This is a genomic window from Companilactobacillus sp. HBUAS56275 (genome assembly GCF_036913655.1).
GTDB classification, from domain to species: domain Bacteria; phylum Bacillota; class Bacilli; order Lactobacillales; family Lactobacillaceae; genus Companilactobacillus; species Companilactobacillus pullicola.
Map to the genome: position 1 here is coordinate 346,029 of NZ_JAYKKK010000001.1, position 230,686 is coordinate 576,714.

At 35.3% G+C, this 230,686-nt stretch carries 213 protein-coding genes, 1 tRNA gene, 1 pseudogene and 1 riboswitch (2 of these 216 only partly in view); of the genes and pseudogenes, 56 read left to right on the forward strand and 159 right to left on the reverse strand.

Annotated features, from left to right (window positions below; genetic code table 11):
- The 9 genes from U8526_RS01565 to dnaG all read right to left on the reverse strand — a co-directional run.
- Positions 1–923, reverse strand: partial view of a C39 family peptidase gene (locus tag U8526_RS01565; RefSeq protein WP_334340211.1) — the 5' portion only. Its footprint begins 322 nt before the window's first position; 923 of the gene's 1,245 nt are visible here — the first part of the coding sequence; it begins with the start codon at positions 921–923; its stop codon lies off the left edge, out of view.
- Positions 924–1,333: 410 nt separating this feature from the next.
- The gene (rsgA, locus tag U8526_RS01570; protein WP_334340212.1) at positions 1,334–2,401 is read right to left on the reverse strand and encodes a ribosome small subunit-dependent GTPase A; all 1,068 of its coding nucleotides are present in this window, start codon (positions 2,399–2,401) and stop codon (positions 1,334–1,336) included.
- Positions 2,402–2,769: 368 nt separating this feature from the next.
- The gene (pepT, locus tag U8526_RS01575) at positions 2,770–4,017 is read right to left on the reverse strand and encodes a peptidase T (protein WP_334340213.1); all 1,248 of its coding nucleotides are present in this window, start codon (positions 4,015–4,017) and stop codon (positions 2,770–2,772) included.
- Positions 4,018–4,030: 13 nt separating this feature from the next.
- A complete protein-coding gene (locus U8526_RS01580) occupies positions 4,031–4,828 on the reverse strand; it encodes a Nif3-like dinuclear metal center hexameric protein (protein WP_334340214.1) in 798 nt (265 codons plus the stop codon).
- Positions 4,828–5,517: a tRNA (adenine(22)-N(1))-methyltransferase gene (locus tag U8526_RS01585; protein ID WP_334340215.1), complete on the reverse strand. Its 690-nt coding sequence runs from the start codon at positions 5,515–5,517 to the stop codon at positions 4,828–4,830. The genes U8526_RS01580 and U8526_RS01585 overlap by 1 nt, the downstream gene beginning before the upstream one ends.
- An 8-nt stretch (positions 5,518–5,525) precedes the next feature.
- The gene (locus tag U8526_RS01590; protein WP_334340216.1) at positions 5,526–6,722 is read right to left on the reverse strand and encodes a cyclopropane-fatty-acyl-phospholipid synthase family protein; all 1,197 of its coding nucleotides are present in this window, start codon (positions 6,720–6,722) and stop codon (positions 5,526–5,528) included.
- Between the two features lie 288 nt (positions 6,723–7,010).
- On the reverse strand, positions 7,011–11,417 hold the full coding sequence (locus U8526_RS01595) for a lectin-like domain-containing protein (RefSeq protein ID WP_334340217.1): 4,407 nt from the start codon (positions 11,415–11,417) through the stop codon (positions 7,011–7,013).
- A 223-nt stretch (positions 11,418–11,640) separates the two neighbouring features.
- Positions 11,641–12,756, reverse strand: coding sequence for an RNA polymerase sigma factor RpoD (rpoD, locus tag U8526_RS01600; RefSeq protein WP_334340218.1), 1,116 nt, complete (start codon positions 12,754–12,756; stop codon positions 11,641–11,643).
- Between the two features lie 22 nt (positions 12,757–12,778).
- Positions 12,779–14,599 carry a DNA primase gene (dnaG, locus tag U8526_RS01605; protein ID WP_334340219.1) on the reverse strand — a complete coding sequence of 607 codons (1,821 nt, stop codon included), beginning with the start codon at positions 14,597–14,599 and terminating at the stop codon, positions 12,779–12,781.
- Positions 14,600–14,863: 264 nt separating this feature from the next.
- On the opposite strand from dnaG, the gene U8526_RS01610 reads away from it, so the two are divergent.
- Positions 14,864–15,802 carry an SHOCT domain-containing protein gene (locus tag U8526_RS01610; protein ID WP_334340220.1) on the forward strand — a complete coding sequence of 313 codons (939 nt, stop codon included), beginning with the start codon at positions 14,864–14,866 and terminating at the stop codon, positions 15,800–15,802.
- A gap of 53 nt (positions 15,803–15,855) precedes the next feature.
- Here the strand turns inward: U8526_RS01610 and U8526_RS01615 are convergent, their stop codons facing one another.
- Positions 15,856–16,674 (reverse strand): tyrosine-protein phosphatase, encoded by an 819-nt coding sequence (locus U8526_RS01615; RefSeq protein WP_334340221.1) that lies wholly within the window; start codon positions 16,672–16,674, stop codon positions 15,856–15,858.
- Positions 16,675–16,677: 3 nt separating this feature from the next.
- Positions 16,678–17,952, reverse strand: a complete 1,275-nt coding sequence (locus U8526_RS01620; protein WP_334340222.1) for a PTS sugar transporter subunit IIC — start codon at positions 17,950–17,952, stop codon at positions 16,678–16,680.
- A 245-nt stretch (positions 17,953–18,197) separates the two neighbouring features.
- Between U8526_RS01620 and U8526_RS01625 the strand changes: the two genes are divergently transcribed.
- Positions 18,198–18,989: a MurR/RpiR family transcriptional regulator gene (locus U8526_RS01625; RefSeq protein ID WP_334340223.1), complete on the forward strand. Its 792-nt coding sequence runs from the start codon at positions 18,198–18,200 to the stop codon at positions 18,987–18,989.
- A gap of 43 nt (positions 18,990–19,032) precedes the next feature.
- On the opposite strand, the gene glyS is transcribed toward U8526_RS01625, so the two are convergent.
- From glyS to rpsU, 8 genes are all read right to left on the reverse strand, one after another.
- Positions 19,033–21,093, reverse strand: coding sequence for a glycine--tRNA ligase subunit beta (gene glyS, locus U8526_RS01630; RefSeq protein WP_334340224.1), 2,061 nt, complete (start codon positions 21,091–21,093; stop codon positions 19,033–19,035).
- Positions 21,086–21,994 (reverse strand): glycine--tRNA ligase subunit alpha, encoded by a 909-nt coding sequence (gene glyQ, locus U8526_RS01635; protein WP_334340225.1) that lies wholly within the window; start codon positions 21,992–21,994, stop codon positions 21,086–21,088. The genes glyS and glyQ overlap by 8 nt, the downstream gene beginning before the upstream one ends.
- A gap of 228 nt (positions 21,995–22,222) precedes the next feature.
- On the reverse strand, positions 22,223–22,981 hold the full coding sequence (gene recO / locus U8526_RS01640; RefSeq protein ID WP_334340226.1) for a DNA repair protein RecO: 759 nt from the start codon (positions 22,979–22,981) through the stop codon (positions 22,223–22,225).
- Positions 22,981–23,895: a GTPase Era gene (gene era / locus U8526_RS01645; RefSeq protein WP_334340227.1), complete on the reverse strand. Its 915-nt coding sequence runs from the start codon at positions 23,893–23,895 to the stop codon at positions 22,981–22,983. The genes recO and era overlap by 1 nt, the downstream gene beginning before the upstream one ends.
- Position 23,896: 1 nt before the next feature.
- The gene (locus U8526_RS01650; protein ID WP_334340228.1) at positions 23,897–24,298 is read right to left on the reverse strand and encodes a cytidine deaminase; all 402 of its coding nucleotides are present in this window, start codon (positions 24,296–24,298) and stop codon (positions 23,897–23,899) included.
- A gap of 394 nt (positions 24,299–24,692) precedes the next feature.
- Positions 24,693–25,163, reverse strand: coding sequence for an rRNA maturation RNase YbeY (gene ybeY / locus U8526_RS01655; protein ID WP_334340229.1), 471 nt, complete (start codon positions 25,161–25,163; stop codon positions 24,693–24,695).
- Positions 25,164–25,178: 15 nt separating this feature from the next.
- Positions 25,179–26,156: a PhoH family protein gene (locus tag U8526_RS01660; RefSeq protein ID WP_334340230.1), complete on the reverse strand. Its 978-nt coding sequence runs from the start codon at positions 26,154–26,156 to the stop codon at positions 25,179–25,181.
- A 105-nt stretch (positions 26,157–26,261) separates the two neighbouring features.
- Positions 26,262–26,444: a 30S ribosomal protein S21 gene (gene rpsU, locus U8526_RS01665; protein ID WP_010019742.1), complete on the reverse strand. Its 183-nt coding sequence runs from the start codon at positions 26,442–26,444 to the stop codon at positions 26,262–26,264.
- 122 nt (positions 26,445–26,566) lie between these two features.
- On the opposite strand from rpsU, the gene U8526_RS01670 reads away from it, so the two are divergent.
- Positions 26,567–27,388: a pyruvate, water dikinase regulatory protein gene (locus U8526_RS01670; protein WP_334340231.1), complete on the forward strand. Its 822-nt coding sequence runs from the start codon at positions 26,567–26,569 to the stop codon at positions 27,386–27,388.
- 19 nt (positions 27,389–27,407) lie between these two features.
- Here U8526_RS01670 and U8526_RS01675 read toward each other — a convergent pair whose 3' ends face one another.
- The 6 genes from U8526_RS01675 to hisS form a co-directional block, all read right to left on the reverse strand.
- The gene (locus U8526_RS01675; RefSeq protein ID WP_334340232.1) at positions 27,408–28,307 is read right to left on the reverse strand and encodes a deoxyribonuclease IV; all 900 of its coding nucleotides are present in this window, start codon (positions 28,305–28,307) and stop codon (positions 27,408–27,410) included.
- Positions 28,308–28,396: 89 nt separating this feature from the next.
- Positions 28,397–29,275, reverse strand: a complete 879-nt coding sequence (locus U8526_RS01680) for a YitT family protein (RefSeq protein WP_334340233.1) — start codon at positions 29,273–29,275, stop codon at positions 28,397–28,399.
- A gap of 66 nt (positions 29,276–29,341) precedes the next feature.
- Positions 29,342–29,860 carry a peptide-methionine (S)-S-oxide reductase MsrA gene (msrA, locus tag U8526_RS01685; protein WP_334340234.1) on the reverse strand — a complete coding sequence of 173 codons (519 nt, stop codon included), beginning with the start codon at positions 29,858–29,860 and terminating at the stop codon, positions 29,342–29,344.
- The gene (gene msrB / locus U8526_RS01690) at positions 29,860–30,300 is read right to left on the reverse strand and encodes a peptide-methionine (R)-S-oxide reductase MsrB (RefSeq protein WP_334340235.1); all 441 of its coding nucleotides are present in this window, start codon (positions 30,298–30,300) and stop codon (positions 29,860–29,862) included. Before msrB ends, msrA begins: the two co-directional genes overlap by 1 nt.
- A 492-nt stretch (positions 30,301–30,792) precedes the next feature.
- Positions 30,793–32,562, reverse strand: coding sequence for an aspartate--tRNA ligase (aspS, locus tag U8526_RS01695; protein WP_334340236.1), 1,770 nt, complete (start codon positions 32,560–32,562; stop codon positions 30,793–30,795).
- Positions 32,563–32,564: 2 nt separating this feature from the next.
- Positions 32,565–33,836, reverse strand: a complete 1,272-nt coding sequence (gene hisS, locus U8526_RS01700; RefSeq protein WP_334340237.1) for a histidine--tRNA ligase — start codon at positions 33,834–33,836, stop codon at positions 32,565–32,567.
- A gap of 373 nt (positions 33,837–34,209) precedes the next feature.
- On the opposite strand from hisS, the gene U8526_RS01705 reads away from it, so the two are divergent.
- The 3 genes from U8526_RS01705 (at position 34,210) to U8526_RS01715 (ending at position 36,475) form a co-directional block, all read left to right on the forward strand.
- Complete coding sequence (locus U8526_RS01705; RefSeq protein ID WP_334340238.1) at positions 34,210–35,502, forward strand: N-acetylmuramoyl-L-alanine amidase; 1,293 nt, start codon at positions 34,210–34,212, stop codon at positions 35,500–35,502.
- Positions 35,503–35,589: 87 nt separating this feature from the next.
- Entirely contained in the window at positions 35,590–36,108 is a 519-nt protein-coding gene (locus U8526_RS01710; protein ID WP_334340239.1) for a histidine phosphatase family protein, read from the forward strand.
- Positions 36,109–36,172: 64 nt separating this feature from the next.
- On the forward strand, positions 36,173–36,475 hold the full coding sequence (locus U8526_RS01715) for a hypothetical protein (protein ID WP_334340240.1): 303 nt from the start codon (positions 36,173–36,175) through the stop codon (positions 36,473–36,475).
- Between the two features lie 128 nt (positions 36,476–36,603).
- Here the strand turns inward: U8526_RS01715 and U8526_RS01720 are convergent, their stop codons facing one another.
- From U8526_RS01720 to U8526_RS01765, 10 genes are all read right to left on the reverse strand, one after another.
- Positions 36,604–36,993 carry a hypothetical protein gene (locus U8526_RS01720; RefSeq protein WP_334340241.1) on the reverse strand — a complete coding sequence of 130 codons (390 nt, stop codon included), beginning with the start codon at positions 36,991–36,993 and terminating at the stop codon, positions 36,604–36,606.
- A 46-nt stretch (positions 36,994–37,039) separates the two neighbouring features.
- On the reverse strand, positions 37,040–37,903 hold the full coding sequence (locus U8526_RS01725; RefSeq protein ID WP_334340242.1) for a GNAT family N-acetyltransferase: 864 nt from the start codon (positions 37,901–37,903) through the stop codon (positions 37,040–37,042).
- A 57-nt stretch (positions 37,904–37,960) separates the two neighbouring features.
- Complete coding sequence (locus U8526_RS01730; protein ID WP_334340243.1) at positions 37,961–38,584, reverse strand: HAD-IA family hydrolase; 624 nt, start codon at positions 38,582–38,584, stop codon at positions 37,961–37,963.
- Positions 38,585–38,586: 2 nt separating this feature from the next.
- A complete protein-coding gene (dtd, locus tag U8526_RS01735; protein ID WP_334340244.1) occupies positions 38,587–39,024 on the reverse strand; it encodes a D-aminoacyl-tRNA deacylase in 438 nt (145 codons plus the stop codon).
- Positions 39,025–41,256: a RelA/SpoT family protein gene (locus U8526_RS01740; protein ID WP_334340245.1), complete on the reverse strand. Its 2,232-nt coding sequence runs from the start codon at positions 41,254–41,256 to the stop codon at positions 39,025–39,027. It lies immediately after the preceding gene.
- 186 nt (positions 41,257–41,442) lie between these two features.
- A complete protein-coding gene (locus U8526_RS01745; protein WP_334340246.1) occupies positions 41,443–41,787 on the reverse strand; it encodes a hypothetical protein in 345 nt (114 codons plus the stop codon).
- An 11-nt stretch (positions 41,788–41,798) separates the two neighbouring features.
- A complete protein-coding gene (locus U8526_RS01750; protein ID WP_334340247.1) occupies positions 41,799–42,548 on the reverse strand; it encodes an RsmE family RNA methyltransferase in 750 nt (249 codons plus the stop codon).
- Complete coding sequence (gene prmA / locus U8526_RS01755) at positions 42,529–43,446, reverse strand: 50S ribosomal protein L11 methyltransferase (protein ID WP_334340248.1); 918 nt, start codon at positions 43,444–43,446, stop codon at positions 42,529–42,531. Before prmA ends, U8526_RS01750 begins: the two co-directional genes overlap by 20 nt.
- 63 nt (positions 43,447–43,509) lie before the next feature.
- Complete coding sequence (locus tag U8526_RS01760) at positions 43,510–43,911, reverse strand: hypothetical protein (RefSeq protein ID WP_334340249.1); 402 nt, start codon at positions 43,909–43,911, stop codon at positions 43,510–43,512.
- A gap of 785 nt (positions 43,912–44,696) precedes the next feature.
- Positions 44,697–44,867, reverse strand: a complete 171-nt coding sequence (locus U8526_RS01765; RefSeq protein WP_334340250.1) for a hypothetical protein — start codon at positions 44,865–44,867, stop codon at positions 44,697–44,699.
- Positions 44,868–45,022: 155 nt separating this feature from the next.
- Here U8526_RS01765 and U8526_RS01770 point away from each other — a divergent pair, with 155 nt between their 5' ends.
- Entirely contained in the window at positions 45,023–45,529 is a 507-nt protein-coding gene (locus U8526_RS01770) for an aminoacyl-tRNA deacylase (protein ID WP_334340251.1), read from the forward strand.
- Between the two features lie 49 nt (positions 45,530–45,578).
- Here the strand turns inward: U8526_RS01770 and U8526_RS01775 are convergent, their stop codons facing one another.
- Complete coding sequence (locus U8526_RS01775) at positions 45,579–45,710, reverse strand: hypothetical protein (RefSeq protein ID WP_334340252.1); 132 nt, start codon at positions 45,708–45,710, stop codon at positions 45,579–45,581.
- 161 nt (positions 45,711–45,871) lie between these two features.
- On the opposite strand from U8526_RS01775, the gene U8526_RS01780 reads away from it, so the two are divergent.
- The gene (locus U8526_RS01780) at positions 45,872–46,051 is read left to right on the forward strand and encodes a hypothetical protein (protein WP_334340253.1); all 180 of its coding nucleotides are present in this window, start codon (positions 45,872–45,874) and stop codon (positions 46,049–46,051) included.
- A gap of 204 nt (positions 46,052–46,255) precedes the next feature.
- Here the strand turns inward: U8526_RS01780 and U8526_RS01785 are convergent, their stop codons facing one another.
- The gene (locus U8526_RS01785; RefSeq protein ID WP_334340254.1) at positions 46,256–46,429 is read right to left on the reverse strand and encodes a hypothetical protein; all 174 of its coding nucleotides are present in this window, start codon (positions 46,427–46,429) and stop codon (positions 46,256–46,258) included.
- Positions 46,430–46,528: 99 nt separating this feature from the next.
- On the opposite strand from U8526_RS01785, the gene U8526_RS01790 reads away from it, so the two are divergent.
- The gene (locus U8526_RS01790) at positions 46,529–47,752 is read left to right on the forward strand and encodes a M20/M25/M40 family metallo-hydrolase (protein ID WP_334340255.1); all 1,224 of its coding nucleotides are present in this window, start codon (positions 46,529–46,531) and stop codon (positions 47,750–47,752) included.
- A gap of 379 nt (positions 47,753–48,131) precedes the next feature.
- Here U8526_RS01790 and U8526_RS01795 read toward each other — a convergent pair whose 3' ends face one another.
- Entirely contained in the window at positions 48,132–48,539 is a 408-nt protein-coding gene (locus tag U8526_RS01795; RefSeq protein WP_334340256.1) for a MerR family transcriptional regulator, read from the reverse strand.
- A gap of 88 nt (positions 48,540–48,627) precedes the next feature.
- On the opposite strand from U8526_RS01795, the gene U8526_RS01800 reads away from it, so the two are divergent.
- On the forward strand, positions 48,628–48,948 hold the full coding sequence (locus U8526_RS01800; RefSeq protein ID WP_334340257.1) for a DUF4260 family protein: 321 nt from the start codon (positions 48,628–48,630) through the stop codon (positions 48,946–48,948).
- A 604-nt stretch (positions 48,949–49,552) separates the two neighbouring features.
- Here the strand turns inward: U8526_RS01800 and U8526_RS01805 are convergent.
- Entirely contained in the window at positions 49,553–51,277 is a 1,725-nt protein-coding gene (locus tag U8526_RS01805) for an MFS transporter (RefSeq protein WP_334340258.1), read from the reverse strand.
- Positions 51,278–51,427: 150 nt separating this feature from the next.
- On the opposite strand from U8526_RS01805, the gene U8526_RS01810 reads away from it, so the two are divergent.
- Positions 51,428–51,988 carry a TetR/AcrR family transcriptional regulator gene (locus U8526_RS01810; protein WP_334340259.1) on the forward strand — a complete coding sequence of 187 codons (561 nt, stop codon included), beginning with the start codon at positions 51,428–51,430 and terminating at the stop codon, positions 51,986–51,988.
- A gap of 138 nt (positions 51,989–52,126) precedes the next feature.
- Here the strand turns inward: U8526_RS01810 and U8526_RS01815 are convergent, their stop codons facing one another.
- Positions 52,127–52,651 (reverse strand): MarR family winged helix-turn-helix transcriptional regulator, encoded by a 525-nt coding sequence (locus tag U8526_RS01815; RefSeq protein WP_334340260.1) that lies wholly within the window; start codon positions 52,649–52,651, stop codon positions 52,127–52,129.
- 149 nt (positions 52,652–52,800) lie between these two features.
- Between U8526_RS01815 and U8526_RS01820 the strand changes: the two genes are divergently transcribed.
- Positions 52,801–53,736 (forward strand): ATP-binding cassette domain-containing protein, encoded by a 936-nt coding sequence (locus U8526_RS01820; protein WP_334340261.1) that lies wholly within the window; start codon positions 52,801–52,803, stop codon positions 53,734–53,736.
- An 18-nt stretch (positions 53,737–53,754) separates the two neighbouring features.
- Positions 53,755–54,531 carry an ABC transporter permease gene (locus tag U8526_RS01825; protein ID WP_334340262.1) on the forward strand — a complete coding sequence of 259 codons (777 nt, stop codon included), beginning with the start codon at positions 53,755–53,757 and terminating at the stop codon, positions 54,529–54,531.
- Between the two features lie 84 nt (positions 54,532–54,615).
- On the opposite strand, the gene U8526_RS01830 is transcribed toward U8526_RS01825, so the two are convergent.
- The 6 genes from U8526_RS01830 to U8526_RS01855 all read right to left on the reverse strand — a co-directional run bounded on the left by U8526_RS01830 (position 54,616) and on the right by U8526_RS01855 (position 59,125).
- Positions 54,616–55,443: an aldo/keto reductase gene (locus U8526_RS01830; protein ID WP_334340263.1), complete on the reverse strand. Its 828-nt coding sequence runs from the start codon at positions 55,441–55,443 to the stop codon at positions 54,616–54,618.
- A 7-nt stretch (positions 55,444–55,450) separates the two neighbouring features.
- Complete coding sequence (locus U8526_RS01835) at positions 55,451–55,969, reverse strand: flavodoxin family protein (protein ID WP_334340264.1); 519 nt, start codon at positions 55,967–55,969, stop codon at positions 55,451–55,453.
- 10 nt (positions 55,970–55,979) lie between these two features.
- Entirely contained in the window at positions 55,980–56,519 is a 540-nt protein-coding gene (locus U8526_RS01840; protein ID WP_334340265.1) for a flavodoxin family protein, read from the reverse strand.
- 10 nt (positions 56,520–56,529) lie between these two features.
- Complete coding sequence (locus U8526_RS01845) at positions 56,530–57,171, reverse strand: SDR family NAD(P)-dependent oxidoreductase (protein ID WP_334340266.1); 642 nt, start codon at positions 57,169–57,171, stop codon at positions 56,530–56,532.
- A 142-nt stretch (positions 57,172–57,313) separates the two neighbouring features.
- Positions 57,314–58,132 carry an aldo/keto reductase gene (locus tag U8526_RS01850; protein WP_334340267.1) on the reverse strand — a complete coding sequence of 273 codons (819 nt, stop codon included), beginning with the start codon at positions 58,130–58,132 and terminating at the stop codon, positions 57,314–57,316.
- Between the two features lie 87 nt (positions 58,133–58,219).
- Positions 58,220–59,125, reverse strand: a complete 906-nt coding sequence (locus U8526_RS01855) for a LysR family transcriptional regulator (protein ID WP_334340268.1) — start codon at positions 59,123–59,125, stop codon at positions 58,220–58,222.
- Positions 59,126–59,236: 111 nt separating this feature from the next.
- Between U8526_RS01855 and U8526_RS01860 the strand changes: the two genes are divergently transcribed.
- Both U8526_RS01860 and U8526_RS01865 read left to right on the forward strand, forming a co-directional pair.
- Complete coding sequence (locus tag U8526_RS01860) at positions 59,237–59,890, forward strand: nitroreductase (protein WP_334340269.1); 654 nt, start codon at positions 59,237–59,239, stop codon at positions 59,888–59,890.
- A 150-nt stretch (positions 59,891–60,040) separates the two neighbouring features.
- The gene (locus U8526_RS01865; RefSeq protein WP_334340270.1) at positions 60,041–60,970 is read left to right on the forward strand and encodes a DMT family transporter; all 930 of its coding nucleotides are present in this window, start codon (positions 60,041–60,043) and stop codon (positions 60,968–60,970) included.
- A gap of 52 nt (positions 60,971–61,022) precedes the next feature.
- Here U8526_RS01865 and U8526_RS01870 read toward each other — a convergent pair whose 3' ends face one another.
- A complete protein-coding gene (locus U8526_RS01870) occupies positions 61,023–63,221 on the reverse strand; it encodes a Tex family protein (protein WP_334340271.1) in 2,199 nt (732 codons plus the stop codon).
- A 164-nt stretch (positions 63,222–63,385) separates the two neighbouring features.
- On the opposite strand from U8526_RS01870, the gene U8526_RS01875 reads away from it, so the two are divergent.
- The gene (locus U8526_RS01875; RefSeq protein WP_334340272.1) at positions 63,386–63,919 is read left to right on the forward strand and encodes a GNAT family N-acetyltransferase; all 534 of its coding nucleotides are present in this window, start codon (positions 63,386–63,388) and stop codon (positions 63,917–63,919) included.
- Between the two features lie 60 nt (positions 63,920–63,979).
- Here U8526_RS01875 and U8526_RS01880 read toward each other — a convergent pair whose 3' ends face one another.
- Both U8526_RS01880 and U8526_RS01885 read right to left on the reverse strand, forming a co-directional pair.
- Positions 63,980–64,645: an NAD(P)H-binding protein gene (locus U8526_RS01880; protein WP_334340273.1), complete on the reverse strand. Its 666-nt coding sequence runs from the start codon at positions 64,643–64,645 to the stop codon at positions 63,980–63,982.
- A 108-nt stretch (positions 64,646–64,753) separates the two neighbouring features.
- Positions 64,754–65,320 carry a helix-turn-helix domain-containing protein gene (locus U8526_RS01885; RefSeq protein ID WP_334340274.1) on the reverse strand — a complete coding sequence of 189 codons (567 nt, stop codon included), beginning with the start codon at positions 65,318–65,320 and terminating at the stop codon, positions 64,754–64,756.
- A gap of 114 nt (positions 65,321–65,434) precedes the next feature.
- Here U8526_RS01885 and U8526_RS01890 point away from each other — a divergent pair, with 114 nt between their 5' ends.
- Complete coding sequence (locus U8526_RS01890; RefSeq protein WP_334340275.1) at positions 65,435–66,658, forward strand: MFS transporter; 1,224 nt, start codon at positions 65,435–65,437, stop codon at positions 66,656–66,658.
- Between the two features lie 29 nt (positions 66,659–66,687).
- On the opposite strand, the gene U8526_RS01895 is transcribed toward U8526_RS01890, so the two are convergent.
- The gene (locus U8526_RS01895) at positions 66,688–67,071 is read right to left on the reverse strand and encodes a VOC family protein (protein WP_334340276.1); all 384 of its coding nucleotides are present in this window, start codon (positions 67,069–67,071) and stop codon (positions 66,688–66,690) included.
- A gap of 114 nt (positions 67,072–67,185) precedes the next feature.
- Between U8526_RS01895 and U8526_RS01900 the strand changes: the two genes are divergently transcribed.
- Positions 67,186–68,181, forward strand: a complete 996-nt coding sequence (locus U8526_RS01900) for an ROK family protein (RefSeq protein WP_334340277.1) — start codon at positions 67,186–67,188, stop codon at positions 68,179–68,181.
- Here the strand turns inward: U8526_RS01900 and U8526_RS01905 are convergent.
- From U8526_RS01905 to U8526_RS01920, 4 genes are all read right to left on the reverse strand, one after another.
- Positions 68,168–68,485 (reverse strand): hypothetical protein, encoded by a 318-nt coding sequence (locus tag U8526_RS01905; protein ID WP_334340278.1) that lies wholly within the window; start codon positions 68,483–68,485, stop codon positions 68,168–68,170. The genes U8526_RS01900 and U8526_RS01905 overlap by 14 nt on opposite strands.
- 104 nt (positions 68,486–68,589) lie before the next feature.
- Positions 68,590–70,791 (reverse strand): alpha-galactosidase, encoded by a 2,202-nt coding sequence (locus tag U8526_RS01910; protein WP_334340279.1) that lies wholly within the window; start codon positions 70,789–70,791, stop codon positions 68,590–68,592.
- 4 nt (positions 70,792–70,795) lie between these two features.
- Positions 70,796–72,319, reverse strand: a complete 1,524-nt coding sequence (locus tag U8526_RS01915) for a glycoside hydrolase family 32 protein (RefSeq protein ID WP_334340280.1) — start codon at positions 72,317–72,319, stop codon at positions 70,796–70,798.
- 18 nt (positions 72,320–72,337) lie between these two features.
- Positions 72,338–73,846 (reverse strand): PTS transporter subunit EIIC, encoded by a 1,509-nt coding sequence (locus tag U8526_RS01920; RefSeq protein ID WP_334340281.1) that lies wholly within the window; start codon positions 73,844–73,846, stop codon positions 72,338–72,340.
- A gap of 130 nt (positions 73,847–73,976) precedes the next feature.
- Here U8526_RS01920 and U8526_RS01925 point away from each other — a divergent pair, with 130 nt between their 5' ends.
- Both U8526_RS01925 and U8526_RS01930 read left to right on the forward strand, forming a co-directional pair.
- Positions 73,977–74,798, forward strand: coding sequence for an AraC family transcriptional regulator (locus tag U8526_RS01925; RefSeq protein WP_334340282.1), 822 nt, complete (start codon positions 73,977–73,979; stop codon positions 74,796–74,798).
- A gap of 108 nt (positions 74,799–74,906) precedes the next feature.
- Positions 74,907–76,076: a CAP domain-containing protein gene (locus tag U8526_RS01930; RefSeq protein ID WP_334340283.1), complete on the forward strand. Its 1,170-nt coding sequence runs from the start codon at positions 74,907–74,909 to the stop codon at positions 76,074–76,076.
- 73 nt (positions 76,077–76,149) lie between these two features.
- Here the strand turns inward: U8526_RS01930 and U8526_RS01935 are convergent, their stop codons facing one another.
- From U8526_RS01935 to U8526_RS01950, 4 genes are all read right to left on the reverse strand, one after another.
- Positions 76,150–76,980, reverse strand: a complete 831-nt coding sequence (locus tag U8526_RS01935; protein ID WP_334340284.1) for a metallophosphoesterase family protein — start codon at positions 76,978–76,980, stop codon at positions 76,150–76,152.
- A 212-nt stretch (positions 76,981–77,192) separates the two neighbouring features.
- The gene (locus U8526_RS01940; protein ID WP_334340285.1) at positions 77,193–77,708 is read right to left on the reverse strand and encodes a hypothetical protein; all 516 of its coding nucleotides are present in this window, start codon (positions 77,706–77,708) and stop codon (positions 77,193–77,195) included.
- A gap of 76 nt (positions 77,709–77,784) precedes the next feature.
- Entirely contained in the window at positions 77,785–78,426 is a 642-nt protein-coding gene (locus U8526_RS01945) for an NAD(P)H-binding protein (RefSeq protein ID WP_334340286.1), read from the reverse strand.
- Between the two features lie 105 nt (positions 78,427–78,531).
- Positions 78,532–79,407 (reverse strand): LysR family transcriptional regulator, encoded by an 876-nt coding sequence (locus U8526_RS01950; protein WP_334340287.1) that lies wholly within the window; start codon positions 79,405–79,407, stop codon positions 78,532–78,534.
- Between the two features lie 136 nt (positions 79,408–79,543).
- Here U8526_RS01950 and U8526_RS01955 point away from each other — a divergent pair, with 136 nt between their 5' ends.
- Positions 79,544–79,927 carry a DUF2255 family protein gene (locus U8526_RS01955; protein WP_334340288.1) on the forward strand — a complete coding sequence of 128 codons (384 nt, stop codon included), beginning with the start codon at positions 79,544–79,546 and terminating at the stop codon, positions 79,925–79,927.
- A gap of 36 nt (positions 79,928–79,963) precedes the next feature.
- On the opposite strand, the gene U8526_RS01960 is transcribed toward U8526_RS01955, so the two are convergent.
- Entirely contained in the window at positions 79,964–80,812 is an 849-nt protein-coding gene (locus U8526_RS01960; RefSeq protein ID WP_334340289.1) for an NAD(P)H-binding protein, read from the reverse strand.
- Between the two features lie 131 nt (positions 80,813–80,943).
- Here U8526_RS01960 and U8526_RS01965 point away from each other — a divergent pair, with 131 nt between their 5' ends.
- Together U8526_RS01965 and U8526_RS01970 are read left to right on the forward strand one after the other, a co-directional pair.
- On the forward strand, positions 80,944–81,111 hold the full coding sequence (locus U8526_RS01965) for a hypothetical protein (protein ID WP_334340290.1): 168 nt from the start codon (positions 80,944–80,946) through the stop codon (positions 81,109–81,111).
- 84 nt (positions 81,112–81,195) lie between these two features.
- Positions 81,196–81,525, forward strand: coding sequence for a TetR-like C-terminal domain-containing protein (locus tag U8526_RS01970; protein WP_334340291.1), 330 nt, complete (start codon positions 81,196–81,198; stop codon positions 81,523–81,525).
- Between the two features lie 18 nt (positions 81,526–81,543).
- Here the strand turns inward: U8526_RS01970 and U8526_RS01975 are convergent, their stop codons facing one another.
- Both U8526_RS01975 and U8526_RS01980 read right to left on the reverse strand, forming a co-directional pair.
- Positions 81,544–82,539 carry a DUF6933 domain-containing protein gene (locus tag U8526_RS01975; protein ID WP_334340292.1) on the reverse strand — a complete coding sequence of 332 codons (996 nt, stop codon included), beginning with the start codon at positions 82,537–82,539 and terminating at the stop codon, positions 81,544–81,546.
- A gap of 51 nt (positions 82,540–82,590) precedes the next feature.
- Positions 82,591–82,953 (reverse strand): helix-turn-helix domain-containing protein, encoded by a 363-nt coding sequence (locus tag U8526_RS01980; protein ID WP_334340293.1) that lies wholly within the window; start codon positions 82,951–82,953, stop codon positions 82,591–82,593.
- 322 nt (positions 82,954–83,275) lie between these two features.
- Between U8526_RS01980 and U8526_RS01985 the strand changes: the two genes are divergently transcribed.
- The 3 genes from U8526_RS01985 (at position 83,276) to U8526_RS01995 (ending at position 87,034) form a co-directional block, all read left to right on the forward strand.
- Complete coding sequence (locus tag U8526_RS01985) at positions 83,276–84,412, forward strand: hypothetical protein (RefSeq protein ID WP_334340294.1); 1,137 nt, start codon at positions 83,276–83,278, stop codon at positions 84,410–84,412.
- A 380-nt stretch (positions 84,413–84,792) separates the two neighbouring features.
- A complete protein-coding gene (locus U8526_RS01990; RefSeq protein ID WP_334340295.1) occupies positions 84,793–86,088 on the forward strand; it encodes an SLAP domain-containing protein in 1,296 nt (431 codons plus the stop codon).
- 166 nt (positions 86,089–86,254) lie between these two features.
- On the forward strand, positions 86,255–87,034 hold the full coding sequence (locus U8526_RS01995) for a Cof-type HAD-IIB family hydrolase (RefSeq protein WP_334340296.1): 780 nt from the start codon (positions 86,255–86,257) through the stop codon (positions 87,032–87,034).
- On the opposite strand, the gene U8526_RS02000 is transcribed toward U8526_RS01995, so the two are convergent.
- The 20 genes and pseudogenes from U8526_RS02000 to U8526_RS02090 form a co-directional block, all read right to left on the reverse strand.
- The gene (locus U8526_RS02000) at positions 87,031–87,402 is read right to left on the reverse strand and encodes a hypothetical protein (RefSeq protein ID WP_334340297.1); all 372 of its coding nucleotides are present in this window, start codon (positions 87,400–87,402) and stop codon (positions 87,031–87,033) included. The two genes, U8526_RS01995 and U8526_RS02000, sit on opposite strands and share 4 nt — an antisense overlap.
- 69 nt (positions 87,403–87,471) lie before the next feature.
- Positions 87,472–87,615 (reverse strand): annotated as a pseudogene (locus U8526_RS12990) (helix-turn-helix transcriptional regulator); the annotation flags it as partial.
- Between the two features lie 152 nt (positions 87,616–87,767).
- Positions 87,768–88,589, reverse strand: coding sequence for a Cof-type HAD-IIB family hydrolase (locus U8526_RS02005; protein WP_334340298.1), 822 nt, complete (start codon positions 88,587–88,589; stop codon positions 87,768–87,770).
- 95 nt (positions 88,590–88,684) lie between these two features.
- On the reverse strand, positions 88,685–90,613 hold the full coding sequence (locus U8526_RS02010; RefSeq protein WP_334340299.1) for a M13 family metallopeptidase: 1,929 nt from the start codon (positions 90,611–90,613) through the stop codon (positions 88,685–88,687).
- A gap of 500 nt (positions 90,614–91,113) precedes the next feature.
- On the reverse strand, positions 91,114–92,286 hold the full coding sequence (locus U8526_RS02015; RefSeq protein ID WP_334340300.1) for a glycosyl hydrolase family 8: 1,173 nt from the start codon (positions 92,284–92,286) through the stop codon (positions 91,114–91,116).
- Positions 92,287–92,301: 15 nt separating this feature from the next.
- Positions 92,302–93,600 (reverse strand): glycosyltransferase family 2 protein, encoded by a 1,299-nt coding sequence (locus U8526_RS02020; protein WP_334340301.1) that lies wholly within the window; start codon positions 93,598–93,600, stop codon positions 92,302–92,304.
- 157 nt (positions 93,601–93,757) lie between these two features.
- Positions 93,758–94,624: a diguanylate cyclase domain-containing protein gene (locus tag U8526_RS02025; protein WP_334340302.1), complete on the reverse strand. Its 867-nt coding sequence runs from the start codon at positions 94,622–94,624 to the stop codon at positions 93,758–93,760.
- 407 nt (positions 94,625–95,031) lie between these two features.
- Positions 95,032–95,766, reverse strand: a complete 735-nt coding sequence (locus U8526_RS02030; RefSeq protein ID WP_334340303.1) for a hypothetical protein — start codon at positions 95,764–95,766, stop codon at positions 95,032–95,034.
- Between the two features lie 89 nt (positions 95,767–95,855).
- Complete coding sequence (locus tag U8526_RS02035) at positions 95,856–96,677, reverse strand: Cof-type HAD-IIB family hydrolase (RefSeq protein ID WP_334340304.1); 822 nt, start codon at positions 96,675–96,677, stop codon at positions 95,856–95,858.
- A gap of 111 nt (positions 96,678–96,788) precedes the next feature.
- A complete protein-coding gene (locus U8526_RS02040; RefSeq protein WP_334340305.1) occupies positions 96,789–97,598 on the reverse strand; it encodes an aldo/keto reductase in 810 nt (269 codons plus the stop codon).
- Between the two features lie 87 nt (positions 97,599–97,685).
- Entirely contained in the window at positions 97,686–98,327 is a 642-nt protein-coding gene (locus tag U8526_RS02045; protein ID WP_334340306.1) for a DUF2812 domain-containing protein, read from the reverse strand.
- 12 nt (positions 98,328–98,339) lie between these two features.
- Positions 98,340–98,648 (reverse strand): PadR family transcriptional regulator, encoded by a 309-nt coding sequence (locus U8526_RS02050; protein WP_334340307.1) that lies wholly within the window; start codon positions 98,646–98,648, stop codon positions 98,340–98,342.
- A gap of 84 nt (positions 98,649–98,732) precedes the next feature.
- A complete protein-coding gene (locus tag U8526_RS02055) occupies positions 98,733–99,221 on the reverse strand; it encodes an adenylate kinase (RefSeq protein ID WP_334340308.1) in 489 nt (162 codons plus the stop codon).
- Positions 99,222–99,233: 12 nt separating this feature from the next.
- Positions 99,234–100,811 (reverse strand): ABC transporter permease, encoded by a 1,578-nt coding sequence (locus U8526_RS02060; protein ID WP_334340309.1) that lies wholly within the window; start codon positions 100,809–100,811, stop codon positions 99,234–99,236.
- Positions 100,804–101,568 (reverse strand): ABC transporter ATP-binding protein, encoded by a 765-nt coding sequence (locus tag U8526_RS02065; protein ID WP_334340310.1) that lies wholly within the window; start codon positions 101,566–101,568, stop codon positions 100,804–100,806. The genes U8526_RS02060 and U8526_RS02065 overlap by 8 nt, the downstream gene beginning before the upstream one ends.
- A gap of 247 nt (positions 101,569–101,815) precedes the next feature.
- Positions 101,816–102,553: a LytR/AlgR family response regulator transcription factor gene (locus tag U8526_RS02070; RefSeq protein ID WP_334340311.1), complete on the reverse strand. Its 738-nt coding sequence runs from the start codon at positions 102,551–102,553 to the stop codon at positions 101,816–101,818.
- A gap of 5 nt (positions 102,554–102,558) precedes the next feature.
- A complete protein-coding gene (locus tag U8526_RS02075) occupies positions 102,559–103,833 on the reverse strand; it encodes a sensor histidine kinase (RefSeq protein ID WP_334340312.1) in 1,275 nt (424 codons plus the stop codon).
- Between the two features lie 61 nt (positions 103,834–103,894).
- Complete coding sequence (locus U8526_RS02080) at positions 103,895–104,338, reverse strand: hypothetical protein (protein ID WP_334340313.1); 444 nt, start codon at positions 104,336–104,338, stop codon at positions 103,895–103,897.
- Positions 104,339–104,676: 338 nt separating this feature from the next.
- A complete protein-coding gene (locus U8526_RS02085; RefSeq protein WP_334340314.1) occupies positions 104,677–105,222 on the reverse strand; it encodes a hypothetical protein in 546 nt (181 codons plus the stop codon).
- A gap of 36 nt (positions 105,223–105,258) precedes the next feature.
- Positions 105,259–105,675, reverse strand: a complete 417-nt coding sequence (locus tag U8526_RS02090) for a cytidine deaminase family protein (protein WP_334340315.1) — start codon at positions 105,673–105,675, stop codon at positions 105,259–105,261.
- A gap of 163 nt (positions 105,676–105,838) precedes the next feature.
- Between U8526_RS02090 and U8526_RS02095 the strand changes: the two genes are divergently transcribed.
- Positions 105,839–106,744 (forward strand): ATP-binding cassette domain-containing protein, encoded by a 906-nt coding sequence (locus U8526_RS02095; protein WP_334340316.1) that lies wholly within the window; start codon positions 105,839–105,841, stop codon positions 106,742–106,744.
- A complete protein-coding gene (locus tag U8526_RS02100) occupies positions 106,741–107,493 on the forward strand; it encodes an ABC transporter permease (RefSeq protein WP_334340317.1) in 753 nt (250 codons plus the stop codon). The genes U8526_RS02095 and U8526_RS02100 overlap by 4 nt, the downstream gene beginning before the upstream one ends.
- A gap of 53 nt (positions 107,494–107,546) precedes the next feature.
- On the opposite strand, the gene asnB is transcribed toward U8526_RS02100, so the two are convergent.
- The 4 genes from asnB to U8526_RS02120 all read right to left on the reverse strand — a co-directional run bounded on the left by asnB (position 107,547) and on the right by U8526_RS02120 (position 111,836).
- Positions 107,547–109,445 (reverse strand): asparagine synthase (glutamine-hydrolyzing), encoded by a 1,899-nt coding sequence (asnB, locus tag U8526_RS02105; protein WP_334340318.1) that lies wholly within the window; start codon positions 109,443–109,445, stop codon positions 107,547–107,549.
- Between the two features lie 365 nt (positions 109,446–109,810).
- Positions 109,811–110,158 carry a hypothetical protein gene (locus U8526_RS02110; protein WP_334340319.1) on the reverse strand — a complete coding sequence of 116 codons (348 nt, stop codon included), beginning with the start codon at positions 110,156–110,158 and terminating at the stop codon, positions 109,811–109,813.
- 6 nt (positions 110,159–110,164) lie between these two features.
- A complete protein-coding gene (locus tag U8526_RS02115; RefSeq protein ID WP_334340320.1) occupies positions 110,165–110,932 on the reverse strand; it encodes an ABC transporter permease in 768 nt (255 codons plus the stop codon).
- Positions 110,925–111,836 (reverse strand): ABC transporter ATP-binding protein, encoded by a 912-nt coding sequence (locus tag U8526_RS02120; protein WP_334340321.1) that lies wholly within the window; start codon positions 111,834–111,836, stop codon positions 110,925–110,927. The genes U8526_RS02115 and U8526_RS02120 overlap by 8 nt, the downstream gene beginning before the upstream one ends.
- A 142-nt stretch (positions 111,837–111,978) precedes the next feature.
- Here U8526_RS02120 and U8526_RS02125 point away from each other — a divergent pair, with 142 nt between their 5' ends.
- Positions 111,979–112,650, forward strand: coding sequence for a response regulator transcription factor (locus U8526_RS02125; RefSeq protein ID WP_334340322.1), 672 nt, complete (start codon positions 111,979–111,981; stop codon positions 112,648–112,650).
- A 12-nt stretch (positions 112,651–112,662) separates the two neighbouring features.
- Entirely contained in the window at positions 112,663–113,565 is a 903-nt protein-coding gene (locus U8526_RS02130; protein ID WP_334340323.1) for a sensor histidine kinase, read from the forward strand.
- Positions 113,566–113,585: 20 nt separating this feature from the next.
- Here the strand turns inward: U8526_RS02130 and U8526_RS02135 are convergent, their stop codons facing one another.
- The 6 genes from U8526_RS02135 to U8526_RS02160 form a co-directional block, all read right to left on the reverse strand.
- Positions 113,586–114,281: a dihydrofolate reductase family protein gene (locus tag U8526_RS02135; RefSeq protein WP_334340324.1), complete on the reverse strand. Its 696-nt coding sequence runs from the start codon at positions 114,279–114,281 to the stop codon at positions 113,586–113,588.
- A 13-nt stretch (positions 114,282–114,294) separates the two neighbouring features.
- Entirely contained in the window at positions 114,295–114,933 is a 639-nt protein-coding gene (locus U8526_RS02140) for an SDR family oxidoreductase (RefSeq protein WP_334340325.1), read from the reverse strand.
- A 151-nt stretch (positions 114,934–115,084) separates the two neighbouring features.
- Positions 115,085–115,390 carry a DUF2628 domain-containing protein gene (locus tag U8526_RS02145; protein ID WP_334340326.1) on the reverse strand — a complete coding sequence of 102 codons (306 nt, stop codon included), beginning with the start codon at positions 115,388–115,390 and terminating at the stop codon, positions 115,085–115,087.
- 18 nt (positions 115,391–115,408) lie between these two features.
- Positions 115,409–116,374, reverse strand: coding sequence for a 2-hydroxyacid dehydrogenase family protein (locus tag U8526_RS02150; RefSeq protein WP_334340327.1), 966 nt, complete (start codon positions 116,372–116,374; stop codon positions 115,409–115,411).
- Between the two features lie 84 nt (positions 116,375–116,458).
- A complete protein-coding gene (locus U8526_RS02155) occupies positions 116,459–117,346 on the reverse strand; it encodes an alpha/beta hydrolase (RefSeq protein ID WP_334340328.1) in 888 nt (295 codons plus the stop codon).
- 85 nt (positions 117,347–117,431) lie between these two features.
- Complete coding sequence (locus U8526_RS02160) at positions 117,432–117,941, reverse strand: VanZ family protein (RefSeq protein WP_334340329.1); 510 nt, start codon at positions 117,939–117,941, stop codon at positions 117,432–117,434.
- A gap of 176 nt (positions 117,942–118,117) precedes the next feature.
- On the opposite strand from U8526_RS02160, the gene U8526_RS02165 reads away from it, so the two are divergent.
- The gene (locus U8526_RS02165; RefSeq protein ID WP_334340330.1) at positions 118,118–118,597 is read left to right on the forward strand and encodes a GNAT family N-acetyltransferase; all 480 of its coding nucleotides are present in this window, start codon (positions 118,118–118,120) and stop codon (positions 118,595–118,597) included.
- Between the two features lie 136 nt (positions 118,598–118,733).
- On the opposite strand, the gene U8526_RS02170 is transcribed toward U8526_RS02165, so the two are convergent.
- The 3 genes from U8526_RS02170 to U8526_RS02180 form a co-directional block, all read right to left on the reverse strand.
- Positions 118,734–120,356 carry an ABC-F family ATP-binding cassette domain-containing protein gene (locus tag U8526_RS02170; RefSeq protein ID WP_334340331.1) on the reverse strand — a complete coding sequence of 541 codons (1,623 nt, stop codon included), beginning with the start codon at positions 120,354–120,356 and terminating at the stop codon, positions 118,734–118,736.
- Positions 120,357–120,434: 78 nt separating this feature from the next.
- Positions 120,435–121,166: a sulfite exporter TauE/SafE family protein gene (locus tag U8526_RS02175; RefSeq protein ID WP_334340332.1), complete on the reverse strand. Its 732-nt coding sequence runs from the start codon at positions 121,164–121,166 to the stop codon at positions 120,435–120,437.
- A 46-nt stretch (positions 121,167–121,212) separates the two neighbouring features.
- Entirely contained in the window at positions 121,213–121,704 is a 492-nt protein-coding gene (locus U8526_RS02180) for a VanZ family protein (protein ID WP_334340333.1), read from the reverse strand.
- A 142-nt stretch (positions 121,705–121,846) separates the two neighbouring features.
- Here U8526_RS02180 and U8526_RS02185 point away from each other — a divergent pair, with 142 nt between their 5' ends.
- On the forward strand, positions 121,847–124,423 hold the full coding sequence (locus U8526_RS02185) for a hypothetical protein (RefSeq protein ID WP_334340334.1): 2,577 nt from the start codon (positions 121,847–121,849) through the stop codon (positions 124,421–124,423).
- Positions 124,424–124,461: 38 nt separating this feature from the next.
- Here U8526_RS02185 and U8526_RS02190 read toward each other — a convergent pair whose 3' ends face one another.
- The 4 genes from U8526_RS02190 to U8526_RS02205 form a co-directional block, all read right to left on the reverse strand.
- Positions 124,462–125,037 (reverse strand): hypothetical protein, encoded by a 576-nt coding sequence (locus U8526_RS02190; RefSeq protein WP_334340335.1) that lies wholly within the window; start codon positions 125,035–125,037, stop codon positions 124,462–124,464.
- 99 nt (positions 125,038–125,136) lie between these two features.
- Positions 125,137–126,006 carry an alpha/beta hydrolase gene (locus tag U8526_RS02195; protein ID WP_334340336.1) on the reverse strand — a complete coding sequence of 290 codons (870 nt, stop codon included), beginning with the start codon at positions 126,004–126,006 and terminating at the stop codon, positions 125,137–125,139.
- The gene (locus U8526_RS02200) at positions 125,996–127,237 is read right to left on the reverse strand and encodes a PTS transporter subunit EIIC (RefSeq protein WP_334340337.1); all 1,242 of its coding nucleotides are present in this window, start codon (positions 127,235–127,237) and stop codon (positions 125,996–125,998) included. Before U8526_RS02200 ends, U8526_RS02195 begins: the two co-directional genes overlap by 11 nt.
- A gap of 179 nt (positions 127,238–127,416) precedes the next feature.
- Entirely contained in the window at positions 127,417–127,695 is a 279-nt protein-coding gene (locus U8526_RS02205) for a hypothetical protein (protein ID WP_334340338.1), read from the reverse strand.
- A gap of 249 nt (positions 127,696–127,944) precedes the next feature.
- Between U8526_RS02205 and U8526_RS02210 the strand changes: the two genes are divergently transcribed.
- Positions 127,945–129,114: a multidrug effflux MFS transporter gene (locus U8526_RS02210; RefSeq protein WP_334340339.1), complete on the forward strand. Its 1,170-nt coding sequence runs from the start codon at positions 127,945–127,947 to the stop codon at positions 129,112–129,114.
- A gap of 122 nt (positions 129,115–129,236) precedes the next feature.
- On the opposite strand, the gene U8526_RS02215 is transcribed toward U8526_RS02210, so the two are convergent.
- The gene (locus U8526_RS02215) at positions 129,237–129,938 is read right to left on the reverse strand and encodes an EAL domain-containing protein (RefSeq protein WP_334340340.1); all 702 of its coding nucleotides are present in this window, start codon (positions 129,936–129,938) and stop codon (positions 129,237–129,239) included.
- Positions 129,939–130,089: 151 nt separating this feature from the next.
- Here U8526_RS02215 and U8526_RS02220 point away from each other — a divergent pair, with 151 nt between their 5' ends.
- Entirely contained in the window at positions 130,090–131,448 is a 1,359-nt protein-coding gene (locus U8526_RS02220) for an FAD-dependent oxidoreductase (RefSeq protein ID WP_334340342.1), read from the forward strand.
- 445 nt (positions 131,449–131,893) lie between these two features.
- Here U8526_RS02220 and U8526_RS02225 read toward each other — a convergent pair whose 3' ends face one another.
- Complete coding sequence (locus U8526_RS02225) at positions 131,894–132,181, reverse strand: bacteriocin immunity protein (RefSeq protein WP_334340343.1); 288 nt, start codon at positions 132,179–132,181, stop codon at positions 131,894–131,896.
- A gap of 283 nt (positions 132,182–132,464) precedes the next feature.
- Between U8526_RS02225 and U8526_RS02230 the strand changes: the two genes are divergently transcribed.
- From U8526_RS02230 to U8526_RS02250, 5 genes are all read left to right on the forward strand, one after another.
- On the forward strand, positions 132,465–132,881 hold the full coding sequence (locus tag U8526_RS02230) for a hypothetical protein (RefSeq protein WP_334340344.1): 417 nt from the start codon (positions 132,465–132,467) through the stop codon (positions 132,879–132,881).
- 154 nt (positions 132,882–133,035) lie between these two features.
- Positions 133,036–134,166 carry an MFS transporter gene (locus tag U8526_RS02235; RefSeq protein WP_334340345.1) on the forward strand — a complete coding sequence of 377 codons (1,131 nt, stop codon included), beginning with the start codon at positions 133,036–133,038 and terminating at the stop codon, positions 134,164–134,166.
- Between the two features lie 109 nt (positions 134,167–134,275).
- Positions 134,276–134,683, forward strand: coding sequence for an iron-sulfur cluster biosynthesis family protein (locus U8526_RS02240; RefSeq protein WP_334340346.1), 408 nt, complete (start codon positions 134,276–134,278; stop codon positions 134,681–134,683).
- A 155-nt stretch (positions 134,684–134,838) separates the two neighbouring features.
- Positions 134,839–135,246: an iron-sulfur cluster biosynthesis family protein gene (locus tag U8526_RS02245; RefSeq protein WP_334340347.1), complete on the forward strand. Its 408-nt coding sequence runs from the start codon at positions 134,839–134,841 to the stop codon at positions 135,244–135,246.
- A 79-nt stretch (positions 135,247–135,325) separates the two neighbouring features.
- A complete protein-coding gene (locus tag U8526_RS02250) occupies positions 135,326–136,000 on the forward strand; it encodes a YjjG family noncanonical pyrimidine nucleotidase (protein WP_334340348.1) in 675 nt (224 codons plus the stop codon).
- 159 nt (positions 136,001–136,159) lie between these two features.
- On the opposite strand, the gene U8526_RS02255 is transcribed toward U8526_RS02250, so the two are convergent.
- From U8526_RS02255 to U8526_RS02300, 10 genes are all read right to left on the reverse strand, one after another.
- Positions 136,160–138,856, reverse strand: a complete 2,697-nt coding sequence (locus U8526_RS02255; protein ID WP_334340349.1) for a cation-translocating P-type ATPase — start codon at positions 138,854–138,856, stop codon at positions 136,160–136,162.
- A gap of 247 nt (positions 138,857–139,103) precedes the next feature.
- Positions 139,104–140,354, reverse strand: coding sequence for a GH25 family lysozyme (locus tag U8526_RS02260; protein ID WP_334340350.1), 1,251 nt, complete (start codon positions 140,352–140,354; stop codon positions 139,104–139,106).
- Between the two features lie 567 nt (positions 140,355–140,921).
- Complete coding sequence (locus U8526_RS02265; protein WP_334340351.1) at positions 140,922–142,379, reverse strand: glycoside hydrolase family 1 protein; 1,458 nt, start codon at positions 142,377–142,379, stop codon at positions 140,922–140,924.
- Positions 142,380–142,382: 3 nt separating this feature from the next.
- Entirely contained in the window at positions 142,383–143,681 is a 1,299-nt protein-coding gene (locus U8526_RS02270) for a PTS sugar transporter subunit IIC (protein WP_334340352.1), read from the reverse strand.
- A 157-nt stretch (positions 143,682–143,838) separates the two neighbouring features.
- Positions 143,839–144,993, reverse strand: a complete 1,155-nt coding sequence (locus tag U8526_RS02275; protein WP_334340353.1) for an ROK family transcriptional regulator — start codon at positions 144,991–144,993, stop codon at positions 143,839–143,841.
- A 252-nt stretch (positions 144,994–145,245) separates the two neighbouring features.
- Positions 145,246–147,537 carry an alpha-xylosidase gene (gene yicI, locus U8526_RS02280; protein ID WP_334340354.1) on the reverse strand — a complete coding sequence of 764 codons (2,292 nt, stop codon included), beginning with the start codon at positions 147,535–147,537 and terminating at the stop codon, positions 145,246–145,248.
- A gap of 782 nt (positions 147,538–148,319) precedes the next feature.
- Positions 148,320–149,132 carry an HAD family hydrolase gene (locus U8526_RS02285; RefSeq protein ID WP_334340355.1) on the reverse strand — a complete coding sequence of 271 codons (813 nt, stop codon included), beginning with the start codon at positions 149,130–149,132 and terminating at the stop codon, positions 148,320–148,322.
- A gap of 81 nt (positions 149,133–149,213) precedes the next feature.
- Positions 149,214–149,819 carry a putative quinol monooxygenase gene (locus U8526_RS02290; RefSeq protein WP_334340356.1) on the reverse strand — a complete coding sequence of 202 codons (606 nt, stop codon included), beginning with the start codon at positions 149,817–149,819 and terminating at the stop codon, positions 149,214–149,216.
- Positions 149,820–149,833: 14 nt separating this feature from the next.
- The gene (locus tag U8526_RS02295; protein WP_334340357.1) at positions 149,834–150,418 is read right to left on the reverse strand and encodes a maltose acetyltransferase domain-containing protein; all 585 of its coding nucleotides are present in this window, start codon (positions 150,416–150,418) and stop codon (positions 149,834–149,836) included.
- A 1-nt stretch (position 150,419) separates the two neighbouring features.
- A complete protein-coding gene (locus tag U8526_RS02300; RefSeq protein ID WP_334340358.1) occupies positions 150,420–150,983 on the reverse strand; it encodes a DapH/DapD/GlmU-related protein in 564 nt (187 codons plus the stop codon).
- Between the two features lie 207 nt (positions 150,984–151,190).
- Here U8526_RS02300 and U8526_RS02305 point away from each other — a divergent pair, with 207 nt between their 5' ends.
- Complete coding sequence (locus tag U8526_RS02305) at positions 151,191–153,605, forward strand: hypothetical protein (RefSeq protein ID WP_334340359.1); 2,415 nt, start codon at positions 151,191–151,193, stop codon at positions 153,603–153,605.
- 163 nt (positions 153,606–153,768) lie between these two features.
- Here the strand turns inward: U8526_RS02305 and U8526_RS02310 are convergent, their stop codons facing one another.
- The 12 genes from U8526_RS02310 to U8526_RS02365 all read right to left on the reverse strand — a co-directional run bounded on the left by U8526_RS02310 (position 153,769) and on the right by U8526_RS02365 (position 170,273).
- Positions 153,769–154,956 carry a bifunctional folylpolyglutamate synthase/dihydrofolate synthase gene (locus U8526_RS02310; RefSeq protein WP_334340360.1) on the reverse strand — a complete coding sequence of 396 codons (1,188 nt, stop codon included), beginning with the start codon at positions 154,954–154,956 and terminating at the stop codon, positions 153,769–153,771.
- Positions 154,956–155,486 (reverse strand): folate family ECF transporter S component, encoded by a 531-nt coding sequence (locus U8526_RS02315; protein WP_334340361.1) that lies wholly within the window; start codon positions 155,484–155,486, stop codon positions 154,956–154,958. Before U8526_RS02315 ends, U8526_RS02310 begins: the two co-directional genes overlap by 1 nt.
- A gap of 36 nt (positions 155,487–155,522) precedes the next feature.
- Positions 155,523–155,617: riboswitch (THF riboswitch) on the reverse strand.
- Positions 155,618–155,974: 357 nt separating this feature from the next.
- Entirely contained in the window at positions 155,975–156,961 is a 987-nt protein-coding gene (locus U8526_RS02320) for an aldose epimerase family protein (RefSeq protein WP_334340362.1), read from the reverse strand.
- A 3-nt stretch (positions 156,962–156,964) separates the two neighbouring features.
- Positions 156,965–157,651: a beta-phosphoglucomutase gene (gene pgmB / locus U8526_RS02325; protein ID WP_334340363.1), complete on the reverse strand. Its 687-nt coding sequence runs from the start codon at positions 157,649–157,651 to the stop codon at positions 156,965–156,967.
- A 67-nt stretch (positions 157,652–157,718) separates the two neighbouring features.
- The gene (locus U8526_RS02330; RefSeq protein ID WP_334340364.1) at positions 157,719–159,962 is read right to left on the reverse strand and encodes a glycoside hydrolase family 65 protein; all 2,244 of its coding nucleotides are present in this window, start codon (positions 159,960–159,962) and stop codon (positions 157,719–157,721) included.
- A 29-nt stretch (positions 159,963–159,991) separates the two neighbouring features.
- Positions 159,992–161,095, reverse strand: coding sequence for an ABC transporter ATP-binding protein (locus U8526_RS02335; protein ID WP_334340365.1), 1,104 nt, complete (start codon positions 161,093–161,095; stop codon positions 159,992–159,994).
- Between the two features lie 350 nt (positions 161,096–161,445).
- On the reverse strand, positions 161,446–163,083 hold the full coding sequence (locus U8526_RS02340) for a glycoside hydrolase family 13 protein (RefSeq protein ID WP_334340366.1): 1,638 nt from the start codon (positions 163,081–163,083) through the stop codon (positions 161,446–161,448).
- A gap of 1 nt (position 163,084) precedes the next feature.
- On the reverse strand, positions 163,085–164,716 hold the full coding sequence (locus U8526_RS02345) for a glycoside hydrolase family 13 protein (RefSeq protein ID WP_334340367.1): 1,632 nt from the start codon (positions 164,714–164,716) through the stop codon (positions 163,085–163,087).
- A gap of 18 nt (positions 164,717–164,734) precedes the next feature.
- The gene (locus U8526_RS02350) at positions 164,735–166,495 is read right to left on the reverse strand and encodes a glycoside hydrolase family 13 protein (RefSeq protein WP_334340368.1); all 1,761 of its coding nucleotides are present in this window, start codon (positions 166,493–166,495) and stop codon (positions 164,735–164,737) included.
- 132 nt (positions 166,496–166,627) lie between these two features.
- The gene (locus U8526_RS02355) at positions 166,628–167,491 is read right to left on the reverse strand and encodes a sugar ABC transporter permease (protein ID WP_334340369.1); all 864 of its coding nucleotides are present in this window, start codon (positions 167,489–167,491) and stop codon (positions 166,628–166,630) included.
- A gap of 3 nt (positions 167,492–167,494) precedes the next feature.
- On the reverse strand, positions 167,495–168,844 hold the full coding sequence (locus tag U8526_RS02360) for a carbohydrate ABC transporter permease (RefSeq protein ID WP_334340370.1): 1,350 nt from the start codon (positions 168,842–168,844) through the stop codon (positions 167,495–167,497).
- Between the two features lie 172 nt (positions 168,845–169,016).
- Positions 169,017–170,273, reverse strand: a complete 1,257-nt coding sequence (locus U8526_RS02365) for an extracellular solute-binding protein (RefSeq protein ID WP_334340371.1) — start codon at positions 170,271–170,273, stop codon at positions 169,017–169,019.
- Between the two features lie 1,034 nt (positions 170,274–171,307).
- Between U8526_RS02365 and U8526_RS02370 the strand changes: the two genes are divergently transcribed.
- A complete protein-coding gene (locus tag U8526_RS02370) occupies positions 171,308–171,988 on the forward strand; it encodes a transposase (RefSeq protein ID WP_334340372.1) in 681 nt (226 codons plus the stop codon).
- Positions 171,985–172,878 (forward strand): IS3 family transposase, encoded by an 894-nt coding sequence (locus tag U8526_RS02375; RefSeq protein WP_334340373.1) that lies wholly within the window; start codon positions 171,985–171,987, stop codon positions 172,876–172,878. The genes U8526_RS02370 and U8526_RS02375 overlap by 4 nt, the downstream gene beginning before the upstream one ends.
- A gap of 122 nt (positions 172,879–173,000) precedes the next feature.
- Here U8526_RS02375 and U8526_RS02380 read toward each other — a convergent pair whose 3' ends face one another.
- From U8526_RS02380 to U8526_RS02390, 3 genes are all read right to left on the reverse strand, one after another.
- Entirely contained in the window at positions 173,001–174,293 is a 1,293-nt protein-coding gene (locus tag U8526_RS02380; protein ID WP_334340374.1) for an alpha-amylase family glycosyl hydrolase, read from the reverse strand.
- A gap of 14 nt (positions 174,294–174,307) precedes the next feature.
- Positions 174,308–175,966: a glycoside hydrolase family 13 protein gene (locus U8526_RS02385; protein WP_334340375.1), complete on the reverse strand. Its 1,659-nt coding sequence runs from the start codon at positions 175,964–175,966 to the stop codon at positions 174,308–174,310.
- Positions 175,967–176,060: 94 nt separating this feature from the next.
- The gene (locus U8526_RS02390) at positions 176,061–177,008 is read right to left on the reverse strand and encodes a LacI family DNA-binding transcriptional regulator (protein ID WP_334340376.1); all 948 of its coding nucleotides are present in this window, start codon (positions 177,006–177,008) and stop codon (positions 176,061–176,063) included.
- A 205-nt stretch (positions 177,009–177,213) separates the two neighbouring features.
- On the opposite strand from U8526_RS02390, the gene U8526_RS02395 reads away from it, so the two are divergent.
- From U8526_RS02395 to U8526_RS02405, 3 genes are all read left to right on the forward strand, one after another.
- Complete coding sequence (locus tag U8526_RS02395) at positions 177,214–178,503, forward strand: glycosyltransferase family 2 protein (protein WP_334340377.1); 1,290 nt, start codon at positions 177,214–177,216, stop codon at positions 178,501–178,503.
- A 487-nt stretch (positions 178,504–178,990) separates the two neighbouring features.
- Entirely contained in the window at positions 178,991–179,377 is a 387-nt protein-coding gene (locus U8526_RS02400; protein WP_334340378.1) for a hypothetical protein, read from the forward strand.
- Between the two features lie 133 nt (positions 179,378–179,510).
- Positions 179,511–179,885 carry a YxeA family protein gene (locus tag U8526_RS02405; RefSeq protein ID WP_334340379.1) on the forward strand — a complete coding sequence of 125 codons (375 nt, stop codon included), beginning with the start codon at positions 179,511–179,513 and terminating at the stop codon, positions 179,883–179,885.
- A 97-nt stretch (positions 179,886–179,982) separates the two neighbouring features.
- On the opposite strand, the gene U8526_RS02410 is transcribed toward U8526_RS02405, so the two are convergent.
- The 3 genes from U8526_RS02410 to U8526_RS02420 form a co-directional block, all read right to left on the reverse strand.
- Positions 179,983–181,983 (reverse strand): beta-galactosidase, encoded by a 2,001-nt coding sequence (locus U8526_RS02410; RefSeq protein ID WP_334340380.1) that lies wholly within the window; start codon positions 181,981–181,983, stop codon positions 179,983–179,985.
- On the reverse strand, positions 181,983–183,422 hold the full coding sequence (locus U8526_RS02415) for a glycoside hydrolase family 1 protein (protein ID WP_334340381.1): 1,440 nt from the start codon (positions 183,420–183,422) through the stop codon (positions 181,983–181,985). The genes U8526_RS02410 and U8526_RS02415 overlap by 1 nt, the downstream gene beginning before the upstream one ends.
- A 100-nt stretch (positions 183,423–183,522) precedes the next feature.
- Entirely contained in the window at positions 183,523–184,329 is an 807-nt protein-coding gene (locus U8526_RS02420; RefSeq protein ID WP_334340382.1) for an AraC family transcriptional regulator, read from the reverse strand.
- 110 nt (positions 184,330–184,439) lie between these two features.
- Between U8526_RS02420 and U8526_RS02425 the strand changes: the two genes are divergently transcribed.
- Positions 184,440–185,750 carry a PTS sugar transporter subunit IIC gene (locus U8526_RS02425; protein WP_334340383.1) on the forward strand — a complete coding sequence of 437 codons (1,311 nt, stop codon included), beginning with the start codon at positions 184,440–184,442 and terminating at the stop codon, positions 185,748–185,750.
- A gap of 47 nt (positions 185,751–185,797) precedes the next feature.
- Here the strand turns inward: U8526_RS02425 and U8526_RS02430 are convergent, their stop codons facing one another.
- The 7 genes from U8526_RS02430 to U8526_RS02460 all read right to left on the reverse strand — a co-directional run bounded on the left by U8526_RS02430 (position 185,798) and on the right by U8526_RS02460 (position 191,966).
- On the reverse strand, positions 185,798–186,583 hold the full coding sequence (locus U8526_RS02430) for an ABC transporter permease (protein ID WP_334340385.1): 786 nt from the start codon (positions 186,581–186,583) through the stop codon (positions 185,798–185,800).
- A gap of 1 nt (position 186,584) precedes the next feature.
- A complete protein-coding gene (locus U8526_RS02435) occupies positions 186,585–187,403 on the reverse strand; it encodes an ABC transporter permease (RefSeq protein WP_334340386.1) in 819 nt (272 codons plus the stop codon).
- Positions 187,396–188,403 (reverse strand): ABC transporter ATP-binding protein, encoded by a 1,008-nt coding sequence (locus tag U8526_RS02440; protein ID WP_334340387.1) that lies wholly within the window; start codon positions 188,401–188,403, stop codon positions 187,396–187,398. The genes U8526_RS02435 and U8526_RS02440 overlap by 8 nt, the downstream gene beginning before the upstream one ends.
- 138 nt (positions 188,404–188,541) lie before the next feature.
- Positions 188,542–189,039: an NUDIX domain-containing protein gene (locus U8526_RS02445; RefSeq protein ID WP_334340388.1), complete on the reverse strand. Its 498-nt coding sequence runs from the start codon at positions 189,037–189,039 to the stop codon at positions 188,542–188,544.
- Between the two features lie 107 nt (positions 189,040–189,146).
- On the reverse strand, positions 189,147–190,055 hold the full coding sequence (locus U8526_RS02450) for an alpha/beta hydrolase (RefSeq protein WP_334340389.1): 909 nt from the start codon (positions 190,053–190,055) through the stop codon (positions 189,147–189,149).
- A gap of 78 nt (positions 190,056–190,133) precedes the next feature.
- Complete coding sequence (pnuC, locus tag U8526_RS02455) at positions 190,134–190,877, reverse strand: nicotinamide riboside transporter PnuC (RefSeq protein ID WP_334340390.1); 744 nt, start codon at positions 190,875–190,877, stop codon at positions 190,134–190,136.
- Between the two features lie 525 nt (positions 190,878–191,402).
- Positions 191,403–191,966, reverse strand: coding sequence for a peroxiredoxin (locus U8526_RS02460; protein WP_334340391.1), 564 nt, complete (start codon positions 191,964–191,966; stop codon positions 191,403–191,405).
- A 127-nt stretch (positions 191,967–192,093) separates the two neighbouring features.
- On the opposite strand from U8526_RS02460, the gene U8526_RS02465 reads away from it, so the two are divergent.
- Together U8526_RS02465 and U8526_RS02470 are read left to right on the forward strand one after the other, a co-directional pair.
- Entirely contained in the window at positions 192,094–192,747 is a 654-nt protein-coding gene (locus tag U8526_RS02465) for an HD domain-containing protein (protein WP_334340392.1), read from the forward strand.
- A gap of 17 nt (positions 192,748–192,764) precedes the next feature.
- Positions 192,765–193,283 carry a phosphatidylglycerophosphatase A family protein gene (locus tag U8526_RS02470; RefSeq protein ID WP_334340393.1) on the forward strand — a complete coding sequence of 173 codons (519 nt, stop codon included), beginning with the start codon at positions 192,765–192,767 and terminating at the stop codon, positions 193,281–193,283.
- A 684-nt stretch (positions 193,284–193,967) separates the two neighbouring features.
- On the opposite strand, the gene U8526_RS02475 is transcribed toward U8526_RS02470, so the two are convergent.
- Positions 193,968–194,393, reverse strand: coding sequence for a universal stress protein (locus U8526_RS02475; RefSeq protein WP_334340394.1), 426 nt, complete (start codon positions 194,391–194,393; stop codon positions 193,968–193,970).
- Positions 194,394–194,536: 143 nt separating this feature from the next.
- Between U8526_RS02475 and U8526_RS02480 the strand changes: the two genes are divergently transcribed.
- A complete protein-coding gene (locus U8526_RS02480) occupies positions 194,537–194,827 on the forward strand; it encodes a hypothetical protein (RefSeq protein WP_334340395.1) in 291 nt (96 codons plus the stop codon).
- Positions 194,828–195,181: 354 nt separating this feature from the next.
- On the opposite strand, the gene U8526_RS02485 is transcribed toward U8526_RS02480, so the two are convergent.
- Entirely contained in the window at positions 195,182–196,777 is a 1,596-nt protein-coding gene (locus U8526_RS02485) for an ABC transporter ATP-binding protein (RefSeq protein ID WP_334340396.1), read from the reverse strand.
- A gap of 206 nt (positions 196,778–196,983) precedes the next feature.
- On the opposite strand from U8526_RS02485, the gene U8526_RS02490 reads away from it, so the two are divergent.
- Positions 196,984–197,502, forward strand: a complete 519-nt coding sequence (locus U8526_RS02490) for a hypothetical protein (RefSeq protein WP_334340397.1) — start codon at positions 196,984–196,986, stop codon at positions 197,500–197,502.
- On the opposite strand, the gene U8526_RS02495 is transcribed toward U8526_RS02490, so the two are convergent.
- A complete protein-coding gene (locus U8526_RS02495) occupies positions 197,499–198,281 on the reverse strand; it encodes a TraX family protein (RefSeq protein WP_334340398.1) in 783 nt (260 codons plus the stop codon). The two genes, U8526_RS02490 and U8526_RS02495, sit on opposite strands and share 4 nt — an antisense overlap.
- A gap of 126 nt (positions 198,282–198,407) precedes the next feature.
- Here U8526_RS02495 and U8526_RS02500 point away from each other — a divergent pair, with 126 nt between their 5' ends.
- Both U8526_RS02500 and U8526_RS02505 read left to right on the forward strand, forming a co-directional pair.
- Positions 198,408–199,178, forward strand: coding sequence for a potassium channel family protein (locus U8526_RS02500; RefSeq protein ID WP_334340399.1), 771 nt, complete (start codon positions 198,408–198,410; stop codon positions 199,176–199,178).
- A gap of 130 nt (positions 199,179–199,308) precedes the next feature.
- A complete protein-coding gene (locus tag U8526_RS02505; protein WP_334340400.1) occupies positions 199,309–199,830 on the forward strand; it encodes an Ltp family lipoprotein in 522 nt (173 codons plus the stop codon).
- Between the two features lie 142 nt (positions 199,831–199,972).
- Here the strand turns inward: U8526_RS02505 and U8526_RS02510 are convergent, their stop codons facing one another.
- From U8526_RS02510 to U8526_RS02540, 7 genes are all read right to left on the reverse strand, one after another.
- Positions 199,973–200,722 carry an SAM-dependent methyltransferase gene (locus U8526_RS02510; protein ID WP_334340401.1) on the reverse strand — a complete coding sequence of 250 codons (750 nt, stop codon included), beginning with the start codon at positions 200,720–200,722 and terminating at the stop codon, positions 199,973–199,975.
- Positions 200,723–200,748: 26 nt separating this feature from the next.
- Positions 200,749–202,266: a glycoside hydrolase family 1 protein gene (locus tag U8526_RS02515; protein WP_334340402.1), complete on the reverse strand. Its 1,518-nt coding sequence runs from the start codon at positions 202,264–202,266 to the stop codon at positions 200,749–200,751.
- Positions 202,267–202,282: 16 nt separating this feature from the next.
- Entirely contained in the window at positions 202,283–204,154 is a 1,872-nt protein-coding gene (locus U8526_RS02520) for a PTS beta-glucoside transporter subunit IIBCA (protein ID WP_334340403.1), read from the reverse strand.
- A 380-nt stretch (positions 204,155–204,534) separates the two neighbouring features.
- Positions 204,535–205,374: a glycerophosphodiester phosphodiesterase family protein gene (locus tag U8526_RS02525; RefSeq protein WP_334340405.1), complete on the reverse strand. Its 840-nt coding sequence runs from the start codon at positions 205,372–205,374 to the stop codon at positions 204,535–204,537.
- The gene (locus tag U8526_RS02530) at positions 205,364–207,100 is read right to left on the reverse strand and encodes an ABC transporter permease (protein ID WP_334340406.1); all 1,737 of its coding nucleotides are present in this window, start codon (positions 207,098–207,100) and stop codon (positions 205,364–205,366) included. The genes U8526_RS02525 and U8526_RS02530 overlap by 11 nt, the downstream gene beginning before the upstream one ends.
- Positions 207,093–208,115 carry an ABC transporter ATP-binding protein gene (locus tag U8526_RS02535; protein ID WP_334340407.1) on the reverse strand — a complete coding sequence of 341 codons (1,023 nt, stop codon included), beginning with the start codon at positions 208,113–208,115 and terminating at the stop codon, positions 207,093–207,095. Before U8526_RS02535 ends, U8526_RS02530 begins: the two co-directional genes overlap by 8 nt.
- An 11-nt stretch (positions 208,116–208,126) precedes the next feature.
- Positions 208,127–209,185 carry an extracellular solute-binding protein gene (locus U8526_RS02540; RefSeq protein ID WP_334340408.1) on the reverse strand — a complete coding sequence of 353 codons (1,059 nt, stop codon included), beginning with the start codon at positions 209,183–209,185 and terminating at the stop codon, positions 208,127–208,129.
- Positions 209,186–209,897: 712 nt separating this feature from the next.
- Here U8526_RS02540 and U8526_RS02545 point away from each other — a divergent pair.
- Both U8526_RS02545 and U8526_RS02550 read left to right on the forward strand, forming a co-directional pair.
- Positions 209,898–211,985: an extracellular solute-binding protein gene (locus tag U8526_RS02545; RefSeq protein ID WP_334340409.1), complete on the forward strand. Its 2,088-nt coding sequence runs from the start codon at positions 209,898–209,900 to the stop codon at positions 211,983–211,985.
- A 320-nt stretch (positions 211,986–212,305) separates the two neighbouring features.
- Positions 212,306–213,802: a hypothetical protein gene (locus tag U8526_RS02550; RefSeq protein WP_334340410.1), complete on the forward strand. Its 1,497-nt coding sequence runs from the start codon at positions 212,306–212,308 to the stop codon at positions 213,800–213,802.
- Between the two features lie 44 nt (positions 213,803–213,846).
- Here U8526_RS02550 and U8526_RS02555 read toward each other — a convergent pair whose 3' ends face one another.
- From U8526_RS02555 to U8526_RS02585, 7 genes are all read right to left on the reverse strand, one after another.
- Complete coding sequence (locus U8526_RS02555; protein WP_334340411.1) at positions 213,847–214,461, reverse strand: hypothetical protein; 615 nt, start codon at positions 214,459–214,461, stop codon at positions 213,847–213,849.
- A gap of 100 nt (positions 214,462–214,561) precedes the next feature.
- Positions 214,562–215,650 carry a DNA alkylation repair protein gene (locus tag U8526_RS02560; RefSeq protein WP_334340412.1) on the reverse strand — a complete coding sequence of 363 codons (1,089 nt, stop codon included), beginning with the start codon at positions 215,648–215,650 and terminating at the stop codon, positions 214,562–214,564.
- A 74-nt stretch (positions 215,651–215,724) separates the two neighbouring features.
- Entirely contained in the window at positions 215,725–216,597 is an 873-nt protein-coding gene (locus tag U8526_RS02565) for a helix-turn-helix transcriptional regulator (RefSeq protein WP_334340413.1), read from the reverse strand.
- Positions 216,598–216,680: 83 nt separating this feature from the next.
- Positions 216,681–216,769 (reverse strand) — tRNA-Ser (locus U8526_RS02570).
- Between the two features lie 27 nt (positions 216,770–216,796).
- Entirely contained in the window at positions 216,797–217,315 is a 519-nt protein-coding gene (locus U8526_RS02575; RefSeq protein ID WP_334340414.1) for an adenine phosphoribosyltransferase, read from the reverse strand.
- 21 nt (positions 217,316–217,336) lie between these two features.
- Positions 217,337–219,646 (reverse strand): single-stranded-DNA-specific exonuclease RecJ, encoded by a 2,310-nt coding sequence (gene recJ, locus U8526_RS02580; protein WP_334340415.1) that lies wholly within the window; start codon positions 219,644–219,646, stop codon positions 217,337–217,339.
- Between the two features lie 539 nt (positions 219,647–220,185).
- Positions 220,186–220,845, reverse strand: coding sequence for a class A sortase (locus tag U8526_RS02585; RefSeq protein WP_334340416.1), 660 nt, complete (start codon positions 220,843–220,845; stop codon positions 220,186–220,188).
- A gap of 173 nt (positions 220,846–221,018) precedes the next feature.
- Between U8526_RS02585 and galE the strand changes: the two genes are divergently transcribed.
- On the forward strand, positions 221,019–222,011 hold the full coding sequence (gene galE / locus U8526_RS02590; RefSeq protein ID WP_025085746.1) for a UDP-glucose 4-epimerase GalE: 993 nt from the start codon (positions 221,019–221,021) through the stop codon (positions 222,009–222,011).
- A gap of 52 nt (positions 222,012–222,063) precedes the next feature.
- On the opposite strand, the gene U8526_RS02595 is transcribed toward galE, so the two are convergent.
- The 6 genes from U8526_RS02595 to U8526_RS02620 form a co-directional block, all read right to left on the reverse strand.
- Positions 222,064–223,104 carry an alpha/beta hydrolase gene (locus tag U8526_RS02595; RefSeq protein WP_334340417.1) on the reverse strand — a complete coding sequence of 347 codons (1,041 nt, stop codon included), beginning with the start codon at positions 223,102–223,104 and terminating at the stop codon, positions 222,064–222,066.
- The gene (locus U8526_RS02600) at positions 223,088–224,281 is read right to left on the reverse strand and encodes an MFS transporter (protein WP_334340418.1); all 1,194 of its coding nucleotides are present in this window, start codon (positions 224,279–224,281) and stop codon (positions 223,088–223,090) included. Before U8526_RS02600 ends, U8526_RS02595 begins: the two co-directional genes overlap by 17 nt.
- A 91-nt stretch (positions 224,282–224,372) precedes the next feature.
- Positions 224,373–225,206, reverse strand: a complete 834-nt coding sequence (locus tag U8526_RS02605) for an AraC family transcriptional regulator (RefSeq protein WP_334340419.1) — start codon at positions 225,204–225,206, stop codon at positions 224,373–224,375.
- Positions 225,207–225,266: 60 nt separating this feature from the next.
- The gene (locus U8526_RS02610) at positions 225,267–226,571 is read right to left on the reverse strand and encodes a dihydrolipoyl dehydrogenase family protein (RefSeq protein WP_334340420.1); all 1,305 of its coding nucleotides are present in this window, start codon (positions 226,569–226,571) and stop codon (positions 225,267–225,269) included.
- Positions 226,572–226,635: 64 nt separating this feature from the next.
- Complete coding sequence (gene lepA / locus U8526_RS02615) at positions 226,636–228,483, reverse strand: translation elongation factor 4 (protein WP_334340421.1); 1,848 nt, start codon at positions 228,481–228,483, stop codon at positions 226,636–226,638.
- 85 nt (positions 228,484–228,568) lie between these two features.
- Positions 228,569–229,411 carry a helix-turn-helix domain-containing protein gene (locus tag U8526_RS02620; protein ID WP_334340422.1) on the reverse strand — a complete coding sequence of 281 codons (843 nt, stop codon included), beginning with the start codon at positions 229,409–229,411 and terminating at the stop codon, positions 228,569–228,571.
- 107 nt (positions 229,412–229,518) lie between these two features.
- Between U8526_RS02620 and gap the strand changes: the two genes are divergently transcribed.
- Positions 229,519–230,532: a type I glyceraldehyde-3-phosphate dehydrogenase gene (gap, locus tag U8526_RS02625; protein ID WP_334340423.1), complete on the forward strand. Its 1,014-nt coding sequence runs from the start codon at positions 229,519–229,521 to the stop codon at positions 230,530–230,532.
- A gap of 53 nt (positions 230,533–230,585) precedes the next feature.
- Here the strand turns inward: gap and dnaJ are convergent, their stop codons facing one another.
- Positions 230,586–230,686 carry the 3' end of a molecular chaperone DnaJ gene (gene dnaJ / locus U8526_RS02630; RefSeq protein ID WP_334340424.1) on the reverse strand. The gene runs 1,039 nt beyond the window's last position, so the window shows 101 of its 1,140 coding nt (coding positions 1,040–1,140); its start codon lies beyond the right edge, outside the window; it ends in the stop codon at positions 230,586–230,588.

Sequence of the window (230,686 nt, forward strand, 5' to 3'; positions counted from 1 at the left end):
CGAGGCATTTCTCTAGCCATTTGCATCTTATTAACTTTGGCCCCAGCGTATTGCAACATCATTGTTACAGCGGTAATCTCACAACCGTTTGGTAACTCTGGTCTTTGAGCAATCAAAGGCACTCCAGAGATCCATTTAGCATCTTGATATTGACCTTGACTGAGAACAACGTAATCTTGAGGTACCCAAGTATTACCGCCGACTTGATACCAATCTTTGCCACCAAAATGAGCACGACTGTTGACCTTCCAACTGCTACCAGTTGGTAAATTATTTCCTAAGTAAACGGCTTTATCACCGAAACCTTGGAAATCGTGAACACTGGCACCACTCTTATAAACAACAGTTACAGTTCCGTTATATGGTTGAGCATAATCTCGATAGGTTCCCATCGTTGAATCAACATATTCAGTTGTGGCAACTCGGTAATAAACTTTGTCTTTATAGGTACGACGATAATCAGCACGCCATGCAGTATTTGGTCCTAAATAACGATTTGTAATTGGCTTGTCGTTATTATCGTGAAGATTGGTAATACTGCCACCGATAGTAAACACACCATTGATTGCTTCATCATGATAAGTTGGTTGTGCTTCCTGAACGGCCTGTGTAGACTGATTAGTTTGTGCAGCAGACGATTGAGTATTATTCGGTGTCGCTGTGGAATCGTTGGCTTGTTCAGATGAATCGTTTTGATTAGTAGTTTCTTTTGAAGCCTCAGGAATAAAAACCCAATTTGAATTTTTATTATTGTCAGAAACGGTATCTGTTGTTTCTGTTTGAGTACTTGCTTGTGCTTGTGCTTGTGTCGTTACTGTTTGTTGTTGATTACTAGTGTCTTCATCAGCTTTGACGACTGTGGTTGACAAAAGGCAACTAGAAGCAAATAAAGTCGCATAAAGCAATTGTTTTTTTATCAACATATTCTCCCCTAAAAATAAGTTTTATAAATAAAGCATTAGCAATTTTCCTTTTTTCCCATTAAAACCCCCGACATAATATGACATGAATAATTCGATATTAATAAGAATGTCATTTTTTACATGTCCCTTCAAATACAAACGGCATGTAGAGTTGCTGTACTTTTTTGCTATTATATTTTTGAATTTTTTAATTGTATTTTTGCGTAAAAAATAGAGTTCTAATTAATTTGGACATGCTTTTTTTCACATATTTTTACCATTTTTGTTATATAAATTGACTATTGTTTAATTTTTTGGATGTTTTTTTTTTGTTTTATGTTTTCGTAAAACATATTATTTTACTACATTGTTATCGTTATTTTTGCAAAAAAATAGAACATCATTAATTTGATGTCCCATTTTTCGAAATTTTAACGTCGTTTGATTTGTTGCATGTGTTGACGCAATTTTTTCATGGCTTTTTTACCGCCAAACATTTGATTTATTTTTTCGTTTTCCAATTCACGCGAATTCATGCCGCTATACGACATTTCTCGTTGTAATTTTAAGTAGCTCTTCAATCGTTCCGCATCCAATTGACCATCGTTGACAGCTTGTTTTACAGCACATCCAGGTTCAGTTTGGTGTGTACAATCACGGAAACGACATTGTTTTGCTAATTCCGTTATATCTTCAAAAGTTTTAGAGAGATTACCGACGAATAATTGTAGTTCTCTCATACCTGGGGTATCAATTACAATTCCACCATTCGGTAATAATAACAGCTGACGTGATGTTGTGGTATGACGGCCCTTATCGTCACCTTCCCTAACTTGTTTGGTCTCCAATTCAGAATTTCCCGACAACCAATTGATCAAAGATGACTTACCAACACCAGATGAACCAACGAAAGCCACCGTTTTTTGCGGCTTTATATAGGTTAACAATTCTTCTAGTCCAGTCCTTGTTTCAACTGAACAGATGACTATATCTACACCCATACAAACATCTTCAAGTTCTTGTAATTTAGTAGCCAAATCATCACATAAATCCGACTTGGTTAATACTACAACTGGAATAGCCCCACTATCCCAAGCCATAGTCAGATAACGTTCCACTCTTCGTGGATTAAAGTTGGCATTCAACGACATACAAATAAAAATGGTATCGATATTACTAGCAATAATTTGACCATTACTATCATTTCCTGAAGCCTCACGCGTTAAAACACTTTTACGTGGAGTAACTTTTTGGATGATCCCGGTACTGTTAGCTTCTAAAGAGGTTAACACCCAATCTCCGACAGCCGGATAATCGATTGTATTATCGATTTGATGATGTAACTTACCAGAAATCTTAGCCTGTAAAAATCCTTGGTTGGTTACGATTTGATACAGATCTCGATGTTGACTAGTTACTCGAGCCCAACTTAATCCTTCCGTGTTTTCTGATGATTTGATTTCATTTGTAAAACCATATTTTTCTATATTATTATTCAATTTTATTCCCTTCACAAGTGACGGTACTCTAAAACTTGCGAAAAAAAGGGTGCAGTTTACCCACTGCACCACAAAAAGAGAAAAGGTATCTTTTGTCCATTCGCAAGGCATTAGGGTACACAAAATAAGATAGGTTCTAGACCTATTTTTTCTATGTTCTAATGAAAATCCTATTAAATGAACAGCATACGCGGTTCCTCCGTTATTATATTACCGCTAAGATAGCATTATTATTTTAATTCGTCAATCGATTTTAATACAAGGTTACATAACGAAACTACTATGAAGCTACTATATTTAAGCGGAATATTCTAAGTATACAAAAAAAGCTCTAGTCAAGGATTTCCCTCAACTAGAGCTAAATTGAATTATTTCTTATTTTCACTATTTATCTTAATAATTTCAAGAACTACATCAACGGCTTTTTCCATTGACTCTTCAGCCACATATTCAAAGCGTCCATGCATATTCTCGCCACCAGCAAACAAGTTAGGTGTTGGTAGACCCTTAAATGAAATAGTTGAACCGTCAGTCCCACCACGAACTGGTGCTTCATCAGGTTTAATACCAAGGTTTTCCATAGCCTTTTCAGCGACCTTAACGACATCCATATGATCCTTGATAACATCGATCATGTTGTAGTATTGGTCGGCCATGTCAATCTTCACAGTACCTTCACCATACTTATCGTTTAATTGTTTAACGATTTCAGTGACCTTATTCTTACGTGCTTCCAAACCATCACGTTCAAAATCACGAATGATATAAGACATATCAGTATGATCAACTGTTCCGTTTTCTTCTAGTAAGTGGAAGAAACCTTGACGTCCATCAGTTTGTTCTGGCACTTCGTCAGCGGGCAAAGCATCTTCAAATTCACGGGCAATAGTCAATGAGTTGATCATGATTCCCTTAGCTTCTGAAGGATGAACATCTTTACCTGTAATATGTACTTTCAATCCAGCAGCACTGAATGTTTCATATTCAAGTTGACCCACAGGTCCACCATCAACTGTATAAGCAAAATCAGCACCGAAGTCTGGCACATCAAAGTTCTTAGCACCGGTTCCGATTTCCTCATCAGGTCCCAAACCAATCTTGATCTTACCGTGTTTGATTTCTGGATGAGCAATTAAGTATTCCATTGTTGTAATGATTTCCGCAACACCAGACTTATCATCTGATCCTAGAAGCGTATCACCACTAGTAGTGATCAATGTTTGACCAGCGTATTTCGTCAATGAAGGGAATACTTTTGGATCTAGTGTGTATTCACCGGCATCATCAAGCTTAATAACACTCTTGCCATCATAGTTTTCAACGATTTTTGGTTTAATGTTTTCTGAATTAAAATCAGCAGTATCAACGTGAGAAATCAATCCCAAAACGGGGACCTCATAGTCAAGGTTAGATGGTAGTTCGGCGGTCAAATATGAATCAACCTCACGAATTTTAACATCTTTCAGACCAATTTCTTCTAATTCAGCGGCTAACTTCTTTAAAAAGACAGTTTGTCTTTCAGTTGAAGGAATTGTTGTCGAATTTTCATCTGAACGAGTATTTTGTTTAACGTATCCTAAGAAACGAGGAATTAATTTTTCATATTTTATTGCCATTACTACACTCTCCCTATAAGAAATTATATGGTTCTGTATCTACCTCTGATTGTACTATATCTAGGTCCCATTTATTAGATTTTTTCCAATCTTCTAACAAACTTGCCATTTCTTTTATAAAGATTGCTTCAATATGATGTCCGGGATCGATTACATTTAGACCATTTGCCATCATATCGTGCGCAGTATGATAATAAACATCCCCGGTAATAAAGGTGTCAGCGCCTGCTTTGAGGACTTCTGGATAAAACTTTCCCGCGTCACCACCAATTATGGCAACTTTTTTAACTTTTTGACCTAAATCAGATTTTACATAACGAAGATTAGGAACATGATAAGCATCACGAACTTTTTTAGCGAAATCAACTAGTTCCATGGGTTCTTTTAACTCGCCTATACGTCCCAGAGAATAGTCGTCATCCTCATTCAAATAACTAGCATTTTCTAGGCCTAACTCCTCCATTAACCAGTCATTCATTCCACCATGGGCTTTATCCAAGTTAGTATGAACTGCATGCACAGCAATATTGTGTGATAACAAATCGCGATACATTTGGTTTTGTGGTGATGTTAAATCTAAGTTACGTGCTGGATGAAACATGATTGGGTGATGAGCCAAAATGAAGTCAACATTCTTGTCGATAGCTTCTTTGACTACTTGTGGACGAACATCCAATGTCGTCATGAGACGATGAACAGTTTGTTTACGATTGCCGATTTGGAAACCTGTTGGGTCACCATCTTCTTTAATTGACAATGGAGCAAATTCTTCGATTCGATTAATAATATCTTGAACTTGAACTTCTACCATTATAATATCTCCTCAATATATTTAATATCTTGGTTCATTAAATCAATTTTTGTTTGGTCAATCTGTTTGGCGTGGGACATGTTCTCGACTGCTTTGTGGTAACTATTTAATTTATGTTGCCACTTGGCAATAAAGGTTGGCGTCTTCTTAGTCATTAATACGGGACCCATTAAATACTGGGCGTCTGTTAAAGGCTTTCCTTGTTCAACTTTGTTAGCTTTAATAATTTCATAAACGTGATGGTCTTCTTCAACGATATCTTCATCAACGATTTCAAAATTATTTTCAACTAACCAATGACGTACCAGCGGTTCACCAATGTTAGGTTGTAAAATCAACGTCTTAACATTAGACAATTGAGCTTCTGTGGCTCGTGTGAGAATATTTTGAATCAAAATACCACCCATACCAGCGATTACGACAGTATCAATCTGATCCTCTGGTTCAATGACGGCTAAGCCATCACCCAAACGAACATCGATCTGTTTGCTTAATCCAAATTTATTAACGTCTTCTTTGGAACGTGACATTGGACCTGGAGCAACTTCTCCAGCAATTGCAAATTGACAAATTTTTTCTTCAATTAGTTCTACTGGCAAATATGCATGATCTGATCCAATATCAGCTACTCTTGTATTTTTATCAACCATTTGATAAACGGCTTGTAATCTTTTTGAAAGTAAAGTCACTTTATCCTCTATTCCGCAGTCTTTTTATCTAAGTCTGTCATGTATTCACGTGTCATTGGCATTGCTGTACCACTAGGTCCATTAGTCAAAAGATATTGAATAACATCAATATTGCCACTTTCGAATGAGGCAGCACAGGCTTGTAGATACAAGTCCCACATACGTACAAATCTTTCACCGTACATTTCATCAACTTGATCTTTAACCTTGTTAAAGTTGTGATCCCAAATTTCTACGGTCTTTTGATAATGACGACGAAGTGGTTCTAGGTCATCAATTTGCAAACCGGCATCTAAAATGTGACCAACGTTTTCCTTAACATCAGGAATGTAACCACCTGGGAAGATGTACTTAACTAACCAAGCGTCGACACCAACACCATAATGTTGACCAGTAATACCATGGATCAGAGCATTACCATCTGGCTTCAAAACATTCTTAACAGTTTCAAAGTAACCAGGCAAGTTATCCTTACCAACGTGTTCGAACATACCAACAGAAACGACATGATCAAATTTTTCATTAACTTCACGATAGTCTTCAAGCATAACTTCCATTTGGTCACTCAAGTTTTCGTCTTGAATCTTTTGATTTACATAATTGTATTGCTCTTGACTTAATGTAACACCTTTGGCCTTCAAACCATACTCTTTAGCAGCTGTGAACATCATTGTTCCCCAACCACAACCGATATCAAGAATTGTCTCGCCAGGCTTTGTGTTCAACTTGTTTAAGATATGACGTACTTTGTTCATTTGAGCTTGTTCCAAAGTGTCTTCTGGTGTTCTGAAATAAGCACATGAATAAGTCATAGTCTTATCAAGCCACAACTTGTAAAAATCATTACCGATATCGTAATGCTCTTGAATTTCTTTTTTGTTACCTTCCTCTGAGTGATTAAACTTAGGAATGTATTTTTTCAATTTTAAACTGGACATAAAACTATCAGATTGAGTATAGGCAGAAGTAATCAACTTCTGGATTGAACCCTCAATTTCAATTTTTTTGTCCATATATGCTTCACCTAAAGTTAGGGTAGCATGTTTTACAACTTCAGAAATAGGAACTTTGTCATTAAACTTAATAGTTATATCAGACTTTCCTTCTGGTCCATAATTCTTTTCTTTCCCGTCCCAAAAAATAACCTTAATAGGAATAGTAAATGAACGTGAAAATATTTCGTCATAAATCTTTTTATCTAACATAACATCCTCCAAAAAAGTAGATATATTAATTGTAAATCAAATTTTGAAAAAATATAAACTAAAACTACTGATTTTCAGAAACATATTAATAAAAATGTCTCAAATATGGCGATTCTGCACTCATTCCAAGTTTTAAAAGATACTTGTTCCAGTTGAACTATACTATATTTCGATAAAAAAGTGTCCATATTGACCTATATTGGAATTTTTTTCCAATAACTGATCAATATGAACACTTATTATGATTTAATTTTGAACACTATTTTCTAAGATTAACTTTTAACACGCTTAAATATGTTTTTTTAAAATAGCTGGAACAAAGAATAATAGTGCAGCTCCCAAATACGATAACCATGAATTCTTCTTATTACCTGTTTGTGGAAGACTACCTGTTTCTTTCTTTACCACATCATTTAATAAATCAGCAGTATTATTTCCGCTATTCTCATTAGAATCTAGTGAAGCAACTGTATTTTCAGAGTCATTTGCTTCATTCGAATCGACATGATCCTCAGAATCGATTGACTCGTCTGGGTTAACTGATTCTTCTGGATTGCTTGGTTCTTCGGGTTTAACTGGCTCTTCTGGGTTGCTTGGTTCCTCTGGGTTAACTGGTTCTTCTGGATTACCCGGTTCTTCTGGGTTGCCTGGTTCTTCTGGATTACCCGGTTCTTCTGGGTTACCTGGTTCTTCTGGATTACCCGGTTCTTCTGGGTTGCCTGGTTCCTCTGGATTGCCTGGCTCTTCTGGGTTACCTGGTTCTTCCGGATTTCCTGGTTCCTCTGGGTTACCCGGTTCTTCTGGATTGCCTGGCTCTTCTTTATCCTTTGCATAATAAACCGTGTATTCATGATCATCATTGGTCTTTTCAGGGTCAGTGACCTTATCCTCAACACTGTCCAAATTATCAGGATCAACCTCATTCTTATCGACTAAAACAACATGATACCCGGTAACCTCTGGATTTGGTACTTCTGAAAATTGTGGTACACCACTATTAATCAAGGCTCTTGAAAGTTTTGATCCAACGTAATACCAACCATCAGTGTCAGTCACTGGTCCATCAGCATTATTATGGTAAAGTTGTGCGGATCTATCATTTGCACTTCCACTAACAAAGATAATTGATGGGGAGATATAATCTGCATGCAAAGTATCATTTGTTCCAATTTCTACATAATGAATTGTTTCTCTAACTGTATGTGCCCCATAACTGATTCCTGAAGGTGTTGGTACATAAACATAGATGATTGTTCCATTATCACCTATCTCATTTAGAGTTCCCTTACTTGGCAAACTAACTTCACGATTATTTTTTGCATAAATAGTTGCTGGCAAATTGAGCCCAGCTAAACTTATCTCAGGTTTAAAACCGTTTAAACCAATATAAGTATAATTTAGAATATTCTCTTTTGTAGATGAATATTCATTGCCTTGACTAGCTCCGTTAGGATAAGTCAAAGTAGTATCATCAACTATATCTTCACCTGTAAAGTAATCAATATGTCTTACTTTAACCATGGCATCGGTATCTTTTACATAATAAACTGTATAGTCTTGATCTTTGCCGCCAAATTCAGTCAATTTAGCTTCAACGTTTTCCAAACCAGCTTGATCTTGAACTTTATAAATTTTATAACCATCAATTTCAGGATTCTTGACTTCATTAAAGATACCGGTATTACTGATATTCCAATTTTTAGGATCTTTCAAACCACCGTTATTGCCATTGTGATAAAAAGTAACTGTTTTATCACCTTTAGTTGCTTGAACAAAAGTAATCTTATTTGCTACATGATCGGTAGCTACTGGTTCATTAGTATCATAGTCAACATAATGGATTGTTTCGTTAACAGTGCTTGTCTTGACACTATCCAAAGTTGGTAAATAAACATAAATAACAGTTCCATTGTCACCCTTAGTTAAGGTTCCTGCGGCAGGAATACTCATTTCCTCATTTTTTACATTGATAGGAAGTGTCATCGTCTGTCCATTTAAGTTCACAGTTACACTAGATCCATTCAATCCAATATATTTATAACCTGAAATATCCATTGAATTTGATGTGTAATTTTCACCTGAATGAGCGCCATTTGGATACGTTAAAGTATTATCTGGCACGATATCCTTGCCCGTAAAGTAATCAATATGTCTAACATTGACTAAAGCATCAACATCCCTTGCATAATAAACCGTATATTCCTGGTCAGCACCTTGATAATTTGTTGATTTCATTTCAACTTTGTTCAAATCAGGATTAGCATCATTTCTGACAACATGATAACCTGTAATTTCTGGATTCTTAACTTCCTTGAAATTAGCATTTTGATCGTCTGCATTATGCCAAGCATTAGGATCATCCATTGATAGGCCATCATTTTCATTATGATACATCACTACTGATTTACCATTTCGAGTTACTTGAACAAATAGAATTGGATCAGCCTGATAATCACTGGTTAATGGTAGATTTGTTCCTTCTTCTACATAATGAATTGTCTCATTAACAGGAGATTTGATAATTTGAAAATCTGTTGGAACATACACGTAGGTTACAGTCCCATTGTCGCCCTTTATTAAATCACCACTGGCAGGCAAACTAGACTCTGCGCCCTTAACATTAATAGGAATTTTAGTTCCCTTAATATCTATAGTTTGACCATTCAAAGCTACATATTTATATCCAGCAATCTTCATTGGATTAGTAGTATAAGTGCTGCCAACAATTGCTCCATTTGAATAAGTCAAAGTATTATCAGTTGCAATATCTTTTCCAGTGAAATAATCAATATGACGAACTTGAACTGAAGCATCGTTATCTTTTACATAATAAACCGTGATCTCTTTATCATTATCACCAAAGAAAGTTCCTTTAGACTCAACCGCTGTCAAATCATCCTGTGAAACACCATTTTCTTTAACACTTTGAATCTTATAACCATCAATTGCTGGATTTGCAACTTCCTCAAATGAACCGCTATTACTTACTTTCCAAGTAGTTTGATCTGTACTAGATCCATCCTTGTCATTATGATAGAGCGTGATTGTCTTACCTGCTTTAGTTCCTTTGACAAAGGTGATTTCTGGTGCTTTATAATCCGTAGCAATCGTTTCACCTGTATCTGCATCAACGTAATGGATTGTCTCATTTACATTACTCTGTTCAATAGCGTTAGCGATATCAATTTTATCGGGAATTGGCATATAAACATAAACAACCGTTCCATTATTTCCCTCTTGTTGCATCTCTCCTACGGCAGGAATACTGTTCTCAACAGCTTTGCCCGTTTCTTTATCAGTTACTTTAATAGGTAGAGAAACACTTTGTCCTTGAGCAGTTATTGTCGCTGTCGTTCCATTTAGTCCCAGATAATAATAACCAGGGATATCCTTAACAGCTGTTTGATAAGTTTCTCCAACAGAGGCTCCATTAGGATAGTTGACTGTATCTTCAACCAAATCTTTACCTGTAAAGTAATCTATATGTCTAACATTGACTGATGCAGCCTTAGTAAACTCTAGACTGTCCAATCTAAATTGATGCTTATTCTTATTGCCACCAGTTGATGAAGTAACACTCAGGGCTAATGAATCACCATAAGATGTAGGCACTGCGCTATTCCATACTAAAGTACCTTTACTATTATCAGCATAACTGATCTTTATTTCTCGATTGTCAGATGTATAAGCAATTGTAAAGTCATGGAATTTATTGTCCAAATCACTTGCACTCAAAGCCTTAACCGATTTAGCATCAGTTTCAGCCCACCATCTTTGAGCTGGCTTTTTATTTTTAGCGGTGATGTTTTGGTTAGACGTTGTCACGAAAGCACCAAATTGAGTCGAACTCGTCGGATCGGCAGCCCAACCAAAATCATTTGAATTATTGTAATCTATCTCTGCATTGTTTTGAGAACTATTAGGTGCTTGATAGTTATTATGATAAGTATCAAGTTTGAATCCAAGAGCATTTTGTAAACCGCCAATACCCATATTGCCACCGGCATTACCAAGATCACCAGTATTTCCGTTATGGAAAGCAAAGCCCATCCCATCGGCTCCACCTTTATTTTGCGTCTTATTTCCTAGATTGACTCCACCTTTGAGAGTAAAGTCTTGGCTCAAATCAATTTTTTCATTTAGTGTGAAATTACCAATTTTGTTATTTTGATCAGGTGTTAATGTGACAACTCCTGATTTTTGATCATAGGTAGCAGTCCCATTAGTTGTGAAATAATCATTGAAATTATCCTTATTTACATTTGTAACTTGATTGTTACCTTCAGCTTTAGTTACCGGTGTTGCTTGTGGTTTGGAAACTGAAGCATCTAATACATCGTTAACATGTTCCTGTACTGATGTATCAGCATTTTGTGTCGTAATATTTGTTGATGTAGCTTCTTTTAACTGCGTTTCCTCAGGTGTTTGGTTCGTTGCAGTTTTTGTATCAGAATTTAGTGCAGTTGTTGTAGGTTTATCTGAAATTACTGTAGATGTTGCTTTAGGAACAACGCTACTTGTAGTGCTATTTGTAGCACTATTTTGTAATTGAGAAACCTCTGTGGAATCACTATCAACGTCAGAAGCTTTAACGATCTGAGTATTAATAACTAACCCAGCCCCAACGGTTAAAGCTGCTACACAAGTTAACAGTGAATTCTTTAGTAGTCGGTCTCGTACATAGATTTTTTTCATAATTTCCCCCAATATTACTTCATCTAAAACCGACTTGAGTATAACAATGGTTAATAAATTTGTGAATGATATTTTGACAAATATTATTATTTAATTTTAATAAATTATTCATTTATATTTTTACTTTAATAACATCAAATTATTTAATAAATTAATGTCTTTTTTGGATTTTATAAAAAAACACTCAGTATCCTATATTAGGAATACTGAGTGTTTGCCTTTATTATTCAAGGAAATCTTTCAATTGTTTTGATCTAGAAGGATGACGTAATTTTCTCAAAGCCTTGGCTTCAATTTGACGAATTCTCTCACGAGTAACGCCAAATACTTTACCAACCTCTTCAAGAGTTCTTGTACGACCATCGTCTAAACCGAAACGTAGACGTAAAACATTTTCTTCACGATCTGTCAAAGTATCTAGAACATTTTCTAGTTGTTCCTTCAATAGTTCATATGAAGCATGATCTTCAGGACTTGTAGCGTCAGAATCTTCAATGAAATCACCTAAATGAGAGTCATCCTCTTCACCAATAGGTGTTTCCAAAGAAACTGGCTCTTGAGCAATCTTCAAAATATCACGGACCTTACCAGTAGGCATATCCATTTCGGCACCAATTTCTTCAGGAAGTGGTTCACGACCTAAGTCTTGAAGTAATTGACGTTGAATTCTGATCAACTTGTTAATAGTTTCGACCATATGAACTGGGATACGGATAGTTCTAGCTTGATCGGCAATAGCACGCGTAATAGCCTGTCTGATCCACCATGTTGCATAAGTTGAGAACTTGAATCCTAATCTGTAATCAAACTTCTCAACAGCTTTCATTAGACCCATGTTACCTTCTTGAATCAAATCCAAGAATTGCATTCCACGGCCAACATATCTCTTAGCAATGGAAACAACCAAACGAAGGTTAGCTTCAGCTAAAGCTTGTTTAGCTTCTTCGTCACCTTTTTCAATTCTCAAAGCAAGATCAACTTCTTGTTGAGCATTAAGCAAAGGAACACGGCCAATTTCCTTCAAGTACATACGTACAGGATCGTTAACCTTAATATCTGTTGGGGCAGTAGTATCTTGTTTCTTGCTCTTCTTTTCCTCGCTCTTTTCTTTAAGAAGTGCAAGCTTACTTGGATTACCCTTGTCATCAACAACACCAATACCAACATCTTCCAATTCACTGATGAAGTTATTTAGGGCTTCACCTTTCAAATTGTAAGGCTTGATAATTTTTTCTTGTAAGTCATCTTCAGTGATCTTACCAGTTTTCTTAAGATCCTTGATGAGCTTCTTTGTAGCAGTTTTTAATTCTTTTGATACTGTTGTTTTCTTTGTTGCCATATATTATATTCCTCCAGTATGCTTAATTACTAAGAATTCTTCTAACCTCAATCAATTGCTTGGCTAAATCTAATTGCAATTTATTGTCACCAACCATCGCCGCCTTTTTAAGTTGTTCATTGATATCTTTAATCTGATCTTCCAAACTAGAATTTTTGATATTGGCGATATAATCTTCAATCTCTTGATCATTATATTCTTCCGGCATATCCATCATTTCTAAATCGGCTAACAGATTCTTATCGTCATTATTCAAAACATTCATGAAATCAGAAATATTAATTTCTTCCTCCACATCATCTGAATCGACAAAAGACAATAAACTGTCAAAAATACGTTGATAACCTTGATGTACAAATTTAAAACCATCCCCTTTGAGGTTAATACGAACTTCAGGATAATTGATTGCCCAATATAATAAGTAACGTTCTGATTTCTCTAAACGATCATACTTGGGTTTAACACTTGAAGTTACCTTCTCTAAGGTTCTTTGTTGAACATCTTTATAATTGTTAGCAGGCTCTTTAATTGCTAATTGCCGACGCAAGGCATCTAATTCCTTATTGATTGCTTCTTTCGAAACACCCATTTCGTCAGCGACCCGACCAACATACATATCGACCTCAACTGGTGATTGCAACTTAACTATTTCATGCAAAGATTGGTTTAAAAACTCTAACTGATCATGTTCATTATTCAAGTTATAGTTACGTTTGAAGTAATTCAAAATAAACGAAATTGGCGTTTGCACACCATTATTAGTTAAACTTTGAAACTTCTCAGCACCCTCACTACGGATAAACTCATCAGGATCCTTCTTATCAGGAATACTGATCACACCGTACGTAAAACGATCATCATTTAATTGTGTCAAAGCACGGTAAGTTGCTTCAACACCTGGATCATCGCCATCGTAACAAACATTGATTTGATTAGTTAAACGACTCAAAGTATATAACTGATCATCTGTCAAACTAGTACCCATTGAAGCCACACCATTGGTAACACCAGCTTTATAGGCACTAATGACATCCATGAATCCTTCAAACAAGATCACATTACTTTTTTCACGTATCTCTTTTTTAGCATTATTTAAATTAAATAATGTTTTACCCTTATTAAAGATTGGTGTCTCTGGACTGTTTAAATACTTAGCTGTTGAAGCATTTTTATCTAAAATTCGACCAGAGAAAGCAATGATGTTTCCAGATTCATCTGTAATAGGAATCATTACCCGATCACGAAAACGATCAAATAACTGTCCCTCTTGATTCTCAGCAAAGAGTCCTGACTTTCTCAAAATATCTTCACTGACATCCCGTCCCTTAAAGAATTGCAATAAGAGATCGTTATTATTTGGGGCATAACCGATATTAAAGGTTTCAATCAAATCTTCACCTAAATCACGGTTATTCAAGTACTTTAAAGCCTGCGTACCATTTTCTGTTTTTAGCAAAATATGACTGTACAATTTAGCTGCATCAGCGTACATCTTCAACAAGACATGACTATCAGAGTTCTGATATGGTGTACTTGCTTGATATTGGTCAGGTACGGAAATGTTACCCATTTGGGCAACTTCTATTACGGCTTCCGGGAAAGTCTTGTTCTCAATTTCCATAATGAATTTAAAAACATTACCACCACGACCACAACTGAAACAGTGAAAAATTTGTTTGTCTTCTGCAACAGAAAATGAAGGAGTTCTTTCTTCATGAAACGGGCAAAGTCCAAACAAATTTTTACCAGATTTTTTCAACTGTACATACTTACTAATAACATCAACAATATTAGTCTTTGCAGTAACCTCATCGATGAATTCCTGAGGAATTCGTGTTGCCATAGCATACACCTCCTCACAGAATATTTATTAAGATAGGCACACAATCTAACACATCTATTTTAAGAAAACAAACATGTTGAACTGCTTACGAACGACCTGTAAATAAAAAAGTGCTCCCACAAAAAAGTGCAAACTGGGACCACTAGTCGCTTGTCAACTATTTATTATACACGGTTTAGTATAAATGTCACGCAATTAACCTATTTTAATATGAAACTTGTTATCATGATTAATAGATAGCTCAAACAAGGAGGATTCTTTACAATGTTAATCTATATTTCCTTAATCCTACTATTTCTAAGCATACTTTTAATCTACCTCGGATTACTAAAAAGCAGCGATAGCAAGAAATACAGTTTTATAGGTACTGGAAATTTTTTCTTTGCATTACTCATTTGGATCAATTACGTAAACATACGCTATAAAGGCAATGGCATTCCTTCTTCTATTAACTACTATTTCATCGCCGTAATGTTCATCTCTGTTTGTTTTCTGTCTGCCAGTTTACTTTATTGGGTAATACTTCCATTTTCCAAAGAGGATCTGAACAAGGCTCCATATAAAATAACTAGTTTATATACTACGGCTATTTCGGTAATCACCTTATGGTTGTTTAATTCCTGGGACGGCTTTTTTTCTTACTTTTTCCCTACCATTCCAATAGTTATTTTAATTGGATTTGCACTATATCGAATCAATAAAGCTTTTGATAAATATGAGCAATACCAAACCAATCTAGTATTAAATCAACTTTTACCTGATGAAACTGATCTAATCATCGAAATCAGATTAGGCCAACACTCAGCTTCTTTATTAGGTCAAGATGAAACACATTTTATTTCTCACCTATTTTACTTAAAAAATGGCACTATAGCTTTTCCAGAATCAAGCAATGATGCCAGATATTTACTAACAAAAGTGGATTTCACGCCTAAATACGAATCAGAGCAAAACGATTTAGTCGAAGTTTTCAGTACAGGTTGGTTAATGTTGCAAGACATTGCGACACATCAACAGATTAATATCAAATGTTACGGATTCAGCGATTACTTTGATAACCTCAGAGAACTAGTTTACTTACCGCAGAATCCTGAAGAAGATTTAACTATTGATGACCTACCTAAGCTGAAAGCCTTATTGGATGATGATGTTATTACTCAAGATGATTTTGATAAAAAGAAAAAGGAAATTTTAAAGTTATAAAAAATCATGCCTACAAGAGACATGATTTTTTAATTTTTATAGAACAGTTATATTTAATTTAGATAAATAGATCTAAGGAGATTGATTTTATCTTTATCAAATCCCAATTCATTTTCAATATACTGAATCGGTGAACCCGATATTTTTTTCATTTCAGTAATACCAGCCTCAATGACCTCTTTACGAGTTGACATAGCGTTGGACAAATATTTTAACACAACAGGATCTTCAGTATACTGCTTGTACTCATCCATTCTACGTCTATTTCGATCTGCATTGTACTTTGCTGTTAGCATATAGTCACTAACCACATCATCTTCAGAAACACCTAAGGCAAATAGAACTAAAGCTGATCCGTAGCCTGTCCTATCTTTTCCCCCACGACAATGCTGCAGAATGACGCTATCATTATCTTTTATATGTATTTCTAAAACTTGTCGATAGAGTTTCTGTGTTTCAGAATCCCTGACAAATCTAACCATGCTTTCTTTTAGCCCATCCCCTGTCAAATCTAATTTATTTTGCTTTTTCTGTTCAATCAATTTATCGATTTTTCTTTTATCTGATTTTAAATCTGCACTTGCTAAAGCCGCCGTTTCATCATCTGGAGAAAGATCATAATACTTTACTCCTTTAATTATTCTATCTGGTCGATTTTTTCTCTCATTAAAATTTCGAAAATCAATTACAGTAGTCAATCCAAGATTTTCAAACCACTTAATGTCAGAAGCAGTAAGTTTATATAAGTCGTCAGATCTAAAAAGACGATTTTTTTTAATATATTTTCCAGATTGTGTTCGGTATCCACCCAAATCTCTAGTATTGAACGTACCTTGCAATGATATAAAATGTGTATTATTTTGTTCAATCATGTCCTACTCCTTTTCAGCTTGGGCAGCTTCTTCTTCCAAGCTTTGTTTATCAAGAATTTTAATGAACGGATAATAAAGAGCCATTGCAATTAATAATTGTAAAACTTGTAATATAGCCGTACGCCAATCTCCAACAACTAGTCCAGATATTACTGGAATATTCCATGGAAAAGTAATTCCTGTCATACGTGGAATTAAGTTTAGTGATGTAGCGACATAAGCAAGACCTACTGATATTACTGGTGACAAAGTCATAGGAATAAACAAAATTGGATTAAGAACCATCGGAATACCAAATTTCATAGGTTCACTAATGCCAAAGAATGCTGGGACAATAGCAACTTTACCAACTGATTTCATATGATGGCTATGACACAAGAATAACAATAGAATTGCTAGCGCAAAATGACGAGGTCCTTTCATAACATCAATGAAAGTTTTAGTCAAAATATTAGGCAATGCCTGCCCTGCTGTATAGGCTGCCAAATTTTGCAATTCAAGTGGTTGATATAAAGTATAAATAATTGCTGAAGTAGCCATGCTTCCGTGAATACCAAAGAACCATAAGAATTCTGAGAAGAACAGAATGAATAATAAGGCCCAAATTGAACCACCTAGATGTTCCAACGGAGTTTGCACGATTGTATAAACCAAACTGTGAATGTCTCCAAAAGAAGTAGCACGAAGTATTCCATTAATAACAAGTACGATTCCTGCAATTATCCATGCCGGTACTAAAGCCGTAAATGAATTGGATACTGCAGGGGGAACACTATCTGGCATTTTAATTGTTATATGTTTTCTTTCCAATAAACAATAAAACCAAGTTACACTAAGTGAAACGATCATTGCAACGAACATACCTTTAGAACCTAAATATGAAAGATCTAAACCAACAATATCGTTTCCTTTAATTTTGAAATTATTAATTGGCGTCAATAAAAAGAAACTCATGACGGACAATAGAATTGAATTAATCTTAGAACCGTCCAATTTCTTTGAAAATTCATAGGCCAAAGAAACTAATACATATATTGATATGAGGTTCGTGGTCATTTGAACACCCATTGAAAAAATTGAACCTAATCCAATTTTATTAACATAATCTTGGTATCCGGGAAAACCCAGATTACCTAGGATTGCACAAACTGAACCCACCATCGTAACTGGTAAAAGTCTGATCATACCATTTGAAATGGCTGATAATAATTTGTTAGAAGCAAATTTACCCATAGAACTTTGTACTTTATTAGTAAAAGACTCCATTTTCTTGCCCATATATTATATCCTCCCTAAAAGACATAATGAATTATTTCTTGATTACAAATTCAGATTACCACTACTTAAAAGCGTTGTAATCGTTTACAATGGTTAGTGATGATTATTCCAGATATATGATAATTTTCCAATTTGGAAAATATTTTACATACTATTTTCTTTGTTAGATCAAGTGCTTTAATTTATATTCTTATATTTAGTTAAATACATTCCACATTGGAAATTAAGTAAGGAGGATATTATATATGGAAATAAATAGTTTTGATCAAAGAATAGTTAATTTAAATCACCCACTAACAGAAAATGAAAAGAACGTTATTGAATATATCCATCAACATCAATCCGAAATAAATAGCCTTACAATTTCGGAATTGGCACAAAAGATACACTATTCAAGTTCATTTATATCTAAACTTATTAAAAAAATTGGTTATACAAATTTTGCTGAACTTAGATATGAGCTGAAATCTAATATTGAAAAAGAAAACAGGTCCATTCAATACAAGGTTATAGATCAACAAAGAAATGATATTTCTAAAACAAATAGCATGTTAATGCAAACGAGTTTTGATTCCATTAATCATTTATTAAAAAATTCTACGGCTATTTACGTTTACGGAACAGGACATAGTCAGGCTAATTACATGCGTGAACTATCAAGGAATTTGATGCTACTTGTCAATGTCCCAGTCATATTTCTTTCAGGACGAAGTGAGTTCGAATCTGTGCAGCCTGTTATAAAATCTACTGATTGTATTTGGATAGCTTCTATAAGTGGCAAATCAAAAAATGTTATTGAAGGAGTCAAGATGTTATGTTTGAATCAAGTTCCCATTATAAGCATGACGCCTTTTTCTGATAACACACTGGCTTCTTTGGCAACATATAATTTGTTTTATTACTCTACGCCGATTCCAAATCCCATAAGAAACCGTGATGTAGTTTCCTACCTTTCTCTTGGCTATTGCATTGATTACGTAATAAGGGAATATATCGACTTTTTACAAAAAACAAAAATAAAGCCACAATGTTCTTAACGAACACCGTGGCTTTATTTAGTTATAAGTACGTATTAAACTTCTATTTTGTAACGATCTTAGAAAGATCACCAAGTTTAGCAATCAAATTATTAGCAATAACTAATTGTGTTAAACGGTTATTCTTAACCTTTTCATCCTTAGCCATGATCATATTCTCGTCGAAGTATGAATCAATTGTTGGACGTAGAGCTGCTAATTGTTTGAATAAGTCTTCAGCACTATCATCACTGACGTTAGCAACTTGTTCTTTCAACTTAGCTTCTGAAGGATTTTCGAATAATGAATCGTCTACTGTCAAATCATCTGAGTAACCGAATTTAGCTTTCTTAGATAAGTTAACGATTCTACCCAATGCTTCCATGACAACTTTAAAGTCATCATCAGAAATATGATTTTGTAGCACTTTAGCAACGTCGATCATGGCGATTGGATCAACGTTAGAACCACCAGCTACGGCATCAATGATATCAACTCGAATATTTTGTTGTTTCAATAATTGACGTACACGGTCAATCATGAAGTCATCGATATCTTTTTCATGTTTGCTTAGATCCAAGTTAGCAGGAACAGTCAAATTAGCTTTCAAATAATCTTGGAGATCATTCAAGTTCAATGACCATTGATATTGATCAAGAATTCTAACGATACCATAAGCTTGACGACGTAAGGCATATGGATCATTTGAACCACTTGGAATCAAGTCTACAGCATAGAAAGTAACTAGTGAATCTAACTTGTCAGCAATAGCTAAGGCTGCGCCAACTTTACTTGCTGGTAAAGCACCTTCGGCTGAAATTGGCATGTAGTGTTCACGAACGGCATGAGCAACAGCTTCTGTTTCGCCCATGATTTCGGCATACTTTTCACCCATAACACCTTGTAGTTCTGGGAATTCATCAACCATACTTGTTACTAGATCAAACTTGTAAATATCACTAGCACGGAGTAAATCTTTAGTTTCAGTTGCGTCTAGTTTGAATAATTTAGCCAAATGTTCAGCAATTTGGTGAACACGAGCCATTTTTTCGTACATTGTACCGATTTTAACATGGAAGTTAACTGACTTAAGTTTTTCAACGTAATCAGCAATCGTCTTCTTTTGATCTTCCTTGAAGAAGAAATCAGCATCTTCTAGACGAGCAACAAGAACTTTTTCATTACCACGAATAACATTTTCAATATGTTCAGTATTACCATTTCTAACACCGATAAAGTAAGGAGCTAACTTGCCATCTTGGTCACGAACGTAGAAATATCTTTGGTTATCCTTCATTGAAGTAATCAAAACTTCTTCTGGGATTTCCAAATATTTCTTATCAAATGAACCGTAGAATGTTGTTGGGAATTCAACTAGATTATTAACTTCCTCTAGTAAATCAGCGTCAACGTCAATATCCCAGTTATTGTCTTTAGCAATTTTATCGATTTGGTCGGAAATAATTTGTTTACGTTCTTTAGCATCGACAATGACAAATTGTGATCTCAATTTCTCAACATAATTCTTAGCGTCATCAATTTCAACGTCTTCACCTAAGAATCTGTGTCCACGAGTCATGCGACCAGAAGTGATATCAAGAATTTTAACTGGTACTTCTTCATTATCAAGTAATGAAACTAACCAGTGAATTGGACGAATATATTCGAAATCATATGAGCCCCAACGCATTCTTGTAGGGAATGTAATAGCTTTAATAACTTCGTCCATATGACTCAAAACATCTTCAACTTTTTGACCATCTTCGTGTTTTTGAATATAAGCATATTCAACACCCTTTAATTCTTCAAAGAAGATATCATCTGGTGTCATCCCTTGTCCACGGGCAAAGCCTTGAGCAGCCTTAGTCCAATTGCCGTCAGCATCTTGAGCAATTTTCTTAGAAGGACCCTTAGCCTTAACATCAATATCAGTTTGCTTTTCAGCGATACCTTTAACAAAAATTGTCAAACGTCTAGGAGTTGAAAATTTTTCGATTGAATCAAAAGAAATACGATTTTCTTTTAAGAATTTTTCAGTTCTTTGAGCAAATTGGTTCACACTCTTAGTTACAACATGAGCTGGCATTTCTTCCAAACCAATTTCCAATAAATAATTTTTAGTCATTTTCGTTCTCCTTTGCTTGACTGTTTGCTAGAAGTGGGAAGCCACGTTTCTTTCTTTCTTCAACGAAGGCTTTGGCAACTTTATGAGCCATTTTTCTAATACGTGATAAGAAGGAAGCACGTTCAGTAACAGATACAGCACCACGAGCATCCAATAAATTAAATGTATGTGAACATTTCAAAATGTAATCGTAAGCTGGGTGAACTAATCCTAAGTCCATCAAACGGTTAGCTTCCTTTTCGTAATCATCGAAGAACTTGAACAACATATCTTGATTGCTCTCTTCGAATGAATATTTAGAATGTTCGTATTCTGGTTCTTTAAAGATATCTCCATACAAGACACCGTCGCCCCACTCTAGGTCATAAACGGAGTTAACATCTTGAATGTATGATGCTAAACGTTCGACACCATAAGTGATTTCACTAGTTGTTGGGTGACATGGAAGTCCCCCGACTTGTTGGAAGTATGTAAATTGAGAAACTTCCATACCGTCAAGCCAAACTTCCCAACCAACACCGGCACAACCCATTGAAGGGTTCTCCCAGTTATCCTCAACGAAACGAATATCATGTTCTAGAGGTTCAATTCCTAAGGCACGGAGTGAATCCAAGTAATATTCTTGAATGTTTTCTGGAGCTGGTTTCATAACAACTTGGAATTGGTGATGTTGATACAAACGGTTAGGATTCTCGCCGTAACGACCATCAGCTGGACGTCTTGATGGTTCAACGTAGGCAGCATTCCATGGTTCTGGTCCAATTGCACGTAAGAATGTGTATGGACTCATTGTTCCGGCACCTTTTTCTGTATCATATGCTTGCATTAACATGCAGCCCTTACTACCCCAAAATTTTTGAAGAGTAAGAATCATATCTTGTATATTTAACTTCTTAACCATGTTTTCTCCCTTCAGGCAAAGCACAAAAAAATCCCTTGCAGTGTACACTTAGGCACTCTCTGCAAGGGACGATTATTCGCGGTTCCACCCTAATTCAGGACAAAGTCCTGCTCTTTTATATTCAAATGAAAATTTGTACGCCATAAATCTTTATCAGGGCTTCCACCATCCCCTGTCGCTGTTTTCACATTTACAAATATAACCATTTTCATAAAAAATGTCAATTGGCTAAAAGCGCCAACGTTTCATTTTATCGATGAAAGTCTTACTTTTTGGATAATAACCGACCGTTCCCAAATAGATAGCATCAATCGCATGTTGAATCAAATCTTTATTATTTTCTTTAATTTCGATTTTACCAACTTGATCTAGATTGATCTTACTAAATAGGCGTAAAAAATAAATTATCCGTTTTGGAATATGCAAACGATGAATATCATTGTCAAAATGTTTTGAACAAATCAATCCACCCAATAGAACGGAAAAATCGAAAACTCCTTCAGTTTCACCACCAACAACGCAGGCATCCATATTCGGCTTGACACCAAAAGCATCAAGCAACTTCATCTGCATGATGTTAACGATAATCTGCGCGTCATAACCATTGTCGATGTACAACAAAGCTTTAAACAATTCCCGATACCATCTATCTGGCACCGGATCGTCAATAAAGGCCTCGTGATACAAATCAAACAAAAAAGTGGCATAAGCATTTAACTCAATATCTTGAACAATTTCATCAAATTGCTTAATATTACTGGCTGAATTCAAATATGACAATCCATCGTCCTTAACCACTCCAGAGTATTCTCCATATGAAAAAGTGATCACTGAACCGGAAATTTTCGACTTTGAATTCTGTGTGCTACGAACTAAAAAGGTTCTAAAACCGTACTCTTTCGTCAGAATTGTTACCAAAGCATCTCGCTCTTTATAACGTTGACGTCTCACAACAATTCCAAAGAAATTAGTTGCTGTTTGATGCATTAATTATTCAAGTCCTTCAGTGAATAACCAGCACTTGCTAAAAAGGCTGGATCATCACGCCAATTTTTCTTAACACGTACCCAAAGTTTCAAGTTGACCTTTTCACCTAATAGATGCTCGATCTTAATACGTGAGCCAATACCAATATGTTTCAACATCGAACCACCACGTCCGATAACAATTGGTTTTTGACTGTCACGTTCAACATAGATATAAGCTTCAATTTGAAGTTTACCAGCTTCACTACGTTGATTCATCGACTCAACTACAACGGCGATTGAATGAGGAATTTCGTCACGTGTATCTTCCAAAATCTTTTCACGGATCAATTCACCGACAATAAAATACTCTGGGTGATCAGTAATTTGGTCATCAGCATAATATTGTGGTCCCACTGGTAAAGCTTTTGTCAAAGAATCAATTAAATCGTCGACATTATTACCGTTAGTCGCGGAAATTGGAATAATTTCGGCAAAATCCATTAAATCTTTGTACTCATCAATTTGTGGCATCATTTCATCAGGATTGATCAAATCGATCTTGTTTAGAATCAAGAATACTGGAGCTTTAACCTTCTTCAATTCTTCAATGATAAATTTATCTCCAGGGCCAGCTTTTTCTCCGGCTTCTGTCATGAAGAGAACCGCATCAACTTCTTTAAGTGCTGAAATAGCAGCTTTATCCATGTATTGATCCAAGTCATTGTGTGGCTTGTGAATACCAGGTGTATCCAAGAAGATAATTTGACGTTCATCGTCAGTATAAATTCCTTGAATCTTGTTACGTGTTGTTTGTGCTTTAGGTGATGTAATAGCAATCTGTTCTTTAATGATACGGTTCATAAATGTTGATTTACCAACATTTGGACGTCCGATAATTGCTACAAAACCTGATTTATAATTTTTATTATCCATATTAATTCATATCCTCATCACTGAATGCTAGTGGCAAAATTTGTTTAAATGTGTATTGCTCATAGTCATTTCGATTATTAGCTAAAAAGACGATAGCATCTGATCCCATAAACTCACTCATCACTTGACGACAAGCCCCACAAGGCTTTGACATCTCTTCGGTACCATTGGTGATCACGATTGCTTTAACCTGCTTAGCACCTTCAGAAACGGCCTTAAAAATTGCTGTTCGTTCAGCACAATTAGTCAAACCAAATGAAGCATTCTCAATGTTAACACCAGAATATATTTTTCCATTGTCACAAAGGATTGCTGCTCCCACTTGGTAATGAGAATAAGGGGCATATGCATTGTTCATAGCCTTATCGGCAATATCGAATAACTGTTGTTCATTAATTTCCACTAGTCCAGTCTCCTTTTTGTATTTCTACTATGTTTATAATACAAGAGATTGAGTCAACTAAAAAGTAAAAGCTCACTTATTTATCAAAACACTGTTAAATGTGCTTAAATTCCCGTCCTCCACAACAAGAAAATTTGGCTGGAACGCCATGGGCGGCCTGGAAGCTAATAAATTTGCACTTCGTGCAAATTCATGGATCTTCAAGTTCGGCCTTTACCTAAGCGATGAATCGCTAAGGTAAATCTCATGGCTGAGCCAATTTTCTTGTTGCTCCGGACTAAATTCGGCTTTTTTTATTAATCATTGTAAAATTCAAATATCAAACAAAAACAACTTCTATCTAAGAAATTCAGGTACAAATCTTGAATCTCCAATAGAAGTTGTTTTTTAATTATTATTTTTCTAAACCGTAAGCACTCAAAATCTTTTCTTGTAAACCAATCATGACTTCTTCGTCTTCTTTCTTGATATGGTCATAACCATTCAAGTGAAGAATTCCGTGCACGATTGTATAACCCAATTCACGATCAAATGAGTGTTCATAGTCTTTAGCATGTTCTGCTACGATTTCTGTACTGATGAACAAATCACCTAAATCAACTGGTAGATCTGGAATTTGATTCTCTAGATAGTCTAGTGAATCTTCACCATCATTAATGGCAAAACTAATAACATCGGTCGCACGATCAACATTACGATATTCTTTATTAATGTCATGAATACCATCTTTAGTTACAAAATGAATCGATAGTTGTGTATTTTCCTTTAATTCCAATTGATTAAAAGTAAACTGAACAATATCTTTCACCCAATTTTCTCTATTTTTGTCGATCAAATTATCATCATTAAAAATTTCTAAGTCCATAATAATTCCCCAATATTATTTTTCTTTTTTATCTGAATCCTCATAAGCGTCAATAATTTCAGCAACAACTGGATGTCTAACAACATCAGCTGATGTGAAGTCAACAAATTCAATATGTGGTAAATTCTTTAAAACTGATTGTGCTTGAATCAAACCACTGCGGGTATGACCAGGTAAATCAATTTGTGAGATATCACCATTAACAATCATCTTAGAATCAAAACCTAAACGTGTTAAGAACATCTTCATCTGTTCTCTTGTTGTATTTTGAGCTTCATCTAGGATAACAAAGGCTTCATCTAGAGTACGGCCTCTCATGTAAGCTAGAGGTGCTACCTCGATAACGCCTCTTTCAAGCAAACGGCTCGTATGGTCCGATCCTAGAATAGCGTACAAGGCGTCATAGATAGGTCTCATATACGGATCAACCTTTTCCTTTAAATCACCTGGAAGAAATCCTAAGCTCTCTCCGGCTTCGACAGCGGGTCTAGTAAGGATAATTCTTTGAACTTTTCCTTGTTTTAGAGCAGCCACTGCCATTACCACAGCTAAATATGTCTTACCAGTACCGGCTGGTCCGATTCCAAAAGTAATATCATTGTGATTAATTGCATTGACATATTGTCTTTGCCCAAAATTACGTACTCGAACGGGTTTACCACTAAAATCTTTGATCAACTCATCTTTATATAAGTCGCCAAAATAATCTAAAGTACCACGTTCATCCATTTTTAGACCACTCACAATGTCAGCTGATCCAAGACTGATACCACTATTGATTAATTCCATGAACTTGTTTAATAGATTTACAGCGTGTTTAACGTTATCTTCCGCACCTGTTATATCTAAACGGTCACCAAACGCATGAATTTCAACATTTAATCCCTCTTCGATTAAATGTAAATTACTGTCATTGACGCCAAAAAGATTAATTGCGTTTTGAGGATTCTTGATTTGAATGCTTTCTTTACTTTGTTCAACTTTTTCTGTCAATAAAAATGAACCTCCATCTTACTTTGAATGATATCACAAAGAGGAAATTTTTTGATAAAAAAAAGGTTAAAACAATTTAAATTGTTTTAACCTTAAAAGAAACTATTAACGACGTTTCTTGTTGCGCTTGCGAGCAGCCTCTGACTTTAACTTTCTCTTGACACTTGGCTTTTCGTAAAACTCACGTTTTCTATATTCTTGAAGTGTACCACTCTTTGAAACAGAACGTTTGAATCGACGAAGAGCATCATCAAGCGACTCGTTTTCACGAACGACGGTTTTTGCCATATGATAATCCCTCCTTCCGCATTCTAACGTAACTGTCTATTGCTCTTGCAGTTCATATGTTATTATAACAAAAAGAAGATAATGTTCAAATATTTTTTTAAATTTTTTTGGAGGAATTTATTATGAAAGAGAAATTAAACGTCTTCGTTCTATCTGATGGTGTCGGTGAAACTGCTCTGCGCGTTGCTAAAGCGGCGTTTGCACAGTTTCCTGATATGGACACAACATATACTAAATATCCGTTCGTAAAAAATAATCCGCAGCTAGAAAACATCCTAGAAATGGCAAAAAATGCCCAAGCGGTCATTTTACACACTATTGTCTCCACTGAAACTTGTAATGTTATTAACGAATTCTGTCAGACAAATCATCTAGTTTACTACGATATTTTAAATCCAATTATCGGTACTTTCTCTCAAATGGTTCACCAAAAGCCTTTACGTAAAAAAGGACTCTTACATGAGTTGGACCAAGATTACTTTGATATGATTTCTGCTATGGAATTCACAGTAACTAATGACGATGGTCAAAATCCTAAAGGTTTTCTAGAAGCTGATCTTGTTCTCTTGGGTATCTCCAGAACCTCTAAAACGCCTCTATCGCTCTATCTCGCCAATAAAAACATCAAGGTAGCTAATTTACCAATCGGTCCCTCATTAGCCATCCCTGACGAATTATGGGACGTTGATCCAAAGAAAATTGTCGGCTTGACTAACGATATGAACGTTTTACAAAAAATTCGTCGTCAAAGAATGATTGCGTACGGCTTAGATGCCAACACTACTTATTCTGGCGAAGAAGAAATTCAAAAAGAATTAGATTACTCAAACAAGATCTATGAAAAGTTAGGTTGTCCTGTTATCAATGTGGCCGAGCGCTCAATTGAAGAGACAGCAGCTATCATCATGGAACAATTAAATTTCAACGGATATAAGAAGAGCTAACTCAAATGAGTTAGCTTTTTTAATTGTTTCGAATTAACTTCTCTTTCATTTCAGGATCAAACTCACCCGCACGCAACATTTCAATCTCAGGTTTGAACGGTGCAATCCCCTTTTTGTCATTCTCATCTTTTTTAACGTAAGGTGTCTCCATGATCTTAGGAAAATTTTCCAACTGTGGATGATGAGCCACGTAATTTAAGGCATCAAAGCCAATTGTTCCAAAGCCAATATCTTCATGACGATCTTTATGTGAGCCTGGCTCATTTTTAGAATCGTTTAAATGGATCACTGATAATTTGTCTAAGCCGATAATGTGATCAAATTCATTCAAAACACCATCGAAATCATTTTTAACATCATATCCAGCATCACTCATATGACAAGTATCCATTGTCACTGACAGTTTTTCGTTATTAGCACAGTTATCAAATATTTCGGCCAATTGCTCAAAACTAGTTCCGACTTCTGTACCCTTACCAGCCATTGTTTCTAAGGCTATCGAAACTTTTTGATTAGGATCAATAGCTTCATTTAAGGCCTGACCAATTTGTTTAAGTGCTACTTCAGGGCCTTGTTTCAAATGAGCTCCTGGATGAAAGCTGAGTGCTTCAATTCCCAAAGCATCAGCACGCTTGATCTCATCGTGTACAAAGGAGATAGCAAATTTCAAATTTTCTGGTTTAACTGTATTGCCTAAATTAATGATATATGGAGCATGGCCAATAATATGGTCGATTCCATATAATTTTAATAGTCTCTGTCCTTCTGGAATATTCATTTCAGATACATCTTTACGACGTGTATTCTGTGGTGCACCTGTAAAAATCATCATTGCGTTGGCACCATAACTATGTGCTTCTTTGGCTGATCCCGCCAGCATTTTAGGAGCCTTCATAGCAACATGTGATCCAATTATCATGCAAATCCCTCCAATTCAACAAATCAATGAAATTATAGCATAGATTCATTGGGCACAAAAAAAGGCGAAACCAACTGGTTTCGTCTCTTTTAATAGATATGAGCCTGATAAAACCTACCCATGACCTTTACGGTATCCGTGACACTCACAAACGCGTGTGGATCTGAGTTAACCATCGCTGTCTCTAAGTCGTGTAGTTCAGCACGAGAAATAACTGTAAATAAAATAGTTTTTTCTTCATGCTTATAAGCACCCTCGGCGTCATGAACAATGGTAATACCACGTCTCATCTCATTTTGAATTTGTGTAATAACATTTTTAGGCTTCGAAGTGACAATCATAACTTGGAGCTTTTGATCCTTGTTATAAATCATATCGATGACTTGCCCATTAATAAAAATACTGACCGCACTGTACAAAGCGTGAACCCAGCCGAACAAGAAACCAGCACAGGCAACGATAAAGATATTAAACATAATATTAATCGTTCCCACACTCTTACCAGTTTTCTTACGTAGAATAATTCCTAAAATATCAATTCCACCGGTCGAAATACCATTTCTCAATGCCATCCCTGTACCAAATCCATTCGCCACAGCACCAAAGATTGCACATACTAACGGATCAGCAGTGATCTTAATTGGTGGTAACAAATGCATCATCGTACTGGCTAAAGCAACCGCAATCACTGTAAATACAGTAAACTTGTGATCAATTTTTCGCCAAGATAGCACAAACAGTGGTGCGTTCAACGCAAAATACATTACCGCTGTCGATAAATTAAATGGCAGCCATCGCTGTGAAATTGTTGATATCAATTGGGCAGCACCGGTTACACCAGAACCATAGATTCCACCCGGCGTCCAAAACATGTTAACCGCAATTGATACAGCAATTGAATATAAAAATGCTACTGAAACTTTGGATAAGTATTGATGTCTTTCGATCAACTTATCTAATTCACCCATACTAAAAGTTCTCCTAATTGTCTTAAGTTACCTAAACATATTAGCACAAATGATCAGACTTTTAGATTATTTACGATGTTTTTTAATAAATTCTGCTCGTCCGCCTCGTTCTTCCAATTCATATCTGAACGGATCCTTTTTATAGAAGTCTTGGTGGTAGTCTTCAGCATCATAAAAAGGTTCAACAGGAAGAATTTCAGTAACGATTGGTTCGTCAAATTCTCCAGATTTAGCTAAATCGTCTTTTGATTTTTCAGCGATTTCTTTTTGTTCTTCATTTGCGTAGTAAATTACTGGGCGGTAGTTATCGCCACGATCTTGGAATTGTCCTGTGGCATCGGTAGGATCGGCGACTTGCCAGTAAATTTCAACTAACTTTTTATAAGAAAAAATATCAGCATCATAAGTTATTTTAACGGCTTCGGTATGACCTGTGGTACCAGAACTTACTTGTTCATATGTAGGATTGGGAACATGTCCACCTGTATAACCTGAAACTACTGAAATAATTCCAGGCAATTTATCAAATGGACTAACCATACACCAGAAACAGCCACCGGCAAAAATTGCAGTTTCTTCTTTCATTATTCGGCATCTCCTTCTTCTACATACTTCTTGTAGTCTGAATATCCCTTTTCATCCATTTCTTCATAAGGAATAAACTTCAAAGATGCAGAATTAATGCAATATCTTAAACCGCCAGCTTCTTCAGGACCATCAGTGAATACGTGACCCAAATGAGCATCGGCACCTTTACTTCTAACTTCAGTTCTTTCCATACCGAATTGAGTATCGCGTTTCTCTTGCAACTTAGCGATTGGTTCGCTGAATGAAGGCCAGCCACAACCAGCGTCGAATTTCTTTGCTGATGAAAATAGTGGTTCACCGCTTGTAATGTCAACATAGATTCCCTTTTTGTAAAAGTCATCATACTTGCCACTAAAGGCGCGTTCCGTTGCTGCATGTTGTGTCACCTGATATTGTTCATCAGATAAACCTTTCAGATCTTTTTTATACTCTGCCATAAAAAAACACTCCTTCTCATTTATTACAGGTTATAGTATAAACATCAGAAAAATTAAATCTAGAAATATGCTCAAAAGCTAGTTCCCACAATAGGTTGACTTGCTAAATTGTACACAATTTAAATAATTTTCTAATATTGTTCTAAGTTTACAACAATAAACTATTATATTGCAATGGAATATGAAAATATAAATATATTTCGGAAAATTTGTTTTATTGAATAGTTTTGCAATTTATCCATGAAATTGGGAACTTTTTTAGGCAAAATAAATAACCGTAATAATGGACCATTTTTTCAGACCATTATCACGGTTATTTTTGATTAGTATTCTTTTTTGGAAGAACCATTGTTCTATGTTTGATAGTGGAAACGAGCTGCGCAGGGGCAACCTCCTGTGGTTTGCTACAGTACTGAAACTGCCCGCAAAATACGCGTGCAATTTCAGTACTTAGGCAAAATCCTCGGAGGCTGAGCGCCCCTGCTTCGCTCTCTAATCTTTTTTACTTACTTCAATACCTAAATCATCCAATTGTTGTTTTGCAACTTCAAGTGGAGCATGTGTCATTGGTTCTGTAGCATTTGAGTTCTTAGGGAAAGCAATAACATCTCTGATATTATCCTTACCTGAAAGAAGCATAGCAAATCTATCCAAACCAATAGCCAATCCACCATGTGGAGGACAACCATATTGTAAGGCATCTAGTAGGAAACCAAATTGTTCATAAGCTTTTTCTTTAGTGAAGTTCAATGCTTTAAGCATCTTCTCTTGAATCTTGTAATCGTGAATACGGATTGATCCACCACCAAGCTCGTAACCGTTTAGAACGATATCGTAACTTTGTGCGTATGCTTTATGAGGATCTTCGCCATCATTTAGATAGTGAACATCTTCTTCATTTGGCATTGTGAATGGATGGTGAGCGGCTGTCCAACGTTGGATTCCTTCATCATATTCAAACAATGGCCAGTTAACGACCCAGATAAAGGCAAATTCATTTGGATCATACAAGTGTTGTTCCTTAGCAATAGCTTTTCTCAAGTAACCTAAGGCGTCAGCAACGACTTTCTTCTTATCGGCAACAAATAGTACCAAATCATTATTTTCAAGGCCTAGACGGTCAACAAGAGCATCTTTATGATCCTTGATAAACTTAGATACGCCACCTGTCATATCGTCGTCATTGTACTTGAACCATGCAAGTCCTTTAGCACCGAAACGTTTGATATATTCTTGATAGCTTTCAATATTCTTACGTGAATACTTGTCAGCAGCATCTTTAACAACAATAGCCTTAACTTGACCACCATCATCAATAGTATTCTTGAAGACTTTGAATTCAGTATCTTTCAATACATCGTTCAAGTTTTGTAGTTCCATACCGAAACGAACATCTGGCTTATCTGAACCATAACGATCCATAGCGTCGTCCCAGTCGATTCTTGGGAATGGAGTCTTAACTTCAATACCTTTTTCATCCTTCATAACGCGAGCAATAAGTCCTTCAGTAACAGTTTGAATTTCCTTCTTGTTCATGAATGAAGTTTCAATATCAATTTGAGTAAATTCTGGTTGACGGTCACCACGAAGATCTTCATCACGGAAACAGTGAGCCAATTGGAAGTAACGGTCAAATCCACCGACCATCAATAATTGTTTGAATAATTGTGGTGATTGTGGAAGTGCAAAGAAACGTCCAGGATAAACACGTGAAGGAACAAGGTAGTCACGAGCACCTTCTGGTGTTGATGGTGTTAGGTTTGGTGTCTCAATGTCAATAAAACCATTGTCATATAAGTATTCATTAACTGAATGTTTGATTTGTGCACGAGTTCTGATAGCTTTTTGCATTTCAGGACGACGTAAATCAAGATAACGATACTTTAATTTTGTTTCTTCAGATGAATCGATACCATCTTTGATTTCAAATGGTGGTGTCAATGATTTGTTAAGAATCTCAACTTTTTCAACAACAACTTCGACTTTACCAGTTGTCATTTCATCATTTGTAGCACCTTCACCACGAAGTCTAACGGTACCAATAACGTTAATAACGTATTCTGATCTCAATGTTTCAGCTACATCAAGTACGTCCTGATGATCTGTGTTAAATACTAATTGAACGATTCCCTTATAATCTCTTAGGTCAACGAAAACCAATCCACCTAAATCACGACGGCGTTGAACCCAACCATCTAAAGAAACTTTTTGACCAACATACTTTTCAGTAACGTTGCCACAATAATCTGTTCTTTCTTCCATGTTTATCCCTCGATTTTTTTCAATTCTTCGGCTAAGTTTTCTAATGATACACTGACTTGTTCACCAGTTGCCATGTTTTTAACATTAGCAGTATCATTTTCTAACTCTGTATCACCAATAGTTACCGTGTATTTAGCATTCAAATTATTGGCTGTCTTGAATTGAGCTTTGATTTTTCTTTGTAGATAATCTTTATCTGCAACAAAACCTGCTCTACGCAAGTTGGAAAGAATCTTCACTGAAGCACGTTCAGCTTTATCCCCGATTGTTACTAAGTAAACATCCAAAGTGTTTTGACTTGGAATATCCTCATCCTTAAGCAACAACATTAAACGTTCCACACCAAGTCCAAATCCAATACCTGGTGTTTCTGGTCCACCTAATTCTTCAACCAAACCATTGTAACGGCCACCGGCCAAAACAGTGATTTCTTTGTTGTCGAATGCAGGATCAGTTACCATAAATTCAAAAATAGTATGGTTATAATAATCAAGTCCACGAACCATTGTTGGATCAATTTCGTAATTTATATCAAGATCATCTAACAATGATTGTAGATATTCAAAGCGTCTCTTAGAAGCGTCATTCAAATAATCTAAGATAGAGGGTGCATTTTCAACAATCTTCTTGTCTTCTGCATCTTTACTATCAAGGATACGTAAAGGATTCTTTTCCAAACGAACCTTTGAGTCGTCACTCAATTGATCTTTGAATGGTGTGAAGTAGTCGACCAAAGCTTTATGATAAGCTGCACGTGACTCTGGATCTCCTAATGAGTTCAAAGCCACCTTCAAATTCTTGATACCTAAACGGTTCAAGAACTCTAAACCTACAGAAATAATTTCAGCATCTAATTCAGGAGAATCTGAACCAAAAGCCTCAACTCCGATTTGATGGAATTGACGTTGACGACCAGATTGTGGACGTTCATATCTAAACATTGGACCCTTGTACCAAACTTTGTAAGGCTTGATATGTTCTGGTCCATATAGCTTGTTTTCAACATAAGCACGAACAACGCCAGCTGTTCCCTCAGGTCTTAGGGCAATGTGTCTGTCACCCTTATCTTTGAAATCATACATTTCCTTTGAAACGATATCAGATGTATCACCTGATGAACGTTCAAAAACTTCATATGATTCAAAGATTGGTGTTCTGATTTCAGAAAAACGGTACTTATTAAAAGTATCTTGAGCAATGGATTCTACATATTGCCATTTTTCTGATTCTCCAGGCAAAATGTCCATTGTCCCTTTTGGTTTTTGATAACGCATATAATCCTCCTTAATAAAAAAACACCCCTGTCCAATTCAGACAAGGGTGCTCTTTTGCACGGTACCACCTAGTATTTTTGCTGCAGTTAACGCCTGCCAAACGAATAAAACGTCACGCAATCAATTACTATCTGTTCTCAGCGGCCAGATTCTCTGTAAAGCAATTATCTGATTTCGAATATATTTATAAACTATCCGAAATAACCTTTAAAGTCAAGGCAGATTCGGAATTTATCCAGATTATGTGAAACTTTTTTCTCTAATCTACGAAGTTTTTCCAAAAAATTCACATTGTCACTTTTAAGTTAGCGCTTTTTTCAGTAATATATACGTATAGTAGTATCGGTGAATAGACCGCAAAGGACTCAGTTAAATGAAAAAAATAATTAAATTCTTCATTAAAAACCGGATTCTTGTTGCTATTTTGTTATTACTTGCCTTATCGAGTTGGTCAACGGTTGCTTTAGCTAGTGCCAACGCGGTCGTAGTTCAGTCGGACTCAGTCAATGTTCGTGTTGGACCTGGACTTGCCTATGCAAATATGGGTCAAGTTAAAAAAGGTGATAAACTAGCTATCCTAGCTGAAAAAAACAAATGGTATCAAGTAAGATTATCCGGAGATAAAATTGGTTGGATTGCCAGCTGGTTGATTGATAATACCGAAGTCAGTTCGGCCACTAACAAAGTGGGTATCGTCAAAGTACCGAATACAACTGTTTTCAAGAGTGCTGATGCTAGTAGTAATGTTTTAGGAACGATCGAACAATCCCAAAAAGTTACTATTATGTATCAAGAGCAAGACTGGACACAGATTTTGTACAACGGTACTGCTGGCTGGGTCAAATCAAACTTCATTCAAGGAACTCAGAAAACTTCTGGTTCATCTAATACTTCCGATGATGATATTAAGACAGTAACTGTCACACAACCAAATACTAAAGTTAGAATCGAACCTAACCAAAATGGACGTGTCGTTAAGTCTGTTAAAGTTGGCAAAAAATTTGATTACTTAAGTAAAGATGGTAAATGGTATAAGATACGTGATTCTGATGGTACCGTTGGTTATGTTGCTAGTTGGGTCGTTACTATCTCAGGGACTAAGAGTGCTGTTAAATCAGCCGCCACTAATATTTCTGAAGCCACGATCGTCTTAGATCCTGGTCACGGTGGCGATGACTCCGGTGCTGAATCTAAGAAGAGCACATTTGAAAAGAACTTTACTCTCAAATACGCTAAAGCTATCAAGCAACAGCTTGAAAAAACTGGTGCCCGTGTTGTCATGACTCGTTCTGGCGATAACAGTAAATCACTTGGCGAACGTGCTCGCCTTTCAAGTAAAATTCAGGCCGATGCCTTCATCAGTTTGCACTTTGATTCCAGTGCCCAAGCTAATTCTGGCTCCGGTGTCACAACCTATTACTACAATCGTAATAAGGATGGCAAATTAGCTGATGATATCAATAGTCAATTGAAGGGGCTATCCATTGGCAGTCGTGGTACTGCCCAAAAAGACTTATATGTCTTGCATTACAATAGTCAACCTTCGATCTTAATTGAATTAGGTTATATCAATTCATCCAGTGACTACAAGTACATCAATTCCGCTAAGTATCGTGAGGAAGTGGCTCAAGATGTCACAAATGGTTTAAAAGAATATTTCAAATAGGTTAAAAAAGAAAGCTCTTTCAATCTGATTAATGATTGAAGGAGTTTTTTTGGTATAGTAGAAGAAAACACTAAAGAAGATATCACAATGAAAATATATTTAATTCGTCATTCAGAACCTGACTTCTCCCAAGTAGACGCTGCTGGGTATACCGGACTAGCACGCGATCTTACTAGGTTGACACCAAAAGGCATTGAAATCGCTGACAAAACTGCCCAAAGTCCAATTTTTAATGAGGTTCAGATGCTTTTAGTCTCCCCTTACACGCGCACTATGCAGACTGCTCAAGAAATTCTAAAGTACCATCAAATTCCTACTCAAGTTGAACTATTACTTCATGAATGGCGTCCTGATAAATCAGGAAAAATGGATGTCACTGAAGAACAGTTGGCGTTAGCCTATAAAGACTACCTAAATGGTACTCATAAGTCAGATTTGGATTTTGAAACCCGTGAAGAAGTCATTGGACGTGTCAATTCCGTTTTCGACCGCTACAAAGACAAGTATTCTTGCATCGGTTGTGTTACTCATGGTGGCGTGATGACCCAATACACAGGTGACCGAATGACTCCTTTTTGCGGAATTTACGAGATTAATTATAAATAATTGATTTAATACAATTCTAATTTTGTTATAATACCTTTAATGAATTACTGAGGGGATCTTTTATATGCGTAATTTTAAAAATCTATTAACTAAAAAAAGTACAGCTGAATTATACGATCAAGATGGTAAATTGCCAAAATTATTTCGAACTTATAACAAACGTCAATATTTTGAATTGTTTATTGGCCTGGCCACATTAATGATTCGCGGCATCGGGGTCTTATTCTTAATTGCTTCACTTTTAGATCTGTATGTTTTTTCTTATGTATTAAATGTTCGCAATTTGGAAACTGGTAGAACTTTCTTGATGGATAAACCTGAATGGAAAAAATATCGTCAACAATATAAAAAATTATCTGAGGAATAAGGAAGCTGAATATAAAAGTCTATTTGATTCGTCATTCAGAAACAAACTTGACTTCCAATATGCCCTATTGTGGTATTTATCAATTAGATTACAAATAAAAGCCCGTAGATTAAACTCTACAGGCTTTTTTAATTGGCGTGAATGCAACTGCTCAAGACTAATCTAATTTCGTCGAGATCGTCTTTCTTTAATTGGTCAGCTTCTTTAATCTTTTTCATTAACTCTGACAATTGATTTCTTTCAGATTCATTGTCTAAATCTAATTCGTGGCCGTTTTGACGTAAGAAGAAATCCAAAGCCACTAAGGCTGTTTGCTGATTATACTTCTCAAAAATATCATCACAGATCATTGTACAAATCAAATGTGTTGCATAGAGTTCCAAATCGTTAAATTGATTCAAGAATTCAAGATTACTTTTTAATCTTTTTTCACTAAAAACGATCTCATCGCCAGATTCAATTTGTAAATGTAATGCCACAATTTGATCGTATGTTAGTTTTACTAATTCAGTATCCAAAGATATATCCTCATTATCTATATTTTTTATTAGAATAACACATTCTCTAAGCGTGCGATAGCAATGGAAACATCAGTTTTTCATCAGAAAACAAATTTTCACCTGCGCGATAAACAAATAAAGTCTCATCATTTTCCTTATGTACATGAAACTGCAGATCATTGATTACTGGTGTAAAGCCTAATTGAATGGTCATTTTTTTATCCACTAATTGATTCAAAATGGTCTGTAATGACTGTTGTGGTGAACCAAAGATATCCCAACAAGTGAAAGTTGTTCCATCATTTTCTGCTACCACCACAACTTGATTTTGTTCAGAATAATACAGATTATTCCTTAGAAATTCATCACAATAAAACATCAAGAGACCGTAATTATCTTCCATAGAAAACGCCGAATATGGATTCGAATGTTGATAAAAGTGTCGTAGCAATTCCTTGTCAGCTTCTTTTTTCATGTCTAAGCGGCGAAAATCCCCAGTAATTGGCCGAGCAATTATTTGTTGCTGATACTCTTTAGCCTCAACAAAGACAAATTTAGGATAAAAATTTAATACCGAATCATTAGCAAAAAGATAAATTGCATCAATTTTAGTTTGCCAATCACTCAATACAGTTTCCATTAGTTTCCTAGCTAATCCCTGATGATGGTATTTCTCATTAGTCATGACTGTTCCAATTTGAAGATAACGTCTTCTCTGCCCTCGCCAAGAAAAGTCCATCAAGTTTGCCGAAACATTTGCCACTACCTGATTATGATCAATTAAGCAGTAAGGAATATAGTTATCTGACCAATAACCCTTTTGATACCAATCTTGAAAGGATAAATCAAAAGTTGACTTGGCCAAATCAATAAAACTATTTCTTAATTGTAAATCATCCTTTACCTGCTTAACCAACTGATAGGTCATTTTAATCCTCCAAAATAAAAATCTCGACGAATTAAAAATCAGTCGAGATCTTATTAACTAAATAATTTTTTCAATTTCCAATAAATCACTAACTCGATATTCGTAATCAAAGTCAACTTCTTGATCATTCAGTAAAATTGTATGAGCACCAACACTCTTACCAAATTTAACATCAATTTCTCGATCGCCGACCACCCATAAATCATCTGTAGCTAGATCATATTTTTCTATTAAATACTTTAGCATTTCTGGATTGGGTTTACGTTTATAACCATTCTCAACACTAATGATTTCCTTGAAATAGTGTTCGATACCTAGTGACTTAGCCAAATCATAAATAGACTGATCACGATGTGTCACAACAAATTGCATGTACCGTTTTTTGTCGCAATATTCTAATACATTTTTGATGTGTGGAATCAAAGTAATTTTATCATGATATTCTTTTTCGTATCGATGATAAACATTATAGAACAAGTCCAGAGCTTGTTTTGGATCATCTTGATCCTTCAATAATTCAGCAGCAAACTTACGAACAGAAGTCTTTTTTGATTCTTTGAAAATAGTATCTTTTGATAAACTAATATCGAAATTTTCTCGTAGTGATCTCTGTGTAGCCGACACGATTCCTGGATAGCTATTAGCAATAGTGTCATCAAAATCCCAAACAATACTTTTCATTTTTATCGCTCCATTAAAATAGTTACTGGTCCATCATTTGTGAGTGATACTTGCATATCAGCTCCAAATTCACCAGTTTCAACTTTTAGATCATAATCCCTTAACACCTGATTAAATTGATCATATTTCTTGCTAGAAGTTTCAAAATTACCTGCTCCTGTAAAACTTGGTCGATTACCATGTTTGGTATCGGCATACAAAGTAAACTGTGAGATTGATAAAATTGAACCTTTAACATCTTTTATCGACAAATTCATTTTATCATCTGCGTCAGAAAAAATCCTCATATTGGCGATCTTGCGTGCCATATAATCAATTGTTTCATCGTTATCTTCATCCGCAAAAGCTACTAACAAACAAAATCCCTGATCAATTTGACCAAGGATTTTTTGATCTACAGTAACTTTAGCTTCAGAAACTCGTTGTATTACAACTTTCATCTAAGCTACCGTCCTCTTTATCTCATAAACATTTGGAATGTTCTTTAATTTAGAAATGATACTATCCAAGTGCTCTTTATTGTTAACTCCAATACTTACGTGAACAATCGCCATCTTCTCTTTATCTAGACGGCCAATAACATTATTCAATGTATTCGTATTTGAATTGATTACTTGCAAAACTTCATTGATCAAACCATTGCGGTTGAAAGCATAAATATCCAATTCTGCTGTATAACGTTTTTCTTTTGTGACATTATCCCAACTGACATCAATAAAACGACTCTTAGCTTCATCACTCTGAACATTTGGACAATCAGCTCGATGAATCGTCAATCCACGTCCCTTCGTAATGTAACCAACAATGTCATCCCCAGGGATTGGGCTACAGCACTTAGCCAAGCGGATCAAAAGATTATCGATTCCTTGAACCGAAATACTGTTATTAGCATTATTACGTTCTTTTTGAAGTTTAGGACTATCAGCTTGTGGCTGCTTAGGCTTGTCATCAGTTTCAGTGATAACCTGATCCTCAAGCTCCTTCTTCTCGGCTTTTAATTTATTCTCCGGATCTTCGCTCAATAACTTATGGACCACGTTAATTGGTGAAAGCTCACCATAACCGACGGCATTGAACAATTCATCGGGATCAGTATAGTTAAAAATCTTCATGGCAATTTCAAGATGTTTCTTATCTAGATATTTCTTGCTAGATAAGGAACGATTCTTGAGTTCTTCTTCAATCTGTTCGCGACCTAGGACAATATTTTCTTCACGATCTTTGGTTCTGAAATAACGTTTGATCTTATTTCTAGCACGAGATGTGAAAACAACATTAACCCAGTCACGACTTGGTGAAGAACTAGAATTAGTCAACATTTCAACTATGTCGCCATTCTTCAACTGATAATTCAAAGGCACCATTCTGCCATTGATCTTAGCACCAATTGAATGATTACCGACCTCAGTATGAACTTGATAGGCAAAATCCAAGGTAACCGCACCCTTTGGTAATTCAATAACTTCACCTTCCGGTGTGAACACATAGACGCGATCATTGAAAATTTCACCCTTAACTGACTTCATAAAATCAGAGGCATTATCAGAATTTTCCTGCAATTCGAGGATTTCACGAAAAACATCGATCTTTTGTTCGTCGTCATCCAGGTGAACTCCTTCAAAGTTACCTTCCTTATAAGCCCAGTGAGCAGCAACACCATATTCAGCTACTTGGTGCATTGAGAAAGTTCTGATCTGAACTTCCAGTGGTTGGCCACCGGGTCCAATAATAGTGGTATGCAATGATTGATAGCCGTTAGCCTTTGGTACGGCAATATAATCCTTGAAACGACCAGGAATTGGTTTCCACTTTGAGTGAATAGAACCTAAAACTGCATAACAATCCTTAACGGATTCAACGACAATTCTAATAGCCAACAAATCGTACAATTCAGAGAATTGCTTGTGTTTATCGCGCATCTTCTTATAAATAGAATAAATATGCTTGGGACGACCATAAATATCATATTTAATATGCAAAGCATCAACATTTTTCTTGATATAGTCGATAGCTTCCGCGATATAAGCCTCACGTTGATCACGTTTACTATTCATTAAATGAACAATTCGGTAATATTGTTGCGGATTGATGTAATGAAGTGAGAGATCCTCTAATTCCCATTTAATCTTACTGATACCTAAACGATCAGCTAATGGAGCATAAATTTCCAAAGTTTCATTAGCAATGCGTCTTTGTTTATCGGGACGCAAAGCTTTGAGAGTTCTCATATTGTGAAGTCGATCAGCCAATTTGACCATAATGACACGTAAATCTTTGGCCGTTGCCAACAACATTTTACGGTGATTCTCAGCTAAAAGTTCCTGATGTGAATGGTACTTGTATTTACTAATTTTTGTCACGCCATCAACGATGGTAGCTACTTGGTCACCAAATAATTCACGGACGTCTCCTAGAGTAATATTTGTGTCCTCGACGACATCATGCAAATATCCAGCAGCGACGGTGTAAGGGTCCATTTTTAAAGAAGCTAAAATTTGGGCGACTTGTGTTGGGTGAATAATATATGGCTCACCAGTGGCACGTTTTTGTTCCTTGTGAACGTAGGCCGCAAAATTATAAGCTTTGTTAACAAACTCAACGTGATCATCATTCATATAACCACGACAAATATCTAGAACCTCTTCTGGCGTATAATCCTTATTTTTTTTCATTAAGTTCACCCCGCTACAATTACAATAAAAAGCACTCGATGAGTGCTTTTTTAATTTAACTATTATTATGAGTATTTTATCGTTAGATTACAAATTGTTTTGTTAAAATATTCAAAATCACTATAACCACATTATATAACAATAGTCCACAATCATAAATCATATGACTGTGGACTATTGTTATTTCTATTCTTTTGGTTCATTTTCAAATAAATAATAAATCAGAATACTTAATACCAAATATATTCCAGCTAGGAAATAACCGTATCTTCCATACTTAACGAAAACACTGATAACAAATATTACCGGGAAGATGACTAGATTATAGAAAGATAAACCATACTTTCTTGAGAACCAACCAATAAATCCTGAGAATAAAATATTAATAATAAAGAATAGCCAAATAATGCGATCTGTTCTACCTAAATGAAACATCTTGAACAAAATTGGCATAATAAAAACTAAAACAATAGAGATTAAAGTGATATAAGTCGTCTTCGACTTTTCAACTGTTTTCCAAATATTTTTCACGTTGTATTTCCTCATTTTACTGTTAGTTCGTACTTATATGATAGCACTGATAAAAAGTACATGGGTGCTGTTTCCGCCCGCATAATTCTTGGTCCTAATCCTACTGATAAGAATCCTTGTTGATTCAAAAAGTCGACTTCATCAGGAGCAAATCCACCTTCAGGACCAAAAGTACACATAACTGACTTAGGTTCCTTTTGAAGTGTCTGAGCTAGGAGACTGATTTCGCCTTGTTTAGCTGACTCTTCATAAGCAATTAGATTAGTTTCTTCTCTTATATCAACCAATTTAGACAATTTGTCTAAGTATATTACTTCTGGAATAATTCTTCGCTTCGATTGTTGTGCTGCATTCTTGGCAATTTCTTGTAGACGAATCAGCTTCTTTTCAACAACATTATTCTTCCAATGCATAATTGAATATTTTGAATTAAAGAAAATAATCTTTTTGGCGCCTAATTCGGTTGCTTTTTGAGTGATCCATTCAACCTTATCTTTTTTGGACAATGAACAGGCAATCGTTACTCCAATTGGCAACTCAGTTGTAGAACGACTATCTTTTTCTACTGCGACTGTCAAATTAGAATTGTCATTATCAATAGCAGTAATGGTAGCTTTAAATAGACTCTCAGTACTATCTACTAGATAGATGACATCGCCAACCTTATGACGTAAAACTTTTACGATATGTTTATAACTTTCTAAATCATCAATAACAAATTTGTCTTGTTCAATTGTTTCTTTAACGAAGTATTGCTCCATCTTCTGCCTCGAATTCTTCTTTTCTTCTACAAATTAGAGTTGACCAGCCTTTAAGATGAAAGACTTCTAAAACGCTAAATCCACGTTCTTCCATCTTTTGTGTAATTAATGCTTCTTTCTCATTAATAATACCAGATAAGACTACAAAGCCGTTAGGATTTAAGTGTCCGTCAATTTGAGGAATGAACTGCAAAATAACGTCAGCTAACATATTAGCCACGATCACATCAACTTTCCCATTCACACCATCTAACAAGGAATTTTCAAAAACTTCAATATCCTCACAACCAGGATTCAATTGAATATTCTCTTTAGCAGCCTTAACCGCAACCGGATCGAGGTCAAAAGCTTGGATATCCTTAACTCCCAATTGTCGAGCTTGAATCGACAAAATACCTGAACCCGTTCCGACATCATAAAGTGACTTGGCATCGCCTAAAATCAACTCTAGAGCTTGCATACATGAATATGTAGTAGGATGAGTCCCAGTCCCAAAAGATTTTCCTGGGTCCATAACAATAGTATGTTCATCTGGATATTTAGGTTGGTAGTCCACCCAATTAGGTACAACCGTCAAATAACGACTGATCTTTACTGGATGGTAATACTTTTCCCATTCATTCTGCCAGCTACTATCGTCAAGTTCACTGACTGAAACTTCTACACCATTAATGTCAAAACCAAATTGCGTTAATTTGTTAATTTCTTGTTGTAGCTCACTAACAATTTTTTCATCGTAAGTATCTTCATCAAAATAAGAATTAATTTTAGTTTTCACATCTTTATTTTCATCGTCAACCATTTCTGTTCCATTTGCACCAACGCGCATGAAAATTTCAGAAATAATTTCAGGATCGAAATCATTTGGTATTGCAACTGTTACTTTTTTCCAAATCATAGTGTTCCTCCATTAATAATAAGATTACTAAAATTTGGACATAAAAAAAAGACGTTTAGCATCTTAATTTGCTAAAAGTCCAATTGCATTCATAAATTCTAATTCTTTTTGATGAATCTTCTGTTTAGATTTTTCCAATTTACTGTGATCAATGACATTATGATCTGTGTCTAAGCAACTAATAGCATCGATCACTTCCATCAAGTAATCATTAAGTTTATCAGTTAACTGACTATTTTCTAAGTGATATTTTTCGATATAGTCCTCACACAACTTAATAAAGCGATGCACGTTTGAAATGTAATTATCGGCTAAGCGAGAATAAGTTTCGTAACGCAAAGCTTCCCCTCTTTCAATTACTTTCATTGTCTTGAAATGTTCTGAAAAGACCTCTCGATATGTTAGAAAACGGTCTAACAAGACATTTGTTTCTAATAAACGATATTTATTATTGATTGCTCCCATGATTACACCTCATTTCGTTTTCATTATAATATCATATGTTATTAGTTATTAAAAGTATTAGTTTTAATTAATAACATAATTAATAAAAAATAATAATAACTATTTTGGGGATTATCATTGTGTGATTATACTTGGATTCCCGTCCTCCGCAACAAGAAAATTTGGCTGGAACGCCATGGGCCGACTGGAAGCTAATAAATTTGCACTCTGTGCAAATTCATGGATCTTCAAGCTCGGCCTTTACCTAAGCGATAAATCGCTAAGATAAATCTCATGGCTGAGCCAATTTTCTTGTTGCTCCGGACTAAAGAGTACTTCAACTGTTTGGTTAGATATAAAATATTTAATTCTGTGTCCCTTCTATTTTAAAAACCACTTTAACTTAAAGTAAAATTCATTATTGTTATTGTAAATTTTGAATACCAAACAAAAACAGCTTCTATTAGGAAATTCAAGCATATACATGTCTTGAATACTCAATAGAAGCTGTTATTTTTATTTAGAATTAAAATTTCTAAATACTACAATTTTACTCGAAAATATTAGAAACATAGAATTCAGTCGGTAGTAAAAAATCTGTGGGCCCTCAGTGGTGAAATTCTGGTTAGCTTGCGAAGCAAGGTTACCAGAAGACCGGACTTGGAGATCCATGATTTTTCGCGAAGTGAAAAATTATTAGCTTCAAGCCGTGTCCACCACGTTCCAGCGGCCCACAGATTTTTTACTACCGACGGCATACTTCAACCACATCAGTTAGTATTTACACCACTATAACTAATAGAAACCTATTTTTCAGATTGTTCTTTTCTATCAACAACCTTTTTACGTAATGATTCGTTGTTTTTAAATAATTTTTGAGCCTCAGATAATTTTTTAGGACTATTCTTAATTTCTTGTGAAATTTTACTAAAATCATTTTCGGCAGGATCTTCTTGATGTTTTTTAAAAAAACTCATAATAATCGCTCCTTATCCTGTTGCTTAATTATATAACAATAACTTTAAAATAAAAAAATATTTTCATGCCAACTATTCTTGATTACTTTCAAAAATTAATAGCTTTGTTATTATATACTAAGTAAGACTTAAGTTTTAGAGATTGGTGACGAAAAATGAGTAAAAAAAAGAAAATACAAAAAACATTAGTAGAAAAAATATTAGATAAACAAAAGGTTGAATATGAGCCAATGACTTTTGAAACTGAGACTGACGGTGATACACAAGAGTTAGTTACGGATAAGAGTTCGCGTGATGGCTACAAAATTTATAAAACGCTAGTTTTAACTGGTAATAAAACTGGCCCTATAGTTGGCATGTTGCCATTAGACAAACATTTAAGCTATAAGAAACTAGCAAAGATTTCTGGCAATAAAAAAGTTGGTATGGTCCCTCTAAAAGACTTGATTAAGACTAGTGGCTTTGAGCATGGTGCTAATAGTCCTGTCGGTATTCGTTCATTACATAACTACCCTATTTACTTCTCAAAAGAAGCTGATGAAGCCGAAAAGATCATTGTTTCTGCTGGAAAAGTTGGTCAATCAATACTAGTTGAACCACATGCTTTGGCTAACTCTGTTGATGCCAAGTTCGGTGATTTTGCAGTCGATAATCCTGAATAAACAAAAAAGCCGAGATGAATTTCATCTCGACTAGATAATTTACAAAATATTATGCAGCTTTTTGTTTCAAATTATTGATAGCTTTTTCAATGGTTGTACCGTTGCCAAAGCGATTACTATCTTTAATATCAACTGCTGTGAATAATTGATCGTTTAGATTTAAAAGAATTCTGTATTTCATAATTATTCACACCTCCTTTATGTTCCGTGTTTCTTATAGAGAGGGTAGCGACTGTGGTTCATATTACAGCCTATAGAAGATAAAGTCAACCAAAATGTGTCTTACTTGACTTTAATCTCATTATGAATAAGAATTAGCTTACAATAAAAAAGGAGAATTTGATGAATAATATTTGGAAGTATGTTTTAGGTTTCTTTATAGCCTTGCTACTATTCGCAGTTTTCATTCATGTAATTTTGCCATTGGTATTTATCTTAGCCATTATCGGTGGGATTTATTACCTATATAAGAAACATCAAAAAGGCAGATATACCCCTGAGGGACGTAAGAAAGTCAATTAGAGAGCGGAGCAGGCCTGGGAATTTCCGAGGATTTGCCTAAGACCTGGAATTATCCGCTGAACTTGCGGATGATTTCAGATCTGTAGCAAACCACAGGAAATTGGCCTGCGCAGCTCGTTTCCACTATAAAACATAGAACAATGGTTATAAAAAAAGCCAAAATCCCACTGCAGTAGCCGTAAAAAGCTATCACAGTGGGATTTTTTATTTCTGAACCTTATCGACATCAGATGTAGCCGCAATTAAAAGCAGTACTGCCCCCGCTACCGCCGCTGAGATCAAGTTGGAATTACTAAACCATTTAAAGATGAAGCCTAATAACGCTACAACTAATAGTAGAATACCTAACCAAAGGTCTAATTTCATTAATAATTTCATTTAATACATCCCTTTTATTATTATTTTCAAATAAAGAATACTAAAATAGAAAGTGAAACATTTATTAAGAACATTATACATTATCTTGGAGGATTAAAAATGGACAAAGCACAAAGACTCAGTGTTCTAGATGACTTAATTAAACTAGAGACGGTCAATGATCGTGAGGAAATCGTTGCTAACTATCTCAAGGACTTATTCGAAAAACATGGTATCAAAGTTGAATTGAATAAATACGCCGATAATCGTTACAACTTAATCGCCACAATCAAAAATAATGACGGCCCTATCCTCGGATTTACCGGTCACGAAGATGTTGTTGGAACCGTCGACGATAGTAAGTGGAACTATGGACCATTTAATCCTAAACATATTGATGGAAAAATCTTTGGTCGTGGTTCTTCTGATATGAAGAGTGGTCTTGCTGGACTAGCTATCGCCTTGATTGAATTAAACGATGATCCTAATTTTAACGGAAATATCAAATTCATTGCAACCGTTGGTGAAGAAATTGGTGAACTTGGTGCTACTAAACTTGCCGAAGAAGGCTACGCTAACAATTTAAAGGCTTTAGTTGTCGGTGAACCAAGTAACTCATCATCTCGCCTAGTTTTGGAACAATTAGTTGGTAGCGGTTTGATCGAAACTCACGGCGCCAAACCAGAAACTAGACTTGCTGCCTTTTGTGCTCACAAAGGATCAGTCACTTATAAAGTAATTTCACATGGTAAGGCTGCTCACAGTTCAATGCCTGAGGTCGGAATCAATGCAATTGATAATTTGATTACCTACTATAATAAGCAAGCTGAATACTTTAAAAATATTGTTTCTGTTGAAGATGATGTTTTAGGTACAACTAAGCCTTCAGTTACCGTTATGAATGCTGGTAAACAAGAAAATACTATTCCTGATTACGCCGAAATGACTGTTAAAATCAGAACAATCCCTGAATACAATAATGACAAGATCATTGCTGAATTGGAAGATATGATTGCCAAAATGAACGACGCTGACCCAAGAATGAATCTTGAATTCAAGTTAGCAAGCAGCAACTGGCCTGTTAAGACTGATATCGACTCTGACTTCATTAAATTAGTGCGTGATAGCTATAAAGATGTTCTCGGTGTCAACATTTTGACCGTAGGTGCACCTGGTGGTACTGATGCTTCTCAATTTGTCAAAGCAAACCCTGACCTCGACGTCGTTGTTGCCGGTCCCGGTAATGAGAGTGCCCATCAGATCAATGAATTCGTCTTTGAAGATGATTACTTGCAATACATTGAGATTTACAAGACACTTGCTGAAAAGTACTTTGCTAAATAAAAGTATAATTTTATATCACAAAAAACTACTTAAAAAATAAGTAAAAAAATTTTAGAGAGCATTTTCTCTAAAAATGTACTTTATTCACGTGTAACCTGAATTCTTTATGAATTCCTTATAAAGCATGTTTTTCGATAAAATGTACTTTATATTACGAAAAAACTACTAACCTTCAAAAATTTATAGGTTAGTAGTTTTTTTATCTAAATAAACTATCTTTTCTTTCTTCGACGACCTTTACAGTATGGAAAATTTTCATTGTCATAAAAATGTAGAAAACTTCATTCAGCTTTTATTTTGATCTCCAATTTCAAAATGTCTCTCTCCAACAATTCTTAAATTGAGACGTAAAACTAGATTCCCGAGCAATATTTTTTGCTTACATGTTTCCTTTAACATCACCTAGTTTATCAATAAGTTTCTCCAAATCACTATTATCAGAATCGGTCATCACTTCAATCATTTGTTGCGTAATATCTTGCAAAGATTTATAAAAATCAATCTGTTTTTGAAATTCAACATTTTTTTGCTTTATTACCTTCAATGTTTCTTCATGACAGTCCTGAGTTACAGGCTTATTTTTTAATAATAAAACCATTTTAATATCAGAAAGTAAGAACCCTGCATTTTGTAGGTTACGAATTACTTGAAAATTCTGAATATCATCCTTGCTATAAAATCGGTAGTTATTCGCAGTTCTCTTAGATACTAAAATCTTTTTTTGATCATAAAACCTCAAAGTATCACGGGTCGTATTAACCACCTGACAGAATTCTGACGTATTCATATTTTCACCTACCTAATTCTTTTATTTGACTTGGTTGTTAAGTCCCATGTTACTTTATTCTTAAATAAAATCATAGGAGATGTTCTTGATGACAAAAGTTTATCGTTATGAATATGCTTCACTATCAATTGCGCTATTAATCGTTTATAGTCGTATGGGAAATTGGGAATTGATACCAATTCTATATTTAATTCCTGATATTACTGCATTAGGATTTCTCATTTCCACCAAGGCTGGCGAAAAGTCTTATAACTTATCTCATACATTACTCCTGCCAATTATTCTGTTATCCGTAAATTTAATAACTAAATCAAACAATCTATTTACCAGTATCATGATTATTTGGTTACTCCATATTACGATAGATCGAGCACTTGGTTGGAACTTATTTCCAAGAAAAACAATATAGTTCAGAAAATCCCAGTAATATTATTTTAACTCTGTGATAATTTTCTTTCTTTTTATTCGTCTTATTCGTCGAAATATCAAACAAACTTAATATTGGTTTTTTCCCCGAATTGTCAAATCATATCAGCTTGTCAAAATAAATCTAAATTATAAAAAAGATGTGCTAATATTTTAGGGATTTGAATAAGATCTGTTTTAAACCCGGATTTTAAATATAATATACGGTCTTTTCCCGCATAAGGTCTAATACATTCAATTTTCTTCATTTGATTGGTCGTATTTAATGTTTTGCGTTAACCTATAATTAAGTTTTACTAAACGTCCTAATTATGAATAACACTTCTAAATGTACTTTATTTCTTTTAGGATATTTAAATCACTCTCTATGATCTTTGTACTTTATTAATCTTAAAAATAAAGTACATCCAACAATAGAGTACATTTTCAAGATTATGTACTTTATGGACTCCGCTCTTTGTCTACCAAGAGATTGAATGTTTAAAATATAAAGTACAGAATAATTCGGTTTTAGTTAGTAGTTTTTTTATCTAAATGAAATGTCTTTTCTTTCTTCGCCTCAGAATCAATTACACTTCATTATTTGTTTACTCCCCTTTACTTTCTTTACGTTCAAAAATCATGATTGAGAAAATACTTATTAAAACAAACGGTAACTCAAATCTATACAACTTAAGAAAGGCATCTGTTAAATGATTGTGAAGATATAATCTAATACTCTTCGTTAATTTTTTTAATATTACATTCATAGTTGCGACTTTATCTTGTACTTTTATTTGAACTTGTTTGTGAATTTCTTGTTGTACAACGGTTGGCAATTGTACTCTCATCATCGAACTCTTTTCTTTAATGCTTTGATTAGAAGTTCTTTCTATCATCTGATTTGTTTGACTCTTGTCGATTCGTGGAATTTTAAAACCGTTTGATCCATTGCTACTACTAATCTGATTAGAGCTCATTCTAGAATGTATTTTGGTAATAAACTTCTTTTGCAAACTACTTGGTAACTCTGATTTTTGTATTTCACTGACTGAATAATTATAAGTATCTTTTTTCGCAATATTGATGTTCCCATCCAGTAGAGATAGGAACAAGGCAATTCCAACAATAACCCCAATATTACGAACGACATTTAAAATATTCTGTCCGGCCGTCAATCTTGGTCCATCAAGATTTTTTACTGCAATTGACATTGCTGGTCCGGCATCGAATCCAATTCCTAAACCTAATAGCACATCGATTAAATATAATTGATTCCAATTAGATTCAACATTCAAACGGCTCAATAAAAAGACAGAAATTATAAGCATTGTGATTCCAAAGCCTATTAAAATTCGATTACTGATTTTTTCAATTAATTTTGTAGCAACTGGTGTAGCTATTAGTAAGGTTACTGACATTGGTGTTATCAATAATGCCGCATGCAACTCCGAAGTACCCATAACTTTTGTTAGGAATGTTGGCATAATCCCAATGAAACTGGACATCACAATAAACGCAATCAATAGTGCTACATTTGATCCAATATAATTACGTTGTCTGAATAGACTCAATGGAATCAACGGTTCACTTGTTGTTGTCTCATGTATTACAAAAATAACAAACAGTACAAGTGACGATACTAAGCAACTGATAGTTCCAAGTGAACTCCAGCCCCAATTTCTACCTTCGACAAGTGCCAAAGTCAAAAGTATTAATGTAATTGCGATAATAATAGAGCCTAATAAGTCAATTTTTATTTGCTTAGTTGGTTCATCTTTCATTGATAAAGTCACCAAAGTAATCATTAGAACAATTGCAACTATGGGAACGTTTATTAGAAAAACCCAATGCCAACCAAAATACTGCGAAATAAATCCGCCAATTGTTGGACCAAGTGCCGCTCCCAGTGCTTGTGTTGCCGCCAGGATAGCAACAATCTTAGGACGTTGTTCCTTTTCTATCTGACGAAATGCTAATATCATTCCAGAAGGCAACATTATTGCTGCACCAATACTTTGGATAGATCTTCCAATCAATAAATTGTTTAGTGTTGTTGAAGCCCCACTAACAATTGAACCCAAACCAAATATCAGTAATCCAATATTCAATAATTTAGTATGTCCAAATATATCTCCAATACGTCCAAATGGAATTAAGAATGCTGCAAACAGAATCGTATAGATATTGATTGCCCACGATAAATTAGTTAAGGATACATGTAACCCCGATTGAATTTCAGGAATGGTAATATTCATAATATTTGTATCCAGAATAACTAAAAAGCCAGTTATCGACATTGCTAAAATAACTAATCTCTTTTTCAAAGTCATTATTACTTTCACCTCATAAATATTCAATTTCATTTGTTTGATACAGCTGTGCCTTACTGATACACTTGTATCAACAGGGGCTAGTATCTAATGTTTCAAAAAATAAAGATATTTAATGACCTTACTTTTTATATATTTGAGGTAAATGTAATGACTAGAGACAGAACTAATAAAAATGTAACACGTATGCAAAAACAAACTAGAACTTGGATAAAAGAGGCTTTGATGCAACTACTTAAGGATTACCCTTTCGAGGATATAACCGTTAAGCAAATAGTTCTTACAGCGGATATATCACGACCAACTTTTTATCGTAATTATGATTCAAAAAAAGCTGTCCTCGATGATACTCTGAACGATTTAATGGAGAATTATTACTCTAAATTCAAAGAATCAAATATTACTAACTTACATGATCTATTAATGTTTTGTTTTGATTACTTTGAAAATAATCATGGGTATCTTAGCACTATGATTGCAGCACATTTGACTAGCTATATAACAGACAAATTCACTTCTGGATTTGCGGAAAAACTCAACGATACTCAAACTTGGCGTGAATGGAAAACGCCACTCCAAAAACAGATAGGAGTTCGTTTTGCATTCTATGGCTTTTTCAATGTCATCATTTTTTGGATTGCCACTGGATGTAAGGAGTCACCTGAAACTATGACTGAGCAAACTATTGATGTATTACAAAATCTAATATGAGTTCGTTCTCGACAGTATTCTACCAATGAAAAAACTGCTAATTTTGTGACCAACAATCTTTCCGTTTTAATACAAAGAGGTTCCAATAATATCAAGCATATAAGCTTAATATTATTGGAACCTTTTTAAGTTAGTAATTTAATTTTTTGTATCATCCGTGTGTATTTTAGTCAAAACATGGTTCAACATGATCTGGTGATATTTATTATGCAAAGTTGGATCAGCATCTTTAATATCGAGATACATTTGCTCATTTATTTTATCCAAAATATTATTGAACTGTATCAATTCCTCATTACTTAAAACTCTTAAGTATTTTGGAATTACTTGCATTCTCTTTTCAATTTCCAAGCGACCGTCATCTGTCAAACTAACAAGTATTACCCGTTTATCCGACTCTGACTTCTGTCGAGAAACTAATCCTCTTTTTTCAAGTTTACGCACAAACTCAGCCATTGACTGCGGTGTCATATCAAGTCTTTGTGCCAAAACTTTTTGTGGTAAATTGTCGTTGTCAGATAAGGCTAAAAGTATCTTGCCCTGGCCTTGAAACAACATTTTATAATCATTTTTGTGCTGTGCATCATCTTCAGCAATATTTTGTAACATACCAAATTCAATCAGTTTACTTGCTGTTTTTCCTTGGTCAATTAAATTTGTCATTGTCGTACGTCCTCCAAAATTTAATTATACTCGAACGCTTTAATTAATTCAGGTCTCCCTGATTATCACTCTTGATTTTTAATCAGGGAGACCTTATAATCTATTTTAATCAGGTGTACCTGATTAGTTCTTTTAAAGAGGCTATTAAAATGCAAGAAAAAAATGCAATTAAAGTGGAACATTTAACTAAAAAATATAATAATCAGACAGCAGTCAATGATGTCTCATTTAGCGTCAAACAAGGCGAAGTATTTGGCCTATTGGGTCCTAATGGTGCAGGTAAAACTACTATCCTGCGTATGATAACAACTCTATTGAAACCTACTGCTGGTAACATAACTATTTTGGGACATGACATAAAAAAAGAAAGTAAGCTAGCTCGAGCTACTTTCGGCGTTACTGGTCAATATGCTGCTGTGGATGAGGATATCTCTGCTCGAGAAAACCTTATGATTTTCTCCAGACTAAATGGATTATCGAGAAAAGCTTCTCAAATTCGTACCGAGGAGTTATTAAAGGAGTTCTCTCTTGAAAAAAGTGCTGATAAATCAATCAAAGATTTCTCCGGTGGGATGAGACGTAGATTGGATCTGTCAATCAGCTTAATTACACGGCCAGAAATAATTTTTTTGGATGAACCAACCACAGGTTTGGATCCCCGTACTCGAACACAGATGTGGGATACAATTCGAAATCTAGTTAAATCCGGATCGACAATTTTTCTTACCACCCAATATCTCGAAGAAGCTGATAATCTGGCCAATCGAGTAGCTGTTATTGATCATGGTAAATTAATAAAAATTGGGACTCCTGACGAGTTGAAGCATGAAATTGGCGAATCAACTTTATCATTAAAAGTTAATGACAGAAAGAACATCAATCGTGCTTCTGAAATCCTACAAAATAGATTCAATTCGGAACCACAAATGATCGATAATACTATTATTATAAAATTCAAAAAAACTGAACAAGCAATCGACGGTCTATCACAATTGAAAAACACCAATATAAAGACCTCTGACTTAAGCATCCAAGAACCATCCCTTGATGATGTCTTTATGGCTTTAACCGTTGGTAAAAATTAACTAGGAAGAATAATTACAATGCAAACTAAAAGGACTCATGTAAACACAATTCAAAATATTAATACTATGGCTTACCGCAACCTTCTAAAAACTCTACACAATCCCGATCACCTGATGGACGTTCTGATTCAACCAATCATGTTTATGATACTGTTTGGTTATTTATTCGGTGGTGCTATTGCTGGTGGAATTCATGCATATTTACCTATAATTGTCCCTGGAATATTGATTCAAACTATTCTTTCGGCTGCCTCAGGTTCTGGGACACAAATTAAAGAAGATTTGGAAACCGGTGTTTTTGACCGTTTCAAATCTCTACCTATTGCTCATATTGCTCCTCTTGCTGGACAACTTTTGGCAGATATTTTAAGATTGATCATTGCAATTATTGCCTCACTTACGACTGGGTACATTATGGGTTGGCGACCAAATGTGGCATTTGGATGGATCGTAGTTATCATCTTGATTGCTGTCTTCACTGGCTGGTCCATATCATGGATATACGCATTTATTGGTCTGATAGCGAAAAGTGCCACTATGGTCGAAAGTATTTCCTTAATGACCATGCTACTATTATCATTTCTATCAAATGCATTCGTACCAATTAGTACTATGCCTAAACCCTTACAAATAATTGCCAATCTTAATCCGATGACACACGTGATTACAGCCATTCGCCGAATTCTAGCAACAGGAGCTATCTCCAACACCGCATGGATTGTTCTTCTGTTTGATCTAGGTATCGTATTGATTTTTGCTCCTTTGGCTGTTTGGACATATAACAGACAAAATTAATTGTCGAACGTTATTTACATTTTTACTAAAAAACACTTCAAAATCATTAGACTCTTTGTTTTGTGATTTTGAAGTGTTTTATTTTTAATAACTATTCTCAATATGCAATAAGCGATTCATGTCAAAATCAGAAATTTTAAAATTAATATCTATATTCTGTTTGATATGTTCTGCTGAAGATGACTTGCGCCATAAAGGTAATCCCAATTGCCATATGAATCGAATACATAATTGTGAAATTGAAATATGGTATTTATCGGCAATCCTTTGAATTTCTGGGTGATTCAATAAAATTCCATGCGGAACTACTGAATATGCTTCCGTTAAAATATTATTTTCATTATCATAATCAATTAATTCTTTTGGTATATTACCAATATTTATTGCGGCTTGATTTACACTTGGCCTTATTTGAGAATTATCAATAATATTTTTTAAATCAATGCTCGTAAAGTTACTTACCCCCATCGACCTCACTTTTCCTTCTGTCACAGCATTTGTTAGGGCTCGCCAAACTTCCAAATTTCCATCAAAAAATCTTTTATCGGGATTCAAAATTTTAGTCCATGGCTGCGGATTATGGATAAGCATCAAATCTAAATAATCCAGTCCCATCTTATCAATCGTCTGATCAATTGAATTCACAGCTGTTTTATAGTCTTTTATTTCAGCATCTATCTTTGAGGTTACAAACATATTTTCACGTGATATGCCTGATTCTTTTATTCCAATCCCAACACTTCGTTCATTTTTATAAGACTGTGCAGTATCAATATGACGATAACCATAATTAATTGCGGTTTTAACGGCACTACTAGTTTTATTATCGTCACTCATAAACCATGTACCTAGTGCCATCTTAGGCATTTCAATACCATTGTTTAAAGCTATTGTCTCTTTTGTAATTAACATAAATTAGTTACGACCTTATCAATTTATCGAGAGTTTCATTTAGTTTATGAGAATTTCCATAAATAGAACTGTCAATTTTTAATCCTTTAATATAATTGCTACTCTCCGGTAACATTTCTTTTAGATCATTTTCATAGTTGTAATCAGTATCGACACAAGTCCAGTAAGCTTTGATATTCTTGTTACTTAGATTGGTTTGAGTCAAATAAGACATGATTGGATCTGATAAAGTCCATCCCCAAACAGGACCACCAATTATAATATTTTCATAATTTGAAATATCTGGTAATTTATTCTTAATTCCACCCGGTAAGTTATTCATATTAGGTAGAGGCTCGCCATGATTAGGGATAGCATTGACCCCACGCCAGTGTCGCACTACTTCCCAGCATGGATACATCGATTTAGGATAATTAACTTCTGACTCAATATTGAAAAGATCGATTTTGTATTCATCATGAATTTTTTTAGCAATAGTTTCATTTAATCCCGTCAAAGAATAATACACTAATAACGTTTTACTCATTTAGCTTCTCCTAACTAATATTTTTACTTAGATCCGCTGTTTCAAAAATATATTTTCTCAATTTTTTGGCATTCCAAGAATCAGAGCCAATAACTGTTCCTTTAATGTTCCAACGCATGTACTTACACAATTGTTCAAAATATTCTACTAAAGGACGATATGCTGAACTATTTTGATCACCGGCATCATATCCAGTAATAAGAATATAAACATCTTTACCCCCTTTTAATTCATGATTGTATTCATAAAATCTATCTATGATGGCCTTTAGTTCTGCATTGATTCCGTAATAATAAAGTGATGTACACAATACCAACACATCAGAATCAATAATATGAGGCATAACTTCTTGAGAAATAAGATCATCATCGTGAATTGTTGCTTCATTTTCATCCAATTTCAAAAAATTTATTTGTGATGCATTTAATCCCGCATCAAAACGATATACGTTATTTTTATCACTGGTTCCATTCACAAAAGCATCAGCCAACTTACTTGAAGTGCCATTTAAATGTGGACTTCCAGTTAAAATCGTAATTTTTCTGGACATAATTTATCTCCTATTTGTAATCAATTTCCCACTCGTTGCGATCTTGATTAAGTTTCCAAAATGATTCCGCAATATTGTCAGGATCAAAGTGTGTACCACGCTTTATTTCTCCGTAAATAGTGACTGTTCCAACAAAAATGTTTTTATTTTGAAAACTGTCATGCAGTCCTTTTGCCAAATTACGCAAAGCTGCTTTTCCAACTGCTAAACCTAAGAATCCAGGGAACGGTTGTACCGCAGCGAAACCACCAGTAAACAAAATGCTTCCATCGGTCATACTTAATTTATCTTCCAATTCCAAGACAGCTTGGTAAGCACCAATGACGTCTAAATTTAAATGATCAGATAATTGACTAACGGTTAGTTTGTCACCATCTGGAGCCGTAATTCCGGCATTATAAATTAAAGTATCAATTGTGTCTGTCTGTTCCTTAATCGTATTCAAACTATTTGTAAAGTTAGCTTTGTCTGTAATGTCGGTCACAACAGGAATCGCCTCAACACCTTCATTTTTTAATTCTTCAGAAATCTTAGTTAACTTGTCCATGCTTCTAGCAAGGATAAATACCCGATAGTTTTCTTGTCCAAATTTTTTAGCTAGACTTTTCCCTAGGCCTTCTCCGACACCAATAACCACTGCTGTTTTTGTCATTACTCTTATCTCCTTTTAATAACTGTGATCATTATGTCAGTCATATTAAAAAGGTGGAATTGGTTTAATTGTTAGTAATGTATTAATTTCTAGTTAATACTGTACTCAAAAAAAACGATATCCGCGTATGGATATCGTTTTTTTAATATGCTTCTTGTCCCATAGAACTAGGCCAGTTTACTCCCGAATGACCCTGATCCAAATTTTTAATGATATTTATTTCATTATTCGTCAACTCAAAATCGAAGACATCCAAATTTTCAGCAATATGTTTAGGGTTAGTGGACTTTGGAATAACCATAATATGTTGTTGTGTCAAAAATCTCAGAATAACTTGTGCTGTCGATTTTTGATGATCCGCCGCAATCTTTACAATTTCTGGCTCACCTAAAACCGGACTCATGCCTTCACCTAATGGAGCCCATGATTCATGTAAAATATCATTCTTATCTAAAAAGTCATGCATTTTATTTTGTTGCCAATAAACATGTGTTTCAATCTGATCAACCATAGGTTTTATTTCTGCATGATCAATTAATTTTTGCACTTTTTTACTATTAAAATTACTTACTCCAATAGCCCTTAGCTTGCCTTCTTTATAGGCATCTTCCAACGCTCTATAAGTACTGAGATTATCAATTGTTGGCCAGTGAATGATCATCAAATCAAAATAATCCAATCCTGCTCTTTGGAGTGATTCATCTATTCCACGTAGTGTACTTCGATAACCAGAAGTTTGAGTTTTGGATGTAATAAACAATTGATCTCGTGGTACATCACTATTATTAACTGCCGCACCAACTTCTGCTTCATTTCCATAGTTTTGAGCTGTGTCAATACTTCTGTACCCAAGACTGATTGCTTTAGCAACATTTTCTTCAGTTATAGAAGCAGGCATCTGATATGTACCAAACCCAAGTGCTGGAACCTTAACACCGTTATTCAATTTAAAATAATCCATCGTTTAACTTCCTTTTTAATTGATGAATCAATTGTAACCACCGCGAATAAAAAACAGAATACTTTATTAATTAGTGTCCTATTAACCCTATGTTAATGCTTCTTCTTTTTTACTATACTCTAAACCAATTTCTTCTATAAAATGTTTAACCACACTAGATGCATCTTTAGAATAGACGATTCCATAAGGCATTTGATAACCATCATCCATTTCAATTGCTTTTATTGGCGCATAGACATCTTTCCAAATATCAAGTGTCTCCATAATGTAATTGTTCTGACTACAAATATTAAAGGTATTAATATCATAAAAGTCTTCATTATCAACTACTGTAATGCCATTTTCTTCCAACTTATCTCTTAAAGCATCTAATCGTGGTGACAATCCCCTCTTCACCAAAAGAACTTTATCTTCTTTCAAATCTTTCAACGATATCATATCTCTATTTGCCAAATGATTATTTATAGGAACTCCCCAGTATGCCTTTGTCTCAGGTAATTCATACGTTTGATATGGACCATGCTTGATTTGCTCAGAGTTTATCGGACCAACAAAAAAATCGATTTTCGTACCAATATTGGTAAACATTCTCTGCATACTTAACGGATCATCTTCGAATGAAACTAAATCAACCTGATAATCATTTTTATTCGACATCTTTGACCACAATTTAATCAATGGTTGTGCTGAACGTAATAAAGAAGTACCAATCTTAATAACCTTTTTCCCATTATTATCTATTTCGAGTGTTTTCTTTAGAATCGACTCTGATTCAGAAATATAATCGGTAACTGCATCATGAAAGAATTCTCCAGCTTTCGTCAAACTTACTCCCTGAGTTGTCCGATTAAGCAAACGAACGCCAACCATTTCTTCAAGACTATTCATTTGTTTCATGACCGAAACGGAAGAAATAAAAAGATGATCTGCGGCCTTGGAGAAACTTCCATCCCTAACAACTTGAATAAATGTATCCAATTTTAAATCATACAAAGATATTCACTCCCATCTGTATTAACTTACTGTTAATACAATACTAATTTTTCAATCAATTCCTTGTCAAGAACAATGAATTTATACTAAAAAAGAAGGAAGGTTAACAATATGGAAACACAAAATGCAATTTTAAATCGTCACTCAACACGCTATTTTGCCGATAAGGAGGTAGAAATATCCGATATAAAGAAAATTCTAGAAATAGCTCAAAAAGCTCCGTCTTGGGTAAACTCACAACCTGAACATATATACTTGGCAACTGGAGATTCCCTAGAAAAAATACGACAAGGATACATAAACAAAACTAATGATGGCTACCATGGTAATCCCGAGTTGCCGGTATTAAGTAGAAAAAACTGGGCCAAACAAGGCAGAACTAACATGGCAACTTGGTCTCAAGGAGTAAGCAATACATTAGGATCTAACTGGCAAGACGTTATGGGAAATGCCGCAATGAAGCTTTATAATGCGCCTGCAGTAATTTATTTAACCTTACCAAAAGATTATTCACTTTGGTCTTTATACGATTTAGGTGCTTTTGGACAAACATTGATGCTGGCTGCAACTGATATGGAAATTGATAGTATGACAGCCTACCAACTAATCAAATATCCTGATATTTTGCGAAGCTCTCTTCCCATCTCAAATGATGAAATAATTATTTCTGGAATTGCCTTGGGATATAGAGATAGTGCCGCTTACGTAAATCAAATAACTTCCAAGCGACAATCTCTAGAAAAGATATTAACCATAGCTAAGTAATAAAGCGAGTTCTGAATTATTTTAGAACTCGCTTTTTTTATTTCCTCACGTATTAACTAGAAGTTAACTCTAGATTAACAATTTACCCAATTCTATGAAATAGGTATTCCATGTAACATATCATTTATCAACAAACGGAGGAATTTTTATATGTTACTTTTTTTCATACTAGGCATCACAACTGGTGGTTTTATTCCATTACAAACTTCAATTAATTCTCAATTACGTAATAGAGTAAAAACTCCATTTTTATCATCATTGATTTCATTTTTAGTCGGTACTGTCTTTTTAATTATCTTAAGCTTACTAACTGGATCAGGTATCCCACTAATGAACGGATCATTATCTGCCTTACCATGGTGGGGATACCTAGGTGGTATCATCGGCATGATTTGTTTAACAATCAATATTTTCTTGTTCCCTATTCTAGGAAGCGTTCAAACTGTTATTATCCCCATGGTCGGACAAATTTTAATGAGTGTTGTTATTGATAATTTTGGTTGGTTCTACGCCAAAACGAGTCCATTATCTCTAACGAAATTACTGGGAATTATTTTAGTCATTGCGGGTATCATGATCACAATCGCCTTACCTTCTATATTATCTAAAAAATCCAACACAACTAAATCAACAAATAGAAATCAAAAATTGATCTGGCAAATAATTGCTCTTTTGGACGGTTTTGCCTTTTCAATCGAGTCTACAATTAACGGACACGTTGGGGTTGTTTTGAAATCACCTATCTATTCAGCATTCTTAACTTTCCTAATTGCTTCAGTTATCTTAATAGTTATTAACTTGATACAAGGTAATTTCAAAAATATGAAATTTATCGCATCGACGCATACTCCTTGGTGGAACTTTTTAGGTGGTATCATCGGAGGAATTAATATCTTCATTAACGCTTTCTTAGTTCCACAAATCGGTATCGGTTTGGCAACAATTCTTGGTTTACTTGGTCAAATAATCATCAGTTTGGTCATCGATAATTGGGGGTTCTTAGGAGCTGAAATCAATAGATTACAAATCACAGGTATTTTGACAATCATTTTGGGGATTGTCGCTATTGAATTAATTTAATAATAAAGGACCGATACTAGTTTTATAAACTAATATCGGTCCTCTTTATTTATTATTTTTGATTTTCTTTACGCATAGTCAATTGAATTCGATTGCGATCTTCATCAACACTTAATACCCAGACAGTTACAATATCACCAATCGTCACTACAGTACTAGGATCACTAACAAAATGATCTGACAATTGTGAAATATGAACTAGTCCATCTTGTTTAACGCCGATATCAACAAAAGCTCCAAAATCGATCACGTTACGAACGGTACCCTGGAGTTCCATCCCTGGCTTTAAATCAGCCATAGTCAAAACATCTTGGCGTAATAATGGTGCCGGCATGCTATCACGTAAGTCACGGCCTGGTTTACTCAATCCAGAAATAATGTCTGCTAAAGTTGACTCACCAATATCCAACTTTTCAGCCCATTGTTTTTGATCTAATTTGCTTAACTTTTGTTGTAACTCCGGTGTTCCAATGGCATCTATCGTCACATTGATACCCGACAACAATTTTCGAGTTGCGGAGTAACTTTCGGGATGAATATCGGTATTATCCAACGGATCGCTACCCGCAATAATTCTTAAGAAACCAACTGACTGTTGGTAAGCTTTAGGTCCCAATCGAGGAACAGATTTCAAATCTTGACGTTTAGAAAATGAGCCATTCTCATTTCTATAAGTCACAATATTTTTGGCAGTAGTGGCTGTCAAACCAGAAATATGTGTTAACAATTCCGGACTTGCAGTATTTAGATTGACTCCTACTTGATTAACAGCGGTTTCGACGACACGATCCAATTGTTCATCTAATTCTTTTTCAGGGACATCGTGTTGATATTGACCAACTCCAATAGCCTTAGGATCAACTTTGATCAATTCAGCTAATGGATCTTGCAAACGACGTCCAATACTGACGGCTGAACGTTCTTCAACGTGTAGATCAGCAAATTCTTTACGAGCGTTGGCACTAGCAGAATAAACAGATGCTCCGGCTTCATTAACAATGACATAATAAACCGGATGATCCAAAGTTTTTAAAATTTCACTGACGAACTCTTCGGATTCACGACTGGCTGTTCCATTACCAATAGCAATCATTTCAACATGATATTTTTCTAATAACTTTTTGAACTCAGGTCCAGCTTCGGCACGTTGTTTAGCGCTAGCTGGTTTGTGGGGATAGATAACCTGTTTGGCTAAGAAACGACCATTAGCATCCATAATTGCTAATTTACACCCTGTCCGATAAGCAGGATCAAAGCCCATGACTACTTTACCCTTTAATGGTGCCTGCATTAACAGATGATACAAATTATTACCGAATACTTGGATAGCATGTTTATCAGCGTTATCGGATATTTGACGGCGCAACTCTCGTTCAATTGATGGACCGATGAATCGTTTATAAGCATCCTCAAAAGCTGCCGTGATTTTATCTACAGCTGGTCCATTGTGACGTCTAACTAAACGAGAATTTCCGTAATTTAATATTGAAGTTGAATCAACCGCAACCCCAACTGTTAAGATTTTCTCACGTTCACCACGATTGATGGCTAAAACACGATAAGGTGGTACCTGTTTCAAAGCTTGCGTGAATTCATAATAAGTCGCATAAACTTGTTGTTCGTCTTTTTCCTTGGCACCTCGTTTGACTTTACTTGTCAATTCTCCATTTGCCCAAGTATAGCCACGAATCCATTCTCTAAAGTCAGCACGCTCACTGAAATTTTCCGCCAAAATCTCGTTAACTCCGGCCCAAACAGCGTCTAAATCAGGCAAATCTTTATCTGCGGAAATAAACGTTTTTGCCTTCGCATCGAGTCCTTTTTCAGGAAAGGTCATCAGCCATTTAGATAATGGTTCCAATCCGGCTTCTCGTGCTATCGTAGCTTTAGTACGACGTTTTTGTTTATATGGAAGATATAGATCTTCAACTTGTTGTAAAACTGTGGCTTGTTCTAACTGCTTTTTCAAATCAGGAGTTAGTTTTCCTTGTTCGTCAATCAACTTCAAAACGTCAGCACGACGCTGATTAAGTTTCATTAGCCGATGTGCTTCATCTTCAATTTCACGAATGGCCACTTCATCCAGTGTACCTGTTCGTTCTTTACGATAACGAGCAATAAAAGGTACAGTGTTGCCCTCATCCAAAAGTGTCAAAACAGCTTGAATCTGTTGTACGCGATATTGACCTAATTGTTGGTGAACTGGTTTTGCCAAATCAACTATGTTATTTTCTTCTTGTTTTACTGCCATGTGATCCTCCATTGTTGATGGTACTTGGATTAAATGCGTCTTCAATTATACCATGGTCAATCACAAAATCAGTCGTTCACCTTGTCTTAAAATTTCCCCCAGATTATAGTTAAGAAAAATTAAAGTGATAAAATAAAATTATCTTAATTATACGGAGGGCCAAAATGAGCTCAATTTACATCAGACGTGCACAAGTTCCAGATTTAAATGAAATAATGAATATTATCGGTCAAGCTCAAGCTATGTTAAAGGCAGATGGTAGTCCTCAATGGCAAAGCGGATATCCTGACAAGGCTACTTTAAAAAATGACATTATGGCTCAACAATGCTGGGTTCTAATGGTTGATGGAAAAGTCGCTGGTACTGCAACCTTGATTGTCGCTGATGATCCTAATTATCGTGAAATTACTGAGGGACAATGGGAAAACAATACTGATCCTTACGCAACTATTCATCGTATTGCTATCAATCCTGACTATGCCGGTCAACACTTAGGTAAGATCTTTGTTTCAAATTTGATCAGTCAATCCTTCCAAAATGGTATTCACAACTTCAGAATTGATACTCACAAACTAAATAAGAGAATGCAACACCTAGCAACTAATTCAGGTTATGTTCATCGTGGCAAAATTTACGTTGACGAACCTGCCGCTAATCATGAAGACAATGCTCGTTTGGCTTTTGAACTAAATCTATAATATTCGTTTAAACATAAAGAGACCAACAACTCGATTTTGAGTTATTGGTCTCTTTTCCATTTACAATGCAAAATTAATATTCAATTTCTTAACGTCTTTTGTATCCGGATCACTGACACCAATAACATCTTTGCTATAAAGGGATGGATCCTTGATAATCTTCAAGATAGCATCCACAACACTCTTTCTAGTATCAGAGATCCCAGCAAATTTCTCACCACGAACTGTGATTTCATACTTCACTTCATCTCCATCGTTTAACCAACCGAAACGAATGATAGTGTAGTCAAGCACTGAATCTTCATAGAGCTTAGCTGAATGACGTAGACCTGGCAAAATATTTTTAAGAATTCCTTGATTCCATTTAGAAAAATCTTCATTTGGTTCCTCTGTTTCAAGTCCGATAGAACTAGTGGCCAAAACTCGACTGACTTTGCCATCTTCCATAGCTTTAATAATATTAGCCGTGGCATCGCTGCTAACAAAATCATCTGCGAAGGCTACATAAACGAAATCGACATCTTCCATGGCCTTTTTCAAAATGTCTGGTTGAGTGGTATCACCTTGAATTAGTGTCACGCGTGGATTATCTTCGTACTTCTTCAGACGACCCTTATCTCTCAATAATAGTTTCAAATTGATTTCACTGAATTGATCCTCATTTAAAATTCGTTCCTCAACCATTCGAGCAACTTGACCGTAGGCACCTATAATCAACACATTCATAGTAAGACCTCCAAAGTATTTTCAATATCATCATGAATATATCGAATTAAAAATGAAATCACAATTAATTACCGTCCAGTGTTACATATTGTCCAACATTATTAATATTTACCATTTTTCCAATTGAATCTTAACATGACGCTTATTTTTCGAGTCAGGATTAGGATCATTTTTTTCAGCATTATTTAATATCTTAAATAAATCTGACATAACTTGCTTTTCGCCCTCTGGAGATAAGTCTATTTCTGCATGTGCTGAAGTAGTCTTTTCTTCATCAGTTCCATTATTAATGGTTTCTCTTAAGGCATCAATGAACTCATGGTGTTGCAACATTACTAACTGAAGTGTTTGTTCAGCGTGCTCTTTGATCCAATCATCTGAGAAATTTAAAACATTATCATCGTCATCCGCAATATATTTTGTTTTTTGATTTAAAAACAAACTAGAGTAATAATTCTCAGTTAAATTTTTAATTTTCTCTTGTTTAACAATTTTTAAAAGATCAGCATCCATCATCTTGTTCAATGTGTAATATAGCTGATTATTGGGAATTTTAGTAGCCTTTGAAATCTGTTTGGGAGTTAGTCCCTCTTCGACTTTAGTGGCTTTCAAGATTTTGCCAACTTTGTCATCGACCATTAATTTGGCAAATTGATCTACTGTGACTTTGGACATAATTTTCACCTCTTTATCAGCATAAATGTTTGACAAATTGAAATCAAACAATTAAAATTCATTTATCATTTAAATTAATTTAAACGTAAAATAATTTTATACGGACGTGATAATATGAAAAATTTAGTTAGGAATCAAGCTTTTATGACCTTAACTGGTGCTGACTTTTTTGAAACTATCGGTACTAGTCTATTCAATATTATTTTACTAACCTATGCACGTGGCTTTGCTAACGCCAGTATCATGGTTTCCATTGTTTCAGTTGCGACGGTTATGCCTGGCGTTCTCGGCATTATCACTGGGCAAATTGCCGACCGAACTTCCAATAAAAGAGTCTGGTTAGCCAGTACCAAGTTTATTCAAGCAGGACTCTATATACTTTTAGCCCAATTAATTAATCAAAAGCAAGTCTTTCTACTAATGATTATTATCTTAATTAATATTTTTTCAGATATCATCGGTATGTACAGCAATGGTTTACGTATGCCAATTATTCAAACTAAGATTGATCGTGAATCTCAAGAAGAAGCTATGGGTATCACTCAAGGTATCTTGACCATCATGCAGACTGTCGGTCAGGCTGTTGGTGTCAGTCTATTAGCTTTAACAAATAACTATCAACTGGCCGGTTATATCAACGCCTTAACCTTTTTGGTCGCCGGTATAATTCTAATTTGGGGTTACGATTCTCTCAAGGTCGAACAAGTTAAACATAAAGCACCTTCCATTCACAAACTCTTGGCTCAAATGAAACAGGCTCTCGAAAAAAGTTCTGACACTAACGCATGGGCTTTACTGGGAAGTATTTTCTTTATAAATGCCGTTGGCTCCAGTCTAGATGCCGTTATTAATCTTTATCTAGTAGATCAAGGAAATAAATTGCCTCTACCCTTCAGTGTTAGCGTGCTGATTATCAATACCGTTCTTGTAGCTGGGACAATTCTAGGAAGCGTTCTACATTCTGGATGGTTCAAAAATTTGTCTTTCAAGTCTGTTATGATCACATGTATCATAGCTTGGGGATTATTCTATATTAACCTCTTAAGCTTAAAAAGTTTTATCGCCATTATTATTCCTGTGGCTATTGGTGGCTTCTGTATGGGTCAAGCTAATCCCAAATTAACTGCGGCATTACTAAAAACTGCCGATGAAGAAATTATTGGTAGTTTAACCGGCTTAATGAATACAGTCTCAATTATTTCAATGCCCTTAGGCGCCATCGGTATCGTTCTAATTTACAATTTGATCAATCCGGCCTCAGCCTATATCGTATCAATGATATTATTAGCTTTATCAGCTGCCTGTCTTTTTCTACCTAAAAAAGGAAACGAGAATTAATCTCATTTCCTTTTTTTCATACCATTATTTTAAACCGTCAATTCAATTTGATTTCCTTCAGGATCGAGAACAACACTTTCATAATAACCATCGCCGGTTACTCTTGGTCCACTCAAATGAGTATAGCCATCTGCTTCAATTTGTGCAGACACTTCATCGACCTTTTCTTTTGATCCTAGTGACATAGCAAGGTGCATATAGCCCAATGGGTATCCATCCAATTTTTCTTGATTCAAATCCTCACGAGTACATACTTCAAGTCTAGCTCCGTCAGCAAATGTTAAAAATCGTGAAGAAAAAGTTGTTTTAACATTATGATATTTTTCAGAAGCTGTTGCTCCAAAATATTTCTCATAGAATGAGACTGTTTTTTCCAAATCATTAACGAAAAGTCCAACATGTTCAATTTTCATACTATTACTCCCCAGAAAGTTTTTTAATTAACTTTATAAACTAAGTTTACTAAGTTGCAAAATTAATATACCATTGGTGTATAGAATTGTCTAGGAAACCAAGGAGAAAAATTCATGAATAAAAATATTCCTGAACTTATGCGGGAAAGGAATCTCAATTTTATCATTCAAACTATCGCTCAAAATGATTCCCTCTCGTCAAAAAAAATTGCTGACAATACTGGTTTGAGTGTCGTCAGCGTAAATAAATTAATTAAGATTCTTATTGAAAAAGAAATTATCACCAGTAGTCTGCAGAAGGTTTCGACTGGCGGTCGTCGTGCTGTTCAATATACTATCAACGGAAAAAATTTTAATCTACTAACTATCCGTATTTTAGAAATAGATCAAAAAATGATAGCAAAATTAGAGATTATCAATCTGAATGGCGATATTATTTCTGATAATGATTTACAGACAGAAGTCGTGCACCCTGAAGACCTGTTGCAATCTATTGAAAAAATATTGCAACTACAAAAATTGACTCCCAATTTAATCATCATTGGAACTTCTGGTGTGGAATCAACTCAAAAAATGATTCTGAGTGACATCCCCGGATTATCAGGGATAAATTTGGAACAATATCTTTTCGAACATACAAATATCGCCGTGAAAATTATTAACGACGTTAACGCCATGGTGTTAGGCGCCACCGACAAAAATAGAACGGAGAATACAATTGGAATTTACTATCCTAAAAATTATGCCCCTGGAGTTGGTCTATTCATTTCAGGCAAGCTTATCTTAGGAAAGTCTGGTGCAGCCGGCGAAATTTCCTTAGGCCCAGCTTATAAGAACGTCACTTATCCCATGCAACAGGATGTTTTTGAAAAATACTTATTGAATGATCTTCAAACTATGATTGCACTATTAGACCCTGACAGAATAATAGTCTTTACCCCTGATAGAAAGATTAATAAAAATAAATTAACAGACATTTTACATGAACGAATAAATCAAATATCGGAAACAACAATCGATTTTGATAAGAATATCGACCAAGCCTATCGAAATGGACTAATCAATTACGGTAGAGAACAAATCTTTGAAAGAATTGTTAAAAATGTCTGATAAATTTGACCACACCGAAATAATGATTGAAATCTAAAGGATTGTATTTACCCTTATTTTTCTTACATAAATCATACAAATTAGCTACGGACTTAGGAAGTTTGCCCTTTTGAAAATAAAAATCATAATTGCTCAAGTGAATGCGAAAACCCGCCGAAACTAAATTAACATCGTTAGTTTCCTCTAAAACCTGAGCACACTTCATGATAAGCTTTGACAAACGTTGATCAGCTTTAACTTCCGGATCAGCATATGCCTTACTCAATTGATCCATTAAACTTGCAACTTCTTCAGTTTTCTCCATATTACTTCCCACCTACTCCTAAATTGCCACCAAGAGCTTAATATATTTATCAATTTGTCGCAACAATATACAACAAAAAGTCCGATATAAATATATCGAACTTTTTAATTTGCTTTAATTTCAAATATTTTACTGTCAAAATCCTGTATTCTATCACCGTTAAGAGAATATTCTAATGGCAAACCGATATTCTTTAATTCATCTCCATATAAATAGTATGAATCATTTATTGAATATCTAATTTCATCATTCAAACCATAGAGTTTAACGTGATCGTAACCCATATTTGGATGACTTAACCCTTTGAAGTAACATACCAAAGCTTGTTGTCCATCCCGAGAAACAACCATCCAAGCATCTGTACTACTTAAACTTGTCTTCAATCGATAAAAATCACCTGTAGCAATTAATTCTGCATATTTTCTTTGCAAATTGATCTGCTGTTTAATTATTTCTATCTCCAATTCCGATAAATTCAGCAAATCTAATTCATAGCCGAATGTTCCAAACAAAGCAATATTACCCCGGGTTTTTAAAGGTGTCTGACGACCTGTTTGATGATTAGGTGATGCCGAAACGTGTGTCCCAATGGTTGACAAAGGATAGACATATGACTCACCCTTTTGAATTTCCCATCTTTCATAAGCGTCCGTATCATCACTACCCCACGTTTGCGGCGCATAGTAAAGCATCCCTAAATCAAATCGTCCACCACCACTGGCACAAGATTCGAAAAGAATTTCAGGGTATTTTTTTACTAGTCTTTCATATAACGAATAAACTCCTAAAATGTATCGATGATAAAACTCACCTTGTTGATTTAGAGATAAGTATTGCGAATATGGTTCCGTAATATTACGATTCATATCCCACTTGATATAGTCAATTTTTGTTGTTGAAAGAATTTTATCCATCTGTTTATAGATATTATCTACTACTGCTGGGTTACTAAAGTCTAAAAGGTACTGATTACGTCCTTGACTATGAGACTTATTTTTAATTCCAATAATCCAATCCGGATGTTGTTTAAAAATTGGCGTATCTTCAGATACTGATTCTGGTTCAAACCATAATCCAAAATCCATACCCAGCTTGTGAATCCTACTTGAGAGTCCATCTAATCCATGTGGCAACTTTTTATAGTTAACACGCCAATCTCCCAATGAACCTTTTTCACTATTACGTTCTGCAAACCAGCCATCGTCCAAAACAAATAGGTTACAACCCACTTGAGAAGCTTTTTTTGCCAAATCTAAAATTTTCTTTTCATTAAAGTCAAAATAAGTAGCTTCCCAATTGTTTATTAATACTGGGTTCTTTCGTTTGCGCCATCTAGGAGCAATCAAATGATTTCTAACTAAATTATGAAAAGTTTGGCTCATTTTATTAAATCCTCGATCAGAGAAAACTAAAATTGTCTGCGGAGTGACAAAATTTTCACCCGGGTTTAAGTCCCAAGAAAAGTGATCATCATTAATTCCTGCTGTAACTCTGACAACATCATAAGCATCTAATTCAACAGTTTCTTTATGATTGCCACTATAAATAGTAGAGATACCATAAACTTCGCCACTATTCTGCGTAGTTTCAGAACTAACTAATGCAACAAAAGGATCATGGACATGACCACTTGCACCACGTCTACTACTAATTTCTTTAATTCCCGGATTTATTGATTCACGATTGACCTGTTTTTCACGAGCCCAGATACCATTCAAGGTAATCAGATCATAGTCATCATTAGGCACATCCAAAGCCATACTTTTCAAACTTTTAACGGTATAAATTTGCTCACCGTCATTAACAACTTCAACATTTCTAATCAAACTAGCATTAATACTGTCTATCGTGTAATTCAATTTCATTTTTAAGCCACTATATTGATCCTTTAAAGTGACAATTAACGTTTGGCAGTCTGATTTTGAATACCTAACATGTGGCATACCTTTAATATCAGGCACACCATCAATAATTTTATAATTAGCATATTCAAAATTGGAGATCTCATCACCATCAGGATAATTTATTTCAAATGCTGGCAAACGATAATCACCAGTACCATATTCCGGATACTCCTGCATTAATCGTGATAAAGAGGAATATTGATTACCTGCAATTAAGTCTTCACCCCAAGCCTTATCTGCTTGAGTAACATTTTTCACTGTTCCATGACTTGCAACATGTCGTCCAAAATAAATATGCTCCAGCTTTTGGGTTTTTGGCAAAACTCTAAAAATATAACTTATCTCTTTATTACATAAATAGAATATCTTTTTGTCCGTATCAACTTGAATTAAGGTGTTCATAAAATCACCCCTGTCCGTTCATTTCATATGTTTGTCCTGTAATGTTTGTTGTTCCGCCAATACTGGTCAAGAAGAAATTTGATTGTGATTTATCTGGAAAAATTCTAGATGTGAAAACTTCTTCACCCCCATTGATGAACAATTCAACTGAGGAAGTATCCGTATATATCCGAACATTAATTTTATTGTCCATTGCATAATCAAGTGTTCTCGTCGTTCCATAAGCAATTGAAATATCTTCACCTGCCTTAGAACGATCAAGCACAATTTCGCTCTTCTTTTTATTTAGAATAATTCTAAATCGACGCTGGTCTTCTTCATCGGCAAATAAATCAATTATAAAAGCATTAGAATTTTTAAAATCAATTGTAAAATCATATTCATTAGCAGCCTGACGCAATTTTCGATGATATACCTCATCTTTTAAGGTCTCTCTAATAGTTTGTTTATTAACTCGACAAGTATCTAACTCTTTGATAGGAATCTGATACAACTTGTTGTTTTTAATTCTTAACTCTTTAGGAATTGTCATGCATCCTGAATAATGGAATTTCTCAGTTGGATAACTGGTTTCCGGCAATCCCATCCAAGAAATCAGAATTCTACGTCCATCTGGAGAACTCATCGTTTGACTAGCATAAAGGTCAAATCCATGATCTAATTCTTTTAAGTCTCCTGTGCTGAACTTAGTATCAGGTAATGACAGTTTATTGCCTAATAAATAACAAGTTTGATAAATATTTTGATACTCATTACCAGTACTCTTCAAACCTTGCGGGCAAAATACCAATACGCCTTTCTCATCCAGTTCAAAATAATCAGGACACTCCCACATATAACCTAAGGAATCATATTTAGTATTTAATTCACCCAATAAATTCCAATCTTTGAAATCTTTACTGTGGATAATTAAGGCAGTTCCTGTTAAATTAGCTCTTTGAACACCTAAAATGGCATAATATTCCCCATTCTTTTTCCAAACTTTAGGATCTCGGAAATGAGCTGTATATCCAGAAATAGCACCTTCCATTATAGGGTCATTACCACGATGCACTTTGTTATCTTTATCCATATATGCGGTAACTTGGTATGGAACTCGTAACCAATTATTTTTAGTTTCAGTATTAATCCAGGTATTACCGGTATAAATCATTAATAATTTATCATTTTCAGGTATAGCGCTACCTGAGTATGTTCCGTATCGATCATATTTCGTATCACTCTCAATAGCCGCACCCAAATCTTGCCAGTGAACCAAATCATCAGAAGTTAAGTGCTTCCAGCCATGTTGCGTATAGTGCGGTTCTATTGAATATGCCAAAGGACTCCATTGATAGAAGAGATGATATTTACCATTAAAATAGGAGAAACCATTAGGATCACCTAGAGTACCAGATTCACTTTCTACATGATATTTTTGACGATAAGGACTGGACCTGGTTACATTCTTTTCCTTATCGATAACTTTCTTGGGAACATCGGTTAGATGATCTACCATATTTTTAAATTCTTTAATCCTATTTGTCATAATCATTTAACCTCATAATTAATCAACACTAACTTGTTTTGAAACAACTGTCTTAGTTTTATTTGTTACCTTAGCTTTTGATTCAAATGTCGAAAATTTAGCAACAACTAACGATGCCAAGAAACCTACAGCAATTCCTACTAAATTAGTCAAAATATAATTTACATATCCATTATTTTGAGGAGCAGCAATTGCAATACCAGGTAATCCAGTTGTTCCAAAGGAAACTGCTGTTAACTTAGTTAAATAAATATATGCACCTGCGGCAGCACCACCGATACAACCACCAATCAATGGGTATTTATGTTTAATATTGATACCAAAAAGTGCTGGTTCCGAAATACCGAAAAGAATTGAGAAAAATGCTGAAATAGAAATTTCACGAGATTTAGCATTCTTACGATTTAGGAATAGGAATGCCAAGACACCGCCACCTTGTCCCATTAAAGCACCGGAAAATAGTGGATTCAAAAAATCATATTGAGTAGTTGAGATCAATTGTGTCTCAATAGCACCGAACATATTATGCAATCCAGTAATAACAATTAATTGCTGAATACCACCAAAAATTATATATCCAAAAATACCTAAGGATTGAGACATCCAAACTAAACCATTAGTAATCCATGTTGATAGTGTTACACCAATAGGTCCGACAATCATAAATAAAATAAAAGATGAAATTAAAATAGTTAACATTGGTGAAAGAACGAATTGAATTACACCTGGCAACTTCTTTTGGAAAAAGTTATCTAATTTGGCAATGACCCATCCCATGATTAAGGCAACAATAATTTGACCACCAAAGTTAGTTAGTGATAATTTCCAACCAAAAATATTAGCAATCACTGCTTTAGCGGCACCAGTCTGAACATCAGACATGGCTGGTAAAGAGGCAGACATCATAACTGCACCAATTGCTAGTCCCAAAACTGGTCTACCACCATATCTCTTAGTTGCAGAATAAATAACTATCAAGGGTAACATAGCAAAAATACCGGAAGAGCCTAAATTAACAATAGTACTAATTCCTGAAATTCCAGGGAACATTTGAACAAGTGACTGTGATCCAAATATCTTTTGCGTTAATAAATTATTTAGACCGATTAAGATACCTCCAGCTAAGATACCGGGCAATATTTCAGTGAAGACACCTGTTAAATCATCGATAAATTTTTGAAAAAAGCCTTTTTCCTCGTCCTTATCGACACTTGTATCTTTCTTTTCTGGTTCAGGATTACCAGAATCCACCGAGTAATATTTTATGCCTGTATGTTGAATAAAAACATCGGTTACCTTATCGACTAAGCCAGCTCCAAAGATAATTTGTAATTGATTCTTATTGATATTTACCCCTTTGACCAATTCAATATTATTTAAGGCATCTTTATCAACTTTACTAATATCTTTCAAGGCTATTCTTAATCTTGTAGCACAGTGAAATGCTTCAATAGCATTGTCTTTTCCACCAATTGCTGGAAGAATTTCATCAGAGATTTTCTCATATAGCTTACGATCATTCTTCATAATTTTTTCCTCTCTATAATAAAAAAATATCATTGCGTTATTAACTTACAAATTCATTCTATAGCTCAAGTAACCGTTTTCAAATGGTATAATGTTGATACAGTATGTCGAAATGTTGAATGAGGCTATTATGAAGAAAAATTTTGTTTTCAGTAATGAACAATACAATCCTTACTTATATCTGACATCCGGTGGATATGAAGCAACTACACCATCCCACCAGTACGGACCATTAGGACGATCTGGTTATATGCTACATTATATTTCCGCTGGTAAAGGAGTTTTTATCAGTAATGGTGTGACCTATCACTTAAAAAAAGGTGACTTTATGTATATTGAACCTCAAAAAACGGTCACAATGATTGCTGACAAGATTGACCCTTGGTCTTTTTATTGGATTCGGTTCACTGGTGATTTGATAAAACAGTATATGTCTCAAATCAATATTTCATATCAAAATCCAGTATTATCCATTAAAGACACAACTATTGTTCCACAAAAGATAGTTGAAATAGTCAATTACTCACAAACTCCGAACAGTAGTGATTTTATTTATAGTTCTAAATTATTAGAAATATTAGACTCACTACATGAAACTTTACCTATTGTCTCGTCCAATCAGTCCTCTTCACCAGACATTATCTATACTAAAGCTTTATACTATATCAGAAATAACTACGAATCGACTATCTCTATTAATGACGTTGTAGATTATTTGGCAGTAGATCGAACTTATTTATACAAACTCTTTAAAGAAAACATGAATATTGGACCAAAGGAATATCTAACTAAATACCGCTTAAAAAAAGCATCTGAATTACTTAAAGTTTCCAATGAATCCATTACATTCATTTCGCAATCATGCGGTTTTCCCAGTTATCAACGATTTGCAAGAGTATTTCATAAATATATGGGATGTTCTCCTACTGAATATGAAAAGAAATTTCTATAATTTTCTCAATTTCTTGCCAAACTAACCTGTTTTAATTAATAGAAGTAATATAAAATGTTCATTATAATTAAAGTGTCATGATCTATAAAAAACGGGGGAAATATTAATATGTTTTCTAAAGCTAAAAAAACAGCAATTTTAATCGCTACTGGTGCCCTTTTGGTTACAAATATTAGTGGAACGATTGTTTCCGCTGATACAGTTTCCAACACTAACGATAATTCAACTTCTACAAAAACAAATTCTAGTGATTCTATTGATGCTTCTTCAACAACATCCACTAAGACGCAAGCAGCAAACTATGAAAACATTGATCTTGCTGCTGTTCGAGTCGCCATGTTGAATGAACTTAATCGGCTTAGATCCCAGAATAATTTGGCTCCACTCACGCCAGTCAACGTTTTAAGTAACTACGCTCAGGCTAGAACGGACTCCTTTATTACTTCTGGTGGCGTCGACGATCACTCTAACTGGCATTCAGCTAACATGTATCCTTACAACTTTACTGCTGAGGAAAATATTGCTCAGATGCCATTCTCTATGATTGGTTCAACCGATCCTTTAATTATTGCTGAAAAAATTACTAATGAATTTTATAGCGAAACATACGATTCAACCCCCGATTTTGGCCACAGAAAGAATATGCTCAATCCTTATATAAATTACGTGGGAATTGGTGTCAGTATATCAGACACTGGCATGATTTATTTTTCTCAGGAAATGGGAAATGATAAAGCATCCTACAGCAAATATGACCCTAACGATATCAACGATTACTATATGACTAAGTACAACGATTATGCTAATCCTTCCAAATATGATTTGGCTGATATCAATCGTAAAGGTGCTGATTACACTCAACGTAAAGATTACGTAACTGCTGACTTACGTGGCGGTGTCACAACTAAAGATTATGCAACTTCCGTCTACGACCGTTATGGTGAAAAACGTACCGACTTGGAATTAGCTCCAAATTCTGATTGGATTTCCGATATGGTTGCCACTATTAATGGTAAAAAATATTATCACGTAAGTACTAATGGTTTCGTGTCAGCTGCCGATGTCTTGCCTTGGGCTAAATTCCTATACGGATCTAGTGTCACAGCTACAACTGATGCAAAAGTTTACGACAATAACGGTAATTTTACTGGTAAGATCGTTCATAAAGATAGCAGATGGGTCATGGCTCGACGTGCCGTTAATCCTAAAACACACTTGAAGATGTACCGTATTGGTACCAACGCTTGGCTTCAGGAAAATGAAGTTACCGTAAATTAAGAGATGCCTTCGGGTATCTTTTTTTTGCACAAAAATAGCCGTTATCTAGTTTTCACTAAAAACGACTAATTATTTATTTATTAAAAAATTTACGGACTTCGTGTCGATAATGATATTCAGAATTAACCTTTTTCAGTAATTTTTGATCATGGGTTACCGTGAATCCGGTTTTACGCAAATGTTCATACAAATGAATATAAGGAAGATCTTTACTCTGAGCCAACTTGATTTCTTTATCAACATCATAGCTGACTTTTCTGAAATCTACTTCTATTCTACTCTCATCATCAACTGTCAAAATGGTATAGCATGCGCGCTGATCTTCCATGAATTTAGCATAAGGACTGTACGGCTGACCTGTAGCTCCAGGATTAATGATCAACTGTCCCTTACTGGACGTGCGCATTACTTGTTGATGCGTATGTCCATACAATAAAACATCCTTATCGCCCGCTAAATGGTCAAAATTTTTCTGTGCTTCAGCTGGAAATAGGTCATGTCCTGTTGAACGTTCTGCTTGATTATGTGACAAACCAAACTTTAGTCCATTGACTGTTATCGTCGTTGAAATTGGTCTTTGAATCAATTTTTGATAATGTTTAGGCTTTAAATTATTAATCAAATACTCTGTCAATCTCGACAAGTAAACTTCAGAGGGATCATCATAATCGGCTTCACCATCAACGATACTGTTAATCTCTTGTTCCCAGTTTCCTTGCAACCAGACAGCTGGATGTAAAGATTTTACTGTTTTGTAAAGTTTTTCTGCTCCAGGACCTGGTAAAAATAGATCTCCTAGGAACCAATAATCAGTAGCGCCATTCTTCTTAGCATCTTTTAGAACAGCATTCAACGCTGTCACATTGCCATGAACATCAGAAAAAACTGCAATTTTGTGTATCATTTCTAACATCCCCTAAATTTATAAACTACTCAATTTCAATTTATTAATTATTATTGTATTCCTCTTTCTATACCAATGCTATGAACAGGACATAAAAGTGATATCCTTTCTGTAAATAAATCGTATATTTTCAATATCATATATAAAAATAGGAAGTACACTGAAAATAAGTGTGCTTCCTATTTGCGTATAGACATATGATATCTAGATTTTTATAAACTAATCACTGCGGCTACACCAATCATTGCCAAAGCAATCATTTGATACCTATAATAAATTTCACTTTCTTCAACTATTTTTAGTCTATCTTCAACAAATTCATCGGTCGTCTTTTCCAAAATACGTTGATATAATCTTACTCGAATTTGGGTATATGATCTAAATGTATACAACCCAATTAAACAAGATGCTATCAACAAAATGGCAGATATATTCATTATAAGCTGATCATAATAATTAAAAGATACATACAATCCAACTATACCTACCGCAAGAGAAACGACGAGTAATAAATAAGAACATGCCCATATATTTCTACTTAACTTTATTTGTTTGTACTCTTGTGGGTATTCTTCCATTACATCCGCGTTCCAGCGAAATAACTTTGGACTATTGACTTCCTTATTGTATTTACGGACCCGTTTAACCCTAGGAAATGTTAAAAACAAAAATATTATAATACCAACTAATACCAATACACTCGATATAATTACTCTCAGTTTAAGCATGAAAATACTCTCCTACCCTTTTATATACGGTATACATAATGCTACACCATAACGGGTATTCTAAGCTAGCCCTTAACTACATCCAACTAGGTTTGTCACCATCGGTATTTGGTTTATTCAAACCAACACTAGCGCGCAAATCTTGACGCGGGTTGTTGATTAATTTCAGTACATAATCGGCTACACTAGCACGTGAAACTTCGGTTCCTTTAAACGGTTGATCTTGAGTTGTTTCTTCATAATCAATTTCATCATTATCAGTTAACCATGCCGGACGAATCTCGGTATAATAACAATTTGACTCTTCCAAAAGCGTCGCTGACTCTCTAAATCCTGGTAAGAAGGCCGATATTGCTTGTTCATTCCATTCACCAAATTTACCTGGCACTTCATGATGTGCACCCAAGGCGCTGATGAAAATCAAACGTTTCTTATCCACTTCTTCCATTGCCGCTAAGATACTTTTTGTTTGAGCTCCTAGATCAGTTCCCCCAACATTTGAATAAATAATATCGGCTGGTTTCATAGCTTCAGCCAAATATTGAGTCTTGAGAACATCCCCATCTACAATGGTTACTCTGTCATTATTTTGATATTGACTCAATCTTTTTGCATTTCTCAAATAGAGTATCAAATTATTTTCTGTTTCTTTTAAAATACGTTCAATTAATATTCTAGCAGTATCACCGTTGGCACCGATAATCATTACTGTACTCATATATTATTCCTGCTTTCCGATTAACTTACTAGAATTATTCTAGGTTCCTCTTAGGCAGATGTCTAATACCTATAATTAATATGTCTTCATACGTAAATTGAATAGTTATTTATTAATATCACTGGATATCTGTTTCAAAAATGCTTCAGCGGCTTGAGAAAGTTTCCGTCCCTTTTGCCAAACTAAATTAGTCCCAGCTGTTTTTCTTGGTTCCAACGGCACAAAAATTAAATCAGATTGATTAGTATTGATAATTCCATCAACACACAAGGCATACCCGACACCTGCAGAAACTAATAATGATGCATTGTAGAGTAAATTATATGTGGCAACAACATTAAATTTCTTTGAACTTTCGCCATACCAATCTTTTAAAGTATCCAAAAATCCATTCTGTTGGGTAATGATCATATCACGATTTTCTAAGTCATCTAAGGTTAAGTGATCCCTATCCGCCAAATCAGAACTACGTGGCATCAAAACTCCCCAGCGACTTTCTCCTAATAAATGAATAAATTCAAAATCTTTCTTCGAAGCAGGATCTACGACAATACCAAAATCAAAGTTTCCTGAGTCTAAATTACGTCGAACATCATTAGCGTTGGTGCTGACGATATTCACTTTAATATGAGGGTAACTATCTCGCAAAGCTTTAATTGATTGCGCTACACTGATGAAACTTCTCGTCTCGGCACTACCGATAACGATTGATCCAGTAATATCTTGACCAACTTGCATGTTATCAAGTGTTTTATCGGCTAAAGCTAGAATTTGATTAACCTGGTTAGAAAAATATTCTCCTTCACTAGTCAATTCAAGTGAACGTCCACCTCGATTTATCAAGGTTACACCGATCTCATCCTCTAAATCCTTCAATTGTCTGGAAATGGTAGGTTGAGAAACATGTAATTTTTCAGCTGCACGACTGATATTTAACTCTGAGGCCACTGCTTGGAAGTAACGTAAAACTCGTAATTCCATTCTTATTTCTCCTTGGTATTACAATATCGTATGATTTTAGATACATTATAAGCATTAGACATTAATTAATTCAAGTCTTACTCTAGGACATGTAAACAAATTGATTAACGTAAGAAAAAACATAAATAGGTGAATTATGACGAGTAAAAACACATGGGCATTAGAACAACTACAAAAATTTTCTCAAGCTGACGATTTCAGGGTTTCGCCATTTTACAGTGATGGTAAGACTTATGGAACTCCCACTTGGATCTGGTCGGTTGTTGTCGATCATAGATTGTTTATTCGTGCTTGGAATGGACAAAATTCACGTTGGTATCGTTCAGCTATTCAGCAACAAGGTGGCCGCATTTTCCTAGATGGCTCCAATCATGAAGTCATTTTTAAAAAGTTACATGATGATAAAATTAATGAACTGGTTGACCAAGGCTATCGTGATAAATATGGAGAAAGTTGTTACTTCCCTCCTATGATTCAAAACGGACCCCGCAGCACCACAATCGAAGTTCTACCTAAATAGCAAAATCCCTCTAGAAAATAATCTAGGGAGATTTTTTTACTTATTGATCAATTCTTTAATTGCTGATGGTAAATCTGTTAATGGATGTCCCAATACTCTTTCAAAATCAGAAGGATTACCCATTTCTTCGCCATTATTACCTTTAAATGTATATTCTTGATAGACCTGAGAAACTGAAGCCCATCTTCCGGAAATACCAGTACTCTCCATCATTGGAACAAATTTGCTGGCCGAAACTTCTTTAATATCTAATTTTGTATTCAATGCCTCTTGAGTTGCCAGAGCTAATTGTTGATAAGTTCTGGGTTCACCGGCTAAATCAAGCACCTCATCATAATTACCGTTAGCAATGACTCTAGCTCCTGCTTCAGCGTACTCTCTCTTCAAAGCAAACGACAATTTACCTTCCGTAGCAAAATAAGGAAATCTTTTCGTCTCAGCAGCGTAGTCAAACAAAGCCTGATTTAATTCCGTATACCAACCATTGCGCAAAAATGTATGTGGAATGCCGGATTCTTTAATCCAATTTTCCGTTTGTTTATGGATTTCATCCAAACCAAATTTGGAATATTCTGGATGAGAAATACTAGTGTAGGCAATATATTTCACATGATTAACTTGTGCCGCTTGAACAACGTTTTGTTGAATATTTAGCATGGATACTGATACAAATAGCAACCGATCAATGCCCTTCAGAGCATCAATCATTGAATTGGCATCCGTGTAGTCACCTATTCTGACATTTACACCTTTATCTTTTAGTGCTTTACCCTTAGCTTCACTTCTAACTAGTCCAAATAAATTAGCTTCTGGTACAAATTTTTTCAAGTAATCAATGGCATAATTACCATATTCACCACTTGCTCCAGTTATCATAATATTCATAGCAATTTCTCCTCGTACTTTTGACATGTTGACAATACTAACGTTATTTTTAAGGCTTTTCATTATACAAAAGTCCCAAAATGTATAAAAATTAGATGTAATTGCATTTTCATATAAACAAGAGGTTAACTATGACACTCAAAAATCAAACCAAATTACTATTTGCCAAAAAATTAGAAGAAATGTTGAAGACTATACCTATGGATAGAATCAGAATTGTAGATCTCTGCAAGAGATGTGACACCATCCCTCAAACTTTTTACTATCACTTCCATGATAAATATGAACTAGTAGCATAGATTTTTCTGTATGACTTCTCAACGGTTTACGGAGATAAAACACCCAGATACTCTATTGAAAGTATCAAAAGAAACTTGATTCAAATGGAAAAGCGGAAAACTTTTTATCAAAAAACTTACACTGATCACTCTCAAAATTCGATAAATCAATATATTCAAAAATTCAATGTTGCTTCAGCAAAGGCCGCCGTTGAAAATTTCTATCAGACTGCATTAACCTCTGATCAAGAGTACGCCATTAAATATCATTCCTATGGCAGTATGGGATTATTCAATGAATGGCTTAATAATTTATCTTCTATTACTATAGAAGATTTGGCCACTTTTCAGTACAATCACACGCCTGAATTTCTGAAGATTGCTTATCAAAATTACTCTTTTAGGAATTCTAAATTTCTAAGCAAAAAAGGATGAGAATCAACTCACCCTTTTTTAATAGTCTAAATAATCCAATAATTCAATAGAGTCTCTCATATCACTTTTCATCGATTTAGCAAAAGCAACATCGACCATTTTGTATTTCGATAAGAAGGTATATAACTTAGCCATGCTTCTTTGGACTAGTTTAGTTCTAGTCCTACTGCTACCATACATATACAATCCGTCGACTGATGAAGCTTCTCTATTAAAAATTGAAATCATACGAAAAGCCAAATATTCATTCAAATAGAATTTTAAGGAACTCTTGTATGATTTAATGGTTTTCTCAGAATATTCGTTTTTAACATCTTCAACAAAAATATTAATCAATTCGTCATTTAATTCAGTCATTTGCTGAACTATTTTATCAAAATCTTCTAAAGAAAGGTCATCTCTAAACGACTCTTCCTGTTGTTTCAAATCGTTACAAATTTTTCTCAACTTCTCAACATCTATTTCTGTAGTTTGTGACTCAGCTTTCTTCCATACAAAATTATTGAATTCCATAATTTGAGGAATATCATTGGCAAAAGTAGCCTTCTTACTACTACCAGAATCACGCAACATATTTGTCATTTTTTGAGACAAAAAAGCTTCATTCTTCTCACCATCAGATACATATAACTCAATAATTTGACTAACCTCATTCAAACGCCCCAACTGATTTCGATTGACAGTTGGTCCTATTTGCCAAGATTTGGCGACTTCTAGATACTGATTTAAATTTTTCTCAGTCATACCTAAACTTTGCCACAATTTTGCCAACTGTTCTTGAAATCTTTGTTCCATTAATACACAGTTTTGAGCATTGACATCATACAGAACAATCGTTAAAGTGCTTGCATCATTTGTAAAAATAACAATTTTTTTACGCTTATGAACAATATGCTTTACATGCCATGAAAAAATAGGATTAGCCGCAGCTTGATTTTTAGAATCTTCATTTGAATCTACTGAGGGAAAATCCTTGAAAAGTAATTTTGATTTTTGAACCACATTGATAAACATTAAGTATTTTCCTTTAACTATATTAATTTACTATTATCAGTTTACCATGAGCTAGTGCAACAGTATCGCCCAGAGCAAAACGACAACTACTAAGACAATAACCCACGGATTCTTCGAAAGAAAATCCCAGAAATTCATTTTGCCATATTTTCTAACATATTTATTATGGATTGGATCAAAAGTGAATTCATTGGGATCGACTTTTGAATTCTCCTGTTTGCCTAAAACTAAAGCGTCTAAACTGACATTAAAGATATCAGACAGTTTAACTAGGTTATTCATATCGGGAGTTGATTCGCCCGATTCCCATTTAGAAATAGCCTGTCTAGTTACATATAATTTACTTGCTAACTCGTCTTGTGTAATACCGCGGTCAGTTCTATATTTTTTTAATTGACTTGAAAAGTTGATCATTTTCAATCCCGCCCTCTATATGGATTAATCTCACTAGTTATATTCTCATATAGTAGCCACTGGGAAACAAGCAACAAATTAGTCATCTCTGCATTTAAAAACAACTAACTTGCGCAACTTCATCTTGCGATACCGTCTAAAAAGGTTATTATTTCAACTTTTAAGGACTTGCTCATTTAGTTGCGTTAAATATAACGGCGTTACAGTATTATTTATTTGATTAGTTACAAAAATATATCCATATTTCATTATGTAAAAATCATGCTGTCATCTATCTTATATTAAAGAGATAATATTTATAATTAACCGACAGGAGTTCTCTATGAGAAAACTAAACTTACTTATTCTAACTTTAATACTGCTATTTATTTCTGGATGCAGCGCTTCTAAGCCTAAAACCGCATCCTACGATATTAAGGCTAACACTCAAAAGATCATTAAATCCGACTCCAAAACATGGATTTTCAATGAAGCTATTAGTTCTAAACAAACTGGTTCAAAAGTCTCTAATAAAATAAGTACCTCTGTTGTTTCTAAAGCTAACGATTTAGATATATGGACCACTTCCAAAGGTGAATTCAAATCAATCGCTACTGGCTATAAACAAACAAGTTTTTCTGAATGGAAAAAGTTATCTCGAAAACACTATATGAAATCTTATCAAAAGAAACTTCACTATATGTCCGTTCAACAAGTCAATGAAGCTCTAAAAGCTTTAGGTGCAAAATTTGAAATTAGTAAGATGTCTGATTTAGTTTTCTTAAAGCCAGAAATTGGTGATCTAGGTTTAAATCAAGCCTTTGTCGCCAAGGGTCACAAGTTATATGCCATCGATATCCAGTATATGGACGTCGATCAAACTACCGTCATTGATCGTGGCAAATCTTTTACTGATACTCAAAACAAAAAATCAGCTAAACATCTCGATGTGAACAGTCTCAATGGAACTTGGATTGCTCCTGAAACCACGACTAGCGCTGAAGACTCTGGAAAAATATTAGTAAAGAATGGCTACCTTTATCAACACCGATACAACAGTTTTGAGCGTTCAGCTATTCAGGATTTGAGTAAATACTCACTTATTTCTTTAAACCAGAACTCAACTTACGCCCTTCAAAAAAGAGAAGCCGCCCATGCTGGTTATCAACTATCACGCGATACCGTTGCCAGTGGTGATAGTATCGGTTACCTATATCTCTTTACCAGCGAAAAAGAATTGATTCGCATCGGTGCTGGCAAATCAACTAAATATCAAAAAAATAGTGACAATGTCTCATCCACTGATCTACCTCAAAACGAGGTTAACATTTTTACTCAAGCGGATACTAACAATCCTAAAAAATCTGCTTCAACAATTACTACTAAGGCTGGTGCCTCAATCGTTGGTATCAGTAGCAGCGTCAACTATTTAACTGATCCAGAAGCCGGCCAAATCATTAGTGAACAAGAGGCCAAATAAAACTCATTACCTTATCAAAAAATTAAGAAAATAATTTAACACACTAATTAATTTGAAATAAGCTTTAATTTTTGAACAAAGTTATATGACTCTTTGTCTTGTAACCATTTATGATATGAAATACATCGTTTATGACAAATACAGTTTCTTGGCCATCTATTGCATAAAATATAGTTAGAAAAAGTGATCAGCTGTGGCATCGTGCAATATTAACTGTCTAAGAATTACTAAAGTTCTAAATAATAATATTGCTATTCCGCCATCGTTCCAATAAAGTGTAGACGTAAAAAGTAATTAGTGAAATCTATTTTGTTTGGACTTTTAGCGGTCACTGATTCGTTTTTAAAAATTATATTTTTCATATTAAGGGGATACATGAAATGAATAAGAAAAGAATCATCTTAGCTTCAACTTTGGCTGTTTTGGTTGCACCAACTGTTTTGGGGAATATTTCAAACAACGCAACAACTCCAGTGCAAGCCGCTACAACCACGACAGCTAATACCATTAAGAATCCTATTGGTACGGTTGACTATGGTGGTGCCTATACCGTTGACGCCAATGGCAAGCAGACTAGTCTCTTTCTTTCTGGCAAGTCATCTTGGAAATTAGGGAAATCCGTTCTTATTAATGGACAAAGATATTACGAAGTCGCTACTAATAACTATATTAGTTCCGAACATATCACTCTTACCGACGGCATGCCCGTTGTAAATCCAACCATGGTTAAGCCTGCTGTTGATAACCAGATCGGTACTTTAGGATATGCAGTTAAACTGGTTGACGCTCAAGGAAATCCAACCGGCAGAACTTTACCTGCTGGATCATCTTGGAAACTAGGTGGCATGTACAATATTGGCATGAATACCTACTATCAAGTTGGAAATAACGAATATGCCCTTGAAACTGGCATTAAAACAAGTATTCCTGCAACATCAAATAATCAAAACAGTAATAATACAAACACTAATACCAACGTATCAGGCCAAATTGGTACCGTAACTTATCCAGCTCAAGTTGTAGATGAAACTGGTCATTTGGCTGGCGTAACTCTACCCGTAGGTTCGTCCTGGAAATTGGGTAAAACAATTGGTATCGGTATGAATAGTTACTATCAAGTTGCTACCAACGAATATGTTCCAGTTAAGAATATTCAAATTAAGGGAACTTCAAACTCAGTCGGTCAAAGTACTCCTATAAATACAACTATCAATTTGTACAGTGCCTCATATATTCTTGATGATAACGGTAATAATACTGGTAAAACTCTACCAGCTGGTTCTTCATGGCATACAGATCAGAAAAAGACAATGAATCATTATATCTATTATCGTGTCGCAACTAATCAATGGGTAACTAATGGTGGATACGAAGGCAGTTCCAATAGTATCTTCTCCAACGGACCTATTGTCATTACCCTCAATAAAGATATTACATTGTATGATACTTCAACTAACTCATTAACTAGAACACTTCCAAAAGGCAGTTCTTGGAGAGTTAATCGTTCCGTTCAAAATAGTAAGGGTCAATACTTTGTTCAAGTTTCAACTAATGAATGGCTCCCCTTCAATGATGGATCAATCCAAGATTATGCTGGTGGTAATACATTTGTAAGTGGCTTGAAGTATGCTGCTGCACTTGAACCAACATTCGCTACTGACGTAACAATTAAATAATTTAAAATCAAAAAACAACATCTATTTGGAAAATTCAATACACTCTATGCGTATCGAACAATCTGAATGGATGTTGTTTTATTTTAATCTCTTACAAAACGAGTCATGTATTTTCTTATGGTAAGATATTATGAGTATACAAAAATAAAATTAAGTTGGTGGTCTCTTGCAAACAAATTATAAAGGAACTGTCTTTTTTGACCTCGATGGAACCTTACTGAATAACCAATCTCAAGTCGATGATTCAGTTGCTTCTGCTGTTCGTCAATTAAAGAAAAACAATTATTTACCTGTTATCTGTACTGGACGCGCACCAATCGAGATTGAAGCGGCCACAAGTGCTACTGGTATCGATACCTACGTCACTTTGAATGGGGCTTTAGTCGAGTCTCAAAGTAAAACTGTTTACAGCAATGATATTAAACCAGACGTGATCAAAAAGATAATGGACATGGCTCATAAAAATGGCGATTCCCTCTTTATGCATGCACACACTAGAAATTCTTTGAGCGCTCAGACACCTTATATTAAAGAATTCTTTCATGCATTAAAATTAGAAATCCCGGAAATTGATCCTAATTTTTACAAGAAAGATGCTATTCCAATGTTCGTTATCATTACTGATGATGACGGCAAGAAATATCAAGAAAAATTTCCAGAACTTCAAATCTATAATACTGGCTACCATTCACTTGATACCGTTGCTAAGGGTGTCTCCAAAATGAGTGGTATCAAACACTTACTCGAAGATTTAAATATGAAAGATAAACCAGTCTATGCTTTCGGTGATGGTGCTAATGATCTTCCAATGATCAAATTTGCTGACTACGGTATCGCTATGGCTAACGGGATTGACGAGGTCAAAGACGTTGCAACTTATATCACTACCGAAAATGTTAACGGTGGTATCGTCAAAGGTTTGAAACATTTTGATTTGATTGACTAAACAATTAATTTCGTGACCATCAAAGCAATGGCTGCTAATATTAATGTAATAATCATTGATCCAGTTATCATTAATAACTGTTCTTTCCAGTGGTTTTGGCGACTTTTCAATCTTTCCTCTGGATCAAGCTTTCGATTCTCTGTGAAAGCCACAATCTCTTTGAACGTTTTAATATTGTGCTTCTTCTTGATCAATTCTACTTTGATAGATGCTCCCACACCAATAGTTAATAAAATAACTGTGATGCTAAAGCCCCACCATGACAAGGCATAGGTCAATGGAACTCCAATAACTATTCCTAACATTAGAAAGATCAACATAATTCCAGTCCAAATGTCCATGCTGTGAGTATCCAGTTCTTTTCTCATGATTCCAATATCTCCTTTTATCAACTCATCTATAGAGATATGGAACAACGTACTCAGGATAAGTAAATTCTCAATATCAGGATAGCTTTTGCCATTCTCCCAATTAGAAATGGTCTGTCGTGAAACATATATTTTATCGGCCAATTCTTCTTGAGAAAAGCCAAATTGTTTTCGATATTTTCTAATTTGCTCGTGTACTTTCGTTATTCCCACCTCCTTATTTTTAGATTAAACGGTAGGTTCTGAAATCACTAGCAAAGTTCTTTGACATTGGTTATTTTGCACATAACGGCGTTACATTATTTTAACCGATATACAAAAATAGAGATAGGAATTTTCTCAAATTCTTATCTCTATTTTTTCGACTATAAAACAAATTTATTAATAACTTCAGCCAAAGCATCATGATTATTATCAGCTTCAGTTACATATTTAGCGGCAGCCTTAACACTGTCAATTCCATTAGCTACACTAACTGGCAGACCAACAGCTTTAAGCATTGGTAAATCGTTGCTGTTATCACCGGCAGCGATGATCTCTTCAGGTTTAATATCCAATAGTTTACCTAATTGAACCGAAGCACTTCCCTTATTGATTCCAGCGGGATTAAATTCAACGTAACGATCAGATGAATAAGTGACGGCCAAGTTCTTAGGATCAACGTTTGCTTCAACGTCGGCACGCATTTGTTTACGTTCAGGCATTGTTGGCAAAGCCATAATAACTTTCATGATGTTTTCGTCTTTAAACTGGTCAAAATTAGCATCCTTCATCTCTTGGAAACTAACGCCACGATTCTTCAAATAGGCTGAATCTTCTGGGACTGGATTATAGATGTAAAGCGTATCCTGCGTATAGACGTGAGTAGCGGCCTTTTTGTTGGCTGCTCCCGCTTCAAAAACAGCTTTAGCAATTTCAAATGGCATCGCATTGATAGCTATAGGACGATTATCCTTATTTTCCAAAATCAAACCACCATTGTAGGAAATGGAATATTGGTTAGGTTGATTACGTAGGTGCATTGTTTCCAAATCATTTTGGAAAGAAGTATAGCTTCGGCCAGAATTGGGTACAAAGTAAACTCCCTTAGCTGCAGCTGCTTGAATAGCCTCAGCATTTTTAGCAGATAAACTGCCATCGTCATTCATTAAAGTCTCGTCAAGATCACAAACAATCATTTTATACATATCAAAAAATCCCTCTCAATCATAAGCTTACTTAACTACTCTAGCGAAGTCAGCTAATAAAAGCAAACGCTTTCCTAAGCAAAACATGTGCCAACTCACCAAATATTTACTCTTTTATCTGGATCTAGCCACATTCCATCGGTCTCTTTGATGTCAAATACCTCGTATAAATCGTTCATATCTTGTGCGATAACATTACACCGTAAGGGTGCTGGAGAATGAACATCTACTGACAAAAGCATCTCATCAATTTGTTTTGTCGACTTGATCCGCCAATTGAGTGCCCAGTTAATGAAGAATTTTTTACCATCAAAATCTTTTTCGGCTTTAGCTACTTCTAATGTACAGGCTAATCCACCGACGTCAGCAATATTCTCGCTGACTACCAAAGTTCCATTAATTTTTTGATCTAAGTAAGGAATCCCCTCAAATTGATCAATCATTTTTTGAGTTAATGTCTGGAAATTATCATAATCCTGCTTAGTCCACCAATTATTCATATTCCCTGACTCGTCAAATCTAGCTCCATTATTATCAAAAGAATGCGAAATTTCATGGGCAATGACTGAACCAATTCCACCATAATTTTGACTAGCAGTTTGATCTAAACTATAAAATGGTTTTTGTAACACTGCGGCTGGAAAAGTAATGTCATTGGCTGAAGAACCATAACTGGCGTTGACTTCATAACCTGGCATATTCCACTTCGACCTATCAAAAGGCTTGTGATATTGCTTGAACATATCCTGTGCTATCAGACTCTTCAAGTGACGAACATTCTCATACAAGGATTTATCTGTGTTAATAGTAAATTCACTATAAAGTGGGTCAACCTTTTCTGGATAACCAATTTTGATTTCCATTTTATCTAATTTTAGAATAGCGTGCTGTTTAGTAGCCTCACTTAACCAATTATTACTGGTCAATCTCTTCTTATAAGTGTTGATTATCTTTCTTACCATACTATTAACATCTTTTTTAGCATTGCCACCAAAGTATTTCTTGCCATAAAAAATTCCAATTGGTTCGCTAAACAAACTTATAGTTAAGTGATAGGCATACTTCTCACGCTTCTCTAACTCATTAATACCCATTAACGCATTCTTATACTGACTAACAATCTGACGACAATTTTCATCGATCAATTCCGCATTTTTCATCAGAAAACTAACTATCATCCACGATTTCACATTTTCAAAAGTATCGTCATTTACCAATTCATTAAAGTGCTCGAAATACCGCGGTTCCCCAACAATAATTTGCTTGGGACTATCAGTAACCAACTCTTGAGTCATTGTTTGTAAATCTAAATAATCTGATTTCTCACCAAATTCAGCAAACGAAATAGGATTATAAATCTTAGGATAGTCGGCCCACTCTTCAGAACTCTTAACAACAGGTACCAACGATTGATCGAATTCAAACGCCTCTTTAATTGTTTTAGAAATAAAATCAGAATCGTAGCCCAATTTAGTTAACAATTCATTAGCGGATTTGGCATACAATTTCAATAATCGTTCACCTGATTCATTACCGGCATCATAGTAAGATTTATCGGGCAAAAACAATCTTGCACCGCCAACGTAAAAAGCCTTCTGCGAGTTGTCCTTCATGTCTTCATGGACATCTATTATCAAAGGCAAGACAAAATCATTCTCAAAAAAGTACTTAAGACCATTATTTAAATCAGTTAAATTATTCATTGAGATCATTTTTTGTAAATCAGTCTTAATATCGGTGGAACCTTTTGTTTCGAGTGCCATTTTGTACAACTTCACTGCCTGTGCAATAATCTTGTTCTGGATAGATTCATCACCTGAGACAAAATTGTTAAAATCAGCTCTTAGTTTCTTTTCAACATCAAAAAATAGATTAGGAAAAGTCCCAACGCGCGGATAATCTTTTGGAATAACAGCTTTCCTTTGCCAATCACCATTAACTGCTAAATACAGGTTATCTTTAAAATCAACCGATTCTGCACCAGTCACATTTCCAGCCCCACCAACTACATTGTTTACAAACAATTATCTCACCTTCGTTTATATCATTTCAGTACAGTATAGCATTAAATTAAAAAAAACAAATTTAATTAATATATTTCTCATAAAAATATCTATTCAAGATGAATTATTTAATCCAGTACCTTTTCTATTTTAAACTCATTTTCACCCAAATTTTTTTAAGAACCAACTGATTTATATGAAACCAATAATCATCCAAACACATCAATTTTAGTAAATAATAATAGACTCAGAAATCTAGTCAGTAGTAGAAAATCTGTGGGCCCTCAGTTGCGAAATTCTACTTAGCTTGCGTCAGCAAGGTTAGTAGAAGACCGAGCTTGGAGATCCATGATTTTTTACGAAGTAAAAAATTATTAGCTTCAAGTCGTGTCCGCAACCTTCCAGCGGCCCACAGATTTTCTACTACCGACGGTATCCTTCCACTACACTATTTATTTTAAGAAGCATAAAAAAGGCGTTCACACCAACTATTTAGTTGATACGAACGCCTTTTAATAGACCTATTTGCTTTGTCCGATACTGCCACTAGTCAACAACATTAACATTTGAATAGTAGCTGGATAATAATTATCCTTTGGTATTTCAGCTGTTAAATCCTTTGTATAATTGTGTTTCAAATTTTGATTAGACAGCACTTCTGCGGAATACGCCACTGGGGCTGTAAAAGCAATATTAGTGTAATTCTCAACTGCTTTGCCATCTAAAGTATAAACTGCTGTAATCTTTTTCTTTGATGCAAAAAACTTATTCATCTTTTGTGCAATTCTTTTACTTACTTGACTGTGATTCAATTGATAATCATAAGCTACACGCCAAGGAATTCGACAAGCGTTAAATCCATATTGAGCATCATATTGTGATGCTACTTGATTAGGTTTTACAGTTCCTAATTGTAATTGATTACCTTTGATCGTCACAAAGTCCGCCATTAGTCCTGTCTTATGCTGATCACTTAACTTCTTCAGAGCATTTTGACTACTTTGAGCTATTTTTGTCCAACTGCCATCTTTGGTGTAACTGGCAAATTTACGGAAATAAGCTGTCATTAAATCAGATGTTCGAACTAGATTTGCTGACTGAGACGCAGTGGCCCAATTCCCTACTCTTGGCAAATTAGTTGTTGGATTAATTTCATGCTCTTTAATTGCTTCTAGTAAATCACTGGCTAATTGATTATATTTCAAATCACCTTTACTGCCCCATTTTTCGTCAGCTAAGATCAAAGAATAGGCAATATCTAAATCACCATCGGTCGCACTGGTCTGCTCAGCTTTTGTGCTAACCATCTCACCATTCTTTTGATTCTGACGCCAGGACATTAACGGATTATCTGAACTAATTCGATGTGCCAGATAATAACGTGTCAATTGATCAAAGGATTTTTGATCACCAAATCCTTGTTTTGCGGCCATAACTGTTATCAGCATCCCGTATCCTTGAGCTTCTGAAAGTGTCTGAGCCTTCCTACCAGTATTCGTCTTGACATACTTCTGTTTGCTCGAACCTCTCAGATAATCTTTCTTCCAAGTCTGATAACGGGATTTGATGGTCGCTGAACTGACATTAGAAGAGGTGCTTTGTGGCGATTGTGTATTATAGATTGCTGTTCCAATCGCTATAGCAACTAAAATTACCAAGCCACTGATCAGCCATTGATACTTGTGTTCCTTCAAATTATTAAGCCCCCATTAAAATCTTTGTGTCTTATACCATTGCGTATGACGCTTGCCGGTAATTTTATCTCGCAAAATATCCCAAAAAGCAGCGATTGAAACGATGATAAATAACTGTGCATAAGTAAAGTACGAAACTAACGTATAGAAAAAGTTTTTAACTGTCTCTTGACCATAATCGCTAGCCAAAGCAATATTCATCTGCAATAAGTATAAGAAAAACATCATCAACCAATTGATCATAAATAAAACTGACAACGGTGTCCCTAAGGATACTAATTGATGAACTTGTGGAAAGATAAGTTGCACGCTACCTAAAAGCATATTTAGAATAAATATGGTATTAGAAATAATAATTGCCGCATTAAATAAGAAGAAAGTACACATATAGTAGAATACTTCCAACTTGATCCGCCAAGATGAACGGTCAAATAAGTGTTTTAAGTTATCCAAAATTACTTCATAGTTACCACGTGCCCAGCGTTTACGCTGATTGTAGTAAGCAAAAAGTGTTTCTGGTTCCTGCTGAAAAGCTTCTGCTCGATGTGCTAAGGCAATTAACTTCCCTGACCCCATTAGACTGAATGAAATAGCGGTATCTTCGGTTAAAGCACCGTTATTCCATCCACCAATTGATTGAACGACTTCCTTATTAATAATGAAGTTGGTACCGGGAATTCGGCCAATCTTAAAAAGCTGCCACAATCCGGTATGTTGAATTCGTTGTGTATTAACAATTTCCAAATTGATACAACGAGTCAAAAAGTTTTGTTGGTAGTTACGAGTCTTATTACGACCAAATGCTGCTGCATAACGTTTAGGATCTTCTAAAACTTTCTGAACAAGAAAATACAGTGCGTTTTTTTCAGGTGCCGCATCAGCATCGTAAACGCCTAAATACTCACCAGTCGACACCTTTAAAGCATCATTCAGTACTCCAGCTTTTCCACCCGTACCAGTTCTCTCAATGACACGAAAATTATGATCCCTGAATTCCTCAATTTTCATTAATTCACGTACTCTATCAGCCGTGTGATCATTACAATTATCAGCGTAAACCAATAATTCAAATCGATCCAATGGATAATTCAAATGCAATATAGCCTTAACGGTATCTTGAATTACCAGTTCCTCATTGTGCGCCGGCACTACCAAAGTTACTTTCGGATAACGTTTTAACGGTGGTAAGTTATCAATATTGGTATGCTGTAGATGCTTAAAAATAAAGATAACGCCGCCACTTAAAGTTACGACTGTCATAACAATCGATAGCCAAATTGTAATTATAGCAATGACATATAGATTATCGATCATGATGTTTATCCTCCGTATTGAAGCGACGGACAGTTAATTTAAAGATTCGCCACCAGCAGATTGACAAAACTGTGGTAACAATTCCAAAAATTATTGTGACTATCAAACTAAATGAAAATAGCCAATTTAAACTTCCTAAGACCATTCATTTCTCCCTCTATAGGTATTCTTTAACAATATCGGTTTCTGCACTACGTTCCAATTGTGTCAACGTGTCCTCTACGTTACGGTTCTTAACTCGATCTTGACTAGAATAAGTTATTTGTCCCATTCTCAAAACTAATGCATTTCTAGCCAATCCAAATTCCTCAGCAATATCGTCGATATGATTCTTAATTTTTTCTTTCATAATTGGAGCATTATCAGCTCCTAACATTGGTGACAGGATAACAAATCTCCCCGCACCGATATAGTATAAGTGGTCAACGGTAAATAACATCCCACCTAAATGTTCCGCCGTAGCTCGTAAAAGTTGATTAAACTTTTGATTACCTAAGTAATTAACAATATTCTCTAGGAAATCAATTTTGACCATTGTTAGAGTAAAACGATAATCTTCCTCATGGTAATAAACTAATTTCAATTCCCTAGCTACTGCAATATTCAAAGCCCGTGAATTCAGAGCACCTGTAATTACCTCTAAGTCAGGTTTCTCTTGTTGTAGTTGAGCTAACTCTGCTGCTAACGCTTTTCTTTTCAGCAATTGATGATCTAATAAGTACATTAAATAGGTAGTTAATGGTGTAATTGTCAATAATGCTACTGCTGGCCATAAGTATAATTCCCTTGTATAAGGGATCATTAACATTAGACCGCCAGCACACATACTAACAAAGGACAAAACACTTCCTAGGATGATGTAAGTCGTTCGTCCTAAGAGCAATCCCAAAATAAACACCAACGAAACCATCAGAAAGTTCAACCATGATCCATCAATGACACTCAAATACAATAAAGTATACTGATAAATCAATATCAGGAGCATCCCTACAAAGACCATATTATCGATTGATTTAAACTTCATTCATTCCATCCTCATTTATAAAAATATTATCTGTTAATTCCAATCAACCTAGTTAACAACAACTTTAATGTGTTGTCAAAGAAGTTTTTACTGAATTTAGGAAAACTAAATCGAATTAAAATACCATAAATTAACTATTTTTTAAACTATTTTGCTCATTATAAAACAAAAACCAACCGCAAAGATAGCTCTGCAGTTGGTTTACTAATTTTTTACAATTAACATATTCCTAACAAAACCGAGCCTGCTCAAGTGGCGCTCTATCTAATATTCTCGCACTTAGAGCAACTCACTTAGACTCGCAATAAAAGGGCCGATAGCATTCAAAAAATCGGTCTTGTTAGATTAAACATGCGATTCGCATAATATGGAAGATAGCTAGTCAATATCATGACTAGATTCTAATTTTATTTATTATACTTCTGATTCAATTCATCGGTTAAGTTCTTAATATCCTTAGCCATCTTGGGATTAGCCTTCAATCTGGCATCAGCTTGAGGATTATTTAAATGATAATCTTTGTCATCAGAATTTTTGATCCAATAGTTAAACGCTGGCATGTTCAAATCATAAGTAGTTGATCTTGCTAATTTATTTTGCTTGATTGTCTGCATATAAGTAGTTGGTTCTTTCTTTTCTATAGGTGAAATACCGACAATTATCTTAGAACCAATTTTAGGTAACGGAGCTTGAGAGTACTGTACTAAGATGTCGTGCTCTGCTTCTCTGGTCTGGTTTTGATCTTTGTACCAACGGTTAGTAGTAGTCACCCCACCGTTCAATACGAGAGTAATTTTCTTACCCTTTAAAGATTTCTTACCATTAATAACTTTATCAACCACGATTGTTGCTTTGGTATAAGCAGCGTTATTAGGATTATTCAATTTTGACAAATTATATACTGTTCCCTGGATCACTGACTGGTTAGCACCGTTTAATTCTTTCATTGAACGTGCTATTAGTCCACGATCATTTCCAGTATTATCGGTTGTGACAACTTCCAAATCTTTTATCACTTTATTCCAACTATTAGCGTTTCTCTTGATATCACTAGTATTGCTGGAGTTTGCTGCTGAAGTTTGACAAGCAGCTAAGGGTAAAACAAATATTAAAGCAATTAAAACTACGAGTATTTTTTTCATTTTTTTATTCCATCCTTGCGCGATATTATCTCATGTTACACAAAAATAGAGTAGCTCGAATTTCTTATAAAAATTTACAAATAGTATTGCTATATTATTTGCTCTAAAATATTGAGAACGCCCTCATCATTATTAGAATCGGTGAAGTGATCGACTTGTGCCTTGACTGAAGCAACTGCATTATCCATCGCATAACCATAAGGCGTCAATGTCAACATCCCTAGGTCATTTTCGTTATCGCCAAAAGTCATGATCTCATCATCGGCAATATTGTATTTATCCTGTAATTCGTGCAGACCAGCGGCCTTGTTAACGGTACTTTCACTAATTAATTCCGTGTTATAACCCGAAGTTTGACTTGAGAGACCACTTGGCAATGATTGACGTAAATTGTTCATCATGACATCAAAGTCCACATGCTCACCAAAGGTCACTCCAATACTCGTAACTTGATCTTGCAGGCGTTGTGGTGTGATCGTAGCTAAGTCCGTAACTCGTCGCAAATGATTGTAGTAATGATAAGTCAAATCATATGAAGCCTGAGAAATTGATTGGTCAACATAAGCTGATTTAACACCAACTACTAAATGTTCAACAATATCAGTCGCATCAAATTGTTGATTGATTACATTCAAAGTAGCCGTAACGGCCTCTTGCGGCATAGCACGAATTAATAGTGGCTGATTATTACTATAAACGGCAGCACCATTTTGAGAAACAAAGTCCATTTCCTCTTTGAATTCTGAAAATTGATCCTGCAAACGCTGATATTGTGAACCACTGGCCGCTACTACGCGAACATTTTTAGCTCGTAACTGCTGAAAAATTTTACTAAAACGTTGGTGATTGTATGTATTGTTATCATTTAAAAAGGTTCCATCCATATCAAATGCTACTAATTTAATTGCCATAACTTCTCCCTCTGTGGAAATCATCTTTTCATGATAGCACAAATCAAATAGCCCTCAAACACTATACAAATTTTTTCATTCGTGTAGTATTCGAGAGCTATTTTGAATTACTTATTTATCATAGTTAAGATGTTCATCTTTGTTCAAACCGTTGATAGCTTCAATTTCATCATCTGTAAGACTGAAATCAAAGATATCAAAGTTTTCCTTCACACGAGCAACCTTTGATGACTTAGGAAAGACAACATATCCTGTGTCAATGTGCCAACGCAATACAACTTGAGCAGCTGTCTTGTTGTGTGCTTGAGCAATCTTGTTAATTGTTGGATCTTCAAGAATAAAGTGACCGTGACCAATTGGTGAGTAACCTTCGTTAACAATACCATTTTCCTCATCGAATTTACCCAATTCAACTTGTGTCTTGTATGGGTGACGTTCGATTTGGTTAACCATAGGTTTAACTTTTGCCATGTCGAAGACTTCTTTAAGTTGTTTCTCAGAGAAGTTTGATACACCAATAGATTTAACTTTACCTTGATCATAAAGTGTTTCCAAAGCTTTCCATGTATCCAATGTCAAATTGAAGTCTTCTTCATTTGGCCAGTGAATTAGGTAAAGATCTAGATAATCCATTTGAAGATCTTTTAGTGTTTGTTCAAAAGCAGCCAATGTCTTGTCGTAACCTTGGTCAGCATTCCAAACCTTTGATGTGATGAAGAGATCTTCTCTCTTAACGCCAGCGTCCTTAAAGGCTTTACCAATAGCAGCTTCATTGCCATAAATGTGTGCACAGTCAAAATGACGGTAACCGGCATCCAAAGCACCTTGGATAGCAGCTGGAATATCAGCGTTGTCAATACGATAAGTTCCAAAACCTAGCATAGGAATTGAAACACCATTACTTAATGTCTTAAATTGCATAATAAATTCCTCCTACTATTAATTAAACTACACTTGTATGCGTTTTTTCAAAGATACTAACTTATCAATTAATATCTTTACATTAATTTACTTGTTATTAATTAAACTGTCTCTAACATCATTACCATTTACGATAGCTTTTAAAATATAATAGATCCCCATAGCCAAAAAGAATAAGAAAAAGACTGACCGTAGCAAAGCAAATGGCGTTTCAAATAAGAAAGCTTTCCAAAACATACTTCCCTGCATATTCCATAGACCTGGTGTTAAATACCAATTTTTAAGATCGAATAAATTTCTCCAGCTGAAATATCCTGCTTGTATAAGAACAAAAAGATCGGCAAAAAATAAGATTGCATAAGTTATCGCAAAATCCATGAATCGCTTTCGTGGTAAATTTTTAGACTCTAGATCTGAAAAAATATCTCTCGGTGATTGAGCATTCTTTTGTTGAAAATACTGTGCCCCACCATGACGACTTCCATACACCAATTTCCAACCACTATCTGAAAACATTGTTACATAGTCTAAGTACTTATTAGTATTCATATTTTCGTTGTGAAAATCGATGCGCGTATATGGATTAAAATCCGATTCCGAATTTAATTTTTTAAATGTATAAATATGTAAAAACGGATTGACCTTAACTAAACGATAACCCGTTTCCTGAACTAGATTAATCCATTTTTCTTCTGCTTTTAAAGATAGAAATAATTTAAATTTTCTCATCACAATTGACCTCTAATATCCAAATTTATTTGCTACTTTAACTAGTTGCTGCATTCTTTGTGTTTCTAAACTCAGAATATTCTTACCATCTTCAGTTATTTGATAAACTCGCCGACGTTTGTCTTGGCTGGGGACTTCTTTAATCCATCGTAGTTTTAATAGGTTTTCAATAGCACCATACATAGTTCCAGCAGCTATTTTGACATCCCCATTACTTAACTGATCAATCTCTTGAATTGCACCGTACCCATGGAGTGGATGGTTTAGAACTAACAAAATATAATAAACTGTTTCGGTTAGAGGTAAATTTTTATTTCGCATAGAGTAATCTCCTCTCTATATACAGTTCAACTATATACAGTGTAACTGTATATATGATTTATAGCAATAAAAAAACCACATTATTCAAATGTGGTCTAAATAATTATTAGCCTCAGCACGTGATTTGAAGATAACCACGTTTACCTCATCCTTATACTTGTTGATTGACGTATAAATTTGAGGCAATTCGTCTTGAGAAAAATTCTCTATAAATTGTTTGAATTCGGGATCAAAACTAGTTTCTGTCCATGGTAAGTCTTCACGTGTCTTACCTATTCGTGACTGTGCCCCTTCCAAACAGACTTCCACCGGATAATCCAAAAGAAAGACTGTATCGCAATACTTTAATCGTTGTTCAATAGTTCTTTGATAATTTCCATCAATGATCCATTTATTTTTTTGCAAAATATGTTGCAATGCTTCATCAAATTCCGCTTTAGTATGAGTCGTTTGATCTGACTTATGCCACAACATATCTAAATAATATAATGGCAATCCAGTTTTCTCACGTAATTTACGGGCAAAAGTACTCTTGCCAGAACCTGGACTACCGATAACGATTGCTCTTAACATGGCCTTATCCCCTTATTCAAATTTTTGCCAAAACTTCTGACGGTAATGTTCTACCATTATAAATGATAAAGCAATTATTAGAAAGGCAACTATACCATTAACTACAACTGCTGGCTTACCAGTACCAATTAAAAAGCTATAAAGCACTATGACACCAACACTAAGAATCATGACGATTAGCATCTTCAAAACAATTGCCATGTTCCCGCCGCCCCGATTAAATAACTCTGTAACATTAGTCCAATTTGTTATACGCAAGCGATAATCTCGACTAAAATAGTACAAACTAATTAGATAAGTTCCCCAGATAGTACTGAGAATCATAGCTAAAGACAAGTAAAGGTTCAATCTCCAGACAATTATCATTACTATGATCAATGCCAAATTGATTACCAGCTGAAAAACAAAACCTAAAAGAAACTTACGTTTCAAATACTGTTTCATTGATATCGGCAATGAACTGACAAATTCTAAACTACCTCGATCTAGAGAAATCATATTAGCGACTACTGCCGTTGAATTAGTTGTAAAAGTACTAAAGGCTAATCCACCCACGAAGAAAACTCCCATCCACTTCAAAGGTAAGTCGTTAGGAATTTGTGTGAAAGCAAAAGTGATGATGAAGATCAAAGGTAATGCAACTGAATTAACAAGTACCTGCAACAACATGTTCGACTCTTTCAATACTTGGCGATTATAAGCATCCAAAATAGCATTGAGGTTCTTCCGATTAACATGCTTACGTTTACCAGAAGCCGACAACATCTGTGAATTAATGCTTGTCAATTGACTACCCAAATGAGGTAAGATCGAACGTTTTAAAATAAACCCTAAAATCAACAATACAATGATTAACCCTGCCCAATTCAATAGACTTATTACTGAAATTGGTTCTACAAAGGTTTTAAAAAGTGGCAACATAATTGGATTAATTGCTTGATGCTTCCCTGCCATGTAATCACTATTATTTACCAAAAGAATTCCGGCCATAGCAATTACTAAAGTAACCGCCATTAAACCGTTCATAACTATTTTTTGATGTTTACGAAAGATACTAGTTTTAGTTAAAGCAAAAACAATAATCGCACAAGCAAACAAAATTATTGTCAGAACAATACAAAAGGCTATTAGGGATAACAAAAGTGCAATTGGAATCATAACCCCAGCATGCCATGCGGTTGAAAAGAAAGCTATAAATAACGGAAAAATAAACGGTATAACGTTAATGGCAACAACAGTTACTTTACTGAGAAAAATTTCTTTTTGCTTAAAGGGCAATGGTAAATAATTGTTCAAATCTTTGCCAGCAAAGAACACGCTGTATATGCCAGAGATACTTTGAGAAATGGCTAATAAAACAAACAGAACAACATAATAAGTGAACATATTAGGATATTCGGCTAAATTAATTGGTAGCATCACCATTCCGTAAATAAGGAAGAATATTAGGCCATTGAGCCAAAACTGCATTTTCAATCTATTGGTTAACTCGGCACCACTCTTACCTTTTCTACGCAAACGATCCGTTACTTGAGGATTCAATAATCTCAAATTAACGGCTAGCAGATTCTTGAATTGGTCCTTATTCATGGATATCACCTTCAATATCATCAACTAATTCAGCACCGTTTTGACGGCCTGCCATTTTCAAATATATTTCTTCAAGTGATTCATCATTATTCTGATCTAAAAGATCTTGTACTGAACCGTTATAGATCAAAACACCTTTTTTCAAAATTGCTAACTCATCGCATAGCTGTTGAGCTGTGTCTAAATTGTGTGTTGAAAAAATAACAGTCTTACCCTTAGCCGCATGTTTTTTCATCAATTGTTTTAAATCATAGGCCGCCTGTGGATCTAATCCCTGCATGGGCTCGTCCAAGATCCAAATATCGGGATCAGGCAATAGTGCTCCTATTATGATTGTCTTCTGTCTCATACCGTGGGAAAAGCTGGCTAATGTCTCATCGACATGTTCTGACATATTGAATAAAGCTACTAGCTCCTGACGTCTTTGCTCTACTTCAGCCGTTGACAAACTATAGGCTGATGTCAAAAGATCCCAATACTCCGCCGCCGTTAATTGGAGAAAAATATCAGGTGTATCAGGAACATAGGCAACTTTTTCTTTTATTTCTTGGCGATGTTCTTGTAAATCTAGACCGTCAACTTTGATGGCTCCACTGGTTGGTTCAATAATACTGACTAAATTCTTGATTGTAGTCGATTTACCAGCACCATTGTGACCTAAAAATCCGAAGATTTCTCCTGATTTAATTTTGAGATTCAAATGCTGCAAAGCCTTCTTATCCCCGTAATTTTTACTTAAATCCTCAATTTCAATCATTAATTAATCTCCCGTCGAATAATCTCTTGATTTATTAAGTATAACAATTCAGATTTTTTCAACCTAGGCGTTAATCAAAATTCTTTTAGAAATACTTGTCAAACTCGATTGACAAATCGTTGTTTTTCCTGTATTGCACTCTTTAAGTCTATATGAAGTATCGATTATATTATCCATTTAAATAGAAATTCTCTAGTTATTAGCATTTACCACAATTAAAAAATAAAACGTCGATAAATTCAACGTTTTATTTTTTTAATTTAACTAATGTTCTACTTCCCATTACTGAACAAAGAACTTTTTCTCCATCAATCATAGTAGCTTCTCTAGCATGCCTGTTTACTGAAACAACGTTATTAACATTGACTATATATGATTTATGACATCTGAAAAATAGTTCATTATCGGCTTCAATATTTTTAATCGTACTATAGAATTCAAATTGTCCATCCTTCAAATGTACAATCACTTTGTGTGGTACTGGCGAACTTTCAAAGAACAAGATATCACTTACTTTAATCGATCTTATCAATTCACCCGTTTTAATTTGATAGTAATCTTCACTATCGGATGCGCTCTCTTCAAATTGTTTGTTACAGAGTTCGATATCTTCGATAATGCGACCTTGAATCTTCTCAGGATAATCTTTTAGGATAAAATCTAACGCTTCAATTTGATATTTAAAAGTTAGAAAAACCATTTCTGAATGACTGGTGATAAAGACAATTTTTCCTTCAAAATCAATTTTTCTAATCTCACTTGCTAGTTCAATCCCATTGATATTATCTTCACCTAAGTCAATATCGATGAAGTATAAGCTTTTATCGATTTCCGTATTCTTCAAATAATCTAAAATCTCATCAGGGTTATCCGTGGCCACTCTGACCTTCATATCAAGATTCTCAATTAAGAGATAATTTTCAATATACTCAACAACTTGACTCAACTGTTTGGAATCATCCTCGCAAACATAGATATCAATCACTCTCATCATCCTTTCGTACTAATCGTTACCTTTTGTAAAAAGTAATTATTCAGCTTCATCGTTTCTAGTGTTGCCCTGTTATTTCGATCGATTATCTCGGTTAGATTTTTCAACCCAAACCCACGATTCGAACCCTTTGAAGAAAATCCACTCTCTTTCATTTTCCAAACCGGAATATCATTTTTTCTTAATGAATTTTGGATAATAATTACAATTTCCGTGTTACCTTTGATAAAACCTACTTGAATCGTTCCATGCTCTTGATCTCTAGTTTCCTCAATAGCATTATCCATAATAATACCTAGTGCCAACGCCAAATCTAAAGAATCCATGTAAAAATCCTTAATTTCATTCTTGGCCTCAAACGACACCTTTATTCCGTCTAATTGAGCCGCGTAAAGTTTATTAAAGATGACACTCTTAATCTCTTTATTGCCAACACGACTAATGTCTTCAAACTTGTATTTTTCTTGATTCAAAGCCACTGAAATAGGTTTGATAGAAGTATTGTAATATTTCTTCAATCCCTCTATATCATCAGATCTCAAATATTCCTCTAAAGACAATAAAGTATTTTGGTACTCATGTCTGAATTTTCGCAATTCGTTATAGTGCTGTTCTATTTGGATCAGATAACGATTAGTACTTTCATTCCGAATCCTTTGCTCACGTAATTCTAAATCCTTATTTATTGTTTTAGTTCGGGCTACGTGAACAACAATAAACATGACGACAAAAAGTAAAATAATTACAAAATTATAAATAACATTTTGCAGGTCGTTTCCCTGCATAGATTCCGTAAAGGTAACTAGAAACATCATTACGATAAGCATGATAGATGTCAAAATTATTTCTGTACTAGAGAATTGATAATCTTTTTGTAAATTACCTTCTAAATCACTTTGAAGGAAAAAGTATAATCCAACGGCTATACCTATTCCTGCTACTAACATCGTAACGTTATAGAAAAAATCAGAATTTGCAACCTTCATTATTCGTATAGTAATATCAATTACATGATCCAGCAAAACCCCAATACTATAATCTATTGCAACAATGGCAATAGATGTTTTAAAATTTTTCGTCAATATTAAAAGATAAATTATTAATAACAATAGCATTCCCATTATTGCCATCACTTGACCAAATAACATTAATATTAATGTTACTGGTATAGTTACCAAAAAGAAAAATAAATCTGCACTTTTAAAACACAAATTTCTAGTAAGTTCCTTGGCATATAAAAAGAACAGTAGTAATTGAATAATAAACATTATCATAAGTTTTTCTCCATTTTATAAGTATATCAATATATGCCCGAATTTTTATTACATCTTCACTTCAATTTATATCATCAGAATTCGATGTATACTTTCTTACGGAGAAATCATACGGATTGATTAAATCACGGTTATTTAACTTAACAGTCATCGAATTAACAATTCTAATCTTAAGGCGAGATTGAACTTCTACAATTAATTTATATTCATTTTTATTATTTAATTTATACACATTCCGTAAACTAATGCGACAATTTTGCCAATTAAACGGTTCATCTTCTTGATTAATAGTTTTTTTCGCTATTTTAATAAACTGTTTTTTTTGATACTTATTGAGTCGATGTGTCTTTTCATCTTCCAACACCACCGCTTTGTTTGAGCCATAATACGGTGCCGAATGATAATTTTGATAGAGCTTGGGAATGCCTAACATTCCTAAAATTATTAAAATACAAAGAATCCAAATGATCTTCGTTACCTTTTTCTTGGAAGTTTCACTAGTCATAAAATAATCCCTAAAAAAATCTCGACCAATTTGTAATCGGTCGAGATTTTTAATTGCGCTGAAAATAAATACCACTGTGAATAGTTTAGTAATTAGAGGTTTTATTACATACATTTTAAATGAATTATTAATTCACAACTATAATCATTGATTCCACCCTAGACAATATTCAATAAGAATAAATTAATCATAAAATGCACGTGTCGAGAAAACATAATATTCATTTTCGCACTTCTTCGATCGATGAGTGTTAAGGAGGCCTCATCAATCTACATTTACATTCTACAAATTAACGCGGAGCATAACTAGTTTTGTCCTAAAAGACACAAAATTTGTCATTATCTTGAAGAAACTTTAGCATCGAAAAGTTTGATCCCATCATTTATATATCGATAAATATCATCCTTATCAAACACCTTTAAAGACACTTTTTTTACAGGAATAAAATCCTCTTTGAACTCAGCTACTAATAATGGCAAATCAGTATCTTCAATCTCTTTAATATTAGTAACAATTGGGAAAGATAAATTTGGTTCAGATAAACTGTATTTTAGAATCAAATCAGGATTAAGCACTGTAAAATCAGCATAATATTTCTCTAGTAATTCTTCTTTAGGATAATTTTTATTGTTAAGAATATATTTTCTAAAAACTGTTTCCAACCACAGTTTGTCCCCTAACAAATGTAAATAATATCCCAATTGAAACTGCGTTAAATTCGGACCATATTCTTTTAAAAATAACTCAGGACAAATATTTCTTTTCCCACGAATGAAATGTGTCAATGCCTTAGGTGTCTTAGAATCCTTGTTGACATCTGGTGCAATGCTTCCTAATAAAAATTCCTGATTATATCCGTATTTAGCAGCCAATACCTTTGCCATTGAATAATGCATAACTCTTGATCCCATTATTTGCCTCTATTTTGTTTTAATACCACCCCACCAATTAGGGAACAGTTCTTCTAACGTAGTAGTTTCTCTTTTATCATAGTTAACCATAATTTCTGTATCTTTATTATTGCTAGAAAATTCCATCAATGTTTCACGACAAGTTCCACAAGGCAATCCATCTAATCCTGACGGTGGCGTATCTCTAAACGCAATAATCCGTTTGACTTCCATTTCTCCACTGTCTTGTAACATATTCAGAAGAGCAACTCTTTCTGCGCAAAGATTTATTGTGCCGCAAGCCATTTCGATACAGTAACCAGTGTAAATTTTTCCGGATTTACTCTCTAAGGCGCAGACGACGTTATTTGCATAGACAAAATCATTCAACTCGGCCGGCTTATACAATGATTTCGCTGCTAAATATAATTTTTCCCAAATATCCATAAAAAGCTCCTTCAATCAATATAAATATAATTGTAGCATTCTTTTTAATATTATATTAATTAAATTAGTTAAAAACTAATCGTAACTTTTTGTTGATATTTCATAATTATTGTTTTACTGTATTAGTGTACTGGTACAGAAGAACAATAAGGAGAGGATCTCTTTGAATACGACACTTTTAAAAATTAAGGATTTAAATAAATCATTTGGTAATAAAGAAGTCTTAAAGAATATTAATTTCACGGTTCAACAAGGACACATCATCGGATTGATTGGTGCTAACGGAGCTGGTAAGACTACTATCATGAAAGCAATTCTAGGTATTCTGCCCTTCAACGGCAAAATCACCATCAATAATAAAGAAGTTTCCATACGTCAGCACCAACCTCTACAAACAGTCGGTGCCTTGATCGAATATCCAGGACTCTATCCTTACCTAACTGGTCGAGAGCAGCTTCGACTTTTCTCCACTGGTAAAGACCGCGAAAAAAGAGTAAATGATATTATCAGCAAACTCAAAATGGATCACTTTGCTGACCAAAAGACCAAGAGCTATTCTCTAGGAATGAAACAGAAGTTAGGCGTTGGTTTAGCACTTTTGAATAATCCTCAATTCGTAATTCTTGATGAACCGATGAACGGTCTTGATCCTAAAGCCACTAAAGAATTACGTGATCTGATTGTTCAGGAAAAACAAAATGGTGTTACCTTCCTAATTTCCAGTCACATTCTCAGTGAATTACAACGTATCGCTGACGATGTTATCGTTATTAATCATGGCGAAATCGTTACTTCAACGACTATGGATAAACTTTTATCAGCCAATAAGAAATTCTACTTAATTGAAACTGATAATAACGAACTTGCTAGTGATCTTTTATTAAGAAATAATTATCAAGTTGAAAATAAATCAGCTTTGGAAATTCCTATTACCGACAATTTTTCAATTAACAAACTTTTACAGTTATTATTGTCCAACAACATCACAATTAATGATATTAAACAACAAGATGGAGATCTTGAAGAGTCACTCTTGAAGGTCTTAGATAGTGAAGGTGACCAAGAATGATTACATTGATCAGACAAGAATCTTACAAACTTTTAAAACAACGCGGTACACAAATTTTTCTAGCAGGACTATTTATTTTTCAACTTTTCGTCGTCTTTATGTCTAAGAAATATCCTAAATTCATGAACGATAAAGATGCATTTCTCAATAACTATCTAGCTATTGTACCTATTACTTTTTTCATTATTGCTATCTGTAGTACCGTTATCACCCAAGAACGTCAATTCGGTACTTTACGTTCTCTGCTCTATCGAAAATATTCCTACATTCAGGTTATTACTAGCAAAATAGTTACCCTAGTTGGTTTTACCATTGCTCTTTTCGTTGGCAATGCCTTGGTCAGCTTACTATTTAAATTCATCTTTGCTAACAAAGTTGAGCTTACTCATAAAATTATGAAGACCTGGTTACTAACCAATCTCAATGATTTCTTAACATTGTTCTTCTTAATGGGACTAGTTATCCTTCTAGGAACATTGATCAATAACTCCAACTTAGCTTTAATTATCGGTATCGGTGGTTACTTTGTCATCAATGTTTTCAACCAAATCCTGCTTGCATTAGTTGCTAAATTTGACTGGCTCAAGTGGAATCCTTTAAATATGATGAATCTGGGTGAACAAATTCAAAGTCACAGTTTGCATCAAATGACGCAACTGTCGATGACTCAAATTTCAATTGGCTATGTTATCTATGTTTCACTATTTATTATTTTAGCTGTTTATAGTTTTTGTAAAAAATCCGTATAAGAAAAGCCTAGCAATTTTGGATAATAACTCCATTATTACTAGACTTTTTTTGTTTATGCTTGCAGTAATACTTGTGGATCAACATCTGGCTTCTTACCACCGTCAATGAAAAAGACTTTATACCAAATTAAGAAAGTATAGATTGTCCAAACTTTACGACGGTCATCGTTTCTTCCTTCATGACAATCGTCTAACATCTTTATGATCAATGATTGGTCAAAGAACCTTGCAGCAAAATCTGATGCGAACAATTTACGGAATTCTAAGTAGACATCATCTGTCTTGATCCAATCCCTGATTGGAACTGGGAAACCAAGTTTCTCACGCTTAGCCCATTCCTTAGGAAGATTTCTTTCCGCAGCAACTCGTAAAGCGTACTTACTATCCTTGCTGTTTAACAAGTGTTTAGTAGGAATCTTGGCTGCTATTTCAGCCATTTCTGTATCTAAGAATGGTACTCGTAATTCAGTTGAATTGGCCATACTCATTCGGTCAGCCTTCAAAAGGATATCTTTAGCCATGAATTGATGCAAGTCTAAATATTGCATCTTCTTAACTTCATCTTCAGACGGATCAATTTTTTGATAGCTCTTCATGACTATTTCTGAAACTGACTCTGACTCATGATACTCAGGTTTTAAGAGGTGCTTAGCTTCAGTTTCACTAAACACTTTAGCTTGTCCAATGAAGAACTCTTCGGCCTTGGCAGTTGATTCATATAAATGCAATCGACCTGGAAAATTAGGCATTCGTTTGAGTCCGCGAGCTAAATTATATCTCATCCCTTTGGGCAGTTTCTTTAGATTCTCACCTAAGACACGCACTGCTTTGGAGTGTGAATGATAACCATAATTAGCATATCCTGCAAATAATTCATCGGCACCTTCACCAGAAAGAATCACCGTAACATCCTTACTGGCTAATTTAGTCAAAAAGTAAAGTGGAACACACGAAGGATTGGCATCAGGTTCATCCATATGATATTGAATCAATGGTATCGCCTTGATGGCTTCTTCTCTAGTTACTATTCCTCTAGTATTTTCCAAACCTAGCTTTGAGGCCAATGCCGAGGCGGCACTTCCTTCTTCATAGGTATTCGTATCAAAATCAATTGAATAAGTATGTTGTGGTTTAAAAATAGCTGTTACGTAACTTGAATCAACACCACTAGATAACAATGACCCTACCGGCACATCACTAACGGAATGCTTTTTAACTGAATCGTGCATTGCCTGGTCAATTTGATCTACAGCATCTTCCAATGATAAGTTCTCTTCGGAAAACTTCATATCCCAATATTTAACGATATTTAGATGACCATTTTTAAATTTAAAATAATGACCTTCGGGAATTCGATAAACATTTTTAAAGAAAGTTTCATCAGTCGCTGAATATTGGAAAGTTAGAAATGGTTTTAATGATTTTTCATTGAATTCTTTTTTGAAATTAGGATGACACAAAAAGGCTTTGATTTCTGAGGCAAACAAGAAAGTACCGTTGTGATTGTAGTAATATAACGGTTTGATACCAAAGAAGTCCCTTGCACCAGTAATTTCCCCTGTTTCAAAATCGTAGATGATAAAAACAAACATCCCACGAATACGTTTTAACAGTTCATCAATACCCCATTCCTCGAATCCATGAACTAATACTTCCGTATCGGTTGAGGTGCTGAAGACATGTCCCAGAGCTTTTAATTTTTCTCGCAATTCTACATAATTATAGATTTCACCATTGAACACAACGGCTTTGGTTTTATCTTCGTTATAAATTGGTTGCATCCCATTATTAACATCGATAATACTTAAACGTCTAAAACCAATCGCCACATTCTTATCTTGAAGTGTTCCCGCACTGTTGGGTCCACGATGCCTGATTGCCTCCATCATTGAATTCAAAACTGGCTTTTTATCGGCAATATTGCCATCGACAAAACCAACAATTCCACACATAATCTGTCTCCCTAATTATTCAAATCATATTTACTTTATTGGTTCAAAATTTAATCTACGATCTATTTAATGTTTAGAATTTATCAGTATTCTCAGAATAAAGAAAGCCAATTTTCTAAGTTTATTTAAGCTGTTTATTTGGCCGAATTAAATAATTTGAAAACCGATGGCAAATTTAATTTTACTTATTAATATTTAAATTCTTGATTCTAATATTTCATTGTTGTATTCCCACATATTTAGATTTAAATATATATCATGCTCAATCATCAAAAAATATAAAATAAAGATATAACTATGTTTTTCCATACCAAAAAAGCAATCGCATTATATTAAATATGTGATTGCTTTTATTCTTATACTTATTAATCATTTCTAATCAAATATAACGTAACACCATGTTTCCTGGGAACTAATTTATAGTCCGTCGCTTCCATTCTCATATTGTAACCACCCCGATATTGACCACTCTTGATAATTAACACGTCCTCATCATTAACTTTATACTTATACGTACGCTGATTTAAACCATTTCTCAAATTCATGTCTGATTTCGTAAATTTTGCTACGCCCTTTTTGACACCATTCTGTTTTACGACCCAACTGAATCTTTGCAAAACCTGCGCAGTAGTCATTTCATGAGGACTCTTGATAATCCAAATTCCTACGACGGCAATAACTAGCAATATCCACACAATTTTTTTCTTTTTCATGCCAGACTACATCTCCTTATTTCTGATCACTACTACTGACAAGACGATAGTAACCAAAAGTACTAATAGACTGACTGAAATATAATTCCACATCTGATTATTAGGAATCAATCCTAAACTAATTTTCATTGCGACGCTAAAGAAATCAAAGTACTTTAACCAACTCCAATTGGCAATATTATGCAATGTCGTCACTAAAATTGGGCAAATTACAATAAAAATTGAAGCAATTACGATTGATGACGTTAAAAGTAACATCAAAATAGCTAAACCAAAGATCACGCTAATGAAAAAGGCAATTACTAAGGATGTCTTAAAAACTGTTGCCAATAATTTTGACCAGCTGGTACCTACAGAACGAGATAACAAGCTTCCCGTAACGATACTAGTAAAAAAGTAAACTAGACTCAATACGAAAATATTTATTAGCATAACCAAATATTTAGAAACAATAAACTGAGTTCTAGTTATCCCTGAGACCAAAGTATTCTTATACGTTTTTTGACTAAATTCATAGCCGATCGTCATTACAAAAATACCGATAAAAGCATATACCAGAAGGCTTGATGACAAGGTACTAGCGTTAATACCATCCTTTAACGTCCAAACTTTTGCTGAACCCAATTTTGCCATTGAATCGCTCGTGACCATGATTCCACCAACAATATTTTTGCCAGTAATAACGGCAGAATATCCAATAGCAAAGAGTAACGTTAAATAAATCCCTAAAGTATGACTCAAGCGATAGAAGTCAGTTCGTAATTGATTAAGCATTTTTGACCCCTCCTATCAAATTTGTATAATAATCTTCCAAAGATTTTTCTTCCTTAGTTAAACCGATAACCGAGATGCCATTTTCAACTAATTCTCGATTCAATTTGGAAGCATCAATACCTAGTGAGTGGATCAATATATTCTTATCATCAACCACTGTGAATTTTTCCATGAATTCTTTATCAATCACTTGCGCTGCTTTTGAAACATCATCGACCGTCAAAACAAGTCCAGATTGATTAGCCTTATCCAATTCTTCTTTGGTAATCTCCTTGATCAGTTGTCCATTATAGATAAAACCGAATCGTGTCGACACTTGATATAGTTCCGTCAAAATATGACTGGAAATCAGAATTGTGATTTGTTTCTCCTGATTTAATTTCTTTAATAATTTCCTAAATTCAATGATTCCTGATGGATCAAGTCCATTGATCGGCTCGTCTAAAATCAACAAATCAGGTTCTGGCAAAATAGCTATCGCCAAGCCTAATCGTTGTCTTTGCCCAAGTGACAAATTTTTAGCCTTCGTATGAACTTTTTTTGTCAGGCCAACGAATTTAATTATTTCTGTAATTTTTTTAGTATCATTGATACCACGCTGTATGGCGACTAACTTCAAATTTTCTTGAACCGTCAGCTTGTCAAAAGCAGCTGGTGTTTCGATAACGGCTCCCACATGTTTAAGTGCTTGCTGATTAATTTTTTGATCAAATAATTTAATTTCACCGACTTTGAGTGGCGATAACTGCGTAATTAAACGCATAATGGTGGTTTTACCGGCACCGTTAGAACCAATCAGACCGTAAATATCACCTTTTTGTAAGTTGAAACTCACGTTATCAATAGCTTTATAACGACCAAATGACTTACTGATATTGTCTACTGACAGAATCGTCTTTGTCATAACAATCCCTCCCCTTCAATTAATATAGTAGAAAACGTTACTTAATTTGATATATAAATAAACCTTAATTAATTATTAATTCTAAAGAAACCAACTTTTTTATACGATAAAATTAAAATAACAAACAGTTAGGGGTTAAAGTATGCATTCAAAAATATTAATAATTGAGGATAATGAGGATATTCAGGCACTTTTATTCGACGTTTTATCAAATGACTATTTAATTTATAAAGCTCTCGATGGTGTCAGTGGAATCAAGGAATTCGAAAGTGTACAACCAGATTTAATTATTCTGGATTTGATGTTGCCACAGATCAATGGCGAAAGTGTTTTGAAAGTCATTCGTGATCAATCACAAGTTCCCATCATCGTCTTGACCGCTATTCAGAGTAAAGAAAAAACCGTCGCTTTACTCAACGACGGCGCTAATGATTATTTGACTAAACCATTTGATATAGCGGAATTACAGGCTCGAATCTCTGTGCAATTAAGAAATCAGATTCAACCTGAAGACAATCATTTATTATCCTACGACAATATTGTTCTGAATGATCAAACCCACGAAGTTACTGCTAACGATCAACCACTAGTGTTATCCAAAAAGGAATTCAATTTACTACAAATACTCCTAGCGCATCCCCATCAGGTTTACGAAAAAAGTCAGTTATTTCAAATGGTCTGGCATGAAGAATACTTTGAAAGCTCCGACAACACTCTAAATGTTCACATTAGTAATTTACGTCATAAACTAACCGAAGCCACTGGTAACAATTATATTGTTTCCATCTGGGGTATTGGCATTCGGCTAGTCTGAGGGGGTATCGATATGATTATTTTTTTAGCTGTTATCTGTTTCATTCTAATTTTGATTCTCAGTCTAATTTTGCACGATATCAAGCGTATTACTAAAGATTTGGCCTACATCAATAAAAACGACTCTAATGGCGAAGTTACGACTGGTACTAGTCTACCTATTATTAAGAAATTAGCTCAGGCTTGTAACTTCAACCTTAAAGAAACGCATCAGCTTAAGGAAACACAAGCAATTCAGAATAGACAGTTCAATCAAATGCTGACTAACTTAACACACGACATCAAAACACCGCTAACTGTCTCAATTGGCTACGTTCAGTTATTAACACAACAGAGTTCTGGCAAAAATCAACGTGATCTAATTCGAGTTCAAGACAATCTCGACTCAGTCAACTACTACCTACACTACTTAATGGATTTCAATTTAATCCGAGAGAAGAGTAAAAATCTCAATGTTACTCAATTTAATTTATCCGATACTTTGCAAAAGGAATTGTTCAACTATTACGACCAACTCACTGCCAAACAAATCAAGGCTCAAATACAACTTGACCAAAAAATTATTGTGAATAGCGATGAGATGATGTTCAAACGTATTTTTCAAAATCTTATCGGCAATATTCTAAAGTACGCTTCAAACGATATGGCTGTCACTTTGAAAAATGAAAATAGTATCGTTCAAATTTCATTTGAGAATCAAACGGACGAAAATATCCAAGATAGTAATCAATTACTCAATCGTTTTTACACGGCCGATAATTCCCGTACCAATCACAGTGTTGGTCTGGGTTTGAGTATCGTTCAATCACTTGTCACGACCCTTGGAGGCAGGATTAATTTGGAAACGAATCATAATAAATTCAAGGTAAACTTAATTTTTAAACATTTACAAGCAAAAACTTCAATGACCGATTAAATTTAGTCATTGAAGTTTTTTTATTCTTTTACATATAGTAAATGAATTCCACCATCATCTAATTGTTTAGTTGTTTTAATCATAAATTTATCATCTATAAAAGTACCTAAGGTGTCAAAAGCCGACTTCACATTTTGATCACCACTAACATATGGTGAAACAACTAGTGAAATCTCATCTACTAGATGGGCTTTTAAGAATGCTCCGTTGATTACTGCACCACCTGCTAATGAAATGGCTGTAATACCAAAGTATTTTTTTAATTTAATCAATGCCTGATTTAAATTCAAATCTTTCGTTCCACAAATGATATATGGTATTTCCATTGATTGTAAAAAGGCTAAATATGATTTAGAAGCCTGTTCAGTTAGAACCTCAATAGCCCTATTCTTATGGCCACCATATTCAAAATAGTTGATTTCCCAACCCATTCTCCCTTTACGATCAAAACTTACATCCCAAGTTTCTGCTTGGATATCTGGAATCCAATCTTGATATTCGATTCCTCTAGTTTCATACTTAGACAAATCCGGATGTCCTTTGGCTGCATACATGGCAACGGTAGTTGATCCATTCGCATTAGCATTACTCAATCTAAATAACTCATCTGCGTAAAATGCTCCAGAAATTTTGTCTCCTGCCTGTTGCCCATATACTCCATCAATTTTCCCATCGATTGATGTATGCATATGAACGATTACTTTTGCTCTATCCATTTTTTATACTTCCTTATTTTAAAGTTTCTAGTGCTTCTTTTATTGGTTCATTTCCGACACCAATATCGAAAGCCTGTTTAATTGTTTGATCATTTTCTAGTGAAGAGACTGCAACATCTGCTACATCAGCACGTGTGATTTCATTATGCGGTAAGTCCTGACCAATACTGATTTTTCCTACAGCTGGTTCATTCGTTAATTGCTCAGGCCGAATAATTGTGTAGTCTAAATTAGAATTCAAAACAAACATATCTCCATAATACATAGCAGCACTGTACTCTTCGTACTGATTCATCCATTCCAAACGATTATCCTCATGGAAATGTTCGATTCCACCGGCACTGATTAAAATGAATCTTTTAATTCCGGCTTTTTCGGCCGCTTGAGCTGCTTTTACTTTGCCATCCAAATCAATCATCATCCCACCACCAGCAGTAAAGACAATTGCATCAATTTCATTCAATTGAGTAACAATATCATTAACTCCTTTTCTTACATCAACTAACCGTGCTTCTACACCTTGTTTTTGAAATTCTTCAATTTGTTCATTGTGTCTAACTCCGGCTACCGGAATCATTGTTGAGTCTTCCAAACGATTAATTACTTGTTGTCCGGTTTGTCCATGGGCACCAATTACTAAAACTTTTCTCATTTATACGACCTCAATTCGTTATTTATTTGATGTCCTTAGTATATAGTTTCCATGTTGTAATATGAAATACTTATATATTATACTCAACCATAACTTTTTATTATATAAGAGACAAAAAAAGATAGCTCCCTAAAGGAACTATCTCACCATTTTAAATATAACCATAACTTCTCAATACATCAGAGGAAACTTTATCGGCTGGTTTGTAACCTTGGGCTACCATATCTTTCACGTAAACACGATTATAAAAGAAGGCAAAAACCAACGTTACTAAGAAGGCTCCACCGCCCCAAGTGAATGCTCCGAATACTATCTCTGCTAGAACCAAAATTGCGGCCCATTTAAAATCGGAACGGAATACTGGTGTCCAAAATCCAAAAATCATTTCAGTCCAGGAAAAACCAACTTTAACAGTTTTATAATTCTGGTTACTTTCATTTATTATATTAGCGTACATAACTTTTTCCTCAATCCTTTATAGTCCGTTGACAATATATTTAATTGATTGGCCCGAAACAGCTGCAATGGTATTTTCAGCAACAATCGTCGCCATAGCATCCCGTGCTTCAATTGTGGCATTGCCTAAATGTGGAGTAAGCAATACATTCTTCATTTGTTTCAACTCATCAGATACTTCTGGTTCATGTTCATAAACATCTAAGGCCGCACCTGCAATAACATGCTTCTTTAAAGCCTCGGTCAGAGCTGTTTCATCAATAATTGGACCACGAGCAGCGTTGATCAAAACGGCACTGGATTTCATTTGTGCAAACTCTTTAGCGCCTAGTAGATGTTTGGTGTGTTCATTGAGTGGCAAATGTAATGTCACAATATCGGATTTTTTCAAAAGTTCTTCTTGAGAAACAAATGTAGCTCCCAGTTCAACTTCGCGACTAATTGGCAAACGATGACGTTGCGTATAAAGAATTGGCATATCAAAAGCATGCATTCTTTTAGCGACAGCCTGTCCAATTTGACCCAGGCCAATAATACCTAATGTCTTACCTTGCAATTCATGACCTAAGAAAAATAGCGGTGCCCAACCATTGAAACCAGTCGTTCTCATCAGTTGATCACCTTCAGCGATACGATGCATTAAGCCGATAATCAAACCAGTAGTCGATTCAGCGGTTGAAACAGTTGAGACAATCGGCGTATTAGTTACCGGGATACCTAACTCTTTCGCATAAGCTGTATCAATATTATTCGTTCCGGCACCAAAATTAGCGATTAATTTCAATTTAGGAGCGTGATCCAACATATCTCGATCGACCGACGTTGACAGTGGTGTAATCAAAAAATCACTATCAGCCACATGTTCTTTCAAAGTTATCGCATCAATTAATTTATCATCAGTATACATATCAATTGTTAGGTCAGTTGCTTTCAACAAAGCTGTTGCCTTATCTGGAATTTTGCCAGCAATAAAAACTTTTGCCATTACGAGGACCTCCATTTAAATAAGCCTTTATTTAAGTATGGTCTTTGATAATTTTTCTGACAAGTTTTTACTACCTAAAGAAAGTTATTTAGCCAAATATTTCTTAAAGAATGCCATCTCGTCATCATTAGCCTGTTTAGCAATTGTATCTTTTTGATTGATCAAGAAAACATGTTCACGTGGATTTTGGTCATCACCATACATTTTGAAGACGTGTGGAATTTTCTTAGCCGTTAAGAAACCATCAAATTTGACGGAATTGTTACGGATAAAATCATTATTAGCAGTACAAATAAAAGATGGTAAAAAGTCATCGTTAATATACTCTTCGGTATCGACTTGTTCATGTCTGCTCTCTAATACTGTTGGTGTAAAGTAAGCACTAACTACGTCTGTAATCGTACCTGGATCAAACATAAAGTTAGCAGAACTATTTAAAGCGACGGCACGGAAATGCAGATCAGTTAATTCGTAACCAAACATCTGACGATATTTTTCATTAGTCAAAATTGTAGTGTACTGTTCCGCCATTTGTCCACCGGCACTGTCACCTATTAAGAAAACATTATTAGTATCGAGGCCGTATTCAGCTGCGTGGTCGGCCACCCAATGAATATAGCGGTCGACATCATCCATCTCTTCTGGAAAAACGACATCTGGTGCCAGACGATAATTAGGGTTCACGAAGGCAAATCCTCGTTGTGCCCAATTCAATCCATAAAATTGATAAGTCTCTTTGGTACCGTAGCACCAACCACCACCGTGAATATTTATAATAGTAGGAATTGGTCCTTCAACATTTTTCGGTAAATAAAGATCCAACAAATTCCACTTTGAATCTGGGCCATAACTGATATCATTGATACGCTTTACACCGTCAACCTCAGTTGGTAATCCTTCATCACGTTTATCATCACTAGCCTTAGCTCCAGCTCTAAAATCCATTATTGCGTCAATTACTTCTTGTTCCATTCTGTAAGCGCCCCCATTTACTTAAAAGTTTAGCATAAAAAACAATCAATAGATTAATTATGTCGATATTAACCTACTGATTGCTTTATTTAGTTGCAGTAATTGTTTTTCTATTAGTGATATATTCGTAAACTACCATCAAGATGGCACCAATGACGATACCTAAGGCATTTGCCAAAACATCATTGATATCACTAGTCCGATTGATCAAGAAGATGTGTGATAAGAAATACTGAGTCGTTTCAATTCCTCCACCGATCATAAATCCGGTAAAGGCCATTGAAAGTATCGACACGTGTGGGAAAAATTTTCTAATTAAGAATCCTAATGGAACTGTCAAAATAATATTCTCCGCAAAACCGATATCAATTATATCAAGTTGATGCAGATTTACCCGACCAGTTCCCGCTGACATCACATAGACCGATGTTCCATCAAACGAAATTGGTGTAAAGAGAATCATCCCTAGAAAAGTCAAATAGACTAAGCTTATTAGATAGAAATGACGCTTCTCAAACTCCTCAACATTATGATTAATGACTAGACCACTAATTATCGAAATAGTTAATATTATTAATAAAGGTATAAAACGCATAATTGACACTCCTTTCATAATTTTGTCATTTGTTAATTGATACTTATACTTTAAGACTTGTTTATTTAAGCAAGCTTAAAATTGATTGACGAAATTATGAACTATTTATGCATTTTATTTATTTCTAACTTCTTTAGGATATAATTGGACTTAATTCAATGCGAGGAAAATAGCTTATGAACCTAAAAACTCGATTTTTTAAAAATGCTGACGCTACACCAGTGGCTGATTTAGTTGCAAAAACTTTAATGACAACTAATATTCACGATTACTCAAAAGAATACCTTCAAAATGACATTGACCGACTAAACGAAAATTTTTTCATTCAAAAGGCCCAACAAACTCACTTTTACGTTTTTCTGAATGATAAGACAATTATCGGAGTTGGCGCTATTGGGCCTTATTGGGATAGTAAGACTGAATTTAGTCTTTTTAATATATTTGTTGATCCAGATTATCAAGGCTTAGGCGTTGGCAGATTGATCATCAAAACTTTGGAAAACGATGCTTACTTCAAGGTAGCTACTAGAGTTGAAATTCCTGCTTCTATAACCGCCTTAAAATTTTATAAAAAGATGGGTTATTATCCTAAAAATAAACAAAATGTACCTGACTCTGAAGGACTTTTCAGACTGGAAAAGTATCCTAAGTCATAAGCCTACTTCAATGATTTTTACATCATGCTACTAAAATCATTGACTTATTTTACTCTCCAATGATTTAACTCACAATTCAAAATAATCATTGTACTAAAAAATCCCGACTCCAAAACTGGAATCGGGATTTTTATTATTATTTATCTAATTCAGCAATTTGTGCTTCAATTTGATCATTACTTCTAAATTCGTCATAAGTAGTATCTGCACGATCAATCACACCATTTTCTGTTAAGTAAATCAAACGGTTGGCAATTGTTTGAATGAATTGGTGGTCATGAGAAGCAAAGAGGATTGAACCTTTATAGTCAATCAAACTGTCATTCAAGGCTGTAATTGATTCCAAATCCAAATGGTTGGTTGGATCATCAAGTAGTAAGACATTAGCCTTCAATAACATCATTTTTGATAACATGACACGGACTTTTTCTCCACCGGATAGAACGTTAACTTTCTTTGTAACATCATCCCCAGAGAACAACATTCTACCTAAGAATCCACGCAAGAATGTATCGTCATCTTCACCTTTTTCAGCGAATTGGCGTAACCAATCAATAATTGGTGTATCTTCAGTAAACATTGAATTAAAGTCCTTTGGCAAGTATGCTTGGCTAGTTGTAACACCCCAAGTTACTGTACCTGAATCTGGTTCCAACTCACCTGTCAATACCTTGAACAAAGCTGTTGTGACCATATCATTTTTAGCTAAGAAAGCTACTTTATCGTCTTTATTCAAAATAAAACTAGCGTTCTTCAAAACTTGTTTGCCATCAATAGAAATTGTCAAATCTTTCACTTGCAGCAAATCATTTCCGATTTCACGATTAGGAACAAACTTGATGAATGGATAACGACGTGAACTTGGTTGAATATCATCTAAAGTAATCTTATCAAGCATCTTCTTACGAGAAGTAGCTTGTTTAGATTTAGAAGCGTTGGCTGAGAAACGAGCAATAAAGTCCTGTAACTCTTTGATCTTCTCTTCTTTTTTAGAGTTTTGATCTTGCTTCATTTGTTGAGCTAATTGTGAAGATTGTTGCCAGAAATCGTAGTTACCAGCATAAAGCTGAATCTTGCTGTAATCAAGGTCAGCCATGTACGTACATACTTTATTCAAGAAGTAACGGTCATGGGATACGACGATAACAGTATTTTCAAAATTGATTAGGAATTCTTCTAACCAGTCGATTGAGTCAACATCAAGTCCATTAGTAGGCTCATCCAATAGCAGAACATCTGGTTGACCGAACAGAGCTTGAGCTAACAATACTTTAATTTTTTGACCAGCAGTCAAATTAGCCATTTTTTCTTGGTGAAGACTTTCAGGAATATTTAATCCTTGAAGCATTTGTGAGGCTTCCCCTTCAGCTTCCCAGCCACCCATTTCGCCGAATTTAGCTTCTAAGTCGGCAGCTTTTAAACCATCTTCCTCACTAAAATCAGGTTTCATGTAAATGGCATCTTTTTCTTGCATAATTTTATACAAGTCAGCGTGACCCATAAGCACAGTTTCCATAACTGTGTAGTCATCATAATCGAAGTGGTTCTGCTTCAAAGTCGCTAAACGTTCATTAGGTCCTAATTTAACAGAGCCTGTTGAAGGAGCTATCTCACCTGATAACACTTTTAGAAAAGTTGATTTACCGGCACCATTTGCGCCAATTAAGCCATAACAGTTGCCTGGGGCAAACTTGATATTTACATCCTCGAATAACTTACGATCGGCAAAGTGCAAACTAACGTTACTTACAGTAATCAAATATATAATCCTCATTTCTTAAACATAATTAAGATGCATTATACGGACTATTTTCATTCTATGCAAGTAAATCTTTTGTTATAAAGCCGTTATTAGGTAATAACAGCCACTGATTCCGATAAAAATATAAATGAAAAATTCCATAATCCGAATATTCAAATGACTCACTAGTCGGTTGGCTAAAATAGTTCCCAAGATAGCGCCAATGAAACCAACTAATACAAATTTCAAGTTTCCTGCCGTCAAAATTCCTGTCGAAAAACGCAAACTGGTAATAACAATCGTATCAAGTAAAAAGAACGTCTGAATACTTGCTAAATAATTCTCTTTAGAATCAGAAATCGTCAAAAAATACAATGCCATCAATGGGCCACCGATTCCAAACAAACCGTTGAAAAAGCCCGATATCAAGGCAAAGACGACCATGACATAAATTGGAATTGTTTTAACCGATATCGACTTCAAATTCATTACGGTATAATACAACGCCAAAATAATTAGTAGTAATCCCAATAAAGCTTTTAAATAACCGGCAGCTAAAAACTTGCTTAAATGCAGTGAAAAAGTAGCCATGACAATATAAATCAAAAACGGCATGACTAATTTTTTCCATTTTAAAGCCTTCCGATATTTCCAAGCTACCATAATAATCGCAATCGACATCGTCAATGTAGAGACACCGGCACTCTGATTGATCGGCAAAAGTTGTGGTAAGAAGACCATCAACACGATTCCCGAACCAAATCCGGTGACTCCCTGCACAAATCCCGCTAACGTGGCAGCTAAAATCATTACAACAATCCAATTCATAAACTGTCCTCCCTTATTAATATATTAACTTACTAATAGGAAGTTATCAGTTATCTTTTGAAAATGAATGGTATATCATTGCCATCACGCCACCAATAATCACTCCCATTGCATTCGAAATAACATCATTGATGTCGCTTGTCCGGTCTATTAAGAAATGATGTGACAAAACATACTGCATCGATTCAAAGCTAGTTCCAATCAAGAGTCCTAAAATGATCAGGAATATTAAAGGAGTCTTTTTAAAAACCTTTTTAATAAAGAAACCAAATGGTACGGTCATAATAATGTTTTCATAAAATTCAATTCCTGAAAGCTGTAATTGATACAGATTCACCCGACCAATTCCAGGGGGTAAAATTTTTACTGTCAGACCATTGATTGAAATGGGCATGAACAAGATAGCCATTAACCCCACAAAGTACATCCAATAGAAGAGAACAAAATATGGTCGAGAAAGCTTTCTTAAATTGCCAAAAATATATAGTCCACTGACAATTGCTAACAAAAAAATTATTAATGTTGGTATCCAACGCATACTTACACCTCTCTTCTTTCTAAATTTATTTAACAATAGTTTTTATGATTTTGTGAATTCCTTATCATGTCAATATCTGATATATTATATTTAGATAGTTAATTAAACGCTTTCACAAATATATTATTCAAAGGAAGATGACATGAAATCAAAAGGCCAGCATTTTATAGTCTATCTTTTACTATTCTTCATTCTGGGAATAGTAAAATTAACCTTATTCACTCAAACAGCGCAAGCTTTAACCGCTGATGATAAGGACGCTATCAATAGTGCTCCTGATGGGCTAATTATTCAAAAGTACTTCACCAACCAAGAGAAAACTTCTAGCGACTTCAGCAATGGACAATACCCTTTTAGACATAATTATGCCAAGGTGGATGATACGGGAAAAGTCTTAATATTAGCTGATGGACCCCGAACTGGTGAAAGAGAAATCACCACTAAAACATATCCTCTCGTAGGAACATTCAATACTCAAATTATTCAAAATACCAGTTCCTATGGTGCCATTTGGTCCGACAAGGCTGCACAGAATTATATTGATCCAACCAAAAAGCAAACTGTTTCTGCGTGGATCTATATGGGAAAAAGTTCTAATGAGCCTTCGGTTAATGGTAATGGGATCGCACTGGTAATACAAAATGATCCTCTCGGTACTAAGGCAATAGGTGCCGGTTTGCAAGGACTTGGAGTTTACGGATATGACGGAGCCATTTCAAAAAGTGCGGCATTAATAGGTATGTCAGCAGACCCTGCGACTCCTACAGAAGTCGCGAAAACAGCCATTCAAAATAGTATTGCTCTTGAATTTGATCCTCAAATTAATCGAATTAAAGATAAAGACCTAAAAAAATTAACCTTATATAATGGTGGTAACTTAAGTGTTGGCGATAACGGAGAAAGTGCAACAATTTTCTACAATACAATTAATGGCTACGACACATCAGTAGGTAATCAATACGTTCCAGAAGGCTACCCTAATCGATATGACGAGGGTACTAAAATTGGTTCTGGTGGTGGATTCGGACATATTGCTTTAACTTATCCCGCAAATCCTCAAACCTATGTTGACGTTACAAAGAATAGTGACTTTTCAAATGAAAGTACTTTTTGGTCTCCCTTTGAATCATTTTATTCACAGATTCATACCAATACAATCGAAACATCATTAACAAATGATAAAGATCTTAATGGTAATAAATTAATGTGGCACCATCTCTCTATGACTTGGACACCTTCCGAAGACAAAAAGACTATTACCATCGACTATTCCTTTAATGATAAGAATCTTGATGGCACGATCAACTACAACTATAATGGTCAGCTCAATAAGTACAGCTTCATCCGAATTGACAAGAGTGTAAAAGTTGATATGAGTACCTTTGGCGATATCAAAGATAATAAACTACTCTGGGGATTCACCGGTTCAAATAGTAACAACCCTGATGTTCAAGGTAAATTAGCTATTTTCGAATCCATCCCTGCCCTTGTCAGTATTCAACCGGATATCTATATAAAAGACAACACACTCAATAAAATCATTACTGATAATAAAAATGATACCCACTATACTACTGACAAAACTGTTAACAGTGGCGATGATTTAACGATAAATTATAATCTAACTTATCTAAGCGGTCGAACAAATTGGTCTGACATTGTAGCTAGTATCAATCTACCTGATAATATTGATTTTTCCGGCAACGACAATATTGCGACGATTACTTTTGAAAACGGCGAAACCGAATTAGTTCCTGCCAGCCAATTAAATAACAATACTATTAATTATAAGATTAATCATGAGTTAAGTCTCGACAATAAAGTAATGAATGTTGCTATTAATGGTAAAGCCGTGAATGAAACCACCCAAGATATATTGGTTGCAACTAAAGCTGCTAAATTCTCATCCGATAATAATATCACAACACTCAGTACCCCTGAGTTCACAATCAAATATAAAAAGGATTGGAAATTAGTTTTAAGCTCTGACAAGCAAAACATTAATTTATTAAAGCCCGATGATAACACAATTCCCACTTTAAATTTAGATACTACATTGAATTACGATTATAAAATTGAGCATAATTTTGAAGTTGATGATCCTATTATCTACAATATCAATATCAGAGATAGATCTTATTCCACCGCCACTAGTATCAGTGAGGCCGGTAAAATTGCGGTTCACGAAATTCCTTTAAGTAAGATAGTTTCTGAAGATGATTTTTGGGAACTTTTCCCTGTTGGTGAGACAACAGAGGTACAAGTCACCGCTATGGATAAGGACAGTATCTTCTCAAATACTTACTCATATTATGTAACGATACAACCTAACAAATCCGTTGAACTAGTAGCTGATCCCCAACTAACTTTCCAAACAACTCAAAGTGTTGATCTCCATAAGATTCTTAAACGCCAGAGTGATTTTGACTTAACCGTTATTAGCCATAATTCTGATTGGAAGCTTTATGGCCAAGCCAGTGAACTAAATAGTAGCGACTCGAACTTTAACGGCAACGTTATCTATGTCGACGACAACGACAAAATCTTTGATATGGCTCAAAGTACTTTTATCGATGAAAACCTTACTGATACAACTGGCTCCTATGATATTACTGATGATTGGGCATCTGATGAAGGTGTTCTGTTAAATCAATCAGGAATCAACAAATCTGGACAGTATTCTGGCAAAATCCAGTGGACTGTCAGTAACTCAATTTAAATGCAAAAAAGGCCGGCCAAATTGGTCGGTCTTTTGTTCTATACGCGTTGTTTTTCTAATTTAACCTGCAAATTAGTCTTCTCTTCAATCTTCTTAATAACTTTATTCACCGCTGCCACATCCTGAGCATTAGCAGAAAGATCTAAGTCTACATCTTCCCCCTTAGCCAATTTTAGTGACAAATAATAAGGGCTAGAAAAAGCTTGATACGTCGAATCCACCACATAGAAAGCAACATCAATTGGCCCATCTGGTCCAATTCCTTTTGGTAAATCCATTCCTTTACCAGTAACAATGGAAAATTCTTTGATATCACTGAATTTCACTGTCTCTTCATTAGAAGAACCAGGCAACAGAATTGCCTTGATTCTTTTACTCGTCGTACTGTAATCCTGATAGTGGATTCCTCTGTCATCAACTTGCCACTGATCGAGATTATCCCGAATCTTAAGGGTATATAGCATTAAAATAACTAGCAAACATACGGCCCCAAATAAAATAGCAATTCCTACCCTTTGAGAAAGTAAGAAGAAAAATAGTCCGATGATAATCCCGCCAAGTACAGAATTTAATAATGGTAAATAATTAATCTTACGCCCAAAACTTAGACTCATAATAAACACAACCCTTCGTTTTATGTAAGCTCTTACATTGATTATAACTCACGTAAATATGGATTGATGGAGTCTTTTAATTCAAAAATTTGTTTAAGATTATTGTCCATCCAGAGAAATTGCTCCCTGTCGTCTTTGAAGTTTTTGTTTAGGATCTAAAATATATCGGTTGATCAAATCGATGATCTGATCGTTTTGTGGTAAATCAGAATGCTGTGCATCTGAACCTGAAACGGAAATAGTTGTGAAATGCTTAACTCGTCCCTGATAGATATACTTTCCAGCCATAACACTACCCAAAGGCACCAATCCATCCGAATTATACGTTTCGGTACCAGCAACTGAATAGACACTAAGACTAGCTGGAATCTTATCACGATCATCAATAAAATCAGATAACATCTGCGTCTTATGACGAACTGATTTTTCGTTAAAGTTATAAGGCGAACCAATTGTCATCAATTGCTTAATCTTTATTTGTTCGGAATACTCTGAGTAATAGTTTTCCAAAAAGGCCGTGTAGATCAGACCTCCATTTGAATGTCCAATAGCCTTAAAATTATTGAAATTATATTGCTTAGTCAAAAATTTAAAGGCTGTATTGAACCATTTAGCCTGTTTCTTGATATTGTCATAACCATCATGATTATTTTCGAAACCAACCACGATAACCGGTTCATTGTCGCCACGGCGTAGACTACCAGAAATATGCAACTTATCATCTGTTGTGACTCGAATCTTGATCAAGCTGTGTGGGTGCTTATTATTCTTATTTAATTTTCCAACTAACGTATCAAAGCGATTAACTGAAGCCGAACTTCCCGGAATCATTATGACCGGTGACAATTTGGAATTATGAATTTTAGCCAATTCATTTGTATTTTGATGTGACCAATTCAAGGAAACAATAATCAATGTTGCCGACAGGACAACACCTAAAATCGTCCAAAGCCAAAATTTAATTTTCATCGATATCACCTGCTCTCTGACTGATTCGGTCTGATAACTTCACGAATGGCAGATAGATGAAAACATCAATTATTAATAGAACGGCTCCCAAAATTAAGGTTAGCCAATTTCCATTTGTACCGATAAAAGCAATCAATGGACCTGGAGTACCTGAGGGCACTGGGTATGCTGCTACCGGTATCCAGTGCAAGATGATGAAAAGTGCCGCTACGATCATATTAAATAGTGGCGTAATGATAAATGGTATCAAGAAAACGGGATTGAATAGAACCGGTATTCCTAGCATCATTGAATAATGGCTGTTAAAGATTGCCGGAAATATTGACCATCTCGCAACATTACGATTCCGTCCCTTTTTGGAAAAAATCAAGATAGCAATAATTAACGCTATCATGACTCCACTGCCACCGAAGTTAGCAAAACTATGGAATAGAGTTGTATCCGTAAACTTGTATGGAACATTCCACGATGAACCGGCTTTTAAGGCTGAATTCATATTTGCCATTGCTGGGGCGTCGTTAAATGTAGGTTCATTGCTGAAGGGACCACCAATTGCCATCCACGACAAAAGATCAGTCAAAAAGCCCATCCCTAAAACATATACTAACGAATTGAATGGCGAATGTTCTGTCACAAAACTAGCAACATAAGTTGGTATCTCTAATTTCACAACAAACAATCCTGCCAAATTCAAGATTCCTGAAATCAATAAGACTATGAGAACGGGAAAAATAATTTTATAACGCTGCTTTACCTTTGAATCAGCAAAGCTGACCCAGAGTCGACCACAGAGATATCCGACTATCAGTGCAATTAACATCCCCTGGGACATGAAGAAACGACTGAAGTTTGGCAATCCATCTTCAGTTGGCTGATATGAAATGATTAAAAATGACATCAATCCAATCGCCCCAGCGCTACCGCCATCTTTTTTATATTCTTTAGCCGTAAAATAGGCTATGCCATAAGCTGCATAGAGAGCAATCATATCAATCGTACAGTGAAAGATAACTTCCATGATCCAACTCAGCTCTCGTGAATAAGGTAGCCAAGTAGTGACTCCAAACATTTGTGCCATAAAACCTGTTTTGGTCAAGAAAGCGAACTTGATAACATCGGCAAAACTACCTAGTAGCATAATTGGAAATAACAACGTCAAAGTACTACGTACAGCACTAGCCACCTTAGTGTTGCGGATTTTAGCAAAAGAATTTAATAAACGCGTAACCATGTTTACCCCTCTTAATTGTTCAATGAATGATTTTCATTATTTACCCCATATTATTAACTTCTTTCATTTTTTTATCCATAAAAAATGCCAAAATTATCTGAAAAAGATGATTTTATTTCAAAAAATATTACATAAAAAAATCGAAATCCCACTCACTAGGATTTCGATTTTTTATCTAATTAATATGGTCTTACTTTACTGCCGTAAATCTCATTGCCGTCGTAAACTGTTCCGTTGATAGAGAACTTATTATCATCTAGTAACTTGATGTCACTGCCGATCCAGTACCAGCCTGGTGTCAATGTTGTTAGGCCCAAATGTGGTTGCTGGAAGATATGAGTTTCCATGTAATACAACTCACTCTTGGTAAATCTTACTTGGTCGTTATCATAATTTACTCGTACGTAAAAATTTGGCAACAAAATTACTGACTTAACACGTGGTGTGCCCTCATCCATGTTATCTTCCCCTTTCATCATTTAATAATTTTAATATAGCACTAGTTCCCGGTAACCGCTTTCACTGGGGGGGGAGTGAAAACATCCCTTTTTTATAAAATAATTTGTAAAGTCTTCAAACTTCCTATATCATGGTAAGCATACTTTATAGAAATTAGGTGAAAACCATGGATTTAACTAACATCATGGCTTGTATGCCCGCAAATGATGAAGGACGTTTTTCAGCAAAATAAAATTTAGGAGTCTAAAATGAAAAACGTCCGTAACACCGTACCATCACTTTTATTGATCATTGTTCTGGTTGGATTTCCACAGATCAGTGAATCAATCTTCACACCAGTTCTACCTCAAATCAGTTCCCAAATGAAGGTCACCGCTGGAACCTCGCAATTAACGATGAGTATCTATTTCGTTGCCTTTGCTATTGGAGTACTTTTCTGGGGCCAACTATCGGATAAAATTGGTCGCCGGTTAGCAATGCTAATTGGAATTATCTTTTATCTAATAGGAAACATTGGTTTACTGCTAAGTTCAAACTTCAACTACTTATTAGTAGCTCGCTTTATACAGGCTTTTGGAGCTAGCGTTGGCTCAGTCGTCACTCAAACTATCATGCGTGAAAGTTTTTCTGGTATCGCCAGTACCAAAGTTTTCTCCAAGGTTGGAGCTGCAATGGCCTTATCTCCTGCCTTTGGTCCACTTATTGGAGGCTTAATTCAAACTTACCTTGGTTACAAGAATGTTTTCAGTTTTTTAATTACAATGGCTGTTGCCACTTTGTTATATGCTTACTATCGCTTGCCCGAAACCATCAATCGCGAAAGTATTCAAAAGGTATCCCTGCTCAAAGTCACTTGGAGATTGCTTAAAGATCCCATCGTTTGGGTCTACAGTCTTTTAACTGGTGGAATAAATGGGATTTTCTTCGGCTATTACTCTGAAGCGCCCTTTATCTTCATCAAACATTTTAATTATTCTTCCATTCAATATGGGAGTCTGGGACTAACTTTAGCACTAGCTAGTTTATTAGGTGCTATCTTGGTCAATTTTTTAGCAAAATATTTAAAGGCTGAATATATTGGTTTGATTGGACTGATCTTTAGCAGTATTTCGGCTCTAATCTTGGTCATTAGCCTGCAATTTAATAGTTCTATTCTAATGATTATCGGTTTTTTCTTAATCTTTCTAGGATTAAACACGACTTTGCCGATTGCTTTAAATTTAGCTTTAAAAGGCTACGAAGATGTCATCGGCAGTGCCAGCGGTTTATTCAGTTTTGGTTATTACTTGATTGTCAGTGGCCTAACATATCTGGTCAGTTTCATTCACAATGGAACTATCCTTTCACTACCAATATTTATCCTAGTCACATGTTTGATCATGTTGATTGCGTATTTACCGGTTGCACGTAAAAAATAATTAAAAACAGCATTTATTCGAGACTCGCCATACATAATTTGTATGTTGAAATCCTGGATAAATGCTGTTTCTTTTTGTAAATATACGGAGTACTTGTCATACTCAATTATATTGGATGATTTTTAATCCAATGTCATATTATTATCGTCACCGATCAATGGTAACAATTCAGGTTTTCCGTAATAATACCCTTGACGAAAATCTATATCCAATTTATCACTGATTTTTTCATCCTCACGATTTTCAATACCTTCAAGAATCAAGCGTTGACCGTATTCAGTACTGATTCCTTTCCAAACGCGAAGTTTCTCACGTAACTTAGGATCTTCAATATTACTACGGAAGTTTTGTAAAGCAAATTTCAATTCAGAAGCCAGTGGCAACAGACTGCGAATGCTTTCAAAACTATTATCCCCTGTACCAACGTCATCTAAAGATATTTGCATTCCATGTTCCATAAATTTACGTAAATAAGGAACAAAGGCGGCATCAAAATACTTGTGTGGACCCCTCTCCTCAGTCAATTCAACAACTAACTTCGTTGGATACAGTTGAACCTGACTTTTTATAATTGCCTTAGCCATTTGCGTGTCCATCAATTGTTCACGACTAACGTTTACAGAACAATATGGGACCTTTTTTCCTAAAATTTTAGTCGTCGCTACCAGTAGTTTAGCGTTCACGTTTAAATCAATATCAATGAAAGATTCTGGTAAACGCCACCCCTCTGGAGTCAATTGTTTAATTAAAAGTTCATAACCGAAAATAGAATGTGTTCTTACATCCACTTGTGGTTGTACAAAATAACGATAAATCGTTTTCAATGTTATATGCCCTCTAAAATTTAAAATAAAAACGCTAACTATCCAACAAAATTTATATCAAACGTATATAATGCAAGTATACTATAAGTTTGATATAAAATAGTTTATGAAAATCAATAATACAAAATAAAAGAAAACTCGAGGTAGTTGAATGAAAGTAGCCATAATAGGTTGTACTCATGCGGGAATTTCTGCTATGAACGAATGTCTTAAGTACTATCCAGAAGCAGAAATAACTGTTTATGAACGACACGCCGATATATCTTATCTATCCTGTGCGACATATTTGCACATCGGCGGTGCAGTCAAAGATTTGGGAGACGTTTTTTACGCTAATCCAGAAGAATTTACTAATAAAGGTGTTCACATGCGTATGCAACATGACGTCATCAAAATTGATGGTCAAGCTCACACTATTTTGGCACAAAATTTAAAAACTCGTGAATTCCTTCATGATAAATACGATAAACTCATCATGGCAACAGGTTCTAGAACAAATATTCCTGTTATCCCAGGGATTGAGAATCCTAAAGTTATGCTATGTAAGACTTGTAACCAAGCTCATCAACTACATGAGGCATCCAAAGACAGTCATCGAATCGCCGTCTTAGGTGGTGGCTATGCTGGTGTCGAATTGGCTGAAGGATTTATTAAATCAGGACATGAAGTCATTCTTTTTCAGAAAAACAAACAGCTTTTAGATGAATACGTTGATGCAACTATTTCTGATCGTGTTAAAAAGCTTTTGGAAGAAAATCATGTCACTGTTTTAACTAACGCTAATGTAACTCGTTTTAGCAATACTGACAATAATCAAATTCAAATTTCTACTAAAAACAACGATTATGTTGTAGATATGGTCGCCGTTTCCCCTGGCGTTTTGCCACAATCTGATCTATTAAAGGGGCAAGTTAATATTGCCAAAAACGGTGCTATTATCACCAATGCCTATATGGAAACATCTGATCCCGATATTTTTGCAGCCGGTGATGTCACTGAAATCCAGTATAACCCTACGTTATCTTCCAAATATATTCCATTGGCTTCACATGCCATCAGACAAGGAACTTTAGCTGGAATGAATCTCTTTAAACGTCGTCGCAAATCCATGGGTAGTCAAGCCACTAGTGGTATGTTCCTCTTTGGGCAAACCATTGCTTCTACTGGACTTACTTTAGCCGCTGCTAAAGAAGCTAATTACGATGCTCAAGATGTTTTCTTTGAGGCTAATTATCGCCCTGACTTTATGCCTACTAACACTAAAATAAATATTGATTTGGTTTACGATCGTAAAAGCCGTCGTGTTTTAGGTGCTCAATTTATGAGTTCCCATGAAGTAGCCCAATCAGCTAATACTATCTCTGTTATTATCCAAAATGGTAATACAATTGATGATTTAGCTTATGTCGACATGCTCTTCTCACCTAATTTCGACGAACCATTCAATTATCTTAATCTTGTTGCTCAAAAAGCTATTGATAAGGAGTTTGCTTATTGGGGTATGGATTAACTTTAACTTTCAAATAAAAAATCCTGTATGATTGTCATACGGGATTTTTTTTTGGTTAATAACCATTGTTCTATGTTTTATAGTGGAATGATGCCGTCCTCCACAACAAGAAAATTTGGCTGGAACGCAGGGCGGCCTGGAAGCTAATAAATTTGCACTTTGTGCAAATTCATGGATCTTCAAGCTCGGCCTTTACCTAAGCGATAAATCGCTAAGGTAAATCTCATGGCTGAGCCAATTTTCTTGTTGTTCCGGACTAGTGTGTCGTTATATATTTTTTTCTAATATAGTACAAACAGCATTTATTTAAGGACTCTGGGTACATTCATTTGCTTAATGAATTACTGCTTCTCTAATTATAGAATTCGTACTCTTTATTCCCTTACAAAGAACCAAAAATATCTAAATGTCCACTTAACCCATACCAGTTAAACTACTTTACTATCTATTCCATACCTGTAGGCAATTTTTGATATGCACGACCATGTGTATCATTAATCGTTGCTTGATATAAAGTATCAATAGCAGCTGGGCCGCCGACGTGTCCCATTCCCCAATATTGAAGTGACTTATTTAAGTTGGCAGCTACTTGATGATAGTTGTCGGTAGATTTCAATTGTTTAGCGCTCTTAACTAAAAGGTCCATCAATTCTGAACTTTTTTGAACCTCTTTGTCTTGACTTGCAACATGAATTGCTTGCATTAATGCTTCTGCTGGCTCTACATTTGCCATAATTTAAAATCCCCTTTCTTAACATGTAAAGGTTAACATTACTATATTTTTACAGTCAATACTCACTTGCCAAAACGCCAATCTTTAGTCAAAATATTTGTCTGAAATGATAATCAGTTATTGAACGAAATAGTAGTCAAATCTGTTACGACTTTGACCTATACCAATTGACAATCACTGAGACTATCTCCTTTTTAATTTAACGAGTTATTATGTTCCCCAATAACAGGGTGACACCTAGTTATTAAATACTATTGAATAAATTTATTTAGGGGATAGTCCTATGAAAATATCTAATAAGATTTTATTACTGACATCTCTACTAACAATTGGTTTGGTTCCAACAATCTCAGCATTGCCTGTCCAAGCTGCATCTACGGAATATACTATTAAAAAATTTGACGTTAAGAAGCTTTACTTCTTAATTGGCAAAAACGAATTGGTTAACGCTAAAGATATTAGAATTACTAATGGTAACTCTCCTGATGCTGTTGGAACGACTGTAGTTACCAATACAGATGACTTCAGAGTCGTAGTAACTTCCTTTAAAGCTCCAACGTACGATCTTAAGGGAACTAAGTTATCACGTACCCTGCCACAAGGAGATGCTTATTCCTTGGGAGGTCAAAGCAAACTTACCGAAAAAGCCTATTATAAAGTAGGTTCCAAGCATCTGGTTCCTATGACTGAAGTAGAATAACTATCAAAAAACAACCATCAACTTTGGTTGTTTTTTTAATACCTAATAAGATCTGTTATTTTTAAAATTGTTACTATCCACTTTCAAAAATGTCCGCTAATTAATAAACTTCAATGATAGACTAACCTCTATCAAATTACAGATGAGGTCAATCATGAAGTCTATTAAAACTACTGTTAGTATTCTAAGCCTTTCAACTGTCACCAATGTAACCACTATTATCACTGGTGTTATCCCGCAATTGAAACAGACCTTTCCTGATGTGCCGACGACTATGATCGAATGGTTGGTAACAATCGCCAATTTCAGTGCCTTACTGACAATATTACCCAATCCGTATCTCAGTCGAAAAATAGGCGTCAAAAAAGTAGTTATTACAGGACTGATCATTAGTGCCTTATCAGGAGTCATCCCCGCTTTCAGCAACGATTTTATCTTAATAATGTGCAGTCGCTTTGTTTTGGGATTGGGTGTTGGCCTTTTTTCACCACATGCTATTAGTCTAATCTCCCATAACTATCAAGGAGAACTTCGTGCCAAACTGTTAGGCTATCAAACTGGTTTAACTGCCTTAGGTAACGCTGTTTTACTTGGATTAGCAGGATTATTAGTTGGAATCTGGCATACTGTTTTCGGTCTCTATTTAATTCTTTTTGTAACCGCTATTTTGATTGGTTTATTCGTACCAGAACCGGAAAAGGTCTCTTCTTTCTCTAGTACCAAAACAGTTAGAATCCCTTGGCAAAAGTGGCAATTAGTTATCCTTACTTTTATCACCTACCTACTAATTTGGGGTGTACAACTGAAATTACCTAGTTATTTTGAATTCAAGCATTTAGGCAATCCGCAAATTATTAATTTAACCTTATCAGCTATGAATTTAGGTGGATTAGTTGCTGGACTGTTGTTTGGAATAATCCATAAAAAGATTCATCGATTTACTTTAACATTAGGTTACTTAGGCGCTGCTATATCGGTCTTGGTTCTCTGGACTACCGATATCAGCATTGTCGCCATTATCGCAGCAATCTTTTTTAATTTTGTTTATTCATTCACTGGTCCCTATTTAATTTTCACTAGCAATCAAGGATTAGAGTCTGAACAAATCAATACTCTCAGTAGTTATTTGACTATTTCTACTATTATAAGTGCTTTCTTTGCCCCACTGATCTGGAATTACTTAGGAAAATTTGGTCCACAGACTTTGACCAGCAATGTCCTACTATGGGTCACAATAATCCTATTTGTTATTGCCGCTTTTTCAATTTTTCCTAAAAAGTCGTGAGCAAACTATTTGCCTAACTTTCTAATTTACTGTAAATTAGAAAGTGTAATAAAGGTTGTGTACAAATAGCGATTGCACAATTGATTTGGTAATGGAAAGGATCTTAATTATGAAAATTGACTTTAAAGACGAAGCACTAAAATATTTGGAAGACAAAATTCCAGCTGGAAGTACTGTTATCCTGACAACAGATGATGGTTCCAATAAATACTCCAGTTTAGGTGGAAGTTGTGCCATTGGTGATAAGTTCCAATTAGTTATTTTGAAAGATGCTGATCCTAAATATACTGTTCCAATCGAAAATAATGCAGGCTACAAGATGAGTACAGAAGAACAATATACTGATTTCTTCACGGCCGGATTAAATATTTCACTTTTGCATAATGCTTTAGCCCTTAAAGATAACAGCGGTATTCTTGACGGTGCCCTTTCAGTTGTCGACTGGAGAGACGTCAAACCTGAGACAGATGAACAACGTCATGACAAAATGGTTAAACTTGGCAATCAAATTTGCTAATCAATAATAAGATGTGGTAATTCGCATCTTTTTATTAAAAATAACAAATTGTACACAATTTACTTGTAAACAATTTTAATATGATGTATAGTAATACTTGTAATAAAGATTAAATAAAAGCAACTTTAAATAAATAATAAGCGAGGAAAACAACTATGAAAATTGATATTAAAGACGAAGCACAAACATATTTAAAAGAAAGAATTCCTAGTGGATTTCCAATGATCTTGACAACTGATGATGGTTCCAACAAGTATTCAAGTCTTGGTGGTAGCTGTGCTATTGGTGATAAGTTCCAAATCGTTATTTTGAAAGATGCTGACCCTAACTACACCGTTGAACTTGAAAACAATGCTGGTTATGATTTGAAGACATCCCCTTCTGATGCTGATCTTCTAACAAATGGTCTAAACATTTCCCTATGGCACAATGCCTTAGCACTAAAAGACAATAGTGGTATTCTCGATGGTGCTTTATCAGTCGTTGACTGGAGAAACGTTAAACCTGAAACAGCTGAAGAACGCCGTGCAAAGATGGTTAAGCTTGGCGATCAAATCTGCTAATTAACTCTTAGTAAACAAAAAGACTTAGGACAATCCTAGGTCTTTTTTGGTATAGTTTTAGATATACGGAGGTATCTTTATGAAGTATCCAATTTTACTATTCGATCTCGACAACACAATTCTCGACACTAAGGCTAATGCCGAAAAAGCGCTACATAAATTATCAAAGCAAGTTGATTTCCCTTTCAATGATCAGCAGATTGCCTACTGGCACGAACTCAATGATGGCTTATGGGAAAAATTAGAACGTGGCCAACTCGGACGTGAAGATCTATTGAATTCCCGCTTCCGACTCTACTTTGACCATTTTGGTAAAAATATTGACGGAGCCAAAATGAATAATTCCTATCTCCAACTTTTTAAACTGGAAAATATCCTAATGCCAAATGCCAAGTCAGTACTAGATACTCTCAGTCAGTCGCACAGGATTTTTGCTGTCTCTAACGGTACTAAAGAAAAACAGTACTCCCAACTCAAACGTGCTGATTTATTATCTGACTTTGAAGATCTATATCTATCTGAAGATCTCGGCTATCAAAAACCAGATCCTAATTTCTTTAAAGTCGTCTTTGACAAACTCAAGACCAATCAAGATCAAATGCTTGTTATCGGTGATTCTTTAACAGCTGATATTGCTGGTGCTAACGCTGCTAATTTAGATTCCGTTTGGTTTAATCCTCAAGAAGTGGTTAACCACACTACTACGAAAGCAACTTACGAAATCAATGATTTGCAACAACTACTTAACCTTTAACAATCAAGATAATTTTTTAATCTTATCTTTCATCGTTGGCATAAAAAGCTAAATCACAATAAAAAAACAGTGTCTACTGAGTATTCAAGTTATATTACCTGAATCTCCTAATAGACACTGTTATTTTTTTGTTAAAAATTCTGATTCAATAAACTCACATTACTTGACATTACGGGCACGACGTTGGAAGAATTTAACAATTTCAACGACAAGTACCATTAGAATACCTGCACCTAAAACAATTGACCATTGTAATAAGTTTAATTCTGTTACGTGGAACAAGCCATTGAAACCAGGTACTAAGATAGTTGCGGCAACCATGATGAATGAAGCAGCAATCCCAATGTTAAATACTTTATTCTTAAATGGATGTACTTTGAAGATTGATTGGTAAGTTGATTTAACGTTAAAGGCATGGAATAGCTGAATCAAAGCTAATGTTGCATAAGCCATTGTTAAAGCATCAGCGTGCATTGCGGCATCATTTGCATGAACTGGGAATGCAATTGCCAAGCCGTAGACACCTAGTGTGATCAAGCCTTCTAGGATACCTTGGTAAACAATTGAAGTGCCAATTCCGCCACTTAAGAAACTTGATTTTCTACCGCGTGGTTTTCGGTCCATAATTCCTGGTTCAGTTGGTTCAACACCTAATGCAATCGCTGGGAACGTATCAGTAGCTAGATTGATCCACAATAACTGGACTGGTAATAAAATATCCCATCCCAACAGTGTCATCATGAATAATGTTAATACTTCACCCAAGTTAGCTGACAGTAAGTATTGAATCGACTTTTGAATATTTGAGAAGACCTTTCGCCCTTCTTCAACTGCGACAATAATCGTAGCAAAGTTATCATCAGCTAGAACCATATCGGAAGCACCTTTAGAAACTTCAGTCCCTGTAATACCCATTCCGATACCAATATCGGCCGACTTCAAGGCTGGAGCATCATTGACACCATCACCAGTCATAGCTACGACTTTACCTTTATTTTGCCAGGCACTGACAATTCTAACTTTATGTTCTGGAGAAACTCGTGCATAAACTGAATATTGATTAACCTTTTTAGCAAACTCTTCATCACTCATTTGATCTAGCTGGGCACCAGTAACAACGGCAGCGTCATCACCTGGTTTGATAATACCCAGACGTCCAGCAATAGCTTCAGCAGTATCTTGATGATCACCAGTAATCATAATTGGTCTGATACCGGCTTTTTTAGCGTCAACAACCGCTTGGGCAGCTTCAGGACGTTCCGGATCGATCATTCCGACTAATCCTGCAAAAATTAAATCATTTTCTACATTTTCAGAATCTACAGTATCAGGAATTTGATCAATAACCTTATATCCCATTGCCAAAACACGTAAGGCTTGTACGGCCATACCTTTATTCTGTTTCAAAATTTCAACTCTATCAGCTTCAGTAAAATCACGTACTTCATTCGCCGTAGCTTGAATTTTTGTAACGCGTTGCAACAACATATCTGGTGCGCCTTTGACAGCTACCAAAAATTTATTATCCGGCAATTGATGAATAGTTGACATCAATTTACGTTCAGAATCGAATGGTACTTCGGCTACACGTGGCTCTTTAGCTAACTCATCTTCAACTTGATAGCCATGATCAAAACCAAATTGAATCAAGGCTGTTTCAGTGGGATCGCCGACTAAAACATCGTTACTTTGAATCTTAGTATCATTACTAAAAGTCATAACTTGTAACACTTTGTCAGAACCTGAAATTTCAGCTGAAGCATCTTGTAATTGTCCATATTGATAAACTTTTTCAACGGTCATCTTATTTTGCGTTAAAGTACCAGTCTTATCTGAAGCAACAATATCCGTGCTACCTAAAGTTTCTACAGCCGGTAATTTACGAACGAGCGCTTTTCTCTTGGCCATTCTAGTTGTACCTAAAGCTAAAATGATTGTAACAATAGCCGGTAAACCTTCAGGAATAGCAGCAACCGCCAATGAAATGGCCACTAACAACATATTGATAACCAATTCATTCAATGGCAACCCTTCACTATTATTAAAGATACCAACGGCAAAGATCACCGCCGCAATAACTAAAATTAACCAAGTTAACGTTTTTCCTAATGAATTCAAATTATCTTGTAATGGTGTACTTGTATCTTCAGCTTTATTGATCAAACCGGCAATTTGACCGACTTCAGTATCCATACCAGTTGCTACAACAATACCGACGCCACGACCATAAGTCACATTACTGTTCATATAAGCCATATTGACACGATCACCCAGAGGTATATCCTCATCTGGTAAAACTTCATCAGATTTATCAACGGGAACAGACTCACCAGTCAAAGCTGACTCTTCAATTTTCATGGAAGCGGAATCTAACAAACGAATGTCAGCTGGCACAATATCACCGGCTTCTAGCAAGACGATATCGCCGACAACTAAATGTTCGCTACTAACGGTGTCCAATTTCCCTTTACGCCTTACATGAGCTTCGGGTGTCGACATTTCCTTTAAGGCATCAATAGCTTCTTCGGCTTTCGACTCCTGAAAGACACCGAACACAGCATTAATAATAACGACAGCTAAAATTAAAGCCGCATCCGACCATTCCTTTGCCACCACTCCGGATATTAGAGCAGCTATTAATAAGACAATGATCATAAAATCCTTGAACTGATCCAAGAAACGTTGCACAATATTTTTGCGTTTTCCTTGAGCCAGAGCGTTAAGACCATTCTCATTTAAAAGTTTTGAGACTTGCTGGCTATTTAATCCATCCTCACTTGTATTAAATTTTTTCAGCAAGGTTTTCTTGTCTAATGCATAATCTCGAGAACTATTTTTTGATTCGACTTGTTTCATAACTACCCCTTCTTTCTTATAAAAAAAGAGACTTGCACGCCAAATATGCGCACAAGTCTCACTAATTAAGACAAAACCAGAGCTACGTCTTGTTGACGATTTTGTCACAGCAACCTGCAAGTTACTCCCTTGTTGTAAATTCATTATAATTGAATCAAGTGTTTAAAGCAAAGGACAAGTTAATTAATTTTCCATAAAAAGAAGACATTGTGAAAATTCACAATGTCTTAAATAATCTCAAAATTTATTAGGCCGCAACATAAGTTGAGCTGACCCATTCATTTGTAGCAACACGATAATATGTCACACCATTTACAACTTTTGTTTGGTCAGTCTTCCATGATGTATTATTACCTAAAACTTCATTAGTGATTTCCTTCATTGTACCATCACTTTGTAAGGCAACTAGTCTTACATAAGATGAAGAAGGATTGTTTACCTTAATGACATCGCTACTGGATGTGCTTTCGGAACCGCTATTTGTAGCAGCTGATGAACTGTTACCTTTTACATAGTTAGCGGCAACCCATTCGTTTGTAGCAACGCGGTAATATGTCACACCATTTACAATCTTAACTTGATCAGTTTGCCATGGAGTGTTGTTACCTAAAGCACGGTTAGTTATACGTTGCATTGAACCGTCACTTTGAAGTGCCATTAAAGGAACGAAATTACTAGAAGTATTATTTACGGTAATTACATCTTTGCTGACACTGGCACTGTTTGAACCACTATCTGTTGCAGCTGAACTGTTTGAACTACTGCTGTTATCTGTTGTAGTAGTTGTGGTTGAGCTAGAAGTACCTGGTGTTGAATAACTAGTAAAGTAGTTATCATAAAGTTCAGAAACGTCGAAGTTTCCATAACTTCCATTGAACGTGTATGAACTTGACCATTGCCATGCATGCTCAGAAGTATACCATTCTTGACCTGATGGACTATATGGATAAGATGCAATCCAACCTTGTCCAACTGTCATGACTGAACCAACCCATGATCCCATAGTATAAATAACTGAACGGTAACCATATTTGGCAACTTCAGTCATAAAAGCAGCGTTGTTAGCATCATTTTGAGCAGTAGATAAACCACTTTGCTCAGAACTCTCAACATCAGTTGCTAAAACAGCACCACTTGGTAAACCATCTGCTTGAGCAATTTTGGCAGCGTAGTCAGCTTCGGCTTTAGCACCACTGACTGTACTGTATCTGGCATAATGATATCCGTTAACATATAGACCGGCAGACTTGGCAGCTGAGATGTTACCAGCAGCAGTTGAATCCTTGAAAGATGTACCTTCACTAATCTTGGTAACTATCGCCTTAATACCATAGTTATCATGCATATCCTTAAAGTTAGCAACGGTCATCGCCCCATTGTTATTGGATACATCAACCATATCAGCACGCGCAGCTTGGACATTAGTTGCACACACAAAAAATAAAACCAACGACATTACTTTAGTGAGCGCTACAATAATTCTTCTCTTTAAAGCCATAATTCCCTTCTCCCTTTCGTTGCCATCGCAACAAAATAAATTATAGAGCAGAAAATTTGACAAATGTGGAAAGTTACAGTTTTGTTTACTGAAAGTAACTGTTTTGTAACAAAAAATTTAAATTTAATCATTTATATATTGATAATTATTATTTATGTTAATAAAAGAGTGACGATATTAACTAATATTGATGTAACTTGCCGTCAGTAGTAAAAAATCTGTGGGCCGCTGGAACGTGGTGGACACGACTTAGAGCTAATAATTCCGCACTTTGTGCGTAATCATGGATCTCTAAGCTCGGTCTTATACTAACCTTGCTCCGCAAGCTAAGTATAATGGCACCACTGAGGGCCCACAGATTTTTTACTACCGACTAGATTGCTGATGAGTTTGGAAAATAGTTGAGTTCATTAAATATGCGAATATATCTAAATATTTGTTTTAACAATTGTTACTTCTAATATCCAAGTAATCAAATACAATATTATTCTAAAATAAAAAATGGCCACTATTAGATATTCAAGACATATATGTACGCTTGAATCTCTTAATAGTGGCCATTCTTATTTAAGAATTTTTTTCTATAAAGTCACGATACCAATAAAAGCTCTTCTTTGGGATACGTGTTAGATTCTTAGAACTATCATCGTCTCGATCAATATATACGAAACCATAACGTTTCTTATATCCATTTAACCAACTTAATAAATCGGTAAATGACCAGGCACAGTAACCAATGATATCTACTCCATCGGTCAAGGCTCGTTGCATTTCTGTAATATGTGTCTGTAAGTAGTCAATTCGATACTGATCATTGACGATATTGCCGTCTTCTAATTTATCCTGTGCACCTAAGCCATTCTCGGTCACCATTATCGGTAACTGATATTTTTCATAAACTCGACGTAAAGATATTCTAAATCCGACGGGATCGATTTCCCATCCCCATTGAGTCTTATGCAAGTAAGGATTTTGAACGTTATTAAACATTGCCATTTCTGGAGTCTGAGCTTGTGTATCTTTTGGTTGCATTAGGTACGGATCGGTTGTAGAAAAATCCTTTTCATGTTGGTCGGTCTTATCGGGATGTTCGATTTGATTTTGTTGAAATGTCCCCCCATGATAATAATTAATTCCCAAAAAATCTGGTTTAGCCGATTTCAACAATTTCTTATCATCTAATGTTACTTCCGGGGCTATCCCTAATTCTTTCAGGTGATTCATTACTAATGCTGGATACGTTCCGCGGCAATAAACATCTAACCACCAATTATTATTGAAATCATCTGCGTTATCTGCCGCTAAAACATCGTTGGGGTCTGCTGTTATTGGATAAGTTGGACCATATCCAAAGCTAGGGCCAATTTTGCCATCCGGAACCATTCGATGAAATAAATTAATAGCCTCCGCATTTGCCAGATTAACAATGTGATTAGCTGCATACATCCTTTTAACATCACTGATATTAGGTGGATGAGAAGCCCAACGATACCCCATTGCTGTAAAAACATTTTGTTCGTTAAATGTTACCCAATATTTAACACGATCACCGAATTCTTTAAAGACGACCTGACAGTATTTTTTAAAGGCTGCAATAGTTTTTCGAGATTCCCAGCCACCATATTTATCCTGTAAGGTTTGCGGAATATCCCAATGATATAGAGTAACTACCGGTTCAATCTGATTCTTTTTCAATTCATTGATCAAATTGTCATAAAACTTCAAACCAGCAGAATTGATCTCACCCTCGCCATCAGGAATAATTCGGGACCAAGCAATCGAAAAACGATAAGCTTTCAAACCCATTTCTGCCATCAAACGAACGTCTTCTTTATAGTGATGATAGTGGTCAACTGCTACATCACCATTAGTGCCATGATAAGTTTTTCCTGGAATTTTGGAAAAAGTATCCCAGATGGAAGGACCTTTGCCATCTTCATCAAAAGCTCCTTCGATTTGGTATGCGGCCGAGGCTGCACCCCAAAGGAAACTTTTAGGAAATTTTTTTAATTTTTGATAATACATTCATTAGGCTCCCTTTACAGAAGGATCAATATTGACTGATTCATCTGATGCTGACTTCTTTTTATCAGCTTCTTCGGCCTCTTCGACCTTTAATTCTTGACGATCTAGAACCTTGAAGAATGGATAGTAAGCAGCAACCGCAATGATCAATTCAATTAATTGCCAAACAGCTGCACGCCAATCTCCACCAGTCATAAGGAATCCACTGATAACAGTAGGTGTTGTCCAAGGAACTTGAGCAACGATCATACTAATAACGCCAAACTTCATAAGATAATATGTAATAAATTCTAGAACCATTGGTGTGACAATAAATGGAACCATCAACGTAGGATTCAAAACAACTGGTAAACCGAACATAATAGGTTCACTAATATTAAATACTGAAGGCATAAATCCTAAATTACGCATAGCCTTGTAACGCTTACTCTTAGCAGTAAACATGCAAAGAACTAATCCCAAAATTGCACCTGTACCACCAATTGTTAGTCCAAAGTTCAAGAATCCATCAGCAGCAATATGTACTGGTGCATGACCTTTAGCTACAGCGTTGATATTAGCTGTTAAGAAACTTAGGAATACTGGTGTGTAGATACTTCCGATAACATTCGTACCATGAACACCAACGACCCAAAGTGCAACAACTAAGAAGATAGCTAATTCAATTCCCCAAATGCTATCTAGTCCGACAACAAGTGGTGAGAAGATAAGTTGGATAACTGAGTTGATATTAACATGTAAAACAACTCTGACCAACCAAACAAGGAACAAAGCAATTGAGCCAGGAATCAAAGACGAAAATGATTTGGCAACTGCTGGTGGAACTGAATCGGGCAATTCAATTGTCCAATTACGAGCAACACAGAAACGAATAATTTCACTAGTAATAATACAAATAACAATCGCTGTAAAAATACCGCCAGAACCTAGATCAGCGGGATCAATTGTTAATTTGTCATTCAACATGGCTAACAAGAAAGCAACAGTAGGAATAACTGTTCCTGTCATTGTATCCAATTTATTAGCTTTTGCTGATTGATAACTAATTCCCATAGCAACGATTAAAGCTAAAATACCAAAAGTAACTGTAACTGCGGCATTTAAGTAACCTGAAATAGGTTTGATGAAATCAGCCCACCATGTAAATGGTAAGTTTGCCACAATCATAAAAATACTTCCAAAAATAGTAAACGGAATCGTAATAATCATTCCGTCACGAAGAACAACCATATACTTCAGATTTCCAAATTTTGCTAAAGCTGGCAAAAATTTATTTTGGAATCCAGAAATAATACTCTTCATAAATAACCCTCCAATTCAGTTAGTTTTTTTATTAAAAGAACTAACTAGAATGTAACCGTTTTCCAGAGAAACGTCAAGCCTCTTTTTAGTAGTTTTTTACAATTTGTTCGAAAAAATAACAAAAAAAGAAGACTGATTAAAGAATACAGTCTTCTTTTCACTCACCTACAGTGGGCATTGTTCTATTTTTAAATTGTAAATCAGCGTCAGGAAGTTCCAAAATACTTCTAGTTATCATGGCACATCCCCCTAGCAAACTGTTGTTATTTACGTTACTAGCAACTTCGATATCGACAGGATGATCCAAAACTTGAGACAGTTTTTCTTCAATTTCTTTCAAGAGTTCTGGAACTGATTGCAAAATTCTGGAACTGACAACTACCTTTTCAGGATCAAATAGCAGAAAGAGATTTTGAAGAATAATAACCATACTAGTTTCAAAATTTTTCAAAATTTCTTGGACTGTCTCATCACCCAAATCATACCACCGACGAATATCCGCAATTACGACTGAGGTTTGTTTCAAAGTCTGAATTTCTTTAAAGACAGCCCTATCAGAACCAACTTCTTCCAAAGAAACCATATTCTCACTGCCTAAGCCATAATATCTAGCTGCACCGATTTCTCCAGCTTGACTGATCGTACCAGTGTAAAGCTGTCCTGCAATAATCGATCCTACTCCAATTTGGTCAGTCAGACTCAAAGCAAGGGCATTCTTAATTGTTCCTCCCGAAAAATCCTTTATAGCTAAAGCAGCTAAATTGGCCTCGTTCTCTAACAATACAGGAACGTTAAAGCGACTTTGCAGAATTTGCACTAAATCGTATTGAGCCAAATCTGGACTCAACGCCTTCACAATATGGTTATCCTTCACCACCCCATAGATTGCAACCGAAATCCCCATCAAGTCGGTATCATCCAACGTTGACAACTTAATCGCTTGGTATAGAGCTAAAAGCTGTTGTGAAGCATCTTTGCCATCAATTGGAAACTCTTGATAATTCACGATACTGCCATCTAACCAATTAGTCATACAACTGATTGTGGCTTGATTGATCTTAGTATTGATCGTATAACCAGCTTGAGCATTGAAATTCGTCAAAACCGGCTTACGACCGCCACTACGGGTACTATTTCCCTGACCAATATCATAAATCAAATTATCATTAGCCAACGTTGTAAAAATATTATAAACTGTCGACTTCGTTAACCCCAGTTTCTTTGCTACGGCAGCTCGAGAAGTTGGTGTCTGATTAAACACTTCGCGTAACACATTCAATTCATTTATTCTTCTAATAGTTAATCTATTCATTTGGTATTCCTTCTCAAAAGCTTTGACATAAATAATTTAATAAACCTAATTACATACTACATATGTATAGACCAGTCGGCAACTATTAGCTAAAAAAGAGTGGAACATAACATGCTCAGCCTTCGAGCATTAAGGGAAATAGGACCAAGTAATCGTTCTTTGATTACTTGGTCCTATTTGTTTTTGTTCCACGTTTATACTACAAATTTAGAGATAAAGATAGTTATATCCCAATCTGTTTATCAAAATTTTTTATTTCAAATCAAATGAAGCCTGACTATCTTTCAATTCAGTTTCTATAACTTTTTCATTCTCATGTAAATATACTCTTACTTCACCCTTAACACCAACAGTTGAAACTTTAACTTGTTGGCCTTTTCTTTGTACTTTAATAGAAGCTGCCTCTAAGCCTTTAGAACTAACAATATTAGTTGAGACAGAGCCCTCCTTAATTTGATACAAATGAATATCGACATCCTTGGTGTAATCATATTCAGCATGGATTGCTTTTTCATTTCGTACCAAAATAGTATTTTCACGTACCAAAACTGGCAAACTTAATTCATCGAATACTTCATTTAGCCATTCACCCGAACTAGGGGCATCGTAAACTTTATTATCCAAAAGACTCGTCCACTTACCTCCTGGCAAATAGAAATGAGCTTTGCCTTGATCATTAAAGATAGGAGCAACTAAAATCTGTGATCCAAACATATATTGAGTTGCTAAGTCATAAACATTAGGATCATTTTCAAATTCTAAGAACATTGGTCTCATCAAAGGATTACCAAACTTAGCATCATAAGCTGACTGTGTATAAAGATATGGCATCAATGACAATTTCAAATCAACGTAACGTTTAGTATTTTCAACAGCTTCCTGATCAAAATTCCATGGTACACGATAGACATTGCTTCCATGATAACGACTATGTGACGATAATAAGCCAAATTGTGTCCAACGTTTATATAAATCTGGTGTTGGACGGTCATCACCATCTTCAAATCCCCCAATATCATGACTCCAGAATCCAAATCCTGATAATAGGAATGACAGGCCTCCGCGTAAAGTATCGCGCATGGAGCTATAGTTGGATAGACAATCGCCACCCCAGTGTACTGGATATGATTGTGAACCCGCAGTTGCTGAACGAGCAAAGACTACAGCTTCTTTCTCGCCTTTAACTTCGGCAATAATATCATAGACAGCCTGGTTGTATTGCAATGTGTAGTAGTTGTGCTCCTGTTGAGGATCAGAACCATCAAAGAATTGAACATCATCGACTGGGATTCTCTCACCAAAATCAGTCTTAAAGCAATCTACACCCATATCTAAGAGTGTTTTCAATTTACTCTGATACCACTTTTTAGCTTCGGGATTAGTGAAATCAACGAATCCATTGCCTGCTTGCCACAAATCCCATTGCCAGACATCACCATTCTTACGCTTGATCAAATAGCCTTTCTCTTTAGCCTCTTTAAACAGTGGTGACTTCTGGGCAATATATGGATTTAACCACACACATACCTTTATGCCACGGTTATGAATTTTTCTCAATAAACCTTCTGGATCAGGGAACTGCTCTTTATCCCAGGCTAAGGTACACCATTCGAATCCTTTTTGCCAGAAGCAATCAAAGTGAAAGACATCTAAAGGAATATGATGTTCTTTCATACCATCAATAAACTTTAGAACAGTTTCTTCACTATAGTCTGTTGTAAACGAAGTACTCAACCACAATCCAAATGACCATGCTGGTGGCAAATTGATTTTTCCAGTTAATTGAGTATAGCGGTGCAATACCTCTTTAGGCGTAGGACCGTAGATTACATAATACTGTAGAGATTGACCTTCAGTACTAAATTGAACTCGATCAACATTTTCTGAACCTACTTCAAACGAAACTCTCTGTGGTTCATCTACGAAGACACCATAACCATTACTGCTCAAGTAAAATGGGATATTCTTGTAAGCTTGCTCACTACCAGTACCGCCATCTTGATTCCAAGTATCGACTGTCTGTCCATTTTTAACAAAATTACCAAAACGTTCACCCAGGCCGTATATCTTTTCATCGATTCCCATTGATAACTGTTCACGCATATAACTTTGTTTCTTATCACGGTTATATATGACTCCCTGAGCCTTTTGCATCGACTCAGTTACTAATTGACCATTGGCTGTAAATTTCATTAAGAAATCATCTCTCAGTGGCAATGAGACCTTCAAATCTCCACTTTCTAATGAAGCATTTTTTTCGTCGACTTGGATATTTATTTGAGGATCCAAATTATTGATTTTAAAACTGGGACCATGATCTTCAGTATCAAAATGTTCCAATTTAACTCCAATAACATTCTTTACGGGCGAAGTTAAAGTAATCGTTGTTGCCCCTAAGTTTAATTGGTCACCTCTACTTAGAACTCTTTTGAAAGGAGCAAAAACTTTTAAACTGTTCCCTTCCTTATGTGCATCATAAGCTTCCATTGGTGAATCAATTTGATACTCCTCACGATTCATCCAGTATCCATTTGTAAATTTCACTAATCAGAGCCTCCTCATTAATATAATTTCAGTTAGTTTTTTTAAACAAAAAACTAACGATAACGCTTACATTATATACATGTGTGTCTCGTTATTCAAACCCTTATGCAAAAAAATATAAATTATTATTTAAAATAACTTTTCTCTATTCTGATTGGTATAAATTTCCCGTCCTCCGCAGAAATTGGGAATGCTGTTGGAACGCTATGGGCGCGATTCGGAGCTAATTATTTTTCACTCCGTGCAAAATAATGGATCTTCGAAGTCGGCCTCATTGTAAATGGCAAAGCCATTAACAATGATTTCATAGCTGAACGCATTCCCAATTTCTACTCCGGACTAAAGAGTACTTCTATTGTTTGATTTGAGAAAAAATATTTAATCCAATGCTCTTTCCGCTTTAAAGATTACCTTTAAATTAAAAGAAATATCTACATAACCATAGCTTTCACCTAAATTTACATAAAACCAAATACCATTCAAATCCTACAATTTTAGAAATAATAATAGAACCAGAAATATAGTCGGTGGTTGAAAATCTGTGGGCCCTCAGTGGTGAAATTGTACTTAGCTTGCGAAAGCAAGGTTAGTACAAGACCGGACTTGGAGATCCATAATTTTTCGCGAAGTGAAAAATTATTAGCTTCAAGCCGTGTCCACCACGTTCCAGTGACCCACAGATTTTCAACCACCGACGGAATCCTTAACCCACCCCATTTGACCCAAACCAAAAAGAGATGTTCGCATCTTAATCAACACAAACATCCCTTTACAAAGTTCTATTAAAATTCATCCTTGAAAAAGTTTTCCAAGAAAGTTGCGATACCATCCTTTTCATTGGTATCAGTTACGTAATTAGCTTGTTCCTTAACTGTCTTGACACCATTTCCCATGGCAACAGAATATTTAGCTTGTTTCATCATCCCTAAATCATTCATGCCATCGCCGAAGACAAAGGTATGGGCAGCGTCTACGTGTTGTTCCCATTGAATCTGTTGAATTGCAGTACCTTTATCAGTCTTCAAAGGTATCATCTCGATGTTATCTGGTCCTGATGATGATAGGCGTAATAACTTGCTATCAGCCAACTTAGCTTTAGCCTGTTCCAACTCATCCATATCACCACGGCTAAGAACTACCCCGTTAGTAATTTCACCCGCTACTTGTTGTAATTCTTTCAAATTTGCTATTTCTTTATAACCAAATGCTTCATCAAAGTTTCCGGCATTTTGAGCTATAAAATGAGGGATTTTTTCTGTGAAGTATGCTTTCTCAGGTGTAAACAACATCATCGGTAACTTATTGACTTGTGTTATTTGATAGGCCAACTCTACGGTCTTACTCCCCATTAAGGTGACTTCACGTCCACTGACACCATCAAAAACAGCCCCATTAGAAGTAATTAATCCTACTTCTGGATTTAAAAGATTTTGCGTAATTTTGGCCAATTCATACATTCTACCTGTCGCAATGTAAAATCTTACATCGTGTTGCTGTAGCGTTTCGATTGCTGCCTTATTACGAACTGAAATATGTTTATGATCACTTGATAAAAGTGTTCCATCTAGATCCATAAATACTAAATATTTTGACATTTTAAAGTCCTCGTCTGCTTTATAAATAATTACATAATCTATTGTAGCAGACTATTGAAACCGTTTACTTTATTTTGCACATTATTTCAATATTAAATTGGCCTGGCTAACCATTGCATCTATTTTTAGGTAATGTAGCTTATATTCATGCGATATTTCCAGTAGTTTTTGACTGATTTTTGAATTTTTCATAGTCATAATGTCTGGAAAAATATTGATAACTATCCAATGATCGGTGTCAAGGTTACTTACGAAACTCGCCACAGTATTTTTTGAAAGTTTATCTAATAATTCTACCTTGTTAGAATCAAGTGTCACTTCAAGTAAACTCGCCACATAAGGATTCTCACCTTGTATCTCTTTTGATTGTTGGTCCGTCAAAAGCCGTTTTAAATTTAAATGTGTAATTTCTTTTGCTTGGACAGTCTTTTGAGCAAATTTTGCATATCGTTGAAATTGTGGTGAAGCTGCATGCACTTGATAACTAGCAGCATCCTTATACAGTTCAAAAATATAATTTACTTCTCCGGTTTCGTCCTCACGTGTGGCACACATGAACAAGGTTCCTGGTTCGTTACGGTGTGATGTTATTAAATTATTAACTCCTTCTGATTGAAAAGCCGATTTATCCTGGGGATCAATGGTTAACTTGTACAAACTGAATATTGGTTCGTCTTGTGAATTCACAGTTTTCTACCTCACTATTTTTTCAAAGGTGGTAATTTCTTGATCATTTTAGCTGGTACGCCACCAACGATGCTATTATCAGGGACATCACTAACAACCACGGCTCCCGCTCCGACGATAACATTATTTCCGATATGCACACCACCAATAACGGTAACATTGCCGCCGATCCAAACATCATTTCCTACCGAAATTGGCTCAGTATACGTAATTAGATAATGACTGCCATCTGCACGTACACCGAAGCGCTGGTTAGCATCTATCGAATGTTCACCACAGTAAAATTTAGTATCAGGAGCTACGATAACACGATCTCCCAAAGTTATTAAATTGGAATCTTGAAAGTAACAGTTGCCGTTGATAAAATCATCATCCCCAAAACTTATGTGAGAACCATAGATGGCACCAAAATTACCATTAATAGTCAAATTCGTACCGACTTTTTTAAATAATTTTTTCATAATCATATTTCGTTGGTCAATATCAGTCTCAGTATTCATTTGATGAATTAAATTTTTCCCTCGAGCAATCATTTCCTGTAATTCTGAATCTCGATAATCGTATTCTTGACCAGCCAACAATTTATCATGTTCCGTCATTCTAATTTCTCCTAACATCCCTAATTTTTCTAGCGGGTGACCCCACGATGACACTATTCGGTGCCACATCCTTTGTCACAACTGAGGCCGCACCAACAATAGAATTCTCACCTATTGTTACTCCAGGAAGGACTGTTACTCCAGCGCCTAACCATACATTTTTCTCAAGATGAATGGACTTAGTGATCATATTTCTTCTTTGAGTAGGACCTTCCTCATGATTGACCGTGATCAAACTTACTCTAGGTCCAATCTTAGTCCCTTCACCGATCCAAATTCCACCCAGATCCATGAAGAAGCAATCTTTGTTGATAAAAACATTACCTTTAACAAAAGTATGACAACCTACATCGGCATTAAATGGTGCTTTAATATCACTAGTAGCAGGTACTTGATAACCAAACAAGCGACTAAACAGTGCTCGACGTTCATCTGCCGTATGATTTTGATAGTTAATTTCGTTAATTATCCGCGAATTCTTCTCTACTATTTGATCGACCAATAAAAAATCACTCTCACTGTAATCAAGTTTTCCACCCTTTAAAGCTTTTTCTAATGCATCCATCTTTGTCTTACCTCTCTTTAACTTTAGAGTAAGTGTTTCGAATGTATTAGTCTAATGCTTATCCTGAATTGGGACAAATTCATTTTTTGAATAATATAATAGAAACTAATTCCAGAATATATATATATTTATTATAAAAAGTGAACTCAATTAATACTTTTGCCGTTGTAATATAGTAACAAGATTAATGGTTTTGGAGTGATTTCTATGAGAAAATTCAAAAAATATATTTTTGCTATTGTAAGCGCTTCCTTACTGCTGAATTTTATCAATCCTATTTTGAGTTTGAATGTTAACGCAGCAAATACGACAAATACCTATCTAGACACTGCTTTAAGCACTGCTCCTCAGGGTATTGATTTAAATAATGGTCGATTCAAAATGCCCACTGAATATACTGATGGACAGCCATATTCTCCTGCTGTCAGCAGTAATGTTATTTCCGCCACTAATGATCTTCCGAACAGCAATCGTATCGTTCAGATCGTAAACGGTGAAAGTCAAGCTGGCGGTATTTGGGGTGATCCGGCCAGAAATAATTATATCGACACCACAAAGAAACAGACACTATCTATGTGGATTTATATCTCTAAACTTCAATCAAGTGACACAGCTACAGCTGATGGTTTGGCTTTCGTACTTCATAACGACCCTCGAGGCATAAATGCTATCTCCAGTGTTGGCAATAAGATCAATGTTGGTGAAACTTTGGGTGTTTGGGGAATTGGATCTCCTGTAATAGCTACTGGGGCATCTGGAACCGAGCCAGATACTACAGCTGTGGCTGGGACCGCTATCCAAAATAGTTGGGCACTCGAATTCGATGCTCATTCAAATAGTGATACTTATAAATCATTGGCAGCTGATTCACTAGTAGGCGAAGAAAACACAACAACTAATAACAGCGCAAAGAAAGCTTATGATGCCTTTCTTAGTACTACAGATAATCCATTAGCTTCATATGATAAGGATATTCCATACACTCATATTGCGTCGGGCTTTCCTGCATCACCATCCACTTATACTGCTAATCCAGTAACATATTATAGTGGTACAAAATTTAGCCTTCTTGGTAAAAAGTATTCGGATCCTCATAATGCTTATTATTACAGTATGAATCATACCAATACTAGTAACCCGGAGTACAATGAGGCATTTACAGGCAATCTATTTTTGAAAAACAGTCAATGGAGACATCTAACAATTACAATTGACATTCCAAACAAAAATATTTCTTATAAATATAATGATTTAAATACCGATGGAACCGCCAACACCGCTACTCTAGGACGTGAAGTCATAAAAGGATCAACTGATTTATCTAATGAGGATATTGCCAATTTAGGTATTAAATCCTCGGGAGAAATGAAAGACAAACTTTATTATGGATTTACTGGTGCTACAGGTACAAACGGTATGAATGGTCTTGTTATCTTCGAACAGATCCCCGGATTCGCCGAAACAGAGGTTACACCAGATTTCCAAGATATATCTAGTAATAAATCCCTAGCTTCTACTGCGGATACTGCCTATTCTGGTGAAGAGCTTCAATTAAATTACAATTTAACTTATACAGATGGTAATGAACCGTGGTCTGGTGTAACTAGTCATATTGTTCTACCTAAGAATGTCGATTTTACCGCTGACGCTGATGGTAATGTCGGAACGGTTACTGTTGGTGGAATTTCAGAAAAAATTCCATTTACGGCAATTAAAGACAATATTCTCGAATATAAACTTCCAAGCAGCATGAACACTGGCGACACTTCAACGGCCACTTTCTCAATCAATGGTACAGCTGGTCAAGTCACTCAAAAGACTACCGTTGCTTCAACTCACTCAAGATTTGTTGGTGACAATGGTATTGCTAACGTCGATTCTCCATCCTTTACAATTGAAAATCCGGCTTTGAAACTAACTTCAACTACCGATAATCCTTTAACGGTGAACGAGGGTCAGAATGCCAAGATTAGTGGTAACGTTGCTTACACGGCCACTGACAAAACTATGACTAATTCTAATATGACTGTCCACGTTTCCGTCAATAATAATGCTGAGACTACCTTTAAAATGAATAACAGCGATCCTATTGGACAATTAACTGCTAATATTTCTAAAGATGATCTAACTTCTGATACTAATTTTGTCCGGATTTATGTTACTGATGCTGACAACAATAAATCTAATACCATCAGATTTACTATTAAAACCAAAGATGGCAGTCTGTCACTCAATGAGTATCCCGAAGACGCATATTTTAAAACAGTCAATACTACTAAAAAAGATCAGGTAATCAGCCGTTCCGGTAAATGGGATCTATCAATTCTAGATAGTCGTGGTTCCGGAAATAACTGGAAACTAGTTGCTAATTCAACTACATTGAAGAATGATAATTCTAACTTTAATGGTTCTTTAATTTATAAGACTGGTAACAATTCCTACTCCCTAACTAATAACGATATCCAAATAGCCACAGGAGAAACGATCTCCGATGATCCTGTAATAACTGATATCGACTCTACTTGGACTAATGACAGTGGTATCTTACTTGAATCAGATGGAGCTAACTCCGCTGGAACTTACAAAGGAACTATCAATTGGACGCTCTATGACAGTATCTAATCTAACTACAACAAAAAAGATGGATTCAACAACTCACAATTGAGCTATTGGATCCATCTTTTTATTTGATTTTTGATCGTACTTCTGAAGAAAAATATAAAGATCCGGCTATCATTAATAGTTCATCGGACTTCAAATTACCGATTAATTCATCATAAGCCACTTACCAATTTGAATTTATCTTTATTCTTGGCTGCCAGTCTTGATAATCTTCTAACTTAACAGCCCTATCATCATTAAAAGTCGTCATTGTTATTTCAACATTTGGTATTTCTAGTAGCTCTTCCAACATAGTACTGATATCTTTAGTGACAATGGCTGAGAAAAGTATCTTCACACGATAATCTTGATAATCCGTCAAAAGATTTTCCTTTAGACGTTTAATTGCATGTGGATTATGAGCTCCATCCATGATTACCAATGGTTTTTGACTGATGATCTCCATGCGAGCGGGCCACTTAGTTTGTAACAAACTATGTATTATCTTATCTTTATCAAATGATAAATTATGCTTTTGTGTGTATAGATAGTACATCTCTAAAGCAACTGCCGCATTTTCGACTTGCTGATGACCAATTAAAGGTGTATCTAATCCTTTCAACTTAATCTCATTGTTAACAAAATCAAATTCTTCAAACTGCTGTTCCACAAAACCACGATAATCGCTGTGAAAATCATCTTTCCAAGTATAAACTTTAGCATTCTTCTCTTTAGCCTGAATTTCAATAACCTTCAAAGCTTCCTCAGACACATTCCCAACTACTAGAGGTACGTTCTCTTTAATGATTCCTGCCTTCTGATAAGCAATTTTTTCAATAGTATCACCTAAAAAGGCTGTGTGATCCAATCCAATCGTCGTTATAGCGGCCAATTCTGGTTTAATGACATTGGTACTATCTAGTAAACCACCCATGCCCACTTCAATAATGGCCACATCGACTTGACCCTTGAAATAGTAAAATGCTAAACCAGTTAAAATTTCAAATTCAGTAATACCATAAAATTCCTTCTGAGCATCCATTTGCTCTACTAACGGTTTAATCAAATTACCCAATTTTACTAGATCAGCATCGGGGATTTCTTGACCATTAATTTCCACTTGTTCAGCAAAATCTTTGATAAAAGGCGAATTGAAAGTCCCTACTTTTAAACCATTAGATCTCAATAGATTAGCTAAGTAACGAGTAGTTGAACCTTTGCCATTAGTCCCTGCAACGTGGATCGTTGGATACGACTTTTCAGGATTACCCAATAAGCGCAATAATTCCGTGATCCGTTCCAAGCCTGGACAACTGCCAAAGTAACCACGTTCAATCAGCCATTGAACAGCTTCTGAACCCTTAGTAAACATTAGCCTTTCACCATATAACGACTAGCAAGTGTCTTTAATGGTAAGGCTTTGCCAAAGAACATGATTGAACCAGTTTGAATAAATAGCATTGCAATAGCTTTAATAATTCTTGGAATCCATAATCCCATGTTGAAGAATGGTACATGATACATGATTGATAACCATAGTGGGGTTAAGAATAAACTAATGATTAGGGTATTTAGTAAGACGCAGATAAATGTATTTTTTAAAGTAATTTCTTTTTTGTAGAAGAAAATTCCATATAGGACACCTGAAATCAAGGCGTTTAACGTGAAGCCAATAAAGAATCCAGCTTTACCAAACAAAGTTGTTCCAACCACGTCGGCAACAACGGATGAAATGCCGGCCCACAGTGGTCCAAAAAACATTCCTAAAATGGCTTGTGGTATAAATTCGAATGAGACACGTAAAAATTGTGTTTGAATACTTAAAAAATTGGTTAGGACAATCATCATTGCCACTAGTAACCCCATAGTTGTAATTGAATAAATACTGTTTCTCTTGTTCATTTGAGCATCTCCTCATAGAGCTGCTACACATTATTATGCAGCGAATGCGAGAATAAAACCGCGAATCGACTTCTTCGTTCAAAAGCACATTCCGTCTTTTTGACACTTAACGCTTTATTCTCTACTCTGTTATCCTTTTATTTTTATTGTGGTAATTTGTACTAATCCTTGATTAAATTTGATTATAGTGTGGTTTTGCTCTACTTGCCGTCCTCCACGTTCCAGTGGCCCACAGATTTTCTACTACCGGCGGTATCCTTACACCATATCAGTTAATGTTTAATCAAAAGCCTTAATTACATCGACTAGACGTACTTCTCCTTCCTTATTCATTTGACTTTTTAAATATAACGTCTAATAGCGAACAAGGTCAATATTTTTGACGGAAATAGTTCGGATAATACGTAACCATAAAAATAAAAAAAATCGATATAAAAATCCTAATTTTAGAATTTTTATACCGATTATGGTTCCTTATATTTATATTATTAATTCAATTTGCGATATCTATATTTGTTAGTGTAAGCCACTTTCTTATCCTTGTTTAGAACGATATCTCCAAAGTCTGGATGATGAATAGCGTCTGGTAATGTTTGTAATTCCATTGCTAAACAACTGTAATCATACTCTGCAGCCTTTTGTTCGTCTTCAGGGTTAGCGGTGAAAATAACCATACCGTTGCGATCTGTATAAAGATCTACAGCTCTTTTATCAGACTGAATTGTTGCAGCATGTCCATCGACGACAAAAGTATCGTCATATTCATGCTTATCTAACAAGGACAATTGATCTAATCCTTTGCCAATAGTCTTAAGTTGCTTAAAGTCATAAGGACCTTCAGTAGGAAGATATTGACCTGTAGGAATTTTCCCGTCATCCACTTCCAAGAATTTTGCCGAGTTAACTTGTAATTGTTGTTGACGAATATTCTCATCATCAACATTAAAGTAAACATGGCAAGTAGGATTGAACAAGGTATCTTGATCAGTATTGGCTCCATAAGTAATGAAAACTTCGTCGTTGTCATTCAACATATAAATGACATTAACTTCTAATTTTCCAGGAAATCCATCTTCACCATTTATTGTATGACTGAACATAACCGCCTTATTGGAAATTTGGCGACTAGTGAAATTCTGATACTGGAGTCCATGACTTCCACCATGCAGAAAGTTTTCACCTTCATTTTGTTCCATTTGATAATCTTTACCATTGATCTTAAAAGTACCATCTTTAATTCTTCCAGCTACACGACCAATCGTCTTACCAACTTGATAAGGTGTCTTGATGTAGTCTTCCAAATTATCAAAATGTTCGATCAATGAATGTTTCTTTCCATCCTCAACAACTTCAAAATTTTGCCAAGTTGCAGCATAGCTCATAACGCTGATACTTGTTTGATTTTTGTTAGTGATTTTATAGAGGTAAACCGGTTCAGAATCAATTTCCCCAAAAATTGTTTTCGAAACTGTCATTTTCTACCCCTCTTTTATTTTGCTCATTTCCTTCTTAATGTTCGTTAAGGTTACTTGTGATGTGTCTGTGAAGTTGATATCGGCTTCATTTAAGATTTCTGGATCACCAATCCCAACAGATGTTTCGTTAGCACCGTTGATTGACTTAATACCAGAGACTGCATCTTCTAGACCGATACATTCTTCAGGCTTCAAGTTCAATACTTCAGCACCGCGAACATAAATTTCTGGATTTGGCTTACCATTCTTCAAAGTGCTTGGATCAACTCTAGCATCAAAGTATTTCTCCAAATCTAAGGCTTCCAAAACCTTAGGTGAATTCTTAGAAGATGAGGCCAAAGAAATTAGATAGTTATTGGCACTCAAGTCCTCAATAAATTCTTTCATACCGGGAAGAATATCGTCATCTGTCAATCCCTTTAAGAGGTTCAAATAATTATCATTTTTCTCAGTAGCATACTTAACTTTTTCATCTTCAGTGTAATCGTTTTCCTTGCCACCAGACTTTAAAATCAAGTTTAGTGAATCCATTCTGCCGACACCCTTTAGTTGGTTAGCTAGATCCTCAGTCCATGTAACCCCCAACTCATCTGCTAATTGATGCCATGCTTGTGAATGATAGACTGATGTATTAGCAATCACACCATCTAAATCGAAGATGAATCCTTTAATTTGTTCAAATTTTACCATATCGTGTCATTGACTCCTTCTGATAAAAAGATGTCTGAAATGACTTTCAGACATCTTTATTTTACAATTATTTTAGCATTAGTGGTTCATCATTGACTGTAATTTGAAGTGGATCTCCAGAAACCAACTTGAACTCCGAACCATTTTCCTTGACGTTTACTTCGATGACGCGTCCCCTAAATACTTGTCTGAATGAGTAACTATTCCATTTCTTAGGTAAGAATGGTTTATAACTCAAAGTACCATCGTCGTGAACACGCATGCCTGCAAATCCCTGAACCATGGCCAACCAGCCACCTGTCATTGAAGTGATATGCAAACCATCTGCTGTATCGTTATTATAATTGTCTAAGTCTAGTCTAGCCGTTCTTTCATATAATGCAACCGCTTTCTGTTCATAATGTAAATCTGCGGCTAACACAGCATGAATTGCGGGTGAAAGACTTGACTCATGCACTGTCAAAGGTTCATAGAAATCGAAGTTACGCTTCTTTTCACGTTCAGAGAAGTCGTCGATGAAGTCCCAAATACCTTGGAGAACATCACCTTGCTTGATATATGGAGAACGTAAGATCTTATCCCATGACCAGTGTTGATTAATTGGTAATTGATCAGCCGGAATAGAGCTGACTGGTTCAATATCTTTATCTAAGAAGCCATCATGTTGAACGAAAATGCCAAGATCTTCGTCATAAGGTAGATACATCTTGTCTACAATATCTTGCCAATGATCCATTTCTTCTTTAGAAACATTTAATTTTTCAAATTGATCTTTACTTACTTCGCCGAGAATTTGTAGTGTGTACTTCAAAGTCCAACGGGCTAAGAAATTAGTATACCAGTTATTATCGACGTTATTTTCATATTCATCTGGTCCAGTAACACCGTGAATCATATATTGTTCGTTACGTTTGCTGTAGTGAACACGATCAGCCCAGAAGCGTGACATTTCTGTCAACATCTTGCTACCTTCATGAAGAACAAATGACTTGTCGCCTGTATAACGTGTGTAGTTATAGATAGCAAAGGCAATATCACCATTACGATGAATTTCTTCAAAAGTAATTTCCCATTCGTTATGGCATTCAATACCATTGAAAGTAACCATTGGATATAACGCACCCTTTAGGCCTTGTCTTTGAGCATTGATGTAGGCACCTTTTAGTTGATTGTAACGATACATCAATAGGTTACGTGATACTTCTGGTTGAGAAACTCCCAAGTAAACAGGAATACAGAAAGCTTCAGTATCCCAATATGTAGCCCCACCGTATTTTTCACCAGTGAAACCTTTTGGTCCAATATTCAAACGTGAATCTTCACCTGAGTAAGTTGTGAATAATCCAAAGAGGTTGAAACGCATACCTTGTTGAGCATCAGTATCGCCATCGATCTTAATATCTGATTGATTCCAACGATTTTTCCAAACATTTGCATGAGCACCCAATAGGTCTTCATATGAAACACTACTGATCTTAGCAGCAATACCTTCCATAGCATCCCTTAGATCGTCAACTGTTTCATAATCACGTGATGTTACAACGACAACACGTTTTTCAATTGTACCAACTTCATGAGCTTTCAAATCAGCTACAAAAGTTTTGCTAGTTTCTAATTTGCCAACTTCGTGATCGGTTTCCTTAAGTTCAGTTACATAACCAACTTGCATACCAGATGTGAATCTTGGTGTACCAAAATCGTTTGGCTTAGTTTCAGCAATGATACTGTCATCAGTAATTTCCAATACTTGCCAGAAACGTTCATCATAATTTGCATCTTCATTTTCAACATTTGCATCCAATGAAGAAATAACTTTAACTTCAACTGAATCATCAGATAAATTCTCAAAGCTGACCTTTTGAACAGATAGTTCCTTTTGGGCAACACTCAAAAATCTTTCAAAGTTGAATTTTACTTTGGCACCATCTTTTTCAACGATGAATGAACGTTTCAAAGTAGCGTTCTTCATGTCTAGATCAAGTGTAAAGTCACTAATTTTATCAGTGTATAGATCTAATTTAGAACCATTGATCAAAAAGTTCATTTTAATAAAATTAACGGCATTGATAACTTTACCAAAGTATTCTGGATAGCCATTCTTCCACCAACCGACACGAGTCTTGTCAGGGTACCAAACACCAGCTAGATAGCTGCCTGGTAAACTGTCGCCTGTATAATCTTCTTCAAAATTACCACGCATCCCCATATATCCGTTACCTAGACTGGTTAGGCTTTCTTGTAATCTTTTATTTTCCTTGTCTAATTTATGTGTGACGATGTTCCAAGGGTCAACTTCAAAAATACGCTTCATTATAATCCTCCTACAAGCATCCTTCTCTATTAAAGAATTGTTTTACCTGTATCTTTATCAAAGTAGTGTGCCTTAGTCATTTCTAAGGCCATCTTAATTGTGCTTCCTGGTTCATGATGATCACGTGCATTAACTTTAGCAATGAATTCAGCATTTCCAATCTTAGAATAAAGCATTGATTCAGCACCAAGTAATTCAGAAACTTGAACATTAGCTTCGATTGTAGAATCAGCAAATGTTTGTAAAGCAATCTCTTCAGCATGGATATCTTCTGGACGAATACCAAATGTTAAGTCTTTACCATCATATCCTTTAGCCCTTAATGTCTTAAGATGTCCTTCAGGAACTACTAGATTCAAGCTGCCGCCGTCAGTAATTCTGTTTCCATCCAATTTAACATCGAAGAAGTTTGTAGCTGGTGAACCAATGAATCCAGCAACGAATTTGTTAGCTGGCTTGTCATATAGTTCTTTAGGTGTACCAACTTGTTGAATCTTACCATCATTCATGATAACGATTCGATCAGCCATAGTCATAGCTTCAACTTGATCATGGGTAACATAGATAAAGTTACGTCCTAATCTTTGATGTAATTGTGCAATTTCAGTACGCATTTGAACTCTCAATTTAGCATCCAAGTTTGACAAAGGCTCATCAAGCAAGAACAAGTTAGCATCACGAACAATCGCACGTCCTAAAGCAACACGTTGTCTTTGACCACCTGATAAAGCACTAGGTTTACGTTCCAAAAAGTCTGTCAAACCTAGAATTTTAGCGGCATCTTCAACACGTTTCTTAGTATCTTCCTTATCATGCTTACGGATATTCAATCCGAAGGCCATGTTATCGTAAACACTCATGTGTGGATACAAAGCATAGTTTTGGAAAACCATGGCAATATCACGATCTCTTGGGGCAACGTCATTCATGACTTTTCCGTCAATCTTAAAGTCCCCTTCAGTGATATCTTCCAAACCAGCAATCATACGTAATGTAGTTGATTTACCACAACCTGATGGTCCAACGAAAACGATGAACTCACCATCTTTGATATCCAAGTTAAAGTCTGTTACAGAATAATTTTTGTTACCTGCATAACGCTTTGAAATGTGCTCTAAATTAATTACTGACATTATTATTAGCTCCTCTATTCTCCAAGATCGATTGGAAATTTATAAACCTATTTGATAATTATTTTGATTAGGCTCATCAATCCTCAAATAATTACTACTAGAATAATTTCATAAAAAATGTTTTTTACTACGCTTCTAATTATTATGCAAGCTGTCGCTTGTTGCAACCGTTTTCACCATGTTACCGATAACAGCTTTCATTGTAATTGATGGCTGTACCGAGATTCCTTTTGAGTAGTATTGGACCTTGTCTCATCCAACAGACTTATCCAGCGATTACAACTCTACGGCGCAAAAAAGATGTCCAATTACAGATTTTTACAAATCTTAAATTGAGACATCTTTTTTAATTAATTTTCACATTCATAAACGAAACCATCATACGGTTCCATTTCAAACTGCTCTGTTAAATTCTTTTCAGTTGTATTCGTTAACTTCACTTGCCATTTATCGTTCATAAGTTCCTTCGGCAAGGTTACAATTTTTTTCTGTTTACTGAAATTGACGATTACCAAAAATTGTTTCTTATCATCGGTTCTTAAATAGGCATAAACATCAGGATCTGATTGTAAGAACCAATCGTAATTTCCTTCAATAAAAGTTGGTTCTGATTTTCTAAAAGCAATCATCTTTTTATAGAAGTTCAAAACTGAGTCGGGATCAGCCATTTCTGATTCAACATTAATAGTCTTAGTGTTTTGATTGATTTTCATCCAAGGAGTTCCCTCAGTAAATCCAGCTTTAATATCACTAGTCCATTGCATAGGTGTTCGTGAATGATCACGTGTCCAATGGGTAATAATTTGAAGCGCTTCTTTAGGGTCTTTACCACTATTAACCATATTATGGTAGCGAATTTGAGACTCATCATCATCAACTTCATCGATTGATTTGAATGGATAGTTGGTCATCCCTAACTCTTGTCCTTGGTAAATGAAAGGTGTTCCTTTCAAGAAAAAGTATGACATAGCAATTGCTTTGGCAGATTTCTTTGTCTCATTTCCTAAAATCGTATTGATTCTAGGATTGTCGTGATTTTCAAAATACAAAGCATTCCAACCACTATTCTCCTGGTCTTTTTGCCAACGAGACAAAACTTGTTTCATTTCATCAACGTTAATTCTTTCATGGCCTTCTTCACCCTCTCGAGCGTTGTGTTCCCATTCAAAAATCATATTGATGTAACCCTTTTTATTGGGATCTGTCCACTCAGGAGCTTGCTTACTAGAAACACCACTGGCCTCACCAACTGTCATAATGTCATACTGATTGAAGATATCACGCATTTCTGCCATGTAATCATCAATTCCTTTAACATTCATGAATGGTTTCCAAGGATCATCTTTGGGTGGTTCATAGTCAAAAGGTGCCTTTTGGATATGGCTGATAGCATCCATTCGGAAACCATCGATTCCAAGATCTAACCACCACCGAATCATTTTATAGATTTCTTGACGTAATTTAGGATTGCGCCAATTCAAATCTGGTTGTTGTGGCGCAAAAACATGGAAATAAGCTTGCTTAGTCGTTTCATCATAAGTCCAAGTTGAGTTACCAGTAAAACTTGTCCAATCGTTTGGCATTTTGTCTGGCGTCGCATCAGCCCACATATAGTAATCACGATAAGGATTATCCTTGGACTTTTTGCTTTCAATGAACCAAGGGTGCTGATCACTGGTATGGTTAACAACTAAATCCAAAATAACTTTGATGCCAATGTCATGAGCTTTGTCCAATAAAATTTTAAAGTCATTTAACGAACCAAATTCTGGTTGAACGTCTTCATAGTCAGAAATGTCGTAACCATTATCAACATTAGGTGACTTATAGATAGGATTGATCCAGATAAAATCAACACCGAGTGACTTTAGATAAGGTAGTTTTTCAATAATACCGGCAATATCACCGACACCATCATTATTAGTGTCTTTAAAACTGCGGGGATAAACTTGATAACCAACCGCATTCTTCCACCATGGTCGACTCATCTTATTTCACCACCTTAACGACAAAGGACTGCCAAGGTTTCAAAGTCAAATTGGACAAAGATTTGATTTCTTCTAAATAGTTTTGAATAATCACTTCACCTGGTTTGATATCAGGAAGGTCTAGTTTATTTTCATTATTAGAGAAATTATTGACTACTAGCCAAGTTTCACCTTGATAATGGCGTTCATAAGCAAAAATGTCATCGGCTGTCTTTAGTAATTCAAAGTCTCCCCAAATCATAATTGGATTGTCTTTTCTTAATTGAATCAACTTTTGATATGTATAGAAGATTGACTTAGGATCATCTAAGGCTGATTTAACATTGATTTCTTTATAGTTAGGATTTACTGCTAGCCAAGGCTTACCTGAACTAAATCCACCATTAATGGAATCATCCCATTGCATAGGTGTTCTGGCATTGTCTCGACCTTTAACATTAATAGAATGAATCAAATCATCCTTGTCATAGCCTTCTGCTAAACGTTCAGCGTACATATTACGACTTTCAATATCAGATACTTCAGATATATCAGACACTTTGCGATTAGTCATACCAATTTCTTCACCCTGATAAATGTATGGTGTCCCCTTCATCATATGAAGAAGAATGGCCAACATCTTCGCACTTTGAACTCGATATTCCTTATCATTGCCCCATCTAGAAACGATTCTAGGCAAATCATGATTATTCCAGAATAGAGAATTCCAACCATCGTTATCCAATTCTGTTTGCCATTTATTGAAAACACGTTTTAATCCGGCAACCTTAAATGGTTGAAGATCCCACTTTTCTTTACCTGGTTGTTCATCTAGTCCTACATGTTCAAATTGGAAAACCATGCCTAATTCTTGGCGTTTAGGATCTGAATATAGTTTGGCAATCTCAGGAGTTGCACCCCAAGTTTCACCAACAGTCAACATATCTTTGTCACCAAAGGTTTGACGATTCATTTCATGAAGAAATTCATGTAGTTGTGGACCATTGCCAGTAATCTTCTTTTCTGGAATCTTACCGATCAAATCGATTACATCCATTCTGAAACCGCCGATTCCCTTGTCTATCCAGAAGTTCATCATGTCATAAACTTCTTGTCTGACTTTCGGATTTTGCCAGTTCAAATCAGGTTGTTTCTTACTGAAAAGATGCAAATAATATTGATTGCTCTTTTCATCATATTGCCAAGCTGAGCCAGAGAATGTCGATTGCAAATCATTAGGAGCACCACCGTCAGCACTTGGATCAGCCCAGACATAATAATCACGATAAGGATTATCTTTGCCCTTCTTAGCCTCAATGAACCATTTGTTTTCATCGGAGGTATGGTTGACAACTAAGTCCATTACGATTCTAATATGACGTTTCTTAGCTTCAACAATCAACTCGTCCATGTCTTTCATAGTTCCGAACTCTTTCATGATTGCACGATAATCAGCAATGTCATAACCATTATCATCATTAGGAGATTCATAAACTGGTGATAACCAGATAGCACCAATTCCTAATTTTTCCAAATAATCCAATTTGCTAATGATTCCTTGAAGATCACCAATACCATCGCCATTAGAATCTCTAAAACTACGTGGATATACTTGATATACAACTACCTCTTGCCACCAATGCTTACTTGCCATTTTTATTCCTCCAAAAATCTATTTAAAAATTACAAATCCCTTTGGATCCAATACAGTTGAATCCGTATTATTTTCTGTTAAGTTACTCAAAAGAACTTCACCACTAGCATTTACAGTTTGTTTTTCAGAACTAGTGTTAAAAATACCTGTTATTTTTTTGCCATCTAAGAGACGACTAAGCATCAAAATGCCGTTATTCCCTTGAGAAACATCCCAATCCATTGAACCTTCAGATAATATCTGATGATCTTCTTTACGAAACGCTACCAAGTCTTTGAAAAATTCATATAAATTCAAATCTTGATCCTTTTCATCCCAGATCATGCACTTACGACAGTCAGGATCGTTTCCACCTGTCATACCGTATTCATCACCATAATAAATACATGGAACTCCTGGTTGCATGTAAGTGAAGGCTAAGACTTGTTTTTCTAATTCTTTGTCGTCACCAGCAACTGTCAAAATTCTAGCAGTATCATGTGAATCCAAAACATTAAATTGCATCTGATCAGTTTGCTTACGATAGAGCATCAATTGATTATTGATTTCAGAAACAACCTTAGGCACTGTCATTTCATGTTTAATGAAGAAATCTTTAATCAAATCAGTATAAGCATAGTTCATTACAGCTGTGAATTCATCACCGTTCAACCAACTTTGAGATGAATGCCATACCTCGCCCAAAATATAAAAGTCTTTCTTTGACTCATCACAGACACGACGGAAGTCTTTCCAGAATGAGTGATCAATTTCATTAGCAACATCTAGTCTCCAAGCGTCAATATCAAATTCATCAATCCAATACTTAGCAATATTCAACAAATATTTCTTAGCTTCTGGATTGGCTGTATTGATCTTAGGCATATGTGGTGTTGTAGCAAAAACGTCATATGTGATATCAGTAGCATCCTCAAAGTTCTTACCTTCTTTGTAAGAAACAGGGAATTTATTGATATGGAACCAATCAGCATACTTAGAGTCTTTACCATTCTTGATAACATCTTGCCATTGTGGTGAATTGTCTCCCATATGATTGAAGACCGCATCAAGCATTACCTTAATACCACGTTTATGACATTCATCGACTAACTTCTTGAAGAGCTTCTTATCGCCGAAACTTGGATCAATTTCCATATAATCGATCGTGTCATATTTGTGATTTGAGTGTGCCTTAAAGATTGGGCAGAAGTAAATTCCGTTGATACCTAAATCAACAAGATGATCCAAATGATCGATTACACCTTGTAGGTCACCACCGAAAAAGTCTTGGGCAGCTGGATCTTTAGATCCCCATGGTAATGTATTTTCAGGATCATTAGTTTTATCACCGTTAGCAAAACGTTCTGGGAAGATTTGATACCAAACTGTATTCTTGACCCATTCTGGAGCCTTGAAGCGATCGATTTCGTGGAAGTATGGCATTCTGAAATAATTATTTCCCTTGTTCACTGATTTCTCATTGAATGGAAAAGCTCCTTGATCGCCATATAGAATTTCAGTTCCATCACGACCAATTATTTGAAAGGCATAGGACATACGATTGAATGGTTCTGTTGTTTCGTATTCCCAATAATCAAACAAATCAGTTGATAATGTCAATTTCATTGGTACTGGCTTTTTATTCCAGTGTTCTTTATCCATAGAATAAGTATCGCCGTGTAAAAGATTAACGCCAATAGCGTCACCTCTAGCTGTTCTGATTCTCAAATGCATGAGACCTTTTTTGTATAAAAATGCGTATTCACTTTCGGGACGATGATAAATTGCTGCTGTATTCATTAAAAATTCCACCTTTTTTGTGATTTAAATAATAAAAAGGGACTTGCATTAAATAAATTCAATACAAAATGTAGTGAGTTAATTTTATGCAGGTCCCTAATAGTATAGAAACTATTTTTATGATCCTCGAAACTATTTAACAGAACCAGATGTAATACCTTCTACATAGTACTTTTGCATATAAATGAATAGTAATGTAATAGGAATTGCAATAAGCACACATCCAGCGGTAAATGTCATAAACAATGAGTTAGCAGTTGTCTTGGTCATCATTGAGTACAAACCAATGGCAACTGTATAATCCTTAACGTCATCACCCATGATGATCTTAGCAAAGATGAAGTCCATCCATGGACCCATGAAAGCCATCAAAGCAGTATAAACGATGATTGGTTTTGATAGTGGCAAAGTGATCTTAGTAAAGATCTGCCATTTATTAGCACCATCGATCATAGCTGATTCATCCAAAGCCATAGGAATTGTATCGAAGAATCCTTTGGCAACATAGAAACCAAGTGCAGCACCTGATGAGTAGATAAGAACTAAAGCTACAAGACTTTGTGTTAAGTTAACAGCTTTAAGAATGTAGTAAACAGCAATCATACTCATGAATCCAGGGAACATATTTAGAACCAAAGCAATTTTCAAGAATGGTCTTCTCATCTTAAAACGTAATCTTGATAGTGAGTAAGCCATGGCAATAGTGATGAATGTTGAAAGAATACAACTGAAAACGGCAACGATAAATGTATTTATGAACCAACGTACAAATGGGAAGTTACCAGTTGCATCAGTGATTAATTTTACGTAATTTGAAATTGTGAAACTCTTAGGTATGATGTATGGAACGAAAGCTCCACCTTCTGCTCTGAAACTAGTTAGAACGATCCAAGCAATTGGGAACATCCAGACGATGGCCATAATTGTCAGGATGAGGTAAATTAAGAAACGAGTATTTCTTCTTTTTGTCTTATAATTTTCATTTTTAAGTTCCATACTCTATCCCTCCTTGTAAGAATTTGTATGCGTGTATGCCCAAAGACTGAACACAGCTGAAAGAATGAAGATCAAAATACCAATAACTGAAGCTAAATTGTAATCCATGGTATTAACTGTCAAATTATAGAGCCATGTAACAAGCAAATCAGTTGATCCGGCACCATAGTAATTTGAATTTGATGGTCCACCACCAGTTAATAGGAAGATAACATTGAAGTTGTTGATATTTCCGATAAATTGTTGAATCAATGATGGCATCATAACAAACAAAATTTGTGGGAATGTAATTGCCTTAAAGATTTGGAGCTTATTAGCACCATCCATTTCAGCAGCTTCGATCTGTTCTTGATCCAAGTTTTGAATGATACCTGTTGAAATTAACATTGTAGTTGGAATACCAATCCACATATTAACGAAGATAATTGAAACCTTAGCTAAAGTTGGATCTGACAAGAATGGAATTGATGTTGTAATCCAACCTAAGTTCTTAAGTAACGCATTGATAGGACCAGCGTCATTTAAGAGGTTATGCATGATCAATAATGAAACAAATTGTGGAACAGCAATTGTAATAACAAAAATTGTTCTCCAGAACTTCTTGAATTTAATACCTTTAGCATTAATCAATAATGCAAGGATTACACCGAAGAAGAAACATGTGATTGTTGCAAATACGGCCCAAATCAATGTCCAAGCTAGAACTGGGAAGAATGTTGAAGCCATATTACCAGTAATAACATTACCGAAGTTAGCAAATCCAACCCATGAGAACAAATTCTTTGGTGGTAAATGAACGTGATCATAATTTGTAAACGCAATTGAAATCATGTAAAGCAATGGCAAAATAGTAAAGAACAAAACACCCAATAGAGGAATTGTCATTAATGTCATATGGAAACGTTCATTAAGTAAACTGCTCATATCTTGTCTGAATGTAGGTACTGGTTCGCCAGCAGCCTTTAATTCATAGATATGTCTTGCACTTCTCAAGTTAACGATATACAACACTATCATTACTATACAGAGGAGAATTGCAGCAATACCGAATAGTAAGAGCAACATTGAGTTGTCACCTTGCTGCAAGACGTCGATCCCCAATTTGGCGTCATAATGTAAACCTTGTTTCTTAGTACCTAATGTTTGAAGCATTGCCAAGGCATGGATACCATTGCGGATAAACCAAGCTAAGAACCCTACTTCAGCTAATAAGAAGATACAACCTTTAACAATTTGTTTATTGGCAAAGTTAGCAGCACCCATAATAATAAAGGATAATTTTGTGGCTACGTCGCCTTCTTTGATCAATTCTCTATATGTTATATGTTGTTCTCCGTAACTTTTCTTAAACATATAATCGCATCCTTAATTTCTCTGAAACATCTATCCCAGTAGAATAATTTCCGAATAATTGGTGAAAGAAAAGATTCCTACACCTCCCACAGATAACGACTGTGACCTAGGTCATGCCGTTATCCTAAGAAAGCTCAGAATCTATTCGGTATTCACTATTAAAAAGTAAGTCCTAGTTAGCCTTCTTTGAAGTATCTTTGACAAATTTATTCAACTTATCTTGATATTGTGCAGGTTTGATCTTGCCCTTGTATGTATCGTTGATTAATGAGTCCATTGGTGGCCAGAATGAGATGATTTCTGGTAACTTAGGCATAACAACGGTATGGTTAGCATCTGACATTTGTAGAACTGATTTAGCAGTTTCATCCTTTTGTACTTCTGGTAATGCTTGAGCAGTCTTGTTTGTTGGAACAACACCATTCTTTTCAAATTCAACCTTTTGTGTAGCTTCGTTTGATAGATATTTAGCTAAAGCGATTGAAGCAACTGGTGATTTAGTTTGTTGGTTAACACCATAAACTTTAACACCCAAGAAAGCCTTCATTTGTGTATCGCCATTACCAAAGTTTACTGTTGGGTATGGTGCAACAGCCATGTTCTTACCTAGAGCCTTCTTAACATCGCTCTTTGACCATGGGCCTGATAAGAATGCATCGATCTTACCTGATTGTAGGTTTGAAAGTGCAGCATCACTTGTTTGTACGACACCTGAATTTTGTTTTTGTTTAGCGATCCATTGTAGAACTTGAACACCTTTATCATTGTTGATGTTTGTTCCCTTTAGATTTTCACCATTAGAACCGTAAATTTGATCACCATTGCTTAAGAATAATGGAGCGAAGATATAGTTGGCACCGGCATCACCAAAGTTTGTTCCCAACTTACCTTTAGAAGTCATTGTGTCCCAGTTAGTTACATCTTCTGCTGAAAGTTTTGACTTGTTGTAGTAAAGAACTTGTGATTCAACACCATATGGGAATCCGTAAACCTTACCCTTATATGTAACACCATCGACAGCTGATTGGATGTCGTTCTTCTTCATTGTTGCAACATCTTTCTTACCAACTGGATATAGCAAACCAGCTTCAGCCATTTGTCCGATTTGATCATGTGGCATCATGAAGACATCAGCAGCCTTTGAAGGGTCTTTGGAAACATCCTTCATAGCATCGGCAGATGATCCAGACTTAACAGTTACGTGAATCTTAGGGTTGGCCTTTTCAAACTTCTTGACCTGACTCTTGATTGCAGCGATATGTTCTGTATCGATCCAGACCTTGATATCACCCTTCATTTCAGTTCCACCTGCGGTAGAACTACTACTACTTGAACTACTACTCTTACTTCCACAACCAGCTAATGTCATCAATGACATGCTGACAATCAAACTACTAAGAAGTAATTTTTTCCAAACATTCTTTTTCATCGATTTTCCCTCCTATAACTTGCGGAACTAATAATTCATATCGATTACATTTTTAATATTAAACCATTTCGGGCTCTTTGCAACCGTTTTCAGACTGTTACCGATAACAACCGTAACATCTACTAATTGACTTGCTTATTTAGAAATCAAGCATTTGCAATTTTAATTCTTTTTACCATCAAAAAAGCTGCCCAGAACCTTGATATAACGGCATTCTTTCGTTAACACTCACAAAATCCAATGCTTTTCGCGCTTTACAGTGATAAATTACCCTTTTTCTATGGTATAGCCAATTCTCAATCGTGATTGGTGATCCATTGTAAAGAAATTCTCGTAAGAAAATGAGATTTCCTCAAAATACCGATCAAATGCTTAAGCAATTGGCTTTATTTTTTTACTAAAAATAATATTTTTCAGTAAAATAACCGAATTTCCATCGTAAAAGCAATTTTATGAAAACTGTTCTCTTGGAAGATTGGTTAAATTGGGAGATATGCTTAAATTCCCGTCCTCCACAACAAGCCCGATTGGTCTGGACTAAATAGCACTTTGATTATTTAATTCGGCTTCTTCTCTATTTTTAAATTAAGAATGGTATTCATACTATTGATAATTCTGAATGATAGAATGACAAGACTACCTGTCCAGATTGAGGCCAGCAGAATTAATAGGAATCAATAAATTATTATTGAAAAACTATTCTATTTTAGATTTAAAACAAAAAAACAGTGTCTACCAAAACTCCTTCTGTAACGGAGATTTGAATAAACACTGTTTTTTAAACTTAATAGAATTGGAATAAAACAATTGAAACACTATTTAGTCTGGAATAAAAATTGGGAATGACTTCAGCCGTGAAATCATTGTTAATGGCTCTGCCATTTACAATGAGGCCGAGCTTGGAAATCCATTATTTTGCACGAAGTGTAAAATAATTAGCTTCAAGTCGCGCCCACGGCGTTCTGCTATAGTCCCTTTATGGTTGACATTTGAAATGGAATAAATTCAAGTGAAAATCAGAAAGGAATTTTTTTATGAGAAGATACGAACCAGAGTTCAAGATCAAGGCAGTTAAGGATTATCTGAAGATGAAATCGGAGGTAGTCTTTGCGGAGTATTGCCGATCTATTGAAGTAAGTTCCTCCACTGTAAAAGGATGGCTTGTCCTATTTAATGGTTATGGAGAAAAAGGTTTAAGATCACAAGCGCCAAAAAAGTATGACTATGAGACAAAGATTCAAGCTACAAGTGCCTATTTAAACGGAGAAGGAACACTCGATGAAATAGCTATAAGATTCAAGTTACGTTCTTCTAAACAACTGAGATATTGGATCATACAGTATAATAATGACAAGAATCTAATCAAGGCAACGCCTGTTAGAAAGAAGGTCATTACTATGTCAAAGAAAACCACCTTAGAAGAAAGAATAGAAGTAGTTGAGTATGTCACTCTTCAAAAGCACTCATATACAGAGGCCTCAGTACATTTTCATGTTTCTTATCAACAAGTTCGTAATTGGGTACTGTTAGTGAAGAATCAAGGATACTCTGCCCTCGCTGATAAGCGAGGACACAGAGGATACGTTAAAGAAAAAGATTTAACTGAAACAGATGAGTTAAAGTTAGAGATCAAACAACTTAAAGCAGAATTAAACAAACGTGATGCCATAGAGGCGTTTGAAAAAAAATTCAACGAAATCCAGCGTGGGGAGTGAGAAAGCAACGTAGACAAGCTTACCAAGCAATAAAGGAAGCTTGTCAAAATCATCATGGATGGGAAACCATCTTATTGAAATACGTTGGCGCTAGCCGACAAGCTTATCACAAAGGTATCAATCGTAAACAGACAGTTCAGGAAAAGCAAGATACAATCTTGAAAACCGAAGTTAAGCGTGTATATGAAAAACATAACGGTAGTATTGGTGCGGGTAAAATACTAACTAATCTTAAACATGAAAACAAATTGGGATTCAAAATAACCTTAAAAAAAGTAAGACGGATAATGAAAGAACTGTGTATTGCTTGTAAGGCACGTGTGAAAAAGGTAAATCGACAAAAGAAAGAAGAACAATATATTCAAGACAACCTATTAAATCAAAATTTTAGTGCTACGAAACCAAATGAAATATGGTTATCAGATTCAACACAATTAGAGTACGGTTTAAAAGAAAAACATAAAGTTCGTCTAAGTGGAATATTAGATCTTCATGGACGTTATCTTTTAGGTTATATAATAACGCCTACTGAAACAGCAGAAGCCGAAAAAGCAATGTTTGAAGAAGTGTTTGAAAAAGTCGGTGAAGTACATCCTATAGTCCACACAGATAGAGGTCCCGCATATGTGTCACTAAGTTTTAATAAACTTTTAGCACAACACCAAGTTACTAGAAGCATGTCCCGACCAGGGACACCCTTTGATAATTCACCGATGGAACGTTGGTGGAATGACTTCAAATTAAGATGGATGAATCTTCATCCTACCCCAGCTACGCTGGAGGACTTAAAGAAGTTAGTTGAAGAAGGGATAGACTATTTTAATAATTATGATAGATCAGACAAAATAAATGGCCTTACTCCGGCAGAGCACCGGAGTAAAGCCATCTAAACATATTTTATAATTTCACTTTTTTTGAAATGTCAACTTGACGTGGCATAGTGCATTCCAAGTCATTCCCAATTTTTGTGGAAGACGGGAATTTAAGCACATTTCCGCATACAACCTAATTTTTATCTAGCCTTACCTTCAATAATAATTGGATCATAATCAATAGTTAAAATACCATTTTGAACGTTAACTAATGAGTTATCGATCAAATTAGTATATTGATCGCTTCTTACATTAACTTTGGCACGGCCTGGTTGACCTTTCAAAGTGAATAGGCCGACTCTGATCTTATCGCCATCTGTATATGTTACTTTAACAACATCATTATCCAATGCTTCAATCTCATAATTGCCAGCATATTGAATTTCATCTTGACTCAATTCATGCATTCTAACCATCAAAGCACTAAGATCCATCTTTTGGTCTTTCCAATCGATCTTATCTTTATCAAATAGACTTGGTGTGTGCTTCATACCGGCTTCTTGTCCAGCATAGATCAAAGTTGAACCTTTTTGGAACTCGGAGAAAGCTGTCCAGTTGAACATATCATTCTCGTTGATAAACATCTTGTGAGCTCTGACTTGATCGTGATTTTCCAAAGCACGCATCTTAATGTAATTCTTTGGATAAATATATTCTTGTTGATCCAAAGCTTCGATATAACGTGCCAAAGGAATCTTGTCATTGACATATTTACGCCAAATTTCGTCAACATCATAGTCATATGTCATATCGAAAGCTTGATACATTTCACTATCTGATTCAGCGCAGAAACCTCTATTTCTCAAATATTTAATGTAGCCACCACCAGAAGTTTCAGCTAACCAAACCATGTCTGGGTTAACTTTGGCAACTTCTTTACGAGCTTCTTTCCAGAAATCAAGTGGAACTTGTGGTGCTACGTCACATCTGAAGCCATCAACTAAATCAGCATACTTCTTGAGGGTCTCAATTTGATACTTCCAAAGATCTTTATGTGAGTAATCCAATTCAGCAACATCTGTCCAATCAGGATTCTTGTTCATTAAATTGCCCATATGATCACGTAAGAACCAACCTGGATGTTCTTTTAAAAGAACTGAATCACGTGAAGTATGGTTGTAAACGATATCAATCATCAACTTCATACCCATGTCATGAACTTTCTTTGAAAAGTGAACAAAATCATCCCATGAACCGATCTTTGGATCGATTGAACGATAGTCTTTAATTGAATAAGGTGATCCTAATTTACCTTTACGATCTTTCTTACCAATGGGATAAATTGGTAAAAGCCAAATATAATCTGTTCCTAATTCCTTGATACGTTGCAAGTCATCCTCTAATGCTTTGAGGGTTCCTTTTTTAGTATGATTTCTTACAAAAACACTATAAATTTGAGCTCTTCTTAGTTTAATATCAGTATTGTCTGCCATAATTTACACCCCTACTATATTTTTGATTCCAAAGCACAGCTTCCCCAAGGATCAAGCGTTAACTCATTGTTATTTAATTTAACTTGATTAGCCAACACTTTTCTCCATTTTGCCTCTGGTAAAGTAAATTTCTTCACTTTATCGGAAAAATTGGTTACAACAATGCCCTTGTTATCTCTTGTTTGACGCAAGTATGCATAAATCTCTGGATCAGTGATCAATAATTGATAATCACCATTTGTAAAACAATTGTGTTTCTTCACACTTAATAAATTTTTGTAAAACGCTACTAAACTCTTAGAATCCACTAACTCATTTTTCACGTTTGTGTCGTCAGTTTGACCCCAATTCCATGGTTCTTTAGTTGAAAAACCATTAAATTGTGAATCATCCCACTGCATTGGTCCACGTGCCGTCATTTCATCCTGATTGTTCAGTAACTTTAGAATCTCTTCATCTGCAAAAGACTTTTTACGCAAGGTATTAATTAAATCTACAGCTCTCTGGTCGTCAAAATCAGAAACCTGTTGATACTTCAAACCGTGCATCCCAATCTCTTCACCGTAATAAATGATGGGCATACCACGTTGTAAATACATCAAGGTTGCCAAAAGTTTACTTACATCCTCATTATCAACGGGTAAATTCAGTCGATCACGTAAGCGACTAATATCGTGATTTCCCCAAGTTAACGTTGGCAAGCTGATGTCTGCTAGGACACTTTCCCAGGTCACATAAGTTTTCTTCAAACTATCAAGCGACAAACGCCTAGTTTGGAAAAATCCAGGTATCTCTGGATTGCTCTCGTCATAAACTTCACCATAATTTCCGGAGTTAACGACTACATCACAACCGTCTTCATCTGGTCTAGTATATTCCGCCGCGTCTAATGCATTAGCTGAAGATGCTTCACCAAACAAGAAAGTATCTGGTTTAAAGTCCTTGATTTCTCTAACAAAAGTTGCTAGATAATCTTTGACTCTTGGCAATTTGGCATAAAATGTATCATCAATTGGGAATTGTTCGCCTTGATTTAAGGAATTCTGTTCCAAGTTAGCTTTAGCGATATGAATGAATGCGTCTAATCTGAACCCATCGACACCCTTTTCAATCCAAAACTTAGCAATATCAGCAATTGATTTACGTACCTCTGGATTCTTCCAATTTAAATCAGGCATTCTTTTGTCGAAGAGATGGAAATAATATTCATCTTTGTCATTAGGATTCTTTTCCCAAACACTGCCGCCAAAGAATGAACCCCAGTTGTTAGGCTCATGTCCGTCAACTTGTTTGTGCCAGATATAGTAATCCTTAAAAATACTATTTGGATTACTGATCGCATCCTTAAACCAAGGATGTTGATCTGACGTGTGGTTGATTGGCAAATCAAGAATTATATGTAATCCCAATTTATGTGCCTTATCCATCATTTCTGTAAAATCGTCCATATCCCCCAGAATAGGATCGATTGCAAAATAATTGGAAACGTCATAACCGTTATCAACTTGTGGTGACACAAAAATTGGATTAAGCCAAATAGTATTAAAACCTAAATTCTTAATATACTCTAAATGCTTGATTACTCCTTGAAGATCTCCGATACCATCGTCATTGGTGTCCTGAAAACTTTTGGGGTAAATTTGATATACGATTGCTTCATCATACCAGTCCAAAATAAACGGCCCCCTTTTTGTAAGCCCTTACAACTCAGTATAAAAAAGTAAGCCCCACAACCGCAAGGCTTTGTTTGATGTTATCGGTAACAGTTTAATCCCTTAAAGTACCGCCTAAACTGATCTTAGGTTCGAAGACTAGGGACCCCTGTGATTCACCACTTTTTATCTTATCTAAAAGTACTTCGCCACAGGCACTACCCATTTGGATGATAGATTGCTTGATCGTAGTTATCTTCGGTGAAGCAATTTGATTCAAAAAGACACCATCGAAACCGGTTACACCAAAGTCATCAGGAACTTTACCTCCACAACGAACAATGGCCCGTTCAACTCCTATTGCAAGACGATCAGACGCACAAATAAATGCCGTATTTTTGGGAATCTTCTCCCAATTTTCTCTGACAAAATCTTCTGACAGATGACTATGATTACCAAAACGATGTAATTCAGGAACCATTCGTTTCTCTTGAACCTGTTGTAAATAGCCGGCTTCACGTGAATATTCAAAAGACTCTTTACTATCAATACCTACATAGATCAGCTTTTCATATCCTTTTTTCAAAGCTAGCTGTGATAACAAGTAAGTACCCGCTTTATTATTTGTATCAACAAAGTCAAAACCATAACGATTTTCGCCGAATAATACTACTGGTTTCTTAAGATTCTTGATCCAATCAACGTCGCTGATGCGCATTCCTGTAATAATATACCCATCACAATTACCAATGTCGAAATTACGACGTGTAACCAATTGTAGAGAATATTGATGTAGATCCAAAGTTTTAGCGATTCCAATCATCAAGTTCATATAATAAGGTTCAGTTGTATCAATATCTTCCAAAATACATAACTTAATAATTCTTGTACTGTTATTAGCTAAAGCTTTAGCAATTACATTAGGGTGATAGTCCAACTCACGCATTGCTTCATAGACTAATTGTTTTAGTTCGTCTGTAACCTTATCCGGATGATTAATTACTCGTGAAACCGTCATTTTTGAAACATTGGCTTTCTTTGCTACATCTAATAAAGTGGTCATGAAATCCCCTCCATACATCACACGTTAATTATATAACACTTTAAAAGCCCTTTCAGGAGCTTTTTTATAAAATTAAATAAATAGCATTTTTAATATTTAAAATTTGATTAATTCAATTTAAAACAATTTAAATAAGCAACATGTTTGAACATCTTCTATAAATGAGCAAGAATCTAATCGAATATTAATTGAGAAGATGATAAAAATGATTATTTATTTAATAGCCATTACTGTTTTTATGGTTCAATGTTTCATCATGTTTTACATCTACATCACTCAACAAAAAAGATTTAAACAAAATATGCAACATCCCTTTGAACCCCAACAGGACTTGAACCAGTTCTTTTATTTTATGTTATTACCGTGCCTAAATGAAGGAAAAGTTATCAAAAATTCCCTATCATATTTAAATAATTTACAAGGTCGTAAACATATTATTGTAATTGACGACGACTCAGACGATGACACTATAACGCAAGCTCAAAGTGTTGATGGTCCTATCAGTATAGTTCAAAGAAAACTACCTAATGCTAGGACTGGTAAGGGAGATGCTTTAAACAGCGCTATCCCTACTATTCAGAAAATTATCAAAGAACAGAATCTTGATCCAAAATACTGTATTATCGGTGTTCTCGATGCCGATGGCGTTCTAAGCGCCAATAGTATTGTTAAACTTAATCAATCATTTCGTGACGAAGAAACTGATGCCGTTCAACTTAGAATTAAAATGAAAAGTCCAGGAAAAATTCTACAAACTTTTCAGGATATTGAATTTTTCGTAATCAATCATTTAATTCAATTAGTTAGAACTCATCTCAAAGCTGTGGCTCTATGTGGCAATGGTCAATTCTTCAGAGCTTCAACCGTTCTAAATAAGCTTGGCGATCAACCTTGGGGCAACGCCCTACTCGAAGATTACGAATTAACTTTAAGAATGGAACTAAACGGTCTAACTATCAGATATGTCGATGAAGCTTACGTCGAACAGGAAGCACTTAAAAAGGTAAAAAAATTGGTGCGACAACGTGCTAGGTGGTCACAAGGTGGCTTCAATTGCTGGAAGTATCTCAAACACGTCTCTAAATCCAAAACCGTCTCACTTGGTCAAAAGATTGACGCCTACTTCTTCTTTATCCAACCAGTTTTAAACATTCTGGCCGATTTCAGTATTATCTTTTTAACCATCAATTTTATCTTAAGATACGTCCAAAATCCCGAGTTCATTTTCATTGTTTTCATTATCATGACTGTTCTCAGCTTTTTCTTTGGAACTGTCTTCACAATTATCTACCAAAAGGAACTAAAATTACATGATAAATATCACTTAGTTATTCAAAAAGATGATATGATCAATGAAAAATTCAAATTTAGAAGAGGAATCCTATCGATTGGTCTCCTCTCCTACATTTATGTAATATTCTTCTTCAGTTTAATTATTGCTTGCTATCACCTATTAGCCGGACACACAGTATGGGATAAGACACAGCGCAACTAAAAAACATCTATTAGAGTTTGTTAGTACATACCTCTCTAATAGATGTTTTTATTACTTATTTTTTATCTTATATGTAACTTCAATTATTATAAAAATGATTAAACTAACAACAATCGCCGTAATAAAAGGATTTATCAAAAAATTTGGAAAATATAAATCTTTGGGAATTTGATTTACAAATACATTAAATTTCATAACTATCGCCTCTTATTGGTCATAATTATCTCATCATCATTTTTATATAGCAAAAAAGCCGTCCTAAGGACGACCATTTTGATTACGGAGTCAACGTACTGGTGTAAGTACTTTTTGAATTATTCTTGTACGGTAGATACACAATGTATCTATCGAAAGTAATTATCTAATCTAACGGCTAAATTGTAAACTAGTAATTAGATTTATAACCAAACTGTTAGTTTGATGTGACGGAATTGTAAGATAACTTTGATTATGAAATAATACAGATAATTCCAATGGAGGTATGATAATGAATTCCGCAACGCAAATTTTATTAGTTATCGCTAGTTTTATTTTAGCTATATCGGTTTTAGTAGGATTAATTTTAATCTCGACAAGTCTTTTCCAAATCAAAGGACTACTAAAAACCAAAAATAAGTTATTAATACAAACAAATCGTCCTTACGTAATTTGTCGTCGTATTAATAAGCAAACTGTTGAAATCAGAAATGTTGGTAATACTCCAGCTACTATCGACAATATTCAAAGTGATAATTTGGATCTTTCATATTTGAACCAAAAAGATATTTTTGCTGGTCAATTCTTTACTTATCCTATCGATCAAAATCAAGATTTAAATATCTCAATCAGTTATCGTGACCAAATCAACCAATTTAGGGATAAATTTTCTATTTAAAACTAACGTTTTTAACACCCATAGATTATTGATATGAAAACCTTCCTATTATCCATCTTACAGACCTTACAAAACCGTTAGGACTATTGTCTTAGTTTATATGATACGATTCCTATTGAACTTGGAGGGATATATGATGAATAAGAAAGTCGGCATTAGTTTAATAGTTGCATTGATTGTTTTAATACCATTGATGGCTTATCAATTTTGGTACGTTCCTAACTTTACAGGGGACGATTATTACACTTACGTTGGCGACTCATATAAAGAAATCATTGAAAAGGATGATTCTGGTGCCGACTATAAAGAATATTATTATAAGCAAAAGGCTTATGATAAGGATGGCAACGAAAAGTTGTTAAAGTTCAATAGCTCCATCGGTCGTCCTATCAAAGCTGATAATTATCTTAAAGTTACCTATAATCGTAAATATAACAAAGTTCTTTCTTGGGAAAAAGTTCAAAAGAGGCAGGTCCCTCGTAAGACAATTGAACAGATTCTTAAATAAATTTTCAAAAAGTGCATCTCAAAGCGTAACTCTTGGCGTTTTGAGATGCACTTTTTAATATAAAAAAACTCCCATCCGCTTGGAAAGGAGTTTCATTTTAAATTGCAAATCTATTTTCTAAGATCAACACATCATAAGGCTGCAAAGTTATCTCTTTTTCGATAGCTTTCTTTGTTAATAAGTCTTCACTATCTGGATAGGGATTAACAACCTTCTTTGTTTGTCCGTCTGTATTGATAATAAAGGTATAACGAGCCGTATCACCTGTACGCGTGATAATCTCAACACCAGTCTTTGACTTATCAGATTTAATTTGAGCAGCTTGTAAAATATCTTTCATAAAGAAGTCCATCGCTTGATCATTCAATCGACTACCAGCGTAGTAAGCAAATCCCTTACCAAAATGATTCTTCGTTAAAACAGAGTTATCTTGGTAGAAAACTTCATCACTATAGTGAGCTAAGGATTTTGCTGTTTGTGGCTGAATTAAATTGCAAACCAAACTGCCCTTGCCAATAACTCTACCATCAGCTACTAATTCATGGGTCTGATCAAATGGCAAAGCATCGGTTTCTTCATATCTCAAGCCTAAAACGTTCTTTAGTAATCCAGGATAACCACCAAGATAAACATTATCGTCTTTATCCGCTAATCCGGACATGTAGTCAGTCACAAAGATACCACCAGCTTGAACAAATTTTTCAATTTTATCCGTCATTTCTGGTGAATTGATATACATACTTGGGGCAACGACAATTCGGTATTTTTCTAAATCAGCTTCCTTAGAAATCATGTCAACACTAATCTTACGATCATAGAAAGCTTTGTAATAATCATAAACTTCTTGAACATAGTCGAGATTAGTCGTTGGACCCATGCAGTCTTCTAGTCCCCAGTAACTATTCCAATCAAAAACAATTCCCACTTTTGACTGATTATCTGAATTTTCCAAATCTTCAGGCAATTGATTCAACTCACTACCAAGCTTCTGCAATTCAGCGAAAACCCGTGTGTGAGTCGATTCCGCATGTGAAATCATGGCACTATGTAATTTTTCCGAACCATTACGAGCCTGTTTCAATTGGAAAAATTGAATTGTTTTGGCTCCATGAGCCATTGCTTGGTAACTGAGCATCCGCATCTGATTAGGTGCTTTCAAAGAGTTGAATGGCTGCCAATTTTGTTGACTAGGCGTCTGTTCCATTAGCATGAAGGGCTTGTCTTTAAGACCACGCATCAAATCGTGTTGCATAGCCGTGTAGCCAGCCGGTGTGTCAAAACTTGGATAGTTGTCCCATGAGGCAACATCCATTTCTTTAGCCCACTTGAAGTAGTCCAAATCTTTTTGCGAACCCATTAAATTGGTTGTCACTGGACGTTGATCATATTTTCTAATAATGTCTCGTTCCATCTTAAAATTATTTAACAGACTATCCGACTGAAATCTACGATAGGCCATATCCAATCCTGACATCACTGGTTTGCCATTGTCATACGTATCACCAATTCTCATTGGTGGCATAATTTCATCCCAGTTATGATAAGTGTGACTCCAGACATTAGTTCCCCAAGCCTGATTGATTTTTTCTAAATCATTGTCATACTCATGCTTTAGCCAAGTTCTAAAAGCCTTTGTACAATTTTCGCAGTAACAATAACCGTTATATTCGTTGGAAATGTGCCAATGAGTGATATTTTTAACGGATGCATAACGTTGAGCTAGTTTCTCAACCAATTGACTGGCTAAGCGTTGAAATTCAGGACTATTAGGACAAGCGTTCTCACGTTTTCCTCCAACTTGACGACGACCGTAAGTATCGACACGATTGACCTCTGGATATTTTTTAGTCATCCAAAATGGCAATGCAGCTGTTGAAGTTGCCATAACAATCTTTATATTGTTTTTTTCTAACAACTCAACAATTTTATCCAACTTATCAAAGTTAAAGACGCCATCTTCTGGTTCCAACAAAGACCATGAGAAAACATTGATTGTCGCTGAATTAACATGTGCTAGTTTCAATTTATCCCAATCATCTTGCCAAGTACCCTCAGGCCACTGTTCAGGATTATAGTCACCACCGTACAAAATTGACATCACTTTACCTCTAACTTTCCACCATTTGTTTTGATTATTCTCTGATACCAATTGAAGCTCTTCTTTTTGATTCTTAACAATGATTTAGGAGACTGGTCATCTCGATCAATGTAGACGAAACCATAACGTTTGTCATAACCATTTAACCAACTCAACAAATCGGTAAATGACCAAGCACAGAAACCAAATACGGGAACTCCATCGGCAATAGCCTTACCAACTTGAACCAAATGTTCGTTCAAATAATTGATTCGATATTGATCATCTACTTGTCCATTTTCTAATTTATCAAACGCACCTAACCCATTTTCAGTAATGATAAGTGGTAAACGATACTTCTCGTAAACCTGTCTCAAGGCAATTCTAAATCCAATTGGATCGATTTCCCAGCCCCAACTAGTCTTATCTAGATAAGGATTTTCGACTGATTGAAATAGTTGTGCCTCAGGTGTATCAGCCTGCGCATCCCCAGCCATCAAATAAGGATCAACTTTATCAAAACTTTTTTCCGTAACGGCACCTTTGGTATCAGGTGCTTTGACCGTCCCCCCGTGATAATAATTAATACCAAGAAAATCAGGTTTGCCAGCCTGCAAGACTTTTTCATCTTCAGCCGTAACCTCTGGTGCCAAATTCATTTGTTTCAATAAACGCATAATCCTTTCGGGATATTCACCGCGACAATATACATCCAGCCACCAATCGTTATTGAATTGATTAGCATCCACAGCAGCTAAAACATCGGCTGGTGAACTAGTTAAAGGATAGACCTCCCCATAACCAAAACTGGGTCCAATCTGACCTTGTGGTACCATCTGGTGAAATAGCTGAATAGCTTTGGCATTCGCCAAGTTAACAATGTGATTAGCTTGAAACATTCTCCTTGAGTCCGAAACGTTAGGCGGATGAGAAGCCCAACGATAGCCTAGTGACGTGAATACATTCTGTTCATTGAACGTTATCCAGTATTTAACTTTTTCTCCAAATCTATCAAAAAGGACACGACAGTATTTCACAAAAGCATCGATTGTTTTTCGACTTTCCCAACCACCATATTTGGTTTGCAAAGCTTCTGGAAGATCCCAATGATACAACGTTAAAATAGGCTCAATCTGATGTTTTTGAAGTTCATCAATTACCCTTTCGTAAAAGTCTAATCCTTCTTGATTGACCTTACCTTCACCGTCAGGCAGAATTCGACTCCAAGAAACGCTAAAACGATACGCTTTAAGACCCATTTCAGCCATTAGAGCGATATCTTCTTTGTAATGATGATAAAAATCAACTGCAATTTGACCATTAGTATTATTTTTAGTTTTACCTGGAATTTTAGAGAATTCATCCCAAATTGATGGGCCTTTGCCATCAATATTATAGGCACCCTCAACTTGATAAGCCGCCGAAGCTGCACCCCATAAGAAATGTTCAGGAAATTTCATAGTCATTTCTCCTCGTCTTTTGTTTGATTATGAATCAATTTACCACAGAAATTGCGACTAGTAATTAAGGAGAATAGTACAAAAATACCAGATATTGAAACTATTTATATAAGCCACGAAACTTTCCTGGTGTAACCTTTTCACCACGTTTAAACATCGAAATGAAATAACTATTAGTATTAAAGCCTACCTCTCGTCCGATTTCATCAATTGATAGATCTGGTTCATTCAACAACAATTCTTTAGCCTTTTTAATACGATAATCGATTAAAATTTGGTGCGGCGAACTACCATAGTTAGTACGAAAGGCTTCTAAAATATACTGCAGGCTGTAATTTGTCAGTTTAACAAAGTCATTATTAGTTAAGTCCTGTTGATATGAATCTCGGATCAATTGTAAAATAGGATCGATGATTTTCTTATTCATCTGGTAATTGTGTGGATTGACGACACAATATTTCTTGATCAAAAGCATGAACTCATAAACTAAGGTCGATGATTCATAGATATCTAAACGATTATTTTCCTTAAATTCCTTATGATGCACTTCGATAAAATCCTTCAATTTATCTTCTGGAGATTCAATATAGAGATAATCTTGAAATCCTAATACCTTAGTGATCTCAGAAATCAATAATCCTCCAAAAGAAAAATAGTCTGTGATCCAAGAACCATTTTTTGAATGATAAGAATGTGGAATATCTTGATTGATCAAAATACCCTGATTTTCTTTTAATTCTATTGTCCGACCTTCAATATTTACTATTCCCGTTCCTGAATATGTTTGTAACCAATGAACATAATTATATCCTTTTGGTCTAGACACATTCTCCTGACGCCATTTGTATCCAATACTATCTACATATAATGGCAATGATCGGTCCTTTGCTTTAAAACTATATCTCACTGAGTTCACCTTCAATATGTTATATTTAGCTAGCATTATCTTTAATTACAATACCATTTCCATATGCTAGATTAAAGGTAATCAAGCGGAAAGGAAATGAGGTTTTAGCTATGAAAGCGATTACAAATTGGTTTCAAAATAGTTTTAGTCCAGCATTAGCAAAATTCAGTAATATGAAATATATGCTGGCTTTACGGGATGGAATGATTATTACTGTTCCGTTTACAATCTTCGGTAGTATTTTTATGATTTTGGCAAATTTGCCAATTCCAGGGTGGACACAATTAGTTGCTCCCTATCAGGCAAAATTACAATCAGCCGTTAGTATTACCTTTGGTATCTTGGCTGTCATCGTTGCCATCGGTATGAGTCATGAAATGGCTAAATTGAACAAGATTGATACTCTAACCGGTACAGCAATCGGTGTTTCAGCATTCTTACTTTGTATGTTGAATGATAAATTCCAAATCGATCCTTCAACTTTGGGATCAGATGGTATGTTTACTGCAATTATTGTTTCAATTATCTCTAGTGAAATAGTGGCTTTCTTCATTAGAAAACACATTGTCATTACTTTACCAGATTCAGTTCCACCAGCAGTTGCTAGTTCATTTGTGGCTTTAATTCCAGCATGTGCTTCTCTAGGATTTTTCTGGATCATCAGAGTTCTCTTTAATATTAAGATCAATGCGGTTATTCAGGCTATCTTCTCACCATTAGTCGGTGGTTTGAATAGTTTCTGGGGCGTTGAATTTGCATTATTCTTAACACTAATTCTTTGGACAGTCGGTATTCATGGAAATAATGTCTTAGGTGCCGTAGCATCACCTGTTTATACTTATTTCTTAATGGCAAATATTAAAGATGTTTCTAAAGGTGTCGCTCCAACACACATCACAGCTGACGGATTCCTTGATTTTGGTATGAATATTGGTGGTACTGGTGCCATCTTAGCCTTAGTTATCTGTTGTTTATTGTTTGCTAAGAGTAAACGTTACAAACAATTGGCCAGATTAGGTGCTATTCCTTCAGTCTTTGAAATTAGTGAACCAATTATGTTTGGTTTCCCAGTTGTTTTAAATCCAACTCTATCAATTCCATTTGTTTTAATTCCAATGGTTTTACAAGGTATCACATACTTCTTGATGAAAGCCCATATGATTGGCATGGTTATTGCTCAAGTTCCATGGACAACACCAATTTTCATCAATGGTTATCTAATTACTGGTGGTGACTGGCGTGCTCCAGTATGGCAATTGATTGAATTAGTCATCGCCGTTGCTGTTTACCTTCCATTCTTCAAAGTTCTTGATAAAGCAGCTTACAGGCAAGAACACGTTGAAGAAATGGAAGCTGAGAAAAAAGTCAGTGACAATACTTCATCAATTAAAAATATTAGTGGTCAAACACAAAATGCATAAAGAAAAGAACTTCCAATCGCTTCAAACAGCGAAAGGAAGCTCTTTTTTTATGATCCAGCACTTTCATAGGATGAAATACCCTTATCCCAGATCTTAATTGAGATGAATAAGAAGACAACTGAGATGACCACTAAACCACCTAAATTGAACAACACGTTCTTACCAGTTAAGAAATAACTTGCTGGATAAAAGGCAGTGAAAGCAAATGGAATAACAAATGAAATGATCCAGCGAATCAAATGATTAAAGATACTGACTGGATATTTAGCAAAATCATTAAACATATAAAACAAATATGTGATAGTATTGCTCTTCTTCATCCAAAAGGCTGCAGCCGAAGTACCAATCTTCAAAGCCGTATAAATAGCCGTGGCAAATGGAATTGAAACAATGAATAAGATAACTTTCAACAAAGTCCAATGAACACTAGATGACGACATGAATAATAGGATGACCCCAACCAATAATTCCCCTAGAGCATCGACTTGGAAAGTCTCAACTAAAACGTGAAACAATGGATTGATTGGACGTGTCAAATACTTATCGAACTCACCTTTTCTTACTAATCTTTGCCCAACGATCCAGAGGTTATCAAAGAAAAGATGATCTAATCCCTTAGGAATCAAAGCAAAACCATAGATGAAGATAATTTGTTGCAGGCTCCAACCGGCCAATCTTGGGACTTGACTGAAGATGACTTGTAAGAAAATCAAATTCAAAACTTGATTGAGCAAAACACCTAAGACACCAACGATGAAGTCAGCTTTATATTCCATCGTCTGTTTCAAATACTGTGAAATAAAAATTTTTTCTAAATGAAAGACTCTTCTCATATTAACCTCCCTGGATACTCAAATGTTTGATAGCAAAATGCCAAATAATTTTTGCTAAGAAAATAAAGAATATCAACCAAAAGATTTGAAGAAGTAATACGGAAAAGGTTTGTTGTGCTGTATATTTGCCGAGATATAACATTACGGGTGTATATAACAAGGATGAAAATGGCAATAATTTCAGAACACTTTGCAAGACTGGCGGAAAGAATGCTAACGGCACTAACGAACCTGACATAAAGATAACCAAAGCATTCTTCAACACATTGGAGCCCCACAAATTTCGAAAGAAAAAGGCTGTGAAACTGAAACAAATATTAAAATAAAAGTTGATCAAATAGGCAATCGTCGCACTGAAAAGATACAACAATACGTTAACCAAATTTAAAACTGGGGTCCCTTCACCTACAATTTGATAGATCAAGATCCCACCAAATAAGGGTACAGCTAACACACCAACATCGATCAGTTTACTGCCAATCTCTTCATAGAAATAATTAGCTGTGAAACTAATGGGCTTAAGGATACGCATAGCGATTGAACCATCTTTGACTTCGTCTCCTACACTGCTAGAACCATCACTTGAAGTTAGGATTCCTGTAAAGAAACTCAAAAAAATATATAACACCATCTCAGGAAACGTGAAACCATTCAGACTTGAATTGGTACTCGATTGGAAAACGGCCTTCCACAAAAAATAAGTTACGAAGGCTCCCAAAGTATTCCCCAATGCAAACAAAATAAAGTTTGCACGATAAACAATAGCTTCTTCGATTCCGGCAGAGACGAACGGATGATATTTTCTTAAGAAGTTAGTCATGTTCGGCCGCCTCCTTTCGGAAAATCCTCCTAACAATATCCTCAATATCGGCATCTTTAACACTGATATCTTGGACATCAACTTGTGACAAAGTCAGTCTGATAATATCGGGAACTGAGACTTTACTACTATCAAACTTAACCCGGACATTCTTTTCATTTTGAGAATATTCGATAGCTGAAGAGAATTGTGAGAAATTCAAACGATTCGCATCTTCAGCGTTAACTAGCTCAAATTCAATTTCCCTGATATGTCCAAACTGATTCTTCAATTGCTTGATAGTAACATCAAAGACTTCTTGACCATGATCGATCATGAATACACGATTGCACAATAATTCAATATCCCCCAAGTCATGGGTCGTCAAAATAATTGTTGTCTGTTCCTCCTGATTGATCTGTTCAATAGCATGTCTGATCTTATCTTTAACAGAAACATCCAAACCGATTGTTGGTTCATCTAGGAATAACACTTTCGGATTATGTAACAAAGAAGCTGCAATATCAGCTCGCATTCTTTGGCCCAAAGACAAGGTTCTTACCGGACTGGTAATGAAATCATTTAAATCTAAGACCTCATTCAAAAAATCCATCCGTTTATAAAAATCTTTATCTGGTACGTTATAGATTTCTTTCAAAACTGAATAAGTTTCACGTAATGGTAAATCCCACCATAACTGCGTTCTTTGTCCAAAGACCACTCCGATATCTTTAACATATTTTTGACGGTCTTCCTGAGGGATTTTGTCGTTGATCCGGCAATATCCACTAGTTGGCGTCAAGATTCCAGTTAACATCTTAATGGTTGTTGATTTACCTGCACCGTTAGCACCAATAAAGCCCAAAATTTCTCCCTTAGGTACCTCGAAGCTTAAATTATTAACGGCTTCAAAAGTTTCGTATTTTGGCTTAATCAATGATTTAAAGGCTCCTACTAGTCCTGGTGACTTAATAGTTTTTCGAAAATCCTTTGTTAAATTAGATACTTCAATCATCGACATCTAAATCCCTCCTTTGTATAAAGTAAGCGTTTACTTATGTAAGCGTACTTCCAATATTAGTCATCCGTTCTCCCATAGTCAATTGGATTTCGCAAAAAAAATTCGTTACCGATAACAATATCAATAACGAATCACTTTTTAGAAACCAATATTCTGATGATTGACTAAATGCTGTATTGCAATATTAGGATAACAAGTTTTGACTATTCCTCTTGGTTGTAACGCCTCTCCTGCTTGATCGACCTTGATCCACTTCATATTAGAATTGGGTGGCAAATCGAATTTGCGATAATCCAAATATTTTAAATGATGATATGTTTCGTCGCTGACTTCCTGTCGATAAATCAGATTCAATTGTTGATAGTCAATCCTCTTTAATTTCCAAAAATTTTCCAAAATACCCGCAAATTCTAATTTCAAATCAGTTAAGCCAAGTTCCTCTCTGGCTTCGCGTTCGGCTGCAGCTTGACTCTCTTCATTGAATTTAATCGCTCCACCAGGCAAAATATACAGCTCCCGTTTTGTATTTTCCTGTCTGACGAAAACTTTATTTTGATGTAATAAGATTAATACCGCTCGAACGTCAAATTTCTGTTTTTGTGTCAAAAAATAGCGTAAATCACCTTGTTCTTGCATCCAATCACCTGCCTTAGTTCATTAAAGTAATCATATACCAAAAATGTGAATAAACATACAAATAGCCAGTAACCCTCAATTGAGTTACTGGCTACTAATTATATATATTATTTAAAATATTTATTGGCAAAATCTGTCGCTTTTTCAACGTATTGCTGTCTAGCCTTGCTTAATGAACCAGCATGACCAGCACCCTTAACGATCCAAAGCTTCTTGGGACCTTTAGTATAATCATAATTTAAATAGGCATTCTTAGTCGGTACAAAATCATCCTTTGAGCCATGGATAATGAATAATGGCACTTTATTCTTCCTCAAACTGTCTTTGGTACTGGCCTGATAGAAGTTATAGCCTGCCAAGAAATCTGCAAAGAGGCTCGCTGTAGGTACAATTGGAAAACTTGGTAAACCAAACATCTCTTTCAATTGATAGGATAATTCACCCGAAATGGTTGAATAGCCACAATCAGCTATAGCAAAACGAACATTTTTAGGATGCTCGCCTAACGTATACATGACTGTTGCGGCACCCATACTAATACCGTACAGTCCAATCTGAGAATTAGCTCCAAATTTCTGATTAAGTTGTTTGATCCAAGCCGTCATATCGTTACGGTCTTTCCAACCATAACCAGCATACTTGCCTTGACTCATACCAAAGGAACGATTATCTGGTGCCAGAACGTTATATCCGGCGTTGTGAAACATTCTGACGTACGACCCTATATATTTACTAGCGCTACCAAACCCGTGGACAACGATCACTGTTTTGGCGGTTTCCTTCCCAGCTGGTAAATAGCGAGCTTTCAATTTCAAATGATCCTTTGTCGTTTGTTCCCAGATCTGTGGCTTCTGATCTAAAAACCATTGACTGTTCTTACTCAAATGACCCTTTATCTGACTACTGTAGCCACTCTTACTAAATGCATAATTAAACATATAACCACCAGCCGCTACATCAGTTAGTAGCGTTACGCCTATAACGACTGATAAGGTAATTTTAACAAATTTTTTCACAGCTTCATTTACCCTTCTAGATTACTATTGCTCACCAATAATAGTCTATTTGGTAATTTTAATGCAACAAAAAACAGGTTAATTATTAGCTAATTCTTCACTCTTAGCTCTGTTTTCAGTAGCATCTTTGTGGAACCAGTGAATATGTGAATCGAAGAAAGCAATCATATCATTCATGAAGTACATAATGTATGTCAAGAATAGAACTGGACTAGCGTCACCTTGTGTAGCAGTAACACCCCAAAGAACGATTGACATAATACCTTGAGCTGTCCAGAAGTAATATTGTTCACGGAAACGTAATGTACATAGAAGTGCACCTGTGAATCCAATAGCAGCAGCAACTGAATCAATTACAGGACGTGGACTGATAAAGATATGTGTATCCATCAAGTAAAGCAATCCCCATGAAGCAAAGAAGAATAGTGCTGTCCAAAGCCATTTAAGAGCTGTTAGACCATGAATATGCTTTTCAGCGTCTTTAGCCCATTGTGGACTGATCAAAACAGGAATATCTAGTAAGATAATGTAACTTAATTGAAGAACAACATCAGAGAAGTTCTTAGCGTTGATAGCTACAAAGATATAAATAAGCGCTGAAACTAATCCTAAGACACCATTTAAAGGTTTTGCATTAGTAATGGCAACTGTACATGTGAAACCTAAAACGGCCGCAAACCATGTCCAAATAGCAATTGCATTAATAGAATGTGAAAGTGTTGATGCAGTGATGGCCCCCAAGCCAAACATTAATAGCATGTAACTCTTGAAACTCCAATGTCTCATTTGTTCAACATACCATTTTGGATTAAATATACTCATTTATCCTTCTCCTCTTGGACCATTGCCAAAATATATGATTGTGGCATTTATATTTTGAAATGGTCGATTTTTATTTATCCCTTAAACCGTATTTCTGAAAAATATCAATTTAACCGACAGCTAAAATCATACCACCAATTGGACTAAATTTGGCAAATGGTTTCTCGAGCATACTGGCGACATATCGGTGTAAAGCGCTTAACTCACTTGCTAAATTAGGAATTTATCATTTGATACAAGATATAGTTTTTTTTGATTTCGTATCACTATATATAGTTATAACGCACCTATTAACAAAAAAAGATACCAAATTTATTCAAAACAGAGATATGCTTTGACTGCCGTTTTCCACAACAAATGTTGTGTTCTATTATTTATGTATCCTTTAATATCAAATAGTACTTACTAAAATCTTCATATGCCTAACGTCTAAAGATAACTATTCTACTTTACTAAAAAAAGTATTCATACCGACCAAATATAATTAGCCGATACGAATACCTTTCTTACTTTTAATAATGATATTTAAATTTTACCAACTAATTTTCCACTGGGTTTAATTGTATCTTCCCCGGGATGCCAATCAGCTGGACACACGTCTGCTCCGTGCTCTTCCACAAATTGAGCTGCCTGCAACGTTCTTAAAATTTCCTTAGGACTTCTACCTACTCCCATTGCATTAACCGTGTATGACTTAATAATACCTTTAGGATCAGCAATGAAGACACCACGATAATCTTGACCTGTTGTCTCATCGATCATATTGAAAAAGTCCGTCAATTCATGCTTTTGATCTGACAACATTGGGTATTGGATCTTGCCAATCGTTTTTGTTGTTTCTGCCCACGACATATGAGAATATTGACTGTCGACTGACACTGAATAAATTTCGGCATTAGCAGCTTGAAAGTCTTTATACAGATCTTGGAGTCCACTGAGTTCTGTTGGACAAACAAACGAGAAGTCAGCTGGATAGAAAAAGATAATTGACCACTTGCCTAATAAATCATTCTTAGTGAAAGATTTTAGCTCACCAGCTTGATAAGCTTCAACATCAAATTCAGGTAATTCCTTATTGATATAATTCATCAGAAATCCTCCTAAGTTAAATTTATATGTGTTTAAACACTTATATAATAACAAATGTTGAGTATTATTTTAAATACAAACCCTTTTGTGTAACAATGTAGTTATTATATAAAGAAGGATTGATTTGATGACGGACGAGGAAAAATTAACTGCTATTCGTGAGTATTCATTTAATAAGATGAAGCAAGACAAAACTGGACACAATTTTGATCATATCCAACGGGTCGTAAAGACAGCTAAACGGATTCTAAAAGATGAACCAGCTGACAAATTAATCACGCTAGGTGCAGCCTATCTACATGACGTAGCTGATGACAAACTAGTTGATGATCCAGAAAAACTAGAACGTGAGATCCATGATTTTTTAGAGTCACTTCAATTGTCTGACGAGCAAATCACGGAGATTCTCTATATCACTCATAATTTATCATTCAGTAAGTCATTGAATAACCCTCCTAAACTTTCATTAGCTGGACAAATCGTTCAAGATTCAGATCGATTAGATGCTATCGGCGCAATCGGTATCGTTCGTGCGGTCTATTATGGAGGAAACAATTCCGAAACAATTTATGACCCTGATATTAAGCCTCGTGAAAAAATGACTAAAGCTGAGTATCGTAATTTGAATGATGAAACAATCATCAATCATTTTTACGAGAAATTATTGAAATTAACCGCTATGATGAATACCCCTACTGCTAAGAAAATAGCTCAGGGACGCCATCAGTATATGCTCGACTTTCTAGATGAATTCAAGGCTGAGTGGGATGCAAATAAATAATAAAGGAGATTCTAATTTTGGTATCATTTGAAGAACAAGATAGAGAATATTATGAACACATTATCAGAAATCTAAGCGACCGTGGCGTAGAGCTAGACGACATCGCTGAAATCGTTATTTTTCTAGAAAAAGATTATGTTAACGGTTTGAATACCGACATAGCAATTCACGCTATCAAGAAAGTATTACATAAACGTGAAGCTCAAAATGCCATTATGACTGGAATTGAATTAGATGTTTTGGCTGAGAAAGGTCTCCTATCAAAACCAATGCAACGTATTATGCAGACTGATGAATCCACTTATGGAATTGACGAAAATATGGCTATCACTTTAGCAAGCTTGTATGGTTCTGTTTCGGTTACTAACTATGGCTATGTTGACAAATTAAAGCATGGTATCTTAGCTAAACTAAATGATAAATCAACTGGCAAAATCAATGTTTTCCTAGACGATTTAGTTGGTGCTATCGCTGCCGGTGCCTGCGGTTGGTTGGCTCATAATGAATCAGCCGTTCAAAGAATGTTGAATAAATAATTCTCAAAAATAAGTAACATCTGTCAAAGATTTATACCTCTCACAGATGTTATTTTTGTTTCTTACTTAAGTTGGGGTGTAGCGTAAAACTGCCGCCCTCCGCGACAAGAAAATTTGACTGGAACGCCATGGGCACGACTTGAAACTAATAATTTTGCACTTCGTGCAAAATTATGGATTTCCAAGCTCGGCCTTTCCCTAAGCAATAAATTGCTAAGGGAATCTCATGGCTGAGTCAATTTTCTTGTCGCTCCGGACTAAATCCGGTTTTGTTTATTAATCATTGTAAAATCTAAAAACTAAAAAACAGACTCTATTAAGAAATTCAAGCATATCTGCATGTCTTGAAATACTTAATGGGTCTGTTTTTAGTTTAGGATTTAAGAGTTCCTATTTTGACCATGTAAGATTAGATGATATCTAATTGCTGTATTTATATTAGAAACGAATGTCTAGTTGGTAGTAAAAAATCTGTGGGCCCTCAGTGGTGAAATTCTACTTAGCTTGCGTAGCAAGGTTAGTAGAAGACCGGACTTGGAGATCCATAATTTTTCACAGAGTGAAAAATTATTAGCTTCAAGCCGTGTCCACCACGTTCCAGTGGCCCACAGATTTTTTGCGGACAACGGCATATTTCACCTACATCAGTTAGTATTTACGCTACAATCCAACTTAAACCTATTTTTAGTTAACAATTAAAACGTTAGTTTTGGAATGCTCTGATACATAACGTGTAACTGATCCGACAAATGCACGCTCTAAAGCATTCAAACCGGTTTTTCCCATAATGATCAAGTCAATTTCTTTATCTTTAGGAAAATTAGCTAATTCCGAACGCGGCTCACCATTCAAAAGTTCTACATGACAAGCAAGACCAGCACCTTTTACCATCTCTTCGGCTTTTTGCAAGTCTACCTTGGCTCCGGTTTCCAATTCATCGGTTAACCCTGGAACATAAGAGACTCCAACACTAACAGGTAGATTAGCGGTGTTAACAACTGATACTAAATATAATTCAGAATTAAATTTCTTAGTTAAATCCATGGCGGCTTCTAGAGCATCGTACGAGTTTTTACTTCCATCAATGGCTACAAGAATTCGATTAAACATATCGAACACCTCCTACTAAGATACCTTGATATCTTTAGCTAGATTTTACCAAGCTCAGGAAACTTTGACATTTTTAACACGTTGACATATTGGACATTTGTTATAATAAAGCTTAAATAATGATAAATAGGGGAATTATTATTATGGAAACTAAGCAGCGACTGGAGATCATCAGGCAAGAATGTAAATTTAGACGAGATTTAAAGAATATTCAATTTACGCATTACTTTTCCAATCAGTTTATGGAGAAATATACTCAATTTTTTTGCATCGAGGATTTTTTCAAGCAACTAGGCGTCACTGACAAAGCTTCTTTAAATGAAATATCCAAGGAATCTTGGGAACAGTTGGTTCAAATGACAACCATCTTTTCTTCCTGGCAAGAGATGCTCGACAAGGCTGGCGAGGACTATTCTCTTCAAAATTTTTATTAATTATAATTTAAAACGCTATCATTTTATTTATTTATTATATTAACGTACTTTTATACATGAATTGTAATATAATAAGTTTGTTGGAAGAAACCCAAAATATGCAATAATATATTATTATTCTCAATAGTACAATCCTTCTATAGAATAATTCTTCTAACTTTATGGCACTGCTCCTCGGCAGTGTCTTTTTTTGCGTCCAAATTCAATGTATTCAGCAATTTCTAACTATGTAATAAGGAAAAATATTTCAGAAGTATAATTAAATTAAAAATCTTTTTATTTTAATAATAACCATTTGTACTTTTTTATTGTTCATTAGCACCCGAATAATAATACTATCTACAGAGATTTCACTCAGCCTTGAAGGGCTAAGCCTGATGTCTTCAATTCATAAACCTTATCATAGAGTTTCTTTACTTCATCTGGAATATGATGATCAACTTCTATTACCGTCAGATTCTTATTATTCAGAATCGATTGATGAATCGAAGCCGCTGTTTCTGGATCTAAAGAAGCTGTTCCTTCATCAATCAAAAGCAGTTGACGATTAAAATACAAGGCACGTGCTATCTCAATTCGTTTCAATTGTCCCCCAGAAAAATTATGTCCATTTTCGTTAATTCTCATCTTTAATGATTCCTCATTGGCGAATTCCTCTAGACCCGATTGCATTAATGCTGAAAGAACTCTTTGCTTATCAGCTAAATCTCTCCCTAAAGTAATATTCCTTTCCAGACTATCTTCAAAAATAATCGGCGTCTGTCCAACTATTCCAAAACTATCGTATGATTCTCTTTGCGAGTAGGAATGATTATCTAACAAAATTTTTCCGGTGGATGGTTGTAATTCTTTAAGAATCATTCTAATCAATGTTGACTTACCAATACCCGACTTCCCACCTATTAAAATTTTCTCTCCATGTTTCACATCAAAGGAGACATTTTGGAAAACTTCTTTTTTATCATAGGTGAAACTTACATTATCAACTGATAACTCATCCACATTTTCTGGTTTATCATTTGAAACAATCGTCACAACTGGCTGTAACTGTTCAACTTTAGTCCGAATACTTCTAGTACTACTGATGGTATTCCAACTGGTAATGATTTGATTGAAGCCATTCAAAATCCAGGATGAAGAATATTGAATAGCAACGAATTGTGCAAGAGTAATTTTTCCTACGATAGTAAAGTAAATCCCCAAGCCAATAGGTATATACGAGAATACGGAGAACAGTAAACCAATTACATTATTAGATAATGCAATCTGATTTTTCAAACTAGCATTAGATGCTTCCATCCCTGAAATAGATTGATCCATTCGTTTTGAAAAACCGGTTGTCGCATTATAACGGCGTAACAACATCGCTCCGTGCAATAAATCCTTAACCGTTGTCGAGAGAGTCTGATTATTTTTGGACCAAGTATCGGTCCTCTTTTGAATTGATTTGGTGAATAATTTTGGTGCTAAAGTTGGTACAATCATGAAAGCTAAAAAGATAATTGTAATATACACATTACTGTACAAAGCGTATGCCAGTGTTCCTAAGGTCATTATGACTGAGCCTAACAAAGAAAATATTTGACGCCAATAATTGTCTTCCAACAATTTCAAATCATTGAGGAAGAACGATAGGTTTCCCGATTCAAAATCTTCCTGTTCCTCAGTGACGTGTGACATTTTGCTCATCAAAAAGTTATTTTTTAATTTGTGATTGATCAAATAGATATTCTTATTCACCACTACGCTCTTTATATAACCCAATATTGCAAAAGCTGCGTAACCTAAAATGATCACGATAACCGATGGCACAATCAAACTTATCGATTTCTTACTGATCAAATAAAAAATATACGAATAAGTGATTGTGTTGAATGGAATCTCTAACCCCGCTAATAGGCTGAAAAAGATGGCTAAATAAAAATACGAATGATTAATATACTTTTTCATTAAAATTATCCCCTTAAAATTAAAATATTTTTAATCATCATATTACTGTAATCATAAGGTGTCAAACCAACATGGCACTATGAATCTATTTAATTTTGACGTACATTCATTAGAATAAAATTAATTCTCAAATATATCATCTTCGAATAGAACATTGCATGTAGAGCGGTTATAATGAAACAAATTATTTTTAGGGGTTACATAATATGAAAAGGCGACTAATCTTTATCTGTACAACACTACTCATCTTTACTTCTACTTCCGTCACTAACATTTCGGCAGCTACTGATACAACTAACCATCGTGATGAAAAACGTGCCGTAAAATTCTTTAATAAGATCAAAAACTTCAACTACAAACTCAATCAACAATTAGCTCAAAAGACTAAATCTGCGATTAATAAGTTCAAAGCCAATTCTCAATCCGTGGAGGAAAAATCTGATAATTTAAAAATCTACTGGTCAACTTTTATCAATAAAATCAATTATTTAAAAAATGACCAGCTAGAAATTTACGTTACAAAGGAATTCAAAAGTCTCACTCACAAAAAAAGAGCCCAAATCGTTGATTCAGTTCAACGATTAGCACTCTCACACTTAGAAGATTTTAAAGCGGTGACACCCTATAGATCCAAGACTGGATTGGCCGCTTCTATCTTTTGTGATGGCGATTATTTAGGCCGTTCACTTTTCCTAGACAATAGTAATTTTAAATGGAACGACTAATGACAGAATAAACTCGCTAACAAGTGAATAACCCACAAGTGTAACGGATAGAACAAATAGAATACATATTTCAATTTGCTATCATATTTTCCCAACCTACCGCTATAAAAAGTTAATAACGGTATGATCAGAATGAAGAAAATATCACTAGCATTCATAGCAATGCTGTCGAATATCATTAATGGATCAGTCGTGCCAACTGTCAATGCCATTGGTAATTCTATGACTGCCATCACAATCATTAAAGCTAAGTAACTTAAATTTCTTTTTTTAATATTCTGATGCGTTACTTGAGTTATCAACATAAATGGAAAAATAATAAAGCTACCTTCTAAAACTGGCATAATGCCGATAAGAAGTAAAATAATGGAAACGACTCTCAGAAGTTGTTTCTTTTTTTGTTCCTGATGATTATCCCATAAACAAATTATGACCGCGCCGACAAACAGAGTTAAAAAGATATTGTCTCCAATAATAGACATAGCGTAATCTTTTCGTAAAACAAATAGATTCATTAGATAATTGCCGACGGCCATGAAAATTCCCCAACCGCCTAAACGAATTAGATAATCTTTTCGGCTATGCGTATAGTGAAGTCCCTCGACAACTAAATAAGCAAAACCAACGGCTACTACGCGCGTTATGATGTGAAATATATCAGCTAAATATGGTGAAATGAAATAATTGATATGGTCTAGGACCATTAACCCCATTAATAACAGTTTGAATATGTCCCGATTCATCGCCTTATGGGTGATACTGGGTGTGAATTGTCGCATAAATTAAGTCTCCCTCAAATTGATAATTTCATTATCCGGAAATTTATTTAGCTTGTAAATATACCTAACACAACCGTTAGTGCTATATTACAAAATAGTAAGACTAATCAGAAATGGACTGACATCATGGAAAAGTTTCATAAATTTTTGCATTCAAATGGTTATTATTTCGTCATTGTTTTAGCAGGATTATTATCGCTAATTATTTTGGTATTAAGTTACATTCCCCACTTCAATATTTCACGTTCACCATACATCGAAATTGATATTGGAACACTGTTGATTTTTTGTTTCGACTACTTTGGCAGACTCTACTTAGCTAAAAATAAATCAGACTTCTTTCGACACAACATCCTTGATTTATTAGCAATCTTGCCTTTTAACACAATTTTTAATGTTTTTAGAGTTTTTCGTGTCGTTAATGTCCTACGTTTTGCCAAAGTGTTTACCTTGATAAGATTCATTGGAACTGCTGGTAAGATGCAAAAGAACGCTAAAAAATTCTTACGTATCAATGGCTTTATTTACCTGATCATTATCTGTGGAATTGTATTAGTCACTGCTGCTATTTCCTATTCACTAGCTGAAAATGTTTCTTTAAGCAACTCATTTTGGTGGGCCATCGTCACAGCTTCGACGGTTGGTTACGGAGATGTCGCTCCAACGACCCTTGTCGGCAGAATTTCTGCTGTTTCGCTGATGATTATTGGAATCGGCTTTATTGGAACTCTAACTAGTACGATCACCAACTACTTTACCCAAGAAACATCCGAAAAAAGTGACGATAAATTAGATCAAATATTAGTAAAACTCGACAAAATAGAACAAGAGAATCGTAATTTGCATCATGAAATTGAGGAACTAAAACGTTCTAAGGATAAAACAAATGATAAATGAGTAATTTATTAATATCCATATTTGAATTTTTTACCCATTTACATTTATAAATAGATATATCAAATCAGAATGGAATATACCGATTGTCTTCCTTATAATATCTTAGATAATAGTCATAAGGGGAAAATATATGAACAGAAGAAGTAGGAATATCAAGACAAAATGGTATAAGAAAAAGAAACTATGGATAGGCATTATCATTGCCATATTCTTAATTGCTGGAATTAACAGTTTAAACTCCACAAGTAATGACAGCAGTAGCAATAACAAGGTAGAACAGAAATCAACTACTAAAAAAGTTGCTTCTCCTGCAAAGAAGGAAGAAAAAACTAAGCCTGAAGATAACGTTCCAACAGAATATAAATCTGCTCTAAAAAAGGCTGAGACTTATGCAGAAATGATGCACATGTCAAAAAAAGGAATTTTTGAACAATTAACATCCGAATATGGTGAAAAATTTTCTAAAGAAGCAGCCCAATACGCGATTGATAATATCAAAGCTGATTGGAATAAAAATGCCTTAGAAAAAGCTAAGACATATCAAAAAGATATGTCCATGTCACCTGAGGGCATTCGTGATCAATTAACATCTGAATACGGTGAACAATTCACTGCTGAAGAAGCAAATTATGCCGTATCTAATCTAAAATAAACACCAAAAAGGGAACTGAAATTTTGATAAAAAAATTCAGTCCCCTTTTATATTCCCTTATTCAAACTCAACTGTAACTTCAATAAATACAGATTTTCTACTACCGACGGCATCTTACATTTGAGCAAAAGCTATTTTATGATCATTGTTTCTGTGCAACTATCAAAAATCGATCTTCATATGTATCGATCTGTCCGGTTTGTTCAATTATATTTTGTAACTCGTATAACTTAGATAAATTATCTTCGACATTGAAATTAGGAAACTCCCACGGAATAACTGTGGCGTAATAAACTATCGCACCAACATCGAAAAATGACATCTTTGAAAAACTGACGTCTGACTTCATTACTTTCAATCCCGCCTTATGACAAGCAATCGTATTGTTGACCAAAGTATTGTCCGGATAAGCTGGCTGATAATCGTCATTGAAAAATCTGGATAGTGAAAAATTATTCGTTGCACCCACTTGTTCCGTCACAAACATCCCTGATGGCTTCAAAACACGACTGATTTCAGAGACCGGCATTGCTCCATGACAGTTAGTTACAATCTCAAATTCATTGTATGGCACCAAATTAAGATTCTCGTTAGGATCTGGATACAGTGTCACGCCACTGGGAACAACTTTCTTCTTGAGGTATTCAATATTAGGTTCCCAACCTTCAGTTACGCAGGTCCTTTGCGGATCATGACGAAAACTTGCCATCAATTCGCCACCACCAGTATCCATATCCAACCAATTATCCTTGGGATGTAAATATTTTTGAACGATTTTAGAGTAATCCCACGGCAATGATTCGTTTTGCCAGCGACCGTTCAAATGTTCGAAATTCCAGCCTTGCATCGCACGACTGCCTTCTTTTAACCAAGTCTCTTCTACTTCCTTCATAATTAACACTACCTTTATCAAATATTTTAACTTGCCGTTGATGTATCAAAATTTTCCAACGGTCTATCGAAAAATGATAAGGGAATTTTATTGCCAAAAGACAACAGGGCTTTATACCAATAATAACTGTCTTTTCTATACCGCTTATAAGATCCGTTGCCTTCGTCATCCAAATCGACATAGATCAATCCATAACGTTTAGAAATTTTATTAGATGACGCTGAGATCATATCAGTGGTTCCCCACATACAATAACCCATCAGTTCAATTCCATCTTCCATTACAGAAGTCAACATTTCTTGAATATGGTCTCTCAAATAACTAATGCGATAATCATCATGAACTTTATGATCACTAGTCAAAACATCTGAAGCACCAAGACCGTTTTCAACAATGAAGAGTGGTTTTTGATATCTGTCATATAGAGTAATCAAAGAAACCCTCAAGCCAATGGGATCAATTTGCCAGCCCCATTCACTTTCTGGGAGATACTTATTATATACTCCATTGATTCGATTAGCCTTCGTAACTTGTAATCCTGTCGTATCATAGGCTGTGCAGACAGATGAATAATAGCTAAAGGCAATGAAATCAGCGGTCCCATCTTTGATATCTTCATCGTCATCGGGTTGTTTTTTAATTTCAATATCCTCTTCTTTTAATTTATTTAAAAGGTATTTGGGATACTTACCCCTGATTTGAATATCACTGAAGGCGTAAACACTTCTCATGAGTTCCGTCGTTCTTAAAATGTTACGAGGATCACTGTTATATGGGTAAACCATGGTACTGGTGATCATGCAACCAATCTTTATATCTGGATAAGTCTCGTGACAATACTTAACGATTCTGGCTGAAGCAACAAATTGATTGTGCATTGCTTGATAAATCACGTTTTTAAAATTCTCACGTGGAAACCGATCTTCAATTAAACCGGCGGATGAGAAGGGATGTCGAATGATACTGTCAATTTCATTGATTGGAATCCAATATTTTACATAACCATGCAGATAATCAATTACCGTCTTAGCAAATTTTTCAAAAAAGCCGATAACTCTACGGTCATACCAGGCATCATAATTCAAAACTAGATTGAGTGGAATCTCGTAATGAGATAACGTCATAATTGGTTCAATATTATACTTTTTCATTTCTTTAACAACATCTAAATAGTAATCTAGTCCTGCTTGGTTAGGTTCTTCATCATCACCATTGGGGAAAATTCTGGCCCAACTGATAGAAAATCTGAAAGCAGAAATTCCCATTGCAGCCAATTGTTTAATATCGTCACGATAATTGTGATAAAAATCGACTCCGTGACGCTTGCCCCATCTTTTAGTTGAAAGATCAGATACTGCTTCCTCAACCTGTTTACTCGTAATTGTATTAGCAACTTTGTAATTAGTTACATCCAATTCTGGACGATATCTGAGACAATCAGCAATTGACATCCCTTTACCGTCTTCATTCCATCCACCTTCAACTTGATTGGCAGATGTTGCAACACCCCACAAAAAATCTGGATTGATTTGATAACTTTTCATAAGAGACAACCTCCTATTAGGCTAACATTAATAAATTATTATCGATGGTGACCTCGTTTTCTGCCTCAGGAATAGGCGATACTTCTAAGAAGTCCTTACTATTAAGTACTATGACTATTACGGTCGGATCATAACCGGATTTCTTAATACCTTCAATATCGAATCTTAATAATTCTTGACCAGCAGAAAACCGCTCACCTTTTTGAACCAATGTTTGAAAGTATTTTCCTTTTAATTCCACCGTGTCGATTCCTACATGAATCAACAAGTCAGCATTATTATCTAAATGAATACCGATGGCATGTCCAGTTGGAAAACAGGCTTCTACCCTGCCATCTGCTGGAGCAATAACTTTACCTGCAGTGGGAATAATTGCACTCCCTTTACCCATAATGCCACTGGCAAAAGTTTTATCATTTACTTTATCTAGTGCAACTACTCTGCCTTCAACCGGACTCTTAACCTTTTGTCCAACATCGGTTTTTTTATCATTATTATTTTTAAATTCAAGATCTAGATCATCGACTGGATCTTTAAACCCAATCAGCCAAGTCGCTACAAAGGTTACCAAACTGGAAACTGTAATTGTCATAATAGCTGGCAAAATAAAGTTTTCCGTCTTAGATACCCACATTGGCAAACTCAGTAGACCCGGCGTAACATACACAAATGCCTTCATCTTCATATATCCAGCAAAGACTCCGGCTACGGCACCACCAATCATGGCTCCGTACATTGGCTTTTTTAACTTCAGATTGACACCAAACATTGCCGGCTCGGTGATACCACCTAAATAAGCAGTAGCGCTAGATGATAAAGCCAAACTCCGTAACTTCTTATTCTTGGTTTTCAATCCGACGGCTAAATTAGCAGCACCCTGGGACATATTTGCACATAAAGCTGCCACTCGAACGATTGGATCATAACCTTGAGAAACCAACAATTGAATACTGATTGGACTCAAAGCTTTATGAACTCCCATCGAAACCAGCCAAGGATATAAACCAGCTAGGATGGGAATAGCAATCATGCCGATATTGTCGTACAAGAACATGCTACCGTTAGCAATACCTTGAGAAATCAAATTAGCAATCGGACCAATTACTAAAAAGGTCAATGGTGCCGTAAATAAAATGATTAGCATTGGTTCCACAAACACTTTGATCACACTAGGTGTAATCTTCTTGACCCACTTTTCAATGTAAGACATCAACCATACTGATAATATGGCTGGAATAAAAGTTGAAGAGTAAGATACAAGATCCACTGGCAAGCCGAGGAAATGAATTGGTTTGCCAGCAGCAACCATTGTTACCCAATCAGGGTTAACTGTGACCAAACCAATAAAGGCACCCAATATTTGATTGGTTTTAAATACCTTTGCGGCCGAAAATCCGATAAAGGCTGGCATGAAATAATACCCAGTGTCAAATATCGAATTTAGCATGAGATAGGTTTGGCTTTTGGACGATAATACACCCATCATATTCAAAATTAAAAGTAAAACCTTTCCCATTCCAGCACCTGCTAGTAAAGGAATCGTAGGTGAAAGTATTCCTGTAATCGTTTCAATCACCCTGTCTAGTATGGCTTGATTGTTTACCGATTTTTTAAGATTATGCGAACCATTAGACACATCGTCAAAATTCAACATATCTGCTAGATTGTCATAGACATCCTCTACCCGGCCGCCAATTACTATTTGATATTGTCCGGCACTTTTTACCAACTGTAATATTCCTGGAATATTTTCAATTCTTTTATCATCTGCTTTTGATTCATCATACAAAACAAAACGGAGTCGTGTAGCGCAATGAATAACCGATTTAATATTCTCCTTGCCACCAACGCCTTGAATAATTTGCTTATTCATCTGTTCATATTCCATGTCTTTCTCTCCTAATTTTTATAGGTTTTTACTTAGCATGGCGATAATTTCACGGTAACAATAATCTTTTAAACATTATTCGTTCAAGTAATATGAACCACATAATTTAGCAAATATTTTGAATTTTTCATACAAAAAACCTACTCAGCCCTCATTAAATAAACGGACTAAGTAGGTTTTTGTAGTTCCTACAGATTTCCATTGCAACTCCAATTACTCATTTACTATCCAATTCGTATTCATGATAGCGCTTACTTAAAGAGACGTCAATTTATTGAGATTACAGTATGAATACTAACTGTATGTAAACAAAATAAGCCGTGGCCCACAATTTTTTTGCGGACAACGGCTTATTTCAACTACCTCTGTTAATACTTATACTATTTTTGTTGTGAACAACGATAACGATACAAAACATCAGGCCAATCGGTTTGAATTGCATTGATACCTGTTTTCAAAATTTTACCCCAACTAACTTTGGGACCATCCAACAAGGCCAAATTGTCATCCAGCCCACTAAACAACTTAGTTTTACTGTTTAATTTAATGCTGTTGGCTAAAAGCATATATTCCCCTTGACGATACTTATCTAAAATAGGTGAATTAATTAGATCCAAATTGGGAGTTGTTTCAATTATTTCTAACCCTACAATATTTAAATCAGGAAACTCTGCCAAAACTTTTAACTGTTCTAAATCAGTAATAATTGGGAAATAAAGATATTTAATCGGATGATTGTTTAAAATTTGTAAGTATTCTCGTTTGGGTGGAGATTTCAAAACAAAATACTCATGCATTGCTGAATACTGATCCAAAAATGGTAAAAATGTCTGCCAGTAATTCCAGGAACGATCAATATTGATGAAAGTTTGGTGGTCGATATGTTGATAATAATAATCAAAACTCTCTACTTTTTTGTCGACCTGTTCATCCAAACTATTATAATAATATTTTGCCTTAATCTCGGTGGTAGACAATTCCTGAATATTTCTTTTTTCATGCAATAAACGTTCTTCTCCACCGTCATGGAAGATGAAGAAATCACCGTCTGTTGATTTGGAAATATCAATTTCAACCATATCTACCTGTTGAACCAACGATACCTTGGCAGCATCACTAGTATTCTCAATAATATTGCCACTGTGCGAACCACGGTGAACCAGAATCAAGAAATCTTGCTCATTCATTTTTTGTTTAAAAAGTTGACTGTTAATTTTCATTTACACTTATCTTTCTTTTTTTGAATAAATTTTTAATGACATTTTTTCCATCAGCGTAAACGAAGAAGAAAACTAATGCATTGATAGTCATCAAAATAACTGAGTAAACAAAATTCAAGGAAATACCTTCAATCCCAGCTTCTGTCGATGAATTATTTCTAATAACAACCCCGATTGGCTTAGCAATTGGATTGTATAAGAAAACGGAAAGATCATATTCACTCAATTTACCATTAAAGTTAATCGCAAGCATAGCCAAAACCGTTGGTAAGACAATTGGTAAAACAATCTTCAAAAATGTGTATGAAGGCTTAGCACCAAGATTCTTAGCCGCATCTTCCAGTGACTGATCAACTGAGAAAAACGAGGCCTTTAAGAAACGGAATGTATTTGGCATCATAACGATAATATAAGCTATCAGCATGATGGCTAACGATCCGGTCAAAATGTTATTCATTACAATCGTATGCGGATGAGAGTAAGTAATTACTAATCCCAAAGCAAACATTAATCCTGGAAATACCCAAGGTGTATAAATGATCATTTCCAAAACGGTCGCAAAACGATTACGGCGTTTGTAAATGAAACGTGCCATTACTAACATCAAGCCGACCACAATAACTGATGCAGCCGTGGCATAGAACACACTAGTTAAGAATGGACGATAAGCCGATTCACTCGTTAAAATCAATTTATAATTGGCTAAACTAAAACTATTCCAATGTAATTGACGTGTCGAGATTGCCTCAACGTCTGTAAATGAAAATAGTAAAACAACTAAGAATGGAATTAAATTGATCAACGCAATCGCATAAGCTGTCAAATGAGCCAAAACATTTAAGAGTGGATTAGCAATTTTCACACGTTTAATACGGGTTGAAACTTTAGAGATCGATAAAAAATTACCTTTTCGTTCATTACGTTGTAAAACATACAACAGGATCATTTGGATCAAGCCTAAGAACAGTGATAAGACAGCTGCCAAAGTTCTTGATGTTGGTCTTTGTGTGAAAGTTAGGATCAATGGGCTAATTGTTTCAAATTGCTTTCCACCAATCATCAATGGTGCAGACATTGCCATCAAACCTGTTTGGAAAAGCAGAATCGTACAAGTTAACAGAATTGGTTTCAACGTTGGCAAAACCACTTGGAAAATGATTTTGGTATTAGAAGCACCTAATCCGCGGGCTGCTTCAATTGTTTGATAGTCAATACTCTTAAAGGAGTTACGGAAAAAAATCATATAAGTGGAAGTACAAGCAAACGTCATTAAGAAAATAACAGCTCCATAACCACTGAACCACGCTGGATTCATTTTAGGGAAATACTTTAGTAAGAAAGTCGTCACAAAACCACGGGAACCATATGTGAAAATATATCCATTAGCTACCATAACGCCACCAAAAATCAGTGGAATCATGTAGGCTAAGTTAACTAACTTTCTCAGTTTAATGTCAAAGAATTCAAGGAAAAGAACCTCCAGAATCCCTACAATCGTTGTTGTACAAGTTAATGTTACTGCTAGGATAAATGAATTCTTGATTCCCCGCATAGCTCTGGGTGAACTCAATATTGACTTGATGGAATCCATCGCCGAACTCTCTTGATTGAAGAATACCGAACGCAGAATTTCAATATTGGGAAAGAGCATAAATGCAACGATGAACCACAAGAATGCGATCATGAACAATACTAAACCAGGATTTAAACGTTTAATTCTAATCATGACTAAGCGCCTCTTCCTTATAAGTTAGTATATCTTCCAAATTCATGAAGACTGCTACTTGGTCACCTACTTCAAATTGTTCAACGCTACTTTCACTTTGGAAAGAAATAAATTCTACTCCGTTGATATTAACTTTGTAATAGGCGTACATTCCGTAAAACTCTTTAGAGACAACTTGTCCGTTCAAGAGACTACGTTTTTCCTTAGACAAATAGATTTTTTCCGGTCTCACATAAAACTTGTCAAATCCGGCAAATTTGGCAGTATTAACATCTAATTTTTGTAAATCTTCTGTATCAAAGGCGTTAGCGTCACCAATAAAATTACAGACAAATTCTGTTTTTGAATGATTGTAAATATCATCTGGAGTTCCGATTTGTTCCAATTTACCCTTGTTAAAAACGGCAATTCTGTCGGACAACATCAAGGCCTCTTCTTGATCATGGGTAACATAAACCATTGTGATACCAAATTTACGTTGGAATTCTTTGATTTCTTTACGAAGAGTCTTACGAAGCTTAGCATCCAAATTGGATAATGGTTCATCCATAACTAAAATCTTAGGTTTCTTAGCAATTGCTCGAGCGATTGCTACACGCTGTTGTTGACCACCAGATAGATTGGAAACATTTTTGTCTAATTGTTCTTCAGTTAAATCAACCATTTTAGCTATTTCTTCAACGCGTTGCTCGATGTAGTCTTTACTTTTCTTTTCGACTTTTAGACCAAAAGCAATATTCTCACGTGTCGTCATAGTTGGAAATAAGGCGTAACTTTGGAAAACCATTCCAACCTCACGTTCATTGACTGGCACATGCGTAATATCACGTCCATCAATTTCAATTTGACCATTACTCGTTTCTAAGAAACCAGCTAATGCACGTAAAGTCGTTGTTTTACCACAACCTGAAGGACCTAAAAGTGTGAAAAATTCACCTTCGTTGACCTCAAAATTTAAATCAGGTACAGCTACAAAATCACCATACTTAATTCGCACGTTTTTAAAAGTTATCATTCAGAAATCCTCTATTTCAAAATATTTAGTTCAATATTTTCAATCCACTTAGCTAAATGTTTATTAACGAAGTTGTAATCGATTTTTTGTGGTGTAGTTTCTTTCATAATCTCTTTAACACGAGGGTCAATTGATGATTCAGCATCTTTGTTAACTGGTGCTGTTCCAAATTTCTTAGCCCACTTACCTTGAAGTTCAGCACTACCGAACCAGTCAACAAATTTCTTAGTTTGACTCTTCATTGATTTCTTCTTCAAAATACCAACTTGTTCAATTGTTTGCGGTACACCGTATGAAGGGTTAACAACGCCTAATTTAACTTTTAACTTCTTTTCAACTACTGGTACGTTACTTAGGAAAGTATAAGCATATGAAGCATCACCGTTAGCCAATGCTGCAACTTCTGTTTGACCTTCAGTTAAATTCTTACCGTTCTTGAAATATTGATCTAGATCTTTCCAACCAGCGTCAGAAATATCTAACTTACCTTTTTTGTCTACGTGATTCATTAATTGACTGTAAACAACGGCGTTAGTTGTGGCACCACCTAAGTTAGCCGGTACGATATACTTGCCCTTGTTCTTAGTATCTGAATACATATCTTGCCAATCTTTAGCCGCTTGATCCTTCTTGATTTTATCGGCATTATAAATCATGAAAACACGTTGTTCTGAAAGTGGTGAGAAATTATTATCTTTGTCGACGATATTCTTATTTACCTTATCAAGCCACTTTGGAGCATATTTTTCTAACATTCCTTTGTCTTTTAGAGATGAAAAACTCATTTGATTCATACCAAAGGCCACATCGGCAACGGGCGAATCCTTTTCGGCTACTAGTCGGTTGTAAATATCGTTACCACCCAGATCGACTAGTTCCAGTTTGAAACCCTTTTTAGCCGCTTCTTCTTTTAAGAAGTCACCACGACCATTACTGATGGAATTAGAGTAAACCACAATTTTTTCATTTTTAGAACCGCTAGCAGCTTGTCCTTTTTTACCAGCAGCGCACCCAGCTAAAACTGAAAAAAATAGTGATGTAATTATGAATAATTTAAAAAATTTTTTCACGAACTATTCTCCCTTATAATGTTTCAATTATTTTCATTATAAAATTGAAATGTTTCAATTCAGACGATATAATCATTATATGGGAATTATTCTTTTCCGCAATCCTTTTTATGTAAAGATTGTGTAAAGTCTAATTTATCCTTGATTTTATGCGGTTTCTACTTGGATTTGGTTATAGTATGTATATGTGCTTTGGGTGCCGTCCTCCGCAAGAATTGGGAATGCTGTTGGAACGCTATGGGCACGATTTGGAGCTAATCATTTTACACTTCGCGTAAAATAATGGATCTCCAAAGTCGGCCTCATTGTAACCGGCAAAGCCGGTAACAATGATCTCATAGCTGAACGCATTCCCAATTTTTGCTCCGGACTAAAGAGTACTTCTATTGTTTGTACATTTTTAAAACATCAAATAGTAAAAGCAAGATTCGTTAGAATATTCGAGTATACTTATATATCCAATAAATATTAATTTTCTTCTAAACCAGAAACAACAATCTTCTTTTGATCACATAAAGTTAAAATCCTTCCAGATACTACAATGTTAACTAATAACAATGGAATCAAAAATCTAGTCAATAGTAAAAAATATGTCCGCCACGTTCCAGCGGCCCACAGATTTTCTACTACTGACGGCATACCCGCACCATACTAGTTATACAGGTCATAACCGAATTCAAATAAGAACACATATCTTTTATAGGAGGAAAATATGAGTAAAGTTACTATCACTGACATTGCTAAAGAAGCTCACGTTAGTTTAGGTACCGTTTCAAATGTTTTGAATCATCGTGGAAATGTCAAAGTTGACACGATTCGTAAAGTTGAACAGGCCGCTGCTAAATTGAATTATGTTCGTGACACGACTGCTTTAGCTATTCGTCAAAAGAACTCTACACAGGTCGCCTTGGTCATGCCTCGATTGAATGACAATACTAACGATTTATATGCAAACTTATATCATGAATTAAAAAATCTAGGTTTTAGTCTGAAACTTTTTGAAACCAATAATGATTTGCAAACTGAAGAAAATTGTTATAACCAAATTAGACGGGAAAATTATTATGGTATCTTCGTTATCAATAATTTAATTGCTTCAAAAAAAATAGCCCGTCAACTGGACGAACCACAGAACTTAATTTTTATTGGTGCAACCACCCACTCCAACGTGCGACAAGTTCTTATTGATCTTAATTCTATTAAAACTAACTTCACTGATCCTACTTTTATAATTAAAGATGATTTTGGACTCGGTCTTTATCACTTTTTTGCTGAAGATAACTGTATAAATGATTCTATGAATGAGATTTATCAACAAATCAATGATTATCCGAATGCCACTTTCGTAACTTTTAATAGTAAATTGGCTAATCGTATTCAAAGTATTGCTAAAACTTTTAACTTAGTGACTATCAAAGTAGTTCTGATCACAGTTAAAAATATTGTCTCTTTCAATCCCGAATCGCAGAAAACTGTTTTTCATTATTCGGCTAATAAAATTGCCTTGTCTTTAGTAGACATGCTCTCGATCTCCACAAGAACTACCAATATCGATATCTATCAAACTAATTATCAAACCTTTGCAACAAAGAAAATTGATACTTCTTTAAAACTTTTATTGCTGGAAACACCTTTTTCACAAATTTTAAAAAATCTGTTGCCTGATTTAAAAAATAAATACGGTATCGATGTCGACTTAGTCACTAAAGATTTTTCAGAAATGCGTACTCTACTAACTAGTGATGACTGGAAAAAGTACGATCTCATTCGTTTAGATATCAGTGATTTCAATTGGTTTGGTAAAAAGATATTCAAACCATTAACCGCTGACTTTGGGCGTGAGTTAACTAAATTAAACAACTGGCAACAATATATTTACTTGGAAAAAGCTCCTTATGCATTACCACTTGATCCCAGTGTTCAAATGATGTTGTATCAAACAGAAATTTTTAATAATGCCATTATTCAGAAACAATATTCAGAAAAATTTGGACGTGAATTAGTTCCACCCACTACTTATCAGGAACTAGTTGATTTCTCTACCTTTTTAGAAGAAACTTCGATACCTGAAATTAAAAATTACCATCCCATTTCCTTGATTGATGACCAAGGGGTCTTGATTGCCTCAGAATTTTTGCCTTATTACTACTCATTGGGTGGACAAATAGACTACACTGACAAAGTTTTAAAATTTGATTCTAAAATTTTTATTAAAACATATGAACTTTACCGTAAATTACGATCTGTAAGTATGATTGAATCAAAGAATTGGTGGAATTCCGAAGTGGACGATTTCAAGAATCAAGGGACTGCCCTATTAGTTGGTTTTTCAAATCATCTGAATAACGTTGATCCCACTAAGTATGGTATTGCTCCTATTCCCGGCAATAAGCCAGCTTTAGGTGGTGGAGTCATCGGTATCAATAAATATTCTAAAAAAACTGACACTGGCATTATTTTTCTTAAATGGCTTTATCAATACCAGATTCAACACGAAATTGCACTAATGGGTGGAGATGTTCCTGCCACTGACCTCTTTTTTGAACGAGAGATTTACGAACAATTTCCATTCTTATCACATTCAATCAAGCTTTATCAAACCGGAGTTAGGAAAACGACACTAACAACTGGAGTAAACCTCTATACCCTGCTTTTTGAAAAATTAGTAGGAACTGAAATCAAGAATGGAATTAAAAATAATTTCGACGCCACAACCGTTTTGATTAATATTAATACCAGTTTGCTACAAAATGTCGAACAACTTATTTCAGAGAGCTCCTCAGGGGCGTCCAACCTCTGAGGATTTGTCTAAGTACTAGAATTACACGCGAACTATGCGTGTGATTCTAGTACTGTAACAAACCACAGGAGGTTGCCTTTGCGAAGCTCGTTTCCACTATATTGCAAAGAACATTGGTTATTCCCCGAAACCAAAAAAGGACTAGTACAGCAACCATCTTCCTTATCCAGATGGTCACCGTACTGGTCTTTTTTGTCATATACTATGTCGATTTAGATATTTATTTAAACAAATTTATTTATAGTTTATTGAAAAATTAATTCCTACATCATAATATGTATGTATAAACAAAGCGAGTTAATTGGGGTGAAAGTTTATTCATGAATCGAACCTACAAACTTTATCGTAACAATAAAATTATTTTCTCAATTCTATACTTATATTTTTTTATAACTTCATTTTTAATCATCCCTGCTGGGGATGACTATTTTTGGTGGGGCAAACCGGGACATTATTTATTAACCCATCATTTTTACGGCTTAGATCCGTCTTTCGGTGGCAGTTCCAACGGCCGCTACTTAGGAAATCTCCTAGAAATCTTAATCATGCACAGTCCTGTCTTTGCGGCAATCTTTTATGCCGGCGTAATTACCACCTTTATCTGGTGCCTATGGTATCTGACTGGAAGAAATAAAGTATCATTGATTTTATCCCTATCATTCTTCGTTACCTTGCAAAAAGGGTATATTCAAAGTGTTTTCATGTGGTTTGCCGGTTTTGTTAATTATCTACCACCTATTACTTTGCTTCTGTTCTATTGTATTATGTTAAAAAAATATATCAAAACTAACTACAGTTTACCTACTGTCGCATTCTTTATTCTATCTTTCACCGGTGGACTGTTTGTTGAACATATGACGCTTTATCAAATTTTTGTTGGTGTTCTTTCCATTGGTTTGATTTATTATTTGAATAAATATAAAAATTTTAACTTATCAAAAAATATTGTTATTGCTTACACCACAGGAGCCATTACTTCAGCAATTTTCATGTTTGTCAATCCAGCCTACTACTTCAGTAAGAACCAGTACCGTAAAGTATCTTTTTCAATAGATAAATATTTTGATAGCTATATCAATACCACTCACTTTTGGATTATTACTTTAAATTATTTCATTATCGTTTTGATTTGTTTATCACTGATAATCATTGCCTTAAAAGAAATTAAGAGTAAACGAATTCAATATTTTATTGTTATATCATCCAGCTTTTTTACAATTTATTATTTACTAATAAATTTATATCTAAAATTAAACTGGAAAATTGATTATCTCTCCTACCAATTCAAACATGTTGATTATCAGCTGGCTTTAATTGATGGTCTGATAGGAATACTCTTCTATTTATTCCTGATTACAGCAACATTGATAGTCCTTAAAGGATTTGATGCTTACTTCTACTTATTGAATACCGTAGCTTTATTCGTACCATTTTTATTTATCCTGTCACCAATATTTGTCAGAGAATACTTTAGTTCTTTCGTTTTCTTATTTATTTTAGGAATGATTTATGTCAACAAGGCTTTATCTATCGTCGAACCGCGTAAAATGACTAAATATGTTTCAAAAGTTATGCTGGCTGGAATTATCTGCTCTTATGCTTTGGTCATGCTAATGATGTTTTCCAATCACCAAGCTAATTTGAGTAGAGTTAACGATCCGGAGTTTCTTTATGAGGATAAAACTTTAAAATATAAGGTTCCTTATCCCGATTATGTTTCGCAAAACGATGAATTGATGATGCAGTCGCCTGTCTACTGGCACAATCGTTTAAATTATAAATTTAGTGATTATTTTTATAATAGCAATTACAAGTAAAAAAGCGTATTCCTATGAAAACTAGGAATACGCTTTTTTAATAATTAATACGTTGCAGTTACATTAATATCATCCAAACTTAACCATTGATTGCTTCCAATTCTATAGGCTACAAAATTCAATGGAATACCTGAACCATAAGCATAATATCTATCTGTCATCCACGAACTATTAGCAGACACTGTCTTATTTGTCCGATGTCCGTAAGAATCATAGATAGGTGCTTTGACACCATTCTTTACGGTAATCACTTTAGCATTTGATGGTGGATAATTATCTACTTGACCAGACAATTTTTGAAGTCTTACTTCAAATCCAAATGCCGTACCTTCGGAATTGTCAGCCATCCATTCATTTGTGGCAACTCTGTAAAAACTGGAGTGAGTCCCATCTTCTTTTACACCATTATAAACTTGTTTATCCGTTGCCCATGAAGATGATGGTCCTAAAACCCTATTACTAATTACTCTAAAGACACCATCATCGCCTCGGGCATATAGCTTAACCATGCTGTCTCTGGTGTTGACCACTGTTTTATAACTGTTCTCACTAGTCTGATACGTACCCGTTTCCGCTGCTTGTACAGATTGTGACTTGATTCCGAACAGCATAAAGAGACCCAAAGAAAGAAAAAGAACGATTTCTTTTTTTAATTTCATATTCTAACACCCCTTATTGTAAGTGATTACATTCTACGATGTGCTGCAAGAAAATACAAACATATAAACCTTTATATTGTTACTAATTACCAGTAAACCCTCATCCTTTTTCAAGCTCAATCCCAATTGAAGCAACAACTTTAGTATTGACCAATAAATCAATTACGTGGTGACCCGGATAAAGTTTTCGAGTCGACAATTGTTTCCACTTAATTTTAGTTGATCCAGATATTAACTGCTTACCTTTCAAATCTGTTTTCTTTACAAAGAAATCCTTATAAGAATGTTTCTCATTCTGCCGAACATAATGTACTCGATATCCAATGTACACAGGCAAATGCAACTTATCATCATTCTTAAAACTATAATTAAGCGTAGACGTTTCTCCAATTTTTATCTTCGACTTATTCACTCCAAAGTTTATTTCTTTAAGCTTTTCAAGTACTTCATTATCGTAACCTAATAGCTTCAAGACCTCCGGATTTCCTTGCTTAAACAATGTCCTTAAACCATGAGTAATTATCCAATCTGCACGTTCCGTTTGATGCCAGTGCCTTTGGGCAAATTTAATTACCTCTTCAGGATTATCTTTACTAATGTCATTCAAATTATTGGCAACTGATTTTTGGACATAAATACTTTTATCAAATATCAATTTTTCCAAAATGCCCATTACGGGAATTGGATCCTTTATATATTGATTTAACCGTATACCCCAAGGTAACCTGGGCCGACTGCCTTCACTAGATAATCGTCTAACATCTTCATTACTATCTTCAGACCAAGTTAACATTAAGTCATTCGTGATCTTGGGATACTTTACTAAAAATGGTCTAATAGCAAATTCGGCAGATGAATATTGTGTCAGAATTTTTAATACCTGCATAGAAACATCCCAATCATTCAATCCATACTTAGCCACATAATTGGGTAAACAAGTTGCTGCCAAACCTGTAAATTTTGAACCAATACTCAACAAAATTGGAGCTGTTTGTTCGAAATCATTTGGAAATTGATCGTGTAACTTCTGAACTATAACATCACTTCGTTCCATCAACTTTAAGTCTTCCCATTCAGTTGCTAGACATGCATTAACAAATTTGTCCTCGGAAAAATTTGAATATTCTTTTCTGATTTCTCTTGATAATTCCTCTAAAAATTCTTTTGAATATAAATCTTTTAATAACATTTTTGATCCCCAATTAGATTTTTTAAGATATTACGTATAGTATCAAAAAAATCATGACAACAGTTTGTCATGATTTAATATTTTTTCAACATTTGTTTTATTTCTTGTTTAACTTTATTCTTCAAAGACAAGGGTTCAATTACCCTTAGATGCGAACCATAAGAGATTAAATAGGTCATTAGCCAACTGTCATCTTCTAATTCAGTTGTAACAATGAAATTACCAGAATCTTGTTCAAGTACTTCATTTTTAGAAAATTCTTCATAGATTCGATACTTCAAAGTATGATCTATTAACAATTTAACCTTAATCATTTTGTCTAAATGATATTGGCCATCCTGATTATTCAGCCATGGCTTTTCTTTGTTATCAGGAGTCGCACTTACTCGTAAATTACTCATTCGCACCAATTTGAAAGTTCGACTGGCCTTTCTTTCCATCGAGTACCCCTTTAGATACCACGCATGGTCTTTAAATACAACGTAATAAGGATAAACTAGGCGATTGGAAATTTTATTTTGAGCATTAATATATTTAAAAACTATAAATTGAGATTGAAGAATTGCTTGTCGTAAAATCGCAAAATCCTTTTTATAATCTTCATTTCTAGACCAAGCGGTGGGATCAATTTTTATCCATGAAATCGGATCTTCTTTAAAAATTGAAGACAATTTACTTAAAGTTTCATCGTCACTAAGATTAAAGGTCTTCATACTTTGTAAAGAGGCTAAGATATTTGTTTGTTCGTCCTTATCAACTAAAACATTATTCAGTTTAAATTCAGGTAATAAAGCTACCCCACCATTTCTCCCTTTGAGGACATAAACTGGAAATCCAGCTTGACTTAAAGATTCAACATAACGAAAAACTGTACGCACTGAAACACCCAACTTGATTGCCAGTTTTGGAGTCGGTATTTTTTCATTTTCCAAAAGTAGATACAGCATCTGTAATAGTCGCTCTGATTTGATAATTCGATCTCCTCTACAACAAAAAAACTGTAGCCTTGACGACTACAGTTCATTATTTAAGGTGAGTACAGGATTTGAACCTGCGCGCCCGCGTATAACGGGTTCGCCGGATTTCGAGTCCGGTGCATTACCACTCTGCCAACTCACCATAATAAAGGCCTTTAGGCCCCTTGTACTAGTATTGCATAAGAGTAAACATATCATACCCTTTTATTTTATCACGTCCGTGCAAATCAGTTAACTCAATTAAGAAGGCCGTTCCAACTACGATACCACCTAATTTTTCGATTAACTTAATTGTAGCAGCTAATGTGCCACCTGTCGCCATCAAATCGTCAACTACTAATACTTTTTGACCTGGTCTAATAGCGTCTTTTTGCATGTACAATGAGCCCTGACCATATTCTAGGTCATATGTAACTGAAACAGTTTCACGAGGCAACTTACCCTTTTTACGAGCTGGAGCAAAGCCAATACCCATTTTATATGCTACCGGACATCCCACGATAAAGCCACGTGCTTCTGGTCCTGCAATCATTTCAGCACCACGACTTTTAGCATACTCAACAATCTTATCGGTTGCTGCAGCATATGCTTTGCCATCAGCCATTAATGGTGAAATATCTCGAAATAGTACACCAGGTTCTGGAAAATCTTGAACATTAGCAACATATTTCTTAAAATCAATATCCATTTTTAAAATTCCCCATTCAACCTAACAATGGCAATCATAATCACTCATCCAGGATAAGAGATCGTCAAAGTTGGATTCAATTAATATTTTTTCAACATCATTGCGTTGTAATCTCTTTGAAAAAGTCTGAGATTCAATCAATTCGCGTTGTTGTGAAGCATCAGCTTTTTCAACAAAGCCATTTACCATTTTAACAAAATTTAGCTCAAAAAACACTTTTAAATAAAAATCAACGTCATTTTTTTCAAAATTTAAGTATTTTGCGACTAAATCCATCTGATTTGCCTGAATATTTTGATGAGAATAGATATATTTCAACAATTCCTTCATCTTATCCATATCAGGTTTCAAATAACCATTGGCCAAATTCGTATGGAAGAATAAAGCTGTGTGCTGCGACTTATTTTTTTTGATAAATTCTTTGAACAGATCCAAATTGTGTGGTCGATCATAGATCAAAATATTTTTACCATCAACATTTTCATCATAACGTACCATATTAACTTGCATCTTCGAACGTTTAGCAGCTTCATAATAGACTTCATTGAAGAACACCACGTCGTCAAAATGATTGATTATTTCCGGAGAAATACGTTTATTTCGATAATCAAGGTAAACTTTCTTCAATTCTTGTACCTTTTGAGCTGCGGGTGAAACTTGGAAATCATCTAACATCAATTGAAGATTCTTACGGCCAGCCCACTCATTAATACCCAATTCACCATAAACATCACAGACATCGGTCGTTTCATCTTGAGATTTTTGGTACATCCCAAAACCGATTGCATCAACATAATGACTCTGATCAGCCACTTGAGCTTTCAAATGTGTACCATCTTTACCAATTGAACGAACTTGACTTAACCCGACATTAGCCAGCTTAATAACCGGTTTAGGATTCCCCATTCCAAATGGTGCCAAACGATTGATTTTCTTAATCAAATCGAAATTCAAATCAGCAATTTTTAAATCTAAATCGTATTGCTTAACTACTGGTGCCTGTGGATCAAAGTCTTGTTTAGCCGGTTCTTGTTGTAACAACTCAGTTAACTTATCTAACTGGTCCTCTTCAATCGAAAAACCACAGGCTTGAGCATGACCACCAAAAGCTACAAATAGATCCCGATATTGGTCCAAAGCTGTGAAGAGATTAAATCCTTCAGGACTACGGCCGGAACCTTTCATAACACCACTATTTTCGTCAAACTGAGTTGCCAAGACAGGCTTATTCTCTTGGTCCATGGCTCGACTAGCGACGATTCCCAAGACACCTTGATGCCAGCCATTACCCTTCAAGACTAGCACACCGTTATCCTTTTGCGCCTCAATTTGGCTCTGAGCGTCATTAAAAGCTGAGTTAACCAACTCCTGACGACGTGCGTTGATATCCTCAGTTTCGTCAACAATTTCTTTGGCAAAAGTTTCGTCACCAGTCGTCAACAATTCCACGCCAGATGAAGCATTATCCAAACGTCCTAAAGCATTTATGCGGGGTGCAATCTTAAAGCCGATATCTTCTTCACTGATATCCCCTACTTTAATTTTACATTTCTTAATTAAAGCACTCAGCCCAACGTGATGATTCTGTTTCATCTGTCTAAGGCCTTCGGACACAATAACTCGATTTTCGCCTTTAAGAGCCACTGAGTCAGCCACAGTTCCAATTGCAGCCAAGTCTATCAATTCCAAGGCTTCGTCGCCTAGGAGCGCATCAGCTATCTTAAAAGCCACTCCAGCACCAGATAAGTATGGACAAATATATTCTGAACCTGGAATCGTCGGATGAACAATTGCATCCGCTTCTGGTAATTCTTTAGGCAAATCATGGTGATCAGTTACTACAACTTGAATCCCTTGATCCTTTAAATACTTGATTTGATCCTTGCCACTGACACCATTATCAACAGTGATCAACAAATCGATACCTTTGTCGGCTAACTCTTTATAACGATCCATATTAGGTCCATAACCATCTTTGAAACGGTCAGGGATATAAAATATTGGCTTAGCACCTAACTTTTGTAAAGTCAGCTTCATAATCGAAGTACTTGTGACGCCATCAGCATCATAATCACCATAAATAGCAATTTTTTTCTGTGATTGTACGGCATCATCAATTATTTCCAATGCCTTATCCATATCATGCAAGCCAAAAGGATCTTGTAATTCATCCACATTGCTATGCAAGAAGGATTCAATTTCTAAATTGTCAGTTATACCTCTTTGTATCAATAACTGAGCTACTATATTGTCGACGTTTTTTTCGGTCGCAAATTTTTCTATTTCTTGTTTTGAGGGATTTTTACGCTTTTCCCAATTTATTAATGTCAATCCATCACCTACTGTCAATTAATTATAGCAATCTTTGAACATAAAAAAAAAGTCTTGAAAGTATCATTTTTTCGATTATTACTTTGATTGTGGTTACGTGCCGTCCTCCACAAAAATTGGGAATGCTGTTGGAACGCTATGGGCACGATTTGGAGCTAATCATTTTACACTTCGTGCAAAATAATGGATCTCCAAAGTCGGCCTCATTGTAACCGGCAAAGCCGGCAACAATGATTTCATAGCTGAACGCATTCCCAATTTTTGTTCCGGACTAAAGAGTACTTCTATTGCTTGGTTTAAGATAAATTATCTCCAGTATCTTTTCTATTTAAAAAAATACTTTCAAATCAAAAGAGGTAGTCACATAACCAACATACTTTGGTGAATATGAATGTCCACCTTCTATTATTGATAATTTTGTAAAAACCAAATAATAAATAAAAGCAGTCTCTATTAAGATATTCAAATCTATCTTGAATACTTAATAGAAACTGCTCTTTTTATTTAAAATTCCTAAATACTGCGATTTTAAGGCAATATTAAGAAAAGACTGCTAGAGTAGCTTTATTCGCTGGTTCATTTCTTACAAGTGACCCTTGTAGAGCCCAACGATTAGTTCCTCCGTCAGCACAGGTGATCAAAGTTAAAATATTTTGACCTTTTACATCATCCAGTAAATAAACTGCTGTTGGTGGGACGATTTTTTTGTAGTAGATCTTATAAGTGTAAACACGTTTCATATCTGTAATATAGGCTAGATCACCTATCTGGGCATTTTCCAATGGTGAGAAAAGTGCGCCTTTATTAGTCATATAATGACCAGCTAAGGCGTAATTGGATTTACCCATCTTTTCGTCTTCTTTCATCGTACCGCCACCGGTTGAAAGTGCGTTGTCGCTCAAACCAACTACGATTGGTAAACGAAGATTGACTGATGGTACAGCCATTTTTCCAATAACTGCGGCATCATTATTTACGGCTGCTTTAGCTACTTGTGTAGCGGAAATAGGCTTTACCTTATTAAAATCAAATTGTCCTTTTTTCTTCTGGTTACTTTTAACCTTATCAGCCGTTAAACTATTGAGATTACGATTAGAAATCTGTTTAACTGCATATTCTTTAATTGGCTGATTAAAAATCAAGGCTAACGCTACTAGAAGAACAAGGATGGTTCCAAAAATTGAAAAGAATTTCTTCATTTTTTTCATTCCATTTCAAGAAATTTACATTTTGCAATACAGGACTAATATTAAAGCATCTGCTTAAAAAAGTTAAGTCTTTAATCTTTTTCTAAAAACTTCAATAATATCAAGCTTTAAAAGCCCATGAATAAGCTATAATATATATTATAAATGAATCTGGAGGTAATTTTATGAGCATTCTTGTTTTAGGTGGTGCCGGATACATTGGCTCACATACAGTAGACCATTTGTGCGAGCTTGGTTACGACGTCATTGTAGCAGATAACTTATCGACTGGTCATCAACAAGCTATCAATTCAAAAGCTAAATTCTATCAAGGCGATGTCCGTGATAAGGAATTCTTGATCAAACTATTCCAAAATGAAGACATTACTGATGTCATTCACTTTGCGGCCTTCTCAGTGGTACCTGAATCAATGAAGGACCCTCTTAAGTATTTTGACAATAATACCAGCGGTATGATCTCATTGCTTCAAGTAATGCACAATTTTGGTGTTAAGCACATTGTCTTCTCATCAACTGCCGCAACTTACGGTGAACCTAAACAAATTCCGATTAAGGAAACTGATCCTACCGTACCTACTAACCCATATGGTGAAAGTAAATTAGCCATGGAAAAAATCATGCACTGGTGTGATGTAGCTTATGGTATCAAGTTCGTTGCTTTAAGATACTTCAATGTTGGTGGTGCTAAGCCTGATGGTACAATCGGTGAAGACCACAACCCTGAAACTCACTTGATTCCTGTTGTCTTACAAGTTGCTGCTGGACAACGTGATGAATTGACGATTTTCGGTGATGATTACGATACTAAAGATGGTACTAACGTCCGTGATTATGTCCATGTTGAAGATTTGGCTGAAGCTCACCGTTTGGCTATGGAATATCTACGTAGTGGCAATGACAGTAATGTCTTTAACCTCGGCTCATCTACAGGATTCTCAAACAAGGAAATTCTTGAAGCAGCTCGTAAGGCTACCGGCAAAGAGATTCCTGCTAAGATTGGACCAAGACGTCCAGGAGACCCAAGTACTTTGATTGCTGACTCAACAAAGGCTAGAACCGTTTTGAAATGGCAACCTAAGTATGATGACGTTGAAAAAGTTATCAGCGATGCTTGGAACTTCAAATCAAAACACTTAAATGGTTATGAAGAAAAATAATTAACAACAAAAATGTCGGAATTCAAATTAGAATTCCGGCATTTTTTATGCTTTATTTCAAAATAAATTCAATTGCTTCATGCAAACAGTCATCGGCTTGAACAAAGTCACCGACCTTATCCATAAAAGCATGTGTCATCCCGTTATATCTGAGGTAAGTAATATCACCACCAGCTAATTTCATCTTGTTATAGAAGGCTTCTCCTTGGAGTCTTAAAGGATCAAACTCACCAATCATAAATAACGTTTGTGGCATTTTCTTTAACAATTCTTCTGGTGCATTCAATGGTGAAATATACATGCTCTCCGGATCACTATCCCGAATATACCAATCATTAATCATCCCTTGACTGCCATTAAAATTATTAATATAAGCTCTGATATCTTCAGCTTTTTCATGACCAATCAACGGTTCTGGTGTATCAAAGGCTGCCCTTCTCTTCGCATCTTTTCCTTGATAAGTAACTGGATATAGTGCTACTGCTTTATTTAAATAGTTAGTCCCTAATTGTCGATCTAATAATGATAAAGCATAAGTCAAATTGCCACCGGCGGAGTCTCCCATTGCTGTGATATCGCCTACTTTTAAGGCAACTTTATTTTGTGCTATGTAGTTCAACACTTGGTAACAATCAATCAAATCCTGAGGATAAGGATGTTCTGGTGCTAATCCATAATCCACTGAGACCACGCGAACTTTACCAAAATCTGCCAATGCTTCACATGGATATTCAACATTGTCCAAACTACCACCAAAGAAACCGCCACCGTGCATGAATAAAATTGTTGGTAAGGTTTCATTAACTAGTGATTTTTGTAAATAGACTCGAACATTAATACCATCATAATTTGTATCAGTGATACTCAATTCGTGTTGATTCGTGTGATTAGCTTTTTTCCAGCCCATTGATGAACGGATATCTTCAACCGTAACTTTGCTATCAACTGCACTACCAAAGTCACCCGTATTAGTTTGTTTGATAGAATCTTCCAGCTCTTTTTTAGCTTTAGGATCGAGATACCCTTCTGTATCTTTTCCAGGCACTAACTTCATTTGATAATCTGTATTTTTAACATTAACCTTTTCTAACAAAATACTTTCCTCCTTGAACGACCTTTTGATAAATAAGTGTAAAAATGGCAATCAACAATAAGAAGCCAAATCCATATGCAGCGACTCTCATGTTCATATCTGGTTGTTGACTGCCCATTAAACCAGACAAGTAATTGATCAAAGTTGGTGAGATGAAAACTCCAACATTAGTGAATATCAACATAACTGAAGAAGCCAAATTCTCTGAACCTTTTGGAGCAATCGTGTTAATAATCGTATAGATAAATGGAATTACCAAGGCAAATCCTAAACCAACAATTACCACACCAATAGTTACGTTGGCAATGCTTGCTGCTCTGGATAAAATTGCAAAACCAATAGTCATTAATAAGAATCCGATCATCAAAGTGTATTGCTTCAATAATTTATGCACGAATCCGTAAACAAAACCAATTGCCATGGATACTAATGTGAAGACACCTAGAATTGTAGCTGCCTGACTGCCTGTACCCATATTTTTATACGTCAACAGATCGGCTAGTTTAACTGTAACTACCATGAAGAAAGCATAAATAAAGAATGTCATCACTGAAATTAGAATGACCGGCAAATTAATTTTTTGGTGAACTGACTTTTCATGCTTAACTGATTTAGTTTCAACGTTAGGAATCACTAATCCAAAAATAATCATGATAGGCAATGCGATTGCGTAAATAATAAAAGTTGCATGCCAACCAAAGGCAATTAGATAACCCACCAAAAATGATAAAATCGAACTTCCTAATGAACTAACTGAGCTTTGAAAGCCCATCATTGTTGAAAGTTCATCACCTCCGTAAAAATCAGAAATCATGCTGATTGCTAAAGAGTTAAATAAACCAATTCCGACTCCCAGTAACAACCTAGAAATAATAACGACATAATAATTGTTTGAGAATACTGGGGTTATTCCAAATATTAATGCAACAACAAGTCCAAACATTACAGTCTTTTTTTGACCTAGGAAATTAACTAAAACACTACTGATAAAAATACCAGCAATAATACCTAAATTAGGAATTGTCGAAATAGTTTCAATGGCTGAAGCTGATTGACCAGTAAAGGTTTTACTCATCAATGGTATTGCCGCAGCAATGTTAGGAGCTGCCATTAACAACATCGAGATCGACAGTAAAGCAAATTTAAACAGAAACGATTTAGTATTAATTTTCGTCATCGTACCACTCCTTGTCTTTCTTAAGAACAAGTTCATTGTACGATGTAACCGTTTACTGTAAGCGATTAATCACAACCACTTTTAGGTCATTTTATGACCTTTTTAAATTAGCTCGATATTTTCCTGGTGTTTGCTTATAAATTTGAAGAAATAGTTTGCTGAATGATTTAGGATTAGAAAAGCCCGTCAAATCAGAGATGACCGCAACATTTTTGTCAGTATTAGTTATCATCTCATAGGCCTTTTTTAATCGAATGTAATTTACATATTCCATTACACTCATCCCCATTTGTTTGCTAAAAGTCCTAGACAGATAACCCGTACTCAAATGACCTGCTTGAGCTATTTCATCTAACATTATTTTTTCACTGCTGTGTTGATTGATGTAGTCAATTACTTCTGCCAATTTATGCAATGTAGGAATTCTTGGAAGCCCATGAACTGTGCTTTTATCGTGACTGCAATACTTTAGTAGGTCATGTAGAATCAAGAACATATCGCTCTTTAATTGTAAATTACGATATTCATCCTTTATTTGGCTATGCTGATAGTACAAATATAAGTCATGCTTGATTATTGCCACTTCTTCTTTTTTCTCGGGAAGAACAAACCAATAATTTTCATAATTCGGAATCTCTTTGATCAAAATTTCATATGGAATTAAAAATGTTAAAGCTAAAGTATTCTTGTTTGCGTTCATATTATCAACGGAGTGAATTTCGTTGGAATTGATAATCAAAACATCCCCTGATTTAGACTTAATTTTTTTACCACTAATAGTGAAATCGGCCGTTCCCTTGATCGAATAATCAATTTCAATAGCTTGATGCCAATGACGTAAAACATCTCCATTAGCAAAATGTTCAGTATGAACTATTAATTTTAATAATTGCTGGCTTGGTTCAACTATCTCGTGGCGATACATAGCTTTTCCTCCAAAAAAAATAATCGTGAATCATCACGATCATTTTACCAATACATATATCTAGAATAAATACTCCAAATCGCTACCCGCTGTTGGATAAGCTAAAATTTCTTTCTTAACATCAGCGTGAGTCATCTTTTGTTCAATTGCTTTGGTCAAGAGATTGATCATACTGTCGGCTTCATTGCTCAAAACCGTCGCACCAATAATTTGGGACTGATCGTTTAACACGACTCTGATCATCGCCTTAGGTTGATTAGTATGACTGTAAGTAAACCAACTAGTTACATCTTGATCGATAACCTTAGCACCTGTTTGTTCACCTACTTGAGCTAGTTTAGGACTGCCATAAACAACAGTTGGCACTAATGGCATCTTAATATCATCTGTAGTCTTGCCTAAGATGAACTGACTGACATAATCAGCTTCAAAACCTGAGACGGGTGTTAACTTTGGTGTTTTAGTTGAAACAACATCCCCAATGGCAAAAATTTTATCATTGCTCGACTGCATTTTCTCATTAACAATCACACCATGACGGTCTGTTTGAACATTTGCTTTGTCCAAGTCCAAAATATCAACGTTTGGAATTCTACCAGTAGCTCCAATGATCAAATCACTAGTTAGACTGAAGTCATCAGCTTTTAAAGTCAATTGTCCAGCAGACTTGATAATCTCTTGAGTATCAACGTTAAAGTGGAACTTAACACCTTTATTCTCTAATTGTTGGACCAATTCTTTAGCATATTTTTCATTGAAAGCCTTCAAAGGACGATCATTGTGGTGAACGACATGGACCTCTGCACCAGTGGCATTGGCAATTGTAGCTAATTCAAAAGCAATGTAACCTGCTCCAATAATCGTGATCGTCTTGGGCATCTCTTTGAGTGACATGAAATCGGTACTGGATAACAAGTATTCTTTACCAGGAATATTCAAATAGCTAGGACGTTGACCAGTTGCAATAATAAAATGATCAGCCTGATAAGTAGCCTCATTGACACTTATTTCTTTTTCTGAGACAAACTTCGGTGACCCATCAATCGTCGTAATTCCAGCATCGATAGCACCATTCTTGCTACCTTCCGAAACTGGATCGGTGAAAGTTTCCTTGAATCGTTCCAACTCTTCCCAGTTAACATAAGGAACATCACTAAAACCCTTACCTTTTAACTGAATCATTCTATCTCTAGCTTCAACAGCACTGAGCAAAACTTTTTTGGGGTCACATCCACGGTTAGGACAAGTTCCGCCCCATAAATTATTCTCAATCAAGGCCACATTTTGGCCTGATTCACTCAAATCGTAGGCAGCAGCTAATCCGCCTGGGCCAGCACCAATGATAATCGTATCAAATTTTTCCATAGAGAATCCCTCCAAATAAAAAAGCGCTTATAATGTAACGACTAATTACATTATAAGCGTTTATTTAATTTTTACTGTCATCTTTGCCTCGGTTAAGATCAAGAACTGACATGAAGGCTTCTTGTGGTACAGATACCTTACCAACTTCCTTCATACGTTTCTTACCAGCTTTTTGCTTGTTCAATAGCTTATCACGACGAGTTCTATCACCACCGTATAACTTAGCGGTAACATCTTTTCGGTAAGCTTTAACATTTGAACGAGCCACGATCTTATTACCAATAGCAGCTTGAATTGGAATTTCAAACATTTGTCTAGGAATAACTTCCTTCAAACGAGCCACAATATCACGACCACGTTTTTGGGCAAAGTCTTTATGAACGATAAAGCTCAAGGCATCAACTGGTTCACCATTAAGCAAAATATCCATCTTAACCAATTCACTTGGTTCATAATCGTCAACATCATAATCAAGTGACGCATAACCTTTAGTGTTAGATTTCAAATCATCAAAGAAATCAAAGATAATTTCAAGCAACGGTAATTTATAAATCACATTTACTCGATATTTATCCAGATAATCCATGGTTACGAATTCCCCACGTTTACGTTGGCACAGTTCCATTACCGGACCAACAAAGTCTTCAGGAACCATAATTTCAGCTCTAACAAACGGTTCACGAATTTCCTTAATATCAGCTGCGTCTGGTAACTCAGCTGGATTATCAACGATGATTTCTTCACCATCAGTTTTTGTAACATGATAATCAACAGATGGTGAAGTTGTGATCAAGTCTAAATCAAAATCACGTTCCAAACGTTCTTGGACAACATCCATATGCAATAATCCTAAGAAACCTACACGGAATCCAAATCCTAAAGCTTGCGAAGTTTCAGGCTCATATTCCAAAGCTGCATCGTTTAGTTGCAACTTATCCAAAGCTTCGTGTAGATCTTCATACTTGGCATTATCAACCGGATAAAGACCAGCATAGACCATTGGTGTACTCTTACGATAACCTGTCAAAGGTTCATCTGTTGGATTATTTGCTAAAGTAACCGTATCACCAACTTGAGTATCCTTAACTGTCTTAATAGCGGCGGTAATATAACCTACATCCCCAGCCATCAAGTAATCACGCTTGACCGCTTTAGGAGACATCACACCAACTTCAGTGACTTCAAAGGTCTTCTTATTACTCATCAATTCAATTGTGTCTCCGACCTTTACAACGCCTTCTCGAACACGTACATCCAAGACCACGCCACGATAACTGTCATAAACCGAATCAAAGATCAATGCTTTGAGTGGTTTGTCCAAATCACCTTCAGGAGCTGGAACGTCAGAAACGATTCTTTCCAACAATTCATCGACACCAATACCAGTTTTAGCACTCATTAAAACAGAAGATTCAGCATCAATTCCGATTGTTTCTTCAATTTCTTCTTTGACTTTGTCTGGTTCGGCTGATGGCAAGTCAATTTTGTTAATAACTGGAACAATTTCCAAATCATTATCAATTGCTAAATAAGCATTTGCCAAAGTTTGAGCTTCGACACCTTGAGCAGCATCAACGACTAACAAAGCACCCTCACAAGCAGCCAATGATCTTGAAACCTCGTAGGAGAAATCCACGTGTCCTGGGGTATCAATCAAGTGGAAAATATATGTCTGGCCATCTTTAGCCTCATATTCAAGCTCCACCGCGTTTAGTTTAATAGTAATTCCTCGTTCACGTTCGAGATCCATGTCATCTAGGATCTGAGCCTTCATCTCACGTTTTGAAACCGTCTTAGTTCTTTCCAAAATTCGATCAGCAATCGTTGATTTACCATGATCGATATGCGCTACGATAGAGAAATTACGAATTCTTTTTTGTCGTTCTTTTAATTTATCAAGATCTAAATCCATAAATTATTCCCTTCTATCAGAAATTTATCATTCTTTCTATTTTACACTATTGTACTACTATGTTCTAGAGCATTGCCTCGGATATTCACTGTTGTACTGCCACTTCACGACTAACATTGCGATATTGAGTTGGCGACATACCCTTATGTTGCCGAAATTGCTTCATAAAGTAAGTATCGTACTCAAAGCCAGTAGCCAAAGCTATATCATTCAAAGTCATTCCCGTATGGGTCAACATTTGTTCAGCAATACTTAACCGATATGATAGTAAATACTGCATAGCAGTTTGATTGACACGTTGTTTAAACTGTTCATTCATCGACACACGATTCAGATGTACTAAGTCTGTTAGATCATCTAATTTTATCGGTTGTGAATAATTCATATGAATGAACTTTAAAGCAATATCTATTGCTGATTGCGGATGGGACTCTTTTAACTGCAGTAAGAGATTAAATATTTGAATTAAATACTGTTTGATACGACAAACCCACAAATCATCGCTTTGAGCACTAACTTCCATTCCCATAGTAAAAAACCACTGCAAAAATTTAGGATAGATCTTTGCATCAAGTGAAATGATTCGATCATACCCTGCAAACAAAGACAGACCCTTCTTAATATGTGGCGTATTAGGAACATTGATATCCTTTAATTGTGAAACACGAACTGTCTCCAGAAAAATCGGATCAAAACAAAAAACTGAGGCATTGATTTTTGAATCAATCTTTAAATCATCATTATCCTGCAAGCATAAGACACATGGAGACTCTAATTGAACAGGATACCCGTTTAAAGTACCTAATGTTTTATTCTCAGTTATTAATGCTAACGTATATTTCTTATTTAAGACTAACTTCTGTAAATCTTGATGAGAATAGAAATCTATTTGCACAACTCGATCTTTATGTCTATCTACCTGACTCATATTTATCTCCTACAAATAGTATAGTTAAGCCCTTCATTTATGACATTGTTGGTCAATCCATTTCTCGTTAAGATTACACCTGTAATAAAGAGATGGAGGTCATCAATATGACAGTAAAAATTGGAATTAACGGATTTGGTCGCATTGGCCGTTTAGCTTTCAAGAGAATCAGCGAACTAAAGGACAGCAATTTAGAAGTCGTCGCAATCAACGATTTAACTAACGCTAAAATGCTAGCACAATTATTGCAATTCGATTCTGCTCACGGAAAATTTGAACACGAAGTCAAGGCAGATGGAAATGATATTTTAGTCGATAATCAAAAAATTCGTGTTTACGCTGAACCAGATGCCAGAAAAATCCCTTGGGTAAAAAATGATGGTGTGGATATTGTTCTTGAATGTACTGGTTTTTATACTTCTACTGAAAAATCACAAGCTCATTTAGATGCCGGTGTGAAGAAAGTTTTAATCTCTGCTCCAGCTGGCCAAATGAAAACCATCGTCTACAACGTCAATGATAGTACATTAAATACCAACGACAAAATCATTTCAGCAGGTTCTTGTACAACTAATTGTCTAGCTCCCATGGCTTATTTTTTGAATCAGGATTTTGGTATTAAAGTCGGGACTATGACGACCGTACATGCCTATACCTCGACTCAAATGATCCTCGATGGACCAGTTCGTGGGGATAACCTAAGGGCTGCTAGAACCGCTGCCGTCAACATCATCCCTCATTCATCAGGTGCTGCTAAAGCTATCGGTCTAGTTATTCCCGAATTAAATGGCAAGTTAAAGGGACATGCTCAAAGAGTACCAGTCATCGATGGTTCTTTAACTGAATTGGTTACCGTTTTGGACAAAGATGTTACCGTTGAAGAAATCAATAAGTCCATGCAACATCATACTCAAAACAATCCATCCTTTGGCTACGATGATAGAGAAATCGTATCTAGCGACATTATCAATTCTACCTATGGTTCCGTCTTCGACCCTACTCAAACAGAAGTAACTCAAGTCGGTGACCTAAATCTAGTAAAAACAGTTGCTTGGTACGACAATGAATACAGCTTTACCTGCCAAATGATTCGTCTTCTTAACAAGTTTGCTCAAATTTAAAACATAAAAAATAAGAACTTACAAATTCAAAATTGAATTGTAAGTTCTTATTTTTATTCGCCTTTAAAAGCGTCTCTTACTTTATTGAAAAAGTTACTATCTTTTTCTTTAACCTTATCGCCACCAGCTTCAGCAAATTGTTTCAAAGCATTAC

Bases quoted from the DNA above. Each gene is read 5' to 3' on its own strand.
- U8526_RS01845 (WP_334340266.1), bottom strand. From the start codon at position 57,171: ATGACAAAAACAGCAGTGGTTATTGGTGTCGGAGAAGGCCTAGGGAAA.
- U8526_RS01920 (WP_334340281.1), bottom strand. From the start codon at position 73,846: ATGAAGAATGATCGTAAGCTATATGAGAAAATCTCTGATGAAATTCTT.
- U8526_RS01990 (WP_334340295.1), top strand. From the start codon at position 84,793: ATGAATAAGAAAAGAATCATCTTAGCTTCAACTTTGGCTGTTTTGGTT.
- pnuC (WP_334340390.1), bottom strand. From the start codon at position 190,877: ATGAGTATATTTAATCCAAAATGGTATGTTGAACAAATGAGACATTGG.
- U8526_RS01875 (WP_334340272.1), top strand. From the start codon at position 63,386: ATGAGCTCAATTTACATCAGACGTGCACAAGTTCCAGATTTAAATGAA.
- U8526_RS01865 (WP_334340270.1), top strand. From the start codon at position 60,041: ATGTTACTTTTTTTCATACTAGGCATCACAACTGGTGGTTTTATTCCA.
- U8526_RS02520 (WP_334340403.1), bottom strand. From the start codon at position 204,154: ATGGAATATGAACAGATGAATAAGCAAATTATTCAAGGCGTTGGTGGC.
- rpsU (WP_010019742.1), bottom strand. From the start codon at position 26,444: ATGGCAAAAACCGTCGTTCGTGAAAACGAGTCGCTTGATGATGCTCTT.
- U8526_RS01770 (WP_334340251.1), top strand. From the start codon at position 45,023: ATGAGTAAAAAAAAGAAAATACAAAAAACATTAGTAGAAAAAATATTA.
- U8526_RS02135 (WP_334340324.1), bottom strand. From the start codon at position 114,281: ATGGATAGAGCAAAAGTAATCGTTCATATGCATACATCAATCGATGGG.
- U8526_RS02145 (WP_334340326.1), bottom strand. From the start codon at position 115,390: ATGTACGCTAATATAATAAATGAAAGTAACCAGAATTATAAAACTGTT.
- U8526_RS02465 (WP_334340392.1), top strand. From the start codon at position 192,094: ATGACGGACGAGGAAAAATTAACTGCTATTCGTGAGTATTCATTTAAT.
- U8526_RS01950 (WP_334340287.1), bottom strand. From the start codon at position 79,407: ATGGAATTACGAGTTTTACGTTACTTCCAAGCAGTGGCCTCAGAGTTA.
- U8526_RS02460 (WP_334340391.1), bottom strand. From the start codon at position 191,966: ATGAATTATATCAATAAGGAATTACCTGAATTTGATGTTGAAGCTTAT.
- U8526_RS02185 (WP_334340334.1), top strand. From the start codon at position 121,847: ATGAAATCAAAAGGCCAGCATTTTATAGTCTATCTTTTACTATTCTTC.
- U8526_RS01580 (WP_334340214.1), bottom strand. From the start codon at position 4,828: ATGGTAGAAGTTCAAGTTCAAGATATTATTAATCGAATCGAAGAATTT.
- U8526_RS01930 (WP_334340283.1), top strand. From the start codon at position 74,907: ATGTTTTCTAAAGCTAAAAAAACAGCAATTTTAATCGCTACTGGTGCC.
- U8526_RS02005 (WP_334340298.1), bottom strand. From the start codon at position 88,589: ATGTATAAAATGATTGTTTGTGATCTTGACGAGACTTTAATGAATGAC.
- U8526_RS02610 (WP_334340420.1), bottom strand. From the start codon at position 226,571: ATGGAAAAATTTGATACGATTATCATTGGTGCTGGCCCAGGCGGATTA.
- U8526_RS02345 (WP_334340367.1), bottom strand. From the start codon at position 164,716: ATGGCAAGTAAGCATTGGTGGCAAGAGGTAGTTGTATATCAAGTATAT.
- U8526_RS01820 (WP_334340261.1), top strand. From the start codon at position 52,801: ATGCAAGAAAAAAATGCAATTAAAGTGGAACATTTAACTAAAAAATAT.
- U8526_RS01895 (WP_334340276.1), bottom strand. From the start codon at position 67,071: ATGAAAATTGAACATGTTGGACTTTTCGTTAATGATTTGGAAAAAACA.
- U8526_RS01590 (WP_334340216.1), bottom strand. From the start codon at position 6,722: ATGTTAGATAAAAAGATTTATGACGAAATATTTTCACGTTCATTTACT.
- U8526_RS02065 (WP_334340310.1), bottom strand. From the start codon at position 101,568: ATGATTGAAATTGAGGATTTAAGTAAAAATTACGGGGATAAGAAGGCT.
- U8526_RS01805 (WP_334340258.1), bottom strand. From the start codon at position 51,277: ATGACTTTGAAAAAGAGATTAGTTATTTTAGCAATGTCGATAACTGGC.
- U8526_RS02055 (WP_334340308.1), bottom strand. From the start codon at position 99,221: ATGTTAAGAGCAATCGTTATCGGTAGTCCAGGTTCTGGCAAGAGTACT.
- U8526_RS01960 (WP_334340289.1), bottom strand. From the start codon at position 80,812: ATGAATATTATGATAACTGGAGCAAGTGGTGAATATGGTAATTATGCC.
- dtd (WP_334340244.1), bottom strand. From the start codon at position 39,024: ATGAAAGTTGTAATACAACGAGTTTCTGAAGCTAAAGTTACTGTAGAT.
- U8526_RS01790 (WP_334340255.1), top strand. From the start codon at position 46,529: ATGGACAAAGCACAAAGACTCAGTGTTCTAGATGACTTAATTAAACTA.
- U8526_RS02320 (WP_334340362.1), bottom strand. From the start codon at position 156,961: ATGACAGTTTCGAAAACAATTTTTGGGGAAATTGATTCTGAACCGGTT.
- U8526_RS01955 (WP_334340288.1), top strand. From the start codon at position 79,544: ATGACGAGTAAAAACACATGGGCATTAGAACAACTACAAAAATTTTCT.
- U8526_RS01595 (WP_334340217.1), bottom strand. From the start codon at position 11,417: ATGAAAAAAATCTATGTACGAGACCGACTACTAAAGAATTCACTGTTA.
- U8526_RS01710 (WP_334340239.1), top strand. From the start codon at position 35,590: ATGAAAATATATTTAATTCGTCATTCAGAACCTGACTTCTCCCAAGTA.
- U8526_RS02350 (WP_334340368.1), bottom strand. From the start codon at position 166,495: ATGAATACAGCAGCAATTTATCATCGTCCCGAAAGTGAATACGCATTT.
- U8526_RS01940 (WP_334340285.1), bottom strand. From the start codon at position 77,708: ATGCTTAAACTGAGAGTAATTATATCGAGTGTATTGGTATTAGTTGGT.
- U8526_RS01825 (WP_334340262.1), top strand. From the start codon at position 53,755: ATGCAAACTAAAAGGACTCATGTAAACACAATTCAAAATATTAATACT.
- U8526_RS02310 (WP_334340360.1), bottom strand. From the start codon at position 154,956: ATGTTTACTAAGGGTTCAGAAGCTGTTCAATGGCTGATTGAACGTGGT.
- U8526_RS02495 (WP_334340398.1), bottom strand. From the start codon at position 198,281: ATGCGACAATTCACACCCAGTATCACCCATAAGGCGATGAATCGGGAC.
- U8526_RS02210 (WP_334340339.1), top strand. From the start codon at position 127,945: ATGAAAAACGTCCGTAACACCGTACCATCACTTTTATTGATCATTGTT.
- pgmB (WP_334340363.1), bottom strand. From the start codon at position 157,651: ATGGTAAAATTTGAACAAATTAAAGGATTCATCTTCGATTTAGATGGT.
- U8526_RS02355 (WP_334340369.1), bottom strand. From the start codon at position 167,491: ATGGAACTTAAAAATGAAAATTATAAGACAAAAAGAAGAAATACTCGT.
- U8526_RS02270 (WP_334340352.1), bottom strand. From the start codon at position 143,681: ATGAAGAGTATTATTTCTGGATTCCAAAATAAATTTTTGCCAGCTTTA.
- glyQ (WP_334340225.1), bottom strand. From the start codon at position 21,994: ATGGTTAAGAAGTTAAATATACAAGATATGATTCTTACTCTTCAAAAA.
- U8526_RS02410 (WP_334340380.1), bottom strand. From the start codon at position 181,983: ATGTCAATTTTGTACGGTGGTGACTATAATCCTGAACAGTGGCCTGAG.
- U8526_RS01900 (WP_334340277.1), top strand. From the start codon at position 67,186: ATGAATAAAAATATTCCTGAACTTATGCGGGAAAGGAATCTCAATTTT.
- U8526_RS02175 (WP_334340332.1), bottom strand. From the start codon at position 121,166: ATGAATTGGATTGTTGTAATGATTTTAGCTGCCACGTTAGCGGGATTT.
- U8526_RS02480 (WP_334340395.1), top strand. From the start codon at position 194,537: ATGGAAACTAAGCAGCGACTGGAGATCATCAGGCAAGAATGTAAATTT.
- U8526_RS01675 (WP_334340232.1), bottom strand. From the start codon at position 28,307: ATGATAATTGGATCACATGTTGCTATGAAGGCTCCTAAAATGCTGGCG.
- U8526_RS02415 (WP_334340381.1), bottom strand. From the start codon at position 183,422: ATGAAATTTCCTGAACATTTCTTATGGGGTGCAGCTTCGGCGGCTTAT.
- U8526_RS02575 (WP_334340414.1), bottom strand. From the start codon at position 217,315: ATGGATATTGATTTTAAGAAATATGTTGCTAATGTTCAAGATTTTCCA.
- U8526_RS01740 (WP_334340245.1), bottom strand. From the start codon at position 41,256: ATGAAAAAAAATAAGGATTATACGCCAGAAGAGGTTCTAGATATTTGT.
- U8526_RS01610 (WP_334340220.1), top strand. From the start codon at position 14,864: ATGTTAATCTATATTTCCTTAATCCTACTATTTCTAAGCATACTTTTA.
- aspS (WP_334340236.1), bottom strand. From the start codon at position 32,562: ATGGAAGAAAGAACAGATTATTGTGGCAACGTTACTGAAAAGTATGTT.
- U8526_RS02300 (WP_334340358.1), bottom strand. From the start codon at position 150,983: ATGGATGCATTAGAAAAAGCTTTAAAGGGTGGAAAACTTGATTACAGT.
- U8526_RS02110 (WP_334340319.1), bottom strand. From the start codon at position 110,158: ATGAAAAAGAAAAAAATTGTGTGGATATTGCTAGTTATTGCCGTCGTA.
- U8526_RS01670 (WP_334340231.1), top strand. From the start codon at position 26,567: ATGAAAGAGAAATTAAACGTCTTCGTTCTATCTGATGGTGTCGGTGAA.
- U8526_RS01775 (WP_334340252.1), bottom strand. From the start codon at position 45,710: ATGAAATACAGAATTCTTTTAAATCTAAACGATCAATTATTCACAGCA.
- U8526_RS01915 (WP_334340280.1), bottom strand. From the start codon at position 72,319: ATGACAAATAGGATTAAAGAATTTAAAAATATGGTAGATCATCTAACC.
- U8526_RS01725 (WP_334340242.1), bottom strand. From the start codon at position 37,903: ATGACCTATCAGTTGGTTAAGCAGGTAAAGGATGATTTACAATTAAGA.
- U8526_RS02255 (WP_334340349.1), bottom strand. From the start codon at position 138,856: ATGAAACAAGTCGAATCAAAAAATAGTTCTCGAGATTATGCATTAGAC.
- U8526_RS02155 (WP_334340328.1), bottom strand. From the start codon at position 117,346: ATGGAACAAGAAGTAATTGACGCAATAATGGATTTTAGAGCTGGAGCT.
- pepT (WP_334340213.1), bottom strand. From the start codon at position 4,017: ATGGCAATAAAATATGAAAAATTAATTCCTCGTTTCTTAGGATACGTT.
- asnB (WP_334340318.1), bottom strand. From the start codon at position 109,445: ATGTGTGGAATTGTTGGTTTTGTCGATGGCAATATTGCCGATAAAAAG.
- U8526_RS02200 (WP_334340337.1), bottom strand. From the start codon at position 127,237: ATGGTTACGCGTTTATTAAATTCTTTTGCTAAAATCCGCAACACTAAG.
- U8526_RS02000 (WP_334340297.1), bottom strand. From the start codon at position 87,402: ATGAGAAAAGAACTGGATACTCACAGCATGGACATTTGGACTGGAATT.
- U8526_RS02195 (WP_334340336.1), bottom strand. From the start codon at position 126,006: ATGAAAATTAAATTTTGGCTTTGGACGATTTTAGGTGTTGTCCTGTCG.
- U8526_RS02510 (WP_334340401.1), bottom strand. From the start codon at position 200,722: ATGAAGGAAGTAGAAGAGACTTGGTTAAAAGAAGGCAGTCGTGCGATG.
- rpoD (WP_334340218.1), bottom strand. From the start codon at position 12,756: ATGGCAACAAAGAAAACAACAGTATCAAAAGAATTAAAAACTGCTACA.
- U8526_RS02440 (WP_334340387.1), bottom strand. From the start codon at position 188,403: ATGTCGATGATTGAAGTATCTAATTTAACAAAGGATTTTCGAAAAACT.
- U8526_RS02165 (WP_334340330.1), top strand. From the start codon at position 118,118: ATGAACCTAAAAACTCGATTTTTTAAAAATGCTGACGCTACACCAGTG.
- U8526_RS01965 (WP_334340290.1), top strand. From the start codon at position 80,944: ATGACACTCAAAAATCAAACCAAATTACTATTTGCCAAAAAATTAGAA.
- U8526_RS01780 (WP_334340253.1), top strand. From the start codon at position 45,872: ATGAATAATATTTGGAAGTATGTTTTAGGTTTCTTTATAGCCTTGCTA.
- U8526_RS02295 (WP_334340357.1), bottom strand. From the start codon at position 150,418: ATGACGGAACATGATAAATTGTTGGCTGGTCAAGAATACGATTATCGA.
- U8526_RS02545 (WP_334340409.1), top strand. From the start codon at position 209,898: ATGAGTAAAGTTACTATCACTGACATTGCTAAAGAAGCTCACGTTAGT.
- U8526_RS01880 (WP_334340273.1), bottom strand. From the start codon at position 64,645: ATGAATGTGTTGATTATAGGTGCCTACGGTCAAGTTGCTCGAATGGTT.
- U8526_RS02180 (WP_334340333.1), bottom strand. From the start codon at position 121,704: ATGCGTTGGATACCAACATTAATAATTTTTTTGTTAGCAATTGTCAGT.
- U8526_RS01935 (WP_334340284.1), bottom strand. From the start codon at position 76,980: ATGATACACAAAATTGCAGTTTTTTCTGATGTTCATGGCAATGTGACA.
- U8526_RS01815 (WP_334340260.1), bottom strand. From the start codon at position 52,651: ATGACAAATTTAATTGACCAAGGAAAAACAGCAAGTAAACTGATTGAA.
- lepA (WP_334340421.1), bottom strand. From the start codon at position 228,483: ATGGATTTAGATCTTGATAAATTAAAAGAACGACAAAAAAGAATTCGT.
- U8526_RS02395 (WP_334340377.1), top strand. From the start codon at position 177,214: ATGATTATTTATTTAATAGCCATTACTGTTTTTATGGTTCAATGTTTC.
- U8526_RS01905 (WP_334340278.1), bottom strand. From the start codon at position 68,485: ATGGAGAAAACTGAAGAAGTTGCAAGTTTAATGGATCAATTGAGTAAG.
- U8526_RS02030 (WP_334340303.1), bottom strand. From the start codon at position 95,766: ATGAAAAAAATACTCGTAGTTTTAATTGCTTTAATATTTGTTTTACCC.
- U8526_RS01615 (WP_334340221.1), bottom strand. From the start codon at position 16,674: ATGATTGAACAAAATAATACACATTTTATATCATTGCAAGGTACGTTC.
- U8526_RS02060 (WP_334340309.1), bottom strand. From the start codon at position 100,811: ATGAATAAGGACCAATTCAAGAATCTGCTAGCCGTTAATTTGAGATTA.
- U8526_RS02040 (WP_334340305.1), bottom strand. From the start codon at position 97,598: ATGCAATTTAAGACATTAAGTAATGGTGTTTCAATTCCTATGCTAGGT.
- U8526_RS01870 (WP_334340271.1), bottom strand. From the start codon at position 63,221: ATGGCAGTAAAACAAGAAGAAAATAACATAGTTGATTTGGCAAAACCA.
- U8526_RS02235 (WP_334340345.1), top strand. From the start codon at position 133,036: ATGAAGTCTATTAAAACTACTGTTAGTATTCTAAGCCTTTCAACTGTC.
- U8526_RS01750 (WP_334340247.1), bottom strand. From the start codon at position 42,548: ATGGAGCAATACTTCGTTAAAGAAACAATTGAACAAGACAAATTTGTT.
- U8526_RS02535 (WP_334340407.1), bottom strand. From the start codon at position 208,115: ATGATAACTTTTAAAAACGTGCGAATTAAGTATGGTGATTTTGTAGCT.
- U8526_RS02230 (WP_334340344.1), top strand. From the start codon at position 132,465: ATGAAAATATCTAATAAGATTTTATTACTGACATCTCTACTAACAATT.
- U8526_RS01830 (WP_334340263.1), bottom strand. From the start codon at position 55,443: ATGTTAATTACAAAAGAGACAATAGCTTTAAACAATGGTATTGAAATG.
- U8526_RS02240 (WP_334340346.1), top strand. From the start codon at position 134,276: ATGAAAATTGACTTTAAAGACGAAGCACTAAAATATTTGGAAGACAAA.
- U8526_RS01945 (WP_334340286.1), bottom strand. From the start codon at position 78,426: ATGAGTACAGTAATGATTATCGGTGCCAACGGTGATACTGCTAGAATA.
- U8526_RS02370 (WP_334340372.1), top strand. From the start codon at position 171,308: ATGAGAAGATACGAACCAGAGTTCAAGATCAAGGCAGTTAAGGATTAT.
- era (WP_334340227.1), bottom strand. From the start codon at position 23,895: ATGGATAATAAAAATTATAAATCAGGTTTTGTAGCAATTATCGGACGT.
- U8526_RS02405 (WP_334340379.1), top strand. From the start codon at position 179,511: ATGATGAATAAGAAAGTCGGCATTAGTTTAATAGTTGCATTGATTGTT.
- U8526_RS02260 (WP_334340350.1), bottom strand. From the start codon at position 140,354: ATGGCTTTAAAGAGAAGAATTATTGTAGCGCTCACTAAAGTAATGTCG.
- U8526_RS01980 (WP_334340293.1), bottom strand. From the start codon at position 82,953: ATGATCAACTTTTCAAGTCAATTAAAAAAATATAGAACTGACCGCGGT.
- U8526_RS01975 (WP_334340292.1), bottom strand. From the start codon at position 82,539: ATGTTTATCAATGTGGTTCAAAAATCAAAATTACTTTTCAAGGATTTT.
- U8526_RS02330 (WP_334340364.1), bottom strand. From the start codon at position 159,962: ATGAAGCGTATTTTTGAAGTTGACCCTTGGAACATCGTCACACATAAA.
- msrB (WP_334340235.1), bottom strand. From the start codon at position 30,300: ATGGCAGAGTATAAAAAAGATCTGAAAGGTTTATCTGATGAACAATAT.
- U8526_RS02560 (WP_334340412.1), bottom strand. From the start codon at position 215,650: ATGTTATTAAAAGATTTATATTCAAAAGAATTTTTAGAGGAATTATCA.
- U8526_RS02390 (WP_334340376.1), bottom strand. From the start codon at position 177,008: ATGACCACTTTATTAGATGTAGCAAAGAAAGCCAATGTTTCAAAAATG.
- U8526_RS01680 (WP_334340233.1), bottom strand. From the start codon at position 29,275: ATGGGTGAATTAGATAAGTTGATCGAAAGACATCAATACTTATCCAAA.
- dnaG (WP_334340219.1), bottom strand. From the start codon at position 14,599: ATGGCAACACGAATTCCTCAGGAATTCATCGATGAGGTTACTGCAAAG.
- U8526_RS02475 (WP_334340394.1), bottom strand. From the start codon at position 194,393: ATGTTTAATCGAATTCTTGTAGCCATTGATGGAAGTAAAAACTCGTAC.
- U8526_RS02120 (WP_334340321.1), bottom strand. From the start codon at position 111,836: ATGACAAAGACGATTCTGTCAGTAGACAATATCAGTAAGTCATTTGGT.
- U8526_RS02490 (WP_334340397.1), top strand. From the start codon at position 196,984: ATGAAAAGGCGACTAATCTTTATCTGTACAACACTACTCATCTTTACT.
- U8526_RS02190 (WP_334340335.1), bottom strand. From the start codon at position 125,037: ATGAGTCTAAGTTTTGGGCGTAAGATTAATTATTTACCATTATTAAAT.
- U8526_RS02500 (WP_334340399.1), top strand. From the start codon at position 198,408: ATGGAAAAGTTTCATAAATTTTTGCATTCAAATGGTTATTATTTCGTC.
- U8526_RS02360 (WP_334340370.1), bottom strand. From the start codon at position 168,844: ATGTTTAAGAAAAGTTACGGAGAACAACATATAACATATAGAGAATTG.
- U8526_RS01620 (WP_334340222.1), bottom strand. From the start codon at position 17,952: ATGGGCAAGAAAATGGAGTCTTTTACTAATAAAGTACAAAGTTCTATG.
- U8526_RS02340 (WP_334340366.1), bottom strand. From the start codon at position 163,083: ATGAGTCGACCATGGTGGAAGAATGCGGTTGGTTATCAAGTTTATCCC.
- U8526_RS02250 (WP_334340348.1), top strand. From the start codon at position 135,326: ATGAAGTATCCAATTTTACTATTCGATCTCGACAACACAATTCTCGAC.
- U8526_RS02035 (WP_334340304.1), bottom strand. From the start codon at position 96,677: ATGGCAATTAAATTAGTAGCATTTGATATGGATGGAACCTTTTTAAAT.
- U8526_RS01730 (WP_334340243.1), bottom strand. From the start codon at position 38,584: ATGAAAAGTATTGTTTGGGATTTTGATGACACTATTGCTAATAGCTAT.
- ybeY (WP_334340229.1), bottom strand. From the start codon at position 25,163: ATGGACTTAGAAATTTTTAATGATGATAATTTGATCGACAAAAATAGA.
- U8526_RS01810 (WP_334340259.1), top strand. From the start codon at position 51,428: ATGACTAGAGACAGAACTAATAAAAATGTAACACGTATGCAAAAACAA.
- U8526_RS01970 (WP_334340291.1), top strand. From the start codon at position 81,196: ATGGAAAAGCGGAAAACTTTTTATCAAAAAACTTACACTGATCACTCT.
- U8526_RS02550 (WP_334340410.1), top strand. From the start codon at position 212,306: ATGAATCGAACCTACAAACTTTATCGTAACAATAAAATTATTTTCTCA.
- U8526_RS02620 (WP_334340422.1), bottom strand. From the start codon at position 229,411: ATGAGTCAGGTAGATAGACATAAAGATCGAGTTGTGCAAATAGATTTC.
- U8526_RS02485 (WP_334340396.1), bottom strand. From the start codon at position 196,777: ATGAAAAAGTATATTAATCATTCGTATTTTTATTTAGCCATCTTTTTC.
- U8526_RS02285 (WP_334340355.1), bottom strand. From the start codon at position 149,132: ATGTCAAAATATTTAGTATTTATGGATCTAGATGGAACACTTTTATCA.
- U8526_RS02125 (WP_334340322.1), top strand. From the start codon at position 111,979: ATGCATTCAAAAATATTAATAATTGAGGATAATGAGGATATTCAGGCA.
- U8526_RS01840 (WP_334340265.1), bottom strand. From the start codon at position 56,519: ATGTCCAGAAAAATTACGATTTTAACTGGAAGTCCACATTTAAATGGC.
- U8526_RS01760 (WP_334340249.1), bottom strand. From the start codon at position 43,911: ATGGGAGCAATCAATAATAAATATCGTTTATTAGAAACAAATGTCTTG.
- U8526_RS01910 (WP_334340279.1), bottom strand. From the start codon at position 70,791: ATGAACACCTTAATTCAAGTTGATACGGACAAAAAGATATTCTATTTA.
- U8526_RS02080 (WP_334340313.1), bottom strand. From the start codon at position 104,338: ATGACTAGTGAAACTTCCAAGAAAAAGGTAACGAAGATCATTTGGATT.
- U8526_RS01795 (WP_334340256.1), bottom strand. From the start codon at position 48,539: ATGAATACGTCAGAATTCTGTCAGGTGGTTAATACGACCCGTGATACT.
- U8526_RS01890 (WP_334340275.1), top strand. From the start codon at position 65,435: ATGAAAAATTTAGTTAGGAATCAAGCTTTTATGACCTTAACTGGTGCT.
- U8526_RS02445 (WP_334340388.1), bottom strand. From the start codon at position 189,039: ATGCAAGAACAAGGTGATTTACGCTATTTTTTGACACAAAAACAGAAA.
- U8526_RS02380 (WP_334340374.1), bottom strand. From the start codon at position 174,293: ATGGCAGACAATACTGATATTAAACTAAGAAGAGCTCAAATTTATAGT.
- msrA (WP_334340234.1), bottom strand. From the start codon at position 29,860: ATGAAAGAAGAAACTGCAATTTTTGCCGGTGGCTGTTTCTGGTGTATG.
- U8526_RS02425 (WP_334340383.1), top strand. From the start codon at position 184,440: ATGAAAGCGATTACAAATTGGTTTCAAAATAGTTTTAGTCCAGCATTA.
- U8526_RS02220 (WP_334340342.1), top strand. From the start codon at position 130,090: ATGAAAGTAGCCATAATAGGTTGTACTCATGCGGGAATTTCTGCTATG.
- U8526_RS02400 (WP_334340378.1), top strand. From the start codon at position 178,991: ATGAATTCCGCAACGCAAATTTTATTAGTTATCGCTAGTTTTATTTTA.
- recO (WP_334340226.1), bottom strand. From the start codon at position 22,981: ATGCATCAAACAGCAACTAATTTCTTTGGAATTGTTGTGAGACGTCAA.
- U8526_RS01705 (WP_334340238.1), top strand. From the start codon at position 34,210: ATGAAAAAAATAATTAAATTCTTCATTAAAAACCGGATTCTTGTTGCT.
- U8526_RS01860 (WP_334340269.1), top strand. From the start codon at position 59,237: ATGGAAACACAAAATGCAATTTTAAATCGTCACTCAACACGCTATTTT.
- U8526_RS02100 (WP_334340317.1), top strand. From the start codon at position 106,741: ATGATTACATTGATCAGACAAGAATCTTACAAACTTTTAAAACAACGC.
- U8526_RS02225 (WP_334340343.1), bottom strand. From the start codon at position 132,181: ATGGCAAATGTAGAGCCAGCAGAAGCATTAATGCAAGCAATTCATGTT.
- U8526_RS02530 (WP_334340406.1), bottom strand. From the start codon at position 207,100: ATGATTAGAATTAAACGTTTAAATCCTGGTTTAGTATTGTTCATGATC.
- U8526_RS01625 (WP_334340223.1), top strand. From the start codon at position 18,198: ATGGAAATAAATAGTTTTGATCAAAGAATAGTTAATTTAAATCACCCA.
- U8526_RS02515 (WP_334340402.1), bottom strand. From the start codon at position 202,266: ATGAAAAGTTATCAAATCAATCCAGATTTTTTGTGGGGTGTTGCAACA.
- glyS (WP_334340224.1), bottom strand. From the start codon at position 21,093: ATGACTAAAAATTATTTATTGGAAATTGGTTTGGAAGAAATGCCAGCT.
- U8526_RS02205 (WP_334340338.1), bottom strand. From the start codon at position 127,695: ATGGATGAGGGCACACCACGTGTTAAGTCAGTAATTTTGTTGCCAAAT.
- U8526_RS01715 (WP_334340240.1), top strand. From the start codon at position 36,173: ATGCGTAATTTTAAAAATCTATTAACTAAAAAAAGTACAGCTGAATTA.
- U8526_RS02305 (WP_334340359.1), top strand. From the start codon at position 151,191: ATGAGAAAATTCAAAAAATATATTTTTGCTATTGTAAGCGCTTCCTTA.
- U8526_RS02020 (WP_334340301.1), bottom strand. From the start codon at position 93,600: ATGATCGATAATCTATATGTCATTGCTATAATTACAATTTGGCTATCG.
- gap (WP_334340423.1), top strand. From the start codon at position 229,519: ATGACAGTAAAAATTGGAATTAACGGATTTGGTCGCATTGGCCGTTTA.
- U8526_RS02050 (WP_334340307.1), bottom strand. From the start codon at position 98,648: ATGCGAAATAAAAATTTACCTCTAACCGAAACAGTTTATTATATTTTG.
- U8526_RS02085 (WP_334340314.1), bottom strand. From the start codon at position 105,222: ATGGCAAAGGTATTGGCTGCTAAATACGGATATAATCAGGAATTTTTA.
- U8526_RS01850 (WP_334340267.1), bottom strand. From the start codon at position 58,132: ATGGATTATTTTAAATTGAATAACGGTGTTAAGGTTCCAGCACTTGGG.
- U8526_RS02130 (WP_334340323.1), top strand. From the start codon at position 112,663: ATGATTATTTTTTTAGCTGTTATCTGTTTCATTCTAATTTTGATTCTC.
- U8526_RS02150 (WP_334340327.1), bottom strand. From the start codon at position 116,374: ATGGCAAAAGTTTTTATTGCTGGCAAAATTCCAGATAAGGCAACAGCT.
- U8526_RS02315 (WP_334340361.1), bottom strand. From the start codon at position 155,486: ATGAACAAGAGAAACAGTATTTATTCAATTACAACTATGGGGTTACTA.
- U8526_RS02605 (WP_334340419.1), bottom strand. From the start codon at position 225,206: ATGTATCGCCACGAGATAGTTGAACCAAGCCAGCAATTATTAAAATTA.
- U8526_RS02585 (WP_334340416.1), bottom strand. From the start codon at position 220,845: ATGAAGAAATTCTTTTCAATTTTTGGAACCATCCTTGTTCTTCTAGTA.
- U8526_RS02045 (WP_334340306.1), bottom strand. From the start codon at position 98,327: ATGAGAAAATTTAAATTATTTCTATCTTTAAAAGCAGAAGAAAAATGG.
- U8526_RS02115 (WP_334340320.1), bottom strand. From the start codon at position 110,932: ATGCTTAATCAATTACGAACTGACTTCTATCGCTTGAGTCATACTTTA.
- galE (WP_025085746.1), top strand. From the start codon at position 221,019: ATGAGCATTCTTGTTTTAGGTGGTGCCGGATACATTGGCTCACATACA.
- U8526_RS02335 (WP_334340365.1), bottom strand. From the start codon at position 161,095: ATGTCAGTAATTAATTTAGAGCACATTTCAAAGCGTTATGCAGGTAAC.
- U8526_RS02075 (WP_334340312.1), bottom strand. From the start codon at position 103,833: ATGATAATGTTTATTATTCAATTACTACTGTTCTTTTTATATGCCAAG.
- U8526_RS02245 (WP_334340347.1), top strand. From the start codon at position 134,839: ATGAAAATTGATATTAAAGACGAAGCACAAACATATTTAAAAGAAAGA.
- U8526_RS02555 (WP_334340411.1), bottom strand. From the start codon at position 214,461: ATGAAATTAAAAAAAGAAATCGTTCTTTTTCTTTCTTTGGGTCTCTTT.
- U8526_RS02435 (WP_334340386.1), bottom strand. From the start codon at position 187,403: ATGACTAACTTCTTAAGAAAATATCATCCGTTCGTCTCTGCCGGAATC.
- U8526_RS01800 (WP_334340257.1), top strand. From the start codon at position 48,628: ATGACAAAAGTTTATCGTTATGAATATGCTTCACTATCAATTGCGCTA.
- U8526_RS02565 (WP_334340413.1), bottom strand. From the start codon at position 216,597: ATGCTGTATCTACTTTTGGAAAATGAAAAAATACCGACTCCAAAACTG.
- U8526_RS01785 (WP_334340254.1), bottom strand. From the start codon at position 46,429: ATGAAATTATTAATGAAATTAGACCTTTGGTTAGGTATTCTACTATTA.
- U8526_RS01765 (WP_334340250.1), bottom strand. From the start codon at position 44,867: ATGAGTTTTTTTAAAAAACATCAAGAAGATCCTGCCGAAAATGATTTT.
- U8526_RS02275 (WP_334340353.1), bottom strand. From the start codon at position 144,993: ATGAATAGATTAACTATTAGAAGAATAAATGAATTGAATGTGTTACGC.
- U8526_RS02090 (WP_334340315.1), bottom strand. From the start codon at position 105,675: ATGGATATTTGGGAAAAATTATATTTAGCAGCGAAATCATTGTATAAG.
- U8526_RS02140 (WP_334340325.1), bottom strand. From the start codon at position 114,933: ATGAGAAAAGTTTTAGTAATTGGTGCCCATGGACAAACCGGACAACAA.
- U8526_RS01835 (WP_334340264.1), bottom strand. From the start codon at position 55,969: ATGAGTAAAACGTTATTAGTGTATTATTCTTTGACGGGATTAAATGAA.
- U8526_RS01925 (WP_334340282.1), top strand. From the start codon at position 73,977: ATGAAGAAAAATTTTGTTTTCAGTAATGAACAATACAATCCTTACTTA.
- U8526_RS01885 (WP_334340274.1), bottom strand. From the start codon at position 65,320: ATGTCCAAAGTCACAGTAGATCAATTTGCCAAATTAATGGTCGATGAC.
- hisS (WP_334340237.1), bottom strand. From the start codon at position 33,836: ATGCGTTATCAAAAACCAAAAGGGACAATGGACATTTTGCCTGGAGAA.
- U8526_RS02505 (WP_334340400.1), top strand. From the start codon at position 199,309: ATGAACAGAAGAAGTAGGAATATCAAGACAAAATGGTATAAGAAAAAG.
- U8526_RS01985 (WP_334340294.1), top strand. From the start codon at position 83,276: ATGAGAAAACTAAACTTACTTATTCTAACTTTAATACTGCTATTTATT.
- U8526_RS02525 (WP_334340405.1), bottom strand. From the start codon at position 205,374: ATGAAAATTAACAGTCAACTTTTTAAACAAAAAATGAATGAGCAAGAT.
- U8526_RS02430 (WP_334340385.1), bottom strand. From the start codon at position 186,583: ATGAGAAGAGTCTTTCATTTAGAAAAAATTTTTATTTCACAGTATTTG.
- U8526_RS02365 (WP_334340371.1), bottom strand. From the start codon at position 170,273: ATGAAAAAGAATGTTTGGAAAAAATTACTTCTTAGTAGTTTGATTGTC.
- U8526_RS02600 (WP_334340418.1), bottom strand. From the start codon at position 224,281: ATGACGAAAATTAATACTAAATCGTTTCTGTTTAAATTTGCTTTACTG.
- U8526_RS02025 (WP_334340302.1), bottom strand. From the start codon at position 94,624: ATGAAGTTTAAATCAATCGATAATATGGTCTTTGTAGGGATGCTCCTG.
- U8526_RS02265 (WP_334340351.1), bottom strand. From the start codon at position 142,379: ATGTATTATCAAAAATTAAAAAAATTTCCTAAAAGTTTCCTTTGGGGT.
- U8526_RS02160 (WP_334340329.1), bottom strand. From the start codon at position 117,941: ATGCGTTTTATACCTTTATTAATAATATTAACTATTTCGATAATTAGT.
- prmA (WP_334340248.1), bottom strand. From the start codon at position 43,446: ATGATTTGGAAAAAAGTAACAGTTGCAATACCAAATGATTTCGATCCT.